Source organism: Stenotrophomonas sp. YJH_SMC_122, assembly GCF_059369535.1.
On record NZ_JCAFST010000006.1, the window covers coordinates 56,953 to 276,651 of the forward strand.

At 67.9% G+C, this 219,699-nt stretch carries 187 protein-coding genes, 2 tRNA genes, 1 rRNA gene, 3 pseudogenes and 1 riboswitch (1 of these 194 only partly in view); of the genes and pseudogenes, 76 read left to right on the forward strand and 117 right to left on the reverse strand.

Annotation, left to right across the window (positions count from 1 at the left end; translation table 11 throughout):
- Together AC5P66_RS09975 and AC5P66_RS09980 are read right to left on the reverse strand one after the other, a co-directional pair.
- Window positions 1-595: the 5' end (the start) of an aminotransferase class V-fold PLP-dependent enzyme gene (locus AC5P66_RS09975; RefSeq protein ID WP_099495340.1), read on the reverse strand. It extends 707 nt beyond the left edge of the window; the window shows 595 of its 1,302 coding nt (coding positions 1-595); it begins with the start codon at window positions 593-595; its stop codon lies off the left edge, out of view.
- Window positions 595-2,997, reverse strand: coding sequence for a TonB-dependent receptor plug domain-containing protein (locus AC5P66_RS09980; RefSeq protein WP_495216277.1), 2,403 nt, complete (start codon window positions 2,995-2,997; stop codon window positions 595-597). Before AC5P66_RS09980 ends, AC5P66_RS09975 begins: the two co-directional genes overlap by 1 nt.
- A gap of 200 nt (window positions 2,998-3,197) precedes the next feature.
- Between AC5P66_RS09980 and AC5P66_RS09985 the strand changes: the two genes are divergently transcribed.
- Genes AC5P66_RS09985 through AC5P66_RS09995 form a run of 3 tightly spaced genes read left to right on the forward strand, consistent with a single transcriptional unit; the run spans window position 3,198 to window position 5,844 of the window.
- Window positions 3,198-4,025 (forward strand): AraC family transcriptional regulator, encoded by an 828-nt coding sequence (locus AC5P66_RS09985; protein ID WP_049439970.1) that lies wholly within the window; start codon window positions 3,198-3,200, stop codon window positions 4,023-4,025.
- A 13-nt stretch (window positions 4,026-4,038) separates the two neighbouring features.
- A complete protein-coding gene (locus tag AC5P66_RS09990) occupies window positions 4,039-5,118 on the forward strand; it encodes an alpha/beta hydrolase family protein (protein WP_099495342.1) in 1,080 nt (359 codons plus the stop codon).
- Between the two features lie 54 nt (window positions 5,119-5,172).
- Window positions 5,173-5,844, forward strand: a complete 672-nt coding sequence (locus AC5P66_RS09995) for a VOC family protein (RefSeq protein WP_099495343.1) — start codon at window positions 5,173-5,175, stop codon at window positions 5,842-5,844.
- Window position 5,845: 1 nt separating this feature from the next.
- Here AC5P66_RS09995 and AC5P66_RS10000 read toward each other — a convergent pair whose 3' ends face one another.
- The 4 genes from AC5P66_RS10000 to AC5P66_RS10015 all read right to left on the reverse strand — a co-directional run bounded on the left by AC5P66_RS10000 (window position 5,846) and on the right by AC5P66_RS10015 (window position 10,396).
- Window positions 5,846-7,258, reverse strand: a complete 1,413-nt coding sequence (locus tag AC5P66_RS10000; RefSeq protein WP_099495344.1) for a TPM domain-containing protein — start codon at window positions 7,256-7,258, stop codon at window positions 5,846-5,848.
- Between the two features lie 141 nt (window positions 7,259-7,399).
- Window positions 7,400-9,124, reverse strand: coding sequence for a peptidoglycan-binding protein (locus AC5P66_RS10005; protein ID WP_049417020.1), 1,725 nt, complete (start codon window positions 9,122-9,124; stop codon window positions 7,400-7,402).
- 122 nt (window positions 9,125-9,246) lie between these two features.
- Window positions 9,247-9,648: a hypothetical protein gene (locus AC5P66_RS10010; protein WP_005420055.1), complete on the reverse strand. Its 402-nt coding sequence runs from the start codon at window positions 9,646-9,648 to the stop codon at window positions 9,247-9,249.
- 223 nt (window positions 9,649-9,871) lie between these two features.
- The gene (locus AC5P66_RS10015) at window positions 9,872-10,396 is read right to left on the reverse strand and encodes a hypothetical protein (RefSeq protein WP_099600865.1); all 525 of its coding nucleotides are present in this window, start codon (window positions 10,394-10,396) and stop codon (window positions 9,872-9,874) included.
- A gap of 205 nt (window positions 10,397-10,601) precedes the next feature.
- Between AC5P66_RS10015 and AC5P66_RS10020 the strand changes: the two genes are divergently transcribed.
- Window positions 10,602-11,228 carry a YiiX/YebB-like N1pC/P60 family cysteine hydrolase gene (locus AC5P66_RS10020; RefSeq protein ID WP_099496143.1) on the forward strand — a complete coding sequence of 209 codons (627 nt, stop codon included), beginning with the start codon at window positions 10,602-10,604 and terminating at the stop codon, window positions 11,226-11,228.
- 54 nt (window positions 11,229-11,282) lie between these two features.
- On the opposite strand, the gene AC5P66_RS10025 is transcribed toward AC5P66_RS10020, so the two are convergent.
- The 3 genes from AC5P66_RS10025 to ubiA all read right to left on the reverse strand — a co-directional run bounded on the left by AC5P66_RS10025 (window position 11,283) and on the right by ubiA (window position 14,309).
- Window positions 11,283-11,447, reverse strand: coding sequence for a hypothetical protein (locus tag AC5P66_RS10025; RefSeq protein ID WP_005414774.1), 165 nt, complete (start codon window positions 11,445-11,447; stop codon window positions 11,283-11,285).
- Window positions 11,448-11,719: 272 nt separating this feature from the next.
- Window positions 11,720-13,144 carry a short-chain fatty acid transporter gene (locus tag AC5P66_RS10030; RefSeq protein ID WP_180879535.1) on the reverse strand — a complete coding sequence of 475 codons (1,425 nt, stop codon included), beginning with the start codon at window positions 13,142-13,144 and terminating at the stop codon, window positions 11,720-11,722.
- A 271-nt stretch (window positions 13,145-13,415) separates the two neighbouring features.
- Window positions 13,416-14,309, reverse strand: coding sequence for a 4-hydroxybenzoate octaprenyltransferase (gene ubiA, locus AC5P66_RS10035; RefSeq protein WP_005411493.1), 894 nt, complete (start codon window positions 14,307-14,309; stop codon window positions 13,416-13,418).
- Between the two features lie 149 nt (window positions 14,310-14,458).
- Here ubiA and AC5P66_RS10040 point away from each other — a divergent pair.
- Window positions 14,459-14,535 (forward strand) — tRNA-Arg (locus AC5P66_RS10040).
- Window positions 14,536-14,586: 51 nt separating this feature from the next.
- On the opposite strand, the gene AC5P66_RS10045 is transcribed toward AC5P66_RS10040, so the two are convergent.
- The 5 genes from AC5P66_RS10045 to AC5P66_RS10065 all read right to left on the reverse strand — a co-directional run bounded on the left by AC5P66_RS10045 (window position 14,587) and on the right by AC5P66_RS10065 (window position 23,510).
- Complete coding sequence (locus tag AC5P66_RS10045) at window positions 14,587-15,048, reverse strand: hypothetical protein (RefSeq protein WP_021203366.1); 462 nt, start codon at window positions 15,046-15,048, stop codon at window positions 14,587-14,589.
- A complete protein-coding gene (locus tag AC5P66_RS10050; protein WP_019661622.1) occupies window positions 15,045-15,464 on the reverse strand; it encodes a hypothetical protein in 420 nt (139 codons plus the stop codon). The genes AC5P66_RS10045 and AC5P66_RS10050 overlap by 4 nt, the downstream gene beginning before the upstream one ends.
- 155 nt (window positions 15,465-15,619) lie before the next feature.
- The gene (locus AC5P66_RS10055; protein ID WP_099496146.1) at window positions 15,620-16,975 is read right to left on the reverse strand and encodes a Gfo/Idh/MocA family protein; all 1,356 of its coding nucleotides are present in this window, start codon (window positions 16,973-16,975) and stop codon (window positions 15,620-15,622) included.
- Window positions 16,976-17,040: 65 nt separating this feature from the next.
- Window positions 17,041-20,016 (reverse strand): TonB-dependent receptor domain-containing protein, encoded by a 2,976-nt coding sequence (locus AC5P66_RS10060; protein WP_262222970.1) that lies wholly within the window; start codon window positions 20,014-20,016, stop codon window positions 17,041-17,043.
- Between the two features lie 134 nt (window positions 20,017-20,150).
- Window positions 20,151-23,510, reverse strand: a complete 3,360-nt coding sequence (locus AC5P66_RS10065; RefSeq protein ID WP_495216278.1) for a TIM-barrel domain-containing protein — start codon at window positions 23,508-23,510, stop codon at window positions 20,151-20,153.
- Window positions 23,511-23,831: 321 nt separating this feature from the next.
- Between AC5P66_RS10065 and AC5P66_RS10070 the strand changes: the two genes are divergently transcribed.
- From AC5P66_RS10070 to AC5P66_RS10095, 6 genes are all read left to right on the forward strand, one after another.
- Entirely contained in the window at window positions 23,832-24,986 is a 1,155-nt protein-coding gene (locus AC5P66_RS10070) for an SIS domain-containing protein (protein ID WP_495216279.1), read from the forward strand.
- The gene (locus AC5P66_RS10075) at window positions 24,979-25,917 is read left to right on the forward strand and encodes an ROK family protein (protein ID WP_049417012.1); all 939 of its coding nucleotides are present in this window, start codon (window positions 24,979-24,981) and stop codon (window positions 25,915-25,917) included. The genes AC5P66_RS10070 and AC5P66_RS10075 overlap by 8 nt, the downstream gene beginning before the upstream one ends.
- 17 nt (window positions 25,918-25,934) lie before the next feature.
- Window positions 25,935-27,269, forward strand: a complete 1,335-nt coding sequence (locus AC5P66_RS10080) for a D-tagatose-bisphosphate aldolase, class II, non-catalytic subunit (RefSeq protein WP_495216281.1) — start codon at window positions 25,935-25,937, stop codon at window positions 27,267-27,269.
- 33 nt (window positions 27,270-27,302) lie between these two features.
- Window positions 27,303-28,079, forward strand: coding sequence for a DeoR family transcriptional regulator (locus tag AC5P66_RS10085; protein WP_049417055.1), 777 nt, complete (start codon window positions 27,303-27,305; stop codon window positions 28,077-28,079).
- Window positions 28,076-29,191: an N-acetylglucosamine-6-phosphate deacetylase gene (gene nagA, locus AC5P66_RS10090; RefSeq protein WP_495216282.1), complete on the forward strand. Its 1,116-nt coding sequence runs from the start codon at window positions 28,076-28,078 to the stop codon at window positions 29,189-29,191. Before AC5P66_RS10085 ends, nagA begins: the two co-directional genes overlap by 4 nt.
- Before the next feature lie 192 nt (window positions 29,192-29,383).
- A complete protein-coding gene (locus tag AC5P66_RS10095) occupies window positions 29,384-31,162 on the forward strand; it encodes an MFS transporter (RefSeq protein ID WP_495216283.1) in 1,779 nt (592 codons plus the stop codon).
- 52 nt (window positions 31,163-31,214) lie between these two features.
- On the opposite strand, the gene AC5P66_RS10100 is transcribed toward AC5P66_RS10095, so the two are convergent.
- From AC5P66_RS10100 to AC5P66_RS10115, 4 genes are all read right to left on the reverse strand, one after another.
- A complete protein-coding gene (locus tag AC5P66_RS10100) occupies window positions 31,215-31,685 on the reverse strand; it encodes a SecDF P1 head subdomain-containing protein (RefSeq protein ID WP_049417008.1) in 471 nt (156 codons plus the stop codon).
- The gene (locus AC5P66_RS10105) at window positions 31,682-32,233 is read right to left on the reverse strand and encodes an HdeD family acid-resistance protein (protein WP_049439442.1); all 552 of its coding nucleotides are present in this window, start codon (window positions 32,231-32,233) and stop codon (window positions 31,682-31,684) included. The genes AC5P66_RS10100 and AC5P66_RS10105 overlap by 4 nt, the downstream gene beginning before the upstream one ends.
- Before the next feature lie 58 nt (window positions 32,234-32,291).
- Window positions 32,292-32,987: a ComF family protein gene (locus AC5P66_RS10110; RefSeq protein ID WP_099486901.1), complete on the reverse strand. Its 696-nt coding sequence runs from the start codon at window positions 32,985-32,987 to the stop codon at window positions 32,292-32,294.
- Between the two features lie 92 nt (window positions 32,988-33,079).
- Window positions 33,080-34,420 (reverse strand): chloride channel protein, encoded by a 1,341-nt coding sequence (locus AC5P66_RS10115; RefSeq protein WP_099486903.1) that lies wholly within the window; start codon window positions 34,418-34,420, stop codon window positions 33,080-33,082.
- Between the two features lie 204 nt (window positions 34,421-34,624).
- Here AC5P66_RS10115 and bioB point away from each other — a divergent pair, with 204 nt between their 5' ends.
- From bioB to bioC, 5 genes are all read left to right on the forward strand, one after another.
- Complete coding sequence (gene bioB, locus AC5P66_RS10120; RefSeq protein ID WP_099494969.1) at window positions 34,625-35,668, forward strand: biotin synthase BioB; 1,044 nt, start codon at window positions 34,625-34,627, stop codon at window positions 35,666-35,668.
- 67 nt (window positions 35,669-35,735) lie between these two features.
- Window positions 35,736-36,959, forward strand: coding sequence for an 8-amino-7-oxononanoate synthase (gene bioF, locus AC5P66_RS10125; RefSeq protein WP_495216284.1), 1,224 nt, complete (start codon window positions 35,736-35,738; stop codon window positions 36,957-36,959).
- A gap of 18 nt (window positions 36,960-36,977) precedes the next feature.
- Complete coding sequence (bioH, locus tag AC5P66_RS10130) at window positions 36,978-37,757, forward strand: pimeloyl-ACP methyl ester esterase BioH (protein ID WP_099486906.1); 780 nt, start codon at window positions 36,978-36,980, stop codon at window positions 37,755-37,757.
- Between the two features lie 29 nt (window positions 37,758-37,786).
- Window positions 37,787-38,566 (forward strand): SDR family oxidoreductase, encoded by a 780-nt coding sequence (locus AC5P66_RS10135; RefSeq protein WP_099494967.1) that lies wholly within the window; start codon window positions 37,787-37,789, stop codon window positions 38,564-38,566.
- A 12-nt stretch (window positions 38,567-38,578) separates the two neighbouring features.
- On the forward strand, window positions 38,579-39,463 hold the full coding sequence (gene bioC / locus AC5P66_RS10140; protein ID WP_049415722.1) for a malonyl-ACP O-methyltransferase BioC: 885 nt from the start codon (window positions 38,579-38,581) through the stop codon (window positions 39,461-39,463).
- Window positions 39,464-39,684: 221 nt separating this feature from the next.
- Here the strand turns inward: bioC and AC5P66_RS10145 are convergent, their stop codons facing one another.
- Together AC5P66_RS10145 and AC5P66_RS10150 are read right to left on the reverse strand one after the other, a co-directional pair.
- Complete coding sequence (locus AC5P66_RS10145) at window positions 39,685-40,329, reverse strand: YdcF family protein (protein WP_219628503.1); 645 nt, start codon at window positions 40,327-40,329, stop codon at window positions 39,685-39,687.
- Complete coding sequence (locus AC5P66_RS10150) at window positions 40,314-41,276, reverse strand: pyridoxal-phosphate dependent enzyme (protein WP_099494966.1); 963 nt, start codon at window positions 41,274-41,276, stop codon at window positions 40,314-40,316. Before AC5P66_RS10150 ends, AC5P66_RS10145 begins: the two co-directional genes overlap by 16 nt.
- Before the next feature lie 160 nt (window positions 41,277-41,436).
- Here AC5P66_RS10150 and AC5P66_RS10155 point away from each other — a divergent pair, with 160 nt between their 5' ends.
- Entirely contained in the window at window positions 41,437-41,928 is a 492-nt protein-coding gene (locus tag AC5P66_RS10155; RefSeq protein ID WP_049415731.1) for a hypothetical protein, read from the forward strand.
- A gap of 545 nt (window positions 41,929-42,473) precedes the next feature.
- Window positions 42,474-44,363: a tRNA uridine-5-carboxymethylaminomethyl(34) synthesis enzyme MnmG gene (mnmG, locus tag AC5P66_RS10160; protein ID WP_100478909.1), complete on the forward strand. Its 1,890-nt coding sequence runs from the start codon at window positions 42,474-42,476 to the stop codon at window positions 44,361-44,363.
- A 171-nt stretch (window positions 44,364-44,534) separates the two neighbouring features.
- Here mnmG and smeC read toward each other — a convergent pair whose 3' ends face one another.
- From smeC to smeA, 3 genes are read right to left on the reverse strand one after another with little or no spacing between them, the layout of a single operon-like run.
- Window positions 44,535-45,950, reverse strand: coding sequence for a multidrug efflux transporter outer membrane subunit SmeC (gene smeC / locus AC5P66_RS10165; protein ID WP_099494964.1), 1,416 nt, complete (start codon window positions 45,948-45,950; stop codon window positions 44,535-44,537).
- Entirely contained in the window at window positions 45,947-49,096 is a 3,150-nt protein-coding gene (gene smeB / locus AC5P66_RS10170; RefSeq protein WP_099494963.1) for a multidrug efflux RND transporter permease subunit SmeB, read from the reverse strand. Before smeB ends, smeC begins: the two co-directional genes overlap by 4 nt.
- A 12-nt stretch (window positions 49,097-49,108) precedes the next feature.
- A complete protein-coding gene (gene smeA / locus AC5P66_RS10175; RefSeq protein WP_099494962.1) occupies window positions 49,109-50,305 on the reverse strand; it encodes a multidrug efflux RND transporter periplasmic adaptor subunit SmeA in 1,197 nt (398 codons plus the stop codon).
- A gap of 129 nt (window positions 50,306-50,434) precedes the next feature.
- Here smeA and baeS point away from each other — a divergent pair, with 129 nt between their 5' ends.
- The 10 genes from baeS (at window position 50,435) to AC5P66_RS10225 (ending at window position 61,008) form a co-directional block, all read left to right on the forward strand.
- Window positions 50,435-51,826, forward strand: a complete 1,392-nt coding sequence (baeS, locus tag AC5P66_RS10180) for a sensor histidine kinase efflux regulator BaeS (RefSeq protein WP_065196828.1) — start codon at window positions 50,435-50,437, stop codon at window positions 51,824-51,826.
- Window positions 51,823-52,512 carry a response regulator gene (locus tag AC5P66_RS10185; protein ID WP_049439469.1) on the forward strand — a complete coding sequence of 230 codons (690 nt, stop codon included), beginning with the start codon at window positions 51,823-51,825 and terminating at the stop codon, window positions 52,510-52,512. Before baeS ends, AC5P66_RS10185 begins: the two co-directional genes overlap by 4 nt.
- A 135-nt stretch (window positions 52,513-52,647) precedes the next feature.
- Window positions 52,648-53,469 (forward strand): nucleotidyltransferase domain-containing protein, encoded by an 822-nt coding sequence (locus AC5P66_RS10190; protein ID WP_099494961.1) that lies wholly within the window; start codon window positions 52,648-52,650, stop codon window positions 53,467-53,469.
- Window positions 53,470-53,610: 141 nt separating this feature from the next.
- Complete coding sequence (locus tag AC5P66_RS10195; protein ID WP_049414384.1) at window positions 53,611-54,141, forward strand: gamma carbonic anhydrase family protein; 531 nt, start codon at window positions 53,611-53,613, stop codon at window positions 54,139-54,141.
- Between the two features lie 123 nt (window positions 54,142-54,264).
- A complete protein-coding gene (locus tag AC5P66_RS10200) occupies window positions 54,265-54,954 on the forward strand; it encodes an RDD family protein (protein ID WP_099494960.1) in 690 nt (229 codons plus the stop codon).
- A complete protein-coding gene (locus AC5P66_RS10205; protein ID WP_049414385.1) occupies window positions 54,951-55,943 on the forward strand; it encodes a stage II sporulation protein M in 993 nt (330 codons plus the stop codon). Before AC5P66_RS10200 ends, AC5P66_RS10205 begins: the two co-directional genes overlap by 4 nt.
- Complete coding sequence (locus AC5P66_RS10210) at window positions 55,933-57,549, forward strand: DUF4129 domain-containing protein (protein ID WP_049439477.1); 1,617 nt, start codon at window positions 55,933-55,935, stop codon at window positions 57,547-57,549. The genes AC5P66_RS10205 and AC5P66_RS10210 overlap by 11 nt, the downstream gene beginning before the upstream one ends.
- On the forward strand, window positions 57,546-58,730 hold the full coding sequence (locus AC5P66_RS10215) for a DUF4350 domain-containing protein (RefSeq protein WP_099494958.1): 1,185 nt from the start codon (window positions 57,546-57,548) through the stop codon (window positions 58,728-58,730). The genes AC5P66_RS10210 and AC5P66_RS10215 overlap by 4 nt, the downstream gene beginning before the upstream one ends.
- The gene (locus tag AC5P66_RS10220) at window positions 58,727-59,713 is read left to right on the forward strand and encodes an AAA family ATPase (RefSeq protein WP_049414388.1); all 987 of its coding nucleotides are present in this window, start codon (window positions 58,727-58,729) and stop codon (window positions 59,711-59,713) included. Before AC5P66_RS10215 ends, AC5P66_RS10220 begins: the two co-directional genes overlap by 4 nt.
- Entirely contained in the window at window positions 59,710-61,008 is a 1,299-nt protein-coding gene (locus AC5P66_RS10225) for a DUF58 domain-containing protein (protein WP_049414389.1), read from the forward strand. The genes AC5P66_RS10220 and AC5P66_RS10225 overlap by 4 nt, the downstream gene beginning before the upstream one ends.
- A gap of 85 nt (window positions 61,009-61,093) precedes the next feature.
- On the opposite strand, the gene AC5P66_RS10230 is transcribed toward AC5P66_RS10225, so the two are convergent.
- Genes AC5P66_RS10230 through AC5P66_RS10240 form a run of 3 tightly spaced genes read right to left on the reverse strand, consistent with a single transcriptional unit; the run spans window position 61,094 to window position 63,499 of the window.
- Window positions 61,094-61,741 carry a hypothetical protein gene (locus AC5P66_RS10230; RefSeq protein ID WP_111096717.1) on the reverse strand — a complete coding sequence of 216 codons (648 nt, stop codon included), beginning with the start codon at window positions 61,739-61,741 and terminating at the stop codon, window positions 61,094-61,096.
- Window positions 61,741-62,919: a glutathionylspermidine synthase family protein gene (locus tag AC5P66_RS10235; RefSeq protein ID WP_049414391.1), complete on the reverse strand. Its 1,179-nt coding sequence runs from the start codon at window positions 62,917-62,919 to the stop codon at window positions 61,741-61,743. The genes AC5P66_RS10230 and AC5P66_RS10235 overlap by 1 nt, the downstream gene beginning before the upstream one ends.
- 7 nt (window positions 62,920-62,926) lie before the next feature.
- The gene (locus AC5P66_RS10240; RefSeq protein WP_049439485.1) at window positions 62,927-63,499 is read right to left on the reverse strand and encodes a DUF1190 domain-containing protein; all 573 of its coding nucleotides are present in this window, start codon (window positions 63,497-63,499) and stop codon (window positions 62,927-62,929) included.
- Window positions 63,500-63,907: 408 nt separating this feature from the next.
- Between AC5P66_RS10240 and ilvD the strand changes: the two genes are divergently transcribed.
- Window positions 63,908-65,746: a dihydroxy-acid dehydratase gene (gene ilvD, locus AC5P66_RS10245; protein ID WP_099494953.1), complete on the forward strand. Its 1,839-nt coding sequence runs from the start codon at window positions 63,908-63,910 to the stop codon at window positions 65,744-65,746.
- Between the two features lie 105 nt (window positions 65,747-65,851).
- Here ilvD and dinG read toward each other — a convergent pair whose 3' ends face one another.
- From dinG to aroE, 3 genes are all read right to left on the reverse strand, one after another.
- On the reverse strand, window positions 65,852-67,954 hold the full coding sequence (gene dinG, locus AC5P66_RS10250) for an ATP-dependent DNA helicase DinG (RefSeq protein WP_099494952.1): 2,103 nt from the start codon (window positions 67,952-67,954) through the stop codon (window positions 65,852-65,854).
- A 155-nt stretch (window positions 67,955-68,109) separates the two neighbouring features.
- Entirely contained in the window at window positions 68,110-68,463 is a 354-nt protein-coding gene (locus tag AC5P66_RS10255) for a hypothetical protein (protein ID WP_049439388.1), read from the reverse strand.
- A gap of 3 nt (window positions 68,464-68,466) precedes the next feature.
- Window positions 68,467-69,312: a shikimate dehydrogenase gene (gene aroE, locus AC5P66_RS10260; protein WP_049414396.1), complete on the reverse strand. Its 846-nt coding sequence runs from the start codon at window positions 69,310-69,312 to the stop codon at window positions 68,467-68,469.
- 48 nt (window positions 69,313-69,360) lie between these two features.
- Between aroE and AC5P66_RS10265 the strand changes: the two genes are divergently transcribed.
- Window positions 69,361-70,224 carry a TolB family protein gene (locus AC5P66_RS10265; protein ID WP_049414397.1) on the forward strand — a complete coding sequence of 288 codons (864 nt, stop codon included), beginning with the start codon at window positions 69,361-69,363 and terminating at the stop codon, window positions 70,222-70,224.
- An 82-nt stretch (window positions 70,225-70,306) separates the two neighbouring features.
- On the opposite strand, the gene AC5P66_RS10270 is transcribed toward AC5P66_RS10265, so the two are convergent.
- From AC5P66_RS10270 to AC5P66_RS10285, 4 genes are all read right to left on the reverse strand, one after another.
- Complete coding sequence (locus tag AC5P66_RS10270) at window positions 70,307-70,576, reverse strand: hypothetical protein (protein ID WP_005411545.1); 270 nt, start codon at window positions 70,574-70,576, stop codon at window positions 70,307-70,309.
- A 32-nt stretch (window positions 70,577-70,608) separates the two neighbouring features.
- Window positions 70,609-71,598, reverse strand: a complete 990-nt coding sequence (gene hemB, locus AC5P66_RS10275; RefSeq protein ID WP_049414398.1) for a porphobilinogen synthase — start codon at window positions 71,596-71,598, stop codon at window positions 70,609-70,611.
- 19 nt (window positions 71,599-71,617) lie between these two features.
- Entirely contained in the window at window positions 71,618-72,535 is a 918-nt protein-coding gene (locus AC5P66_RS10280; RefSeq protein ID WP_049414399.1) for a bestrophin family protein, read from the reverse strand.
- A 123-nt stretch (window positions 72,536-72,658) separates the two neighbouring features.
- A complete protein-coding gene (locus AC5P66_RS10285; RefSeq protein WP_005420185.1) occupies window positions 72,659-72,907 on the reverse strand; it encodes a hypothetical protein in 249 nt (82 codons plus the stop codon).
- Window positions 72,908-73,092: 185 nt separating this feature from the next.
- Here AC5P66_RS10285 and AC5P66_RS10290 point away from each other — a divergent pair, with 185 nt between their 5' ends.
- Window positions 73,093-73,557, forward strand: a complete 465-nt coding sequence (locus AC5P66_RS10290; RefSeq protein WP_049439393.1) for a hypothetical protein — start codon at window positions 73,093-73,095, stop codon at window positions 73,555-73,557.
- 222 nt (window positions 73,558-73,779) lie between these two features.
- Here AC5P66_RS10290 and AC5P66_RS10295 read toward each other — a convergent pair whose 3' ends face one another.
- From AC5P66_RS10295 to AC5P66_RS10310, 4 genes are all read right to left on the reverse strand, one after another.
- Entirely contained in the window at window positions 73,780-75,579 is a 1,800-nt protein-coding gene (locus AC5P66_RS10295; RefSeq protein WP_111096718.1) for a DUF885 domain-containing protein, read from the reverse strand.
- Window positions 75,580-75,646: 67 nt separating this feature from the next.
- The gene (locus AC5P66_RS10300) at window positions 75,647-76,162 is read right to left on the reverse strand and encodes a cytochrome c oxidase assembly factor Coa1 family protein (RefSeq protein WP_099494948.1); all 516 of its coding nucleotides are present in this window, start codon (window positions 76,160-76,162) and stop codon (window positions 75,647-75,649) included.
- 25 nt (window positions 76,163-76,187) lie between these two features.
- Entirely contained in the window at window positions 76,188-78,413 is a 2,226-nt protein-coding gene (locus AC5P66_RS10305; RefSeq protein ID WP_099485751.1) for a S9 family peptidase, read from the reverse strand.
- 160 nt (window positions 78,414-78,573) lie between these two features.
- Window positions 78,574-79,263, reverse strand: coding sequence for a glutathione binding-like protein (locus tag AC5P66_RS10310; protein WP_049414404.1), 690 nt, complete (start codon window positions 79,261-79,263; stop codon window positions 78,574-78,576).
- Between the two features lie 113 nt (window positions 79,264-79,376).
- Between AC5P66_RS10310 and AC5P66_RS10315 the strand changes: the two genes are divergently transcribed.
- Both AC5P66_RS10315 and AC5P66_RS10320 read left to right on the forward strand, forming a co-directional pair.
- The gene (locus AC5P66_RS10315; protein ID WP_049414405.1) at window positions 79,377-79,997 is read left to right on the forward strand and encodes a TIGR00645 family protein; all 621 of its coding nucleotides are present in this window, start codon (window positions 79,377-79,379) and stop codon (window positions 79,995-79,997) included.
- Window positions 79,998-80,199: 202 nt separating this feature from the next.
- Entirely contained in the window at window positions 80,200-81,213 is a 1,014-nt protein-coding gene (locus tag AC5P66_RS10320) for an energy transducer TonB (protein ID WP_049414406.1), read from the forward strand.
- A gap of 82 nt (window positions 81,214-81,295) precedes the next feature.
- Here AC5P66_RS10320 and AC5P66_RS10325 read toward each other — a convergent pair whose 3' ends face one another.
- Entirely contained in the window at window positions 81,296-81,550 is a 255-nt protein-coding gene (locus AC5P66_RS10325; protein WP_099485746.1) for a hypothetical protein, read from the reverse strand.
- A gap of 78 nt (window positions 81,551-81,628) precedes the next feature.
- On the opposite strand from AC5P66_RS10325, the gene AC5P66_RS10330 reads away from it, so the two are divergent.
- Window positions 81,629-82,426, forward strand: coding sequence for an AraC family transcriptional regulator (locus AC5P66_RS10330; RefSeq protein ID WP_049439401.1), 798 nt, complete (start codon window positions 81,629-81,631; stop codon window positions 82,424-82,426).
- 99 nt (window positions 82,427-82,525) lie between these two features.
- Entirely contained in the window at window positions 82,526-83,236 is a 711-nt protein-coding gene (locus tag AC5P66_RS10335; protein WP_495216304.1) for a transposase, read from the forward strand.
- A 22-nt stretch (window positions 83,237-83,258) separates the two neighbouring features.
- Here AC5P66_RS10335 and AC5P66_RS10340 read toward each other — a convergent pair whose 3' ends face one another.
- The 3 genes from AC5P66_RS10340 to AC5P66_RS10350 are packed head-to-tail and all read right to left on the reverse strand — an operon-like array spanning window position 83,259 to window position 86,709.
- Window positions 83,259-84,443, reverse strand: a complete 1,185-nt coding sequence (locus tag AC5P66_RS10340) for an ABC transporter permease (protein WP_197598725.1) — start codon at window positions 84,441-84,443, stop codon at window positions 83,259-83,261.
- Window positions 84,440-85,186, reverse strand: coding sequence for an ABC transporter ATP-binding protein (locus AC5P66_RS10345; RefSeq protein ID WP_495216285.1), 747 nt, complete (start codon window positions 85,184-85,186; stop codon window positions 84,440-84,442). Before AC5P66_RS10345 ends, AC5P66_RS10340 begins: the two co-directional genes overlap by 4 nt.
- Window positions 85,183-86,709: an alpha/beta hydrolase gene (locus AC5P66_RS10350; RefSeq protein ID WP_099494944.1), complete on the reverse strand. Its 1,527-nt coding sequence runs from the start codon at window positions 86,707-86,709 to the stop codon at window positions 85,183-85,185. Before AC5P66_RS10350 ends, AC5P66_RS10345 begins: the two co-directional genes overlap by 4 nt.
- A gap of 297 nt (window positions 86,710-87,006) precedes the next feature.
- On the opposite strand from AC5P66_RS10350, the gene AC5P66_RS10355 reads away from it, so the two are divergent.
- The 3 genes and pseudogenes from AC5P66_RS10355 to AC5P66_RS10365 form a co-directional block, all read left to right on the forward strand.
- On the forward strand, window positions 87,007-87,492 hold the full coding sequence (locus AC5P66_RS10355) for a DUF1203 domain-containing protein (RefSeq protein ID WP_099494943.1): 486 nt from the start codon (window positions 87,007-87,009) through the stop codon (window positions 87,490-87,492).
- A 233-nt stretch (window positions 87,493-87,725) separates the two neighbouring features.
- Window positions 87,726-88,895, forward strand: coding sequence for a lytic polysaccharide monooxygenase (locus tag AC5P66_RS10360; protein WP_099494942.1), 1,170 nt, complete (start codon window positions 87,726-87,728; stop codon window positions 88,893-88,895).
- A gap of 219 nt (window positions 88,896-89,114) precedes the next feature.
- A pseudogene (locus AC5P66_RS10365) lies at window positions 89,115-89,869 on the forward strand (lytic polysaccharide monooxygenase); the annotation flags it as partial.
- A gap of 128 nt (window positions 89,870-89,997) precedes the next feature.
- Here the strand turns inward: AC5P66_RS10365 and AC5P66_RS10370 are convergent.
- Window positions 89,998-90,747: a ferredoxin--NADP reductase gene (locus tag AC5P66_RS10370; RefSeq protein WP_099494941.1), complete on the reverse strand. Its 750-nt coding sequence runs from the start codon at window positions 90,745-90,747 to the stop codon at window positions 89,998-90,000.
- Between the two features lie 84 nt (window positions 90,748-90,831).
- Between AC5P66_RS10370 and AC5P66_RS10375 the strand changes: the two genes are divergently transcribed.
- From AC5P66_RS10375 to AC5P66_RS10390, 4 genes are all read left to right on the forward strand, one after another.
- Window positions 90,832-91,800 (forward strand): ABC transporter ATP-binding protein, encoded by a 969-nt coding sequence (locus tag AC5P66_RS10375; RefSeq protein ID WP_049413227.1) that lies wholly within the window; start codon window positions 90,832-90,834, stop codon window positions 91,798-91,800.
- Entirely contained in the window at window positions 91,797-92,588 is a 792-nt protein-coding gene (locus AC5P66_RS10380) for an ABC transporter permease (RefSeq protein ID WP_005411568.1), read from the forward strand. The genes AC5P66_RS10375 and AC5P66_RS10380 overlap by 4 nt, the downstream gene beginning before the upstream one ends.
- Window positions 92,589-92,747: 159 nt before the next feature.
- A complete protein-coding gene (gene panE / locus AC5P66_RS10385; protein WP_099494940.1) occupies window positions 92,748-93,686 on the forward strand; it encodes a 2-dehydropantoate 2-reductase in 939 nt (312 codons plus the stop codon).
- On the forward strand, window positions 93,683-94,567 hold the full coding sequence (locus AC5P66_RS10390) for an NAD-dependent epimerase/dehydratase family protein (protein ID WP_049413222.1): 885 nt from the start codon (window positions 93,683-93,685) through the stop codon (window positions 94,565-94,567). The genes panE and AC5P66_RS10390 overlap by 4 nt, the downstream gene beginning before the upstream one ends.
- 55 nt (window positions 94,568-94,622) lie before the next feature.
- Here AC5P66_RS10390 and AC5P66_RS10395 read toward each other — a convergent pair whose 3' ends face one another.
- Window positions 94,623-95,420, reverse strand: coding sequence for a TatD family hydrolase (locus AC5P66_RS10395; RefSeq protein ID WP_099485779.1), 798 nt, complete (start codon window positions 95,418-95,420; stop codon window positions 94,623-94,625).
- A gap of 67 nt (window positions 95,421-95,487) precedes the next feature.
- On the opposite strand from AC5P66_RS10395, the gene hrpB reads away from it, so the two are divergent.
- Together hrpB and AC5P66_RS10405 are read left to right on the forward strand one after the other, a co-directional pair.
- Entirely contained in the window at window positions 95,488-97,992 is a 2,505-nt protein-coding gene (hrpB, locus tag AC5P66_RS10400; protein WP_495216286.1) for an ATP-dependent helicase HrpB, read from the forward strand.
- A 200-nt stretch (window positions 97,993-98,192) separates the two neighbouring features.
- Window positions 98,193-98,582: a hypothetical protein gene (locus tag AC5P66_RS10405; protein ID WP_019661686.1), complete on the forward strand. Its 390-nt coding sequence runs from the start codon at window positions 98,193-98,195 to the stop codon at window positions 98,580-98,582.
- Window positions 98,583-98,672: 90 nt separating this feature from the next.
- Here the strand turns inward: AC5P66_RS10405 and AC5P66_RS10410 are convergent, their stop codons facing one another.
- Window positions 98,673-99,212 carry a pseudouridine synthase gene (locus AC5P66_RS10410; protein WP_049413220.1) on the reverse strand — a complete coding sequence of 180 codons (540 nt, stop codon included), beginning with the start codon at window positions 99,210-99,212 and terminating at the stop codon, window positions 98,673-98,675.
- A 122-nt stretch (window positions 99,213-99,334) separates the two neighbouring features.
- Window positions 99,335-100,192 carry a class I SAM-dependent methyltransferase gene (locus AC5P66_RS10415; protein ID WP_099494938.1) on the reverse strand — a complete coding sequence of 286 codons (858 nt, stop codon included), beginning with the start codon at window positions 100,190-100,192 and terminating at the stop codon, window positions 99,335-99,337.
- 169 nt (window positions 100,193-100,361) lie between these two features.
- Between AC5P66_RS10415 and AC5P66_RS10420 the strand changes: the two genes are divergently transcribed.
- The 4 genes from AC5P66_RS10420 (at window position 100,362) to AC5P66_RS10435 (ending at window position 104,830) form a co-directional block, all read left to right on the forward strand.
- The gene (locus AC5P66_RS10420) at window positions 100,362-101,318 is read left to right on the forward strand and encodes an aldo/keto reductase (protein WP_099494937.1); all 957 of its coding nucleotides are present in this window, start codon (window positions 100,362-100,364) and stop codon (window positions 101,316-101,318) included.
- Window positions 101,319-102,001: 683 nt separating this feature from the next.
- A tRNA-Thr gene (locus AC5P66_RS10425) sits at window positions 102,002-102,072 on the forward strand.
- A 356-nt stretch (window positions 102,073-102,428) separates the two neighbouring features.
- On the forward strand, window positions 102,429-103,553 hold the full coding sequence (locus AC5P66_RS10430; protein ID WP_049413215.1) for a slipin family protein: 1,125 nt from the start codon (window positions 102,429-102,431) through the stop codon (window positions 103,551-103,553).
- 56 nt (window positions 103,554-103,609) lie between these two features.
- Window positions 103,610-104,830, forward strand: a complete 1,221-nt coding sequence (locus AC5P66_RS10435; protein WP_049413214.1) for an RtcB family protein — start codon at window positions 103,610-103,612, stop codon at window positions 104,828-104,830.
- A gap of 95 nt (window positions 104,831-104,925) precedes the next feature.
- On the opposite strand, the gene AC5P66_RS10440 is transcribed toward AC5P66_RS10435, so the two are convergent.
- Both AC5P66_RS10440 and AC5P66_RS10445 read right to left on the reverse strand, forming a co-directional pair.
- Entirely contained in the window at window positions 104,926-105,831 is a 906-nt protein-coding gene (locus tag AC5P66_RS10440; RefSeq protein ID WP_099485723.1) for an NAD(P)/FAD-dependent oxidoreductase, read from the reverse strand.
- Entirely contained in the window at window positions 105,821-106,276 is a 456-nt protein-coding gene (locus AC5P66_RS10445) for an Rrf2 family transcriptional regulator (RefSeq protein ID WP_049413211.1), read from the reverse strand. The genes AC5P66_RS10440 and AC5P66_RS10445 overlap by 11 nt, the downstream gene beginning before the upstream one ends.
- Before the next feature lie 183 nt (window positions 106,277-106,459).
- On the opposite strand from AC5P66_RS10445, the gene AC5P66_RS10450 reads away from it, so the two are divergent.
- Window positions 106,460-108,580, forward strand: coding sequence for a methyl-accepting chemotaxis protein (locus AC5P66_RS10450; protein WP_495216287.1), 2,121 nt, complete (start codon window positions 106,460-106,462; stop codon window positions 108,578-108,580).
- A gap of 246 nt (window positions 108,581-108,826) precedes the next feature.
- Window positions 108,827-109,726 (forward strand): 2,5-didehydrogluconate reductase DkgB, encoded by a 900-nt coding sequence (gene dkgB / locus AC5P66_RS10455; RefSeq protein ID WP_495216288.1) that lies wholly within the window; start codon window positions 108,827-108,829, stop codon window positions 109,724-109,726.
- A 62-nt stretch (window positions 109,727-109,788) separates the two neighbouring features.
- On the opposite strand, the gene AC5P66_RS10460 is transcribed toward dkgB, so the two are convergent.
- Together AC5P66_RS10460 and AC5P66_RS10465 are read right to left on the reverse strand one after the other, a co-directional pair.
- Window positions 109,789-111,522 (reverse strand): ATP-binding protein, encoded by a 1,734-nt coding sequence (locus AC5P66_RS10460; protein ID WP_099485717.1) that lies wholly within the window; start codon window positions 111,520-111,522, stop codon window positions 109,789-109,791.
- Window positions 111,515-111,850 carry a hypothetical protein gene (locus AC5P66_RS10465; RefSeq protein WP_239666635.1) on the reverse strand — a complete coding sequence of 112 codons (336 nt, stop codon included), beginning with the start codon at window positions 111,848-111,850 and terminating at the stop codon, window positions 111,515-111,517. The genes AC5P66_RS10460 and AC5P66_RS10465 overlap by 8 nt, the downstream gene beginning before the upstream one ends.
- Before the next feature lie 387 nt (window positions 111,851-112,237).
- Here AC5P66_RS10465 and AC5P66_RS10470 point away from each other — a divergent pair.
- Window positions 112,238-112,900 (forward strand): annotated as a pseudogene (locus AC5P66_RS10470) (YdcF family protein); the annotation flags it as partial.
- 76 nt (window positions 112,901-112,976) lie between these two features.
- Here the strand turns inward: AC5P66_RS10470 and AC5P66_RS10475 are convergent.
- On the reverse strand, window positions 112,977-113,678 hold the full coding sequence (locus AC5P66_RS10475) for an alpha/beta fold hydrolase (RefSeq protein WP_049411508.1): 702 nt from the start codon (window positions 113,676-113,678) through the stop codon (window positions 112,977-112,979).
- Between the two features lie 136 nt (window positions 113,679-113,814).
- On the opposite strand from AC5P66_RS10475, the pseudogene AC5P66_RS10480 reads away from it, so the two are divergent.
- Window positions 113,815-114,012: pseudogene (locus AC5P66_RS10480) on the forward strand (YbjQ family protein); the annotation flags it as partial.
- Window positions 114,013-114,085: 73 nt separating this feature from the next.
- On the opposite strand, the gene AC5P66_RS10485 reads toward AC5P66_RS10480, so the two are convergent.
- Together AC5P66_RS10485 and mgtE are read right to left on the reverse strand one after the other, a co-directional pair.
- Window positions 114,086-116,806: a bifunctional acetate--CoA ligase family protein/GNAT family N-acetyltransferase gene (locus tag AC5P66_RS10485; protein ID WP_495216290.1), complete on the reverse strand. Its 2,721-nt coding sequence runs from the start codon at window positions 116,804-116,806 to the stop codon at window positions 114,086-114,088.
- Window positions 116,807-116,891: 85 nt separating this feature from the next.
- A complete protein-coding gene (gene mgtE, locus AC5P66_RS10490; protein WP_049411514.1) occupies window positions 116,892-118,262 on the reverse strand; it encodes a magnesium transporter in 1,371 nt (456 codons plus the stop codon).
- 343 nt (window positions 118,263-118,605) lie between these two features.
- Between mgtE and AC5P66_RS10495 the strand changes: the two genes are divergently transcribed.
- On the forward strand, window positions 118,606-120,384 hold the full coding sequence (locus tag AC5P66_RS10495) for a monovalent cation:proton antiporter-2 (CPA2) family protein (protein ID WP_049411517.1): 1,779 nt from the start codon (window positions 118,606-118,608) through the stop codon (window positions 120,382-120,384).
- 133 nt (window positions 120,385-120,517) lie between these two features.
- Here the strand turns inward: AC5P66_RS10495 and AC5P66_RS10500 are convergent, their stop codons facing one another.
- The 26 genes from AC5P66_RS10500 to AC5P66_RS10625 all read right to left on the reverse strand — a co-directional run bounded on the left by AC5P66_RS10500 (window position 120,518) and on the right by AC5P66_RS10625 (window position 145,232).
- Window positions 120,518-123,856 carry an ankyrin repeat domain-containing protein gene (locus AC5P66_RS10500; RefSeq protein ID WP_049411521.1) on the reverse strand — a complete coding sequence of 1,113 codons (3,339 nt, stop codon included), beginning with the start codon at window positions 123,854-123,856 and terminating at the stop codon, window positions 120,518-120,520.
- The gene (locus tag AC5P66_RS10505) at window positions 123,849-124,109 is read right to left on the reverse strand and encodes a YcgL domain-containing protein (protein WP_014648833.1); all 261 of its coding nucleotides are present in this window, start codon (window positions 124,107-124,109) and stop codon (window positions 123,849-123,851) included. Before AC5P66_RS10505 ends, AC5P66_RS10500 begins: the two co-directional genes overlap by 8 nt.
- 160 nt (window positions 124,110-124,269) lie before the next feature.
- Entirely contained in the window at window positions 124,270-124,710 is a 441-nt protein-coding gene (locus tag AC5P66_RS10510) for a hypothetical protein (RefSeq protein WP_005420284.1), read from the reverse strand.
- Between the two features lie 60 nt (window positions 124,711-124,770).
- Window positions 124,771-126,009 (reverse strand): beta-ketoacyl-ACP synthase, encoded by a 1,239-nt coding sequence (locus AC5P66_RS10515; RefSeq protein ID WP_049438266.1) that lies wholly within the window; start codon window positions 126,007-126,009, stop codon window positions 124,771-124,773.
- Window positions 126,009-126,740 carry a 3-ketoacyl-ACP reductase FabG2 gene (locus AC5P66_RS10520; protein WP_049416034.1) on the reverse strand — a complete coding sequence of 244 codons (732 nt, stop codon included), beginning with the start codon at window positions 126,738-126,740 and terminating at the stop codon, window positions 126,009-126,011. The genes AC5P66_RS10515 and AC5P66_RS10520 overlap by 1 nt, the downstream gene beginning before the upstream one ends.
- On the reverse strand, window positions 126,737-127,192 hold the full coding sequence (locus AC5P66_RS10525) for a hotdog family protein (protein WP_099485706.1): 456 nt from the start codon (window positions 127,190-127,192) through the stop codon (window positions 126,737-126,739). The genes AC5P66_RS10520 and AC5P66_RS10525 overlap by 4 nt, the downstream gene beginning before the upstream one ends.
- A complete protein-coding gene (locus AC5P66_RS10530; RefSeq protein ID WP_049416029.1) occupies window positions 127,189-128,373 on the reverse strand; it encodes a beta-ketoacyl-ACP synthase in 1,185 nt (394 codons plus the stop codon). Before AC5P66_RS10530 ends, AC5P66_RS10525 begins: the two co-directional genes overlap by 4 nt.
- Window positions 128,370-128,927, reverse strand: coding sequence for a DUF3261 domain-containing protein (locus tag AC5P66_RS10535; protein ID WP_049438268.1), 558 nt, complete (start codon window positions 128,925-128,927; stop codon window positions 128,370-128,372). Before AC5P66_RS10535 ends, AC5P66_RS10530 begins: the two co-directional genes overlap by 4 nt.
- On the reverse strand, window positions 128,915-130,165 hold the full coding sequence (locus AC5P66_RS10540) for an NAD(P)/FAD-dependent oxidoreductase (protein ID WP_495216291.1): 1,251 nt from the start codon (window positions 130,163-130,165) through the stop codon (window positions 128,915-128,917). The genes AC5P66_RS10535 and AC5P66_RS10540 overlap by 13 nt, the downstream gene beginning before the upstream one ends.
- Window positions 130,166-130,218: 53 nt before the next feature.
- Window positions 130,219-132,573, reverse strand: a complete 2,355-nt coding sequence (locus tag AC5P66_RS10545) for an MMPL family transporter (RefSeq protein WP_049416020.1) — start codon at window positions 132,571-132,573, stop codon at window positions 130,219-130,221.
- Window positions 132,566-133,195, reverse strand: coding sequence for a LolA family protein (locus AC5P66_RS10550; RefSeq protein WP_100478946.1), 630 nt, complete (start codon window positions 133,193-133,195; stop codon window positions 132,566-132,568). Before AC5P66_RS10550 ends, AC5P66_RS10545 begins: the two co-directional genes overlap by 8 nt.
- Complete coding sequence (locus AC5P66_RS10555; protein WP_005420298.1) at window positions 133,192-133,623, reverse strand: acyl-CoA thioesterase; 432 nt, start codon at window positions 133,621-133,623, stop codon at window positions 133,192-133,194. The genes AC5P66_RS10550 and AC5P66_RS10555 overlap by 4 nt, the downstream gene beginning before the upstream one ends.
- Window positions 133,610-135,160: an HAL/PAL/TAL family ammonia-lyase gene (locus tag AC5P66_RS10560; protein WP_099494930.1), complete on the reverse strand. Its 1,551-nt coding sequence runs from the start codon at window positions 135,158-135,160 to the stop codon at window positions 133,610-133,612. Before AC5P66_RS10560 ends, AC5P66_RS10555 begins: the two co-directional genes overlap by 14 nt.
- On the reverse strand, window positions 135,150-136,091 hold the full coding sequence (locus tag AC5P66_RS10565) for a lysophospholipid acyltransferase family protein (protein ID WP_049416012.1): 942 nt from the start codon (window positions 136,089-136,091) through the stop codon (window positions 135,150-135,152). Before AC5P66_RS10565 ends, AC5P66_RS10560 begins: the two co-directional genes overlap by 11 nt.
- A 1-nt stretch (window position 136,092) precedes the next feature.
- The gene (locus AC5P66_RS10570) at window positions 136,093-136,863 is read right to left on the reverse strand and encodes a glycosyltransferase family 2 protein (protein ID WP_049416009.1); all 771 of its coding nucleotides are present in this window, start codon (window positions 136,861-136,863) and stop codon (window positions 136,093-136,095) included.
- The gene (locus AC5P66_RS10575) at window positions 136,853-138,538 is read right to left on the reverse strand and encodes an ApeI family dehydratase (protein WP_099494929.1); all 1,686 of its coding nucleotides are present in this window, start codon (window positions 138,536-138,538) and stop codon (window positions 136,853-136,855) included. Before AC5P66_RS10575 ends, AC5P66_RS10570 begins: the two co-directional genes overlap by 11 nt.
- Complete coding sequence (locus tag AC5P66_RS10580) at window positions 138,531-139,082, reverse strand: COG4648 family protein (protein WP_049416044.1); 552 nt, start codon at window positions 139,080-139,082, stop codon at window positions 138,531-138,533. Before AC5P66_RS10580 ends, AC5P66_RS10575 begins: the two co-directional genes overlap by 8 nt.
- A 22-nt stretch (window positions 139,083-139,104) precedes the next feature.
- Window positions 139,105-139,362 carry an acyl carrier protein gene (locus AC5P66_RS10585; RefSeq protein ID WP_005411609.1) on the reverse strand — a complete coding sequence of 86 codons (258 nt, stop codon included), beginning with the start codon at window positions 139,360-139,362 and terminating at the stop codon, window positions 139,105-139,107.
- Window positions 139,363-139,379: 17 nt separating this feature from the next.
- Entirely contained in the window at window positions 139,380-139,637 is a 258-nt protein-coding gene (locus AC5P66_RS10590; RefSeq protein ID WP_005411610.1) for a phosphopantetheine-binding protein, read from the reverse strand.
- On the reverse strand, window positions 139,624-140,421 hold the full coding sequence (locus tag AC5P66_RS10595; protein ID WP_099485775.1) for a lysophospholipid acyltransferase family protein: 798 nt from the start codon (window positions 140,419-140,421) through the stop codon (window positions 139,624-139,626). The genes AC5P66_RS10590 and AC5P66_RS10595 overlap by 14 nt, the downstream gene beginning before the upstream one ends.
- Entirely contained in the window at window positions 140,414-141,157 is a 744-nt protein-coding gene (locus AC5P66_RS10600; protein ID WP_049415997.1) for a beta-ketoacyl synthase chain length factor, read from the reverse strand. The genes AC5P66_RS10595 and AC5P66_RS10600 overlap by 8 nt, the downstream gene beginning before the upstream one ends.
- 216 nt (window positions 141,158-141,373) lie before the next feature.
- The gene (gene cydB, locus AC5P66_RS10605; protein WP_049415994.1) at window positions 141,374-142,387 is read right to left on the reverse strand and encodes a cytochrome d ubiquinol oxidase subunit II; all 1,014 of its coding nucleotides are present in this window, start codon (window positions 142,385-142,387) and stop codon (window positions 141,374-141,376) included.
- Window position 142,388: 1 nt separating this feature from the next.
- Window positions 142,389-143,786, reverse strand: a complete 1,398-nt coding sequence (locus AC5P66_RS10610) for a cytochrome ubiquinol oxidase subunit I (protein ID WP_495216292.1) — start codon at window positions 143,784-143,786, stop codon at window positions 142,389-142,391.
- Between the two features lie 213 nt (window positions 143,787-143,999).
- Window positions 144,000-144,215 (reverse strand): hypothetical protein, encoded by a 216-nt coding sequence (locus tag AC5P66_RS10615; RefSeq protein WP_049415989.1) that lies wholly within the window; start codon window positions 144,213-144,215, stop codon window positions 144,000-144,002.
- Complete coding sequence (locus tag AC5P66_RS10620) at window positions 144,212-144,865, reverse strand: RNA polymerase sigma factor (protein WP_099494928.1); 654 nt, start codon at window positions 144,863-144,865, stop codon at window positions 144,212-144,214. The genes AC5P66_RS10615 and AC5P66_RS10620 overlap by 4 nt, the downstream gene beginning before the upstream one ends.
- 37 nt (window positions 144,866-144,902) lie before the next feature.
- Window positions 144,903-145,232 (reverse strand): hypothetical protein, encoded by a 330-nt coding sequence (locus AC5P66_RS10625; protein ID WP_005414880.1) that lies wholly within the window; start codon window positions 145,230-145,232, stop codon window positions 144,903-144,905.
- A gap of 167 nt (window positions 145,233-145,399) precedes the next feature.
- Here AC5P66_RS10625 and AC5P66_RS10630 point away from each other — a divergent pair, with 167 nt between their 5' ends.
- From AC5P66_RS10630 to hemF, 5 genes are all read left to right on the forward strand, one after another.
- On the forward strand, window positions 145,400-147,769 hold the full coding sequence (locus AC5P66_RS10630; protein WP_099494927.1) for a S9 family peptidase: 2,370 nt from the start codon (window positions 145,400-145,402) through the stop codon (window positions 147,767-147,769).
- The gene (locus tag AC5P66_RS10635) at window positions 147,766-148,185 is read left to right on the forward strand and encodes an NUDIX hydrolase (protein WP_049438277.1); all 420 of its coding nucleotides are present in this window, start codon (window positions 147,766-147,768) and stop codon (window positions 148,183-148,185) included. The genes AC5P66_RS10630 and AC5P66_RS10635 overlap by 4 nt, the downstream gene beginning before the upstream one ends.
- A 30-nt stretch (window positions 148,186-148,215) precedes the next feature.
- A complete protein-coding gene (locus tag AC5P66_RS10640) occupies window positions 148,216-148,776 on the forward strand; it encodes a hypothetical protein (protein ID WP_099494926.1) in 561 nt (186 codons plus the stop codon).
- A 70-nt stretch (window positions 148,777-148,846) separates the two neighbouring features.
- Window positions 148,847-150,460: a hypothetical protein gene (locus AC5P66_RS10645; protein WP_495216293.1), complete on the forward strand. Its 1,614-nt coding sequence runs from the start codon at window positions 148,847-148,849 to the stop codon at window positions 150,458-150,460.
- A gap of 54 nt (window positions 150,461-150,514) precedes the next feature.
- Complete coding sequence (gene hemF / locus AC5P66_RS10650; protein ID WP_099485682.1) at window positions 150,515-151,411, forward strand: oxygen-dependent coproporphyrinogen oxidase; 897 nt, start codon at window positions 150,515-150,517, stop codon at window positions 151,409-151,411.
- Between the two features lie 36 nt (window positions 151,412-151,447).
- Here hemF and AC5P66_RS10655 read toward each other — a convergent pair whose 3' ends face one another.
- Window positions 151,448-151,927: a DUF421 domain-containing protein gene (locus AC5P66_RS10655; RefSeq protein WP_021203514.1), complete on the reverse strand. Its 480-nt coding sequence runs from the start codon at window positions 151,925-151,927 to the stop codon at window positions 151,448-151,450.
- A 354-nt stretch (window positions 151,928-152,281) separates the two neighbouring features.
- On the reverse strand, window positions 152,282-155,056 hold the full coding sequence (polA, locus tag AC5P66_RS10660; protein ID WP_099494923.1) for a DNA polymerase I: 2,775 nt from the start codon (window positions 155,054-155,056) through the stop codon (window positions 152,282-152,284).
- Between the two features lie 98 nt (window positions 155,057-155,154).
- Between polA and AC5P66_RS10665 the strand changes: the two genes are divergently transcribed.
- Complete coding sequence (locus AC5P66_RS10665) at window positions 155,155-155,439, forward strand: DUF2782 domain-containing protein (RefSeq protein WP_005411628.1); 285 nt, start codon at window positions 155,155-155,157, stop codon at window positions 155,437-155,439.
- Window positions 155,440-155,612: 173 nt separating this feature from the next.
- Here the strand turns inward: AC5P66_RS10665 and AC5P66_RS10670 are convergent, their stop codons facing one another.
- Entirely contained in the window at window positions 155,613-156,059 is a 447-nt protein-coding gene (locus AC5P66_RS10670) for a universal stress protein (RefSeq protein WP_005420335.1), read from the reverse strand.
- A 183-nt stretch (window positions 156,060-156,242) separates the two neighbouring features.
- Between AC5P66_RS10670 and AC5P66_RS10675 the strand changes: the two genes are divergently transcribed.
- A complete protein-coding gene (locus tag AC5P66_RS10675; protein ID WP_162838146.1) occupies window positions 156,243-156,389 on the forward strand; it encodes a hypothetical protein in 147 nt (48 codons plus the stop codon).
- Between the two features lie 48 nt (window positions 156,390-156,437).
- On the opposite strand, the gene AC5P66_RS10680 is transcribed toward AC5P66_RS10675, so the two are convergent.
- Both AC5P66_RS10680 and AC5P66_RS10685 read right to left on the reverse strand, forming a co-directional pair.
- The gene (locus AC5P66_RS10680) at window positions 156,438-156,992 is read right to left on the reverse strand and encodes a hypothetical protein (RefSeq protein ID WP_099494922.1); all 555 of its coding nucleotides are present in this window, start codon (window positions 156,990-156,992) and stop codon (window positions 156,438-156,440) included.
- Between the two features lie 179 nt (window positions 156,993-157,171).
- The gene (locus AC5P66_RS10685; RefSeq protein WP_049438280.1) at window positions 157,172-157,498 is read right to left on the reverse strand and encodes a low molecular weight protein tyrosine phosphatase family protein; all 327 of its coding nucleotides are present in this window, start codon (window positions 157,496-157,498) and stop codon (window positions 157,172-157,174) included.
- Window positions 157,499-157,607: 109 nt separating this feature from the next.
- Between AC5P66_RS10685 and AC5P66_RS10690 the strand changes: the two genes are divergently transcribed.
- Window positions 157,608-158,345 carry a hypothetical protein gene (locus AC5P66_RS10690; protein ID WP_181452960.1) on the forward strand — a complete coding sequence of 246 codons (738 nt, stop codon included), beginning with the start codon at window positions 157,608-157,610 and terminating at the stop codon, window positions 158,343-158,345.
- Between the two features lie 107 nt (window positions 158,346-158,452).
- On the opposite strand, the gene uvrD is transcribed toward AC5P66_RS10690, so the two are convergent.
- The 6 genes from uvrD to rpmB all read right to left on the reverse strand — a co-directional run bounded on the left by uvrD (window position 158,453) and on the right by rpmB (window position 164,827).
- Window positions 158,453-160,645, reverse strand: coding sequence for a DNA helicase II (gene uvrD, locus AC5P66_RS10695; RefSeq protein WP_099494921.1), 2,193 nt, complete (start codon window positions 160,643-160,645; stop codon window positions 158,453-158,455).
- A gap of 9 nt (window positions 160,646-160,654) precedes the next feature.
- Window positions 160,655-162,076, reverse strand: coding sequence for an FAD/NAD(P)-binding protein (locus AC5P66_RS10700; RefSeq protein WP_099494920.1), 1,422 nt, complete (start codon window positions 162,074-162,076; stop codon window positions 160,655-160,657).
- A 45-nt stretch (window positions 162,077-162,121) separates the two neighbouring features.
- Window positions 162,122-163,540 carry a cardiolipin synthase gene (gene cls, locus AC5P66_RS10705; protein ID WP_495216305.1) on the reverse strand — a complete coding sequence of 473 codons (1,419 nt, stop codon included), beginning with the start codon at window positions 163,538-163,540 and terminating at the stop codon, window positions 162,122-162,124.
- 125 nt (window positions 163,541-163,665) lie between these two features.
- The gene (locus AC5P66_RS10710; protein ID WP_032960654.1) at window positions 163,666-163,914 is read right to left on the reverse strand and encodes a hypothetical protein; all 249 of its coding nucleotides are present in this window, start codon (window positions 163,912-163,914) and stop codon (window positions 163,666-163,668) included.
- A gap of 498 nt (window positions 163,915-164,412) precedes the next feature.
- Window positions 164,413-164,580 carry a 50S ribosomal protein L33 gene (gene rpmG, locus AC5P66_RS10715; RefSeq protein ID WP_169411268.1) on the reverse strand — a complete coding sequence of 56 codons (168 nt, stop codon included), beginning with the start codon at window positions 164,578-164,580 and terminating at the stop codon, window positions 164,413-164,415.
- Between the two features lie 10 nt (window positions 164,581-164,590).
- Entirely contained in the window at window positions 164,591-164,827 is a 237-nt protein-coding gene (gene rpmB, locus AC5P66_RS10720; RefSeq protein ID WP_005411638.1) for a 50S ribosomal protein L28, read from the reverse strand.
- Between the two features lie 280 nt (window positions 164,828-165,107).
- On the opposite strand from rpmB, the gene AC5P66_RS10725 reads away from it, so the two are divergent.
- Window positions 165,108-166,322, forward strand: a complete 1,215-nt coding sequence (locus tag AC5P66_RS10725) for a nucleotide disphospho-sugar-binding domain-containing protein (RefSeq protein WP_099494919.1) — start codon at window positions 165,108-165,110, stop codon at window positions 166,320-166,322.
- A 13-nt stretch (window positions 166,323-166,335) separates the two neighbouring features.
- Here AC5P66_RS10725 and dnaQ read toward each other — a convergent pair whose 3' ends face one another.
- The gene (gene dnaQ / locus AC5P66_RS10730; RefSeq protein WP_058979216.1) at window positions 166,336-166,845 is read right to left on the reverse strand and encodes a DNA polymerase III subunit epsilon; all 510 of its coding nucleotides are present in this window, start codon (window positions 166,843-166,845) and stop codon (window positions 166,336-166,338) included.
- 170 nt (window positions 166,846-167,015) lie between these two features.
- Window positions 167,016-167,909: a LysR family transcriptional regulator gene (locus tag AC5P66_RS10735; RefSeq protein ID WP_495216294.1), complete on the reverse strand. Its 894-nt coding sequence runs from the start codon at window positions 167,907-167,909 to the stop codon at window positions 167,016-167,018.
- A 108-nt stretch (window positions 167,910-168,017) separates the two neighbouring features.
- On the opposite strand from AC5P66_RS10735, the gene AC5P66_RS10740 reads away from it, so the two are divergent.
- The 5 genes from AC5P66_RS10740 to AC5P66_RS10760 all read left to right on the forward strand — a co-directional run bounded on the left by AC5P66_RS10740 (window position 168,018) and on the right by AC5P66_RS10760 (window position 174,719).
- The gene (locus tag AC5P66_RS10740) at window positions 168,018-168,407 is read left to right on the forward strand and encodes a RidA family protein (protein WP_053443741.1); all 390 of its coding nucleotides are present in this window, start codon (window positions 168,018-168,020) and stop codon (window positions 168,405-168,407) included.
- A gap of 241 nt (window positions 168,408-168,648) precedes the next feature.
- Entirely contained in the window at window positions 168,649-168,987 is a 339-nt protein-coding gene (locus AC5P66_RS10745) for a hypothetical protein (protein ID WP_049415948.1), read from the forward strand.
- Window positions 168,988-169,043: 56 nt separating this feature from the next.
- Complete coding sequence (locus tag AC5P66_RS10750; RefSeq protein ID WP_495216295.1) at window positions 169,044-170,297, forward strand: TolC family protein; 1,254 nt, start codon at window positions 169,044-169,046, stop codon at window positions 170,295-170,297.
- Window positions 170,294-171,499: an efflux RND transporter periplasmic adaptor subunit gene (locus tag AC5P66_RS10755; protein WP_495216296.1), complete on the forward strand. Its 1,206-nt coding sequence runs from the start codon at window positions 170,294-170,296 to the stop codon at window positions 171,497-171,499. The genes AC5P66_RS10750 and AC5P66_RS10755 overlap by 4 nt, the downstream gene beginning before the upstream one ends.
- 10 nt (window positions 171,500-171,509) lie before the next feature.
- Window positions 171,510-174,719: an efflux RND transporter permease subunit gene (locus AC5P66_RS10760; protein ID WP_495216297.1), complete on the forward strand. Its 3,210-nt coding sequence runs from the start codon at window positions 171,510-171,512 to the stop codon at window positions 174,717-174,719.
- 95 nt (window positions 174,720-174,814) lie between these two features.
- Here the strand turns inward: AC5P66_RS10760 and AC5P66_RS10765 are convergent, their stop codons facing one another.
- From AC5P66_RS10765 to AC5P66_RS10805, 9 genes are all read right to left on the reverse strand, one after another.
- Window positions 174,815-176,587 (reverse strand): DUF885 family protein, encoded by a 1,773-nt coding sequence (locus tag AC5P66_RS10765; RefSeq protein ID WP_180880106.1) that lies wholly within the window; start codon window positions 176,585-176,587, stop codon window positions 174,815-174,817.
- Between the two features lie 266 nt (window positions 176,588-176,853).
- The gene (locus tag AC5P66_RS10770) at window positions 176,854-177,201 is read right to left on the reverse strand and encodes a lipid-A-disaccharide synthase N-terminal domain-containing protein (protein ID WP_049415940.1); all 348 of its coding nucleotides are present in this window, start codon (window positions 177,199-177,201) and stop codon (window positions 176,854-176,856) included.
- Window positions 177,201-177,923: a glycosyltransferase family 2 protein gene (locus AC5P66_RS10775; protein WP_049415938.1), complete on the reverse strand. Its 723-nt coding sequence runs from the start codon at window positions 177,921-177,923 to the stop codon at window positions 177,201-177,203. The genes AC5P66_RS10770 and AC5P66_RS10775 overlap by 1 nt, the downstream gene beginning before the upstream one ends.
- Before the next feature lie 90 nt (window positions 177,924-178,013).
- Complete coding sequence (locus AC5P66_RS10780; protein WP_049415935.1) at window positions 178,014-178,979, reverse strand: NAD-dependent epimerase/dehydratase family protein; 966 nt, start codon at window positions 178,977-178,979, stop codon at window positions 178,014-178,016.
- Between the two features lie 45 nt (window positions 178,980-179,024).
- On the reverse strand, window positions 179,025-179,759 hold the full coding sequence (locus AC5P66_RS10785; protein ID WP_049415934.1) for a suppressor of fused domain protein: 735 nt from the start codon (window positions 179,757-179,759) through the stop codon (window positions 179,025-179,027).
- A gap of 126 nt (window positions 179,760-179,885) precedes the next feature.
- Window positions 179,886-180,809, reverse strand: coding sequence for a ParB/RepB/Spo0J family partition protein (locus tag AC5P66_RS10790; RefSeq protein WP_049415931.1), 924 nt, complete (start codon window positions 180,807-180,809; stop codon window positions 179,886-179,888).
- Window positions 180,809-181,606: a ParA family protein gene (locus AC5P66_RS10795; RefSeq protein ID WP_049415928.1), complete on the reverse strand. Its 798-nt coding sequence runs from the start codon at window positions 181,604-181,606 to the stop codon at window positions 180,809-180,811. Before AC5P66_RS10795 ends, AC5P66_RS10790 begins: the two co-directional genes overlap by 1 nt.
- A gap of 112 nt (window positions 181,607-181,718) precedes the next feature.
- Window positions 181,719-182,357, reverse strand: coding sequence for a 16S rRNA (guanine(527)-N(7))-methyltransferase RsmG (rsmG, locus tag AC5P66_RS10800; protein WP_005420388.1), 639 nt, complete (start codon window positions 182,355-182,357; stop codon window positions 181,719-181,721).
- Between the two features lie 39 nt (window positions 182,358-182,396).
- Entirely contained in the window at window positions 182,397-182,996 is a 600-nt protein-coding gene (locus AC5P66_RS10805; RefSeq protein WP_049415926.1) for a 4'-phosphopantetheinyl transferase family protein, read from the reverse strand.
- A gap of 84 nt (window positions 182,997-183,080) precedes the next feature.
- Between AC5P66_RS10805 and AC5P66_RS10810 the strand changes: the two genes are divergently transcribed.
- The gene (locus AC5P66_RS10810) at window positions 183,081-183,332 is read left to right on the forward strand and encodes a GlsB/YeaQ/YmgE family stress response membrane protein (protein WP_025878785.1); all 252 of its coding nucleotides are present in this window, start codon (window positions 183,081-183,083) and stop codon (window positions 183,330-183,332) included.
- 71 nt (window positions 183,333-183,403) lie between these two features.
- On the opposite strand, the gene xth is transcribed toward AC5P66_RS10810, so the two are convergent.
- The 4 genes from xth to AC5P66_RS10830 form a co-directional block, all read right to left on the reverse strand.
- Window positions 183,404-184,171, reverse strand: coding sequence for an exodeoxyribonuclease III (xth, locus tag AC5P66_RS10815; protein WP_099494915.1), 768 nt, complete (start codon window positions 184,169-184,171; stop codon window positions 183,404-183,406).
- Between the two features lie 162 nt (window positions 184,172-184,333).
- Window positions 184,334-185,743, reverse strand: coding sequence for a coniferyl aldehyde dehydrogenase (locus AC5P66_RS10820; RefSeq protein WP_495216299.1), 1,410 nt, complete (start codon window positions 185,741-185,743; stop codon window positions 184,334-184,336).
- Window positions 185,744-185,942: 199 nt separating this feature from the next.
- On the reverse strand, window positions 185,943-187,607 hold the full coding sequence (locus AC5P66_RS10825; protein ID WP_111096680.1) for an MFS transporter: 1,665 nt from the start codon (window positions 187,605-187,607) through the stop codon (window positions 185,943-185,945).
- Between the two features lie 145 nt (window positions 187,608-187,752).
- Window positions 187,753-189,180, reverse strand: a complete 1,428-nt coding sequence (locus tag AC5P66_RS10830; RefSeq protein WP_049412032.1) for a DcaP family trimeric outer membrane transporter — start codon at window positions 189,178-189,180, stop codon at window positions 187,753-187,755.
- 245 nt (window positions 189,181-189,425) lie between these two features.
- On the opposite strand from AC5P66_RS10830, the gene acs reads away from it, so the two are divergent.
- Window positions 189,426-191,369, forward strand: a complete 1,944-nt coding sequence (gene acs, locus AC5P66_RS10835; protein ID WP_049412029.1) for an acetate--CoA ligase — start codon at window positions 189,426-189,428, stop codon at window positions 191,367-191,369.
- A gap of 80 nt (window positions 191,370-191,449) precedes the next feature.
- Entirely contained in the window at window positions 191,450-192,115 is a 666-nt protein-coding gene (locus AC5P66_RS10840; protein WP_006477308.1) for a response regulator transcription factor, read from the forward strand.
- Window positions 192,116-192,217: 102 nt separating this feature from the next.
- Here AC5P66_RS10840 and AC5P66_RS10845 read toward each other — a convergent pair whose 3' ends face one another.
- The 8 genes from AC5P66_RS10845 to glyQ all read right to left on the reverse strand — a co-directional run bounded on the left by AC5P66_RS10845 (window position 192,218) and on the right by glyQ (window position 208,737).
- Entirely contained in the window at window positions 192,218-192,673 is a 456-nt protein-coding gene (locus tag AC5P66_RS10845; RefSeq protein WP_099494912.1) for an REP-associated tyrosine transposase, read from the reverse strand.
- Between the two features lie 147 nt (window positions 192,674-192,820).
- A complete protein-coding gene (locus AC5P66_RS10850) occupies window positions 192,821-193,396 on the reverse strand; it encodes a manganese efflux pump MntP (protein ID WP_049438302.1) in 576 nt (191 codons plus the stop codon).
- An 89-nt stretch (window positions 193,397-193,485) separates the two neighbouring features.
- A riboswitch (yybP-ykoY riboswitch) is annotated at window positions 193,486-193,575 on the reverse strand.
- A 253-nt stretch (window positions 193,576-193,828) separates the two neighbouring features.
- Window positions 193,829-197,287, reverse strand: coding sequence for a hybrid sensor histidine kinase/response regulator (locus AC5P66_RS10855; protein ID WP_049440557.1), 3,459 nt, complete (start codon window positions 197,285-197,287; stop codon window positions 193,829-193,831).
- A 186-nt stretch (window positions 197,288-197,473) separates the two neighbouring features.
- A complete protein-coding gene (locus tag AC5P66_RS10860; RefSeq protein ID WP_495216301.1) occupies window positions 197,474-199,621 on the reverse strand; it encodes a S46 family peptidase in 2,148 nt (715 codons plus the stop codon).
- Between the two features lie 185 nt (window positions 199,622-199,806).
- The gene (locus AC5P66_RS10865) at window positions 199,807-203,664 is read right to left on the reverse strand and encodes a translocation/assembly module TamB domain-containing protein (protein WP_099494910.1); all 3,858 of its coding nucleotides are present in this window, start codon (window positions 203,662-203,664) and stop codon (window positions 199,807-199,809) included.
- Window positions 203,661-205,457 (reverse strand): autotransporter assembly complex protein TamA, encoded by a 1,797-nt coding sequence (locus tag AC5P66_RS10870; RefSeq protein WP_032954656.1) that lies wholly within the window; start codon window positions 205,455-205,457, stop codon window positions 203,661-203,663. The genes AC5P66_RS10865 and AC5P66_RS10870 overlap by 4 nt, the downstream gene beginning before the upstream one ends.
- A 205-nt stretch (window positions 205,458-205,662) precedes the next feature.
- Window positions 205,663-207,738, reverse strand: a complete 2,076-nt coding sequence (glyS, locus tag AC5P66_RS10875) for a glycine--tRNA ligase subunit beta (protein WP_099494909.1) — start codon at window positions 207,736-207,738, stop codon at window positions 205,663-205,665.
- An 87-nt stretch (window positions 207,739-207,825) separates the two neighbouring features.
- Window positions 207,826-208,737 carry a glycine--tRNA ligase subunit alpha gene (glyQ, locus tag AC5P66_RS10880; protein ID WP_049412007.1) on the reverse strand — a complete coding sequence of 304 codons (912 nt, stop codon included), beginning with the start codon at window positions 208,735-208,737 and terminating at the stop codon, window positions 207,826-207,828.
- Between the two features lie 83 nt (window positions 208,738-208,820).
- Between glyQ and AC5P66_RS10885 the strand changes: the two genes are divergently transcribed.
- The 3 genes from AC5P66_RS10885 to AC5P66_RS10895 are packed head-to-tail and all read left to right on the forward strand — an operon-like array spanning window position 208,821 to window position 212,335.
- Complete coding sequence (locus tag AC5P66_RS10885) at window positions 208,821-210,656, forward strand: GspE/PulE family protein (RefSeq protein ID WP_099494908.1); 1,836 nt, start codon at window positions 208,821-208,823, stop codon at window positions 210,654-210,656.
- Window positions 210,628-211,374 (forward strand): glutamine amidotransferase, encoded by a 747-nt coding sequence (locus AC5P66_RS10890; RefSeq protein ID WP_099494907.1) that lies wholly within the window; start codon window positions 210,628-210,630, stop codon window positions 211,372-211,374. The genes AC5P66_RS10885 and AC5P66_RS10890 overlap by 29 nt, the downstream gene beginning before the upstream one ends.
- Window positions 211,375-211,423: 49 nt before the next feature.
- Window positions 211,424-212,335: a BPSS1780 family membrane protein gene (locus AC5P66_RS10895; protein WP_049411999.1), complete on the forward strand. Its 912-nt coding sequence runs from the start codon at window positions 211,424-211,426 to the stop codon at window positions 212,333-212,335.
- 81 nt (window positions 212,336-212,416) lie between these two features.
- On the opposite strand, the gene tatC is transcribed toward AC5P66_RS10895, so the two are convergent.
- From tatC to AC5P66_RS10915, 4 genes are all read right to left on the reverse strand, one after another.
- Complete coding sequence (gene tatC / locus AC5P66_RS10900; RefSeq protein WP_005420449.1) at window positions 212,417-213,166, reverse strand: twin-arginine translocase subunit TatC; 750 nt, start codon at window positions 213,164-213,166, stop codon at window positions 212,417-212,419.
- A complete protein-coding gene (tatB, locus tag AC5P66_RS10905) occupies window positions 213,163-213,621 on the reverse strand; it encodes a Sec-independent protein translocase protein TatB (protein WP_049411996.1) in 459 nt (152 codons plus the stop codon). The genes tatC and tatB overlap by 4 nt, the downstream gene beginning before the upstream one ends.
- A gap of 15 nt (window positions 213,622-213,636) precedes the next feature.
- Entirely contained in the window at window positions 213,637-213,864 is a 228-nt protein-coding gene (tatA, locus tag AC5P66_RS10910) for a Sec-independent protein translocase subunit TatA (protein WP_012512521.1), read from the reverse strand.
- A gap of 75 nt (window positions 213,865-213,939) precedes the next feature.
- Complete coding sequence (locus AC5P66_RS10915; protein ID WP_049411991.1) at window positions 213,940-214,833, reverse strand: lipid-binding SYLF domain-containing protein; 894 nt, start codon at window positions 214,831-214,833, stop codon at window positions 213,940-213,942.
- Window positions 214,834-214,998: 165 nt separating this feature from the next.
- Between AC5P66_RS10915 and hemH the strand changes: the two genes are divergently transcribed.
- From hemH to AC5P66_RS10930, 3 genes are all read left to right on the forward strand, one after another.
- Entirely contained in the window at window positions 214,999-215,961 is a 963-nt protein-coding gene (hemH, locus tag AC5P66_RS10920) for a ferrochelatase (protein ID WP_049411985.1), read from the forward strand.
- A complete protein-coding gene (locus AC5P66_RS10925; protein ID WP_099494906.1) occupies window positions 215,958-216,812 on the forward strand; it encodes an alpha/beta fold hydrolase in 855 nt (284 codons plus the stop codon). Before hemH ends, AC5P66_RS10925 begins: the two co-directional genes overlap by 4 nt.
- Before the next feature lie 290 nt (window positions 216,813-217,102).
- The gene (locus AC5P66_RS10930; protein WP_099494905.1) at window positions 217,103-219,208 is read left to right on the forward strand and encodes a methyl-accepting chemotaxis protein; all 2,106 of its coding nucleotides are present in this window, start codon (window positions 217,103-217,105) and stop codon (window positions 219,206-219,208) included.
- A 389-nt stretch (window positions 219,209-219,597) separates the two neighbouring features.
- Here AC5P66_RS10930 and rrf read toward each other — a convergent pair.
- Window positions 219,598-219,699: ribosomal RNA gene (rrf, locus tag AC5P66_RS10935) — 5S ribosomal RNA — on the reverse strand; the annotation flags it as partial.

Sequence of the window (219,699 nt, forward strand, 5' to 3'; positions counted from 1 at the left end):
CCTCGTAGGCCTGAAGGATCTGGGCATGGTCGGGCACTGCCGGCAGCGCAATGCGCTCGACCTGCACGCCGCGGCGCCGCTGCAGCCAGCGCATGGCGCCGATCATGCTGTCGTAGTCGATGTCGGCGTACAGCACCTGGTCGCCAGGCTGCAGGCGGTTGTAGCCGCCGATCAGCGCCAGCATCGCCTCGGTGGCGCCGCGGGTCAGCGCAATCTCGTCGGCGCCCACGCCCAGCAGTTCGGCCACCTGCCGCTGCACCGCCATGTACTGCGCCGGAAATTCGCGACGCCCATACCACGCGTTGCCACGGTTCACCTCGGCGGTGTGGCGCTGGTAACTGGCCAGCGTCTCGCGGCCCATCGCGCCCCAATAGCCGTTCTCCAGATGGTTCACTTCGTCGGTGACGTCGAAGTGGCTGGCCACTGTGGCCCAGTAGTTTTCATCGCGGGCCAGCACGTCCGGCGCCACGGTCGTTGCGGGAATCTGCATGGACGCAGCGTAACGCGTGGCAGCCATGGCCGGCAGTGAAGAAAGTGCAGCTGCGGCCGGCAGCAAGGAGCCGGCACGCAACAGGAAGCGGCGGGCCGGGTCCATCAGAAGCTCAGCCGGTACTGCGCGTACAGGTTGGCGCCGTCGGTGTCATAGGGCGCGTTGCGCGAGTAGACCAGGCCGCGGCTGGCCTGGAAGGTGGCTTCGTCCGGATAGCGGTCGAATACGTTGTCGGCACCGACGCGCAGGCTGTGATGTTCGTTGATGCGATAGCCGACGGCCAGGTCGAGGAAGCTCATCGCGCCGAAGCGCTGGTAGATGTCACCCACTGCATTGCCGCTGGAATCGGTCCAGGCGCCGTAGTAGCGCATGCGTGCCATCAGCGACCAGGCGCCGATATCCCAGCTGCCGGTCAGGCTGCCCTTGTGCTCGGGCAGGCGATCCTCGAACAGCACGCGCTGGGTCTCGTTGGTGGCCACCGAGGTGCTGCCGTTGTCCACGCGTGTGCGGTTGTAGTTGTAGGCCAGGGTCAGCGTCATGCGGCCGGCGCCGAGGTCGCGCAGGTAGTTGCCGACCACGTCCACGCCGGTGGTGGTGGTATCGAAGTCGTTGGTGAAATAGTTCACCGAGGTATAGCCCAGCGGATTGGGCGTACCGGCCGGAATGGCGAAACTGGCCGACTGGCTGAAGCGGTCGCTGAGCTTGATCTGGTAGACATCCACCGAGCCGGACAGGCCCAGGTCGGTGCGCCAGGTCAGGCCCAGCGACGCGGTACGCGATTCTTCCGGCTTCAGCGGCCTGGCGCCGAGCAGCTGCGCCAGCGGATCGTTCGGTGACAGGCGACCGCTGGTGAAGATCTGCAGCGTGCGCGTGTCCAGGCCCTGGGTGGTGCTGGTGGTATTGAGCTGCGCCGGCGTCGGCGCGCGGAAGCCGCTGGACACGGTGCCGCGCAGGGCTACGTCCGGGGTGATCGCGAAACGCGCCGAGAGCTTGCCGTCCAGCGTGCTGCCGAAGCTGGAGAAATCTTCGTAGCGGCTGGCCGCACCGATACTCCAGCGCTCGCCCAGCGGCACTTCCATGTCCACGTAGGCGGCCTTGCTGCGCTGGCTCCACTGCCCGGCCTGGCTGGCCGAGAAGCCCGGCGCACCGTTGGAATTGGCCTCCAGGCCTGCAGCCGCGCCCGGGCCCACCGCGTACGAGGCCGGGTCACCGGCGCGGACCTGGTAGGTCTCCTGGCGGAACTCGCCCCCGAAGGCGACATTGATCGGCTGGGACAGCGCGCCCACCTCCCACTCGTAGTTGAAGTCGGCGTTGGCGTTCTTCTCGGTCTGGGTCAGGCGGCCGAGGTCGAACGCGGTCGGGCTGGCCGGACCCAGCGAAGCATTGATCGAGTTCTTCAGGCTGTAGTCGATGGCATTGCGGCCATACGAGGCGCTGACGTCCCAGCGCAGCTTGGGCGTGATCTCGCCACGCAGGCCACCGACCAGCTGCAGGTCGTTCTGGACGTTGCCGTACTGCGGGCTGAAGCCGACCGGATACAGCGAACGCAGGTTCCAGCCGGGGAAGATGGCGGTGGTGCGATACGCGCCGGTGGTGGTATCCGGGTTGCGCCAGTTGAAATCGCTGACGCCATCGCTGTGGCTGTACAGGCCGAAGGCATACAGCTCCAGCGTCCCGCTGGCGTTGGCCTTGACGTTGAAGCCGACGCGGCGGCTCTCCAGTTCCGGCTGGCCCCAGCGCTGCACCGGATCGGGCACCTCCAGCTCCGGATGTGCAGCCTGGAAGACGATCGCATCCGGGCGCTGGCGCGTGCGCGAGGTGGCGTCCGAGTTGGACGATTCGGCGAACAGCACCAGGCTGCCATAGTCGCCCAGCGACCAACCGGTGCGCGCACTGAAATCGCGCGAGGCACCGTCGCCCTGCGCATACTGCGAGTAGCCGGCGGTGATCTCGGTGCCGGGACCCTCTTCGAGGATGATGTTGATGACACCGGCGATGGCATCCGAACCGTACTGCGCCGACGCACCATCGCGCAGCACCTCGATGCGCTTGATCGCACTGGTCGGAATCTGCGCCAGGTCGGCCGCCTGTGCACCGCGGTTGCCGAGCAGCGCGCTGCGGTGGAAGCGGCGACCGTTGACCAGCACCAGGGTCTGGTCCGGCGACAGGCCACGCAAGGTGGCCGGACGCACGAACACCTGGCCGTCCGCCATCGGCAGGCGCTGTACCACGAATGATGGCACCAGCTGCGCCAGCACGTCCTTCAGGTCGGTGGATTCGACGGACCTGATGTCTTCCTTGGTGAACACGTCCACCGGCGCCAGCGTTTCGAACTGGGTGCGGTTGGAGGCGCGGGTGCCGGTGACCAGCATCGCATCGAGCTGGGTGGGTGCGGCGCGGCTGCCGCCTGCGGCATCGACCGCATCGGCCTCCGCTGCGATCGCGCCTCCTGCGCTGGCCATGGAAAGGGCAAGGAGGATGGAACGCGAAAGCTTCGAACGATGCACGGCAGGGCTCCGGGAGGACGCGACAGGGCCAGCACCTGCAGGGACATCGCAGGCCTGGACAAGGCGCGCAGTCTCGGCGCGCTCTGTGAAGGAGGCATGACGTCAGTGCGACAGCTTGAGTCCGCACAGGCGCAAGAACTGCTAAACGCCGCGCCTGCCGATCCGCTACTGTGCCCAGCATTGGTTCTAGGAACGGCAGGATGAGCGCGGCAGGCAAGGCGTTGTGGTACATCGAAACCCACGCGGACCAGCCACTGGCGCTGGCCGACATTGCCGCTGCAGCGGGCCTGTCGCCGTTCCATCTGTCGCGCCTGTTCCAGGCCCGCACCGGCACCTCGGTGATGCGCTACCTGCGCGGGCGCCGCCTGACCGCTGCCGCGCAGCAGTTGGCCAACGGCGCCGGCGACATCCTGCAGGTGGCGCTGGGTGCCGGCTATACCACCCATGCCGCCTTCACGCGTGCCTTCAGCGAACAGTTCGGACAGACGCCGGAGCGCGTACGCGAACAGGGCACCGATGGGCTGGCGCTGGTGCAGGCGATCCGCGTGGACGAGGCCCCGTCCGCCTGCATTGAAGCCCCCCGCCTGCTCGAGACACCCGCGTTCCAGGTGGCCGGCATCGGTATGCGGCATACCCGCGACAGTGGCGGCGCGATTCCCGGACAGTGGGCCCAGCTCAACCGCGAATGGCCGACGCCGGCGCCGATCAGTTTCGGCGTGTGCTGCAACAGTGATGACAAGGGTGGCTTCGATTACATCGCGGCACTACCGGCAAGCACGGTGCCGAGCGTGCCTGCGCACTGGCGACGCGTGGACATCCCGGCGCGCCGCTACCTGGTGGCCTGGCACAGCGGGCACATCTCGGCCATCCGCTCGACCTGGTTCTGGTTGCTGGATCATTATCTCCCTGCTTCCAACCTGGGCCTTGCCGATGCGCCGGATCTGGAGCGCTACGACGCCCGGTTCGATGAGCGCACCGGCCAGGGCGGCGTGGAAATCTGGCTGCCCGTCGACGACCGTCCCCACTGACAAGGAGTTGAAGATGCGCATGACCGCTGCTGTGCTGGGAGCGATGCTGATGGTGTTCGCGAGCACCGGCGCCGCCCGCGAACGCGGGGTGGCCGGCGAGCGCCACGGCACAACGACGCTGGCCAGCGCCGCCGTGCGCGACGCAGAGCACCGCGACGCGCTGCGCTACACGGTCTGGTATCCGGCACCTGCAGGCAGCCGGGAAACCGCGCTGACCATCGGTCCACCCGACGCGCCGCTGTTCGACGTCGGCCGGTCGTCCAGGGATGCGCCGGTCGCGGGTGATCGCCTGCCGACCCTGCTGCTCTCCCATGGCAACGGCGGCAGCGCGCGCATGATGGGCTGGCTGGGCACCGCGTTGGCGCGGGCGGGCTATCTGGTGATCGCAGTCGATCATCCGGGCAACAACGGCGTTGACAGCATGACCCTGCCCGGCAGCGTGCTGACCTGGCTGCGCGCCGATGATCTGCGTGCCGCACTGGCGGCTGTGCAGGCCGATCCGGTGCTGGGCCCGCATGTCGATCCCGAGCGCCTGGGGGTCGCCGGCTTCTCGGCCGGCGGCTACACCGCACTGTTGGCGGCCGGTGCGCGACCGGACCTGCAGCGATTGCGGGACTTCTGCACCGCGCATCCGGATGACGGCGTCTGCCGGCCCCAGCAGGAAGCGGCAACGCACACGATGGAGGCGCGTGTTGCCGCTGCGGCGTCGCCCGAGCTGTCGCCGTGGATGTCCCACGCCAACGACGCACGCGCCATTCCCGGCGTGCGCGCGGTGTTCCTGCTGGCACCGGCAATCGTGCAGGCCTTTGCGCCCGAGCAGTTCTCCTCGCTGAAACAGCCGGTGTCGATCGTGCTCGGCCAGGCGGACACGGTTGCGCCACCGCAGAGCAATGGCGAAGCTGCGCAGGCCTTGATTGCGGGCGCTGCACTGCAGGTGCTGCCCGGTGTCGGCCATTACGATTTCCTCGCCGCATGCACCCCGACCGGACAGCAGCGGCTGCAGGACCTGTGCAGGACGTCGGTGCCGAAGGCGCAGACCCACGCGCACGCAGTGGACGCAGCAATACGATTCTTCAACCATTCACTGCGCTAGTGGCCGCCGGGCAGGACCCAGCGCTACAGTGAGCGCGTCCATGGAGAATCGGTCATGCGCCTGCTTCACCTCACCCTGCCGGTGTCCGACGTCGCCACCGTCGCCGCGTATTTCCACGATGTACTGCAGCAGCGCGTGGTCGGCAACCATGTGCACATCGGCTGGAGCACGATCGAACTGCAGCCGGCGGGTGATCACCCCGTCGGTGGCGTGCACCTGGCCTTCAACGTACCGGACAACCGCTTCGGCGAGGCGATGGCCTGGTTGCGCGAACGTACCCCGCTGCAACGTAATCCTGAGGGTCTGGATTACTTTGCGCTGGAGAGCAGCTGGCAGTCGCAGTCGGTGTACTTCACCGGCCCGGACGGCCTGATCCTCGAGTTGATCGGCCGGCGCCGTCTGCCAGTCAGCACGCGCGCAGGCGCCTTCCATGGCAGCGAGCTGACCTGCCTGAGCGAGGTTGGCCTGCCCAGCCATGATGTCGACGCGGTGCGCGAACAGTCCAGCCAGCGCTTCGGCCTGCAGCCGATCAGCCCGCCGTCGCCGCAGTTCGCGCCGGTGGGCGACGACGAGGGCCTGCTGATTATCGTCGCCGCCGACCGTCGTTGGTTCCCCGAGCAGAAGGACCTGCCCAATGCGCAGGGCGTGCAGCTGCAGGTGGGTGATGTGAGCGGCAGCGGCGAACTGCGCGATGCCGCGCTGGGCTGGCGGGTGTGGGCGGCCTGAGCTACCAGCTGCCCGATGCGCCGCCGCCGCCGCTGCGACCACCACCACCGGACCAGCCGCCGGAACTGCCTGAGGACGAACTCGACGACGAGGTGCTGGACGAGGAACGGTAGCCTTGGGACGACCTTCGTCCGCTGCGTGCTTTTTCGCCGGGCAGCAGGGTAAACACCCAGATGAAGTACAGGAACAGCGTGCCTACGCTGGACACGATCGTCGCCAACACGCGTGCGTTCTCGTCGCTGGCCCGGTCGATGGCCAGCAGCGCGCCCAGCGCATAGCCGCCGGTCAACAGCACCAGTACCACCAGCCGCACGGCGAAGCTGTTGCGGTTCTTCCGCCAGCGCGCGCGGCCGGCCTGCACCAGGAAGAACACCAGCATGGCGGCAATGGCGACCGCCAGGTTCAGCAACGTGTGCAGGGCAAGGCTGGGCGGCAACTGACCACGGACCAGCATCATCACAAAGAAACCGATACTGACGGCCAACATGCCGGACAGCACGATGCGCACACCACGACTGCGACGCCAGCACCACCCCAGCAGCGCCGCCACCGGTACAGCGGGTAACAGCACGAAGAACAGCCCAGGCAGCACATGCCGCGGCAGCAGCAGCGTCGCCGAAACCAACCCGGCGGCCATCACTGCCGTTACCAGCAACGGCCTGCCCCAGGCCGGCAATGTCGGCCAGTTCGGCCTGGGCATTGCCGCATTGGCTGCCAGTGCCTTGCGCCGCCGCTCACGGCGTTTACCGCTGAACCCGGCTTCGGTCCTGGTGGCCAGCAGGCGCGGCGGTGATCGCCACAGACCGGCCAGGAACCCCACCAGCAGCGTCAGGGCAACGACCGAATCCCCTGTGCGCCAATCCGCTGGCAACAGGTTGCGTGCGGATGAATCTTCCTCGGGCGGCAGCGGCTCGCCATCGATCAGCGCCACCAGCACCTTGCTGCCGTCCAGCATGCCCTGGTCCAGGTTTCCTTCGCGCAGGCGCGGCACGATGGCTTTGTCGATGATGCGCGCGGCATAGGCATCGGGAATGGTGCCTTCCAGGCCATAGCCGGTCTGGATGCGTACGCGCCTGTCCTGTACCGCCACCAGCAGCAACACCCCGTCATCGACACCGGCGCGGCCCAGCTGCCACTGGTCGAAGACACGCTGTGCATAGGCTTCGATGCCGTCATCGCCAACACTGGGCACCACCAGCACCTGCAGTTGCGCGCCTTTGCGTGCCTGCAGCTGCAATGCCTGCTCGCGCAGCGTGGCGCGGGTGCTGGCGGACAGCGCGTTGGCGGTGTCCACCACCGGGTCGTCCAGTGCCGGAATCGGGACCGCCGCCAGCACTGGCAGCGGCAGCAGGCAGAGCAGCAGTGCCAGCCCTACCCACTGCCATGCGCTGCGCCACCGCAGCACCCGGCTCATGTGGACGCCGTGCCTTGCAATGGCGGCGTGCTGTGCATCATGCGAAACGGCATCCGTGTATGTCCTTGCCCCATGAACGGAAAAGCCGGCCGGATTGCCCCGGCCGGCCTCCTTTACCACACACCTCTTCACACGCAGCGGTCAACGGCCCATGGCCACTCGCTGCTGCTCGTCCTGCACGTGTTGCTGCGAAGGCTCATGCTTGGCCAGCATTGCAGCGCTGGTCTCCTGCAGGCTCGGTGCCGTCTGGGTCATGTCCACCGCAGTACGGAAGCCGGGAACGGTGCCGATGACGAAGGCCTTGCCATCCTGCACGGTGACGCCCTGCAGCTTTTCCGGTGAATCGATGCCGGCGGCCTTGGCCTGGGCGGTCACGTGCGCGCTCATCTCGTTGCAGATCATGCCCGGCATGTGGCCGCGGATCGCATTGTGCAGCGGCGTATCCGGATGCGCCTTGTCGCCCAGTTGCGGCCCCTTCGGCGCCGCCTCGGCATGGCTGCGGCCTTCGGCCAGCTTGCCCAGCGTCGCCGGACCCGCCACGCCATCGGCGGAGAGCCCGTGCTGCTTCTGGTAGGCGATCAGTGCGTCCCTGGTGTTGGCACCGAACTTGCCGTCCTCGCTCAGCGGGTTGCCATGGCCGTCGCGCACGCCCAGGCGGTTGAGTTCCTTCTGCAGCGCAGTCACTTCCTCGCCCTTTGCCCCCTGGCGCAGCACGCCGTTGTGGTCGGCGTCATGCGAATGGCCGCCCTTGCCGGTTTCCTTCAGCTTGCCGTGGTCCCAGAAGTCCTGCGGGCTGAGCAGCTTGCCGTGCGGATCCTTCAACTGGTAATGCACGTGCTGGGCATACTGACCCGCACCGCCCGGGCCACGCCCGCCCATGGTACCGATCGGCTCACCCGCCTTGATCGGCTGGCCTTCCTTCACCTGGGTCGAATGCAGGTGCAGGATCTCGTGCGAGTTGCCCTGCGCATCCCTGATCTTCACCGTACCGTAGTCGCCGCCGACGAACGTCACCGTTCCGGAGATCGGCGCGTTGACGGTCGGGTGCTGCAGATTACGGCCGTGCTGGCCGCCGACATAGTTGAAGTCGGTACCACCGTGCGGCTTGTGCGCGCGGTGTTCGCCGAACTCACCGGTAATGTGCGGCTTGACCCCGTTCTGCGGGGGCAGCATCACCTGCATCGTCTGCTCGAAGTTGCGGGTCTGGCCTTCGGCATGCGCCGCTGCCGGCTTGGCCTGCGCGTGCGTGGCCGCAGCTACGGTGGGGGCGGCGTGGCTGCCATGGGACTGGCCCTGGGTCAGTCCCAGGCGCTGCTCCACGAACCGCTCGTACTTGTCCACGTACGGCATCACCTTCTTTTCAGACAGGGTGAGGCCGCCGTAATCGCGGGTCGGGCCGTCGTGGTGGTACTTGTAGATGTACTCCTCACCCTGGCCGCGCTTGTGCGCCAGCGTGCGGTTATCGATGTAATGGTCAACCAGTGCATCGGACTGTGCGCCGACGTCGAAGCGGTTGCGGTTGTTGAGGTGGTAGTGGTTGCCGGTCTTGTCGATGAACTGGCCCAGGCCCGAGGCCGAGGTGGTGCCAGCGGCGGCATCGGGGTTGAAGCCCGATTCAACGCGGGCGATGGCCAGTACGTGCGCCGTTTCGCGCGGGGTCAGGCCCTTCTCGCGCGCCGACTCGATGATCGTGTCGATCACCCGTGACTGTACTTCCGGGGTCGCATCGCCCCACCGGCGGGAGTTGCCATGCAGGCGGCCGTCGCTCTGGTCGATCGGCTCCCGGTAGTGGCTCCACGGCTTGATGCGGTCACTGCTGTAGGCCGCCCCGCGGGGCTGGACCATGTCCTGGTAGATGTCTGCCATGTGTGTGCTATCCATTCTATGAAAAGGGGGATTTCCTTAAGGGGTACTGCTCCTGGTACTTCTGGTACTGCGGTACTGCAGTGCTGCGTTCACAGCGCGCGTGCGACATCCTGCCGCTGCGCTCAGTCTTCGATGTAGTTCACCTCCGGGTGCTTGATGCCGAGCGAGTCGATCAACTTCTCGTACTCGTCGTTGTTGGGCTCCTGCTCCTCGCCTTCCGCGCCGCGCAGCGGCGGTGTGCTGTGGGTCAACTGGCGGCCACTGGCGTCGTACAGGTAGTACCACTCGCAGAAGCTGCAGCCGAACGGCAGTTCACCGTACTGCACGACGAAGTACGGCGTACCGCTGCGGTCCTGCACGCAGGCCAGGCCAACGGCGGTATAGCCGTCCATCTCCTTGGGCGCAGCAATGGCCTGGCGTGCGCCGTCCTTTTCGATTTCCAGCGTGGTCAGCCGGGAAGCGTCCGTGTCTTGGGTGGGCTGGGCCGCCAGGTGCAGGCGGGTGCCTTGGCAATCGATATGCATGCCGGTCTCGTCGCGCGTAAGAGAGGTGGGATGGTCCGCAACGGCAGCCGCAGGCGCGGCCGGCGTCGCTGCCGGGTCAGTAGAAGCAGGGGCCGCCGGTACAGCCGCCTCAGGGCCGCTGCAGGCAGCAAGCATCAGGGCCAGCACGGGGGCAACGGGAGACAGACGCATGCGGTGCTCCTTGGGTGAATCACACGACCGCCCGCAGGCGGTCGCTCAGGGGTCAGATCGATTCGTCCTCACGCTTGACCAGTTGCCAGCACGGCTTCTGGGCAAAGGTGTAGATCTGCTGGTCGCTGGTATCCGGGGTGCGCATCTGCACCTGTACCTGGCCATCGGGCAGGCGGGTGACCTGCATCTCGCGGCCCTGGCGCTGCAGCGTGGCCGGGTCCGGCATCACCGGCCATTCGACCTTGGCAAGCGGCACCTTCTCCTCCACCTTGCGTGGCTCCGGCTCGGCTTCGCTGTCGATGTGGCTGTCCATCAGCGGATCGGCAGTGGACGTCTCCTGCAGCGCGATCTCGTTGCCGAAATGCTTGAGGAAGTCGTCGAAGACCGGATGGGGGCAACTGGCAGACGCGTCTGCCGGGGGCGCGGCAACCGGCGTGGCCGGCGCCGTGGCGGCGGCCGTGCTGGTCGGAGCCGGGGCGGCGGCGTCAGCGGGGGCCGACTGGGGGGCAGGCTTGCAGCCCGACAGCGCAAGCCCCAAGGCAAGCGCAAGCAGGGCAACGGGGCGGAGCTGGTTCACGGGATCCTCCTGATTCCGGGCGGTCGCGCGCGGTTCCGGCGCGGTAGGGAGGCAAGGATAGCCATGCCTCCGTCAATTCAGTTTCAACATCCGCTGTCAGGAATATCCCGACATGCTGAATTGAGACTAATATCACACTAATACGGAAATCAACCTCATCGCAGCAGCCGTTAGACTACGCCGCACACGCTTCGACCCTGGCCCCATGCGCGGATTCCTGCTTGCCCTCTCCCTGTTGGTGCCAATGCTGTGGCCTGGTGTTGTGGCCGCGCTGGAGGTCCGGGAAGGCGACCTGCTGTTCGTCACCGCCGGCCGCAGCGGCCTCAGCGCGGCCATCGACGATGCCACCGGCAAGCAGGGCGCACCCAGCTTCGATCACGTGGCCCTGCTCGCTGCGGCGCCGGACGGCTGGGAGGTACTGCATGCGGACGAGAAGGGATCGCGCCGGCAATCACTGGTCGAGTTCCGCCAGGACGCACGGGCCAAGCAGCGGCACATCGTGGTCTATCGCCTGCACGCATCCCAGCAGGCTGCCATCAAGGATGCGATCGCGACCGCGCGCACGATGCTGGGCAAACCTTACAACACGTCATACGTGTTGAACGAGGACAGCTACTACTGCTCGGACTTCATCGAGCGCGCGTTCCGTGCGCATCATGTGTTCGCACTGCAGCCGATGAACTTCCGCAACCCGCAGACCGGGCAGATCGCACAGCACTGGGTCGATCTCTACCGCGGCATGGGCATGGAGGTGCCGCAGGGTCAGCCGGGCACCAATCCGAACGACATGTCAGCAGCGCCGGTGCTGCAACGCATCGGCGTGCTGGAATAAGCGAAGCCCCGCACGGGGCGGGGCTTCGCGCATCACAGGAAGCGGGTACCGAAGTCACTCTTCCTCGTCCTGCCCACCCTGTTGCTGGTTGCGCTGGTTGCGCTGCTGCTGTTCCTGCTGCTGTTGCTGCTGCTGGTCGCGGCCACGACCCTGCTGCTGATCCTGCTGGTTCTGCTGGCCCTGCTGCTTCTGGTTCGGGTTCTGGTTCTGCTGTGCCATGTCCGATCTCCAAAGCCACGCGCGGAATGCGGTGGACGGGACCATCGTCTGCAGCGAAGAGTTAATCGCGCGTTGGTGGGCGGCTACACGGATGTGTACGCGCGTGAATGAACGGGCAAAGCCTCTTGCGGCACAAGCCGATGAAGGATTCATGCGGGTTCGGCATGTGCTCATGCCGGCCTTGGCGCCACGCCCATTCATGGCGTGCTCTGCCGGAAACACGCGCTGAACGGAGCTGGCGTCCTGTTCGAGCACGCACGCCAGCCCTGCGTTCAGGGCATCACCGGCGGCACATACGCCAGGGTCATGCCCAGCAGCCACAGCAGGCCCAGCACCAGCGGAATGTGCACCAGCAACTGGATGAAGGTGAAGCCCACGATGTCGCGTGCCTTCAGCCCCAGCACGCCCAGCAATGGCAGCATCCAGAACGGGTTGATCAGGTTCGGCAGCGCTTCGGCCGCGTTGTAGACCTGCACCGCCCAGCCCAGGTGCGCCTTCAGCTCGTTTGCGGCCTGCATCACGTACGGCGCCTCGATGATCCACTTGCCGCCACCGGACGGCACGAAGAAGCCCAGCACCGCCGAGTAGACGCCCATCACCAGCGCGAACGAATCGGTGCTGGCCACGTGCACGAACAGGCTCGACAACCGGTGCGCCAGGGTCTGCCCATCACCGCCGGCGGCGTGGGTGAGGATCATCGCGATACCGCCATACAGCGGGAACTGGATCAGCACGCCGGTGGTGCTCGGCACCGCCTTGGCCACCGCGTTGAGGAAGCTGCGCGGGCGCCAGTGCAGCAGCAGGCCCAGCGAAATGAACAGGAAGTTGTAGGTGTTGAGGTTGGCGATGGCAGTGACCACCGGCTTGCTGGCGAACTCGTTGAACAGCCAGCCGAACGCCAGCAGCGAGAGCAGCACGGTCAGCAGCGGGCTGTATTCCAGCCATTCGCCCGGGCGCGTGCGTCGCTGCAGCGGTTCCGGCTCGGCCTGCGCAGCGCCTGGGAACTCCTCGGCAGTACGCGCACTGCCGGCAGCCGGTGCGGTCAGCCAGGCGATCAGCAGCGAGACCAGGATCAGCACTGCAGTCAGCGCAATCGACTGCCACAGGAAGATGGTTTCGGTGAACGGCAACACGCCGGTGATCTCCACCAGCCCCGGCGGCATGCTGGCCGGGTTGGCCTGCAGCTGTGCGGCCGAGGAACTCAACCCCATGGCCCACACCGCGCCCAGACCGAGATAGGCCGACGCACCGGCGGCGCGGTAGTCCATGCGCAGTTCGCTGCGGCGGGCCAGCGCGCGCACCAGCAGGCCGCCGAACACCAGCGAGAAGCCCCAGCTGAGCAGCGAGGCGAGCATGCTGACCAGGCCCACGTACACCACCGCACCGCGTCCGGTGCGCGGCACCCGGGCCAGGAAGTCGATGAAGCGTGCGACCACCGGTGCGGTCGCCACGGCGTAGCCACCGATGACCACGAAGGCCATCTGCATGGTGAAGGGGATCAGGCTCCAGAAGCCGTCACCGAAGGCGCTGGCCGTGGCCTGCGGGCTCGAGCCGAAGCCCATCGCGGCCAGCGCGACGATGACCACGCCCAGCACCGCGAACACATACGCATCGGGGAACCACTTTTCCGCCCAGGCGGCCGAGCGCAGCGCTGCGCGCGCCATCCAGCCGTCCTGTCCTGCTGCCGTCGAGGCCATCGCCTACCCTCCCAGGTTCGATGGACCGATTCTGGGCGGTGGGGTGTGGGCTGTCAGCCACCTATTGGTCGTAGGTGGTACAGAACGGTAGTGCCGGCCGCTGGCCGGCAATTTCCCAATCGGGATGGTCGTGCAGCCGGCCAGCGGCCGGCTCTACCATGCCCGGGAATCGTCGTAGCTGGCGGAGGACGGTAGTGCCGGCCGCTGGCCGGCAACCTCCGGATCACACACGGGTCCAGCCGGCCAGCGGCCGGCTCTACCAGGCCTGGGATCAGCGCAGCGCCAGGTCCACGGCGATGCCGGCAAACAGCGCGGCACCCACCCAGTTGTTGTGCAGGAACGCCTTGAAGCACGGGCCGCGTTCGCGGTTGCGGCAGATCCAGAACTCGTACACCACCAGCGCGGTGGCCACGGCCACGCCGGCCAGGTAGTACCCGCCCAGCCCGCCGCGCACGCCGACCAGCGCCATCGTGGCCAGGAACAGGGCGTACAGCACGCCCTGGATGACCAGGTCGAGATCACCGAACAGGATCGCGGTGGAGTGCGAGCCCATCTTCAGGTCGTCCTCGCGGTCGACCATGGCGTACCAGGTGTCGTAGGCGGTGGACCACAGGATGTTGCCGGCATACAGCAGCCAGCCCAGCATCGGCACCTCGCCCTGCACGGCGGCGAACGCCATCGGGATGCCCCAGCCGAACGACATGCCCAGGTAGACCTGCGGCAGATGGGTGTAGCGCTTCAGGTACGGATAGCTGGCAGCCAGGAACACGCCGATGAAGCTCAGGCCGATGGTCAGCCCGTTCAGGGTCAGCACCAGGCCGAACGCCACCAGCATCAGTACGGCGAACAGCGCCAGCGCGGCGCGGCCGCTGATCGCACCGGTGGCCAGCGGGCGCGCCTTGGTGCGCTCCACATGCGGGTCGAGCCAGCGGTCGGCGTAGTCGTTGATGACGCAACCGGCCGAGCGGGTCAGCCACACGCCGGCGGTGAACACGAACAGCGTCCACAGCGGCGGCAGGCCGCCCGCGGCCAGCCACAACGCCCACCAGGTGGGCCACAGCAGCAGCAGCGTGCCGATCGGGCGATCAGCGCGCATCAGACTCCAGTAATGCCGCCAACGCGGCGTCGCCGGCGACTGCGGCGAAGTGAGGGGGGTATCAGCCATGGCGATAGGATACTCCTGCCCCTCTGGCAGGGCTTTGCCCGTGGGGGGAGATTTGTTCGGCGAAACTGGATAGAATGCCGGTCCCGCACCGCTTCATGGCGCTGCGATGCCCGCCCCGGCACTGGCCGACGGCGCGGCGGTTCTACAACGCGCCCGTAGCTCAGCCGGATAGAGTAGTGGCTTCCGAAGCCATTGGTCGGGGGTTCGAATCCCTCCGGGCGCGCCATCTTCCCCTGCTCGTTCCCGTCACCCCGGGCCTCTCGCTTGCGCTTCCACGTCAACGTGGCTCAGGAGCGAACGGCATCGAGCGATGTGTGCAACCTTGAAGATCGCGCACGACGATGGAAAGCGCCTGCCCTTTCTGCACGGCACCGGGCAGGAAGGCGCCCTTGCCGTCGTACAGGAAGGTTTCAATCTCACCACGTGCAACCACCAGGTCCGCAGCCGGCGGCTTGAGCTCTTCCAGAACAACACTGAAGGGACGCCAGGCCAGACCGTGTTCGTCGCGGATATCGGTCGATACCGCGTGTGCATGCGCCTGCCGATCCACGCTGGCCAGTGGCAGCCGTAGTGCCTGCGATCCCTCCGTAGCGATCTGGAACCTGCCAAGGACCACGGTATCCACAGTTTCACTGCCGATGTAGGTGATCGTGGCCTCGGGACACTGCACGGCATCGGCCGGGTGCGATGCACACGCGGCCATGCTTGCGGTCAGGAGCAGAATGATCGGCCGGATCATTGGCTGGCACCTGGCACATCGCTACCCTGCCCGGGGTTTGCAGCGGCGCGCGTAGTGGTAGCGCCCGGCCTGCGCGCATAGCTGTAATCGGGATCGCGCCAGGCGCGCACGATCGGACTTCGTGCGTGCCTGATCGCGCCGGGGACCCAGGACAACATCAACACCACGGCCCAGATCGCAGCCAGCCAGAACCATCGGCCCGAGGCATAGGCCCAGATCATGGGTAATGCAGCCAGCATTACGATGATCTGCGTATACAACAGGTAGAGCGTATACAGGCCCAAGCGAGGATCCGAGCGCAGCACCACGCCACATCCCCTGCATGCCGTCTTCGCCTGCCGTCTCGATGCGGAAAGCAGTGGAAACCGCTGCCCCGCGGCGCCGCAAAGTGGACAGGTGAAGGTCAGCAGGCGCATCAGGCAGCTCCTCTCTGTCGTTTGACATCAACTGTCCGGCACGCAGCCGAGCCTAGCATGGGCTTGGTAGGGGGACGCCACAAACAACAACGCCGGGCTATGCCCGGCGTTGTGTTCAAAGCAGTCGAGCATGGCTCGACTCTACACAGAGCAGATCAGTACTTACCATCGAACGCGAAGATCGGCTTGCGCGTCTTCCACGCACCAGCAGTAAAGTCCGGGAACTCCAGCGTCTGGAAACCGTTGGCGATCGACTGCTCGCTCAGCGGCGTGATCGCACTCCAGGTCACCGCATCATAGATGTCGATCGGCATCGGCGCCTTGGCCTTCAGCGCTTCCACAAATGCATGGATGACGAACCAGTCCATGCCACCATGGCCGGCACTGGCGGCAGTGTCGGCATTCTGTTTCCACAGCGGGTGCTCGTACTCGTCCTGGTACTTCTTGAACTCTTCCCACTGGTGCGGCGGGCTGCGGCCTTCGATGTGGATCGAATGGTTCACGTCCATCCACAGGCCCTTGGTGCCTTGCACACGGAAACCCATTGAATACGGGCGCGGCAGCGAGGTGTCGTGCTGCAGCAGGATGGTCTCGCCGTTCTCGCAGGCCAGCGTGGTGGTGACGATATCGCCGAGCTTGAACTTCACCTTGGTGCTGGGGTGGGTGGTGCCGCCACTCTTGGCCACGGTGTATTCGTGCAGGCCGCGTGCCTTGGTCGCGAAGGCGTTGATGTGGGTGAAGCGGTTGCCACGGTTGATGCCGGTGTACATCGCGCACGGGCCGATGCCGTGGCTGGGATACAGCTCGCCGTTGCGCTCCACCGAATGCTCGGTGCGCCAGCGTGCTTCGCTCCAGCCCTTGGGACCGAACTCCACGCCGCTGTCGTAGGGCTGGTTGGGATCGCCGGAATTGAACTTCACGCCGCGCAGGTCGTGCTGGTAGCCGGCCTGCAGATGCACCAGTTCGCCGAACAGGCCCTGGCGCACCATCTGCAACGCCGCCATCACGTCGCGGCGGTAGCAGACGTTCTCCAGCAGCATGTACGGGGTGCCGGTGCTCAGCTGGGTCTTCAGCACGTCCCAGTGGTCCTGCAGGGTGATGCCGGCCACCACTTCACAGCCCACGGCCACGCCGGCCTGCATCGCGGCAATCGCCATCGGTGCGTGGTACTCCCACGGCGTGGCGATGATCACGCCATCGATGCCCTTCTGTTCCAGCAGGCGCTTCCACGCGTTGGTATCACGATCCTGGCCATAGGTCTTCGGCGCGGGCTTGCCGGCCTTCGCCACCATCTCTGTGGCACGGCCCAGCATGATCGGCTCGATGTCGCACAGGGCAACCACTTCGACGTCGTCGCGACGCACCAGCTCCTTCAGCAGCACCAGCCCGCGCATGCCGGTACCGATCATCGCCAGGCGCACCTTGCGCCCGCGTGCCCATGCCGGGGTCTGCGGCAGCAGGCTGCTGGCGGCGACAGCGGCACTGGCCGCGATGAATTCCCTACGCTTCATGGCAAACATCTCTCCTCTTGGCAGCGTGCCGGCCGCAGCCGGTACGCCAGGTCACGCAAACGGAATTACTTGAACCGGTAGCCGATGGTCACACTGTAACCACGGCCGAAGATGGTGGCGTAGTCACTGGAGTCACCCAGGAAGCTGTTCGGATCGTAGAACGGCAGGCGGTTGAACAGGTTCTTGACGGTGAAGCTCAGGTTCCACGCATCATCCGGGCGCCAGGTGACGCTCATGTTGGCGGTCCACCACGACGGTGCACCATCGCACTTGCTCTTCTGCAGGGCCAGGTAGCCGCCGGTGCAGGTTTCCTTGTTGTTGCTCTCTTCGTCGATCTGGTCGGTGGCCCACTTGGTTCCGCCGACGTAGTTGACGAACATGCTGGTGGTCACCTGCTTGTAGGTCCAGTCGGCATTGAGCGTGGCACGCAGGCGCGGGTTGTTGTAATAGCCCACCACGTCGCCGTAGTACCAGCCGTTCTCCGCGTCCATGTAGAAGCGGTTGCGGTTGGCGATGGTGGCGGCCAGGCCGATGTTCAGGTTGCCCCAGTCGCCCAGCGAGAAGCGGCTGCGCGCGTCGATGTCGAAGCCGTCGATCAGCGTCTTGCCGCGGTTCTTGTACTGGCCGACCACACTGGCCACGTTGCCGGCCGAATAGCCCGGCAGCACCGACGGGCAGCTCACGCCACTGGCCGGGTCGGCACACATGGCCGCCAGCTGGGCCAGATTGGCGCGGTCGCTGTCGGTGATCGGCGAGCGCGACATCGAGATGATGTCTTCCATGCGGCGATAATCCGGCGCAACGATTTCATTGTTGCGGTAGATGAACCAGTAGTCGGCCGACACCGACAGCCAGCTCGCTGGCTCGTAGACGAAGCCGAGGGTGGCGATCTTCGCCTTCTCCGGCTTCAGGTCCTTGTTCGGCTGGGTCATGCGCGCCACTGTGCGGCTGCAATCGACGTTCAGCAGGGTCTTGCCGAGATCGACGTCGCCCGGCCGCTGCGACTTCAGCAGCAGGTTGGCGATGGCATTGGTCTCGCCGCAGCGCAATTCGTCACGGAAGCCACCGAGCTGGGCGAACACGCCGCCGTTGCCGGACTCGGCCAGGCTCGGTGCACGGAAGCCGGTGGAATAGGTGCCGCGCAGCATCAGCTGATCGAACGCCTGGTACTTGAAGCCGATCTTCGGCGCGATGTTGGCACTGAAGTTCGGGTATTTGTCCACGCGCACCGCCGCATCCAGTTCCAGCTTGTCGGTGATCGGTGCCACGGTCTCGGCGAACAGCGCGTAGGTGTTGCGCTTGCCGTCGAACCACGAGCCGCCCTGCTGGGTGATCAGGCCGTTGGCCGCATCGGCGTTGCCCGGAGTGTAGAAGGTCTCACGGCTGGCATTGAAGCCGAACGCGGCGCGCATCTCGCCCGCTGGCAGCTGGAACAGCGGTCCTTCGATCTTGCCGTCCAGGGTATGCAGGCGGGTCCACGACTGGATGTCGAAGGTCGGGAATGCTTCACGGATCAGCGCGGCGTTGGCTTCGCTGATCTCGCCGAACTTGTACGCCGGGTGGTCGGAGATGATCACCCGACCAGTGCCCGGATCGATCGTGTATGGGCCGAAGGCCTTCTCGAAGCCCTTGGTGTTGACGTTGATCGTCTGGTAGGTGGTGGAGTGGGTACCCGCGCTGGCGAATGCGGTTTCCCAGTTCCAGTCACCCACATTGCCACGTGCGCCTGCCAGCACGCGGTAGCTCTTGTCCGTGTTGCGCTGGCCGAAGTAGTTCGGGCCGGCATCCTGCAGCAGGTAGTTCAGGCCGACCACCCCGCCCATCATCGCCTTCAACTGCGGGCTGGCGTGGTTGTACTCGTTGTTCGGGCCCAGGAACGGGTACAGGAACTGGTTGACGGTGTTGCCGGTGTTGCGCGAGAACCAGCTGGTCGGGTTGCCGGTGGTGGTGCCGTAGGTGCGCGGCGTGCCGCCGTTGGCGCGCAGGTCGATGTCGGTGTAGGTCGCCTCGGCGAAGATCTCGGTGCTGTCACCCACCAGGAAAGTGCCGTTGAGGTAGGCGGTATTGCGCTCGGACTTGGCGCCGGCATCGATCTCGTTGTTCATCCAGGTTTCCCAGACGCAACGCGGGCCGGCCGCTTCACTGGTCAGCACGTTCCTGCAGCCCGGCGCAGCTTCCTGCACGCGGCGGCCGGTGACCGGATCGAACGCGAAGTAGGTGCCCGGGTTGAACTCGCCCGGCTTGCTGCCCACACCCAGGCGCAGGTTGTTGAGGTAGTTCGGATTGTTGACGTAGTACTGGTCGGGCCGCTTGTCGTAGAAATCGCTCAGCGGAATCGCGTCGCGACGGTACATGTTGACCGCACCGTAGATGTTGAAGCGGTTCTCGGCCAGGTCACCGAAGCCGGCGGTGATGCTGGCCTGGCGCTCGCCGTAGGAATCGATGCGCGAGGAGGTGTCGTTGGTGAAGCTGATCTCGGCCCCCTGGAAGTTGCGCTTGGTGATCACGTTGATCACGCCGGCCACCGCGTCGGTACCGTACACGGCCGACGCGCCGTCGGTCAGCACTTCCATGCGCTCGATGGCCGCGGCCGGGATCGCATCGATGTTGACGAACTGGGTCTGGAAGCCGGCCGGCGCACCGTAGTACGACAGGCGGCGACCGTTCAGCAGCACCAGCGTGCCCTGTGCGCCGAGCCCGCGCAGGTTGGCCTGCGAGGCACCATCGGAACCGGTGAACAGCGAGCGCGCATCCTGCTGCGCCGGGCGAGCGGCCGGCAGGTTGTCGAGCACCTGCAGCAGCGTGCGCGCACCCATGTTCTGGATGTCCTGCTTGCTGATCACCTGCACCGGCGAGGCGGTTTCAACGTCGGTGCGGCGGATGTTGGAACCGGTGACCTCGATACGGGCCAGGTCGGTGGCGTTGTCCTTGCTCTCCTGGGCAAAAGCAGGAGCGACAATCGAGAACAGCGCGCCGGCAATGGCCAGCGTCAGCGGAGCGATCGGGCGGCAGGGGGGGCGGTGGTGGCGGGCGGGCAACATCGGGGTTCTCTCCTGGCAGGGGTGCGGCGCAACTGAGTGAGCGCGTGGGCGTTCGGCGGGCAAAACGCTCCCGGGCCACGGCCATGAGGGCCGTAGTCGGGATGGGGCGGGGGAGGAGCGGTGTTACGTGGGGGTCATGGGGCGACGATGCTGGCGGAGTCGCCCTCCTGGCCGATCAGTACGGCGTTGGCCCAGTTGGCACAGACCTGGGCGGGTTGGCTGCCCTGCGCACCCAGCGTGCGCAGGCTCAGGGTGGAAAGGCCACGGATGTCCAGCTCCGGCTTGACGACGCCGGGCGCCTTCACCAGGCCGCTGTCGTACAGCAGGCGGTTGTCGCCCCATACCTGGAACTGCAGGCCGCCGGCGTTGCGGCAGGCGTCGTCGATGCCGAGGTCGGCACGCAGCAGGTGCCAGCCGCCCTGCAGGCGCAGGTCGATGCGGCTGTTGGCGCCGACCCCCAGGCCACGGCGGAACTGCAGGCCGTTCATGCGCATGCCGGCGTCGCCACGGAAGGACTGGTCGGTACGCAGCTGGCTGGCCAGCGCGGCCGGCACCGGCAGCTCGGAGAGATAGCGCTGCCGGGCCGGTCGCTCCGGTTCCTGGTGTTCGAGGATGTGGAAGGTGGACAGCGCGATCGGGCCGACGTCACGGGGCTGCAGCGCATCGAACGCGCGGGCGCTGCCCTGGGCGGCGGTGACCATCGGGTCGGTGCTGCTGGCGCCGTCGCCTTCGGGGTTCTGCACGCTCAGCACGCGGAAGCGCAGCAGGCGGCCGGCGTGGGCCGGGAAGTCGATGCGCTGCACGCCTTCCTTCAGTTGCAGGCGGCCACGCGCGATCGGCTCGCCCCACTCCCCGTTGCTGTCGCCCAGGTACACCTCGTAATCGCGCACCTGGCCGTGCTTCCAGTTCTTGTCGTTGCGCGGCGCGACGTCGATGCCATCGATCATCCTGCGCTCGCCGAAGCCGATCACCCACTCGTGCGCACCGGTGCGCACGGCCTGGTTGCGCACGCTGCGGAACCAGGTGTTGGGATCGTCATCGAAGGCGTTCTCCAGCGCATGGCCGGGCTCTTCGGCCGGGCGGTTGACCACCAGCAGGCTGTCTGCGGGCAGTTCGCGGCCCAGCACCGGCGCGGCCGGGTAGGCATCATCGGCGGCTGCGGCAGCGACCGCGAAGTCCAGCTGCAGCTGCAGTGGCTGGCGGATGTCCTGGGCAGCCGTGCGCACATGCAGCGTGCCGCGGCGCTCCTGCGCGTCGAAGTACCAGCCTTCAGCCGCACCGTTGAACGCCGCCGCATCGGCCAGCGCCGGCAACGCACGGCCACCGGCCTGCACTGCACGCGGCGCCTGCCGGCTGAGTACGCGCAGGCCGTAGCGGCGCTGCGCCAGCTGGCCGTTGTACTGGCCCTGCACCGCGTCGATCTGCACCTGCACCGGGCCACTGCCGTGCGCCGGCGCCTGCACGCGGATCTGCTGCGTGCTCGACTCGCCCTGCTGGTAGCGGCGCGTGTTGCCATCGTCTTCGTACAACGTGTACTGCGAGTCGCCCTGCGGGTACAGGTCGAAGGTCACTTCATCGAGCGGTTTTTCGCCATCGAACAGCATCGACGGATACATCGGCAGGATCGCACCGGCACGCACGAACACCGGCAGCGTGGCCAGGTTCACCTGGCGGTCGAGCTGGCGGCCATCGGCACCGGCCTGCACGCGGCGGCCATCCCAGTAGTCGATCCACCCCCCGGCCGGCAGGTGGATGTCGCGGCGCCAGCCACGGCTGGCCGCCTGGCTGCGGTACACCGGCGCCACCAGCAGGTCGCGGCCGAGCAGGAACTGGTACTTGTAGGTCTCATCCTGTGCATGCGGGTCGCGCGGGTAGTCCCACATCAGCCCCCGCACCGGCGGTGCACCGGTCTGCGCGGCCTCGTGCACCAGCCCGTACATGTACGGGGTCAGGCGCATCTTCAACTTCAGGTAATCGCGGTTGATGCTGCGGTACGGCTCGTCGTACCACCACGGGTGCTTGCGCGCATTCGACGACCAGCCGCTCATGCCCATCAGCACCGGCGTGAACGCCTTCCACTGCAGGTCGCGGGTGAAGGTCTCGGCGCTGCCGCCGAAGATCGCGTCGACGTCGCCACTGGCGTAGGCCATGCCGGACAGGCCCGAACCGACCAGGGTCGGCACGTGCCAGCGGATGTAGTCCCAGCTGCTGCTCTGGTCGCCGGTCCACGCGACGGCGTAGCGCTGGATACCGGCCCAGCCCATCACCGTCCACAGGAACGGGCGCGAATCGGAATTGTCGAGGATGCCGTTGAACGCCTGCCGGTTGGCATCCATCGCGAACTGGTAGCCCTTGCCGGTCCAGGCCACGTCCAGCTTCTGCACGCGGCTGCCGGCCTTGCCGACTTCCCAGGCGATCTTGTCGACGCCGTTCTCGGTCCACAGCCCGGTGCGGAAGCCGTAGCCCGCGAGCCCCTTCACCGTTTCCGGCAACTGCTTGTAACCGCAGCCGTAGCCATCGTTGGGCAGGATCCAGCCACCGGGCATATCGTGCTCGCGGTACTGCTTGGCCACGCTGTCGACCACATCCGGCGTGGTGCCGGTCGGGCCATCGCTCCAGCCTTCGGGCACTGTGCCGGGCTTCCTGCTGTTGTCGCCGTCGTTGTAGCAATCGGCATCGCCGTAGGACAGCGCCCAGCGCGCCACCATGTTCGGGCGGCCGGTCAGCTGGGTGTAGCGCTCGATCAGCTTGGGCAGGTTGGCGCCGACGAAGTAGTAGGCATCGAAGCGGTCTTCGCGGTGCAGCAGGGTGGCCTGGTCGGGCTGGCGCAGGTCGTAGCTGCCATCGCTCCAGGTATTGCGCAGCATGCCCCAGCCACGGCTGCTCAGCAGCATCGGTGCAGGACTGGGACGGTCGCCCTCTTCCCAGCCGCCGGAATAGGACACTTCCAGCTCGCGGCCCTTGAACTGGTAACGGCCGTTCTGCTGGCCGCCACCGAAGTAGCCCTCATCGGCCTGCGAGGACAGCACCTGCACGCTCTGCGTGGCCTCCAGGTCCAGCGGCTGCAGTTCCTGCCACAGCGCGGTGGGCTGGCCGTTGTCCAGGCGTTCCAGGCGCATGCGCAGCGGCTGCCGCTGCACATGCAGGACCAGTGCGTCGGTGCGCACGCGGATTTCCTGCGCGTCTTCTTCCAGCTGCGCCTGCACGTTCGCCCTGGGCTGCGGCAGCACGATCGGTGCGGCCTTGTCGCCGGCACCGGTCAGCGTGCCGTTGCGGCCGGCCTGCACGCGGATGATGTCGGTCGCCGGCAGTTCGATGCGGATGCGCGCGCCCTTGTCGGTCTGCAGGTCCCAGCCGCGCACGCCATCGCGGCTGTCGCTGGCGCTGACCGAACGCAGGTTGCCGACCGGCTCGGCGCGGGCCGGCATGGACGCCAGCATCAATGCCGGCACCAGGGCCAGCATCAGCGGCGAGCGACGAACGCAGTTTTCCACGCGGACTCCCAACCCGTTTACCGGGCGTTTCGAAAGCGATTGGGCCGACTCTAGGGCAGCGATTCGAAAGATGTCAATAAATTGAAAGGAAAAAGGAAGATATATTCCATTGAAACGAAAGTTGTTGCGTCGCAATACTTTGTGTAAGCGCTTGCAGGCGCCTGTTAAGCATTGTGCGATACGGCATTTGGCCTGTCCTTTCGTTTTCCTGGCCCTCCCCGGCTGGGAAAGTGACCCGGCCGTTTTCTTTCTTTTTACTTTCGATGTTTGACATTTCGAAAGAAAACACAGATGGTGCGCTGGCCCAACTGGAACCTCCGAATGGACGTCACCCTGCTTTCCGATGTGTCCGCCTGGCAGCACCTTGGCGGAGCCGATACCGCAACCGAAATCGCCCAGCAGCCTGCGCTGTGGGAAGCACTCGCACAGGATCTGTCGCGTGCCCGCGACCGCCTGCAGGCCTTCCTTGGCGACAGCCTCGACGATCCCAACCAGCGCGTGCTGTTCACAGGCGCCGGCAGTTCCGGCTTCATCGCCGAGATGGTGGCTGATGCGATCAACGCACAGTGGCCGGCCGAGGTGCGCGTGGTGCACACCACCAGCCTGCTGACCCACCCGGCGCTGTACCTGCAGCGTGACCGCCCGACCCTGCTGGTCTCGTTCGGCCGCAGTGGCTCCAGCCCGGAAAGCGTGGCAGCGGTGGACCGCGTGTGCAGCGACGTGGATGACGCGCGCTTCCTCGACATCACCTGCAACGCCGATGGCGAACTGGCCCGCCGTGGCGCCGGCCGTGCCGATACCTGCACCCTGCTGATGCCGTCGGCCAGCTGCGACCGCGCCTTCGCCATGACCAGCAGCCTGACCTGCATGCTGCTGGCCGCACTGACCGTGTTCGATCGTTCGCCGTGGGATGCGCGCGTGGCGCGCCTGAAGCAGATCGCCGCGCTGGCCCGCGAAGGCCAGGCGCAGTGGGACGCACCGGTGGCGGCGCTGGCGCAGCGCCCGTTCAACCGCGTGATCTACCTCGGCAGCGGGCCGCTGGAAGCGCTGGCCCGCGAGTGTGCACTGAAGGTGCTGGAGCTGACCGCTGGCCGCGTTCTGGCGCTGGCCAACACGCCGCTGGGCTTCCGTCATGGCCCGAAGTCGACGCTGGATGGCAACACCCTGGTGGTAGTGCTGCGCAGCGTGCAGCCGCTCGCGCGCCGCTACGAGCAGGACCTGCTGGAAGAACTGCGCCGCGATGGCGTGGCCGGGCAGGTGCTGGCGATCGGTCCGCATTCGGATATCGGCGCCGATGACGACTACACCCTCACCGTGCCGGCGCTGGACGATCCGTGGCTGGCACCGGTGTGGCTGGGCTTCGCGCAGCTGTTCGCGCTGCAGCGCTCGGCCGCGCTGGGACTGACCCCGGACAACCCGTTCCCGGATGGCACCGTCAACCGCGTCGTCAAGGGCGTCACCATCCACCATGGCTGAGCTGATCGCCCACGCCTGCTATGGCATCGACATCGGCGGCACCAAGATCGAGCTGGTGGCGTGCGATGCGGCGATGCAGGTCACCTGGCGCCGCCGCGTGGCCACGCCGCAGGGCGACTACGATGGCTTCCTGCAGGCCGTGGTGACGCTGGTGGCCGAGGCCGACGCCGCGCTGGGCCGGAATGATGCGGCCATCGGCATTGCCCTGCCCGGCGTGCGTGACCGCCGCAGCGGCCGCCAGCTCAGCGCGAACGTGCCCGCACTGACCGGCCAGTGCGTGGCGCAGGATCTGCAGGCGCGGCTGCAACGCTCGCTGCATTTCGGCAACGACCTGCAGTGCTTTGCCCTGTCGGAAGCGCACGGCGGTGCCGCCGAAGGCTATCCCAGCATGTTCGGCGCCATCCTCGGCACCGGTGCCGGCGGCGGCTTCTGCCTGCAGGGCCGGCTGCTGTCCGGCTTCAACGGCCTGGCCGGCGAATGGGGCCACTGGAGCGTGCCCGGCCATCTGCTGCAGCGCCATGGCCTGCCGCTGCTGGACTGCGGCTGCGGCCTGCAGGGCTGCGTGGAGCGCTATGTGTCCGGCAGCGGATTGGCCATGATCGAACGCCACCTCGGAGGCAGCGCCGTCGATGCCAGTGCGGTGATCACGCTGGCCGAAGCCGGCGATGCCCGCGCGCGCAAGGCGCTGGACATCCATCGTGACCTGCTCGGCCACAGCCTGGCCGCGCTGGTGCTGGCGCTGGACCCGCACGTGATCGTGCTCGGCGGCGGACTCTCGCAGTACGCGCCGCTGTACCAGCAGCTGCCGGCCGCCATCGCCACCCATCTGTTCAATGGCGTGCAGGTCCCCCCGATCGTGCCGCCACGGTTCGGCGATGCCGGTGGCGCACGTGGCGCTGCCCTGCTCGCCTGCCAGCCCTCGTTTTCCTGATTGACCGGAGCGTGACCATGTCCCCGTTGCAGACCCTGCTTGCTTCCCACCGCGCCGGCGCCAACGTCGGCCTGTACAGCGTCTGCTGCAGCAACGAGCAGGTGCTGCGCGCGGCCATGCACGTCGCCCTGGCGCATGGCACCGTGCTGCTGATCGAGGCCACCTCCAACCAGGTCGACCAGTTCGGCGGCTACACCGGCATGACCCCGCCGCAGTACCGCGACTACGTCGGCACGCTGGCCGATGAGGAAGGCTTCCCGCGCGAACGGCTGATGCTGGGCGGCGACCATCTTGGCCCGAATGCCTGGCAGAAGCGCCCGGCGGCCGAAGCGATGACCCACGCGCGCGTACTGATCGAAGCCTACGTCGCCGCCGGTTTCCACAAGATCCATCTCGACTGCAGCATGTCCTGCGCCGATGACCCGGTGCCGCTGCCCGATGCCATCGTTGCTGCGCGCTCGGCCGAGCTGGCCGAGATCGCCGAACGCACCGCCGCCGAACATGGCCTGCCGCCGCCGGTCTACGTGATCGGTACCGAAGTGCCGATTCCCGGAGGCGAAGCCTCGCTGGCCGAGGGCCTGCAGGTGACCACGCCGGCCGCCGCCGCGCAGACCCTGGCCATCCACCGGCAGGCCTTCGATACCCCGCAGCTGCGCGATGCGTGGCAGCGCGTGATCGCGATGGTGGTGCAGCCGGGCGTGGACTTCGACCACAGCAGCGTGCACGAGTACGACGCCGCAGCTGCCAGCACGCTGGCCGATTTCCTGGAAGAGCAGCCACGCATCGTGTTCGAAGCGCACTCCACCGACTACCAGCGCGAGAGCGGCCTGCATGCGCTGGTGCGCGACCACTTCGCCATCCTCAAGGTCGGCCCCGCGGCCACCTTCGCCTACCGCGAAGCGCTGTTCGCGCTGGCCGCGATCGAGGCCGAACTGCTGCCGGCGGCACAGTGCTCGCGCCTGCCGCAGGTGCTGGACGAGGTGATGGTGGCGCAGCCGAAGTACTGGCAGTCCTACTACCAGGGCGATGACGCCGCGCTGCGCCTGCTGCGCAGCTACTCCTTCAGTGACCGCTGCCGCTACTACTGGGGTGAGCCCCCGCTGGTGCAGGCGGTGCAGACCCTGTTCGCCAACCTGGAACAGCACGCGCCGCCACTGGTACTGCTAAGCCAGTACCTGCCGGAGCAGTACCGCGCCGTGCGTGAGGGCACGCTGGCCAACACGCCCACCGCGCTGGTGCAGCACCGCATCGGCCTGTGCCTGGGCGAGTACGCGCGCGCCTGCAGCGCCAACCAGGCCGGAACCCGCACGCAGAACGCACGTTCGGCTGCCGCCGTTGCTGCGAACGGCTAATCTCTACCTTTCCCCGCGAAACCGAGAATGGCCATGCGCAACACCCGCTCCCGCCGGCAACAGATCCTGCAGCTGCTGATCGAGCACGGCTCGGTGCAGGTGGCCGATCTGGTCGAGCGTTTCGGCGTGTCGGCGGTGACCATCCGTGCCGACCTGACCCACTTCGAGTCGCAGGGCCTGGCCAACCGCACCCACGGCGGCGCCACCCTGGTGCGCACGCCGCCGCAGGAACAGGACATCCATGAGAAGGACGCGCTGAACCTGCCGCTGAAGGAATCGATCGGTGCGCGCGCTGCGCGCCTGGTGCAGCCTGGTGACAACATCATCATCGATTCCGGCTCGACCACGATGACGCTGGCCCGCCACCTGCGCGCGCATCGCGACGTGACGGTGATGACCAATGGCCTGAACATCGCCTGGGAACTGGCCAATGCCGCGGGCATCACCGTGCTGCTGACCGGTGGCCTGCTGCGCCAGCAGTCGCTGTCGCTGCAGGGCAGCCAGGCCGAGGCCAGCCTCAACTCGTACAGCTTCGACACTCTGTTCCTGGGCGTGGACGGCCTGGACCTGCAGTTCGGCCTGACCACCCACGACGAGGCCGAAGCCCGCCTCAACCACCGCATGGTCGAGCGTGCGCGCCGCATCGTGGTGCTGACCGACGCCTCCAAGTTCGGGCGCGTCAGCCTGCACCGCATCGCCCGCCTGGACCAGATCCACGCCATCATCACCGATGCCGGTATCGACGACGCAACCCGCGAAGGGCTGCAGCGGCTGGGCATCGAAGTGATCATCGCCGAGCCTCCCGCATGACCGACGCCCGTTCCCTGCATGGCCGCATCCTCACCCCGCTGGGTTGGCGGCGTGGCCACGTCCACTTCGATTCACACGTTCGCCAGCTGCAGGTGGATGACCACAGCGGCGCTGACGACCTGCAGCTGCCGGTGATCCTGCCCGGCTTCATCGACCTGCACGTGCACGGTGCGGCCGGCGTCGACCTGATGCAGGGTGGCGATGTCGCGCGCACCATCGCACGCACCCATCTGCGCTTCGGTACCACCACACTGCTGGCGACCACCATGACCGCCGGCCTGGATGAGATCGAGCACGCGCTGCAGGGCGTGGCTGCGGCGATGGCGGCGCCCGATGCCGACGCCGCCAGCATCGTCGGCGTGCATCTGGAAGGACCATTCATCAGCCCGCAGCGCCTGGGTGCACAGCCCAACCGTACGATCGAGGCGACGCTGGCGCTGGTGCAGCAACTGCACGCACTCGCGCCGATCCGGGTGATGACGCTGGCTCCGGAAATCGGCGAGCACACCGCACTGATACCCGCGCTGGCGGCAATGGGCATCCGCGTGCAGCTCGGCCACAGCGCTGGCACATACGAGGAAGGCGTGGCCGCGCTGCAGGCCGGTGCCTCCGGCTTCACCCATCTGTTCAATGGCATGACCGGTGTCGATCACTATCGCCCGGGCATCGCGGCGGCAGCACTGGCGCATGCACAGTACGCCGAGATCATTCCCGACCTGCAGCACATCCATCCCGGCGTGATCCGCCTGGCCGCGCGCGCGATCCCGCGCCTGTATGCGGTGACCGACGCGACGGCCGCCACCGGCATGCCCGACGGCGAGTACGCGCTGGGCCAGCAGCGCGTGCACAAGTGTGGCGGCTGCGTGCGACTGGCCACGGGTTCGCTGGCCGGCAGCGCCCTGACCATGGACCAGGCGCTGCGCAACCTGGTGCGCGTCGGCCTGGAGCTGGCCGACGCCTCGCAACGTGTTTCCACCTTCCCGGCCGACTACCTGGGCCTGGGCGATCGCGGCCGCATCGCGCCCGACGCCCGCGCCGACCTGGTGGTGCTGGACGCCGAACTGCGCCTGCAGCAGGTGGTGGTGGGTGGGCGCGTGGTCGATCTGAACTGACACGCGCGATGCGGCCCGGATGCCGCGCAGGCTCCCTGTAGAGCCGAGCCATGCTCGGCTCAGCGCGCGAAGCGCGGCATGGGGAACCTCGATATCGGAACGGAAAGCAGCCGAGCAGCGCTCGGCTCTACAGAAAGCACTCTGCGACGAACCGCCGCCGGGCGTGGCCCGGCGCTACCACAGGAACTGCCGATGACTCCAAGCACCGCTCCGCGCTGGCCCGTACGCTACCTGCTCTTCATCGGCGGCCTCGGTGGCCTGCTGTACGGCATCGACATCGGCATCATCGCCGGTGCCCTGCCCTACCTGGAAGCAACGGCCAGCCATGCCTGGCAGCTCAGCAGCCAGCAGCTCGGCTTCGTGGTGGCCGCGGTACTGCTGGGCAGCGTGCTGTCGTCGCTGTTCGCCGGCATGATCGCCGACCTGATCGGCCGCCGCGGCGCGATGCTGCTGGCCGGCCTGCTGTTCACCGCCTCGATTCCGATCATGGCGCTGGCCTCCGGTTACACGCCGCTGCTGCTGGGCCGCCTGCTGCAGGGCATCAGTGGCGGTTTGATCGGTGTAGTGATTCCGCTGTACCTGGCCGAAGTGCTCAGCCCCGAGCGACGCGGGCGCGGCGCCGCGATGTTCCAGCTGCTGCTGACCGTTGGCCTGGTGCTGGCAGCCCTGATCGGCCTGTACCACGCCCACGCCGTGGATGCCGCCGCCGAAACCGTGCGCTCGCTGCCGCTGGCACAGCAGGCGCAGGAGCTGTTCACGGTGAAGGACCACGCCTGGCGCACCATCTTCTGGACCTGCCTGGCGCCGGGCCTGCTGTTCTGCGCGGGCATCTTCTGGCTGTCCGAATCACCACGCTGGCTGGTACGCCGGGGCCGCATTGATGAAGCCCGCCGCAGCCTGCAGCGCGTACTGCCCGCTGCCGATGTGGAGCCCACCCTTGCGCAGATCCAGGCGCCGGAATCGAGCAGCAGCCACAGCAAGCGCGATCCACTGCTCAGCCGCCGCTACGTGGTGCCGTTCCTGCTCGCCTGCGTCGTGCTGGCCTGCACCCAGGCCACCGGCATCAACTCGGTACTGGCCTACGCGGTGAACATCCTCAATCAGGCCGGCCTGTCCGGTTCAGTGGCCAACGGCGCCGATGTGGCGATCAAGCTGCTGAATGCGGTGATGACCGTGGTCGCGTTGCTGCTGGTCGACCGCAAGGGCCGCAAGTTCCTGCTGATGCTCGGCAGCGGTGGTATCTGCGTGGCCCTGCTGGCCGCGGCCACGCTGTTCTTCCAGGCCGAGCGTGGCCGTGACGACGTGCAGCCGCAGCTGCAGGCGGCGGTCAGCGGCGATGGCCTGCAGCTGGTGCTGGACGACGCGCAGTGGCAGCGCCTGAGCAATGGCATCGACAGCCAGGGCCGGCCGATGCAGCTGACCGTGTCGTACGCCTATGGTGACTTCACCAATGTGCGCGCCCTGCGCAGCGACAACCTGACTGATCGCGAGCTGCGCATCGAGCGCGCCGGCACCGTGCAGGCCGACAGCGTGATCGGTGCCTTCTTCCGCAAACTGCATCTGAACCCGTTCGCCGACCCCGCCAGTGCCGCGCAGGCACCGCTGCGCATCGAACAGGCCCGCATCGGCCCGGTGCCGCCGCCTGCACATGGCTGGGCGGTGGCCACCTGCATCCTGGTGTTCGTCGCGTTCTTCGCGGTCGGCCCGGGCGTGTGCGTGTGGCTGGCACTGTCGGAGCTGATGCCGAACCGCATCCGCTCCAACGGCATGAGCATCGCCCTGCTGATCAACCAGTTCGTGTCCACGACCATCGCCGCGATCTTCCTGCCCACGGTGGGCCACTACGGCTACGCCAGCATGTTCGTGTTCTGGGCGGCGTGCACCTTCGTGTTCTTCCTGGTGGCCGCGTTCTGGCTGCCGGAGACCAAGGGCAAGTCACTGGAGGAGATCGAGGCACGGTTCGCCCGGTAGCGGTCGACCTTGGTCGGCCTCCGCGCGCAACGCGGTGGCGTTGGCGCGCCCGTCATTGGCCGGTGATGTGCCTGGCCAACGCCTGCGCCTCGGCGATGCTCGGCAACCCGCTCAGCATCATCGATTCACCGAACGGGCCTTTCACCGTCGCCACCATCAACACGCGGCCATCCACGCTGATCGCCGCTCGCTGGCCCACCAGTGCTTCCGTGCCATCGTGGATGCGCTGATGCGCTTCGTGTCGAAAGCGGATCTGCAGGCCCGGCTGCTTGGCCTCGTCCAGCACGTAGCGCACATCGGCGATGTCGGCGCTGCCAGCGATCGGCGGCTCGCGCAGGGCGAGCGTTTCGCCCTGCCACTGCGCCTGCCTGCCCTTGCCGTCCGCATCGACCGCGCTCAGGCGTACATCCACACCCGCGCGCGGCGCATGATCCTTGCCTGCCAGCGCACCGGGCGTGGCACCCGGCATGCATCCGGCCAGCACCAGCGCTGCGCCCAGCAGGAACGGAAACGCGCCCCTCACTTCAGCTTCCGCAGCTTGAACGCCACCAGCACCTGCAGCAGCCCGTACAGCAGGCTGCCAATGCCGATCCACAGCGTGGTCACCGCCACGCCTGCATACGGATTGGCCGCGAACAGCAGCCCCAGCACCACCGCCAGCACGCCACTGAGGATCAGCAGCCACTCGCCCTGGATCTGCTTGCGCACGCGGATCGCGAACACGATGCGGTAGATGCCGGCTACCAGCAGCCACGCCGCCAGGAACAGCACCAGCACGCTGGCGGTGGCCAGCGGATTGATCACCGCCAGGATGCCGAAGCCCAGCGAGGCGATGGCATACAGCGCCAGCCAGCCGCGCGGAGCACCATTGCCGCCGCTGATCAGTGCGAACAGGCTGATGACACCTTCAACGATGGCCATCACGCCCAGTGTCCACGCCAGCGCCATCGCTGCGGACAACGGCCAGCCGATGGCAACGATGCCGAAACCCAGCGCGACCAGGCCATACAGCAGCAGGATCCACCAGCTGCGGCCAACCGCTGACAACAAGGGAGACAGGGGGGAATTCATGGCCACTCCTTCAGTCCAGTACCGGCCACATCCTAGCCCCCGGCGATGAAGACAGCGATCACGGCACGCGCGCGCAGACCCACACGCGTACTTCTTCTGCGCCTGCGCAGCGCAGTGTTTCGGCGATTTCCACCACCGTGCTGCCGGTGGTCATCACGTCGTCGACCACGGTCAGCCGCGTGGGCACCGGCCCATGGACATCGAACGCATCGAACAGGTTGTCCCTGCGCTGTTCGGCCGTGCGTTCGGACTGCGGCGCGGTGTGCCTCCGCCGATACAGCCCATGCCAGACCGGCATCGGCAGCAGCCGGCACAGTTCAGCAGCCTGGTTGTAGCCGCGTTGGCGCAGGCGGCGGCGGTGCAGCGGCACCGGCACCAGTGGTGGGCATGACCAGGCGGGCGGTGCCCGCTGCATCAACTGCGCCAGCAGGCGGCCAGCCGCCAGGTCCTGATGGAACTTGTAGCGCAGCAGCAGCTGGTCCACCGGCGGCAGGTACAGCAGGCTGGCATGCGTGGCCGCCTGCGGCGGTGCCTCCTCGCGGCAGCTGCCGCAGACGATCAGGGCCGCGTCCGGCAACGGCAGCGCGCAACGCAGGCAGGCGCGGCCGGCCCAGGGGAGTCCGGCGAGGCAGGCGCGGCACAGATCGAGATCATCATGGCCCGGATCGCCGCAGACCAGGCAGCGGAGTGGCAGCAGCACACCCAGCAGTGCGCGGGAGACACGGGTTGCCGAATGCAGGAGATCAATACGCATCCCCCATGCTTCATCGCGCACCCCGGTGCGGCCATCGGCGAAGGACCGATTGCAGTGTCGGGGCTGCCCGCAACAGCGGAGGGTGCTGCCGATCAGGAAGGGCGTTCGTCCTGCCCAGGCCCGGTTGATGCAACCGCGGGCACCACCAGCACCTCTGCCAGCCCACGGTAGATCGGCACCCGGCACACCAGCCCGGACACACCACGCGCGATCAGCACCGTGGCCAGGATCGGCAGCAGCAGATCACCACTGTCGGTCAGCTCCAGCGAGATCACCGCCGAGGTCAGCGGTGCCTGGGTGACGCCGGTCAGGTAGGCACACATGCCCAGCAGCACGAACGCACGCGGATCCACGCCCGGCATCAGCACCGCCAGGTTGTGGCCAAGGCCGGCACCGACCGCCAGCGCCGGCGAGAACAGGCCGCCGGGAATGCCGGCTACGTACGATGCGAGATTCGCCAGCAGCTTCATCAACCCGAACTCATGGCCCACCATCGCCTGCCCCTGCACGAGGCTGCGCGCCTGTTCGTAGCCGGTGCCGAATGCGCCTTCTCCGAACGCCAGGGCCAGCAGCACCACCACCAGCCCGCAACCTGCGGCCAGCAACACGGGATGCCGCTGCCGCAGTTGCCCGAGCCAACGGGGGCGGCCCGCCGCACTGGCCAGCACCGCGCGCGCGAACAATCCGCCCAGCAATCCGGCCACTACGCCGCACAGCAGGATCGCGAGCCAGCCCTGTCCCAGCGGCAACCGCGCGCTCACATGGCCGAAGTAGGTGTAGTTGCCGAGCAGGCCCAGCGACACCACGCCGCCGACAATCACCGCAGTCAGCAGGGTGCCGGAGAACCGATGCTCGAAACGGCCGCTGAGCTCCTCGATGGCGAAGACGATGCCGGCCAGCGGTGTGTTGAACGCCGCCGCGATGCCGGCCGCGCCACCGGCCAGCAGGAAGTGCGAGAGTTCGCGCGGGTCCTTGAAGCCGAACCAGCGGCCGAACAGGTACATCAGGCTGGCACCCACATGCACGGTCGGGCCCTCGCGGCCAACGGACGCGCCACCGAGCAGGGACAGCGAGGTCAGCAGCAGCTTGCCGGCCGAAACCGCTGGGGAAAGGTTGGTTTTCCGGAACGGCTCATCGGGCTTGTCCAACGCAGCGATGACCTGCGGAATGCCGCTGCCCCGCGTGGGCTTCAGCACGCCACTGGTCAGCCAGGCCAGCAACGCGAAGATGCCGGGCGTGAGCAGCAGGGCCCACCACGGCGAGTGCGCGGTGATGCGCTGGAACAGATGGAAGGCCGCGTCGCTGGCCTTGGCAAACAGGATGGCCACCAGCGCTACGGCCACAGCCCCGCCCCAGAGCGCGGCACGGCGGCGCCAGGCCTCACTGAGAACCAGCGCGGTGATGCGGCCGCGGAGGCGATGAAGATCGGTCATGGGAGAGAGTCTGCGCGCCAGCGCTTGCGTCGGGCAGCGGCCACTGTGGCCGGAGGCCTTGCAGGATGCGGTGAAATGCGGCGCCTTCCTCGCTGCTAGGACACGCCAACGAATTGTAAACCATATCATTCAATAAATAGTTGACAGCCCTCTCCACCCCACCCACACTGCCGCCCTCGCTCCATTCGTATCCAAGGTCCCGCCATGGCTGCTGCCATCCGCCACGACTGGCAACACGACGAACTGCAGGCCCTGTTCGACCTGCCGTTGCCCGAGCTGCTGTTCCGCGCCGCGGCGGTCCACCGTGAGCACTTCGACCCGGCGCAGGTGCAGGTGTCCACGCTGCTGTCGGTGAAGACCGGAGGCTGCCCGGAAGACTGCGCCTACTGCCCGCAGGCGCAGCGCTACAGCACCGGCGTGAACGCGCAGAAGCTGATGGACACCGATGCGGTGCTGGCCAAGGCCCGCCAGGCCAAGGCCGCCGGCGCGTCGCGTTTCTGCATGGGTGCAGCGTGGCGATCGCCGAAGGACCGCGACATCCCGAAGGTGGCGGCGATGATCGCCGGGGTGAAGGCGCTGGGCCTGGAGACCTGCGCCACGCTGGGCATGCTCAGTGGCGAACAGGCACGTGCGCTGAAGGACGCCGGCCTGGACTACTACAACCACAACCTTGACACCGCGCCGGACTACTACGATTCGATCATCCACACGCGCCAGTACCAGGACCGCCTGGACACGCTGGAGCACGTGCGCGAGGCCGGCCTGAAAACCTGCTGCGGCGGCATCGTCGGCATGGGCGAGACGCGCGCGCAGCGCGTGGGCCTGCTGCTGGCGCTGGCCACGCTGCCGGCACATCCCGATTCGGTGCCGATCAACAGGCTAGTGCAGGTGGCGGGCACGCCGCTGCATGGCAGCGCCGAGCTGGACCCGTTCGAGTTCGTGCGCATGATCGCAGTGGCGCGCATCGCCATGCCGCGCTCGATGGTGCGGCTGTCGGCCGGTCGCGAGGCGATGAGCGACGAACTGCAGGCGCTGTGCTTCGTGGCCGGTGCCAACTCGATCTTCTACGGCGACAAGCTGCTGACCACCGGCAACCCAGAGAGCGAGCGCGACCTGGCCCTGTTCGCGCGGTTGGGCCTGCAACCGATGGCGATGCAGGTGGACGCCGAGGGTCACGACCACGGTGGCACCGTGCACGCCGATATCAGTGCAGATACGTCCGGCTGTGGCTGCGCCCGCGCGGCCTGAGACGGGCCGCAAGCAGGCGCCGCGGCAACGCGCTACCCTAGCCGCCCCGTCGCTGCATTCCGCCGCCATGGCCCGCCCCGACCTGACCGCCCGCCTCCACGCCCAACGCGCCCTGCGCGATGCCCAAGGCCTTCGCCGCGCGCGGCGCACGGTCAACCGTCGTGATGGCGTCCGCCTGGAAGTGGACGGCCAGTGGCTGACCGGCTTCTGCAGCAATGATTATCTGGGCCTGGCCCAGCAGTTCAGCGTGGTCAACGCGCTGCAGGATGCCGCCGCACGCGAAGGCACCGGCGCGGGTGCATCGCACCTGGTCTGCGGCCACCACGCCCTGCATGACGCGCTGGAGCGCGAAGTGGCGGAGTGGCTGGGCTACCCGCGCGCGCTGCTGTTCGGTAGTGGCTTCGCCGCCAACCTGGCCGTGCAGCAGGCACTGCTGAGCGAAGAGAACGACGTCTGCGTGCAGGACAAGCTCAACCACGCCAGCCTGCTCGATGCGACGCGGCTGGCCGGTGCGCGCCTGCGCCGTTATCCGCACCTTGATGCCGAAGGCGCGATGCGCCAGCTCAAGCACGCGCCCGACGGCGCGGCGATGCTGGCCACCGATGGTGTCTTCAGCATGGATGGCGACATCGCACCGCTGCGTGCATTGTCACTTGTGGCACGCCTGCAGCAGGCGCTGTTCTATGTGGACGATGCGCACGGCGTGGGCGTGGTCGGTGACGGCCGTGGTGCCGTGGCCGCCGCCGGGCTGGGCGTGGACGATGTGCCGCTGCAGCTGGTCACGCTGGGCAAGGCACTGGGCGGTTCCGGCGCGCTGGTGCTGGGCCGCGACGATCTGGTCGAGCACCTGGCCGAAACCGCGCGCCCCTACATCTACACCACGGCGATGCCGCCACCGCTGGCCGCCGCTGCACTTGAAGCGGTGCGCCTGGCACGCCGTGACAACTGGCGCCGCTCGAAACTGACCGACCTGATCGCGCTGTTCCGCAGCGAGGCACGCCGCCATGGTCTGGACCTGATGGCTTCGGAAACGCCGATCCAGCCGCTGCTGTGTGGTGACGATCACCGCGCTGTGGCGATGTCCAAGACACTGGAACAGGCTGGTTGGCTGGTCGGCGCGATCCGTCCACCCACGGTGCCCGAAGGCAGGGCGCGCCTGCGTGTCACCCTGACCGCCCTGCACACGCCGGAACAGGTGCGTGGCCTGGTGGACGCGATCGCCAGCGCGCGCGATCGCGTGGATCTGGCGGTGCGTGACGCCGCGCCACCGCCATTGCCTGTCTTTGCCTGAGCCTGCTGTCGTTTTCCCATGCATATCGACGTCACCGGCCAGGGGCCGGACCTGGTACTGATCCATGGCTGGGCCCTGCAGGGCGGTGTGTTCGCACCGTTGGTGCAGCGCCTGGCGGACCGGTTCACCCTGCATCTGGTTGATCTTCCGGGCCATGGCCACAGCCGCGAAGACACCACGCCGTTGCGCCTGCCATTCGTGGTCAACGCCATTGCCGCGGCCACGCCGCCGGCGGTGTGGTGTGGCTGGTCACTGGGCGGCCTGTTCGCACTGCACGCCGCCGCGACCCTTCCGAAGGTGCGCGGGCTGGCGATGATCGCGGCCACGCCGCGCTTCGTGCGGGGCGACGACTGGCCGCATGCGGTGGAGCCGGCGGTGTTCGAGCAGTTCGGGCGCGAGCTGGAGACCGACTTCGGCGGCACCCTGGAACGCTTCCTGGCGCTGGACGTGATGGGCTCTGCGCACGCCCGCGAGGAGCTGCGGACGCTGCGCCAAAGGCTGATCGAGCGCGGCGCGCCCACCGAACGCGCCCTGCTGGAAGGCCTGCGCCTGCTGGAAAGCACCGACCTGCGCGGGGCACTGCCGACGCTGGGCAAACCCAGCCTGTGGATCGCCGGCCAGCGTGACCGGCTGGTGTCTCCGGCGGCGATGCAGGCCGCTGCGGCACTGGCCCCGGGTGCGCAGGCGCTGACCATCGCCCATGGCGGCCACGCGCCCTTCCTCGGCCATGCCGACGAGGCGGCCAGCGCCCTGCAACACTTCGTTGCCGGCCTGTCACCGGCCGATGGCGGACAATGAGCCCCCTCCGAATTCCGCAGGATTGACGCATGGATCTGGGTATCAACGGCCGCTGGGCACTGGTCTGCGGCGCAAGCAAGGGCTTGGGCCTGGGCTGCGCGCGTGCGCTGGTGCGCGAGGGCGTCAACGTAGTGATCGTGGCCCGGGGCGAAGCGGCCCTGCAGGCCGCCGCTGAAGCACTGCGTGCTCTGCCCGGCGCCGCGGACATCCGCGCGGTCGCCGCCGATGTCACCACCGAGGCCGGCCGTGCCGCGGCGCTGGCCGCATGCCCGCAGGTGGACATCCTGGTCACCAATGCCGGTGGCCCGCCGCCGGGCGACTTCCGCAATTTCGAGCGCGACGACTGGATCGCCGCGCTGGACGCCAACATGCTGGCGCCGATCGCGCTCATCCGCGCCACCGTCGACGCGATGATCGCGCGCGGCTTCGGCCGCATCGTCAACATCACCTCGTCGGCGGTGAAGGCCCCGATCGACATCCTGGCGCTGTCCAACGGCGCGCGCAGTGGCCTGACCGGCTTCGTCGCCGGCCTGTCGCGCCGTACCGTGGCGCACAACGTCACGATCAACAACCTGCTGCCCGGCCAGTTCGACACCGACCGCCTGCGCGCCAACTTCGCCCACAGTGCGGGCAAGGACGGCAATGCTGCGGAAGTGGCCGAACGCCGCCGCCAGCAGATCCCCGCCGGCCGCTTCGGCACGGCGGACGAATTCGGCGCGGCCTGCGCCTTCCTGTGCAGCGCACAGGCCGGTTACCTCACCGGGCAGAACCTGCTGATCGACGGCGGCGCCTACCCCGGTACGTTCTAAGAGACTTTCGCAATGCCGTCCCACTTCGATGCCCGCCATGTCCGCCGCGCGTTCGCCCGCGCCGCCACCAGCTACGACGCCGCCGCCGCCCTGCAGCGCGAGGTGCAGGCGCGGCTGGTGGAATCGCTGGACTACCTGGAAGCACGCAGGCCCGAGGTGGTGCTGGACATTGGCGCCGGTACCGGCCACGCCAGTGCGCTGATGAAGAAGCGCTGGCCGAAGGCGCAGGTGATCGCACTGGACGTGGCCCTGCCGATGCTGGACCAGGCCAAGCGCCAGGCCGGTTGGTGGAAGCCGTTCCAGCGCCTGTGCGGCGACGCCGCCGCGCTGCCGCTGGCCGACAACAGCGTGGACGTGATCTTCAGCAACCTGTGCCTGCAGTGGGTGGACGATCTGCCGGCGGTGTTCGCTGGCTTCCGTCGCGTGCTCAAGCCCGGTGGCCTGCTGCTGTGCTCCACCTTCGGCCCGGACACGCTGGTCGAACTCAACGAAGCGTTCGCGGCCGCCGATGATCGCCCGCACGTGAGCCGCTTCGCCCAGATCGCCCAGTTCGGCGATGCGCTGATGATGGCCGGTTTCCGCGACCCGGTGCTGGATCGCGATCTGTTCACCCTGACCTACGACGACCTGCCGTCGCTGATGCGCGAACTGCGCGCGATGGGTGCCACCAATGCGCGGGTGGATCGCCGCCACACGCTGACCGGGCGTGGCCGTTTCGCTGCGGCGGCAGCGGCGTATGAACCGATGCGGCGCGCCGACGGCAAGCTGCCCAGCAGCTGGGAAGTGATCTATGCCCACGCCTGGGCACCGGACCCGGGCGCACCGATCCGCGAAGGCGGGCATGACGTGGCCTCGGTGCCGGTGTCGGCGATCCCGATCCGGCGCAAGCAGACCTGATCGTCTGTAGTGCCGGCCGCTGGCCGGCAACCTCACGATTCCATGGTTGGCATCTGCCGGCCAGCGGCCGGCACTACCAAATGCGACGCCATACGCGAATCGCTCTGGTGGGTGCCGACCTTGGTCGGCACAGTGCCGGCAACCTCACGATTCCATGGTGGGCGTCTGCCGGCCAGCGGCCGGCACTACCGCATGGCACCCGCCCAAATCAGGTTTCCGCCTCAGGTGTTGGCCGGCGAACTCAGCGGCGGCCGCACCAGGTCGCGGTGGAAGAAGTAGATTTCCTGCACCAGGAAACGCCAGCTGGTGTGGAAGCTGCGGAAGCGCGTGCTGGGCGTGGACGAGGCCAGTGCATCGATGCCCAGCGCCTTGCTCAGGCGCAGCGCGCGCGCCATGTGCAGCGGGTCGCTGACGATGATCACCCGGTGCAGGTTGCGCTGGTCCATCAGCCGCTTGGCTTCCACCAGGTTCTGCACGGTGTTGCGCGAGGCGGTCTCGATCAGGATCGCATCGTCCGGCACGCCGTGCTTGAGCGCATAGCGCCGCGCCACCTGTGACTCGGAAAAGCGCGCGCCGGTTCCACCATAGCCGCCGGTGAAGATCAGCAGTGGCGCGAACTGGGCCTCATAGAGATCCAGCCCATGACGGATGCGTTCTTCGAATACCGGCGACGGCTTGGCGTCATAGGCCGCCGCACCGAGCACGATGATGGCGTCGGCCTTGGCCGCCTGGTCACGCTCGCCGATCCAGACGATCCAGGCAGTCACGCCCAGCAGCCAGATCACCAGCAGGACGAACAACCGCCACAGCCAGCCCAGCAGGCCAGTGCGATGCCGGTGCCGGTCGCGGCTCACGGCGCCCCCCAGCGCAGTGCGGGCAGGTCGACGTTGCCGCCGGACAGCACCAGGCCCACGCGCAGGCCGGCAAAACGCTGCGGCTGCGCGAGCACCGCGGCGAGCACGGTCGCCGATGACGGCTCGACCACCTGCTTGAGGACCTCCCACAGCAAGCGCATCGCCGCCATCGTCGCCGCGTCATCGACCACGATCACCTCGGCGTTGGCCGCGCGCAGCAGCTCGAAGTTGGGCGCGCCGATCAGGGTGCGCAGGCCATCGCAGATCGTGTCCGGGGTGAACGGCCCCTGGCGCTCGCCAGCGGCCAACGAGCGCGCGGTGTCGTCAGCGCCGGCCGGCTCGGCCAGCACCAGCCGGGTCTGCGGGCTGGCGAGCTGCAGGGCCCGGGCGGTACCGCTGGCCAGGCCACCGCCGCCCACCGGCACCACCAGCACGTCGAACGGGCCGTCGCTGTGCAGCAGCTCCAGTGCCGCGGTGCCCTGCCCGGCCATGACGGCCGGGTCGGCATAGGGATGGACCAGGGTCGCGCCGGTATCAGCCTGTACTTTGGCGCAGGTGGCCTCGCGGTCGGCGATCGTTGGCGGGCAGCGCCAGAGCGTGGCGCCATGGCGGGCGATGTTGGCCAGCTTGGCCGCCACGGCACCTTCGGGCACCACCACGTGGCAGGGAATGCCACGGGTGCGCGCGGCCGAGGCCAGGGCGGCGCCGTGGTTGCCGGAGGAATGGGTGACCACGCCGGCACTGGCGCGATCGGCATCCAGCGACCACACCGCATTGCAGGCGCCGCGGAACTTGAATGCGCCACCGCGCTGCAGATGCTCGGCCTTGAACGCCAGCTGCGCGCCGGCCAGCGCATCCAGCGTGCGCGAGCGCAGCACCGGGGTCACGCTGGCGTACGGCGCGATCCGCGCAGCGGCAGCCAGGACATCATCGGCACGGGGCAACAGTGAATCGCTCATGACGCAAGATTAACGTATGGCTCCCTGCTGGCGACCCCGGCACAGGTCATGCCAGCATGGGAGCCTTCACCGCCATTCATCCTGGACAGTGAAGTTAAGGGCCGATTCAACGCCTGCGCACGAAGCTCACTGCACAACCCGTCCTCTGGGGGGACCCACCATGAAAACGCGCCTGATGCTTGCCGGTGGCCTGATGCTGGCCCTGACCGGCTGCACCACCTACGACTATGTCGGCGGTGGCCGCAGCGGCAGCTACTACCACGGTGCGCCGTCGGTGGAGTACCGCTACCCCGCCGGCTATCCCTACAACTACGGCTACCCGTACTACGGCGGCTATGGCGGCTACTACGGCGGCTATGGCAATCCGTACTACTCGCGCCCGATCTACCGCCCGCCGCACAACCACCGCCCGCCACCGCGCCCACCCGGCAACGGCGGCGAGAACCGCCCGCCGCCGCCGTCGCGGCCGTCGTACAACGGCGGTTCGCCGTGGCGGAACATGGACTCGATGCGCCGCCCGCCTCAGTCGAACATCCAGCCATCTGCGCCCCCGCCGCCGGCCCGTCCGGCTCCGGCGCCGAGTGCGCCAAGAATGAACGGTTCCCCCTGGCGCAACATGGATCGTGGGACGCAGCGCACAGTTGAGCGCTGAACCGTATTGCATTTCACACGGTCCAAGCCGCACTCTACGGGACCAGTGACGGCCCGCGTCACAAAGTGACAAAAACGGCATGGGCCGCCGCAAAAAGCTCTACGTCGATATCCGACAGGAACATCTGGATCCCCCCTGTTCCGGCCCTGTCGGATGTCGGCACCTCTGAAGGCAGACGGCCCCGCAGTGCGGGGCCGTTTGTTTTGCCGGATCACCCACCGGCGACAGCCCCAGCGTCAGTAGATCCACGCCCTGCGTGGATCTCGCCTTCCCGGCAGTCAAAAAAACAGGGCCGGGCAGTCCCCCGACTGCCGGCCCCCTGCTCCCCCACCGTGCGCCTGTACCGGCCCCTGTTCCAATTCCGGTCACGGGCGCCTGCGGCGCCAGCCACGGTGGGTGCTATTGGGTTATCTGCAAAAATCCTGCCAACTTTAGGGCTGATTTCGACGGGAGCCGGCCGGCGCCGACGTCCCGGCCCCGAATGGCGCTAAAATCGCCACCCCGGTGCCGCCCCGGCCGCGCCCGCCCCCAGCTGAACAGCCCCAATGAACCCGTCCTTCCATCGTTACGACGTCATCGTCATCGGCGGTGGTCACGCCGGCACCGAAGCCGCGCTGGCCGCGGCCCGTACCGGCGTGCGCACCCTGCTGCTGACCCACAACATCGAAACGGTGGGCGCGATGAGCTGCAACCCGGCCATCGGCGGCATCGGCAAGGGCCATCTGGTCAAGGAAATCGACGCCCTGGGCGGTGCGATGGCGCATGCCGCCGACCGCGCCGGCATCCAGTGGCGCACGCTCAACGCCTCCAAGGGCCCGGCCGTGCGCGCCACCCGCTGCCAGGCCGACCGCAACCTGTACCGCATGGCGATCCGCGCCATCGTCGAAGGCCAAGCCAACCTGACCGTGTTCCAGGCCGCCGTCGATGATCTGGTCATTGAAGGCGACGCCGTGCGCGGGGTCATTACCCAGACCGGCCTGCGCTTCGACGCCGGGGCCGTGGTGCTGACCGCTGGCACCTTCCTGGCCGGCAAGATCCATGTCGGCCCGACCCAGTACGCCGCCGGCCGCATGGGCGACCCGCCGGCCACTACCCTGGCGGCGCGCCTGCGCGAGCGTCCCTTCCAGGTGGACCGCCTGAAGACCGGCACGCCGCCGCGCATCGATGGCCGCTCGCTGGACTACAGCGTGATGGACGAGCAGCCGGGCGATTCGCCGCGGCCGGTGATGTCCTTCCTCGGCTCGGTGGACGAGCATCCGCAGCAGGTCAGCTGCTGGATCACCCACACCACCGAGCAGACCCACCAGATCATCCGCGACGCGCTGCACCGATCGCCGCTGTACAGCGGCCAGATCGAAGGCATCGGCCCGCGCTACTGCCCGTCCATCGAGGACAAGGTGGTGCGCTTCGCCGAAAAGGCCAGCCACCAGATCTTCGTCGAACCCGAAGGCCTGGGCATCGTCGAGATCTACCCCAACGGCATCTCGACCTCGCTGCCGTTCGACGTGCAGCTGGAGATGGTGCGCAGCATCCGCGGCTTCGAGAACGCGCACATCACCCGCCCCGGCTACGCCATCGAGTACGACTTCTTCGATCCGCGCGGGCTGAAGGCTTCGCTGGAGACCAAGCTGGTGAACGGCCTGTTCTTCGCCGGCCAGATCAACGGCACCACCGGCTATGAAGAGGCCGCCGCGCAGGGCCTGCTGGCCGGCCTCAACGCCGCGCGCCAGGTGCGCGGGCTGGACGGCTGGTGCCCGCGCCGCGACGAGGCCTACCTGGGCGTGCTGGTGGATGACCTGATCACCCACGGCACCAACGAGCCGTACCGCATGTTCACCAGCCGCGCCGAGTACCGCCTGCAGCTGCGCGAGGACAATGCGGACCAGCGCCTGACCCCGACCGGCCGCGAGATGGGCCTGGTGGATGACCGTCGCTGGGGTGCGTTCGAGACCAAGCAGGCCGCTGTTGCTGCCGAGCGCGCACGCCTGGGCGCGCTGTGGGCGACCCCGGCCAATGCGCTGGGCCGCGAAGTGCAGGACACGCTGGGCGTGGCGGTCAGCCGCGAGACCAACGTGCTGGACCTGATCAAGCGCCCCGAGCTGGATTACGCGCAGCTGATGCAGGTGCCATCGCTGGGGCCGGCCGTGGCCGACGCCAAGGTGGCCGAGCAGGTGGAGATCGGCGTGAAGTACGCCGGCTACCTGGACCGCCAGCGCGAGGAGATCGAGCGCCAGCAGCGGCATGAAGCCACGCCGATCGCCGAAGCCTTCGATTACGCGGCGGTGCGCGGGCTATCGGCCGAAGCGCTGCAGAAGCTGGAGCGCGTGCGCCCGCAGACCATCGGCCAGGCGCAGCGCATCCCGGGCATGACCCCGGCGGCGATCTCGCTGCTGCTGGTGCATCTGGAGCGCGCGCGCCGCGGCCGCGTGGCGTAACGCGGGACCGTCCGCTTCTGGTGGGTACCGACCTTGGTCGGTACATGACTCTGCCCTGGTGGGTGCCGACCTTGGTCGGCACGAATCATCCGAACGCGATGCTCCGTGCATGTGTGCCGACCAAGGTCGGCACCCACCGGAGCGGAACACGCACCCACATTGGCGATCGCGCTACCGTGCGTCGGCCGCGCCGCCCAGCACCTTGAACAACGTCACCCGGTTGCCCGCCTCCTGCTGCTGCAACGCGATCAGGTCCTGTTGTGCGGCATACAGGCTGCGCTGCGCATCCAGTGCCTGCAGATAGCCGTCCAGCCCGGTGCGGTAGCGCGCATCGGCCAGCGTGTAGCTGCGCTGGCTGGCGGCGACCAGTGCGCGCTGCGCTTCCATCTGCGTGGCCAGGTGATCGCGCGTGGCCAGCGCATCGGCCACTTCACTGAAGGCCTGCTGGATCGCTTTCTCGTACTGCCCGATGCCGATGTCCTTGCCGATCTTCGAGGCATCCAGCGAGGCCTTCAGTGCGCCGGCGTGGAAGATCGGCGCGGTGATGCTGGGCGCGAACGACCAGCCACGGGTGCCGGCCGAGAACAGCGTCGACAACGCGGTGGAGCTGTGGCCGTAGTTGGCGGTCAATGTCAGCGTCGGGAAGAATGCAGCGCGCGCGGCACCGATATCGGCATTGGCCGCCTGTAGTGCGTGTTCGGCGGACAACACGTCCGGGCGCTGCAGCAGCACGCTGGACGGCAGGTTGGCCGGCAGCGGCGCCAGTGCCACGCTGCCATCCAGCGCCTGCGCGGTTGGCAGCAGGGCCGCATCCAGCGGCGCCCCCACCAGCAACTGCAATGCATCACGATCCTGCGCCTGCTGCGTCTGCAGCTTGGCGAGCGCACCGCGTGCGGCTTCGACGCTGGTCTGTACCTGCGAGACATCCAGCCCCGAGGCCAGCCCCTGCGCATGACGGGCCTCGGTGCGCTGCAGGGTCTGCTGCTGGCTGTCCAGGGTCTGCAGTGTGAACGCCAGTGACTGCTCGTCCGCTGCCAGCGCCAGCCACGCCGTGGCCACTTCGGCCACCAGGCTGGTGCGCGCGGCGCGCTGGTTCTCGGCGCTGGCCAGCCAGTTCTGCAGGGCCTCGTTCTTCAGGCTGCGGATGCGTCCGAACAGATCCAGTTCCCAACTGCTGATACCCACCTGCACGGCATCGGATTCAGTTACCCGGGTGGCACCGGTCTCGCTGTTGGCATCGCTCACGCGCGAGCGGGCGACGCTGCCACTGGCATCCACCGGCGGCAGCAGCGCCGCGCGCTGGATGCGGTACTGCGCCCGCTCCTTCTCCACCTGCAGCATGGCCACGCGCAGGTCGCGGTTGTTCTGCAGCGCCAGCGTGATTACCTGCTGCAGGCGTGGCTCGAGGAAGACGTCGCGCCATGCCGGCATCGCCAATGCCGGCTCGGCCTCGCCCGTGGCGGCATTGCCGAATTGTGCCGGCACCGGCGCCTCGGGCCTCTGGTAATGCGGCGCCATGCTCACGCAGCCGCCCAGCACGGTGGTCATCATTGCGGCCGCAATGGCGCGCAGCAGCATCGGCTTCATGGGCGTACCTCCGGGGCGGTGGCTTCGGCCGGCGCGCGGCCCGGGAACAGGCGGCGCACGAGCAGGTAGAACAACGGCACGAAGAACATGCCCAGCACCATCGAGGCGACCGTGCCGCCGGCCACGCCGGTACCCAGCGAGCGGCGCGCGGCCGAGCCGGCGCCGGTGGCGAACACCAGCGGCAGCACGCCCATCAGGAACGCCAGCGAGGTCATCACGATCGGCCGCAAGCGCAGATAGACGGCCTGCAGGATCGCCTCGCGGGTGTTCCTGCCCTGCTGTTCAAGGATGCGCGCGAACTCGACGATCAGGATGCCGTTCTTGGCCGCCAGGCCAATCGTGGTCAGCAGGCCGACCTGGAAGTACACGTCATTGTTGAGGCCACGCAGGTTCATCAACAGCACGGCGCCGAACACGCCCACCGGCACCGCCAGCATCACCGCGAACGGCACCGCCCAGCTTTCATACAGCGCGGCCAGGCACAGGAACACGAACAGCAGCGAGATGGCGTACAGCATCGGCGCCTGGTTGCCCGACAGCTGTTCCTGGTAGGCCATGTCCGACCAGGCATGGCTGAAGCCTTCCGGCAGTTTGTCGGCCAGGCGCGCGATCTCGGCCATCGCCTCGCCGGAACTGACGCCGGGCGCGGGCTGGCCGGTGATCTCCATCGCCGAGATGCCGTTGTAGCGTTGCAGCGCGGCCGGTGCACTGGACCAGTGCGCGCTGACCAGCGACGAAAGCGGCACCATCTGCCCAACCTGGTTGCGCACGCTCCAGCGCTCGATGTCCTGCGGCTGCATGCGCGCTTCGGCGGCGCCCTGGATGAACACCTTCTTGATGCGGCCCTTGTAGATGAAGTTGTTGACGAAGTCGCCACCCAGCGCCGCGTTCAAGGTGTCATTGATGTCCTGCGGATTCACGCCCATGGCCTGCGCCTTGGCGTCGTCCACCTTCACCGCATACACCGGCGCGTCCTCCAGGCTGGCGTAGCGCACGTTGACCAGCTTCGGATCCTTGGCGGCTTCCTTCAACAGCGTGTTGCGCGCGGCCACGGCAGCGGCATGGCCGGCGCCGCCTTCGTCCTGCAGTTCCAGGGTGAAACCGCCCGCATCACCCAGGCCAAGGATGGCCGGTGGCGAGGTGATGAACACCTGCGCATCGGGCACGCTGGCCAGGGCCGCGGTCAACCGCGCGGCAATGGTGTCGGCGTCGTCCTTGCGGTCATCCCAGTCCTTCAGGCGGATGAAGGCCTGGCCGACGTTCTGGCCGCTGCCGGTGACACTGAAACCGGCGGTGGCTTGGATCGACAGCACGCCGTCGTCCTTCACCGCGGCGGCACTCAGGCGATCCATCACCGCGCGGGTCTGCTCCAGGGTGGCACCGGCCGGCAGCTTCACCAGCGCGTTGAGCATGCCCTGGTCCTCGTCGGGCAGGAACGCGCCCGGCAGGTGCCACAGCAGCAGGCCGGTGGCCACGCTCAGCGCCAGGTAGAACACCACGCCCAGCGTGCGCCGGCCAAGGAAGCCATCCACCCGGCTACGGAGGCCGTTGGACGCGCGCTCGAAACGGTGGTTGAACCAGATGAAGCACTTGCCCAGCAGGCTCGGCTCACCGCCGTGGTCGCCATGCGGATGGCCGCCCTTGGGAATCGGGTGCAGGATGCTGCCGCACAGGGCCGGGGTGATGGTCATCGCCACCAGCACCGACAGGATCATCGCGGCAGCGATCGTCACCGAGAACTGGCGATAGATCACGCCGGTGACACCGCTGAAGAACGCCATCGGCAGGAACACCGCGGTCAGCACCAGCACGATGCCGACCAGCGCGCCGGTGATCTGGCCCATCGCCTTCAGCGTGGCCGGCTTCGGCGCCAGCCCTTCGAAGGTCATCACCCGCTCCACGTTCTCCACCACCACGATGGCATCGTCCACCAGCAGGCCGATGGCCAGCACCAGCGCGAACATGGTCAGCGTGTTGATCGAATAGCCAAATGCCGCCAGCACGCCGAAGGTGCCCAGCAGCACCACCGGCACCGCGATGGTCGGGATCAGCGTGGCCCGCCAGTTCTGCAGGAACAGGTACATCACCAGCACTACCAGGATGACCGCCTCGATCAGGGTGATCACCACTTCCTTCAGCGAGATCGTCACGAACGGCGTGGTGGTGAACGCCACGTGGTAGGTGTAGCCGTGCGGCCAGTGCTTCTGCAGCTGCTGCAGTCGTGCCTCGACGGCCTTGGACACGGCGATGGCATTGGCGCCGGCATTGAGCTCGATGCCCAGCGACGCCGACGGCTTGCCGTTGAAGGTGCTGATGCTGTCGTAGCTTTCCGGCCCCAGGCCGATCGTTGCCACGTCGCCCAGGTGCACCACGCTGCCGTTGGCATCGGCCTTGAGCACCACCCGCGCGAACTGTTCGGGCGTGTGCAGGCGGCTGCGCGCGGTGACCGTGGCGTCCAGCTGCTGGCCCTTCAGCGCCGGCTGGCCCCCCAGCTCACCGGCCGAGACGTCGGTGTTCTGCGCCTGCAGTGCGGTCTCGATGTCCGACGGCATCAGCGCGTACTGCCGCATCTTCTCCGGGTCCAGCCAGATGCGCATGGCGTATTCCTGGCCGATCGGCTGGATGTTGCCGACACCACTGACGCGGCTGATCTGGTCGTCGATGCGCGCTTCCATGAAGTTGGCGACATCGAAGTTGTCCATGCTGCCGTCTTCGCTGGTGAACGACAGCACCTCGAAGATCGAACCACTGGACTTGGTGATGGTCAGGCCGTTCTGTTGCACCGCCTGCGGCAGCGTCGCCATGGCCGCCTGCAACTGGTTCTGCACCTGCACCTGCGCGGTGTCCGGATTGGTGCCGGTGGCAAACACCAGGTTGACCTGCGCCGAGCCATCGGAGGCGCTGGTGGAGGTCATGTACATCAGGTGGTCCAGGCTCTGCTGGGACTGCTCGATGACCTGGGTGACCGCGTTCTCCACGGTCTGCGACGAGGCGCCGGTGTAGGTGGCGCGGATGGTGATGGTGGGTGGGGCGATCTGCGGGTAGCGGTCCACCGGCAGGATCAGGATCGCGAGCAGGCCGAGCAGGCCGACCGCAATGGCGATCACCCAGGCGAAGATCGGCCGGTCGATGAAGAAACGAACCATGCGTGGCAGGCCTCAGTGCGACGTTTCGTCGGTGTTGCCGTCCGGGTCGACCGCCGGCATCGCCGCCAGCTGCGCCGTGGTGGCCGCCGCCGCCTTCACCTGCTGGCCGAGCGAAACCGCGCTGCCATTGCTGACGATCACCCGCTCGCCGGGCTTCAGGCCCTGGGTGATCTGCCACTGGTTGCCCACTACCTGGCCGGTGCTGACCCGGCGCTCGACCACGCGATCCTTTGCGTCGAGCAGGCGCAGCAGCGGCTCGCCACGTTCATTGCGCAGCACCGCCTTCTGCGGCACCAGCAGGGCACGCGCATCGGTGGCCATCGGCAGCACCGCCTTCAGGTACATGCCCGGCAGCAGCAGGCCCTCCGAGTTCGGAATGACCGCGCGCAGCACCACGTTGCCGGTGCCCGGATCGACTGCGCTGCCGACGAACTCCAGGGTGCCTTCATGCGCATAGGTGCTGCCGTCCTCCAGCAGCACCTTCACCTGTGCCTTGCCGTCGATGGCTTTCACCAGGCCGGCGTCGAGCTGCGTGCGCAGCGCCAGCATCTGCGTGCTGGACTGGGTGACATCCAGATAGACCGGGTCCAACCGCTGGATGGTCGCCAGCGCCGCGTCCTGGCCGGCGGCGACCAGCGCGCCAGCGGTCACGCTGGAGGTGCCGATGCGGCCGTCGATGGGGGCGGTCACCCGGGTGTAGTCGAGGTTGATGCGGGCCGCCTGCAGCGCAGCGCGCGCGGCGATCACATTGGCCTGGGCCTGCTTCAGCGCCGAGGTGGCGTCGTCGGCGTCCTGCTTGCTCGCCGCATCCATGCCCAGCAGCGTGCGGGTGCGCTCGGCCTTCGGCTGCGCCGACAACACAGTGGCCTCGGCCTGCGCCAGCTGGCCACGCGCGGTATCGAAGGCGGCCTGGTACGGCGCCGGATCGATCTGGTAAAGCAGCTGGCCGGCCTTGACCTGCTGGCCTTCGGTGAACAACCGCTGGCGGATCAGCCCACCGACCTGCGGGCGCACCTCGGACACTTCGAACGGTACGGCGCGACCGGGCAGGGTCTGCTGCAGGGCCAGCGGCTGTGCGCTGGCAGTGATGACGCCCACTTCAGGGGTGGCCGGGGCCTCGGCCCTGCCCGCCGAGCAGGCCGCCAGGGCCAGCAGCAGGGGCAGCAACAGCGGACGGGGAGAACGGGACAGCGGGGGCAGGAGTGACATGAGGGGGCGTGGGGGCCTTGCGTTGACCCGTGCACGCTGCCGTGGAACTGTGCAGAGAATATGGAGATTGTGCGACCGGCTCAGCGGGCGCTTGCTTTCGGCGCCGCATGCGCCGCTAATGGCCCCGCGATGGCGAAGATTCGACTCAAATTCGGCCTGACCGCGAAGACCTTCCTCGCGATCTTCACCGCCTGCCTGCTGGTGCTGGCAGTGAACGGCATTGCCAGCCGAGTGGCGTTCCAGACCGGCTTCCTGGACTACCTCAATGACCAGGGCGATCTGCGCATGCAGCGCGTGATGCCGCACCTGCAGCGCGAGTACAGCGCACACGGCGGCTGGGAGCATCTGCGCGGCGACAGCGACCGCTGGGCGCGGCTGCTGCGCCCGGATCTGGCCCATGGGCACGAGGGGCCCGTGCCACCGCTGTCCGACCAGACCGGCGTTCCCTCCCGCCTGGGCCTGTTCGATGCACAGCATCGGTTCGTGGCCGGCAACCCGGACGCCACCAGCGACGACGAGCCGCACGCCGTGCAGGTGGACGGGCACACGGTCGGCTGGCTGGGCATGGTGCCGTTCCAGACCGTCATCGCCACCAACGACCTGAACTTCTACAACACCCAGATGCGCGCGTGGTGGGTGATCGGCATCGCGCTGCTGCTGGTGACGGTACTGCTGGCCTGGCTGGTATCGCGCGCGCTGCGCCAGCGCCTGGCCAAACTGGCGGCGGCCACCCACCGGCTCGCCGCCGGTGACTACGCCACCCGCATCGAGCGCACCAGCGATGACGAGCTGGACGCCCTGGTCAACGACTTCAACCGGATGGCGCAGGCGCTGGACGACACCGAGCGCAACCGCCGTGCCTTCATCGCCGACATCTCGCACGAACTGCGCACGCCGCTGGCGGTGGTTCGTGCCGAACTGGAAGCCATCGAGGACGGCATCCGCCCGCTGGACCGCGCCAACCTCGGTGCCCTGCAGGGCGAGATCCGCCAACTGGGCAAGTTGATCGACGACCTGCACGACCTGTCGATGACCCAGTCCGGCGGCCTGGCCTACCGCTTCGCGCCGCTGGACCTGGCGGCGCTGCTGCGCAGCGAGCTCAATGGCATGCGCGTGCGCTTCTCCACGGCGGGGCTGGCACTGGAGGAGGACCTGCCCGCCACACCGCTGCAGGTATCCGGTGACGAACGGCGCCTGCAGCAGGTGCTGGCCAACCTGCTGGAGAACGCATTGCGCTACACCCACGCCGGGGGCCGCGTACGCGTGCAGGCAGCGCGCGTGCCTGCCGGTGTGCAGCTGATCGTGGAAGACACCGCGCCAGGCGTGCCGGCCGACAAGTGCGCGCTGCTGTTCGAGCGCTTCTACCGGGTGGAGAGCTCGCGCAACCGGGCCAGCGGCGGCAGCGGGCTGGGCCTGGCCATCAGCCACAACATCATCCTCGCCCACCACGGCCTCATCCACGCCGAGCCATCGCCGCTGGGCGGGCTGCGCGTGGTCATTACCCTGCCGGAGCCTGCATGAGCCTGTCCCCCGCCGCGTCCGCGAAGATCCTGATCGTCGAGGATGAGCCACGCCTGGCCTCGGTGCTGCGCGACTACCTGGCCGCCGCCGGCATGACCAGCGAATGGGTGGACGATGGCGGCCAGGTGATCGACGCATTCGCGCGCTACCAGCCCGACCTGGTGCTGCTGGACCTGATGCTGCCGCAGCGCGATGGCGTGGACCTGTGCCGCGAACTGCGCGCCAGCAGCGATGTACCGGTGATCATGGTCACCGCACGGGTGGAAGAGATCGACCGCCTGCTGGGCCTGGACATCGGTGCCGACGACTACATCTGCAAGCCGTTCAGTCCGCGCGAAGTGGTCGCACGGGTGATGGCGGTGCTGCGCCGCTACCGCCCGGACCCCGCTGCGCGCGCCAACAGCGGGCTGCATATCGACGAACCGGCCGCCCGCGCCACCTGGAACGGCAAGGGCCTGGACCTGACCCCGGTCGAATACCGCCTGCTGCGCACCCTGCTGGCCACACCAGGCCGGATCTGGGCGCGCGATGAACTGCTCGACCGGCTGTACCTGGACCATCGCGTGGTGGTCGACCGCACCGTCGACAGCCATGTGCGCAACCTGCGCCGCAAGCTGGCCGACGCCGGCATGGAAGGCGAACCGATCCGTTCGGTGTACGGCATGGGCTACAGCTACGAACCCTAGCCGGTGGTGCCGGCCGCTGGCCGGCAGCCGCAGAATTCCAGGTGCGCCCATTGAGGTTGCCGGCCAGCGGCCGGCACTACCCGTGCGCAACTGCGCTACAGTCGAGAACGCTCGACATCAACGGATCACGACTGCATGGACGACATCCACCCGGTCGCGCCGGACAAGCGCGCCGCCATCCTTTCCACCCTGGCCGACATCGAACAGCGCTACGACGTACGCGTGCTGCTGGCGTGCGAATCCGGCAGCCGTGGCTGGGGCTTTTCCTCGCCGGACAGCGACTACGACGCGCGCTTCATCTACGTGCATCGCCAGCCGTGGTATCTCAGCGTCAACGAGAGCACCGGTCCCGGCGAAGCGCAGCGCGATGTGATCGAACTGCCGATCGACGATGAGCTCGACGTCAGCGGCTGGGACCTGCGCAAGGCACTGCGGCTGGTCTCAAAATCCAATCCGACACTGATCGAATGGCTGCGTTCGCCGATCGTGTACCGGCAGGACGACGCCGCCGTGGCGCAGCTGTGGGAGGCAGCAAAGTCCTTCTATTCGCCGCTGGGCACGTGGTGGCACTACTTCAACATGGCGCGCTCGAACCATCGCGGTTACCTGCGTGGCGAGATGGTACGCACCAAGAAGTACCTGTACGTGCTGCGCCCACTGCTGGCCTGCCAGTGGATCGAGCACGAACAGACACCTCCGCCGATGGCCTTCGAGGATCTGCTGGATCGACTGCTGCCGCACGGCCCGGTGCGTGAAGCCATCGATGCCCTGCTGGTAGTGAAACGCGCCAGTGCCGAGGTCAATGCCGGACCACGCATCGCGGCGATCAGCGATTTCATCGATCGTGAGCTGGCCACCCGGACTGCGCAGGCGCCACAGCTGCCCGCTGGACACGGTGATGCGGCGTGGCTGGATGGGCTGTTCCGGCAGGTGCTGGCCGAGCACGCACCGGCATGAAGAGCCGCAGCTACTTCCGGTAGTGCCGGCCGCTGGCCGGCAACCGCAGAATTCCAGGTACGCCCATGACGTTGCCGGCCAGCGGCCGGCACTACCACACGGGTATCATCGTCGCGAACGCCCTGATTTCCGGAGACATCGATGAACCCGCTGCGCCCCTTCCGCGACAAGATGCCCGTCCTCGGCGAGCGCGTGTACATCGATCCTGCCTGCACCGTCATCGGTGACGTGGAGCTGGCCGAGGACGTATCGGTGTGGCCGGGCACGGTCATCCGCGGTGATGTCAATCACGTGCGCATCGGCGCGCGCACCAACGTGCAGGATGGCACCATCATCCACGTCAGCCACCACAGCCCCTACAACAAGGCCGGCTACCCGACCCTGATCGGCGAAGGCGTGACCGTCGGCCATGGCTGCATCATCCACGCCTGCACCATCGGTGATTACAGCCTGATCGGCATGGGCGCCTGCATCCTGGATGGCGCCCGTGTGGAACGCCATGGCTTCGTCGGTGCCGGAGCGGTGGTCGGCCCGGGCAAGGTGGTCGGTGAAGGTGAGCTCTGGGTGGGCAACCCGGCCCGCCCGGCGCGCACGCTGAGCGGCAAGGAGATCGAGTCGCTGCACTACTCGGCCGACCACTACGTGCGGCTGAAGGACGAATACCTGGGCTGAACGGCCAACGCCGCCATGCGGCTCTGCTAAAGTCTGGGCCCGACCAGGACCTGTCGAGACCCCCATGCCTGTGGCTGCCTGCCGGAGAGGACTCCGGCGCCCACAACGAAGGCCATCGCACTGATGGCCGCACCGATGCTCGATACCTACCGCGAGGTGGTGACGCCGGAGGGTGTGCCGCTGCAGCTGCCGGCCGCCGGCCCGGTGCCACGGGCGATGGCTTGGCTGATCGATCTGGGCGTGCGCATCGCGGTGCTGGTGCTGATGTCGATTCCGCTGGCACTGCTGGATTCGTTCGGCTCCGGGCTCGGCCTGGTGCTGATGTTCCTGGTCTACTGGGCCTACCCGATCGTCTGCGAAGCGCGGTGGGGCCGTACCCTCGGCAAGCGCGCACTGGGCCTGCGCGTGCTCGCGCGCGATGGCGCGCCGGTGGGCTGGATGGCCGCCATCACCCGCAACCTGCTGCGCACCGTGGACATGCTGCCGTTCGGCTATGCACTGGGCCTGATCAGCAGCCTGTTCGATCCCCATGGCCGTCGCCTCGGCGATCTGGTGGCCGGCACCGTGGTGGTGCATGCGCCCGTGCTGTACCTGCCGCCTCCGCCCACCATCGACAGCGTGCTGGCCCCGCCGCAGCCGCTGCGACCGGAAGAGCAGGCCGCGCTGATGGCCTTCGCCGAGCGCGCGCCACGGCTGTCGGCGGCCCGCCAGCAGGAACTGGCCGGCATCGCCGAACCGCTGACCGGCACCCACGGCCAGGTCGGCGTACTGCGCCTGTATGCCATGGCCAACTGGCTGTTGGGGCGGCGATGAAGCAGGAACAGTTCGTCGCCCGCTACCAGCAGGAATGGCAGGACCTGGAACACTGGCTGCTGCTGCGTGCTGGTGCTGCGCGCCGCACGCGGCGCAAGGCCAGCGCGCTGGCGGTGGACGACACCGCCTTCCCGCAGCGCTACCGGCGCCTGTGCCAGCAGCTGGCACTGGCCCGCGAGCGCGGCTACAGCCCGCAGCTGGTGCAGCGCCTGCAGCAGTTGATGCAGCAGGGCCACAGCGTGCTGTACCGCACGCCGCCGACGCGCTGGCGCGGTGCACTTGAATTCCTGGTGGCCGACTTCCCGCTGCTGGTGCGCAGCCAGGCGCGCAGCATGTGGGTGGCACTGGCGATGTTCGCGCTGCCGGCGGTGGCCTGCTTCGTGCTGGCGCAGCTCTACCCGGACCTGATCCACATGGTGATGGACAACCGCCAGATCGCCGAGATGGAGCGCATGTACGATCCAGCGGCCGAACGCCTCGGGCGTGACAGCGGCACGGACTGGATGATGTTCGGCCACTACATCCTGAACAACATCAGCATCGCCCTGCGTACCTTCGCCAGTGGCCTGCTGGCCGGCCTGGGCACGCTGCTGGTGCTGCTGTTCAACGGCGTGATCATCGGTTCGGTGGCCGGCCACCTGCAGCACATCGGCCATGGCGATCCGTTCTGGCGCTTCGTCGCAGGCCATGGTGCCTTCGAGCTGACCGCGATCGTGATCGCCGGCGGTGCCGGCCTGCAGCTGGGCATGAAACTGCTGGCCCCCGGCCGGCGCAGCCGCCTGGATGCACTGGTCGAGGGCGGCCGCATCGGGGCCCGGCTGTGCCTGGGCGTGGCGTTCATGCTGCTGGTGGCCGCGTTCATCGAAGCGTTCTGGTCGTCGATTGCCGAAGTGCCGGCGTGGGGCAAGTTCAGCGTGGCCGGCGTGCTGTGGGCCGGCGTGCTGCTGTGGCTGTGGCGCGGCGGGCGCGGAGGCGGCAATGCGCATTGACCACCTGGACGTGGCGCTGCGCGCGCGCAGCGGCTGGGAAGCAATGGAGCTGGGCAGCGCCCTGTCCCGCCGCCACGCACGTGCGGTGTGGGGCAGCTGGCTGCTGGCCAGTGCGCCGCTGTTCGCGATCTTCAACGCGTTGGGCTGGTGGCTGGATGCGTTCGGGTGGGCGTGGCTGGCGATGTGGTGGTGCAAGCCGCTGTTCGAGCGCGCACCGCTGTACGTGCTGTCGCGCGGCATCTTCGGTGAGCCGGTGGGCGCGCTGGCAGCGCTGCGCGCGCAGCGCAGCTGGGGCAATGCAGGCTTCTGGGGCTACCTGGGCTGGCGCCGCTTCAGCGTGCTGCGCAGCCTGTGCCTGCCGGTGAACCTGCTGGAAGGCAACGCGCCGGCCCAGCGCGGTGCACGCCGCCGCGCCGTGGCGGCCGGTGCCGCGGGCGCCGCCGTCGTGCTGACCGTGGCCTGCATGGCCTTTGAAGCGGTGCTGGTGTCCGGTGCGATCGGCGCGGTGTTCATGTTCATGCCACTGGAGCTGATGTCCGAATCATGGCGTGCCGCATGGGACATGATCGGCCAGGACACGCCTGCCTGGGCGCAGCTGGGCTTCAACCTGGCGTGCTGGCTGGCATCGGTGCTGATCGGACCGTTCTATGTCGGCGCCGGCTTCGGCCTGTACTTGAACCGGCGTACGCAGATGGAAGCGTGGGACGTGGAGATCGCCCTGCGCCGCCTGCGCGAGCGGCTGCTGCCGGCAGCATCGACGCTGGTGCTGCTGCTGTGCCTTGCCCTGCCACTGGCCTCCGCGCCAGTGCATGCGCAGGACGCGCAGACGGTCGCTGAGCAGGCCGACGATGCCGAAGAGGACGAGGACAGCGCGGAAGAACCCGCCACTGCGGACAACGACCCGGCCAATACGCCGGCGATGATCTTCGGTGCGGCGCCGGTGGACACCGCCGGTTTCCGCCAGGCGGTGAACCGCGCCTATGAAGATCCGCTGCAGCGCCCGACCCGCCAGGTCACGCGCTGGAAGCCGATCGAACAGGCCGAGGAAAAAAAGAAGGAAGACAAGGCGCTGCAGAGCGACGGCAGCGACAAGGGCGAGCGCAGCAACCGCAAGGCCGGCATTGCCTGGCTGGCGCGCCTGGCCGAGTGGGGCCTGTGGGGCCTGCTGGGCGTCCTGCTGCTGGTGCTGTCGTTGACCGCTCGTCTGTGGCTGCCGTGGCTGCGCGGCAGTGGCCGGCGCAAGGCCGACGCTGCACCGCCGGTGGTGGAGGAACAGGTGGAGCTGCCGGTCGTGCTGCCGCCGGACGTGGCCACCCAGGCCGGCCTGCTGTGGGACCAGGGCCGGCCGCGTCAGGCGCTGGCCCTGCTGTACCGCGCCAGCGTGCGCACGGTGGGCGAGCGCAGCGGCATCGCGCTTCCGCCTGGTGCCACCGAAGCGCAATGCCTGCGCGCGTCGCGGCGCATGCCCGATGCCACCGACCGCGAGCTGTTCGCGCGCATCGTGCGCATGTGGCAGTACGCCGCCTACGGTGGCCGCCTGCCCAGCCGCGCCGATTTCGATACATTGGCCGACACCCTGCGCCAGCAGTACCGGTGGCTGGCATGAGCCCGCGCCTGTTCTGGTCGCTGCTGCTGGGCGCGCTGGTGCTGTTCGGCGTGCCGCTGACGATCCTTTACCTGCGCACGCACGAACGCGTGACCGAGACCGTACAGCTGCCGCCGCAGGGCGAGGCCGGTTACAACCCGCTGTACGTGCTTGGCCAGGCCCTGCGTGCCGATGGCATCGACGTGCACTCGCGGCCGCGGCTGGACCTGCAGCAGATGGCGCTGGGTCCGCGCGATACGGTGGTGCTGCTGCAGGACAGCAGCGAACTGCCGGTACCGGCGGCCAGGGCCCTGCTGGCCTGGGTCGATGGGGGTGGCCATCTGCTGGTGCGTACGCCGCCGCCCGCCGAGGACGACGCCAGCAGTACGCAGGGACCGCTGCTGGACCAGCTGGGCGTGGACAGCCTGTACCAGCAGAGCGACTGCCAGCCGTTCCACGTCATCGACGATCCCAGCCATGTGGAGTTCTGCGGTGGTCGCCGCTTCACGCTGGGCTTTGCAGCCCGTACACGAGCCGAACGGCGTTGGGGCAACGAGCGCAACCTGGTGTTCGCGCGACTGCGCCACGGGCAGGGCAAGGTGAGCGTGCTGGCCGACATGGAATTCATGCGCGGCGAGGTGGATTCGCCGGCGGCACGCCTGGCGTCGGCCGCGGGCAAGGCCAGTGATGGCCTGCACGATCTCTCGCACCGCGACCTGACCCGTTATCTGCTCGATCCGAACTACGGCAAGGGCACCTTCTGGCTGGTCTACGCCAGCCGCCCGCCGTCGCTGTGGGCGCGCCTGTTCTACCACGGCTGGCCGCTGTGGGCGCCGCTGCTGCTGGCGCTGCTGGGCTGGCTGTGGGGCCGTTCGCAACGCTTCGGCAGCCGCCTGCCGTCGCCGGTGCTGGAACGCCGCTCGCTGCTGGAACACGTGCGTGCCAGCGGCGAGCTGCTGCTGCGCTTCGGCCACGGCGCGCGCCTGTATGACGCCGTGCTCGCCCTGTTCCTGCATCGCCTGCGCCTGCGCGCGCCGGTGGCTGCCGCACTGGAGGGCGCCCCCCGCGAACAGGCCATCGCCGAACTGCTGAAGTGGCCGCAAGGCCGCGTTGCCAGCGCGCTCACGCCCCCTCCGCCGCACGATTCCTCCGCCCTGCGCGAGCGCATCCGCTTGCTGCTCCAGATGAGATCCCTGCTATGACCGAAGTTCCCGAGCTGCCGGCGGCCGCCAATGCCCGCCTGATCGAACGCGTCGATGCCATCCGCGATGCCGTCGGCCACGCCTTCATTGGCCAGGCCGAGGTGCTGGACCAGATCCTGGTGGCGCTGCTGGCCGGTGGCCACGTGCTGATCGAGGGCGTTCCCGGGCTGGGCAAGACCCTGCTGGTGCGTGCGCTCGCGCAGGCGCTGGAGCTGGATTACGGCCGCGTGCAGTTCACCCCTGACCTGATGCCCAGCGACGTCAGTGGCCACGCGGTGTACGACCCGAAGAGCGAGAGCTTCAGGATCCGCCGTGGCCCGGTGTTCACCAACCTGCTGTTGGCCGACGAGATCAACCGTGCGCCGGCCAAGACCCAGTCGGCACTGCTGGAAGTGATGCAGGAAGGCCAGGTGACCATCGAAGGCAAGGCGTTCACCCTGGCGCCGCCGTTCATGGCGCTGGCCACGCAGAACCCGCTGGAGCAGGAAGGTACCTACCCGCTGCCAGAGGCACAGCTGGACCGCTTCCTGCTGAAGGTGCTGATCGACTACCCGCAGCTGGAGGACGAGAAGCGCATGGTGACCGCGATCACCAGTGGCCGTGCCGCCAGCGATTTCGACCTGAGCCAGGTGCCGCGTGTATTGGGGGCTGGCGAGCTGCTGGAACTGCAGCGTGCGACCGCGGCGATCACCGTCGATGACGAAGTGATCGACTACGCGGTGCGGATTGTGGCGGCCACGAGGCAGTGGCCGGGCATCGCGGTCGGCGCTGGCCCGCGCGGCAGCATCGCGCTGGTGCGTGCCTCGCGCGCGCAGGCGGTGCTGGCCGGCCGTGACTTCGTCACGCCGGACGACGTGCGCGACATTGCCCGCCCGGCACTGCGCCACCGCATCGCGCTGGCCCCGGAACTGCAGATCGAGGGCCAGGACGCCGACGATGTGCTGGGCGCACTGCTGGCCAAGGTGGAAGCACCGCGCCGATGAGGCCGGCCCCGCTGCTGCTGGCGCTGCTGCTGGCCTGGGCCGCCCTGGGCGGCCTGGTGCTGGGCGGGTTGCTGCCGCGCTGGAGCTGGGCGCTGGCCGCCGTGGCCATCGCGCTGCCAGCGCTGTTCGACCTGTGGCGGCAGTCGCGGCGTGCGTCGCCGCAGGTACAGCGCGAACTGCCCGAAGCGCTGGCGCTGGGCGTGCGCCGCGAGGCGGCGCTGCGGCTGCAGGCCGAGCAAGCGATGACGGTGCAGGTGTTCGACCTGGTCCCCGGCGGCTGGCCGCTGGAATCGCTGCCACAGCGCGCGCGCCTGCGGGCCGGTAGCGCCTCCACGCTGCACTATCACCTGCAGCCGCTGCAGCGCGGGCACTTCCGCTTCGAAGGCGTGCACCTGCGCATGCGCTCGCCGTGGCGCCTGTGGTGGCAGCAACGCACGCTGCCGCCCGTACTGGACGTGCGGGTCTATCCGAACTTCGTCCCGCTCACCCGCTTCGCATTGTTCAGTGCCGACCAGGCCTCGCGGCTGGTCGGTGCACACGTGAAGCGCCGCCGTGGTGAAGGCACCGACTTCCACCAGATGCGCGAGTATCGCGTCGGCGACAGCCTGCGCCAGCTGGACTGGAAGGCCACCGCGCGCGCGCGCAAGCTGATCTCGCGCGAGTACCAGGACGAGAAGAACCAGCAGTTGCTGCTGATGCTCGACAGTGGCCGGCGCATGCTGGCCAGCGAAGGCGGGCTCTCGCACTTCGACCATGCCCTGAATGCCTCGCTGGTGGTGGCCTACCTGGCGCTGCGCCAGGGCGATGCCGCCGGCCTGTTCGCTGCCGGTGGCGAACGCCGCTGGGTCGCGCCGCAGCGTGGCATGGGCACGGTCGAGCACCTGCTGCGCGCCAGCTACGACCTGCAGCCGCGCGCGGTGGCCACTGATTACCTGGCCGCTGCCACCGAGGTGTCGCTGCGCCAGCGCCGGCGAGCACTGGTGATGCTGGTCAGCAACGTGCGCGACGAGGACATCGAAGACCTGCTGGCGGCGGTGCGCCTGCTGCAACGGCGCCACCTGGTGTGCGTGGCCAGCCTGCGCGAGCGCGAGCTGGACGGCGTGCTGGAGGGCGAAGTGCAGACACTGGAAGACGCCACCCAGGCCGGTGCCGCCGCGCTGTACCTGCAGCAGCGCGCGAAGGCGCACGAAGCGCTGCGCAGCGAGAAGGTGATGGTGCTGGACGTCACCGCCGACGCCCTGCCCGGCGCGCTGGTGGAGCGCTATCTGGCGGTGAAGCGCGAAGGGCTGCTCTGAGCCGAGCGTGGGCTCGGCTCTACACGAATCGGGTTGTCCGTAACGCCGAGCCCATGCTCGGCTGCCGGCCAGCGGCCGGCACTACCTACCCCTGCAGCAAGCGCCGCTGCAACCGCTCCACCGCACGCTGCAGCAGCACCCGGTTGCGGGCCAGCTTCATCCACTGCGGCAGGCGCGAGAACATGGATCGATGATGGCCGCGGCCCTCGCGTAGCGTCGCGCCCGCGTATTCGTGCAGTGCCTGCAGATGTTCGGCGTTGTAGGCCCACAGCAGGCCCGCGCGGGTCGATTCGACCAGGCGCAGCGGCAGACCGAAATGCGGATCTGCAGCCTCTGCTTCACGCAGCGGGGAAGCCGTGACCGAAACATCACTGGTTCGTCCGCACTGCTCACAGCGAGCAGGAAAAGTGGTCGGTGCGGGTACACCCGATGCAATGTGCCGATTGACGCACAGCCATTGATGCCCGCAGTAGCCGCACGGCCGATGTCCCTGCAGGCGCATCGCACCGACCCAGTCCGTGCCATCCAGGGACGCACTGCAACCGGTGCAGCGGAACCGCGCTGACGTCCTGCAGCAAGTCTTGCTGGTAACCACCCAGCCCGGCGTATCGCAACGATGGCAGCGCACGGCGACCCGGTCGGAGAACGACCGAAGACCACGACCATCATCAAAATGTCGCCCTGCCACCGGCGTCGCTCGTCCTCGTCGTCCTTGGGGGCGCCGCACCGTCATCAGACGTAGATCCGCGTTGGCGCCTCGTCGACGATCGCGTGCGGCACGAAGCGCGCACTGTCGCGGGTGATCGCGCTGTCGTCCTCGCGGATGCCGATGCCGCAGGCGTGGTCACCCACCACCCAGCTGCCGATCAGCGGGTAGCCGCCTTCGAAGCGGGTGAGCGGGTGGGCGCGCTGGATGATCGCCGGGCCGTCGTAGGGACCGTCGCTGCGCTGGGTGCTGCCATCGGCCAGGTGCATCTCGATATTGGCACCTTCGCGCGAGAACAGCGGCTTGCGCACCCAGCCCGACGCCAGCGCGCTGCCGTCGTCGAAATGCGCTTCCAGCAGGTTCGGATGGCCCACGTTGCGTTGCCACAGCAGCGGCAGGATGCCCTTGTTGCTCAGCACCGCCTTCCAGGCCGGCTCCAGCAGCTGCACGCCCGAAGCGGGCAGCGCGCGGCCGAATTCCTCGGCCATCAGGTCTTCCAGCGGATACAGCTTGAACAGCGTGCCGATCACCGAATCATCCAGCGCGGTGAAGCGGCCATCCTCGGACAGGCCGATGTCCTCGATCGCGATGGCCTGGCCATGCAGGCCGGCCTGCGACGCGCAGTCGCGCAGGTACTCGACCGTGCCGCGGTCTTCTTCCGAGCTTCCCACCGCGCTGAAGTACAGCGGCGGCGGCAGCCGCGTGGCCAGTTCGCCGAAGCGCTCGACCAGCGCCTCATGGATCGCATTGAACTGGTCGGCATGCTGCGGCAGGCGGCCGGCGTTGCGCTGGTCTTCCAGCCACTGCCACTGGAAGAAGCTGGCCTCGAACAGCGAGGTCGGCGTATCGTAGTTCAGCTCGTACAGTTTGGCCGGGCCGGTGCCGTCGTAGGCCAGGTCCAGGCGGCCGTAAAGGTGCGGCTGGCGCTGGCGCCAGCTGTCGGCGATCCAGTCGCGGTAATGCGACGGAATCGCCAGCTGGTCCATCAACCGCTCGCTGCCGATGACATCACCGACCAGGTCCAGCGCCATCTGGTGCAGCTCGGCACTGGGGTCTTCGATGTCCTGTTCGATCTGGCGCAGGGTGAACGCGTAGTACGCGCTTTCATCCCAGTAGGGCTGGCCATCGATGGTATGGAAACGGAAACCCGCTTCCTCCGCGCGTGCCCGCCACTGGGCACGCTCGGCAATCCGGATGCGCTGCATGGACCGGTCAGCCGCCGTAGCTGCCGCTGGTGCTGCGGCGTGCGCTGGTGTTGCCGAAGCCACCACGGCTGGCAGTGACCGCACGGTTCGGCTCGCTGGTGACCGGCGTCAGGCCGGCCTTGCCGGCACCGATGCCGCTGGCGGTGTTCAGGCCACCGGTGCCGCCCGGTGCCGGGCGCGCCCAGCCAGCGTTCTTGTCCTGGTAGGCCGGTGCCGACGCCGGCGCCTGCGGGGCCAGGCCGCCGCGGTTGCTCAGCATCTGCGACATGAAGAAGCCCATCATCATCGGGCCGATGAACGAGGTGCCGGCCGAGGTGTGCTGCTGCACGCACTGCTCCGGCTTGTAATCCTTCTCGCAGGCTTCCTTGCTGGCGTACTTCGGCGCCGCATCGGCGGCCTGCTTCTGCGCTTCGGCGAAGGCATTGCGGCACGACGACGGGTCACCGGTGGCCTCGGTGCAGGCCTCGACCGACGTGTACAGGCCTTCCTGCACCTTCACTTCCGGCTCCTTCTGGCAGGCGGTGAACAGCAGCGGCGCGGCGCTCATCAGCAGCAGCGCGGTGGTGCGGGAACGTTTCATGGCCTCATGCCCTGTCGATGGATCAATGCCCCAATGATGCCAAATCCGGGCGAGCAACCGGAATCGGCAAAGTGCGAAAGATGAACGGCCTTTCATTTTCGTCGGCATTGGGGTCAGAGCCCATCGCGCTGCGATGGGATCCGACCCCGGGCGGCACACCGCACTGGTAGGTGCCAACCTTGGTTGGCACACGCCCCGCGGCGCCCCGCTATGCCCGGCGCGCGCAGCCAAGTCTCCGGCGAGAAGCCCCCTTGTTGTTCAAGGGGGCGCGCCGCAGGCGCGGGGATAAGGGGAAATGCGCGGACCACCAAGCCGCTGCAAGCGGTGAAGGTGGTTGCAGCAGCAACCGAAAAAATTGGCCATGATCGGGCGACCCCCACGCCGTACGGCCCGCCCGTTCCGCCCGCCATGCCCGAATACCGTTCCCGCACCTCCACCGCCGGCCGCAACATGGCCGGCGCCCGCGCCCTGTGGCGTGCCACCGGCATGAAGGACGGCGACTTCCACAAGCCGATCATCGCCATCGCCAACTCCTTCACCCAGTTCGTGCCCGGCCACGTGCACCTGAAGGACCTCGGCCAGCTGGTCGCGCGCGAAATCGAACAGGTCGGTGGCGTCGCCAAGGAATTCAACACCATCGCCGTGGACGACGGCATCGCGATGGGCCACGACGGCATGCTGTACTCGCTGCCCAGCCGCGAGATCATCGCCGACGCCGTGGAGTACATGGTCAACGCGCACTGCGCCGACGCACTGGTGTGCATCAGCAACTGCGACAAGATCACCCCCGGCATGCTGATGGCCGCGCTGCGCCTGGACATCCCGGTGGTGTTCGTCTCCGGCGGGCCGATGGAAGCGGGCAAGACCAGGCTGTCCGAGCACAAGCTGGATCTGGTCGACGCGATGGTGGTGGCCGCCGATGACAGCGCCTCCGACGAGAAGGTCGCGGCGTTCGAGCGCAGCGCCTGCCCCACCTGCGGTTCCTGCTCGGGCATGTTCACCGCCAACTCGATGAACTGCCTGACCGAAGCGCTGGGCCTGTCGCTGCCGGGCAACGGCACCACGCTGGCCACCCACGCCGACCGCGAAGCGCTGTTCCGCCGCGCCGGCCGCCTGATCGTCGAACTCTGCCACCGCTGGTATGGCGGCGAAGACCCGAGCGCGCTGCCGCGCGGGATCGCCACCCAGGCCGCGTTCGCCAATGCGATGACCCTGGACATCGCCATGGGCGGCTCCACCAACACCATCCTGCATCTGCTGGCCGCAGCGCAGGAAGCGGAGGTCGACTTCGACCTGACCCACATCGACGCGCTGTCGCGACGCGTCCCGCAGCTGTGCAAGGTGGCGCCGAACACACCGAAGTACCACATCGAGGACGTGCACCGCGCCGGCGGCGTGTTCGGCATCCTCGGTGAGCTGGATCGCGCCGGCCTGCTCGATACCACAGTGCCGACCGTGCACAGCGCCAGCCTGGCCGAAGCGCTGGAACGCTGGGACGTGGTGCGCAGTGACAACGACACCCTGCATACCTTCTTCAAGGCCGGTCCGGCCGGCATCCCCACCCAGGAGGCCTTCAGCCAGGCCACGCGCTGGCCCGCGCTGGACCTGGACCGCGCCGAGGGCTGCATCCGTTCGCTGCAACATGCGTATTCGCTGGAAGGTGGCCTCGCCGTGCTGCGCGGCAACCTGGCCGTCGATGGCTGCGTGGTGAAGACCGCCGGCGTGGACGAATCGATCCACGTGTTCGAAGGCCCCGCGCGCGTCTATGAAAGCCAGGACGCCGCCGTCGCCGGCATCCTCGCCGACGAGGTGCAGCCGGGCGAGGTGGTGGTGATCCGCTACGAAGGGCCGAAGGGCGGCCCGGGCATGCAGGAGATGCTGTACCCGACCAGCTACCTGAAATCGAAGGGACTGGGCAAGCAGTGTGCGCTGCTCACCGACGGCCGCTTCTCCGGCGGCACCTCGGGCCTGTCGATCGGCCACGTCTCGCCGGAAGCGGCCAGTGGCGGTGTCATCGGCCTGGTGGAAGACGGCGACCGCATCCGCATCGACATCCCGGCCCGCCGCATCGACCTGCTGCTGGATGAGGCCACGCTGGCCCAGCGCCGCGCCGACGCCGATGCGAGCGGCTGGAAGCCACGCGCGCCGCGCCCGCGCAAGGTCACCAGCGCGTTGAAGGCCTACGCCCTGCTCGCCACCAGCGCCGACAAGGGCGCCGTACGCAACACCGCCCTGCTCGGCGATTGATCCCTGCGCGGTAGTGCCGGCCGCTGGCCGGCACCTGTGAAAAAGGGGACGGAGGGGATTAAGTCGTCTGTGCCTGAAACGACTTAATCCCCTCCGTCCCTTTTTTCAGCCGATCACGCGCTTGAACGGTGGTAGCGCGTCGATGATGCGCTTGCCGTAGCGGCGGGTCAGCAGCCGCGAATCGAGGATGATCACGCGGCCGGTGTCGGTGGAGGTGCGGATCAGGCGGCCGGCGAACTGGGTCAGCGTGCGCAGCGCGTGCGGGATGGCGATCAGGTTGAAGGCATTCAGCCCACGCCCTTCGAACCACTCGCTGAGGGTGGCGGTCTGCGGGTCGGTCGGCACCGCGAACGGCACCTGGGTGATCACCACCGTGGTGCAGGCTTCGCCGGGCAGGTCGAGGCCTTCACCGAACGAATTCAGCCCGAACAGCACCGAGCCTTCGCCTGCCTCAACGCGCCGCAGGTGTTCCTCGATCAGGCGGGTCTTGGACATCTCGCCCTGCACCAGCACCTGCTTGCGCCGCGCGGCCGGCATCAGACCGGCCACCTTCTCCATCTTCCAGCGCGAAGTGAACAGCACCATCGAGCCCTTGCGCCAGTCCAGCTCGGTGTCGAGATAGCGCGCCACTTCGCGCGGATGGCCTTCGCGGTCGTCCGGGGTAACCGGGAACTTCGGCACGATCAGCTCGGCCTGGTTGGGCAGGTCGAAGGGCGACGACAGCGAGACCATCTCGGCTTCTTCCGGAATGCCGTTGTCGATCGCCAGCGACTGGAAATCACCACCGCCGGTCAGCGTCGCCGAGGTCATCACCACCGAGTCCACTTCATCCCACAGCAGCTTGCGCAGCACGTGCGCGGCCGACACCGGTGAGCCGTGCAGCACCAGGTCGCCGTCGCGGGTGGCGGTGACCCAGCGCGCCATCGGCGGCGCGCCGTCCTTGTCCTCGCGGCGCCAGGCCTGCCACAGGTTGTACTGCTGCTCGATCATTTCCAGCGCCATGCCCAGGTTGCGCTGCAGGCGCTCGCGTGCGGCATCGTCCGGCTTGCCCTTGGCCACCTGCGCGGTGGCGGCATGCGCCCAGTTGTAGAGGCTGCGGGTATCGTCGGCCAGCGCCTCGATCGGCTCGCGCCAGGCCTCGGGCAGGCGCCCGTTGGCCGCGCGCCACATCGGCTCTTCGTCCGCCGGTGCCGGCATCCACACGCGCTCGATGTGATCGCGGAACGCGCGCAGCTGCTTGGCGACGTTGCTGGCGACCTCGATCGCTTCGTTCGGCAGCAGATTGCCAAGGCGGTCCTTGTCGACCGCGCGGTAGGCACCGGCAATCAGGATCTGCAGGCGGCCGGTGCGCTTGGCCATTTCATCCAGCGCCAGGCTGGCCGCACCCTGGTCGATGGCCACGTTGCCGATGTGATGGCCTTCGTCCAGCACCAGCAGCATGTCCGACGGCGGCGCAATCAACGGCTGGCCGTTGTCGCTGTCACCGATCGACAACGCCGACAGCAGCAGCGCGTGGTTGGTGACCACGATCTGCGCATCGCGCACGGTATTGCGCGAACGCAGCACCGCGCACTGCGCCGAATACGCACAACGGCGCCCGGCGCAGCCCGAAGCCGGCGTGGTGATGCGGCTGCGCAGGCCGGGGCTGATGGTCTCCGGCGCATTGTCGATATCGCCGTCCCAGCTGCCGCCGGTGAAGGCGTCGGTCAGGCGCTTGGCGATGTCCATCTCGATCGGCGCCAGCGGCCGGTCGAACAGCGGTGCATCATCCTCGAACATGCCGCCCTGCGAGCCCTCGCCCTGTGCTTCGGCGGCGTTGCGCGTGCACAGGTAGCGGGTACGGCCCTTGGCCAGCGCCACGGTTGCTTCCAGGCCGGTGGCCTTGAGGAAATTCGGGATATCGCGCTCAACCAGCTGCGACTGCAGCGCTACGGTGCCGGTGCTGATCACCAGCTTCTTCCTGGTGGCCAGCGCAATGGGTACGCCGGCGGTGAGGTAGCCCAAGCTCTTGCCGACGCCGGTCGGCGCCTCGACCACGCCAACGCCACCGCTTTTCGACAGCGCGCGCGACACCACGCCGATCATCTGGCTCTGCGAGCGACGGGTGGAGAAGCCGGGGGTATTGGCCTGCAGCGTCGTGTACGCCTTGCGGATCGCGTCCTTCAAGGTGTCATCGAGCGTGCGCGGAGCGGCGACGGTTTCGGTCACGCCGGGAATTACCGTGGCTGGATCGGGCCGGTCATTGTCGCATGGCCGGCCATGTCCGCCGCCGCTGGCTGCCTGAACGGGGCAGCGGCGACGCCCGGCGGCTGGATGAACACACCGTACGCTGCTGGCGACGGCCCTGGGCCGTCACCGGGGTGTCACTGCACCGCGTTGCCGCGCAGCCGCAGCAGGCGCACCAGCGCCCACACCAGCAGCACCACGCCGATGGCCTCGACCATCGCCAGCGCGAAGTGCAGTACGCCGAAGATGGCGCTCATGCCCGAGATGGCGCTGAAGTTGCCACTGCTGACCAGCCACATCGGCAGGAGGCCCGCGGCCAGGCCGCCCAGGCTGGACAACAGCAAAAGCAGCAGGCCGACCAGCGCGCCGGTGCGGGTGGCATCGCGCGGTGCACCGACCACCCAGACCAGGCCGACGCACAGCGCGATCAGCACCGGCAGGCGCACACCGACCATGCTCAGCACGGTCACCATCAGGGTCGTGCCGTCCATCGATCAGTCCTCGCCGGCCAACACAGCCGGGCCCTGGCGCAGCGCCTGGTAGACCTCGTCGGTCTGCGGGCGTACGCCGTGCCACTGCAGGAAGCTCTCGGCAGCCTGCTCGACCAGCATGCCCAGGCCGTCGACGGTGTTACGGCACTGCGCCGCACGGGCCCAGGCCAGGAAGGCGATGGCGGCCTCGCCGTAGTTCAGGTCGACGGCGGTGGTCATCGAATTGACCAGCGACAGCGGCAGCTTGAACTCGACGTCGCGGTCGCGGCCCGCCGAGGTGGCATTGACGATCAGTTCGAAGTCGCCCAGCTCGCGCAGGTCTTCCCAGTAGCGGCTGATCGCGCGGCCCGGCTCGCCCATCGCGTCGATCAGTTCGTCGGCGCGCTCCGGCGTGCGGTTGACCACCACCAGTTCGGTGATGCCGGCATCCAGCAGCGCCGGGGCGACGCTGCGCGCCGAGCCACCGGCGCCGATCATCAGCACGCGGCGGCCGCGCAGATCCAGGCCGTGGCGGTCGGTCAGGTCGCGCACCAGGCCGATGCCATCGGTGGTGTCGCCGTGCCAACGGTCGCCCTTGCGCAGCAGCGTGTTGACCGATCCGGCGCGGCGCGCCCGTGCGGTCAGCGTGGTGCATGCCGAGAACGCGGTTTCCTTGTGCGGCAGGGTGACGTTGGCACCGACACCGCCCTCGGCAGCGAAGGCCTCCAGGCCGGCCAGGAACGCCTCCGGGGCCAGGTCGATCGCGCGATAGTCGATGGCGATGCCTTCCTGGCGACCGAACGTCGCGTGGATCTGCGGCGACTTCGAGTGGGCAACGGGGTGTCCGAAGACGGCGTAACGGTCGGTCATGGAATCCTCAAGCTGGCTAGACTGATGCTCTTTCGTGCACGGAACCGGATGATGCGCATCACCCCGCCCCTGCTGGTGCTCGCCGCCAGTCTACTCTCTGCCCCCGTGGCGATGGCGTTGAACGAGTACGGCATCGAAGGCATGGGCGTGGTCTCGACCCGCGCCGACGAAGGCCGCGCCACGATCAGCGCCGATGGCCAGCGCATCGTCTTCGCCCGCCGCGGCGAGGCCGGCTGGGGCCTGTGGCACGCGCGCGTGGTGGACGGTCGCTGGCAGCAGGCACAGGTACTGCCGGTCGGCGTGGCCGGTGGAGCCCGCGATCCCTACTTCAGCCGTGACGGCCGCTGGCTGCTGTTCGCGGCCGGTCGCGAGGGCGCGCTGGCGCTGTACCGCGCTGCGCTGGCCACCGATGGCCGGCTGGGCCCGGCGCAGCCGCTGGCCGGTGACGGCGGGCGCCGGGAAGAGCGCGGGCCGGCCCTGAGCGCGGATGGCAAGCAGCTGTTGTTTGCCCGCCAGCAAGGCCATGGCGCCGGCTGGGATCTGTTCGTAGCGACGCTGGATGCGCAGGGCGTGCGTGGCCCGGCCACCGCACTGAGCGCGTTGAACAGCGCCGACGACGAGACCGACGGCGACTGGCTGGGCCATGACGGCGCCGTGGTGTTCAGCCGCGGCCACGGCAGTACCGCGCAGGTCTGGAGCAGCGGCTGTGCGTGGAGCGGTGTGGCGCTGCAGCCGCTGGGGCTGTCGTTCAACCAGGCCGGCGGCTGGACCGGCGCGCCGGTGATCGACAACGCCAAGCCCGGCGAGATGATGGTGGCCAGCAGCGCGGCGAAGGCGCCGCGCGCCGGTGGCGTGGACGTGTACCGGTTGGCGGTGCCGAGGGTGGCGGCGGTGGCCGGGTGCGTGCGGTAGATCCACGCCATGCGTGGATGGCGCCCGCGAAGGGGTCAGAGCCCTTTCCTGCGGAAAGGGATCCGACCCCGGGGATTGCCCGTCAGCGCGACAGCACCTTGGCGCGCAACTGCTCGTACTCCATCTCGCTCAACTGGCCGTTGTCCTTGCGCTGGTTCAACGCGGCCAGCTCGGCCTGCACGCTATCCGGCAGGGCCTGCTCACGGGCCACGTGGCGGGCGGCGGAAAGCTGCTCCGGCGGGCGCTTGCCAGCCCGCCAGGCAGCGATGAAGACACCGACGATGATGGCACCGAACACCAGCGTACCGGTGCCCCAGATCAGCCATTGCATCCATCCCAGTTCGGGTCCCATCGCGCAGTCCTCCGTCTATCGTGGCGCTATTGTCAGCGCTCGCGCAGCCATCGCGCCACCTGCGGCGCGAAATAGGTCAGCACGCCATCGGCACCGGCCCGCTTGAAGCCCAGCAGCGACTCCAGCACGCAGGCACGCTCGTCCAGCCAGCCGTTGGCGAAGGCGGCCTTCATCATCGCGTACTCGCCACTGACCTGGTAGGCGAAGGTCGGCACGCCGAACGTCTCCTTCACCCGGCGCACCAGGTCCAGGTACGGCATGCCCGGCTTGACCATCACCATGTCGGCGCCCTCTTCCAGGTCCAGCGCGATCTCGCGCAGGGCCTCGTCGCCGTTGGCCGGGTCCATCTGGTAGGTCTTCTTGTCGGCCTTGCCGAGGCTGGACGCGCTGCCCACCGCATCACGGAACGGGCCGTAGAACGCCGAAGCGTACTTGGCCGAGTAGGCCATGATGCGCACGTTGATGTGGTTGTCGGCATCCAGCGCACGGCGGATCGCGCCGATGCGGCCGTCCATCATGTCCGACGGCGAGACGATGTCCGCACCGGCCTCGGCGTGCGACACCGACTGCTTGACCAGCGCTTCCACGGTGATGTCGTTCAGCACATAGCCCTTGTCGTCGATGATGCCGTCCTGGCCGTGGGTGGTGTACGGGTCCAGCGCCACGTCGGTCATCACGCCCAGTTCCGGGAAGCGCGACTTCAATGCGCGGATCGCACGCTGCGCCAGGCCGTCCTCGGCCCACGCCGCCGACGCGTCCAGCGACTTCAGCGACGGGTCGATCACCGGGAACAGGTCGATTGCCGGAATGCCCAGCTCCAGCGCCTCTTCGGCCACCTTCAGCAGCTCTTCGATCGACAGCCGCTCCACGCCCGGCATCGACGGCACTGCGGTGCGGCCCGCCAGTTCGTGCACGAACACCGGGTAGATCAGGTCGTCGGTGGTCAGCGTGTTCTCGCGCATCAGGCGGCGCGAGAACTCGTCGTGGCGCATGCGGCGCGGGCGGTAAAGCGGATGGGACATGGCAGGCTCCGAGGAGTGGCTATTGCAACAGGTAACCCTGCGGCAGCAGGGGTTCGGGCAAGGGGCGTTCGCCGAGCGCGTCGAGCTGGTCGATCTCGATCGTGCGCACCAGCGCGTCCAGCGGCAGGTCGTTCGGCTCCAGGCCGAACGGGTCTTCCATTTCTTCGCCCAGCTGGTCCAGGCCGAAGAAGGCGTAGGCCAGCACCGCCGACAGCACCGGCGTACCCCAGCCCAGCGAACTGGCCAGGCCGAACGGCAGCAGCACGCAGAACATCCACGCGCAGCGATGCAGCAGCAGGGTGTAGGCGAACGGCAGCGGCGTGGTGAGGATGCGCTCGCAGCCGGCCTGGATCGACGACATCGCGTGCAGGCGCTCCTCCAGCTGGGTGTAGAGGATCGGATCGAGCTCGCCGGCGCGCAGCGCCTGGGCCAGCTCGGCAGCGATCATCGACAGCAATGCATCCGGCACGTTCTCGCGCTGGCCCAGCTGCTCGCGTTGCGGCTTGTCCAGCCATGGCAAGGCGGCCAGGGCCACGATGCGCCCACGCAGGCGCGCGGCCAACGCATGGGCGAACGCGGTGGTGAGGTACGCGATGCGGCGACGGCGGCCGGCGTCATCGGCCAGCAGCAGGTGCACCTGGCGGGCCAGCGAACGCGATTCGTAGACCAGCTGGCCCCACAGCTTGCGGCCTTCCCACCAGCGGTCATAGCAGGCGCTGTTGCGGAAGCTGAGGAAAATCGACAGGACCAGGCCGAGCAGGGTGAACGGCGTGACCGACACGCGTTCGATGCCGGTCGGCGGGGCCAGTTCCACCACGGCCGCCACGGCAATGGACAGGATCAGGATGGCCAGCACCTTCGGCGCGATCGCTTTGACGATCGAGCCGCGCAGGATGTACAGCAGTTGCCAGCCGTGGGGACGGGGTCGGATGATCATCGGGCAGCCGCGCCAGGCGCGGAATCACAGGCACGCGGGAGGCTCGCGCAGCCGCTCATTGTACGCCCCTGCCCGGCCGGCAGCCGCGTACCTGCGACGCCCTGTCGCACCCGGCGCCGGGACTCAGATCACGCCGCCGCCCAGACCCAGGCGCAGGATGCCGACCACCACCACGATGCCGTTCAGCACCAGTCCGGCCCAGGCCCGGCCGCGCTTGGTCGGGTGGGTAAACAGGATGCCCAGCGCGGCGATCACCGCGCCGACGGCGGCGAACGGGATCAGGAACCAGTTGCCCCAGCCGAGCAGCGGAATCAGCGCCAGGATCATCCACAACAGCGCCAGTACGCCCCACAACAGACTGATCACGCCCATTCCGCTCTCCCGCAGTTGGTTCGGTCTGTCCACCATAGTCGTTCCCGCAGTCGCCGCCTACTGCCGTTGGCGGGGCTGTCACCAGGCGCGTGCTAGCGTGCTGCCGTGGGTGCCCTGGCCCGGGTGTTGGCGCCGATTCAGAGTGGCCCGCCGATGATCGCAACCAGTCCTACAGGGGTCGTGCCATGAACATCCGTTGGGCCGCGCTGGCGGCCATCCTGCTGGTCGCCGCCGGTTGTGCCAGCACCTCCAAGGTCATGCTGGGGCGCGCCCGCGCGCCGATCGATCCGGCACTGGTGCAGATCTATTCCACGCCACCGGCCGGCTCGCAGGAAATCGCCCAGCTGGAATCGGCATCTGCCGTGGGCTTCGGCACGCAGGGCCAGACCGATGCCGCGGTGGCACGCCTGAAGCGTGAAGCGGCGGCACTGGGCGCCAATGGCGTGGTGCTGATGGGCGTGGGCAGCAGCGGCTCGCCGGTCGGCATGTCGGTGGGTGCCGGCACCTTCGGCTCGCATGTGGGTGGTGGCGTCGGCATCGGTATTCCGACCACGCAGAAGCGCGCCGCCGGGGTGGCGATCTGGGTGCCGAACCCGGAACCGCCGGCACGGTTGCCGACCCAGGTGATCACGCCGCAACCGCAGCGGTGACCGACGCGGACAACCGCAGGTAGTGCCGGCCGCTGGCCGGCAACCTCAGGAATGCTTCCTGCCCCAAGGGAATGCCGGCCAGCGGCCGGCACTACCCCCTGCACAACCAACGCATAGCTCTGGTGGGCGCCAACCTTGGTTGGCACGGGCCCGCAGCGCCGACCAAGGCCGGCATCTACCGACACCGTTTGCCGGCCAGCGGCCGGCACTACCGGATGGCGTTCAGCGCTTGTACTTCGGCACGAATACCTTGTTCACCGCATCGGCCAGCTGGTCCGGCGGCAGCAGGCCCTGGTCGAGCAGGAAGTTGTTGAACGCCAGGCGGTCGAACTCCGCACCCAGTGCCAGCTCGGTCTGCATGCGCAGTTCGAGGATGCGGGTGTAGCCATAGAAGTAGCTGCCCGCCTGGCCCGGCATGCGCACCATGTAGCGGTCCAGTTCCTGGGTGGCCATCGCCTTGGACAGGCCGACCTGCTCCATCAGCACGCGCTCGCCGTTGGCGCGGTCGGTCAGGCCGAGGTTGAGCATCGGGTCAAGCATTGCGCGTGCGGCCCGCAGCAGGCGGAACTGCAGGGCGATCATCTGCCCGTCCAGCGGCTCGTACGGCACCATCTCGGCCTCGGCATACAGCGCCCAGCCTTCCACGTTCACCGAATTGAACGCGAACATGGTGCGTGCCAGCGAGACACCACGCTCGACCATCGCGGTGAACTGCAGCTCGTGACCGGGGCGGCCTTCATGCGCGCTCAGCGTCCACGCCGCCGCACCGAAGTTGAAATCGTCGTACTGTGCGCCCGGGCCCGCCGCCGGGTTGCCCAGCGGCAGCACGAAGGTGCCCTGCTGCCCGGTGTTGTTGACCAGCGGCGCCGGCAGGAAATGCGGGGCCGGGCTGGCCGCGCTCTCGGCGGCCGAACCCAGGCGCATCTGCATGGCGCGCTTGGGCACGTCGACGATGGCATGCTCGCGGATCAGCGGATCGATCGCATCGATCACCTTGCGGTAGTGGCCTTCCAGATGGTCGTCGGCGATCTTGTCGGCCTTCAGCGCGCGGATCACCGCCACCGGGTCACTCGGGTCGGCCACCTTCAGGCCCTTGTCCTTGACCACCAGCGGCGCCAGCTGCTGCATCGCCGAGCGGGTTTCCATGAACTCCAGCTGCGCGCGCTGCATCAGCAGCTTCGGGTCGATATCAATGCCGACCTGCTTGAGCTGGTAGGCGTACAGCGGCGCCGGCAGGCGCGCATCGGTGCGTGCCTTCGGCAGCACGTCCTTGCGGGTCCAGGCGGCGTAGTCCTTCATCTGCCCGGCCAGGGCCTTCATCGCCTCATCGGCACCGGTGATCTGGTACTTCTTCAGCAGCGACTCGATGCCGGTGATGTAGGTCTCGACGTTGTCCAGCGACTGCTGCACTTCGATCTTCGTCGGCTGCAGCAGGCTGCCGTCCTTCAAGCGCTCTTCGTAACGCTGGCGGGCCAGCGTGGTGAACGCGGTGCCACCTGGCTGCAGCCCGGCGTAGGCCTTGAGGCGGTCGGTCGCCTTGGCCCGGCGCTCGGCCGGCACCTGGTCGGACAGCAGCAGGTTGAGGCCGCTGAAGATGGTCTGCGGCGCGTCACTCCACGGCAGCAGGTACTTCTCGTTGAGCTCACTGCCTTCGATGTTCTGGTTGGCGGCGTGGATCATGATCTCCAGGTCCTGGCGGACGTTGGGATCCTGCTCGGTGGCCAGCTTGGCTTTCAGTTCATCGCGGGCCTTGGCCATCGCGGCACGGTAGCGCTTGCCGTTGTCCGCGCCGAGGTCGGCCACCTTGTCGTCATAGCCGGGCACGCCGAAGAAGCCGGTTTCTTCCGGCTGGAACGGGCCCTGCGCATCGAGCAGGATCTGCGCCAGTGCGTTGCTGCGGGTCACCCAGGCCGGGCTGGCCGGAGTAGCGGCCTTGGCGGCGGGTGCGGCCAGCGCCGGCGGTGCGGACATCAGCGGGGCGGCAGTCAGGGCCAGGGCAATGGCCAACGCGATCGGCTTCATGGTGCACTCCAGGACAGGGTTGCCCGCACCCTACGCGCTCAGCGCGGTGGCGACAATCGGCCGGAGGTCACAACGCCGCGGCCAGCGGGCATTCGCCGCGTTCGCGGCAGGCCTGCAGCTCGCATTCCTGCGCAGCCTCGTCATCATCCAGCGCGGTCAGGTCGAACGTCTGCTTGTTCTCGCCCAGCACATACATCACCGGATAGTCCCAGACGCCGTCGCTGCGGGTGCCCTTCACGAACAGCCGGCCGTGCGCGCGCGGGCCTTCCAGGGCCACGGTCAGGCCGACGTCGCGCTGGCCATTGATCGCGGTCTGCATGCTGCCCAGCGGCATCGACTCGGCACGCAGCGGCTCGCCGAAGGCTTCCACCAGTTCGATGCTGCATCCGGCGCGGCGCATCGCCTCGCGCATCGGCGGGCTCTCGCGTGCCGCCTCACTCCAGCGCAGCACGCTCCAGACCACCACGCCACCGGCACCGGCCAACACCAGCAGCACGGCCAGCGGCATCGCCCAGCGCCAGTGACGGGACCACCAGCCGGCAGGCTTCGGGCCATGGGTGGGAATCGGCGGCGGCAGTGTCATCGGCGGGCTCCTTCCCGTTTGTGCATCAGGGCTTCAGGCAGCGTCCCAGGAAGGCTTCGGCCACACGGTAGCGATGCAGGGCATCGGCGCCGGACAGGCCATGCTTGGCACCCGGATAGGTCATCAGCTCGAACGGCTGGCCGCGCTTCTGCAGCGCGCTCATCAGGCTGGTCGAATTGGTGAACAGCACGTTGTCGTCCGCCATGCCGTGGATCAGCAGCAACGGCGAACGCAGGCCGTCGATATGGGTCAGCACGCGCGCTTCGCGGTACCCCGCTTCGTTGCGCGCCGGCAGGTCCATGTAGCGTTCGGTGTAGTGGCTGTCATACAGGCCCCAATCGGTGACCGGTGCACCTGCCACGCCACAGGCGTACTGGTTCGATGCCTTGGCCAGCAGCATCAGGGTCATGTAACCGCCGTTGGACCAGCCCTGCACGCCGATGCGCGCCGGGTCCACCCACGGCTGCTGCTTCAGCCAGGCCACGCCGCGCAGCTGGTCGGTCACTTCCACCGTGCCCTGCTTGCCGTACAGCGCACCACCGAAGTCGCGGCCGCGGCGCGGGGTGCCGCGGTTGTCCAGCGAGAACACCACGTAGCCCTGCTGGGCCAGGTACTGGTTGAACAGATGGTCGCCGCGGCCGGGCCAGCTGTCGGTGACGGTCTGGCTGGCCGGGCCGCCGTAGACGTACACCGCCACCGGGTAGCGCCTGGACGGATCGAAGCCGGCCGGTTTGATCAGGCTGTAGTTCAACGGGGTCTTGCCGTCGGCAGCCATCAACGTGCCGAACTCCACCGGGCGCTGCGCATCGCGGTAGCGCGCATAGGGGTGCTTGGGATCGGCCAGATCGTTCTCGACCAGCGTGGCGATCTTCTCGCCGTTGGCGCGGAACAGTTCGATCTGCGGCGGCGTGGTGCTGTTGGACCAGCTGTCCACGTAGACGCTGGCATTGCGGGCGAAGCTGGCGCTGTGCATGCCCGGCGCCTTCGACAGGCGCTGCGGCTCACCGCCCTGCAGCGACACCGCATAGATCTGGCTTTCGCGCGAGGTCTCGATGCCAGCACGGAAGTAGGCCTTGCCGGCCGTCTCATCCACCGCCAGCAATTCGTCCACCGGCCAGTTGCCGTGGGTCAGCGCGGTGGTCTTGCCCTTGCTGTCGATGCGGTACAGGTGCTGGAAGCCGGTGCGCTCGGACGACCACAGCACGCTGCCATCTTCAAGGAAGCGCAGGCTGTTGTGCAGCGGCACCCAGGTCGGGCTGGTCTCGTGGGCGAGCACGCGCTGGCGGTTGGAGTCGAGCGCCACTTCGACCAGCTCCAGCTGCTTCTGGTCACGCGACTGGCGCTGGAAACTCAGGTGCTGCGCATCGCGCCAATCGACGCGGGCCAGGTAGATGTCCTGTTCCTTGCCCAGGTCGATCCAGCGCGGCTGCGCATCGGCGGCCGGTGCGATCACGCCCAGCTGCACGCGCACGTTGGCGTCGCCGGCGGCCGGGTAACGCTGTTCGATCACATCGGTGCGGTCGGCGTAGACCTCGTAGCGCTTCTGCACCGGCACCGGTGCCTCGTCGATGCGGGCAAAGGCAATGGCCGAGTCATCCGGCGCCCACCAGTAACCGGTATGGCGATCCATTTCCTCGTCGGCGACGAACTCGGCCACGCCGTTGCCGATGGTGGTGCCGCCGTCGCGGGTCAGCTGCAGCTGCTTGCCACTGGCCAGATCGATCACCCACAGGTTGCGGCCGCGGATGAAGCTGACGAAGCCGCCCTTGGGCGACAGCTTGGCGTCGGTGGCGAAGCCTTCACCATGGGTCAGCTGGCGCACGGCCGCCTCGCCCTGCTGCTTGAGGTCGTACAGGTAGAGTTCGCCGCCCAACGGGAACAGCAGTCGCTGCGCGTCCGGCGACCACTGGTAATCGACGATGCCGGTCATCGCGGCGATGCGCTGGCGCTCGCGTCGGGCCTTCTCCTCATCACTGAGGGTCTCGGTGCCGGGCAGCACCACCTTGGAATCAACCAGCAACCGGGTCTGGCCGCTGCCGATGTCGTAGGTCCACAGGTCCAACTGGTTGCGGTCGCTGTCCTTGCCGCGCAGGAAACTGACCTGCGAACCGTCCGGCGCCACCTTGGGCTTCATCAGGGTCGGGCCGGACAGCGGCAGCGGGCCGGTGATGGCTTCCAGGGTCAGCTTTTCGGCGTGGGCGGCGGTACTGGTGGCGAGCATGAGGGCAAGCGAAGCGAACAGGTGGCGCATGGAGGATCCCGGCAAACGGCAGGTCCGCCCGGCGGCAGGCGCGGGGCGGTCGTTCCCCCATCCTAACCAAGCCCGTGCGGGAAGGCAGCATGACCTTCTGCCCATAAGCAGTGCGGACGAGTGCCGACCAACGGTCGGCACCCACCTTCAGATGCCGGGGTCAACGCTGGCCGAACAGGTGCTTGCGCTCCTCGTCGCTGAGCGGCTTGCCGGCATTCGGGTTCACCTGCTGGCGCAGGGCATAGGCGCGCTGGGTGGCCGGGCGCGCAGCGATGGCCTCGTGCCAGCGCTTGAGGTTGGGGAACGCGGCGAAGTCCACCGGCAGCGTGTCGTAGGCGCCGATCCAGGGGTAACTGGCCATGTCGGCGATGGTGTACTCGTCGCCGGCCAGGAAGGCATGCTCGGCCAGGCGCTTGTCCATCACCCCGTGCAGGCGGCGCACTTCGTTGTCATAGCGCTCGATCGCATACGGGATCTTTTCCGGGGCATACACATTGAAATGCCCCATCTGGCCGCTCATCGGTCCCAGGCCGGCCATCTGCCAGAACAGCCACTCCAGGGTGGTGACGCGGCCGCGCGGGTCGGTGGGCAGGAAGCGGCCGGTCTTCTCGGCCAGGTACAGCAGGATCGCACCGGACTCGAACACGCTCTGCGGGGCACCGCCATCGGCCGGGGCGTGGTCGACGATGGCCGGCATCTTGTTGTTGGGCGAAATGGCGAGGAATTCCGGCTTGAACTGGTCGCCCGAGCCGATGTTGACCGGGTGGATGCGGTACTCCAGGCCGGTTTCCTCCAACAGCAGGGTCACTTTATGGCCGTTCGGGGTGGGCCAGTAATACAGGTCGATCATGGCGTCGGCTCGGGGGTGCGGAAAGGAACCTGAAGTCTAGTGCGTGAGTTGGGTTGGCACCGTCATGGCGGGCCGGTAACCTCGCCTCTCCCCCGCAACGCAGCATCCCCCGCATGAGTGCAAACCGCCCGCCGCTCTCCCCGTTGTCCACGCTGATCTTCGCCTCGCGCTGGCTGCAGCTGCCGCTGTACCTGGGCCTGATCGTGGCCCAGTGCGTCTACGTGTTCCTGTTCGGCAAGGAACTGTGGCACCTGATCTCGCATTCGGTGTCGATGGGGGAGCAGCAGATCATGCTGATCGTGCTGGGCCTGATCGACGTGGTGATGATCTCCAACCTGCTGGTGATGGTGATCGTCGGCGGCTACGAAACCTTCGTCTCGCGCCTGCGCCTGGAAGGCCACCCGGACCAGCCGGAATGGCTGAGCCACGTCAATGCCAGCGTGCTGAAGGTGAAGCTGGCGATGGCGATCATCGGCATCTCCTCGATCCACCTGCTGAAGACCTTCATCGCCAGCGGTGCGCTGGGCGGTATTCCGCTGTGCACGCCGGAGCAGATGAGCGTGGCCGCGGCCAACATCGGTGTCGCCCGCTGCTCGATGCTGACCCAGGACGGCGTGCTGTGGCAGACCATCATCCACTGCGTGTTCATCCTGTCGGCGATCGGCATCGCCTGGACCGACAAGCTGATGTCCAACGGCCACAGCAAGTCGCACGACAAGGCGCACGACCACTGAGGTCGGCGCCACCAGCGGCTTGATCGCCACTGCCCCGTCCCGGCCCCTGCCCCTTGTACGCGGCGGTGGCCGGGATGCTAGATTGCACCCTCGCCGTTGCCGGCGGTGGCGTCGGGAAACGTCACCCTGCCGCGCCCGGACCGCAGGTCCCGGCCATGCATATCAATGATTTACGTCACGTCGTCTTCTAGAGGGGAGCAGGATGTCGCACGTCTCAACGATCACCGCCGCGCGCCGGTGGCTGCCGGTTGCCCTGGCACTGGCGCTGGCCGCCTGCTCGGGCAAGGAAGAAACCGCTGCACCGGCCCCGGCCGCCGCACCCAGCGCTGCTGCACCGGCCGCACCGGTGGTCGCCGCCAAGGTGCAGTCGATGGGCACCGAGCAGCTGCGTGAGTCAGCCAGCCAGGCCCTGCGCGAGAACCGCATGTACGCGCCGGCCGGCGACAACGCCATCGAGTACTACCTCGCCCTGCGCGACAAGACGCCGGACGACGCCTCGGTGAAGAGCGCACTGACCGATCTGCTGCCGTACACCCTGATCGCCGCCGAACAGCACCTGGGCCGCGAGGACTACACCGAAGCGCAGCGCCTGGTGGCGCTGATCGAGAAGGTGGATGCGTCCGCTCCGGCCCTGCCACGCCTGAAGGACGGCCTGGCCAAGGGCGTTCAGAACGCGGCCAAGCGCACCGAGGCCGAAGCCGAGAAGGCGAAAAAGGACGCCGAGGACCGCAGCAAGCAGCAGACCGAACAGCAGCGCCTGGCCGAGCAGCGTGCCAAGGAAGCCGACGCGGCCAAGCAGATCGCGGCTCAGCAGGACGCCGCCCGCCGCGACAACGAGCGCCAGGAAGCTGAGCGCCAGGCTGCGGCCCGCCGCGAAGCCGAGCAGAAGCAGCAGCAGGCTGCCGCCCAGCAGGCCACCGCCGCACGCCAGGCTGCAGCTCCGGCGGCCGCTGCGGCGCCGAACCTGCGCCCGGTCAGCACCCCGGCGCCGCGCTATCCGTCCGAGGCGCTGCGTGCAGGAACCTCCGGCGAAGTGCTGGTGGAAATCACCGTCGGCACCGATGGCTCGGTGACCAACGCCCGTGTGCTGCGCGCAACGCCGTCGCGCGTCTTCGATCGCGAGGCCATGAACGCGGTCAAGCGCTGGCGCTTCGAGCCGGTCAGCGCACCGGTCACCACCCGCCGCACCCTGGTGTTCGCACCGGGCGGCAGCTGACCACGAAAAGGGGACGGAGGGGATTAAGTCGTTTCCGCCCCGCAATGACGACACGGCCCGGCATGTCCGGGCCGTGTTCGTTTCAGGAGAGGCTGTCGATCAGGCGTTGCAGTGCCGGATCACGCGCGGCCAGCACCTGGAACAGGCCCAGCGCATGCAGGCCCGGCAGCAGCGCACGCAGGTCGGCTTCGGCGGTGGCGCGGGTGGCGTCATCGCTGGCGGGGTCCTGCCAGTCACGGACGCTGGCGAGGAAGGCGCCGACGCTGCCCTTGCGCACGGTGAGACCGTTTACCTGCACCTCGTTCTGATGGTCGGGAAGGATGTCCTGGGGCTGCATGGTTGATGCTCCTGTGGGATCGGGAGCCCAGTGTGCCGCCCAGCCAGCGGCACTTCTGCCGTATAACTGCCAGTGAATATGGCAGATCAGACATCACCCGCGTTGATTGACCCCGCTTTGGCGAACGCCGAAGGCGATCCCCTCGTCATGGCCTCCCAGCTGCGGGTGCCGGGACGGCGCCGCACCGCACGCCACCAGCACGTGCGCGGCCAATTGCTGGGTGCCCACCACGGCCTGCTGCGGATCGAGGCCGGCGATCTGCACTGGTTGCTGCCGGCGGGGCATGTTGCCTGGATTCCGCCCTTGCTGCCCCACGCCCTGCTAGGGGCAGAGGCATTCGATGGCTGGAGCCTGTACTTCAACGCCGAAGCCTGTCTGGACCTGCCCGCCGTGCCGCGCATTTTCCAGCCGAACGTGCTGTTGCAGGCCGCGATGATGCGCGCACTGAGTTGGCCACATCAGGCCCTGGACGCCGCGCAGGTACGCCTGGCCGGCGTGATCGCCGATGAGATCGCCGCCAGCACGCCTTTGCCGCTTGCCTTGCCACAACCGCAGGATCGACGGTTGCGGCGGATCGCGGCGGCGCTGGCACGGTCGCCGGACGACCTGCGCAGCGTCGAAGCGTGGGCAGCCGCCAACGGACTGTCCAGCCGCAGCCTCGCCCGCCGGTGGCAGGCCGAAACAGGCATGACCTTGAGCCAGTGGCGGCAGCGCCTGCGCGTGCTGCTGTCGCTGCCACGCCTGCTGGCCGGCGAGCCGGTGATCAACGTCGCCCTGTCGATGGGCTACGACACCCCGAGCGCGTTCATCACCGTGTTCAAGCGCGAGATGGGGGTGACGCCCGCGCGGTATGCAAAAGGGGACGGAGGGAATTAAGTCGCTTTTGACTCTTCCGACACGGCATCGCGGTGTTGCCTGATGTTCGGCTTCGCGGCCGCAATGACAGGCTTAAATCCCGTCCAGTCTCCCGATCCGATGCCCCGACAAGCGCGCCTGATGCTGGCAGGCCAGGCCTATCACGTGATCCAGCGCGGTGTGAACAAGGGCGCGATCTTCGTCGACGACATCGACCGCCAACTGTTCCTGCATCTGTTGCACAGCGCATTCCTCAAGCACCACGTCGCATTGCATGCCTACGTGCTGATGGGAAACCACGTTCACCTGTTGGCCACGCCCTCCACACAGCAGGGTCTGGCTGGTGCAATGCGCATGCAGGGCAACAACTACGTGCAGGCCTTCAACCAGCGGCACGGGCGCAGTGGACCTCTGTGGCAGGGCCGCTTCCATTCCTCAATGATCGACAGCGATGCGTATCTTCTCAGCGTATACCGCTATATCGAACGCAATCCCGTCCGTGCAGGAATTGCTGTCAGCGCTGAAGATCACCCATGGTCCAGCGTGCATGGCAACCTTCAACGACGCGATGATCCGATGTTGACGCAACATCCCGCGTTCAAGGCACTGGCAGCGACCGGTCTGAAAAGGGCGACGTTGTATGCCGAATTCCTGCGCGATGTGAATGCGTCCGCCGACGTACCCGCGATCCGCAACCACAGCGCCAGACAACGCCCGATGGGGAACGATGCACTCCTGCGGATGGTGGAGCAGACGTTGGGGCGCCCGGTGGAGATGCGCGGACGAGGACGCCCGCGCAAGGAGGGGACGGGAGAGGCAAAAACGACTTAATCCCCTCCGTCCCCTTTTTGGGTCAACCAGAGATGGCCAGGCGCTCGTTGTGGTAGCGGCGCACGGCGGCGAACCACAGCACGGCGGCCAGGCCGAGGCTGGCGCCGAGGTAGATCGCCCAGACTGCCGGGGTGATGATCTCGTGGCGGATCACCTTCAGCAGCATCTGGTTCTGCGACAGGAACGGCACGGCGTACTGCCACATCTCGCTCTTCAGCGGATAGGCCACCAGTGCGTAGCCGGGCAGCATCGGCAGCAGCATCAGCCAGGTCATGTGGCTCTGCGCTTCCTTCATGCTCTTGGCCGCGGCCGACAGGAAGGTCAGCAGCGAGGTGCCGATCAGCAGCATCGGCAACATCACCAGCAGCATCTGCAGCATCGAGCCGACGTTCATGTTGAACTGGCGGCCGACGTTGCCGGGTGCGATCTGCGCGCTCACCTTGAACGCGACCAGAGTCAGCAGCAGCGACACGAAACCGACCACGCAGGCGGCGGCGATCTTGCCGCTGACGATCGCGCTGCGCGAACCCGGCGTGGCCAGCAGTGGCTCCAGCGACTGCCGCTCGCGCTCGCCGGCGGTGGCATCCATGACCAGGTAGGCGCCACCGATGAACGAGGTCAGCGTCAGCAGTACCGGCAGCAGCATCGACAGGATCATGCCGCGCTTGGCCTCGGCACTGGCCAGGTCCTGGCGCGCCACGTCCAGCGGGCGTGCCACCTGCGCGTCGATGCCGCGTGCCATCAGGCGCAAGGCACCGACCTGGCCGTTGTAAGTGGCCAGCGCCGCCTCCAGGCGTGCACTGGGTACTTCGGCCGCGCGACGCGTGCTGTCCTTGATCACCTCCACCAGCGCCGGCTTGCCCTCGGCCCAGTCCCTGCCGAAGTCATCGCCGATGCGCAGCGCCACATCGATGTCCTGGGTGCGGATGGCCTCGGCCAGGTCCTTCGGTGCCGGTGCGGCATTGAGGCCCTGCGCGGCGAGGAAGCGCACCAGGTTCGGCGCGTTCTCGGCGCCGATGGTCGGGATCTGCAACGGCTCTTCGATCTGGGTACGCACCCGGCTCTCGGCCAGCTTGCCCATGCCCAGCAGCAGCACCGGGTACAGCAGCGGTCCGAACAGCAGGGTCAGCAGCAGCGTGCGGCGGTCACGCGACAGGTCGCGCAGTTCCTTGCGCATCACCGTCATCAGGGTCGACATCATGCTCATGCGTGCAGGCCCTCTTCGCTGCCGATCAGTTTCACGAACGCATCTTCCAGGTTGGCTTCGCCGGCCTGCGCACGCAGCTCGTCGGCGCTGCCGGCAGCCATCACCGTGCCCTTGGCGATGATCACGATGTGGTCACACAACGCCCCCACCTCCTGCATGATGTGGCTGGACAGGATCACGCAGCGCCCCTCTTCGCGCAGGCCCAGCAGGAAGCGGCGCAGTGCGCGCGTGGTCATCACGTCCAGGCCATTGGTCGGTTCATCCAGGATGACGTTGCGCGGGTCGTGCACCAGCGCGCGGGCAATCGCGGTCTTGGTGCGCTGGCCCTGCGAGAAGCCATCGGTCTGCCGGTCGAGGATGTCACCCATGTCCAGCGCGTGCGACAGCACCTCGATGCGTTCGCGGATGCGCTCGGCCGACAGGCCGTGCAGTTCGCCGAAGTAGGCGATGTTCTCGCGCGCGGTCAGGCGCTTGTAGACGCCACGCGCATCGGGCAGCACGCCGAGGTGGCGACGTACCTCCACCGGATTGCGCGCCGCATCGATGCCATCGACAGTGATGCTGCCCTGGTCGGGCGTCATCAGTGTGTAGAGCATGCGCATGGTGGTGGTCTTGCCGGCACCGTTGGGGCCGAGCAGGCCGGTGATCTGCCCATCCGGGGCGCGGAAGCCGACGTTGGCGACCGCCTGGATGCGGCCCGTGCGGGTATCGAAGGCCTTGTGCAGGTTGTCGGCGACGATCATGGTTCCCATCCGTTGAACGAGGTGAACGCCGGCACGTAGCTCAGCGTGTCCAGGCAGCCGGCATCCAGCGCCTTGGCATCGGTCTTGTCGATGAACTGTCCGAGCAGGCGCGGCATGCAGCCGGCGGTCAACGTGCCATGGCCCTGGCCACGGGCGACCAGCGCACGGCCGTTGGGCAGGCCCTTGAGCACCTGTGCGGCGTAGCGCGGTGGCGTCACCGGGTCCAGCTCACCGGACAGCAGCAGTGCCGGCACGTCGCTGCGCAGCGGCACGGCATCGGTTGCCGGCGCCGGACGGTGCGGCCACACCGGGCAGGCCGCGAAGAACGCACTGGCCACCTCGTTGCCGAACAGCCGCTCGGGATCCTCGGCCGGCGCGTGGTAGCGCGGCGCATCCTCGCTGCAGATCACCGACCACTGCATGCCGCGGTTGATCTGGAAATCCATGCTGCGGTTCGCGCCGCGCGCCAGCGATGCCAACGGGGCATACCGCCCGTGTGCGGCTTCATCCAGCACCAGTGGCAGCAGCGAGGAATACTGCGGCACGTAGGAGAAGGCGAAGGCAAGGCCGACCACGCTGTCCGGCGTCAGGACATCCTGCCGGGGTGCGTTGGTACCCGGGTCGCGATACTCGACCGAGACCGGTGCACGGCGCAGGGTGTCGACCACGCTGCGCAGCTGCGCGCGGGTATCGGTCGGGAAACGCTTGCTGCATGCGGCATCCTTGCGGCACTGCGCCGACTGCAGGGCGATCGCATCCTCGAAGGTGGTTGCGAAGTCGCCACCGACCACCAGCTCGTTCGGTACCACGCCATCGATGACGATGCTGCGGGTGTGCTGCGGGTAGGCCCCGGCATAGCGCTGGGCCACGCGGGTACCGTAGGAGCCGCCAACCAGGTTGAGCTGGTCCACACCGAGCGCCGTACGCACCGCATCCAGATCGGCGATCGCCTCGGTGGTGGTGTAGAAGCGCGCATCGGCACGCCCCTGCAGCGATGCGGCACAGCGCTGGGCGTAGTCGCGCAGCGAAGCCTCGGAAGGCGCGGCATCCTCGTCCAACTGCAGCGGCTTGCCGTCCGCGCCCAGGCAGCTGAGCGGGTTGGAGCCGCCGGTGCCGCGCTGGTCGATCAGGAACACGTCGCGCTGCTTGCGCACCTGGCGCAGTGCAGTATCGACGATGACCGCCACCTCGCTGGCCGCCTGGCCGGGGCCGCCGGCCAGGAAGAACACCGGGTCGGGCTGGCTGGCGCCGCTGCTGCCCGACTCCAGCCAGGCAATGCGCAGGCCGATCCGGCGGCCATCGGGCTGGGCCCGGTCCTCCGGCACCTGCAGGGTGGCGCACTGCGCCTCCACGTTGGCGCTGGCGCCTTCGGTGGACAGCGTGCAGGGCTGGAAGTCGATCGTGCCGAAGCGGCGGCTGGGTGCATCGCTGGCGCTTCCGGCGTCGGCCGGCGCCGGCTGGCTGCACCCGGCAAGCATCAGGCTGGCCAGCATCCCGGCCAGCGCGAGGTGGTGTCTTTGCATCGTGCTCGTTTCCCCCTGGAGGACGTTCCTGTCGACCACGACGGGCTGCCGCGGAAGATGTGACCCAACTTACACGGGCAGCGTGCCGACGGCGATGGGCAATGACGAATCCGCCGCCAACGGCGCGCAGACCAGGCGGTCCCGCCCCTCGGCCTTGGCCGGCACAGGGCGGCATCGGCGGCGGCCCGCAGCGCCCCATGGGCCAGTGCCCCGGCCCGACGGCGATGCGGGGTCTGAAAACGGCGAGCACGGCCGCCGGCGCACGCGCAGAATCCGCCGCAGACCCAGGAGACGCCCATGCTCACGTGGTACCTCAGTGGCATCGACCATCGCCCCTTCCTGCACCTGTTCGAGATGAGCGACAGTGCGCTCGCCGCGCTCGGCATCCAGCGTCGCTGGGCCGGCGCCAACGGCGGACATCCCTGCCGGATCAGCCTGAGCGATCCCGCGCCTGGCAGCGAGCTGCTCCTGCTGTCCCACGTCCACCTGCCGCTGCATTCGCCGTATCGCGCCGCCGGCCCGATCTTCGTGCAGCGCGGCGCGACCCGTTGCGTCCTGCCGCCGGACGAGGTGCCCCCGTATGTGCAGCGCCGGTTGATTTCGATGCGTGCCTATGACCACACCGCGCTGATGTACGGTGCCCAGGTCTGTGCGGGCACCGAGGTGGCCGGCCATCTGGATGCACTGTTTGCCGACCCGTCGGTGGCGTTCGTCCAGCTGCACAACGCGGCGCATGGCTGTTTCTCGTGCCAGGCAGATCGGGTGGGTACCGAGACTGCGTAGCGTGATCTCCATGACGTGATCGATGCCACGCCGATCACGTGACATCCAGCGCATCCGTTCAGCCCTGCGTGAAGCCTGCGGGAAGGGCTTCACATGCGCAGTCACGGATCGGCACTTCGATGGTTCCGTCGCCTGCATCGCGACTCGATACTCGCCGTGGTGCCGCCGGAAGTCCGCCGCGCAGCGCAGCTCCTGCGGTCACCGTTCCCTTTCGACGACCACAAGGATGCGCCATGTCATTCCGATCCACACCGCTGCTGCTGGCCACCTCGTTCGTTGCTGCGGGCCTGTGCCTGGCCGGCAACGCGTTCGCCCACGGCACCATGACCACGCCGGTCAGCCGCGTCTACGCCTGTTTCCAGGGCAACCCCGAGAACCCGACCAACCCGGCCTGTGCCGCGGCCAAGGCCATCGGCGGTTCGCAGGCGTTCTACGACTGGAACGGCATCAACCAGGCCAATGCCAACGGCAACCACCAGGCCGTGGTACCCGACGGCAAGCTGTGCAGCGGCAACAACCCGACCTTCCGCGGTCTGGACGTGAACCGCAGTGACTGGCAGACCACGCCGATCCAGCCCGATGCCAATGGCAGGTTCACCTTCGTGTTCAAGGCGACCGCGCCGCACGCCACCCGTGACTGGCGCTTCTTCGTCACCCGCGAAGGCTGGCAGCCGGGCAGCCCGCTGCGCTGGGCCGACCTGCAGGAGTTCTGCACGCTGGGCAATACACCGTTGTCGGCCGACGGCACCTACAAGCTGCAATGCACGTTGCCGCAGCGCACCGGCCAGCATGTGATCTACAACACCTGGCAGCGCTCGGATTCGACCGAGGCGTTCTATACCTGCATGGACGTGCGCTTCCAGGGCGGCGGAGGGACCGCACCGGCACCGCAATGGCAGGACGCCGGCCCGATCACCGCGCGCGGCGAGCTGCCGGTCGGCACCACGTTGGCGCTGCGCGTGTTCAATGCCAACGGCAATGATGTCGAACGCGTGGAAGCCACGCTGGCCAGCGGCCAGACCGCCCCCGCACAGTGGCCGCTGGCACTCGCCCGCAAGGTCAATGCCAGTGCCCAGCACGCGCGCGTGGGCGTGCTTGCCGATGGCGTGATCACGCCGGCCGCCTCGGCCACCGACAACCGGGTGTACCTGAAGGACGGCAACCGCTTCCAGCTCGATACCCAGGTGCCCGACCCGGGCACGCCGTCGCCGGGCGGTGATTTCGACCACGTGTACCCTGCGGGCATTGGCAGCTACATCCCCGGCCAGACCGTGGTGAAGGGTGCCGACGGCAAGCTGTACGCGTGCCGCCCGTTCCCGGAAGGTGCGTGGTGCAACGTCAATGCCGAGGCATATCGCCCCGGTGTGGGCAGTGCATGGCGCGATGCTTGGGTGCCCTACTGACCCGTTGTAGAAGGCGGTGCGGATCGCGCCGCCTTCTGCCTGGGCCGCAGTGCTTTGAGCAGCGTGCTGCAGATCAGGCACGACAGCCACTGAAATCAAACTTGTCCGGTATTTCCGGCCTGTCTGCATGTGAAGACTCCATGGGGTTTCCCCACACCTCGCAAGGGAATCTCTGCATGCACCTGTCCCATCAGGCAGTCCTCGCACTGTCCGTCGTTGACGGACTGGCCGACCACGCCGATCCGCGCCGACGCGCGCGGCCGATACACCTTCGAGTTCCATGCCCCGGCCCCGCATGCCACCCGCGAGTGGAAGTTCTATGTCACCCGTGAGGGCCGGCAGCCGGGCAGCCCGCTGCACTGGGCCGACCTGCAGGAGTTCTGCACCCTGGGCAACGTGCCGGTGGATGGCAAGACCTACAAGCTGGATTGCCCTCTGCCCAAGCGCCGCCGCCGCAGTGGCAGGATGCCGGTCCAGTCACCGCCCGCGGTGCGCTGGAGACAGGCACCACGCTGACCCTGCGCGTGTTCAATGCCAACGGCAACGATCTGGAGCGCCCGGAAGTGACTCTGGCCGCCGGCCAGACCGCTCCGGCGCAGTGGCCGATGGTGCTGGCCCGCAAGGTCAAGGGCTGCGGCCAGCACGCCCGCATCGGTGTGATGAAGAATGGTGTGATCACGCCGGTGGCGTCCGCCATCGAGAACCGCGTGTACCTGAAACCGGGCAACCGCTTTGAACTGGAAACCCGGATTCCGGGCCCGGTCGATCCGGTCGATCCGCCGGGTGGCGATTTCGACTTCGTGTATCCGGCCGGCCTCGGCAGCTACACGCCGGGCGAGACCGTGGTAAAGGGCACCGACGGCAAGCCGTATGCCTGCCGCCCGTTCCCGGACGGTGCGTGGTGCAACATCAATGCCGACGCCTATCGCGCGGGCACCGGCTCTGCCTGGCGTGATGCCTGGATCGCGTGCTGAGGCCGGGCACCGGGGGCGGCGTGGGGTCGCCTCCGGTTTCCAGGGTTGCCGGCCAGTGCGATTGCCGGCCAGCGGCCGGCACTACCGGGTTCGTGCGGTTGCCGGCCAGCGGCCGGCACCACCCAGGCCTATTTGCTGCTGACGTACTTCTCGCGGCGGATCTGCGGGTTGCCCAGGCCGGCGGCCTTCAGCAGCTCGGCGCAGGCATCGACCATGTCCGGGTTGCCGCACAGGTAGGCGATGTCGGTGGCCGGGTCCGGCGTGAAGCCGGCCAGCGCCTGCTGCACGTAGCCGTGCTGTACGTCCGGGTGCGGTTCGGCCGGCAGTTCGCGCGACAGGCACGGAACATAACGGAAGTTCGGATGCTTTTCGGCGAAGCTGTAGAAGTCCTCGCTGTACAGCAGCTCGCCGGGGCTGCGCGCGCCCTGCAGCAGCACGATCTGCACACCGCGTTCGGCCATGGCCTTTTCCAGCAGCGGCAGCATGGAACGGTACGGGGTAACGCCGGTACCGGTGGCGATCAGCAGGTAACGGGCGTTGTGGTCACCGGGATTCAGGCAGAACCGGCCATAGGGGCCGGACGCACTGATCTGGCTGCCCTGCTCCAGTGCCTCGAACAGGGCCGTGGCAGCGCCACCAGGCACGAAACTGACCGCGATATCCACCGCCTCGCCCGGGCCCAGCGCATGGTCGTGGATGGTCGCCAGCGAGTAGCTGCGCTTGGTTTCGGTGCCGTCGGCGTAGTTGAAATGGACCTGGATGAACTGGCCGGGCTGGAAATCCAGCGGCTGCCCATCGTCACGCACGAACTGGTAGTGGCCGACGGTCGGGGCCAGCATGCGGCAGCCGACCAGCTTGAGGGGGAATTGAACAGGCACGACTTTTCGGGACAGTGTGTAGCCGGGGCAAGCCCTCGGGGTCTTCTATAATAGCCCCTCCCCGCCCCTCTCCAGCGCCAGCCCATGGGCGCGAAGGCTTCGAGCTTGGCATCCCAGAACGATACGGCGCCCGCCCTGCGCGTGCGCGACCTGCGCAAGACCTATGACAACGGCACCCAGGCCCTGAAGGGCGTTTCCCTGGAAGTGGCCCCGGGCGACTTCTTCGCCCTGCTCGGCCCCAACGGGGCCGGCAAGTCGACCCTGATCGGCATCATCAGCTCCCTGGTCAACCTCAGCGAGGGCCAGGTGGAGGTGTTCGGCAGCGACCTGGTGCGCAACCGCAGCGCCACCATGCGCCTGATCGGGCTGGTGCCGCAGGAAATCAACTTCAACCTGTTCGAGAAGCCCTTCGACATCCTGGTGAACTACGCCGGCTTCTACGGCGTGCCACGCGAGGAAGCCGAAAAGCGCGCCGAGGAAGAGCTGAAGCGCGCACACCTGTGGGAAAAGGCGCAGGTGATGAGCCGCACGCTGTCCGGCGGCATGAAGCGCCGGCTGATGATCGCCCGCGCGATGATGACCCGCCCGCGGCTGCTGATCCTGGACGAACCCACCGCCGGCGTGGACATCGAGATCCGCCGCGACATGTGGCGCGTGCTGAAGGAGATCAACGGTGCCGGCACCACGATCATCCTCACCACCCACTACCTGGAAGAGGCCGAGTACCTGTGCCGCCACCTGGCGATCATCAACCATGGCCAGATCGTCGAGCAGGGGCCGATGCGCACCCTGCTGGCCAAGCTGGACGTGGAAGGCTTCCTGCTGGACATCGACGGTGACCTGCCGGCGCAGCTGCCGGTGATCGAGGGCGCGACGCTGACCGCGCCGGACCCGCACACGCTGGACATCGACATGCCACGCGCGATGGACCTCAACCGCGTGTTCGCCACGCTCAATGAGTCCGGTATCCGCGTGCGTTCGATGCGTACCAAGAGCAACCGCCTGGAGGAGCTGTTCGTGCGCCTCACCGGCAACATGGAGAAGCCCGCATGAGCACCACCGAGCTGACCGACGGCCAGCGCAACCGCATCGCGCTGATGACCATCGTGCGCCGCGAAGTCGCCCGCATCATGCGCATCTGGGGCCAGACCCTGGTGCCGCCGGCGATCACCATGACCCTGTACTTCCTGATCTTCGGCAACCTGATCGGGTCGCGCGTGGGTGACATGGGTGGCTACACCTACATGCAGTTCATCGTGCCGGGCCTGGTGATGATGAGCGTGATCCAGAACAGCTACGGCAACATCAGTTCCTCGTTCTTCGGTGCCAAGTTCGGCCGCCACGTCGAAGAACTGCTGGTCAGCCCGATGCCGAACTGGGTGATCCTGTGGGGCTATGTGGCCGGCGCGGTGCTGCGCGGCCTGATGGTGGGCGTGATCGTGCTGATCATCGCGATGTTCTTCACCCCGGTGCGCATCCCGCACCCGCTGGTGATGCTGACCACGGTGATCCTGGGCGCGACGATCTTCTCGCTGGCCGGCTTCATCAACGCGGTGTACGCCAAGAAGTTCGATGACGTGGCGATCGTGCCGACCTTCATCCTGACCCCGCTGACCTACCTGGGTGGCGTGTTCTATTCGGTGAAGCTGCTGCCGGGCTGGGCCGAAGCGGCCACGCACGCGAACCCGATCTTCTACATGGTCAACGCGTTCCGCTATGGCCTGCTGGGCAGCAGCGATGTGCCGCTGCCGGTAGCCTACGGCCTGATGATCGGTTTCGTGGTGGTGCTGACGGCGCTGGCGCTGTGGCTGCTGCGCCGTGGCGTGGGCATGCGCAGCTGAGACCTGCGTGGTAGTGCCGGCCGCTGGCCGGCGACACTGGATCCACGCCATGCGTGAATGCAGCAGCCTGTAGAGCCGAGCCTATGCTCGGCTCTTTTTTTGCCTGCAATCTCCGGCACAATCGCAGTTCTGATTCCCCCAGAAAACGGTGAACGTGCAATGCGCATCCTGATCCTCGGCGCCGGCGGTACCGGCGGTTACTTCGGTGGCCGCCTGGCCCAGGCCGGCGCGGACGTGACCTTCCTCGTGCGCCCCGCGCGCGCCGCGCAGCTGGACCATGATGGCCTGGTCATCCGCAGCCCACTGGGTGATGCGCGCTTCCCGGTTCAGCACGTCACTGCTGATGCACTGCCCGCACTGGCCGCGCAGCAGCCCTTCGACCTGGTCATCCTCAGCTGCAAGGCCTACGACCTGGACAGTTCGATCGATGCCATCGCCCCGGCAGTCGGCGCGAACACCACCGTGCTGCCGATCCTCAATGGCCTGCACCACTACAACGCACTGGATCTGCGCTTTGGCCGCGACGCGGTACTCGGCGGCCTGTGCTTCATCAGCGCCACCAAGGCGCCCGATGGCGCGGTGCTGCATCTGGGCAAGCCGGCCAAGCTCACCTTCGGCGAGCGCGACGGCGGCGCGATCTCCGCGCGCGTGCGCGCCTTCGCTGCGGTCTGCGCGAAGGCCAACCTTGACCACCTGGCCAGCGAACGCATCGGCCAGGAACAGTGGATCAAGTACACCTTCCTGACCGCGCTGGCCGCGGCCACCTGCCTGCTGCGCGCGGATATCGGCACCATCGTCGCCACCGATGATGGCGAGGCGATCGTACGTGGCCTTTACGACGAGTGCCTGGCCGTCGCCGAAGCCGCCGGTGAACCAGTTCCGGAGGCAGCGCAGGACACCGCGCGCGGCACGCTGACCCAGGCCGGCTCGGCGCTGAAGGCCTCGATGCTGCGCGATCTGGAGGCCGGCCAGCAGGTGGAAGCGGAACAGATTGTCGGCGACATGCTGGCGCGTGCGCGAACGGCCGATCAGGAGGCCCTGCTGCTGCAGGTTGCCTACAGCAGCCTGCAGGCCTACCAGGCACTGCGGGTCGCGTGACTCCCGCATTGCAGGCCAGCCCGTTGCCCGCGCGGGTACTGATTCTCGGGCTGGGCTGGAGCGGACGCGTGCTGGCCGCGCAGCTGCAGGCGCGGGGCGTAGCCGTGTCCGGCACGGTGCGCGACCCGTCTGCGGCACCGCACGATGGCCTGCTGCGACACCCGCTTCGAGCTGACACCGCACCGTCACCTGCCCTGCTCGAAGAGATCGCGCAGGCCGATGCCGTGCTGTGCAGCGTGCCGCCGGATGCTGAAGGGGACCCGGCACTGCGCCTGCTGCTGCCCGCGCTGCAGGCCAGCCCGGCATTGCGCTGGGTCGGCTATCTGTCGTCGACCTCGGTGTATGCCGACCGCGCCGGCGGTTGGATCGACGAGCGCAGCGCGGCCGACGCCACTGAAACGGCTGGCGTGCAGCGCCTGCTCGCGGAAGCACAGTGGCGTGCACTGGCCGGACAACGCGGCATCGCCTCAGCGGTGTTCCGCCTGCCCGGCCTGTACGGGCCGGGTCGCAATGCGCTGGTGCAGTTGGCGCAGGGGCGTGCACGCCACGTGGTTCGCCCGGGCCAGGTGTTCAACCGGCTGCACGTGCAGGATCTGGCCGCGGTGATCATCGCGGCGATGCAGCGACCGGTAGCGCAGGGGATGTACCTGCCCAGCGATGACGAGCCGGCACCACCGCAGGATGTGCTGGCCTTCGCCGCGAAGCTGGGCGGGTTTGCGATGCCACCTGCCGTGGCGTGGGACGACCCTGCACTCAGCCCGACGCTACGCCGCTTCTACGAGAGCAACAAGCGCATCGACAGCCGTGGCACGCGTGAAGCGCTGGCGTGGCAGCCGCGCTTCCCCAGCTACCGTGAGGGCCTGCGCGACCTGCTCCGGTAGTGCCGGCCGCTGGCCGGCACCACGGTTGATTGCCGGCCAGCGGCCGGCACTACCATCAACCCGCGTCGGGCAGGCGGAAGAACGCGCGGGCGGCCGCCGTGGCATTGGCCGCGGTCACCGCAACGTCCTCGCCACGGTCACGTGCCAGCTCTTCCACGATGTGCGACAGGAACATCGGCTCGTTGCGCCGGTCCTTCGGCATCGGCTTCAGCGTGCGCGGCAGCAGGTACGGCGCGTCGGTCTCGATCATCAGGCGGTTGGCCGGGATGTTCTTCACCAGTTCGCGCAGGTGCGCGCCACGGCGTTCGTCGCAAAGCCAACCGGTGATACCGATGTACCAGTCCTGATCCAGGTAATCGAACAGCTCATCGCGTTCGCCGGTGAAGCAATGCACCACCGCCGGGCCGATGCGACCTTCGAAATTCTTCATCTGTGCCATGAAGTCGGCATGCGCATCACGCTGGTGCAGGAACAGCGGCTTGCCATTGTCCGCAGCCAGCTGCAGCTGGCGCTCGAACGCACGGTGCTGGGCCGGGCGCGGTGAGAAGTCACGGAAGTAGTCCAGCCCGCACTCCCCCACCGCCACCACTTCCGGATGGGCGTGCAGCGCGCGCATCTCGGCATCGCATTCCTCGGTGTATTCCACCGCGTGGTGCGGGTGCACGCCGGCGGTGGCGTACAGGAAACCGGGGTGCTGCTGGGCCAGCTGCACCGCCAACGGCGAATGCTCGCGGCTGGCGCCGGTGATGACCATCTGCACCACGCCGGCCTGCCGCGCGCGGTCCAGCACGGCATCGCGGTCGCGGTCGAAGGAGTCGTGGGTCAGGTTGGCGCCGATATCGATCAGGTGCATGGTCATCGCGGGGGAAAAGTGCCCGCGCATTGTACCTGCGCCCGCCGTGCCCCCTTATCCTTTGCACATGACCGCCCCGCTCTTCCCGATTTCCCCGCTGCTGCCGCAGATCCAGCAACACCTGGCCACACAGTCGCGACTGGTGCTGGAGGCCCCGCCCGGTGCCGGCAAGACCACCCAGGTGCCACTGGCACTGCTCGACGCACCGTGGCTGCAGCGCCGCAAGATCATCCTGCTGGAACCACGCCGGGTCGCCGCCCGCAGCGCCGCGCTGTTCATGGCGCGGCAGCTGGGCGAGGAGGTCGGTGGCACGGTCGGCTACCGCATCCGCTTCGAAAACAAGGTTTCGGCGCGCACGCGCATCGAGGTCGTCACCGAAGGCATCCTGACCCGCATGCTGCAGGACGACCCGATGCTGGAAGAGGTCGGGGCAATCCTGTTCGACGAGTTCCACGAACGCCATCTCAGTGGCGACCTCGGGTTGGCGCTGGCACTGGACGTGCAGGCACAGCTGCGCGATGACCTGCGCCTGGTGGTGATGTCGGCCACGCTGGACGGGGAGCGGCTGGCGCGCTTCCTCGATGCACCGCGGCTGAGCAGCGAGGGCCGCAGTTACCCGGTGGCGATCAGCCACTTCCCGGCGCGCCGCGATGAAGCACTCGAGCTGCAGGTGCGCCGCGCGGTGCAGCAGGCCCTGGTCGAGCACCCCGGTGACCTGCTGGTGTTCCTGCCCGGCCAGCGCGAGATCGCGCGGGTGCAGGCTGGCCTGCAGGAATCGCTCAATGGCGATGTCGAGGTCCTGGCCCTGCACGGTGAGCTGCCGGTGGAACAACAGGCGCGTGTACTTCAGGTGGCCAGCGATGGACGCCGTCGCGTGGTGCTGGCCACCAACGTCGCCGAGTCGTCGGTGACGTTGCCCGGCGTGCGCGTGGTGATCGACAGCGGCCAGGCACGCGAACCGCGCTACGACCCCAACAGTGGTTTCACCCGGCTGGATGTGGTGGCCATCGCGCAGGCATCGGCCGACCAGCGCGCCGGCCGCGCCGGCCGCGTCGCCGAGGGCATGGCCTGGCGGCTGTGGCCACAGTCGCAGAGGCTGGAACCGCAGCGCCGCGCCGAGATCGACCAGGTGGAACTGGCCGGACTGGCACTGGAACTGGCAGCCTGGGGCAGCAGCGACCTGCGCTTCCTCGATCCGCCACCTGCCGGCCCGATGGGCGCCGCGCGCGAACTGCTGCAGCGGCTGGGCGCGCTGTCCAGCAGTGGCGCGATCACCGCACTCGGCCGCCGCGTACTGGCGCTGGGCACGCATCCACGGATGGCGGCGATGCTGCTGGCAGCGCCCGATGCACGCGCGCAGGCGCTTGCCGCCGATCTGGCCGCGCTGTTGGAAGCGCGCGATCCGCTGCGCCAGGGCGGCGACGCGCTGGCGGCCCGCTGGCGCGCACTGGCCGCGTTCCGTAACGGCCGCGCGCCGGTGGACGCCAATCGCAGCGGGCTGGCCGCCATCGATACTGCCGCCAAGCAGTGGCGACGACGCCTGCGCTGCGAGACCGCGCCGCCGTCCAGCATCGAGGCGCACGAACTCGGTGACCTGCTCGCACACGCTTTCCCCGACCGGATCGGTTTCCAGCATCCCAGCGATCCCCTGCGCTACCTGCTGGCCAATGGCCGCAGCGCGCGCCTGCACGAACTGAGCGACCTGCGCGGCGAGCCCTGGCTGGTGGCCAGCGAACTGCGCTTCGAAGCGCGCGATGCGTTGTTGCTACGTGCCGCACCGGTGGATGAAAGTGCTCTGCGCAAGGCGTGGCCGGAGCGCTTCGTCACCGAAGACGTAGTGCGTTGGGACAGCGAACGCCGCGCCCTGGTGGCGCTGCGCGAGACCCGTTTCGACCGCATCGTGCTCGACAGCCGCTCGGCCGGGCGGGTCGATCCGCAGCATGCCGCGCAGGCGCTGACCGATGCGGTAGCCGAACTCGGCCTGCAGGCCTTGCCGTGGACCGAAGGCCTGCGCCAGTGGCAGGCCCGTGTCGAATCGCTTCGACGCTGGATGCCGGAACTGGATCTACCCGACTGCAGCGATGCGGCCCTGCTGGCCAACCGTGCACAGTGGCTGCAGCCCGCGTTCGCCGGCAGGACGCGACTGGATGCGCTGGATGAATCCAGCTTCGGCGAAGCGTTGAAGTCGCCCTTGGAGTGGTCACAACGGCAGCTGGTCGAGCGTCATGCACCGACCCGCATCACTGTGCCGTCCGGGCTGGAGCGGCCGATCACCTATGCGCTGGACAGCGAGACTGGCGACCCGCTGCCGCCAGTGCTGGCGGTGAAGCTGCAGGAACTGTTCGGCCTGGCCGACACGCCGCGCATCGCCGATGGCCGCGTGCCGCTGACCCTGCACCTGCTCTCCCCCGGCGGCCGTCCGCTGCAGGTCACCCAGGACCTGCGCAACTTCTGGGAAAACACCTACGCCGAAGTGAAGAAGGAAATGAAGGGCCGTTACCCGCGCCATCCGTGGCCGGACGATCCGTGGACCGCCACAGCCACGCACCGTGCCAAGCCGCGTGGAACCTGACGGGTAGTGCCCGCCGTTGGCCGGCAGCCCCCTGGCACCAGGCAGAGAGCATTGCCGGCCAGCGGCCGGCACTACCGGTTTGCGACCCTGCCTGATCCTGAATGGCTGCGATAGAGTCACACCACGTGCGTCCCTGACTGACATACCGTTTACGGGCAACGCGCGACACTGGACTTCGACCCGAGGCAAAGGACCCCCGCATGAGCAAGCTGACCGTAATCACCGACCGCGCTCTGGAGCGCGCCCTGGACCTGGCCCACAGCGCCGGCGACGGCCTGAAGAGTGCCGGTGGCAGCCTGCGCCACCTCGGGCCGCAGGCCAGTGACTGGATCAAGACCGGCGCGGCGCTGGGCGCCGTCAAGACCGGTGGCAAGGTGGCCACCAAGTTCGCCCGGCGCAACCCGGCGGTGACCATTGCCGCCGCTGCCGTCGGTGTCGGCCTGCTCGGCTACGCGCTGTACCGCAAGCAGCAGAAGAAAAAGGCCGCCAACGGCCACGTGGTGAATGGCCAGGCACAGCGCATCAATGCGCGTGACCGCCGCAACGACACCGTGGTGGACGAGCACAGCGATATCGGCAGCGACGCCTGAGTCTGCCGGGGTCGGCTCCCTTCCGCAGGATCTGAGCCCATCAGCCCGCTATGAGGGCCGGATACCGTAGGGTATCCGGCCTTTTCTGTTTCAGCCGATCTGCCGCCACTGCCCCGGCTGCAGGTCGTCCAGCCGGTAGGGGCCCATCGACACGCGGACCAGCCGCAGCGTCGGCAGGTTCACCGCCGCGGTCATCCGCCGCACCTGGCGGTTGCGGCCCTCGCGGATCGTGATCGCCAGCCAACTGTCGGGCACGGTCTTGCGGAATCGTACCGGAGGATCGCGCAACCACAACGCCGGCGCCGGATCGAGGCGTTCGATCTTCGCCGGCAGGGTCGGACCGTCGTTCAGCTCGACGCCGTCGCGCAGCCGCTGCAACTGCTCGTCACCGGGCGTGCCTTCCACCTGCACCCAGTAGGTCTTGTCGGCCTTGTGCCTGGGGTCGGTCAGCTTGTGCGCCAGCGTGCCATTGTCGGTCAGCAGCAGCAGGCCCTCACTGTCATGGTCGAGCCGACCGGCGGCATACACCCGCGGCGGCAGACCGAATCCCGCCAGGGTCGGCCGCGGCGGCACGCTGCGGTCGGTGAACTGGCAGAGCACGTTGAAGGGCTTGTTGAAGGCGATCAGCATTGCGGGCACGGCAGGCGGCGGGTACGCCATTGTCCCACGCCGCGCCACGCACCACGTCCCTGTGCAGCCGAGCAAGGGCCCGGCTCCACAACGTCAACGCGCGCACGGCATGCGACGTGCCCTTACGGCTTGATGAAACGCAGGGTCATGCGGTCGCTTTCGCCGATCGCCTGGTACTTCGCATCATCGGCCTTGTCGTGCTGGTTGGTCGGCGGCAGCGTCCACACGCCGTTGGGGTGGTCCTTGGTGTCGCGCGGGTTGGCGTTGACCTCGCTGCGCGCGTCCAGCTTGAAGCCGGCGGCCTCGGCCATCGCGATCACCTGCTGCTGGCCGACATAGCCGGTGTCATCGTCATCGGCCACATCGGCCTTGGCGCGATGTTCGACCACGCCCAGCACGCCGCCCGGCTTGAGCACGTTGAAGAAGCCCTGGAACATGCCCTGCGCCTGGCCGGCCTTGCGCCAGTTGTGCACGTTGCGGAAGGTCAGCACCACATCGGCTGAATTGGCCGGGCCGAACACCGGCTTGGCCGGATCGTAGGCGACCACGGCAGTCTTGCCGAACTGCGCGGGTGCACCGGCGTACTTCTTTTCCAGGCTGTCGCGGCTGCGCTGCTGGTAGTCACGGCCGCGACCCTCAGGCACCGCCATCGGATCGACCACGGCAGCCACATAGTGGCCCTTGTCATGCAGCAGCGGCGCCAGGATCTCCGAATACCAGCCGTTGCCGGGCGTGATCTCGATGACGGTCTTTTCCGGCGTCACCTTGAAGAACGACAGCGTCTGCGCCGGGTGGCGGAAGCCATCGCGCTTGACGTTGTTGGCATCGCGGGTGGTCGCCTTTACCGCCGCATCGATGGCCGGCAAGACCTGGATCTTCGCCGGTGCCACCGTGGCCGGTGCGGCGAACGCAGGAACAGCAGCAAGCAGGGCCGAAGCAAGCAGCAGGCGGCAACCACGCAGGGACGAAGCAGGCATCATCGGGACGACTCCAGCGGAAGATGCGGCGAGACTAGCAGTCGCAGTGTCCCAGGTGTTCACAAAACGTTAGCGGCGTGCGCGTCGCGGAACACTGTTTTGTGGTCGTCGCCGCAGCACGGTCACACATCGCGTTCTATTCTGGAACACTTCCCCCAAGGAGTCCGTGCCCATGACGGCAACCCGCGAACTGGGCCGTTCCGGCCTGCATGTACGTCCGCTCGCCTTCGGTGGCAACGTGTTCGGCTGGAGCGCCGATGAGAAGGCCAGCTTCGCCCTGCTCGATGCCTTCGTTGACGCCGGTTTCAATCTGGTCGACACCGCCGATGTGTACTCGGCCTGGGTGCCGGGCAATGCCGGCGGCGAATCGGAAACACTGATCGGCAAGTGGTTTGCCCGCAGCGGCAAGCGCGACAAGGTGGTGCTGGCGACCAAGGTGGCCAAGTGGGCCGAGCGCCCTGGCCTGACCCCGGACAACATCAATGCAGCGGTCGAGGATTCGCTGCGCCGGCTGCAGACCGACGTGATCGATCTGTACCAGGCCCACGAGGATGACGAGGCGACGCCGCTGGAAGCGACCCTGGCCGCATTCGGCCGCCTGATCGAGGCCGGCAAGGTACGAGCGATCGGTGCCTCCAACTACAGCGCCACGCGCCTGGCCGATGCGCTGAAGGTGTCCACCGACTACAAGTTGCCGCGTTACGAAACCCTGCAGCCGGAGTACAACCTGTATGACCGCGCCGGCTACGAAAAGGAACTGGAACCGCTGGTGCAGCGCGAGCAGATCGGCGTGATCGGCTACTACGCGCTGGCCAGCGGCTTCCTCAGCGGCAAGTACCGCACGCCGGCCGATGCAGCCAAGAGCCCGGCGCGTGGCGAGACCGTGGTGAAGCGCTACCTGAACCCGCGCGGCCTGCGCATCCTGCAGGCGCTGGACGACGTGGCCAGCAAGCACAGCGCAAGCGCTGCACAGATCGCACTGGCATGGCAGATCGCGCGGCCGTCGGTCACCGCGCCGATCGTCAGCGCCACCAGCATCGAACAGCTGCACGACCTGCTGGCCGCAGCGAGCGTATCGCTGAGCGTGCAGGATGTCGCGCAGCTGGATGCCGCCAGCGCCGAAGCCTGAGACCCGGTAGTGCCGGCCGCTGGCCGGCATGACACAGTCAGGTAGTGCCGGTCGCTGGCCGGCATCGCGCGGTAAAGAAGAAAATAATTGAACAAAATGGTTGCGCGCGACTAAATCGTGGTTTATCGTGCGCACCTCGTTTCAACAACCACTGGAAACTTCCCTTGAACGCGCATTCCGTCGCCATCGCCAAACTGCTGCCATGCCTGCGCATGGGCGGGCTGGCGCGCGCGTTCGGCAAGGAAGTCCAGCTGACAACGGCCTGATACCCGCCCTGCGGAGATCGGCCACCCCGATCTCCGAGGCCTGACGACGCCCTCGGAACGCAAGTCCCGGGGGCGTTTTCGTTTGCGTCGGCACAAGGACCCGCGATGCCAGAACTGCACCCCGCGCGGCGACCCGCCGCTCACTGACACAGGTTTTTCTGCTGCGCCGGAGGATTTTCTCCGCGTGCATGGCAACGCCTGGACATTATCTGCATCGCACTCAAACATTATCGCTCGCCGATAATGTCGGTGGCCTGCACCCTCGATTCTCCAACGGTCCCGTTTCAACCACGGGCTGGTGCGCGCGGCGTTGCCGTGGCGTATGCCGGAGGTCGCGGACATGCCATCGCCTGGATCGCCTGCTGGAGGCAGGCGCCGGTTCGCCGGCACGCGGTTCGATTCCGCGCGGTTCACCACTGGATAGCTCAGTAGGGTAGAGCAACGGATCCGTAATCCGTCTGTCGTGGGTTCGACTCCCACTCCAACCACATGACCTTTCACGTCATGACTTGAAGCAACACCCGGGGCGCAAGCCCCAGCGGCCATCGTCGCCGTCCACGGTCACTGCCTTCTGGCGGGGGCGTGGAAGGCAACGGACCGCACGCCGGGCCTCGGCCTGTCACCACTACCTGCCCCACGCTGCTCCGGTGCTGTCTGCCGGCAGCATGGCCGCAAGGGTGATGACGCACCGCAGGCTCCGCGCGCGGACCGTCCGCCGATGGCCGCCCTCTTCCGCCGGCTGCGCGTGATGTGCAGGCGACCTCGCCACGACCTGATCGACCCGGGTCATGGCGGTTCATCCGCAACGGGTCGAACCACCAGAGCCATACAAGGAGAGACTCCCATGTTCTGGACCATCAAGGTCGTGATCGGCGACGGCGAGCGCGGCCTGGTGTATCGCAACCGTCGTTTCCAGCAGATCCTGCTGCCGGGCGTGCACCGCCTATCGCCGTTCGGCGGCCGTCCGCAGGTTGACATCCACACTGCATCGAAGGGCGCGGCCTATACCGGCAGCGACCAGGACAGCCTGATCGAAGCGCTGGGCGCACAGCTGGACACGCACTTCGTGCTGGCCAACGTCGGTGCCGGCGAGGTCGGCCTGTTGCTGCGCAATGGCCGCATCGATGAAGTGCTGCCGCCGGGCAGCCGTCGCCTGTACTGGCGCGGTTCGGTCGACACCCAGGTGCGCGTGATGGCGCTGGGTGACGAGCCGCGCATTCCGGCGGACGTGCAGCAGCGCCTGGGCCAGCTGGGCGTGCTGCCGCGTGTGGCGGTGATCAGCAGCGTGCCGAGCGAGTCGGTGGGCCTGCTGTTCATCGATGGCACGCTACGGCAGACGCTGGACGCCGGCCTGCACGCGTTCTGGAACTTCAACGGCAACGTGTCGGTGGAGCGTGTGGAGCTGCGCGCGCGGTCGCTGGACGTATCCGGCCAGGAGCTGCTCAGCCGCGACAAGGTGACCCTGCGGGTGAACCTGGCCGCGACCGTGCAGGTGGTCGACCCGGTGCGTGCACACCGCACGCTCAGCAATGCCGATGAGTTCGTCTACCGGCAGCTGCAGTTCGGCCTGCGCCAGGCGATTGCCGCGCGCAGCCTGGACGAGCTGCTGGGTGACAAGGCAGCACTGGACGGTGAGATCGCCGCCCATGTGCAGGCCGCGATCGAGGGCCACGGTGTACGTCTGCTTGGCGTGGGCATCAAGGACGTGATCCTGCCGGGCGAGATGAAGGAGATCCTCAACGGCGTGGTGCTGGCCGAGAAGCAGGCCCAGGCCAGCGTGATCCGTCGCCGCGAGGAGGCCAACGCCACGCGATCGCAGCTCAACACCGCAAAGCTGATCGAGGACAACCCGGTGCTGATGCGCTTGAAGGAGCTGGAGGCACTGGAGAAGGTCACCGAGAAGATCGACAAGCTCACCGTGTTCGGCGGCCTGGATGGCGTGCTGAAGCAGCTGGTGACGATCAGGTAGGGGGTAGCGGCGGTGCAGGGACGCGCCGCCGGCCCATCAAGGACAAACACGAAGACATGGACACTCAACACAACTATCAATGGCTGCATGCCGAGGGCACCACGCCGATCAAGGGCTGGGTCAACGGTGTGCCGCTGGAAGCGCAGGCGCATGAGCAGCTGCGCAACATCGCGGCGATCCCGTTCGTCGGGCCGTGGGTGGCCGTGATGCCGGACGTGCACCTGGGCAAGGGCGCGACCGTGGGCTCGGTGATCCCGACCCGCGGTGCGATCATCCCGGCCGCGGTCGGCGTCGACATCGGCTGCGGCATGGCGGCGGTGCGCACCACGCTGCGCGCCAATGACCTGCCCGACGACCTCCGGCAGCTGCGCAACAGCATCGAGCGCAGCATCCCGGTCGGCAATGGGCGCGGCGGCGAACATCAGCGCATGCCCGACAGCATCCATACCCGGCTGGTGCAGTCCGGGCTGGCCGCCGGCCTGGAGAAGATCAAGGACAGGCACCGCCGGATCCGCACCGACAAGCTCGACCGCCAGCTGGGGACGCTGGGTGGCGGCAACCACTTCATCGAACTGTGCCTGGACGAGACCGACACGGTGTGGGTGATGCTGCACAGCGGGTCGCGCGGCACCGGCAACCTGATCGGTACCTACTTCATCGAGAAGGCGCGCGAGGAACTGGCCCGGCGTGTGCTGGGCTTCCACTTGCCGGACAAGGACCTGGCGTTCTTCATGGAAGGCGAGCCGCTGTTCGATGACTACGTCGAAGCCGTGTCGTGGGCGCAGGACTACGCCCGGCAGAACCGCGAGGCGATGATGTCGCGCGTGCTGGCCGAGATGCGCCACCGGCTGCCGAAGTTCCAGCTGGCGGCAATGGCGGTGAACTGCCACCACAACTACGTACAGAAGGAAACGCACCACGGGCAGGAGCTGCTGGTGACCCGGAAGGGGGCCGTCAGCGCCCGCGAGGGTGAGCTGGGCATCATTCCCGGCAGCATGGGCACGCGCAGCTACATCGTGCGTGGCAAGGGCAACGCGGACAGCTTCCACAGCTGCAGCCACGGTGCCGGCCGGGTGATGAGCCGTGGCGCCGCGCGCCAGCAGATCACGCTGGCCCAGCATCGCGAGGCCACCGCGCACGTGGAATGCCGCAAGGACAGCGGCGTGCTGGACGAGTCACCGGCCGCGTACAAGTCGATCGACGATGTGATGGCCGCGCAGCTGGACCTGGTCGACGTGGTGCACACCCTGCGCCAGGTGTTGTGCGTGAAGGGGTAACGGAGCGGTGCCGGCCAAGGCCGGCCTCTACCAGAGCAGCACGTCGCGTCGGGGGTCAGATCCCTTTCTGCGAAAGGGATCTGACCCCGGCACATTCAGCGCGGCACGCTGTCTTCGGCCACCAGCGCGTGGTGCACGCCGATGCCCGCGCGCACGCCTTCGGCCATGGCCAGGGTGATGTTGCCGACCGTCGTCGCATCGCCTGCGGCATACACGTTCGGCACCGAGGTCTGCTTCATCATGTCGACCTCGATCAACTCGCCCAGCGGGCTCTCGGCCAATGTGCAGCCCAGCTGCTGCACCAGCGGCGTGGCCATCACCTGGGTGGCCGGCACGAACAGCGCCCGCTGGGCGATGCGGCGGCCATCGGCCAGCTCCACTTCCAGCCAGGTCGGCTGGTCGCCCTGCACGCCCAGCACCGGCGACGTCTCGATCTGCACGCCGCGCTGCTGCATGGCAGCCCGTTCCTCATCGGTGATCGGCAGGCCCTGGCTGAAGAAGGTGACATTGCCCCAGTCGGCAAACAGCGGCGCCTTGCCGGCGGACATCGGATGGCCGCCAAGCAGGCCGATGGCGCCGCCACCCACTTCGTAACCATGGCAGTAGGGGCAGTGCAGCACGGTGCTGCCCCAACGCTCGGCCAGCCCGGGCAGTTCCGGCAGCTGGTCGGCGATACCGCTGGCCAGCAGCAGCTTGCGCGCGGCCAGCACCTGGCCATCGGCGGTACGTACTTCCACGCCCTCTGCGCTGGCGTTGGCCTGCACGGCCTCGGCATGCACCCAGCGCACGCTGGGGTAATCCAGCAGCTGCTGGCGCGCGGTCTTCAGCAGCTCGGCGCCGCTGATGCCATCCAGCCCCGGCACCCCGTGCGAATGGCTGGCGAAGCGGTTGCGTGGTGAACCGGCGTCGATGACGGTGACCGGGCGGCGGGCACGGGCCAGGATCAGGCCGGCGGCAATGCCGGCATAGCTGCCGCCGACGATGAGCACATCAGGATTCATGGTGACCTTCCAGGGAACGGTGATGGGCGAGATGGCGGGCGAAGTCGGCGCCGAGCTTGTCCAGCGTGGCCGCCCGCAGGCGCTGTTCGAGCAGGCGCTGTGCTTCGCGTGCACCCTCCAGCAGGGCGCTGTTGACCAGCTGCTGGATCGGGCAGCCACCGCCGGAATCGCGGGTGCCTACCTGTACCAGCGACGGTGCGCCCACCGCCAGGTAGACGTCATGCAGGGTGATGGCTGCGGCAGCACGGGCCAGCTGGCTGCCCCCCCCATGGCCGCGGGTGCTGCGTACCAGGCCGGCCTTGTGCAGCTGCGCCAGCAGACGGCGGATCACCACCGGATGGGTCGGCAGGCAGGACGCCAGCTGCTCGGAGGTGCGCGGGCCATCCTGGCCGACCAGGTGCGCCATCACGTGCAGGGCGTCAGACAGCGGGTTCGCGGATTTCATGTAACTATATTAGTTACATTTATATCCCCTGTCCAGGGTCCGTATTCGTTCCATATGGACACATTTGTCCTATGAAACACTTCCTTCACATCACTAAACGAAACGCCAATGTGATGTTCGTCGCACTTCAGCGGGAGCTTGGCAGGTCGATACCGCATTGCCCCTTCCCGAGAGTGCTTCCCGATGAATGCGTCTGTCCGTGCTCCGCGCCTGCAGTCCAAGCTGCTCGGCGCGGTCTCTGTTGGCTTGGCCGTGGTCCTGCTGTGCGCGCTGGCTGGCCTGGCCTCCGCCTGGTTCAAGTTGTCCACCGAGGTTCCACCCGAAGTCGCGCACAGCCGCGACGCCGAACGCCTGCAGCGTGAGTTCCGCGGCCAGGTGCAGGAATGGAAGAACGTGCTGCTGCGTGGCCACGACGACGCGTTGCGTCAGCGCCACCTGGACGCTTTCGACAACGAAGGCCGCCTGGTCGAACGGCTGGCCAAGGGCCTGGTGACCAGCCCGGACGCGCGCACGCGTGAACTGGCGCAGGCGTTCGTTGGCCTGCACGCGCAGCTGCAGCAGGACTATCACGCGGCGCTGCAGGCATTTGCCGCGGCCGGCTACGATCCGGCCGCCGGCGACAACCTGGTGCGCGGCAAGGATCGCGCGGTGGCGACCGCTCTGGATGCATTGAGCGCGCATGCCACGCAGGTGGCCGAAGCGGCGCTGGCGGCACGTTCGCAGCAGGCGCGGCAGACCCTGCTGCTGTGCGCGTCACTGACGGTGCTGGCCGCCGTGCTGTTGCTGATCGGCCTGGCCTGGTGGCTGCGGCGCGCCGTGGTGCAGCCGGTACTGGCGGTGGAAGCCGCTGCACGCGCAGTGGCTGCCGGCGACCTGCAGCACGTGGTGCAGGTGCGCAGCCGCGACGAGATCGGACGCCTCGCACAGGCGATGCAAGCGTTGCAGTCCACGCTGCGCGGCGTGCTGGATGCGCAGGCCGCGATGGCCCAGGCGCACGAGGCCGGCACCATCAGCCATCGCATGGACGCCGCTGCCTTCCCCGGCGCGTTCGGCACCATGGTGGCCGACTGCAACACGCTGGTCGACGCACACATCCGGGTGAAGATGCGCGCGATCTCGATCATGGGCCGCTACGCCGTCGGCGACCTCAGCCAGGACATGGAACGCCTGCCCGGCGAGAAGGCAGTGATCACCGAAGCGCTGGATGCGGTCAAGCACAACCTCGGTGCGATCAACGGCGAAATCCGCCGCCTGGCCGAAGCGGCGGCCGCCGGTGACTTCAGCCAGCGCGGCGACAGTGCGCGCTTCGAGCATGATTTCCATGCGATGGTCGAGGGCCTCAACCGCCTGATGCAGACTACCGAGCTGAACCTGGGCGAGGTCTCCAGCATGCTGCGTGCCATCGCCGGCGGCCGCCTCGGCGCGCGCATGCACGGTGATTTCCAGGGCGTGTTCGCGCGCATCGCCGGCGATGCCAACACCACTGCCGCGCAGCTGGCAACCATCGTCACCGACATCAAGCATGCCTCCGGCAACATCCATACCGCTTCCGCAGAGATTGCCGCCGGCAACAATGACCTGTCGCGCCGCACCGAACAGCAGGCCGCCAATCTGGAAGAGACCGCGGCATCCATGGAAGAGTTGACCTCCACCGTGCGCCAGAATGCCGAGCACGCGCGCCAGGCCAATCAGCTGGCGATCGGTGCACAGGGTGTCGCCTCACACGGTGGCAGCGTGGTCGGGCAGGTGGTGGCGACCATGGGTGCGATCGAAGCGTCGTCGCGGCAGATCGCCGAGATCATCAGCGTGATCGATGGCATCGCGTTCCAGACCAACATCCTGGCGTTGAACGCCGCGGTGGAAGCGGCACGCGCCGGTGAGCAGGGCCGCGGATTCGCGGTGGTCGCCAGCGAAGTGCGCACGCTGGCGCAGCGCTCTGCCGCGGCGGCAAAGGAGATCAAGTCGCTGATCGAGGCGTCGGTGGAACAGGTCGGTGAGGGTGCGCAGCGCGTGCGCGAGGCCGGTGACACCATGGCCGAGATCGTCGCCTCGGTGCAGCGCGTGACCGACATCATGGCCGAGATCTCTGCGGCGTCGCAGGAGCAGAGCGCAGCCATCGAACAGGTCAGCCAGACGGTGATCCAGATGGACGGCACCACCCAGCAGAACGCCGCGCTGGTGGAAGAAGCCAGCGCCGCGGCGCGCAGCCTGGAACAGCAGGCGAACCGGTTGATCGATGCGGTGGATGTGTTCGACCTGTCGGCCACGGCGGCGGCGAAGGGCGGGCTGGCACGCGCGGCTTGATTGATCCGGTTGCCGGCCAGCGGCCGGCACTACCGTGGAGCGCAGACAGGAGGAGTGCCGGCCACTGGCCGGCAGCGTCCAACGCTGCATGGGTGGTGGCATGAACAGTGCGGACCAACGGTCCGCACCCACCACCACCTGCCGTCGTACACGTCGATGCAATGCACCGTTGCCGGCATGCACACGGCCGCTGGCCTACCCTTTCGTGGACATTCCCGCGTCCCTCCCCCTCTGCTGGAGCTCCCCATGACTGTCCCCGCCTTCGGTCTCGGCACCTTCCGCCTGAAAGACCAGACCGTGATCGACTCCGTGCGCAACGCGCTGGAGGTCGGCTACCGCGCCATCGATACCGCGCAGATCTACGGCAACGAAGCCGAAGTCGGCACCGTGATCGACTCCGTGCGCAACGCGCTGGAGGTCGGCTACCGCGCCATCGATACCGCGCAGATCTACGGCAACGAAGCCGAAGTCGGCCAGGCCATCACCGATTCTGGCGTGCCGCGCGATCACATCTACCTGACCACCAAGGTCTGGATCACCGCGTTCAAGCGAGAAGCGCTGCTGGCCAGCCTGCGTACCAGCCTGGAAAAGCTGCGCACCGACCATGTCGACCTGGCACTGATCCACTGGCCATCGCCGAACGACAAGGTCGACGTGCCGATGGAGGAGTACCTGACCGCACTGGCCGAGGCCAAGGCACAGGGCCTGACGACGGAAATCGGCATCTCCAACTTCACCATCGCGCAGACCCGCAAGGCGATCGAGATCCTTGGCGCTGATGCGATCGCCACCAACCAGATCGAGATCCACCCGTACCTGCAGAACCGCCTGCTGGTGAAGTTCCTGCAGGACAACGGCATCCACATCACCGCCTACATGAGCCTGGCCTATGGCGAGGTGATCAAGGACCCGGTGATCCAGGCCATCGCCGGCCGCCACCAGGCCACGCCGGCGCAGGTCGCGCTGGCCTGGGCACTGCAGCAGGGTTTCTCGGTGATTCCGTCCTCGACCAAGCGCGAGAACCTGGCGAGCAACCTGGAAGCGGCCGCGGTCCGCCTGACCGACGAAGACATGGCACAGATCGCCAAGCTCGACCGCGGCCATCGCCTGGCCAACCCGGAAGGGATTGCACCCGCCTGGGATTGATTCCACCGCGGCTACGGATCGGAATCGGCAGGTGCCGACCTTGGTCGGCACCTGCCGAACGGTCAGCGCTCGGCAACACCGCGCAACATGTCCAGGACGCTCTCGATGTCCAGTGGCTTGCACAGAAAACCAGCCGCGCCCAGCGCCTGCGCCCTGTCAATTACCTCTAACCGGGTGTCTGCGCTCATTACCAGAACGGGAGGCGCCGCAGGGTCCCTGACCAGCGCCTCCAGTACGTCCCATCCACTGCAACCTGGCATGTGCAGATCCAGCAGAACTACGTCGGGCGCCAGCGTCTTGATGACGGCCTGAGCATCGTGGCCATCTTGCCGGAAGCTGAGGCGATGGCCTGCACACTGCAGCAGGTGCTGCACCACCTCGCGGTTGGTCTCCACGTCTTCGAACAGCAGGCAGTGGAGCGGACGAACCACCGCCGCGTGCGACTGGAAAAGCTCATCCAGGGAAGGAAGCGGCTCAGCCGCATCGCTCACGGCAGCAGCGAAGCACCAAACGAATGAAGCGCCGCCGGCGTCGCTGCGGCCGACGCTGATCGTTCCGCCCATGGCATCGGAAATCAACCGAACGATGTACAGCCCGAGGCCGACGCCCTGTTCGCAACGTGCTTCGCCCTGACTGACCTGCACGAAAGGCGAGAAAATCATGCCTCTCTGCGCTTCGTCGATGCCCGTCCCGGAGTCGCAGACCGAGATCCGCACCTGCCAGTCATCCACCGATCGAACGGCGCCAACCGAGACCCTCGCCTCGCCCGCCATGGGACTGAACTTGATGGCATTGCAGAGAAGATTGGTCACCACCTGTTCGATGCGACCGCCATCTGCCAACAGCCATACGTCTGCTCTGCCAACATCCACCTGCACTACCACGCCTTTGTCTGCAGCCGCAGGCATGCAGTTCGCCCGCGCCGCCTCAATGATGGAACGCAGCGAACAAGGGTGTGGCCGCAGTTTCAGCTTGCCACCATCGATGCTGGCAACATCAAGTACATCATCGATGCGATGTCGGAGCGCCTGGGCCTGCCCTGCAACGGTGGCCAGTGCGTGTCGCTGGCCAGCACTCGCCGTACTGACCTCCAGAAGCTGGATGCCGCTGATGATCGCATTGAGCGGCGTGCGAAGCTCATGACTCATGGTGCCGACGAATCGCCCTTGCGCTTCACGCGACGCGATGGCACGCAACGCGATTTCGCGCATCGCTGCCACCAGTGACGCCACGACCAGCGGCAACAGGATGGTCAGCGCCAGCGCATAGGCCAGATAGGCGGGCCGCGAGAACCAGTAGCCTTCGGGGGCTGCCCACAGCAGCGCCACGGCCGTTACCGCGATTGCCGGCGCCATGGCCTTGCGTCCGTAAGCCACCGTCGCGGCGATGACGAGGAACGGCAGGATTGCATTGAGCGCCATCAACAGGATGAAGGCCGCGTGCACCTGGATGGTCACCATCGCCAGACTGAGCAGGAGACCCGCCACGTCGTACCACCTGTCGTGACGCGCCCTGCGAAGGTTTACAAAGAGTGCCCACGCTACAGAGACCGCCAGAAGCGCAACGGCTGCAGGCAGCACCCGCGCTGCCTCATCGGCCAGAACAGGCTGAGGGCCCTCGATCCAGAGCCAGCACCACAGCACCGCGAGCGCCTGCAACAGCACCCGGAACCCACTGGCGCGCGGCTCCTGGAAGCATGACAGCAGTAGAGCCAGACGATGCATTTCCAGCACGCGCGCAGCATGCAGCAGCGCTGCCGGGGACGACATTGGAGAGGGCGTGTACGGATCATGCATGTGAGCGTCCCCCGGTCAGTGATTGACCCGTCGTGCGTCCCAGAAGGCGCTTTGCCGAGATTGCCAGCGCACAGCCGCGCAGCCGCACGCTGCCGATTGCTTCGCCGGAGCGGAGAGCATCAGCCAGATCTTCGCAGGCATCGGCAATCCTGCAGCTGCCCAACGCCGAGGTCACACTTTTCAGGGCATGCATGCGCGAAAGCTCCTGTTCCAGGCAACCCGGGGATTCACTCTCCGCAGCGCTCATCCAGCGCGATATCGCCTCGTCCAGGGCAACGGCAAACGATGGAAACTGGTCTGGCGCGGTCGCTGCAATCAGGCTGAGCATCGATCGCTGCCCGAGCTCAGGTCCGTCTGCGGGACGTTGCCGCGGCTCTACGCCTTGCGTTGAGTTCAAGCGCCGCAATGCTCTCCTCTGCTTGTCGCATTCAACACCTGAAGAGATGCGTTTGCGCGTTCCGCGACGCCCAAACAGAGGCCTGAAGCGACAGCGTGCGGAGCGTATGGCCTACTGCATCCGTTGATGGATCTGCAGGAACAGCTGCGGAAACGTGCTACCCAGAAGATGCCCGGCAGCGGCCGCGAGCAGGATGGCGCCCACGATGGCAACACATCTGACCGGGAGTGACATTCGCTTCAGATCCATGGCATCCAGCATGGAAGCAACGATCGCGTAACGCCATCGGATTCCTTTCAAATCTTCCTGAGGTTCGTCATGCTCGCCCTGGCACTCTTTCTGCTGCTGTCGTGTGCGGTTTTGGTTCGAAAGCGACACGTGCGTAGCGGCGCCCTGCTCGCCGTAGCGCCACTGGCCATCTTGGCCAGCGCGAGCGCGCCCATCACGCAACGGCTGCTGGACCTGGCACAGGATGCGCCGCCAAGCACTGCAACAGCGCACCATCCACGCACGGCGATTGTCGTTCTAGGCGCTGGCATCGATCAGGACGCTCACGGCTCCAGGCCCGGCCTGGCTGGCTATAGCCGGTTGATGGCCGCAACGCAGCGCTACCTCGCCTGCGAACGCATCGGTGAAGCCTGCGTGGTGCTGGTCAGCGGAGGCGCTGCTGCGCCGGATAATGCCCCAGAAGCCAACGTCTACGCGCGTGAACTGATTGCGCTGGGCGTACCTGCGGAACACATTGTGCGCGAGCACGCCAGCGTGAACACCTGGCAGAACGCTAGGAACAGCAGCCGAATGATCCAGCGCGACAGTGTCCGGGTAGTGCTGGTGACCTCTGGCCTGCACCTAAGGCGCAGTCTGATCTACTTCCGGCACTTCGGTGTCGTGGCCGAGGGCTTGCCCAGTGATCGCCTCCGCGCCTCGCCGGGGTGGCTTCCCTCTGCATACAACCTGCTGCTGATCGAAGTGATGCTGCACGAGTACATCGGCGTCCTGCGCTACCACGTTTACAACGTCATGGGTTGGAACGAAGAATCCATCAAGCTGGACCGTGTCACGCCTGCAGCAACCACCCACGCATTGCCGCACTCACTTCGTCCGGTTTCTCCATCGGTGCCAGGTGCCCGCAATCAGGCACCACCACCAGCTGCGAGTGCGGCACCATCGCGTGCATTTCCTCGCTCACCGCCAGTGGCGTAATGCGGTCGTTCGCACCGCAGACGATCAGCAGCGGATCGCGGTAACCAGCCAGGACATCATGGCCATCGCGGCGTTCCAGTGCGCTCTGGCGCAGGAACACTTCCGCGCCCAGGCGGGCGGTCATGTCACGCACACGTTGCACCAGCACGTAATCATCCAGCCGCGACGCATCGATGTAGCTGCGCATCAGCACATCACCGAAACCATGGAACTTGCCGGGCAGGCGCACGCTGGCACGTTGGCTGCGGCGCTGCTCGGCCCGCTCGGGTGAGTCGGCGTGGATCGAGGTGTCAATCAGCGCCAGCTGCAGGACCCGCTCCGGCGCGATGCGCAGGATCTGCTGGGCGACGAAACCGCCCAGCGAGAATCCAGCCAACGCAAAGCGTTCCGGCGCCTGCGCCAGCACGTCCTCGGCCACCGCCTGCAGGGTCTCGCCACGGGTCTGGTCGCCTACGGTGCAATCGGCAATGTCGGCAAGATCAGCCAACTGTGCGCGCCACAGCTCGGCGTCGTTGAGCAGGCCGGGCAGCAGCAGCAGGGGAGTACGGTCGGTCATGGGGGTATTGTCGCGCCATCACGGTGACGGAGCCATGCCGCAACGGGGGTTGGATTGTAGCGTCGAGCCACGTTCGACGGCTGCACAGCCAGTGGGGCATGGCTCGACGCTACAGAACGCAGCGGCGGAGGCGCTCTTCGGCGACACCATCACCATCTACACCGCGCTGTGCGAACAGGCCCGCGAGAAAACCTGGCGCAGCAGGGTCAAGCACGCACGGCGGCTGGGTGCCAACGCGACCATCGGCATGCGCTACGACGCCACCGACGTGATGACCGGGCTGACCGAAGTGCTGTGCTACGGCACGGCAGTGGTGGTGGAACCACTGCGTTGAAGCTGTAGAGCCGAGCCCATGCTCGGCTCAGGCGTGCCCGTGAGATGCAAGGCAGCCGAGCGTGGGCTCGGCTCTACAATGGGGTTTCGGGCATCTCGACCTGCTGCACCGGCAGGGTCACCATCATTACCGTCGGGTCATCCGGGTCCAGCCTGGTCTTGAAGCCCAGGCTCTGGCACATCGCCAGCATGGTGCTGTTTTCGCGCAGCACCTGGCCTTCGACCACGTCCAGGCCCAGCCACTTGGCGTACTCGATCATGATCGCCATCAGCCGCCAGCCGATGCCGTGGCCCTTCAGGTCCGAGCGGATCAGGATGCCGTACTCGCCGCGATGGTAATCGGCATCGGCGTGCAGGCGCACCGCGCCAAGCATTTCGCCGCTGCGCGGTTCGATCGCCACCAGCGCGATCGAGCGTGCGTAGTCGAGCTGGGTCAGGCGCGCGATGAACTCGTGGCTGAAGTGCTTCACCGACTGGAAGAAGCGCAGGCGCAGGTCCTCGTCGCTGACACGGGCGAAGAACGCACGGAACAGCGCATCGTCTTCCGGCCGCACCGGACGCACGAACGCGCGGCCACCATCGGACAGTTCGATGGTGCGCTCCCACTCCTTCGGATACGGGAACACCGAAAAGCGCGGATGGCCACGGCCCTTGTGCAGGATGCGCGACGGTGCCACTGCCACGCGCGCGTCGAGGGCGAGGATGCCCTTGCCGTCGACCAGCAGCGGGTTGATGTCCAGCGTGCGCACTTCGGGAATGTCGGCGGCCAGCTGTGCCAGCTTGACCAGCGCCAGCGCGAGTGCGCGCTCGTCGGCGGCGGGCACATCGCCGTAGGCCTTGAGGATGCGCGAAGCACGGGTCTGGCCGATCAGCTCGTGGGCCAGGCGCAGGTCCAGCGGCGGCAGGGCCAGCGCCTTGTCGTTGATCACTTCGACCGCGGTGCCGCCACGACCCACCACGATCACCGGGCCGAACGTCGCGTCATCGGCGATGCCGACAATCAGTTCGCGCGCCTTCGGGCGGACGATGGTCGGCTGCACCAGCAGGCCATCGATGCGCGCATCCGGCCGCAGCTGGCGCGCACGCGACAGGATCGCGTTGGCCGCGCTCTGCACCGCCGGCAGCGTGGACAGGTTCAGGCGCACGCCGTCCACTTCCGATTTGTGCGGGATGTCCGGTGACAGGATCTTCAGCGCCACGCTGGCGCCACGCTCCAGCAGCGGCTGCGCAAGGTCCATTGCCTCGTGCGCATCGCGCGCGTGCATCACCGGCGCGGAGGGGATGCCGTAGGCCTTGAGCAGCTCATGCGTGGCCAGCGGGTCCAGCCACTGCTGGCCGTTGGCCAGCGCGGCATCGACCAGTGCGCGCGCGGTAGCCGTGTCGACGCTGAAGTCCTGCGGCAGGCTGGGCGGCGTTTCCATCAACGCGTTCTGCGCTTCGCGGTAGCGCACCAGGTGCTGGAAGCCACGTACGGCTTCGGCCTCGGTCGGATAGGTCGGCACCCGTGCCGCGTTGAGCGTGGCGGTGGCCTGGTCGTCGTTGCCCAGCCATACGGCGAACACCGGCTTGTCGCGATGATGGCGCGGGCGCAGGCCGAGCGTGCGGGTGAGGGCCTGCGCCGCATCGGCGGACGAGGTGAACGCGGTTGGCACGTTGACCACCAACACCGCGTCGTTCTCGTTGTCGGCCAGCAGTGCTTCGATGGCCGACGCATAGCGGTCGCCATCGGCGTCGACCACGATGTCCACCGGATTGCTGCGCGACCAGCCCTGCGGCAGCACCGCATCGAGCTTCTCCACCGTGCTGTCGGAAAGGGTGGCCAGCGTGCCACGCAGCGCGATCAGTTGGTCCACGGCCAGGCGGCCGACACCGCCGCCATTGCTGAGAATGGCCAGGCGGCGACCGGGGAAGGTGCCCAGCCGCCCCAGCGATTCGGCAGCAGTGAACAGTTCGTCCAGCGCACCCACGCGCAGCAGGCCGGCGCGATTGAAGGCCGCGCCGTACACATCATCGGCACGCGCCAGGGCCTGCACATGGGTATCACGGCTGCCCGGCTGCACGCGCTCGGCGCGACCGGACTTCACCACCACCACCGGCTTGGCGCGGGCGGCGGCACGCGCGGCCGACATGAACTTGCGCGCGTCCTTGATCTGCTCGACATACAGCAGGATGGCGCGGGTGCGGTAGTCCGTGGCGAAGTAGTCGAGCAGGTCGCCGAAGTCGACGTCCATCGTGTCGCCCAGCGAAACCACGGCGGAGAAGCCCACCGAGCGCGCCACGCCCCACTCCACCAGCGCGGCGGCAATGGCCGAGGATTCGGAGATCAGGGCGAGGTCGCCGGCCTGCGGGAAGTGCGCGGCGATGCTGGCATTGAGTCGCGCGTGCGGCGCGATGACGCCCAGGCAATGCGGCCCGAGGATGCGCAGGCCATGCTTGCGCGCCACCGCCTCTACCTGTGCGGACAACGAACCCGGGCCTTCGCCCAGGTGCGCGGTGAGGATGATCGCCGCCTGCACGCCACGCTCTGCAGCTGTACGCACCACTTGCGGCACGATCGCCGCCGGCGCGGTGATCACCACCAGGTCGGGCACCCAGTCCAGGTCCTTCAAGCGCTTGACCGTGCGGATGCCATCGATCTCGGCGTGCCGCGGGTTGATCCACGCCACCTTGCCGGGGAAGCCGGTTCCGCGCAGGTTGCGCATCACTGCGCGGCCGGCCGAACGCTCACGCGGACTGCCGCCGATCACCACGACCGACTGCGGACGGAATACGGACTGCAGGTGGTAGGTACTCATGCGCCTACGGTACCCAAAAAAGGGGACGGAGGGGATTACGTCGTCTGTGCCACAAACGACTTAATCCCCTCCGTCCCCTTTTTTGTTACAGCAGCGTGCCGTGCAGGATCAGCGCGGCGATGCTGAAGTAGATCACCAGGCCGGTTACATCCACCAGGGTGGCCACGAACGGGGCCGAGGCGCTGGCCGGGTCGAAGCCGAGCCGCTTCAGGACGAAGGGCAGCATCGAGCCGGACAGCGAACCGAAGGTGACGATGCCGACCAGCGCGGCACCGATGGTGATCGCCAGCAGGATCCAGTGCTCGCCGTAGTCATGCAGGCCACCCAGCTGCCAGATCACGATGCGCACGATCGCCAGGCAGCCGAGGATGGCACCCAGCACCATGCCGGTCGGGATCTCGCGGATCGCCACCCTCCACCAGTCGCGCAGGCGCAGTTCGCGCAGCGCCAGGCTGCGGATCAGCAGCGAGGTGGCCTGCGAGCCCGAATTGCCGCCCGAGCTCATGATCAACGGGATGAACAGGGTCAGCACCACCGCGCGCGCCAGTTCGTCCTCGTAGTGCTGCATCGCACTGGCCGTCAGCATCTCGCCCAGGAACAGCACGCTCAGCCAGCCGGCACGCTTGCGCAGCATCTCGAAGAAGCCGATCTGCATGTAGGGCTTGTCCAGCGCTTCCATGCCACCGAACTTGTGCGCGTCCTCGGTCGATTCCTCGATCAGCGCATCGAGCACGTCGTCCACGGTGACGATGCCGAGCATCTGCTGCTGCGCGTCGACCACCGGAATCGCCAACAGGTCGTGGCGGCGGATCAGACGCGCGACTTCTTCCTGGTCCATCAGCGCGTCCACCGTCACCGGCGGATTGACCTGGGCCACGTCCAGGATCGATTCCTCGGGCAGGCCGGTGATCAGCCGGCGCATGGTCACCACCTGCTGCAGCTGCTGGCTGGCCGGCTCCAGCACGTAGATCGCGTAGACCGTCTCGCGGGTGCGCTCGACCTGGCGGATGTGCTGCAGGGTCTGCGCCACGGTCCAGCTGGCGGGCACCGCCACGTACTCGGTGGTCATCAGCGCGCCGGCGGTGTTCGGCGGATAGCTCAGCAGCTTCTGGATGGCCTGGCGGGCGTCGGTGCCCAGCAGCGGGATCAGCCGCGCGCGTTCTTCCTCATCCAGCTCGTGGACGATGTCGGTGGCGCGGTCGTCAGCCATCAGTCCGAGCAGGGCGGCGGCGCGTGCCGGGGGCAGCGCGGCCACCAGCTCACCGCTGCGGTGCAGCTCCGGCGCTTCCAGCATCTTCACTGCACGCGGCAACGGCAGCGCGGCCAGCGTTTCCGCGGCGCGGGCCAGTTCCAGTGTGTTGAGGAATTCCACCGCATCGGCGGTGTTGTAGTTCGCCAGCGGTGCGGCCAATGCGGCGGCATCGGCCACCGGGCGCAGCAATTGCTTCTGGTTCATCGGTTTTGCCTTGTGGGGGTGCGACCTCGCGCAACGCCAACGCAGGCAAACCGTCCCGATGTCAGGCGGTGGCCATCGCTGGCGTCGAACGAGGTCGACTTCTACTGTCGCTGGACATGGGTTGGGGACTCCGGAATGCGCGTGCCGGCGGTGCGCCGCCAGCGGCGGGCAGTCTGGACCCGTGGGCCATGCAGGTCAACCCGGCATCCCTGCGCCGGGCGCGGGCCGGCCGGTTGTTCTCGTGCATACACAGACCGGCGCGCATAATGGCCGGGTGGCGCTCGCCACGCTTTCCCCACCCGAACGGACGCACTGCGGGCTTCCCCGATGACCAGGTATTCCCATGCATAGCGGCGGTCTGGAACTGGCCCTGGTGCTGCTGCTGGCGGCGGTCATTGCCGTGCCGGTGTTCAAGAAGTTCGGCTTCGGCGCGGTGCTGGGCTACCTGGCGGCCGGCGTGGTGCTGGGCCCGGACGGGCTGGGCTTCGTGCAGGACGCCGACCGCATCCTCGGCGCCGCCGAGATCGGCGTGGTGATGCTGCTGTTCGTGATCGGCCTGGAGCTGTCGCCGGCACGCCTGAAGGTGATGCGGCGCTCGGTGTTCGGCGCGGGCGCGGCGCAGGTGGCGATGTCCGGGCTGGTGCTGGGCGGCCTGCTGCTGCTCGACCACTTCCAGTGGAAGAGCGCGCTGGTGGTCGGAGTTGCGCTGGCGCTGTCATCCACCGCGGTAGGCCTGCAGCTGCTGTCCGAGCACAAGGCGATCAACAGCGACCATGGCCGGCTGGGTTTTGCCATCCTTCTGTTCCAGGACCTGATCGCGATCCCGCTGCTGGCGGCCATCCCGCTGCTGGGCGGGGCGAAGAACGAGACCCTGCGCTGGGAAGACGCCGCCGTGGCGCTCGGCGCGCTGGCCGTGGTGATCCTGTGCGGGCGACCGGTGCTGCGCAAGGTGTTCAGCATCATCGCCCGCACCCGCAGCCCGGAAGTGTTCACCGCCACCGCCCTGCTGGTGGTGCTGGGCACTGCCTGGTTCATGCAGGAAGCGGGCCTCAGCCCCAGCCTGGGCGCGTTCCTGGCCGGCGTGCTGCTGTCCGATTCGGAGTTCCGGCACGAACTGGAAGCGCAGATCGAGCCGTTCAAGGGCCTGCTGCTGGGGCTGTTCTTCATCGCGGTGGGCATGGGCATCGATCTCGACCGCATCGGCGCCGAGCCGTGGCTGATCGCCGCCGGCGTGGCGATCCTGCTGGTGGTCAAGTTCAGCCTGCTGTACGTGATCGGCCGCATCGCCAGGCTCAGTCCGCGGCAGTCGCTGCTGCTGGGCAGCGTGCTGTGGCTGGGGGGCGAGTTCGCCTTCGTGGTGTTCAACGAAGCGCAGCGCGCGCACCTGCTCGGCAACGCCAATCACGATCGGCTGGTGGCGATCGTCGGCCTGTCGATGGCGATCACGCCCCTGCTGATGATCGCGCTGCTCAAGCTGCTCGGCCAGGAGAAGGCCCCACCGCGCGAGGCAGCCGAGGCCGACAAGGTGGCACCGGACAACCGCCCGAAGGTGCTGATCGCCGGCATGGGCCGCTTCGGCCAGGTGATCGCACGCCTGCTGACCGCACAGAAGGTGCCGTTCGTGGCGCTGGAGGCGAACCCGGACACCGTGGCCGACCTGCGCCGCTTCGGCAACCAGCTGTACTACGGTGACCCGACCCGGCCGGAGATGCTGCGTGCGGCGGGCGGCGAGCACATCGATGTGTTTGTGATCACCGTGGACGACCCGGAGACCAACCTGCGCGCGGTGCGCATGGTGCGCCGGCTGTACCCGGACGCGAAGGTGCTGGCGCGAGCGCGCAACCGCCAGCATGCATGGCGCCTGATGGACATGTCAGCCGAGCCGTTCCGCGAAGTGTTCGGCACCAGCCTGGAGATGAGCGGGCGCGTGCTGACCGCATTGGGCGTGGCACCGGACGTGGCCGAGCGCCATGTGCAGCGCTTCCGTGAGCATGATGAGCAGCTGCTGCGTGACCAGTACCTGGTGTACGACGACGAGGCCGCGGTGATCCAGACCTCGCGTGATGCGCGCAACGACCTGATGCACCTGTTCGAGGCCGACGCGGAAAGGGACGGCGAGTAGGTGTGCCGACCAACGGTCGGCACCCACCCGATCAATGGCGGACCCGGTAGTCCGGCCGCTGGCCGGCAATCCCGTGATCCCGGAGATGTCATGAGGTAGCCGGCCAGCGGCCGGCACTACCCTTTTCCAGCGATCAGCCGTTGTCGCGCAGGAACCGCGCCATCGAGGAAACGCCCGGCACGCGCGGCTCGAACTCGCCGGCCACGTCGATGAAGCCACGCATCACCGCGATCTCGCGCGGGCTGCGGTTGAGGCTGTCGCGCGCTTCCGGATCGGCGCCGGCGCGCAGCAGGCGCTGCACCAGCAGCGGCAGGCCATGCAGCGCGGCCAGATGCAACGGGCCGAAGCCACGCGGGTCGCGTACGTCCAGGCTTACGTCCTCGTCCAGCAGGCGCTCCACTGCGGCCATCACCACCTGCTCGTCGCAGGCGGTACCCGGCTCTGCGCGCGCGCCCAGCAGCAGCAGCAGCGGCGTGACCGAACCAGCGGCGGCCTGGTCCGGTTCGGCACCGGCCAGCAGCAGGGTGTCGAGCAGCGCCAGCAGGCGCGAGCGGTCGCGGGCACTGAAACCGTACAGCGCGGCACAGTGCAGCGGACCCAACTGCTGCGCGTCACCGGCATGCACGTCGGCACCCGCCGTGAGCAGGCGCGCGACGATGTCCGGAAGGCCCAGCGCGGAGGCCAGCATCAGCACCGTCACGCCACCCGGCAGGCGGTGTTCCAGCTTGGCGCCAGCGTCGAGCAGGGCCGAAACGATGTCCACCTGGCGCATGCTGACTGCCGCCGACAGCGGCGTCGCGCCACTGGCCGCCGCGTGCTGCGGATCGGCGCCGCGCGCCAGCAGCAGGTCGGTTACCGCCAGGTGGCCGCCACCGGCAGCACGCAGCAGCGCGGTGCAGCCCTGTGCGTCGACCGCGTCGACGGCGAAGCCCAGATCGATCAGGCGGCGCACTGCATCGACGTCACCGGCCATTGCGGCGGCCGGCAGATCGGCCTCGCGCAGGGTGCGGCGCGGCAACGGCCACACCCGCCAATCGAGCCAGTCGGCCAGATCGCGGCGACCGATCGACAGCGCCACGCCCAGCGGTGTCTGGCCGTCGGCGGCACGTGCTTCCGGCGAGGCACCATGCTGCACCAGCAGCTTAAGCGCGCCTTCGCGGGCCAATGCGGTGGCCAGGTGCAGTGCGGTCATGCCGTGGCTGTCGCGTGCTTCGCGATCAACGCCGGCCTTGAGCAGGGCCTGCTGCAGCCGCAGCCAGCCCAGGCGCACCGCCAGCGACAGCGGCGGATCACCCGCCGGCGAGGCGGCGAACGGATCGGCGCCACGCTCAAGCAGTTCCAGTGCCAGCTGTTCCAGACCACGCGCGGCCTGGTCGTGCTGTGCGCAGGCAGCAAGGAAGCGCGCCAGGCCGCCGCGGCCGGCCGGCGACAGGCCACGCTGCAGCATCACCTGCAACGCCGGCACCGCATCGATGCCGCGCGACAACAGCGCGAACATCGGCGTATCGGAGCAGGCATCACGCACATAGGGATCGGCGCCGTGGCCCAGCAGCCAGTCCACCGCACGCGGTTCCAGCGCCAACTCCGGATCGAGCAGCAGCCCGCCCAGTTCCTCCGGCTGGCACAGCCTGGCCAGTGCCGCCATGCCGTCGGTGTTGCCGAAGCCCAGCGCCTCGCGCAGCAGGGTCAGTGGCGGACGGTCCGGCAGCAGGCCGCTGGCACTGGCTGCTTCGCCACGATCGGCCAGGCCATCACTGACCGCGGCCGGCAACGGATAGGACGGGTCCAGCAGGGCTACGATCGCCCAGCGGCCGGCTTCGGCGGCGTAGTCCACCGCACGGCGGCCGACCGGATCGGTGGCATCGGCCGCGATGCCCAGTTCGACCAGGCGCTTGATCAGCAGCGGCGAGACATCCTCGGCCATCGCCGCCAGCTGCACCGCATTGCGGCCTTCGCCGTCCACCGCAACCAGGTCCGGCTTGTGCGGCAGCAGGTGCTCGATCACGGCTGCGCGACCGGCACGGGCCGCTTCCAGCCACGGCGTACGCCCCAGTGCATCGCGCGCTTCCAGATTGGCGCCCGCGCCGAGCAGCACGCCGATGATCTCGACATGGCCGGCCAGGGCCGCTTCATGCAACGCACTGCGGCGCTGGCGATCGCGGGCGTCGGCCCGTGCCTTGTGCTTGAGCAGCAGCTGCACACCCGCCGGATCGTCATCCTCGGTGGCGGCGGCGGCCAGCAGCACCGGGGTGCCATCGGCCGGTTCGCAGCGTGCACCGCGTTCGAGCAGGAAGCGGGCCAGACGCCAGTTGCCCACCTGGCAGGCCACCGCCAGCGGCGACCAGCCATCACGGTTCAGCGCATCGACTTCGGCAGCGGCATCGCGCAGCAGCGCGGCCACCCCCGGGTCGGAACTGCGTGCGGCATGGTGCAGCGGGGTGTTGCCATCACTGTCGGTGGCACGCGAGTCGGCGCCATTGGCGAGCAGGGTCATCACCGCTTCGGGGCGGCCATGCCAGCTGTCGCGGGTCGCCGCCAGCAGCGGGGTCATGCCCCGGTGCGGCGCATTCACATCGACGCCGCGGGCAATCAGTTCACGCAGCAGGCGCAGGTCCGGCAGCACCGCGGCCAGCACCGCCAGGCTGCGCTGGTCACGCCAGTTCGGGTCCGGCAGCGCATACGGATCGGCACCGGCCTGCAGCAGCTGCAGGCCCCGGTCGATGCGGCCCTGGCGGGCGGCCTCATACAGCGCCGGTGTCAGTTCCTGCGGCGCCATCGCCTCCAGCGGCACGGTTTCGGCCGCCGCTGCGAACATCGGTTCGGGTTCAGCGCTGGACGCCGCCAACGGGCTGGAGCGCAGCGACACCAGCGGCGCGGGCGCGACCCGCTGCAGCAGCAGGTGCAGCACCGGCGACAGCAGCACGACCGCCAGCGCGGCGGGCCAGCGCGCGCTTTCCGGCAACAGGCCCGGCCAGGCCGGCAGCACCACCAGCGCGGCCAGCGCAATGACCAGCGCGGCCACGCCGAGGCCACGCCAAGCAGTCAGGTCGCGCCCCGCCAGCGCCTGCCAGTGCTGGGCCAGGCTGCCGTCGAGGCGTTCGACATCGTTCCACAATGGCCAGGTGCGCCAGGCGGCCAGCAGGCCGGCACTGACCAGTACGCTCAGGCCAAGCACTGCCGCCAGGCTGCCGCTGTCACGCAGCGCAGCGAGCGGCCAGGCCAGCAGCAGCGCCAGCAACAGCGGGGCGGCTGCCCACAATGCCAGCAGCGCCGGCAGGTCCTGGCGTGCGACCACCTTCAGCGGCCGCAGCGCGCGGCTGCGGCGCCACCACGATATCGCCAGCGCGAACGCGGGCTGCGCCAGTGCGGCAAGGACGGCACCCGGGACGCCGCCCACGGCGGCGCCCAGCGCCAGCACCGCGCCCGCGGCGAAGGCAATTGACAGGATGCGCGGACGGGAGGCGTCAGTCATAGTGGCGCGGCATCAGGCTGGCCACCGACGGCGGCACCTGCAGGTAGAACCCGCGCTCGCTCATTTCGCTGCGGACCTTTTCCGGGTCAGCCTGCGCCAGGCGGCGCTGGGCATCCAGGGCCACCTCCAGGACGAAGGCGAGCGTCCCCAGCGAGGTGAGCAGCGGCGCGGGCAGCGCGCTGAAATCATCGCGTCGGGGAACGTAGACGTAGGTGTCCGGCTTGAGTTGGCTTTTATAGACGTAGGCGTGCATGTCCGCGGGACGATAACCCGGGAAGAGCCATGATTGTGTCGGAAAGCCGACACTGGGGAAAGCCGTCAGCCGACGATGGCGGCGCGATCAGCGGCGTTTCGCCTGCGGGGTTCAGCAATGTGGCGGCGACGTTCAGGCTGCGCCGCCGCCACACGGGCGCTTACTTGACCTTGGCGTAGGTGCCCTTCAGCGCGACACCCGCGAGGATGGCACCGGCGTAGCACTCGTAGTTGGTGCTGCTCTTGAACTCGTTCTTCTTGTAATAGCTGACAATGTCGACCACGGCGTTGGCGCCGCGCGACTTGGCACCGTCCTGCAGCGCGCGCAGTGCCGACAGCGCAACCCAGCGGCAGGCCTCGGCATCGCTCTTGTTGGCGGCGTTGGTCTTCTTGTTGGTCACGTCTTCGCCCAGGCGCTGCTGCACGCTGACCGGCTGGCCGGCCAGGTAGAAGCGCACGCTGCCGTCGATGCCGGCGTCCTTGGCGGCCTGCGAATTGACCAGTTCCTGCAGGGACTGTTCGACACGCGTGTCGCGGGCGGAAGCGGTGGAAGTCAGGGCCAGCAGCGCGGTAGCCGTGGCGATCATGAGAGTGCGGCGCATCGGAACATCTCCTTGTCGAGGGTGCGGGGGGTAACGGGAACGGTGTGTTGGCGCAGTGGATCACTCGCTCCAGCGGCGGAACACCAGCGAGGTGTTGATGCCGCCGAAGGCGAAGTTGTTGCTCATCACGTACTCGGCCTGCAGTTCGCGGCCCTGCCCGGTGATGAAGTCGAGCTGGCCACAGCGCGGGTCGACTTCGGCCAGGTTCAGGGTGGGCGCGAACCAGCCGGCACGCATCATCTGGATGCTCACCCAGGCCTCGAACGCGCCACAGGCACCCAGCATGTGGCCGACGTAACTCTTCAGCGAGCTGATCGGCACGCGGCTGCCGAACACCTGTGCGGTGGCCTGGGTCTCGGCGATGTCGCCGTGGTCGGTGGCGGTGCCATGGGCGTTGACGTAGTCGATCTGCGCCGCGTCCAGGCCGGCGTCCTCCAATGCCAGGCGCATGGCCTGGGCCATGGTGTCGGCACTGGGCTGGGTGACGTGCTGGCCATCGCTGTTGGTGCCGTAGCCGACCACCTCGGCAAGGATGGTGGCGCCGCGCGCCTGCGCGTGTTCCAGGTCTTCCAGGATCAGCGTGCAGGCGCCCTCGCCCAGCACCAGGCCATCGCGGCCGGCATCGAACGGGCGCGGCGTGGTCTGCGGCGCGTCGTTGCGCACGCTGGTGGCGAACAGCGTGTCGAACACCGCCGCAGCAGTGGCATCGAGCTGCTCGGCACCGCCGGCCACCATCACCGTCTGCTTGCCGCTGCGGATGGCTTCATAGGCCGCGCCCACACCCTGGCTGCCCGACGTGCAGGCGCTGGAGGTGGTGTACACGCGCCCGGACAGGCCGAAGAACACGCCGATGTTGACCGGCGCGGTGTGGCTCATCATCTTCAGGTAGGTGGTGGCGCTGATGCCGTCGGTGGTGAACTCGTTGAGCATGCGCCCGAATTCGCCGGTGGCCTCGTGGCTGCCGGACGAGGAGCCATAGGCCACGCCGGTACGGCCACTGCGCAGCACCGGATGCTCATGCAGGCCGGCCTCGCGCAGCGCCACCTCGGTGGCGCGCACCGACATGATCGCGACCTTGCCCATCGAGCGGGTGGTCTTGCGGTTGTAGTTCGGCGGCAGCTCGAAGTCCTGCGCCGGCGCGGCCAGCTTGGTGTTCAGCCCGGCATAGACATCCCACTCGGGCATCGCACGCACCGCGTTGCGGCAGCTGCGCAGGTGGGCCTCGATGGTCGGCCAGTCGTGGCCGAGTGGACTGATGGCGGCGGCGCCGGTGACCACCACACGACGATCGGCGGCCATCAGAGCATGCCTCCGTTCACCGAGATCACCTGGCGGGTGATGTAGCCGGCCGGTTCGGACAGCAGGAATGCCACGGTAGCCGCCACTTCGTCCGGCCGGCCAACGCGGCCGGCGGGAATCAGCTTGAGCGCGTGTTCAACCACTTCGTCGTTGAGCATTTCGGTCTCGATCAGGCCCGGGGCCACGCAGTTGACGGTGATCTGGCGGCTGGCCAGTTCCAGCGCCAGGGCCTTGGTGGCGCCGATGATGCCGGCCTTGGCGGCACTGTAGTTGACCTGCCCGCGGTTGCCGGCCAGTCCGGAGACCGACGACAGGGTGACGATGCGGCCCGGCTTGCGCCGCCGCACCATCGGCATGATCAGCGGATGCAGCACGTTGTAGAAGCCATCCAGGTTGGTGTGGATGACCTGGTCCCAATCGTCCGCTGACAGCGCCGGGAAGGCGCCATCGCGGGCGATGCCGGCATTGCAGACCACGCCGTAGTACGCGCCGTGTGCTTCGACATCGGCCTCCAGCGCGGCCCGCGCAGACGCGCGGTCGGCCACGTCGAACACCAGCACGCGGGCCTGCTGGCCCAGTGCCTGGATCTCGGCGACCACCGCCTGTGCTTCATCCACGCGGCTGCGGCAATGCACCACCACGTCGAAACCATCGCGCGCGATGCGCAGCGCGATGGCCCGGCCGATGCCCCGGCTGGCGCCGGTCACCAGCACGCTTCGATTCCCTGTCATGCCTGTCCACTCTCCAGATAGGCCATCGCGTCGGCCGGTTCGAACACCGACACGTTGGCTGTCGCCCATTCTTCCTCGCCTGCCAGGATGCGGCAGGCGAACATCCCCAATCCATTGTCACCCAACAGCTCGCAGCGCGCCTGTACGCGCAGCCGCGTACCGCTGGGGAAGCTGCTGCGCGCGCTGCTGTAGCGGCGGCTGCCGAGCAGGAAGCCCAACTGCGGTGGCCTGTCGGCCGCACGCGCGCGGCAACCGGCCCAGGCCGCGATGGCCTGTGCCATGTACTCGATGCCGACCCATGCCGGCACCTGGTCATCCTCGACGAACAGGCCGGCCTCGGGCACCACCAGTTCGGCCTCGATGGCGTCCTGGTCCCACTGCGTGATGCGCTCCAGCAGGCACATGTCCTGGCGGTGCGGCACCACGTCTTCGATCGCGTACAGCGTGTTCATCGACGCTCCAGTGCCAGCACGGCATTGCTGCCGCCGAAGGCGAACGAATTGCTCAGCACCCGCCGCGGCGGCTGCGCAAGGCGCGTGCCCGGCGCCACCAGCGGCAGCACCGGCAGTGCCGGGTCGGCCACGCCGTCCCACCAGTGCGGCGGCAGCAGCTGCTGCGGGTTCTCGGCCAGCAGGATCCAGCACAGCGCCGCCTCGATGGCACCCGAGGCACCCAGCGTGTGGCCGGTCAACGGCTTGGTCGAACTGGCCGGCACGTGGCTGCCCAGCACCTGCGACACGGCCAGGCTTTCCATCGCATCGTTGTGGCCGGTCGCGGTCCCATGCAGGTTCACATAGTCCACTTCGCCGGCGGCCCAGCCAGCACGCTGCAGCGCCTGCTGCAGGGCGTCGATGGCGCCCAGGCCCTGCGGGTCCGGGGCGGACATGTGGTGGGCGTCGGCCGACTCGCCCCACCCCGCCAGGCATACCGGGCCGGGTTCGCGGGTGAGCAGGAACAGCGCGGCGCCTTCGCCGATGTTGATACCGGTACGATGCTGCGAGAACGGATTGCAGCGTTGGGCCGAGACCGATTCCAGCGCGCTGAAGCCGGCCACGGTGAAGCGGCACAGCGAATCGGCGCCACCGGCGATCACCGCATCGACGATGCCGGCGCGCAGCATGCGTGCGGCCGACATCAGCGCCTTGGCACTGGACGAGCAGGCAGTGGACAGGGTCCATGCCGGCCCCTGTGCGCCACTGCGCTGGCGCACGAACTGCGCGGCGGTGCCCATTTCCTGCTGGGCGTAATCAAAGCCCTGCGGCCACTGGCCCTGTTCGGCATGGCTGCGCAATGCCTGCTCGGATTCACCAATGCCCGAAGTGCTGGTGCCCAGCACCACCGCTACGCGCTCGGCGCCATGGCGGGCGATCGCCGCGGCCACTGCCGGCGCGATCTGAGCCAATGCCACGTCCAGCAGGGCATTGTTGCGCCCGCGCAGGGCCACCGGCAGATCATCCAGCGCCGGCAGCGGCGTGCGTACTTCTCCCAGCGCCAGGGTGCGCCCCGGCAACAGGCTGTCGTTGTCGCTGAGCCCGCCCGGCGCGTCGGCGAACAGTGCCGACGTCACTTCGGCGCGGCCAGCGCCGAGTGCACAGACCACGCCCAGGTCGTTCAGGTAGATCGGTGCGCTCATCGGTCCGGCCCGGCCATGTCGATCGATTCGATGCGCAGCGCATAGCCTTCGGCGCGGTTGTCCAGCTGCACGCTGCCATCGTCCAGCCGCTGCAGCTGCAGCCACACGGTGCCCTCACGCGACAGGCTGCGCTGATGGCCATCATCACTGACCTGCCAGCCCGCCGGCAGAACGGCGGCAATGGCCGCAGTCGGCCACAGCGCGAACTGCAGGTCATCCAGCACGCGCTCGGCGCGCACCTGCGGTGGCAGCCATGGCGCGCGCTGCTGGGTCAGCTGCTGGCCGTCCCATTGCAGGCGCACACCGGTCTGGCCCATCGCCTGCACGGCCAGCTGCACCTGCTGGGCGTCGGCTTCCAGCAGCGCGTCGAGATCGCGCTCATGCGTGCCGAAGCGGAAATGCAGCTGCTGCTGCAACGCCAGCGGCGCCGGCAGGCTGGCCGGCGCCAGGCGCAGCGACGGCAGTTCCACCTGCGGTTTCGGCATGCGGCCGGCACAGGCGGCCAGCAGCAGGCACAGCAGCAGCACCGCAGTACGGGCAATCACGCGCCGCACAGCTGCTCCAGCACGCGCATGCGGCGGCCGCTGTCGTCGGCCACGTACGGGTTGTTGGTGTCCCAGGCGTAGCCGGCCAGGATGGAGCTGATCATGTCGCGCACTTCGGGCTGCTGTTGCGGGTGGTAGATGATCTTCTGGAAACCGCCCTCGTACCAGCTTTCGACGAAGCGCCGGAAGGTCTTCACGCCGGCACGCAGCGGGATCGAGAACTCGGCCTCCCAGTCCACGGCCTGGCCGGCATAGCGGCGCTTGAGGCATTCGCTGGCCAGCTGCGCGGACTTGAAGGCAATGGTCACGCCGGAGGAGAACACCGGATCGAGGAACTCGCCGGCGTTGCCCAGCAACGCGTAGCCGGGCCCCCACAGCGAACTGACGTTGGCCGAATAGCCGGTGATGCGGCGCACCGGCAGCACCGCCCATTCGGCGTTGGCCAGCAGCCCGGTCAGGTTGGGGTCCTCGCCGACGATGGCCTGCAGCTTCTGCAGGTCGTCACCCTCGTAGCGCTCGAAGAACGACGGCTCGGCGACCACGCCCAGCGAACAGCAGCCATTGGAGAACGGGATCGTCCAATACCAGACGTCGATGTGCTCGGGGTGGGTGGTGATCAGGATCTTGTTGCGATCGAAGTCCGCTTCGGCCGGAATGTTGTCGCGAACGTGGCAGAAGATCGCGCCGCGCACCGGGAAGTTGGACGGTGACTCCAGCTGCAGCAGCCGCGGCAGCAGCCGCGCGAAGCCGGAGGCATCGAGGATGAAATCGGCCTCGATGCGGTATTCACTGCCGTCCGGGCGGCGCACCATCACCGCCGGTTGCTCGCCCGGCTCGACCGCAAGCACTTCGTCGCCGAAGCGCAGCGTGGTGCCCATGCGCTCGGCACCGCGTGCCAGCACGTTGTCGAAGTCGGCGCGCTGTACCTGGTAGGTGGTGCCCCAACCCGGCGAGAACTTCTTCCTGAAGTCGAACGCAGTGCGTGCCTGGCCATGCACGAAGGCGGCGCCGTTCTTGTGCTGGAAGCCCGCTTCGACCACGGCCTGCAGCAGGCCCGCCGCCTCGATGTACTCCATGCTCTGCGGCAGCAGGCTTTCGCCGATGGAGAAGCGCGGGAACTGCTGGCGCTCCAGCATCAGCACCTGGCGGCCCTGCTGGCGCAGCATCGCTGCGGCCACGGAACCGGCCGGGCCGGCGCCGATGATCAGGATTTCAGTACGTTCGACAGCATCCACAGCAGTGTTCATCGGTGCGTCCTTGTTGCTCGATCAAGTGGAAAGAAGGAAGTCGGAAAACAGGCTCAGGCCGGCGGCAGATCGTGCGGCGGCGGACGGAACAGCGGCGAGATCAGCCAGACCAGGCCGATGCCGAACAGCAGGGTCAGGCCGAACGCGCGCAACGCCGGGGTCTGCGACAGGCCCAGCAGGCCGAACGACAGCCAGGTGCTGGCCGCGCCCACGCACACGGCCAGCCAGGCACTGGCGTCGCCGCGATGCTCGATCAGGAAAATGCCGTAGTCGATGCCCATGCCCAGCAACAGCATCAGTGCCAGCACGTTGAACAGCTGCAGCGGCTGGCCGAACAGGCCCAGCAGGCCCAAGGTCAATGCGCCGGCAATCAGGGTCGGCGCGAACACGCGCCAGGCCTGGCGGCGGTAGCGCAGCCACAGCGCGCCGAACACCAGCACGATGCCGACCAGCAGCAGCCCGCCCATCAGCTTGCGGTAGTGGCCCAGCAGCTGCGAGAAGTCGGCGGTGCGATCCACCCAGCGCACACCGGGCAGGCCCTCGGCCGCCCCGCGCAGGGTGGCCAGCGCATCGGCGCGCGACAGGTCATCGACCATCACCACGCTGATCATCTGCCCGCCGACCTGGCCCACCCACAGGTGCCGGAACGGCTGCGAGGCCGGCGAGGCCAGGAACGCTTCGGCCGTCAGCGGCGTGGTGGCGAAGTCCGGGCGCGGCAAGGGTTCTCCGACCGCATCGGACACGGCCCGCAGCACGCCCGGTTCCACCTTGGCGGTCAGCGCGGCGTCGGCCTGCTGGCGTGCCGGCGACGGCAGCCAGTCACTGATCGCGCGGTAACCGCCGATGCGCTTGTCGGCGGCCAGCGCACGCAGGCGTCCGGTCAGCGCCTCTTCGCGCTGCAGCAGCTGCGCCGCGTCGGTGCCCTGCACGAGGTAGAACTGTGCCGGGCTGGGCATGCCCAGCAGCTGGCTCAAGCGGATCTGCTGCGCCATCAGCGCGGGCGGCGAGGACTGCAGGCTGCGCAGGTCGTCGTCGCTGTGCAGGCGGGCGATGCCGATGGCCGAAAGCACCACGGTGGCACCGAGGAACACCATCACCGGCCGGCGCCCCTGCAGGCGCGGGAAGCGCTCCAGCGTGTTGCCCAGCCACTGCGAGAAACGGGTCTGGCGGATCTCGCCGCCATCCAGCCACGGGAACCAGAAAATCACCGTAAGGAAGGCGGCGGCCAGGCCGACCACCGAGAACAGTGCCATCTGGCGCAGGCCCGGGAACGGGGCCAGGCCCAGTGCCAGGTAGGCCAGCGCGCTGGTCAGCAGGGCCAGCCACAGGCCGGGCAGCAGGTGCCGCAGCAGTTTCCAGCGACGATCAGCCGGTTCGGCCTGGCGCGAAGCGAACCAATGGATGCCGTAGTCCTCGGCCACGCCCACCAGCGACGCACCAAACACCAGGGTCAGCACATGCACCTTGCCAAATACCAGCACGGTCACCGCCAGCGCCACGCCACAGCCGATCAGCAGTGAGGCGGCAACCAGCAGGATCGGGCGCAGCGAACGGAACGCCAGCCACACCAGCAGCAGCACCGCGGCCAGCGAGCCCCAGCCGATCGTGTTGATCTCCTGGTTGGCCTGCACCGCCGCCGCTTCGGCGTGCAGCGGCACACCCGCATGCAGGATTTCCAGTTCCGGCGCCGCCGCCCTGGCGGCCTGCCCGGCCCGTTCCAGCAGGCCATCGAGATGGCGCTCGCCATCCAGCTGGAACGCCGACCCCGGCGTATCGAACTGCAGTACGGCCCAATGTCTGCCCTCGGCTTCGAGCAGGCCGTCATCGCCCAGCCGCAGCCCCGACCCCTGCGCCTGCTGCTGCCACCATTGCGGCCACAGCGACAGCGGGTCCTGGCGCCAATCGGTCAGGCGCGGGGCGCCCATCGGACCGTACAGCGCAGCCAACGCCTGCTCGGCCAGCGCGCCCGGCTCGCTGCCCTGCAGCTGCTCGCGCTGGGCCGGGGTCAGCAGGCGATCGCGATACGGCGCGTAGAACGCGCGCGCCTCGTCGAACCAGCCTTCGATCGAACCGCTGGGCACCAGCAACGCGCTGTCGGCATCCGCCGCCATCGCCGCAGCGAATGCCGCCTGTGCGCGCTTGGCGGCGGCGCCATCCTTGCTGCCCAGCAGCACCACCACCTGCCGCGAGCTGCCATCAGCGATGCGCCGGGTGACGTCACTCAACAGGCGGTCATGCGCGTCCTGCGGCAGCAGGGCGAGGATGTCGGTGTCGATCCGCGACTGCTGGCTCCACAGGCGCCATTGCTGCGCGCCCAACACCAGCAGGAGCACCAGCCAGGCGATGCCCAGCCAGTGCCACCAGCGCCGCAACCGGTCCGGCCCGTTCGATGCTGCACCCTCACTCAAAGCGGCGCGCCTCGTCGGCGGTGAGCGTGGCCGGCGCTTCGCTCAGTGCACTGAACTGGATCTGCGTGCGGTCCTTGTTGGCCTCGACGATCTCGACCTGGCGCACGTAGCGGTCACCCTGCAGGGTCAGCGACTGGAAGGCCTTGGCCAGCATCGCCGACTTCGGCGTCAGGCGCAGCCGCCAGCCCTGCCCTTCACGGCTGGCCGCCACGTTGAACTGGCCGGACAGCGCCTGCACGTCGCCACTCATCAGCGCGAACATGATCGCGTTCACCGAACGCATCGCCGGCTGCTGCCGCGCATCGAGCTCGACACGGGTGCTGCCATCGCGCTGGCGGCTGAGGATGCGGTCGGCGGTGACCACCACTTCGGAGGGGAACGGCTTGAGCGTGGTCCAGATCACGCCATGCTGGCGCGCGACCACGAACTGGCCCTGCGAGCGCAGCGGGTTCCTGAAGCCGCTGACCTGCTTTTCCTGGCTGAACTGGCCACGCAGCACGTCCGGCTGCGCCACCGCCTGGGTGATCGCATCCATGGCGGGGTCGGCCGCCTGCACCTGCGGTGCGGCAGCGAAGATCAGTGCGCACAGCAGCACGCTCGAAAGACGGGCAAGGGTGTTCACGGTGCAGGCACTCCCAGGCGTTCCCACAGTACTGGAGGGCACTGGTACAGCATTTCCCTGCTGGCCGCGTCCACCGCGACCTGGATGGTCATCGCACGGGTCAGCACCTGGCCGCTTTCCGCATCAAGGATCTCGTACTCGATCTTCAGCCGGTTCTCCCATTCCACGATGCGCGCAATCACGCGCAGCGCCTGGTTGAACAGCAGCGGGCGCACGTACTTCACCCGCGCATCGACCACCGGCCACAGGTAACCCGATTCGAGCATCTGCGGGTAGTCGTAGTCGTAGCGCCCGAGCAGCGCGCAGCGCGCGATCTCGAAGTACTTGAAGTAGTTGCCATGCCAGACCACGTTCATCGGATCGCAGTCATGGAAGGCGGGGGTCAACGCAATTTCGCCAACCCGTTCAATAGCCTCATTCACCGGCATACAGCTCCCAACGTTGCGCGCGGATCTCCACCAGCAGTTCCCGCAGTTCGCGATCCAGCGCGCGGTCTTCTTCAACCAGGGCGATGCGCTGCCCCAGGTCGGCGTACATGCCGGCCAGACTGCCATGCAGCTGCGCGTTCAGGCCAACCCGTTCGCGCAGCGCCAGGCCCTGGCGGGCGGCGATCAGCATCGCGGCCACCACCTGTTCAGTCAGTTCGATCACGCGCAGGCAGTCGCGCGCGGCGATGGTGCCCATGCTGACCTTGTCCTGGTTGTGGCACTCGGTGGAACGCGAGAACACGCTGGCCGGCAGGGTCTGCTTCAGCGCTTCGGCAGTCCAGGCCGACACGCTGATCTGCAGCGCCTTCAGGCCATGGTTGATGGCCGCGCGCGGGCCGGTGGCCGCCGACAGGTTGGCCGGCAGGCCATGGCTGTAACGGGCATCCACCACCAGCGCCAGCTGCCGGTCGAGCAGGTCGGCAACGTTGGCCACGGTGTTCTTCAGGGTGTCCATCGCCAGCGCGATGTGGCCGCCGTAGAAGTGGCCGCCATGCAGGATGCGCTCGCCGTCGGCATCGATCAGCGGATTGTCGTTGGCGCTGTTCAGTTCGGTTTCGATCAGCTGGCGCAGGAACGGCAGGCTGTCCTCCAGCACGCCGATCACGTGCGGCGCGCAGCGCAGCGAATAGCGGTCCTGCAGGCGCTGTTCATTGCGTGGCGGACGCTCGCTGTGCAGGTCGCTGCGCAGGCGCGCGGCGATGCGGCCCTGGCCCGGGTGCGGCTTGGCCGCGAACAGGGTTTCGTCGAAGTGGTGCGCGTTGCCGTCGCTGGCCAGCACGTTGAACGCGGTCAACCGCGTGGCCATGCGGGCCAGGTAGTCGGCGCGCTGCCAGGCCAGGCAGGCCAGGCCGGTCATCACCGCTGTGCCGTTCATGATCGCCAGGCCTTCCTTCGGCCGCAGCTTCAGCGGGGTCATGCCGATCTTCGCCAGCACTTCGGCCGCCGGCTGCACGCGGCCGTCGTGCAGCACCTCGCGCTCGCCGCACAGCACCGCCGCGACGTAGGACAGCGGCGTCAGGTCACCACTGGCCCCCACCGAGCCTTCGGCCGGGATCATCGGCAGCACATCGTGCTGCAGCAGCGTGGCCAGGCCTTCCAGCAGCGGCACGCTGACGCCGGACATGCCGCGCACCAGCGACGCTAGGCGCGCGGCCAGCACCGCACGGGTCTCGACCGGGTCCAGGTAACGGCCCAGGCCGCAGCCATGGTAGGTGTACAGGTGGTGCGGCAGTTCCGCCACCAGCGCCGGCGGGATGTTCACCGTGCACGAGTCGCCGTAGCCGGTGGTCACACCGTAGATCACGCCATCCTCGCGCAGCAGGCGGTCGAGGAAGTCGGCACCGCGCTGGATGTGCGCGCGGAACGCCGGCGCGTCGCTCAGTGCGGCCTCGCACTGGCGCTGGGCCAGGGCAACCACGTCTTCGATGGTCAACGGTGCGTCGCCAAAGCGGCACAGGGGTACGGCGTCAGTCGTCATGCGGAGCCTGATCCCAGAAGGGGAAGAAATTGAACCAGTCCAACGGGGACTGGATGACCTGGAGTTCCAGCCAGCGCGCGAAGCGCTGTGCCTGTTCGGCCAGCGCGGCGTCGCGCGAGCCACGCGGCAGCACGATGCGTTCGGCGAATTGTTCGAATGCCACCCGATAGCCATCGCCCTCGTGCAGGCAGGCCATGGTGTAGACCGGGCAGCCCAGCGCCGCGGCGAGCACATAGGCGCCGATCGGGAACGGCGCGCGATGGCCGAGGAAATCGGCGGTGACGCTGCGACCGCCCTGCACCGGCGTGCGGTCGCCGACGATGGCAACGAAGCCCCCCGCCGCCACGCGCTCGGCCAGCATCACCGCCGTGGCCGGCCCCATTTCGGTCACCTGCACCAGTTCCACCGCCGCCAGCGGGTCCAGCCGCTGCAGCAGACGGTTGAAGCGCTGCGCATGCGCGGTGTGCACCAGCACGGTGATGCGGAACCCCGGCACCTGTTCGGCCAGCACCTGGCACAGTTCCAGGCAGCCGATGTGCGCGGTGAGGATCAGACCGCCTTCGCGGCGCGCGATCTTCTGCAGCACCAGGTCGCGGTGCAGGTGGATACGGTCGGCCGGGTAGCGCCCGCCCAGGCCGAGGATCTTGTCCAGCATCGTGTCGGCGAAGGCGAAGAAGTGGCGCAGGCTGTCGCGCCGGGTCGGCGCGCGTCCGAGCACACCGCTGTATGCCTGCAGCCGCTGCAGGTACTGCATCGAGGCCTGTCGCCCCACACGGTTGCCCAGCCAATGGCAGGCCACCACCGGCCACGCGCACAGGCGGAATGGCCAGCGCCCGAACCAGCGGTGCACCCAGCACAGGAACAGCACGCCGGCCACCGACGTCGATTCGCCGATGTCGGCCCAGTGCGGGGCGTCCTGCGCGGTCGCCATCTCAGCGCTGCCCCTGCAGGCGGCGCCACAGCAGCCGCGGTGCGCGCCAGAGCATGCCGAAGAACAGGCGGGTGTGCATGCGGCTGATGCGCACGTTGTCGCGCCACACATCGAAGTGCGACACGCCATCGGCGGGATAGGTCACGCGCGTGGCCAGGTGCTCGACCGGCAGCCGGCGCCAATACAGGCGCACCATCACTTCAGTATCGAAATCCATGCGCCGGCCGATGGTCTCTTCACCGATCAGACGCAGCACCGGCGGCAGCGGATACACGCGGAAGCCGCACATGGTGTCGCGCAGGTGCAGCGACAGCGTGTTGATCCAGACCCAGACGTGGGTGGCGTAGCGGCCATACAGGCGTGCCTTGGGAACACTGGCGTCGTAGGCCGGAATGCCGCAGATCACCGCGTCGGGATGCACACGCGCGGCCTCGATGAAGCGTGGCAGATCAGCGGTATCGTGCTGGCCGTCTGCGTCGATCTGCAGCACGTGGCTGTAGCCACGCGCGCCGGCTTCAGCAAAACCGGCCAGCATCGCCCCACCCTTGCCCTGGTTGGCGTCCAGGCGCAGCAGGTCGACGCCCTGGCGCTGTGCCAGCGTACGCAGCACCGCCGCGCACGCGTCATGCGAGCCATCGTCGACCAGCAGGCAAGGCAGGCCAGCGGCCTGCACACCGTCGACCACCGCCACGATGGCGTGCTCGTGGTCGTAGACGGGAATCACTACCAGTGGCGCGAACGCGGCACCGGCAACGGCCGGGTCAGTCCGCATCGGCGAAAACCACCTTGCCGCTGGCATGCACACCGTGGCTGGAGGTATAGCGGAAGGCCAGCACGTTGCGTGCGGCATCCCAGTCCAGCTGCAGGGTCAACTCATCGCCGGGGCGGGCCACATGCTGGAACTTCACCGCGTCCATGCGCAGGAACGCCCGCGGCATCGCAAATGCCTGGCGGCCGAAACGCATCGCCCAGTCCAACTGCGCCACACCGGGCAGGATCGCCGCCTGCGGGAAGTGGCCCTGGAACGGCCGCAGCGCCGGGTCGAGGGTCATGCGCAGCGTGGCGCTGGCGGCGTCGCGGCGGTCCCAGACCGGCACCGGCATCAGTGGCTGGAACAGCGCCGCCAAGGCCGCCTGGGTCACCTTGCCCTGCGCGTTGATCGGCAACGCCTGCACCAGGCGCCAACGGCGCGGCCGGGTCACCGCGTCATGCGCATGCGCCAGGCGCGCGCCCAGGCGTTGGCCCAGCGCACGGCGCGCGGCGTCGCCGCCCTCCAGCAGCGCCGGATCGGCCGGAACCACCACGGCGGCCAGCTGCTCGCGCTGCCCGGGCAGCACCAGCACGCGCACGTCATCCACTTCGGTGTCTTCGCGCAGCGCGCGTTCCAGCGCATCCAGCGAGACGCGGCGCTCTTCGATCTTGACGATGCGGTCGGCGCGGCCCAGCAGCCGGAAACGGCCATCGGCCAAGGCTTCCACGCGGTCCTGGGTGCGCCACCAGCCGGGGGTTTCCAGATGCGCCGAGGCCACCGCCAGGCAGCCGTCGTCGATCCGCCACTGCACACCCGGCAGCGGCTGCCACGGCGGCAGGTCGGTGTCCCAGCGGCGCCAGGCGATGCCGCCGGTTTCGCTGCTGCCATAGACCTCGGTCGGAGCCACGCCCAACCACTGCCGCACCTGTCGCGCCGCGTCCTCCGGCAGCGGGCCACCGGAGGAGAACACCGCGCGCAGGCGGCCATGCAGGCTGGCCCAGTCGAGCTGCTCGGGCAGGCGCTTGAGATGGGCCGGCGTCGCCACCAGCACCGTGTCGGTACCGGCCAGCGCGCCCACCAGGTCTTCGTGGAAGAACCGGCGCGGGTGGATCAGGCGGCCGGCAGCCAGCGGCCACAGCACCCGGAACAGCAGCCCGTAGATGTGCTGGTGGGACACCGTGCCGTGCACCTGCGCGCCATCCAGCTGCGCACCGAACGCGGCCTGCAGCGCTTCCACCTCGCGCGCCAGCTGGTCCAGGCGCTTACCGATCGCACTGGGCTGGCCGGTGCTGCCGGAGGTGAACACGCACAGCTCGCAGGCGCGCTCGTCCAGCGCCTGCAGTTCGTCGTCCAGTGCGGCGTCCAGCGCCGCCAGCGGGCGGTAGTCGGCCGACACGTCGCCCGCGAAACCGCTCACCTGCGGCTGCAGCGCCTGCAGCGTGGCCGGCAGGTTGTCAGCGGCCAGGAACACCCGCTTGCCGGCATGCCAGGCGCCGAACAGCGCCGCAGCGAAGGCCACGGCGTCATCGAAATACAGGGCCCAGTCGCGGCCTTCGGCCGCCGCAAAGGCGGCGCGCCAGCCCAGCACGCGCTGGCGGAAGCAGGCGTGGTCAACCATGTCTCCGTCGCACAGGCCGACGCTGCGCTGCGGCCGCGCCTCCAGCAGCAGCCGGTCCAGGGCAATCCACTCAACCATGCGCGTGCGCCGCCTTCACCCGCCGCCGCACCAGCCACTCACCTGCGAACAACACGCCCATCATCACGTACGCCAACAATCCGTTGTAGAGCATCCAGGCCCGGTCCGACGCGTACAGCGCGGTCAGCAGGGCCAGGCTGCCGTTGAGAACGAAGAAGCCGCACCACACCTGGGTGACGCGGCGGGTATAGGCCACCGCGAACGGGGGCAGGTCCGGCTCCTGCAGCCGCGCCAGGCGCTCCACCAACGGCGGCCCGAAGCGCAGGCTGGTGCCGAACACCGCCAGCATCACCGCATTGACCAGCGCCGGGTACAGCTTCAGCGGCAGGGCCTGGTTGAGCACGGTGGCCAGCACCGCCAGCAGGCCGGTGCCGGCGGCGGCGGCCCACCACAACGGCTGGCGCGTGCTCAGCGCACGCAGCAGGGCCAGGGTGAACAGCAGCAGCGACAGCCAGCGCGGCTCGAAGCGGCCCATCGCCAGGTACACCAGCAGCGGGTAGGCAAGCGAAATCGCTGCCACCACGACGGTACGTGCGCGAGCCATGGCGAAGCCGCCGGCGCTGCGGTCAGGCGGCTGCCTGGTCCGGCAGCAGTCCATGCACGACATCAACGATGTCCTGCACGGTGCGCACGGCCTTGAACGCTTCCGGCTGCAGGTTGCGGCCGAGCAGTGGCTTGAGCTGCACGATCAGGTCGACCGCATCGATGCTGTCGATGTCCAGGTCGTCGTAGAGCCGGGCCTCGGGGGTGATCCGGGCGGTTTCAATCTCGAAGCTGTCGGTCAGGATGCTGACGATGCGTTCGAACAGTTCATTCTTGGTCATGGCAATTCCTGGCGCCGTTACGACTGGCGGGCGGCGACGAACTCGCCGAGCGCGCGCACGCTGGAGAAATGGCGACGGGTTTCTTCCGAATCGGCCGACAGGCTGACACCGTACTTCTTCTGCAGTGCCAGGCCCAGCTCCAGCGCGTCGATCGAATCCAGGCCGAGGCCCTCGACGAACAGCGGCGCGGTCGGATCGATGTCCTCCGGCGTGATGTCCTCCAGCGAAAGGGAGGAAATGATCAATTCCTTGATCTCGTGCTCAAGTGCTTGCACGGGGCGGATCTCCAGACAGGTCGAAATAACGAGAAAGGTGCTCGGTGACGCGGCGTGCTGCCAAGGCATCCCCCCTTGGCGAGTCGTCATCGGCCAGGAAGGGCGCGATCGGGATATCTTCGCCGATCTGCAGCCGAACGTGAAAGCGACGTGAGGGGACACGATACCACTTCTGCCCCTTGGTCAACGTGGGCGGGGTGCAGGTGATCCGCACCGGGGTGATGTCCAGCCGGCCACGGACGGCGATGTTGGCGGCCCCGCGCTGCAGCCGCGGCGGCTGGCCCGGCACGCTGCGGGTGCCTTCGGGGAAGATCACCAGGGTGCCGCCGGCGTGCACCGCGGCCACGCAGTCATCGACCAGGCCCGCCCCGTCGTCGTTGGCGATGTAGCCGGCCGCCCGCACCGGCCCGCGCATGAACGGGTTGCAGGCCACGGCCCGCTTCACCACGCAGTCGGCGTTGGGCAGCAGCGAGATCAGGCAGACCACATCGATCAGGGTCGGATGATTGGCCAGCACCAGCAGGCCGTCGCGCTGCAGGCGCTCACCGCCCTCGATCTGGTAGGTCATCACCCCCAGCGCACGCATCAGGCGCAGGTGGCTGGCAAAGGCGACCTGGACCACGCGGCGGGCGCGGCGGCGGCGGACCACCGGGTCGCGCATCAGCAGCAGCATCGGCATCACCAGCACGCCCAGCAGCAGGCCGCCCACGCCGAACGCGGCAAAGCTCAGGCCGGTGCCGAGCACCCGCCAGGCGTGATCGAGGCGGCGCAGCGCCTCAGCCACGGCGTCCCCAGCGCCAGCGCTGGCCCTGGGCCACATGTTCCAGCGCCGGCGCGCCGGACAGCAGGAAGCGGTGCAGGTCCAGCGCGTGCGGCAGTGCGCCCGGGGCGGTGGCAGTGGCCTCCGGCGCCGCCTCCCACTGCAGGGATAGGGTCGGCTGGCCCGGCACCGGCGCCGTCAAACGCCAACACCAGGCAAAGAACGGGTCGGGTTCGTCGGCGAACGTCGAGTAAATCTCGGGAAGGCGCGACTCATACACCACCACCCGCACTTCGCGGGCGCCATCGGCGAGCAGACCGGCCGCTTCCAGGCAGGCGGTCTCGACCGTGGCCTGGCCGGCGGCCAGCGCCAGGTAGTTGCCACGGTGGCCGCGCGCGATCGAGTACAACGCAGCGATCGCGTTGTGCACCGACAGGCCGAACCCCGTCGGTGACAAGGGCTGATCGCTGGCCAGCGCCCCCAGCAGCTCCATCGAACGGGCCACGTCGCCGTGGCGGCTGGCGAACACCAGCGGGACCTGGCTGTCCGCCCCCTGCCCATCCTCGCACCAGCAGGCAGCCTGGATCGCCATCCGGCCCAGCCGCTCGATGCGGCGGCGCTGCATTGCCGGGATCTCGGCCAGCGCCGGCGTGTCTTCGCCAACCGGCGGATACGGCGCATCGGCCCAGCCCAGCCACTGGCTACGCTCGCTCAGGCCGGGCGCCCAGGCAGCCCAGTCGACGATGGAGAATTCGATCATTTAGCGAAGGTGCTTCAACGGGAGAACGATAGGCACGAGCCATTACGGCGACGCGCGGCGGCCCCCCAGTCCTGCAGCCGTGCGTCCGTCCAGGACGTCGCCGGCTGCCCCCCTGGCTGCCGGAAAGGAGCGCACGCTAGCACGTCCTGCACGGGGTGTGCAGGTTTCACATTCCCCAACACGGGAGCCGGCACCGGCGGCCCCCGCTTCAATCAATCAGTGGTAACCGGTATCGGCGTGCACCTTGCCGCGGAATACCCGGTACGACCACGCGGTATAGCCGAGGATGACCGGCAGCAGAACGACCAGCCCGACCAGGGTAAAGCCCAGCGAGGAGGCCGGCGCGGCGGCCTGCCACAGGGTCATCGACGGTGGCAGCAGGTAGGGCCACATGCCCAGCACCAGGCCGAGGAAACCGAGCACGAACAGGGCCAGGCTGAGCAGGAACGGCGGCAGATCGCGGCGCGGATGGGTCGCGCTGCGCCACAGCGCGGCGGCTACCGCCAGGGTCAGCAGCGGCACCGGCGACAGCCACCAGAAGTTGCCGTCGCTGAACCAGCGCGCCATCAGCCGCGAATCGAGGAACGGCAGCCAGCTGCTGACCAGGCCCATCGCCGCGATCACCGCCACCACCAGCGGCCGGGTCATCTGCCGCGCCAGCGCCTGCACGCGCCCTTCGGTCTTCAGGATCAGCCAGGTGCTGCCCAGCAGCGCATAGCCGGCCACCAGCGCGGCACCGGTCAGCATCGCGAACGGGCTGAACCAGGCGAACGGCCCGCCCTGGTAGGCGCCGTCCACCAGCGGGATGCCCTGCACCAGCGTGCCCAGGATCACGCCCTGGGCGAACGTCGCCAGCAGCGAACCGAGGCCGAACGCCACGCTCCACAGCCGGCGTGACCGATGTGCCTTGAAGCGGAATTCAAAGGCCACGCCACGGAACACCAACGCCACCACCAGCACCAGCACCGGCAGGTACAGCGCCGACAACAGCACCGCATAGGCCTTGGGGAAGGCCGCCAGCAGGCCGGCACCACCCAGCACCAGCCAGGTCTCGTTGCCGTCCCAGATCGGCGCGGCGGTGTTCATCATCAGGTCCAGCTGCTCCTCGTCCTCGGCGAAGGGGGCCAGGATGCCGATGCCAAGCACGAAGCCGTCCAGCACCACGTACATCAGCACGCCGAAGCCGATCACCGCGAACCACGCCACCGGCAGCCAGGTCATCAGGTCCATGTCAGCGCTCCTCCAGCGGTTCGTCGGCTGCCGACAGCGGGCGCGCCGGGGTGTGGCTGCCGTGGTCCAGCGACGGCCCTTCGGCGTAGGGCTGCGGTCCGTGGCGCAGGATCTTCACCAGGTACCAGATGCCCCAGCCGAACACGAAGGCGTAGCCGACCACGTAGACGCCCAGCGACAGCGCCGTCATCCACGCGCTCTGCGGGCCAACCGCATCGGCGGTGCGCAGCACGCCGTACACCACCCACGGCTGGCGCCCCATCTCGGTGACGAACCAACCGGACAGCAGCGCGACGAAGCCACTCGGCAGCATCCAGTTCCATCCACGCAGCAGCCACGGTGAATCCAGCAGCTTCCTGCGCCACAGCTGGAACGCTGACACCCAGGCCAACAGCAGCATCAGCGTGCCCAGCCCGACCATGATGCGGAAGGCAAGGAACACCGGCGTCACCGGCGGCCGCTCGCTGGCCGGTACCGAGGTCAGCGGGTCGAAGGTGCCATCCAGCGAGTGGGTGAGGATCACGCTGCCCAGCTTCGGGATGGCCACTTCGAAATCGTTGCGCTCTTCCTTCTCGTTGGGCAGCGCGAACACCACCAGCGGTACGCCCTCGCCTTCCTCGGTTTCATGCCAGTGCGCTTCCATCGCCGCGATCTTCATCGGCTGGTGCTTGAGCGTGTTCAGGCCATGCATGTCGCCGACGAAGATCTGCACCGGCACGGTCAATGCCGCGAACGCCACCGCTGCGATCAGCATGCGACGTCCCGCTTCCACGTGCGTGCCCTTGCGCAGGTACCACGCACCGACGCCACCAATCACGAAACAGGTGGTGATGAACGAGCCCAGTGCCATGTGCGCCAGGCGATAGGGGAACGAGGGGTTGAACACCACCTGCCACCAGTCCACCGGATGCACGATGCCGTTGACCATCTCGTAGCCGGCCGGTGTATGCAGCCAGCTGTTGGACGACAGGATCCAGAACGTGGAGAACAGCGTGCCCAGCGCCACCATGCAGGTGGACAGGAAATGCAGGCGCGGCGAGACCCGGCCCCAGCCGAACATCATCACGCCGAGGAAGCTGGCTTCCAGGAAGAACGCGGTCAGCACCTCGTAGGTCAGCAGCGGGCCGATGACCGTACCGGCCACCTCGCTCAGCCGCGGCCAGTTGGTGCCGAACTGGAAGGCCATGACGATGCCACTGACCACGCCCATGCCGAACGACACCGCGAAGATCTTCTGCCAGAAGAAGTACAGCTCGCGCCACACGGGCAACTTGGTGCGCAGCCAGCGCCATTCGATGAAGGCCAGCCAGCTGGCCGTGCCAATGGTGAAGGCAGGGAACAGCACGTGGAAACTGATGACGAATCCGAACTGGATCCGGGACAACAACAACGCGTCCAAGGGACGCCTCCTGCCTGCGACCGGTGGGATACCAGACCACTTTAGGAGGATTTCGTTAAGACGGGATGCGACCGGGTGACGCGCTGCTTCACTTTGTCGCAGGGGTCAACCGTTCTGGTAGCTGCCAACCCTGGTTGGCACACACGCCCAAACGCCGACCCAGGTCGGCATCTACCCACCGCGATTGGAGCGGCCCACCGCCCGGCGGGTGCCTCAGTGCCAGAAATACCAGGCCGCTGCAGCCAGCAGTGCGCCAAACAACAGCACCTGCACCACCACATAGCCCACGCCACTGTCGCGCGACTCAGCGGCAATGCGCTTCTGCAGCGCCTCGCTCACATCCGGCGTTGCTTCCTGCTGCACCTGCTCACGCAACGCCTGCGCCAGCGCGCGCTTTTCCGCATCGCGAGGGTCGGTCGATTGAGTCACAGCAGCTCTCCGGCGGTGGCATGCCGCGTCAGTTCCTGCTTCAGGACCTGGCGCGCGCGGTGCAGGTGGCTCTTGATGGTACCGCGCGCCAGCCCGGTCACCTGCTCGATCTCGGCCAGATCGAAATCCTCCAGGTAATGCAGGCCGACGATCAGGCGCTGCGGCGCGCTCAGCCGTTCCAGTGCCGCGCCGAGCTGGCGCCCGGCCTGCAGCGCCTCGCTCAACTCGGCGGGCCCGGGGCCTTCATCGCCGATCCCCAGTTCCTCCGGCACCTCCACCGCCACCATCCATTGCGCCTCCAGCCGCCGCCGGCGCAGGTGCTGCAGCGCCGTGGTGTAAGCGACCCGGGAAACCCAGGTGCGCAGCGAGGATTCAAAACGGAACCGGTGCAGCTGGCGGAACACGGCAAGGAAGGTTTCCTGCAGCAGGTCGGCGACCTGGTCGCGGTCGCCGACCATGCGTCCGATCACATGCGCGCAGGTGCGCTGGTGGGTCTCCACCAGCTGCGCGAAGGCCGGTTGCGAGCCATCGATGATGGCTCGCACCAGGGCCTGGTCCGCGTCCAGCGCTTTGGCGGGGGCCGCCGTCGCCGCCCTATCCTCGCGGCGACGGCCCCGCAGTGCCGACAGTGCTTCGCCGAGCAGGCTCATCTATGGGGCGCCCCCTGTGCCCATGGCATGGGCCGGCTCAGCCCTTGCGTGCCGCAGGGCGGGTGAAGTGCCAGGCCAGCAGCTGGCCGAGGCCGGCACTACCGACCAGCGCGGCAGCGGCACCAAAGGTCAGGTCACGGGCACCGATGGCTTCCAGCAGGGCCATGGCCAGGGCCAGGCAGACCAGGCTGATGCCCCAGCGCAGCGCCCCCTGGCGGCGGCGCTCTTCTTCCAGCACGGCCAGCGAGCGGATCACTTCCTCCGGCACGTGCGGGGCCACCAGCTTGCTGCGCGCGCGCGCATCGGCAATGGCATGGATCGCGTAGGCGATGCAGATGAAGAGGGTGATCGGAATGAGTTCCTGCATGGTCGGGCTCCTGTTCGATGGATGATGCGGGTTCAGGAGAATGGATGCGCGACCACGGCAACCGGTTGCACCACTTTGCCAATCCCGCTGCCATGACCTGTGGCCCCTGCCCCGGGCCGGGGCGGCTGGTACCCTTGGCCGGTTTCCTCTTCTGGTGCCGTCCGCCCATGTCCCGAGTGCTGCCCCTGTCCCTCCTGCTGTCGGCCGTGCTGGCCGCACCGGCTGCGCATGCTGCGCCGACGCCGATCACCATCGAACAGGCGATGGCCGACCCGGACTGGATCGGTCCGCCGGTCGAGAAGGCCTGGTGGTCGTGGAACAGCCAGCAGGTGGAATACCAGCTCAAGCGCAACGGCAGCCCGGTGCGCGACACCTTCCGCCAGCCGGTGGCCGGCGGCGTGGCCGCGCAGGTGGCTGATGACCAGCGCGGCACCCTGGACGTGGCCGATCCGGTCTACGACCGCAGCCGCAGCCGCAGCGCCTTCGTGCGCAATGGCGATGTGTTCGTGCGCGACCTGCGCAGCGGCGCGCTGACCCAGCTCACCCGCAGCAACGAGCGCGCGGGCAACGTGAACTTTGCCGCCGACAACGGCGTGATCTGGCGCGTCGGCCAGAACTGGTTCCACTGGACCGCCGCCAGCGGCGTGCAGCAGGTGGCCAGCCTGAAGGCCGAGAAGGACCCGCGCACGCCGCCGAAGGCCGACGTGCTGCGCGACCAGCAGCTGCGCACGCTGGAAACCCTGCGCCGCGACCGCGAGCAGCGCGAGGCATTGAAGGACCAGGACCAGCGCTGGCGCCAGGCTGACCCGACCCGCGCACCGGGCCCGGTGTACCTGGGCGCCGACGTCGAGATCGCCGACAGCGTGCTGTCGCCGGACCTCACCCACCTGATCGTGGTGACCAAGCCGAAGGACTTCGACGACGGCCGCACCAGCAAGATGCCGCTGTACGTGACCGAATCGGGATACGAGGAAACCGAGGACACCCGCACCCGCGTCGGCCGCAACGGCTTCGAACCGCACACCCTGTGGTACGTGGACGTGCGCACCGGCAAGGCCGAGAAGCTCTCGCTGGCCAGCCTGCCGGGCATCAGCACCGACCCGCTGGCCGAACTGCGCCGCAAGGCCGGCAAGGACGCGCTGAAGGGCGAGCGCAGCGTGCAGGTGATGAGCGACTTCATGGGCGGCGGCATCCGCTGGAGCGCCGACGGCCAGCAGGCCGCGGTGATGCTGCGTGCCAACGACAACAAGGACCGCTGGATCATCAGCGTCAACGCTGCAGACGGCCGCGTGCAGAACCGCCACCGCCTGACCGACAACGCCTGGATCAACTGGGGCTTCAACGATTTCGGCTGGATGGCCGATGGCCGCACGCTGTGGCTGCTGTCCGAGGAATCGGGCTTCTCGCACCTGTACACCCAGGCCGGCACCGCCAAGCCGCAGGCGCTGACCAGCGGCAAGTGGGAAACCTCGGCGCCGGTGCCGTCGGCCGATGGCAAGGGCTTCTACTTCCTGTGCAACCAGCAGGCCCCGCATGACTACGAAGTCTGCGCGGTCGACACCGGCAGCCGCCAGGTGCGCGAGCTGACCAGCCTCAACGGCGTGGAGGATTTCTCGCTGTCGCCGGATGGCCAGCAGCTGCTGGTGCGTTACTCCGGTGCCTACCTGCCGCCGCAGCTGGCGGTGCTGCCCAGTGCCGGTGGCCAAGCGCGCGTGCTGACCGACACCCGCACCGCCGACTACAAGGCACGCCAGTGGATCCAGCCGAAGCTGGTGGCAGTGCCGTCCAAGCACGGTGCCGGCGTGGTCTGGGCCAAGTACTACGAGCCGGAAAACAAGGAGCCGGGGAAGAAGTACCCGATCGTGATGTTCGTGCATGGCGCCGGCTACCTGCAGAACGTGCACCAGCGCTACCCGGCCTACTTCCGCGAGCAGATGTTCCACAACCTGCTGGTGCAGAAGGGCTACATCGTGCTGGACATGGACTACCGCGGCAGCGAGGGCTACGGCCGCGACTGGCGCACGGCCATCTACCGCAACATGGGCCACCCGGAACTGGAAGACTACAAGGACGGCCTGGACTGGCTGGTCGACACCCAGCAGGGTGACCGCGACCACGCCGGCATCTACGGTGGTTCCTATGGCGGCTTCATGACCTTCATGGCGCTGTTCCGTGCGCCGGGCACCTTCAAGGCCGGCGCCGCGCTGCGCCCGGTGGTCGACTGGCACAACTACAACCACGGCTACACCAGCAACATCCTCAACACCCCGGACATCGACCCGGAGGCGTACCGCGTGTCCTCGCCGATCGAGTACGCGCAGAACCTGCAGGACAACCTGCTGATCGCCCACGGCATGATGGATGACAACGTGTTCTTCCAGGATTCGGTGAACCTGACCCAGCGCCTGATCGAGCTGCACAAGGACAACTGGTCGATCGCCCCGTACCCGCTGGAACGCCACGGCTACGTGCGCGCCGATTCCTGGCTGGACCAGTACAAGCGCATCCTCAAGCTGTTCGAGCAGAACCTGAAGTGAGCAACGCCGCGGCCACGATCCGGATCGTGGCCGCGGTCATCCTGGATGACCGCGGCCGGGCGCTGCTGGTGCGCAAGCACGGTGCCCGCCGCTTCATCCAGCCCGGTGGCAAGCCCGAACCCGGCGAAGCACCGCTGCAGGCGCTGGCCCGCGAGCTGGACGAAGAACTGGGCGTGCAGCTGCGCGCCGATGCCGCCATCGCGCTGGGCACGTTCGAGGACTGGGCGGTGAACGAGCCCGGCCACCGCGTGCAGGCACAGGCGTGGTGGGTGCAGGTGGACGGTACGCCGCAGGCGCGCGCCGAAATTGCCGAACTGGCCTGGGTATCGCTGCAACCACCGCATGGCCTGCCCTTGGCACCCTTGAGCGAACACCATATCCTGCCGGCGGTCGCCACCCGGGTGACGGCCCGCTGAGCAGGCGGGCGCCGACTGCAAGGACATCGGATGTCAATGTCGATCCCGTCGATCCCCTCGCCGCCGTCCCCGGCCTATCACGCCTGGGTGCGCCCGGTGGCACAGGCCTCGTTCTGGCTGTCACTGCTGCTGACGGTCTACTTCGTGCTGCAGGGACTGGTGCTGTGGCCGCTGCACCAGCTAGCGCTGTGGCGCCTGGTGGAAAGCGAAGTGCAGCACCAGCAGCTGCACAGCCTGGTCTGGCTGCTGGCGCATCCGGTCGCCGCGTCAATGGTCGTCGCGTTGTTGTGCCTGGCCTCGACCGTATCCAGCTGGGGCCTGCTGCGTGAACGTCGCTGGGGCCTGTGGAGCTTCGTGGTACTGCTGCTGCTGAGTGCCCTGACCAACTTCGCAGCCGCCTGGTGGCTGGACCTGTTCATGGGCGACTTCATTCCGCTGCTGGCCGATGACCCGGCCCTGCTGCAGGAGCTGCAGCTGAAACGCTGGCTGATCACGCTGACCGTGGTCGGCATGTCGTTCGTGCTTCTCGGCCTGCAGGGCTGGCTGGCCTGGCGCCTGCTGCGCCCCGACCTGCGCGCGCGCTTCCGCTGAGTTCTGCCGGGTGTGGGCCAGGGCCTCCGGCAGCACCCGGCGTTTTGCCTTTGATCGTCAAGGAGTCGACATGCTCTCACTCGCACCGTACCGCCACTGGCTGGCCTGGGCGTTGCTGCTGGCCACGCCGGTGGCCGCGGCACAGGCACCGCAATGCGGCCTGTTCAAGGCCGACGAAGGCAGCAGCACGCTGCGCGTCAGCTCATCCAACCGTGGCGAGCAGAAGCACTTCGGCAGCGCTCCGACCCCGGTCGCGTTCCAGCAGATCGAAGGCAAGCTGCAGCTGGTGAATCTGGAATATGGCCTGCCCAGCGCGCTGCAGGTGCGCGACCGTGGCCGCACCCTCGAGCTGGACGGCACGGTCTACACCCTGCAGGCCCCTGCACAGTGCGCCGCAGCCGCTGCGCCGGCTGCGGGCAGCTGCCTGGCCGATGCGGCGGCCTGCCTGGACAACCGCCACGAGGCGACCCCGACCGTGCTGGCAGCGGCGTGCCGGGAAGGCGTGCCCGGCATGTGCCTGCAGCTGGCCGATCGCTGGCATGACGAGGCCAGGGCGCCGGCCACGCCGGATGAGGCGCAGCAACAGGCCCTCCTCGATACCGCACTGGCCGGCATCGAACTGCCTGTGCCGTGCCGGAATGGCGGCTTCAGCAACGAGACACCGGCCTGTGCAGCGGCGCTGGAAGCGGATCCGGCGCTGCAGGAGCAGATCGTCAAGGCCGCGATGGGTGCGGCGATGGTCGAAGCCGTGAGCTCCGTGCTGTCACCCTCCACGCCGGTAGTGGTGCCGGCCGTGCAGCGCCAGCAGCTGTTGCAGTTGTGCCAGCAGGTCGGCCATGGCGGCTTCTGCAGCCGCGTGGCCGAGCTCTCGTGGGAATCCGGCGACCCCTTGCAGGCGGTGCAGGCACTGACCACAGCGTGCGCGCCCGGCAAGGACAGCGCCGCCTGCGAGCGCCTGCCTGCATTGCAGGCGCTGGGCGCCTCGTTGCGACCGCAGCCGGCTACGGCGCTGCCCTGCGGCACCTTCCGCGCCGCAGGTGGCCTGATGGATACGCTGGACTTCGGCGATGCAGGACGGGTCGGCATCGGCTGGGACAGCCAGCTGCGTGCTCGTGTCGAAGACGGCGACATCCGCATCCGCCACGACAAGGGCGGCGACTTCGTGCTGCGGCCGTTGCCCGGGGGCCAGCTGCTGGGCCTGGACACGTGGACACGCTTCCAGGTGTTCGTGCCGACCGGCGAGGGCGCGAGCACCTGCAGCCCGCCGAAACACTACACGGTGCTGCCGCTGCCGCAGGACTGCCCGCAGGCGCTGGCCAGCGGCGGTGCCGAAGCCTGCTGCGCGCAGGGCAAGCTGCAGGGCTGCAACATTCTTGGCAACCGTCTTGCGCTGTCCGGCCAATGGCGACAGGCGGCAGAGCACTACACCACCGTGTGCCGTGCCGGCGTGCGCGAGGGCTGCGAAAACCTGGTCGCAGCGCAGGGCCGCAGCAGCGACGTCGACGCCCATGCGATGCTGGAGCGGCTGTGTGCCGCCGACCGCAGCGGGCGCCACGTCGCCTGCGACGTGCTGGACACCGGAAACTGGAGCGCCCTGGAGCTGGGCCGCGTCCTGCAGGAGGCGGTGGACGAAGCGACGGCCGAGGACACTCCGGCGCCGCGCGCTTCCAACCGCAAGCGCTGAGCCTGCCAGGGCCTGTCCGCAGCGTTGGGCGGGCCCTGCGGTAAAGTACGCGCCATGAACGAATTCGAGCGCGTTCGCGCCTACCTCACCGAGCTGCAGGACCGCATCTGTGCGGCGATCGAGGCCGTCGATGGCCGGGCCCGCTTCCAGGAAGACCTGTGGCAGCGTGCAGAGGGCGGTGGCGGGCGTACCCGCGTGCTGCGCGACGGTGCGGTGTTCGAGCAGGCCGGCATCGGCTTCTCCGACGTTGCTGGCAGCCGCCTGCCGCCGTCGGCCTCGGCCAACCGCCCGGAACTGGCGGGCGCCTCCTGGCGCGCCACCGGCGTGTCGCTGGTGTTCCACCCGCTCAACCCGTACGTGCCGACCACCCATGCCAACGTGCGCTTCTTCCAGGCGCAGCGCGACGGTGAAGTGGTGGCCAGCTGGTTCGGCGGCGGCTTCGACCTGACCCCGTTCTACCCGTTCGACGAGGACGTGCAGCACTGGCACCGGGTCGCACTCGATCTGTGTGCGCCGTTCGGCGACGAACGCTACGCCGCGCACAAGCGCTGGTGTGACGAGTACTTCTTCCTGCGCCACCGCAACGAAACGCGCGGCGTCGGCGGCCTGTTCTTCGACGACCTGCACGGCGACTTCGAGCGCGATTTCGATTATCTGCGCGCGGTCGGCAATGGCTTCCTCGACGCCTACCTGCCGATCGTGCAGCAGCGCAAGGACACACCCCACGGCGAACGCGAACGCGAGTTCCAGCTGTACCGCCGCGGCCGCTACGTGGAATTCAACCTGGTCTACGACCGCGGCACCCTGTTCGGGCTGCAGAGCGGTGGCCGCAGCGAAAGCATCCTGATGAGCCTGCCGCCGCGGGTGCGCTGGGAATACGGCTTCTCGCCCGAACCCGGCAGCCCCGAATCGCGCCTGGCCGACTACCTGGTGCCGCGCGACTGGCTCTGAGGGGTGTCGTCGCGCGGGGCGTGGGCTCGGCGCTGGTCAGCTGCCCTTCCGCGCGATGATGGTGATGTGCCCTGTCGTCTCCAGCAGGGCAATCTGCACATCTTCAATCTGCAGCCCGCCCTGCTGGCGCAGCGCGGCATCGAAGTCGGCGCGGCTGATCAGCTCGCGGCGAAGTACCGCCTCGAACAGGCGACCATCGCGCGCGATTACGGTGGGTTCTCCTTCGATCAACCGCTCCATGCGCCGATTCCGGGTGGTGAGCCAGCCCACCCCGTAGTTCAGCAGGATCAGGGTCGCCGCCAGCAGCAGGCCGCCGCCCAGCGAGGTATCCGTGCCCAGCAGCGCGTTCTGCACCGCGTTGCCCAGCAGCACGATCAGCAGCACGTCGAACGGCGTGATCTGCCCCAGAGCCCGCTTGCCGCCCAGCCGGACCATGCCCAGCACCACGACGTAGACCACCACCGCGCGCAGGATGAATTCCCACCACGGCATGGCCAGGGCGAACAGGTCGGGCATGGTCTTCCCCTGCGGAACGGTGGCCCAGCCTAGCACCTGGGGTCAGATCCCTTTGCCCCATCAGCGCCTGGGGTATTCCATCGGCACAAATAAAAAGCCCCGCTGACCAGGGGGAGGTCAACGGGGCCGGGGAACGGGCACTTGGGGAGGAGTCCCCGTTCCGAGATCTGCTCCAGGGGATGGGAGAGATCCACGACAGGCATTGCGCCTGTCGGGAGTTATAGAAGCACTCCGAACACTAACGGTTCGTGAAGGGGCCCCATTTAATGAAATTCAATCGGGGCAACATTCATGGTCGAGTCAGAAACCCCCGACTCATGAACAAATTCACGTCGTTTTCGGCCCGGAATGCGGTCAGTGCGCTTCATCCCAGTTGCTGCCGACGCCCGTGTCGACCACCAGCGGCACCCGCAGTTTGGCCGCTTGCGACATGCGTTCCACCACCTGCAAGCGCAAGTCTTCGACGAAACTGCTTTCGGTTTCGAACACCAGTTCATCGTGCACCTGCAGGATCATCCGTGCCGGTGCCCCGCTGTCGCGCAGCCACTGGTCCACATCCACCATCGCGCGCTTGATGATGTCGGCGGCTGTGCCCTGCATCGGCGCGTTGATCGCGGCGCGCTCGGCCCCGGCACGCAGGCCCTGGTTGCGGGCGTGGATGTCGTTCAGGTACAGGCGGCGGCCGAACAGGGTTTCCACATAGCCCTGGTCGCGGGCCTGCTGGCGCATCCGTTCCATGAAGTCGCGCACGCCCGGGTAGCGGCTGAAGTACAGCGCCACGTAATCCTGCGCCTGGCCGCGGTCAATGCCCAGGTTGCGGGCCAGGCCGAAGGCGCTCATGCCGTACATCAGGCCGAAGTTGATCGCCTTGGCGGCGCGGCGCTCGTTCGGGGTCACCTCCTCCAGCGTGCGCCCGAACACCTCGGCGGCGGTGGCACGGTGCACGTCGGCGCCCTGCTCGAAGGCGCGCACCAGGCCCGGGTCCTCGGACAGGTGCGCCATGATCCTCAGCTCGATCTGCGAATAGTCGGCGGCCAGCAGCTGGCAGCCTTCCGGGGCGATGAACGCGCGGCGGATGCGACGACCGTCCTCGGTGCGGATCGGGATGTTCTGCAGGTTCGGGTCCGACGAGGACAGGCGGCCGGTAGCGGCGCCGGACTGGTGGTAGCTGGTGTGCACCCGGCCCGTGTCCGGATTGACCATCTCCGGCAGCTTGTCGGTGTAGGTGCTGCGCAGCTTGGCCAATCCGCGGTAGTCGAGGATCACCCGCGGCAGTTCATGCTGGTCGGCAATCGCCTCCAGCGCCTCTTCGTTGGTGCTGGGCTGGCCCTTCGGGGTCTTCACCACCGCCGGCAGCTTCAGCTCGTCGAACAGCACCGCCTGCAGCTGCTTGGGCGAATCGAGGTTGAAGCTGCGGCCGGCCAGCTCGGTGGCCTTCTGCTGCGCGGCCAGCATGCGCGAGGACAGGTCCTGGCTCTGCCGGCGCAGTTCGTCGGTGTCGATCCGCACGCCATTGGCTTCGATGCTGGCCAGCACCGGCACCAGCGGCATCTCGATGTCGCGGTACACGCTGTCCAGCGCCGACTCGGCCAGCAGCTGCGGCTGCAGCGCGCGATGCAGGCGCAGGGTGATGTCGGCGTCTTCGGCCGCATAGCGGCTGGCTTCGTCGATGCCCACCTGCGAGAACGGGATCTGCTTGGCGCCCTTGCCGGCCACGTCCTCGAACTTGATGGTGCTGTAGCCCAGGTAACGCAGGGCCAGCGAATCCATGTCGTGGCGGGTGGCGGTGGAGTTGAGCACGAAGCTCTCGAGCATGGTGTCGTCGTGGTAGCCCCGCACGTCCACGCCGTGGCGGCGCAGCACATGCAGGTCGTACTTGCCATGCTGGCCCAGCTTCTTCTTCGCCGGGTCCTGCAGCGCCGGGCGCAGTGCGTCCAGCACCTGCTGCATCGGCAGCTGGGCCGGCGCACCCGGGTAATCGTGGCCGACCGGAATGTAGGCCGCCCTGCCCGGCTCGACCGCCAGGCTGATGCCGACCAGGCGCGCGCGCATCGCATCCAGTGCGTCGGTCTCGGTGTCGAAGCTGATCAGGTCGGCCTGCTGCAGGCGTTCGACCCAGGCCTGCAGCTGCTCGGCGGTCAGAACGGTCTCGTATTCACCCGGCGCGGACAGTGCCGGATCCAGCGTGCCGGCGGCGGGCGCCTCGACGCTGCCACGTGCGAAGCCGGCCGCGGTACCGCGCAGGTTCGGGGTGGCCTCGCTGGCCGCTGCCGGCGCCGGCACAGGCGCACCCAGTTCCTTCAGGGCCTGGGTGAAGCCGTAGCGCGTATACAGTTCGGTCAGCTCCGGCACGTCCTGCTCGCGCAGCGCCAGGCTGGTCGGGCTGGCCTCGAGCGACAAGTCGGTGCGGATGGTCACCAGCTCGCGGTTCAGCGGCAGGCGTTCCAGTGCAGCGCGCAGGTTCTCGCCGATCTTGCCCTTCATGGTCGGCGCGGCCGCCATCACCCCGTCCAGGTGCTGGTACTCGGCCAGCCACTTGGCAGCGGTCTTCGGCCCGCACTTCTCCACGCCCGGCACGTTGTCGACCGCGTCGCCCATCAGCGCCAGCAGGTCGACGATCTGATCGGCGCGCACGCCGAACTTGTCCATCACCGCCGCGTCGGAATCCATGCGGCTGCCGGTCATGGTGTTGACCAGCTCGATGCCCGGGCGCACCAACTGGGCGAAGTCCTTGTCGCCGGTGGAGATGGTCACCTTCAGGTCCTGCGCCAGGCCCTGCAGCGCCAGCGTGCCGATCACATCGTCGGCTTCCACGCCGGGGATGCGCAGGATGCTGATGCCCAGCGCTTCGACGATGCGGCACATCGGCTCGACCTGGCTGCGCAGCTCATCGGGCATCGGCGGGCGGTTGGCCTTGTACTGGTCGTACAGGTCATCACGGAAGGTCTTGCCGGGCGCATCGACCACGAACGCGACGTAGGCCGGGCGCTCCTTCAGCGTCGAACGCAGCATGTTGACCACGCCGAACAGCGCGCCGGTGGGCTCACCCTGTGCATTGGACAGGGGCGGCAGCGCGTGGAACGCGCGGTACAGGTAACTGGACCCGTCGATCAGGACTAATCTGCTCATGCGCCGATTCTACGCGCCCGTGCCTGCACCGCGACGACACGGCACGCACCTGGCGATGGGGCATAATCAGGGCTCTCTCCAGGCAAAGGCCCCCGCCGATGAAGACCCTGATGCTGGCTTCCCTGCTCCTGCTCGCTGGCTGCGCCAGCATGGGTGGCGCAGGTGCTCCCCCGGTGGACGTCAAGGGCGCCGATGTCTCCAAGCGCACCATGGACAACGGCGATGTCATCGAGGAATACCGTGTGTCCGGCCAGCTGCGCATGGTCAAGGTGACGCCGTCGCGCGGTGCCCCGTTCTACATGTACGACAAGAACGGCGATGGCCGATTCGACAACGACAAGGACGGCGTGTCGCCGGTGTACTGGAAGCTGTACAGCTGGTGAGGTGACCGGGGTTGTGACCGGGGTCGGATCCCTTTCCACAGGAAAGGGCTCTGACCCCCTCGAAGCCATCGGCACGGCCGCCGATCCCCCCACAAAAAAAGCAACGCCGGCGCGCATCCTGCGGCCGGCGTCGGGTCCCCTCCCCGGGGAACGCTTGAATCAGCGGGTATGGATCAGCGGATGACCAGCACCGGCAGCGTGCTGCGCGCCAGCACCTCGGCGGTCTGGCTGCCCAGCAGTACACGGGTCACGCCCCGGCGGCCATGCGAGGTCATCACGATCAGGTCGCTGTTGCGCTCGGCCGCCGTCTCGATGATGCCGTCGGCCGCGTAGCGGTCCAGCACGTGCACCGGGTTGGCGGTGATGCCCTGCTCGGCGGCCTTGGCCAGCGCCGGCTGCAGCACCTTCTGCGCGCCTTCCTCGCGGTCAGCCTTGTATTCCGGGCTGTTCATGTAGCCCACGCTCCAGCCCATGGCGTCGTACATGCCGACGGCCCACGGCTCGGAAACAGTGACGATATCGACCTCGGCGTTGAGGTCCTTGGCCAGTTCCAGGCCCTTGGCCAGGCCCTTGTCGGCCAGTTCGGACCCGTCGGTGGCAATCAGGATGCGCTTGTACATGGTGGGGCTCCGTGGCGGTCTGCCAGATGGGAACGCCACCATTGCACACCGGATGTGGAGGCGGCGCCTTGAGCAGGATCAATCCGGCGCCGTGCAGCGGCCTGTGCGCACTACCGGCTTGCGTACTCACTGACCGCGGCGCATGCTGACCCAGCGGTATCGGGCCGCCCCGGGAGAACGTTGATGCAGGACAGCAAGCCGACATCACAAAGCACCCTCAGGATCATCCTGTGGAGCCTCGCCGCCATCTTCGCCCTGTTCTGCGGCGGCTATTACCTGGGCAAGGATCTTGCCCAGCGCGACAACGCCCGGCAGTCAGCCGGCCGATAACCTGGTTCTGTAGAGCCGAGCCCATGCTCGGCTCCACAATTAAACGTCTCAGGCGATCTGCACCACGCGTGCGTTCTGGCACAGCGGATAGCCGCCCACGAATTCGGCAATCGCATCGCGCATCGCCTCGAACGATTGGCCGTACATGTACAGCGCGGTCTCGCTCGGGCCCTGCCACCAGCTGCAGATCTCACCCAGGCCATCAATGCGCTCGGACAGCTGCTCGAACACGTGGTTGGAGTCGCACTGTTCGTAGACGTCGTCCGGCAGGTTCAGGCCATCCAGGTAGATGCCCAGGCCCTCGGTCACGCCGAAACTACGGTCGGCATCGCCCGCGCCCTGGACCTTCGAGCCCTTCGGTGCACCCAGCTGTTCCAGCAGATCGATCAGCTTCGGCACGCCGGCCGCATCGACCAGGGCAACTTCGATATCGCCGTATTCGACCTCACCGAGGTCGGACATCGCAGTGCCGCCGCCGGTCAGCTCGCCCACCTGGGCCGCCTGCAGCAGCGCGTCAAGCGGATCCTCGAACAGTTCGTGGCGATGCTCGGGCTGCAGCCGGGCGTTCAACTTCACGGTGACGTGCAGCGTGGGTTCGGTCATGGTGCATTCCTGGAAGACGTGCCGCCTATTGTAGAGCCGAAGGTAGCGGCAGGAGCCGCTGCCAACGTCGCTTGCGACGGCCCGAAGGTTGCCGGTCAGGACGACCGGCATAGCCCATGCTCGGCTGACTCTGGTCGGAAAGAGCAGCCGAGCATGGGCTCGGCTCTACAACAGTGCGGTCAACGCAGGAACGGGGTCACTTTGCGCGTGAGCAGTTCCACCAGCACCGGGTCCATGTACTCGTAGTCGTCCGGAATATCCAGGCAGATCACCCGCTTGCCGTTCAGCCATGCCTTGTAGCGGCTGGACAGCCGGTTGCGGTGGGCGCGCTCCATCACGAACACGATATCCGCCCACTGCAGCAGCTCGGGGCTGAGCACTTCCTCGGCATCGGCCAGCAGCCCGGCCGAGGCGGTCTCGATGCCCGGCCAACCGGCGAATACCTGCTCGGCCGTCGGGCTGCGCAGGCGGTTCTGACTGCAGAGGAAGAGCACGTTGCGGGTCATGCCCGCAGCGTATCGGGGTCGGACTCCTTTTTCCAACGGAAAGGGGCTCTGACCCCACTCAGGTACATTCGGTCAAGTTGCATGGCCGGAAAACACTCGAAAGGCCATCATGGGTTTTTCCACCGCCCGGATTCCCATGATTACCAAGGATGACCTGTTAACGACGTTCGGAGAGGTGGCCGAAATCCACGGCTGCTACTTCTGCAAGTACGTAGTCGCGACGTACGTACTCTATTGCTGCGTGAGGAATGCCAAGGGACATGACCTCGCGATCGCGTCCAAGAATGTCGATGATCCGGAATTCGCCGCCAGCGTTGTACTGAACGCACCGCACCATCTTTCACATGATGGGCCAACGATCTTCGAGATTCCTTCCAACGCCTATGGGTTCACTCATGCGATGGCGGTTCCCAGCACCTATCACGGACTTCTGAATCGGATCGAGAAGCGCACGGGGCTGTTCCTGTGCCTGCCGATCTTCCGGTGTGAGTTCAACGGCAACGAATCAGCAGAGGACTTCAAGTGGTCCACACATCACATCGTTGACGTCAACAACTGGCATAGGACCAAGCAGCCGAAGATCAGCGTGTACTTCGACAATCCCCGCACTGGTGGCGGCACGGACAAGGACGGTGCCATTGTGAGTCTGGAGACATTGATAGCGGAGATCGACAACGTTAGCGGAGTGAGCAACGGCTTCATCGAGATCACCAACTACCGTGGCGAGGTGATCGAGGCACTGTCGCCGGCGGAAGACCACTACGTGCTGATCCGCAACCGCCAGGATGAAGAAGCGATGGACCGCGCCGGGTTGGTGGCAGCCGTGGAGACATTCACCATCGGCTGACAGCCGACCGCTGTTGTAGAGCCGAGCCCATGCTCGGCTGCTCTTTCCCGCCAGAAGCAGCCGAGCATGGGCTCGGCTCTACAGGAATTCCCGCCCCCCGACGGTGATCAGATCACCGTCAGGTTGGCGTAGGCCATCACCAGCCACTTGCTGCCGGCGTCGGCGAATTCGACCTGCACGCGGGCGTGGGCGCCGCTGCCTTCGTAGTCGGTCACCATGCCTTCGCCGAACTTGGGATGGGTGACCAGTGCGCCGAGCTTGAGCGGCGGCGCCTCGATCGAGGCATGGCCCATCACCCGGCTGGCGCCCATCGAGGCCGGCCGCGAGACCTGCACCTTCGGACGCACTTCGTGCAGCAGCTCGCGCGGAATCTCGCGCAGGAAGCGCGACGGCAGGCTGTAGTTGTCCTGGCCGTGGATGCGGCGCGATTCGGCGTAGCTCAGCACCAGCTTCTGGCGCGCGCGGGTGATGCCGACGTAGGCCAGGCGGCGCTCTTCTTCCAATCGCCCGCTTTCCTCCAGCGAACGTGCGCTGGGGAACAGGCCTTCTTCCAGGCCTGCCAGGAACACCAGCGGGAATTCCAGGCCCTTGGCCGAGTGCAGGGTCATCAGCTGCACGCCGTCCTCGCCCGCCTGCGCCTGGCCCTCGCCTGCCTCCAGTGCGGCATAGGCCAGGAACGCGACAAGCTCGTCCATGTCCTCACCCACTTCCTCGATGTCGTCGGCGCGGCGCACGAAGCGCGAGGCGACCGAGACCAGTTCGTCGAGGTTGTCAGTGCGCGATTCCGAATCCAGCGAATTGCGGCTTTCCTTGCTCCAGTGCTCGCGCAGCTGCGAGCGGGCCAGCACGTGGTCCACGCGCTCGGCCAGGGTCATGTGCACGGTCTGCGCCTGCAGCTCGTTGACCAGTCCCAGGAAGCCGGCCAGTGCATTGCGCGCGCGCGCGGCCAGCGCGTTGCCCTGGGTGACCAGCATCGTTGCTTCCCACAGCGAGATGCCCTGCGCGCGCGCCTCGCGGCGCACTTCGTCCAGCGTGCGGTCGCCGATGCCACGCGTCGGCGTGTTGACCGCGCGCTCGAAGGCGGCGTCATCGTTGCGGTTGGACAGCAGGCGCAGGTAGGCCAGCGCGTCCTTGATTTCGGCACGCTCGAAGAAGCGCATGCCGCCATACACGCGGTACGGCACCTGTTCGCTCAGCAGCGCTTCTTCCAGCGCGCGCGACTGCGCGTTGCTGCGATAGAGCACGGCCACTTCGGTGTAACTGCCACCGTCGCGCACCCACTGGCGGGCGCGCTCGACGATGTAGCGCGCCTCGTCCATCTCGTTGTACGCGGCGTACAGGTCGATCGGCTCGCCGTCACCGCTGTCGGTCCACAGCTGCTTGCCGATGCGATCCGGATTGTGCGCGATCACCGCATTGGCGGCGCCGAGGATGTTGGCGGTGGAGCGGTAGTTCTGCTCCAGGCGGATGGTCTGCGCGCCCGGGAAATCGCGCAGGAAGCCCTGCACGTTCTCGACCTTGGCGCCGCGCCAGCCGTAGATGGCCTGGTCATCGTCGCCGACCACGAACACGTGGCCGGAATCGCCGGCCAGCACGCGCACGAAGGCGTACTGGATGGCATTGGTGTCCTGGAACTCGTCCACCAGGATCTCGCGGAAGCGGGCGCGGTAATGCGACAGCAGCGCCGGGTTGTCGCGCAGCAGTTCATGCGCGCGCAGCAGCAGCTCGGCGAAGTCGACCAGGCCGGCGCGGTCGCAGCGCGCCTGGTACTCGATGTAGGCCTGGCGCATGGTTTCCAGCCACGCGTCGTGCGGTTCGGGCTGGATGTGCTGCGGGCGGCGGCCTTCGTCCTTCTGCGCGTTGATCCACCACGCGATCTGCTTGGGCGGGTACTTGCCGTCGTCCAGCTCCAGCGCCTGCACCACGCGCTTGACCAGCCGCAGCTGGTCGTCCGAATCCATCACCTGGAAGCCTTCGGGCAGCTTGGCGTCCTGCCAGTGCAGGCGCAGCAGGCGGTTGGCCAGGCCGTGGAAGGTGCCGATCCACATGCCACGGCTGCCGTTGGGCAGCTGTGCGTCGATGCGGTGGCGCATTTCGCCGGCCGCCTTGTTGGTGAAAGTCACCGCGAAAATGCCGTGGGTCGGCACGCCGTCGACTTCATGCAGCCAGGCGATGCGGTGGGTAAGTACGCGGGTCTTGCCGGAACCGGCACCGGCCAGCACCAGGTGGTGGCCGGGGGGAGCGGAGACGGCTTCGCGCTGGGCCGGGTTCAGGCCATCAAGCAGGTGGGAGACATCCATACCCCCATTTTACGGCATCGCCGTCGCGGCTCCTGCGACCACCTGGGTGGCCAGTGCCTGCGCCTGCTGACGCAGTTCAGGCACCGCCAGGCTTTCCCACAGGCTGCCGATGCGCAGGCTGCCGAGCACGCCCAGCCGTGCCTGCGGCTGGCCCCCAGCGGCACACAGGCGGTCGCCCGGCACCGTGCTGTCCAGGCCCAGCCCATGCGGGCCGGGGCGGGCCAGGCCATCGGCCTGCAGCTGCTGCAGCAGCGGATTGCGCAGCGCGCTGGCGCGGGTTTCCACACCGGTGGCGTTGATCACGCCGCTGATCGTCCATTGCTGTTCATTGCCGGTGGCATCGCGACCCGACAGCCGCAGGGCATCGCCTTCGCGGCCGACGCGTTGCAGGCGGGACCGGTGAATACGCAGTTGGCCGCTTTCGATCAGCGCCTGCAGCTGTGCGTCGACCTCTTCGGCGATGCGGTGGCGATGCACGTCCCAATAGCGCACCACATGGCGCAGGAAACGGCGCTGGTCGGCCGCGTCGAGGCTGCACCACAGCGCCTGCCCGTGTGGACGGATGCGGTCCATCACACCCTGCCACGGCAGGCCGTCGGCCTGCGCCTGCCGCGCGAACCCGCGCAATGCGTGCAGGCGCTGGCGCAGGTTCATCGGCAGCAGCGTCGCCGGATCGAACGTGGGCAGGCCACCATGCGCGTGCGGCAACGGCAGCAGGCCATGGCGCGAGATCACGTGCAGCGGGCCGGTGTGGCCGGCCGCAACCAATGCCAGCACGGTGTCGGCCATGCTCAGGCCGGAACCGACGATGGCCACGGCGTGCTCACCGGCCAGGGTACGCACGCCGTCGTAGTCCCAGGCCTCGATCACGTCATCGGCGGGCAGCGCCTCGGCACCGGCCACCGGCAGCGGACGCATGCTGTTGCCAGTGGCCAGCACCGCCTGTGCGGCGTGCAGCGTCTGGCCATCGCCCAGCAGCAGCCGGTAACCATGGTCATCCGGCTGCAGGCCCAGCACCGGCTGCGCGATCACCTGCAGCTGCGCCGGGCTGGCTGCGGCAGCCTCCTGCAGGCGCTGCTGCAGGTAGGCCGCAAAGTAGTGGCGGCATACGTAACGCTCGCCCAGCACCTCGCGCGCCTCGCCCGGGTAGGCGTTGGCGGCCATCAGGTAGTCGAGGAAATCGCCGGGCTGGTCGGCAAACGCACTCATCTTCGCCGCCGGCACGTTCAGCAGGTGCTCCGGCCACGGCGTGGCATAGGCGATGCCCTGGGCCAGCTGCGAAGCCGGTTCGAGAATGGCCAACGCCAGTGGCGCCTTGGCTTGGCGCAGTACCTGGATCGCCACCAGCACCCCGGCCGCACCACCACCGATGATTGCCAGGTCCAGTTCGCCCTTACGCGGTGAATCAGTCATGCGCCGATTGTAGGCCATCGGCGATGACGGGCCGGATTGCTGAAGCGGGCGGTTGCCGCCGTTTCACATCAACGCATCGGCCAGCCGTGCGATGCCTTCGCGGCTGCGCCGCCACGTGGGACGGCTGCGCCACTGCTGCAGGTCCAGCTGCCGCGACTCGCGCAGGTAGCCATCCTCGATCGCGCACAGCTGCTGCACCAGCGCGCGGTCGTAGCAGACCAGGCCGATTTCGGCATTCAGCGCGAATGAGCGGATGTCCATGTTGATCGAGCCGAGCACGGCGATGTCCTCGTCCACACTCATGTGCTTGGCATGCAGGAACTGCGGCTCGTACAGCGCGATGCGCACGCCGCAGCGCAGCAGCTCGTCGTAGTAGGCCTCCTGCGCCCACGAGGTCAGCCGCTGGTTGTTGCTGGCCGACAGGATCAGCTGCACCTGCACGCCGGACAAGGCCGCAATGCGCAAGGCGCTCAGCGTGGCTTCGTCGGGCACGAAATACGGGGTGACCATCACCAGCCGGCGCCGCGCCAGGTGGATCAGCGCCGCCACCGCATCGCGTGCGTTGCTGTAGGGATAGGCGGGGCCGCTGGGCAGCAGCTGGGTGGCGATGTCGTCGCTGCACTCGGGCACATCGGCGATCACGTCCAGGCGCTGGCCGGTTTCCATGTACCAGTCGCTGGCGAACACCGCTTCCAGATGCGCCACGGCCGGGCCACGCACGCGCGCCACCAGTTCGCGGTTCGGGTGGCCGGGCACGAACTGCGGGCCCGCCAGGTTCTGCGAACCGACATAGGCCACTTCGTTGTCGATCACCGCGATCTTGCGGTGGTTGCGCAGGTCCATGCGCCCGCTGCGGCGCCAGCGCAGGCCACCGGGCAGCATCGCGCGCACTTCGATGTCGCGCGCCTGCAGGCGCTTGCGATAGGCGCGCAGGCCGCGCTTGGCGCCCACCGCGTCGAGCAGCACGCGGCACTGCACGCCACGTGCAGCCGCACGCTGCAGGGCCTCGACGATCGCCTCGCCCACCGCGTCGTCGAACATCAGGTAGTACAGCAGGTGCACGCGGTCTTCGGCCTGGTCGATGTCGGCGATCAGCGTGTGCAGCGATTCGTCGTAGTCGGTCAGCAGATCGACGGCGTTGCTGTGCACCGGCATGAAGTCGCCCTGGCGCTGCACCAGCGGCACGATCTCGGCGCTGGCGGTGTCCGGCTGCGGTGTCCAGCGCAGGCGATGCTGCAGCGCCTGTTCCTCGCGGATGACCTGCGAGGCCTCGGCCTGGCGGCGGATGCGCTCGCGCGACAGCCATGGGTGGCCGAACAGCAGGTACAGCGGCAGGCCCAGCAGCGGCACGAAGCCGACCAGCAGCAGCCAGCTGCGCGCCGCCCCCGGCGTGGTGCGGGTGGGAATCCAGCACAGCGCAACCAGCCGGATCAGCCAGTCGATCAGCAGCAGGTAGGAACCCAGCAACCACTCGAACAGCATCGTGTCGCCCGTCGGGAGGTGATGGGCCATTCTGCCCACCGGCCTTTGTGGAGTCGAGCCGCGCTCGACGGCCTTCCGGTCCGACCGCACAGCAGCCGAGCGTGGGCTCGGCTCTACAGGATGGATCAATGCCGCACCGGCACCTCGCACAGCTGCCGCACCGCGTCGGCATGGCGGCGGCCGTTGAGCGCCATGCAGGCGATCGCCTGTGCGGCCCGCTCCAGCTGCGCCTCCGGCAGCGGCGACGGCGCGCCGTTGGCCAGTGCCAGATGGTGGTCGCACAGCAGCAGCGCCATGCCCTCGATGCCTTGCAGCATGCGCTGCAGGCGCAGCCAGCCCAGTTCCAGGTCCTGCCGGTGTGATGGGGTGTTCATGCAACCTCCTTCAACGGATCTGGCCACCGTGAAGGTGGCGGACGATGCGTGGTTGCAATACCGGGAACGGTAGCCACCAAACCGGCGGGCGCGAAGCCCCCACGCACCGTCCGCCAAAGAGGCAGATGGGTCGCCCGCCGTCGGCGGAGTTTTTCCGGCAACGGCGGGCGAGTTTACTGGCTACCGATTCGACGGGATTGCAAGCCCGACCGCTGCAACCGCAGCGGCTCGCCATCATGGGCACGGCAGGGCCTGTCGTTCCAATCGATTTGGAGCGCGCGAAGTGCCGGAACCGGTAGGCACAATCACTTATCGCATTCGGCCCATCGTTCCGCGCACGGCGCCATTGGCGACAGCCTGCGCGGGAAGTGTTGCAGTGCCGACCAACGGTCGGCACCCACCACGGCAATGCAGGAAGTACCCACCACCCGAATGCCAGACATGAAAAAACCCGCCACAAGGGCGGGTTTCTTCGCGGGGACCAGCAATCCTTGCGGATTACTTGATCTTGCCTTCCTTGTACAGGACGTGCTTGCGCACGACCGGATCGTACTTCAGGAATTCCATCTTCCCCGGGGTGTTCTTCTTGTTCTTGTCGGTCGTGTAGAAGTGGCCGGTACCGGCCGAGGAAATCATACGGACCTTATCGCGCTTGCCTGCCATGATGCTTTACTCCTCAGACCTTTTCGCCGCGCGCACGCAGCTCAGCCAGAACGGAATCGATGCCGTTCTTGTCGATGGTGCGCAGTGCATGCGCGGAAACACGAAGCTTGACCCAGCGGTTCTCGCTGGCCACCCAGAAACGGCGCTCGTGCAGATTCGGCAGGAAACGACGACGGGTCTTGTTGTTGGCGTGCGAGACGTTGTTACCCGTCTGCACTCGCTTGCCGGAAACCTGGCATACGCGGGACATTGCGCACCTCGATAGTAGTAGTTGTCAGCCCGTAGCCCGGGCGACGGCGGCCTCGATGGTTGCCCACCACACGTCAAGAGAATCAAAGGGTTACGCTGGCGTTGGGCGGCCGGGGACGTGCTCCCGGGGGCGCCGCCCGGTAGAAAACCGGACACAGCGAGCCGCGCATTATGCACGGGTTCAAGCACTTGCGCAAGTTACCCACAGGCGGGGCAGAACCGGCGGGGCCGGGGGGACTTCGCCAACCGGCATACTGGCCCGGATCACTGCGGAGCTTTCCATGCGGCTGCTGGCCCTGACCTACGGAACCGAAGGCGATACGCGCCCGCTGGCCATGCTCTGCCATGGGCTGATCGGCGCAGGCCACGCGGTGACACTGCTGGCCGATGGCGGCACCCTGGGCAGCGCGCAGGCCCTGGATGTGCCCCACGCGGCCCTTGAGGGCGACATCCATGACGAAGTGGTCGCTCTGGTGTCGCGTGGCAACGGTGTTGCCGCCGCCAGTTCCGGTCTGGCACGGATGGCGCTGCAGCATGTCAGCGGCTGGATGCGCCAGGCCGATGCGGCCGCAGAAGGCTGCGATGCGATTCTGACCGGCGGACTGGCGGCCTTCGTCGGCATGAGCGTGGGCGAACGCCGCGGAATGCCGGTCATGGGCACCGGCATGATCCCGCTGACCCCGACGCGGGCCTTCCGCTCTCCGTTCCTGCCGCCGGGACGCTCGCCGGGCTGGTTGAACCGCGCCAGCTATGGGCTGGTCAACGGCCTGATCTGGCGCCAGTTCCGCCAGCCGATCAACGCGGCACGCGAGCAGTCGGGGCAATCGCCGCGCCGCGCGTTGTGGTCCGGCCTGCCGATGCTCTATGGCATCTCGCCGCAGCTGATGCCGCCACCGGCGGACTGGCCGGCCGACCACATCGTCTGTGGCCAATGGCGGCTTCCTGATGCGCCGTGGACGCCCCCGGTCGATCTGCAGGCCTTCCTCGATGCCGGGCCGCCGCCGGTGTACCTGGGCTTTGGCAGCATGACCGGGTTTGATCGTGAGCGCGTGCTGCCGGCCCTGCTGCAGGCGCTCGCGCCACGCCGGGTGCTGCTGTTTCCTGGCTGGGTGGGACTGCCTGCGATGCGCTTGCCCGATTCGGTCTTCGTACTGGGGCCGACCCCACACGAAGCGCTGTTCCCGCGTTGCGCACTCGCCATCCACCATGGTGGCAGCGGCACCACGCATTCGGCCTGCCGCGCCGGCATTCCCTCGCTGGTGATGCCGTTCGCCGCGGATCAGTTCTTCTGGGCCGATCGCCTGTATCGGTTGGGCGTGGCACCGGCACCGTTGTCACCGAAGCGACTGGATGCAGCAACGCTGGCGGCAGCCATCACCTTCGTTGAAACCGACGCAACACGCGCACGCGCGGCGGCCCTGGGCGTGGCGATGAGCCATGAGGACGGGGTGGCCTGTGGCGTGGCGATGATCGAGCGCTGGTTACGGCCGGTGTAACAGCGGCCAGGCCTCAGCGCAGGTGCGGAATCACCTGCGCCAGCAGATGGGCATCCTTGAGCGCGCCGTGCAGGCCGCGCTGGCTGGGAATGCGCAGGCGCTGCAGCACATCATCCAGCTTGTTGCCCTGGCCGGGCCAGCGCCCGCGCGCCAGCTTCAGGCTGCAGGTGATGCGGCAGTGCTGGGCCAGCGTGCCGGGGATACCAGACAGACGCAGCTCGTTGTCCAGGAAGCCCACATCGAAGGTGGCGTTGTGCGCGACCATCTCGCTGCCGCGCAGGAAGTCCAGCAGTTCGGCGGCCTTGCTGGAAAACAGTGGCTTGCCCACCAGCATCGCATCACTGATGCCATGCACGCGCTGTGCGCCCCAATCGACCCTGCGCTGCGGCTGCAGGTAGGTGTGGAACTGGCGGCCGCTGAGCTGGCCATCGATCAGTTCGACGGCACCGATTTCGATCACCCGGTGCCCCAGGCGGTGGGAGATGCCGGTGGTTTCGGTATCCAGTGCGACGATGCGACTCATGCGTGGCGATGGTTCCTGTTGCGTGCCGCGATGATTTTCGCATGCCTGCCGCAGGAAGCTCCCTCTGTAGAGCCGAGCCCGCGCTCGGCTCACGCGCGAAGCGCGGGCCTTGAGCGCTGGTGCCAGAAGCAGCCGAGCGTGGGCTCGGCTCTACAGATGCGCGCGCGCGATCAGCCCAGCGCTTCCACCACCCAATCGATGAACACCCGCAACCGCTGGCTCATATGCCGGTTCGGCGGGAACATCACGTGCATCGGCATCGGCGGCAGCTGCCACTCCTGCAGCACCGGAAGCAGCTCACCACGCGCCACGTGCGGTTCGGCCATGTAGCTGGGCAGCGCCACCACGCCCAGGCCCGCCAGCGCTGCAGCCAGATAGGCATTGCCGTCGTCGAAACCGACCGTGTAGCGGCCCTGCACCTCGATGCGCTCATCGCCGCGGCGTGCAACGAACACGCGTGCGCGGCCACTGCGCGGACTGAGGAAGCTGACCATGTGGTGGTCGGGTCCTTCGAGCGCGCGCGGGTCGGTCGGCAGGCCGAAGCGCTGCACATAGCCCGGACTGGCGTGGAAACCGATCAGCAGCGCGCCGAGCGGTCGCGCCACCAGTGCCGGGTCGGCCGGGGTGCCACCCCGGATCACACAGTCGACGTTGTCGGCGATGACATCGACCTCGCGGTCACTCACGCCGATGTCCAGCTGGATCTCCGGGTAGCGCGCCTGGAACTCCGGCAGCGCCGGCACCAGCCGCAGCCGTGCGTACGGTCCGGGCACATCCACGCGCAGGCGCCCGCGCGGTTGGGCAGCCGCATCGCCCAGCCCGCCTTCCACCTCGTCCAGCTCGGCCAGCAGCCGGGCGATGCGCGGGTAATAGGCCGCGCCGTCGGCGGTGACGCTGACCCGGCGCGTGGTGCGGTTGAGCAGGCGCAGCCGCAGGTGCGCCTCCAGCTGCTGCACCAGCTGAGTGGCTGTGGTGCGGCTGATCTGCAGGGTCTGCGCCGCGCGGGTGAAGCTGCCGGTCTCCACCACTCGGGCAAACGCCCGCATCGCCTCGAAACGGTCCATGGCGCGCCATGATTGTTTGGAATTGGCGATCAATCTAGGCCGATCATCGCGGTTTATCCAGACAGCGCTGGCGCGGAGGATGGCGTTCTCTCCCACGGGATCTTTCCCATGTCACAGCGCGATGTCGTTTTCCCCGCCGGCCGCCAGGCCCTGTACGAGCGCAACCGCTACTCGCCGGCGATCCGGTCCGATGGCTTCCTGTTCGTTTCCGGCCAGGTCGGCAGCCGCGAGGACGGTTCGCCCGAGCCGGACTTCGAAACCCAGGTGCGCCGCGCCTTCGAGAATCTCAATGCGGTGTTGGCTGCCGCCGGCTGCACCTTCGATGACGTGATCGACGTGACCGTGTTCCTGGTCGATCCGGAGAAGAACTTCGAGAAGGCCTGGGCGATCGTGCCCGAGTACTGGGGCGAGGCGCCGCACCCGACCCTGACCGGTATCGGCGTGACCTGGCTGTACGGGTTCCAGTTCGAGATCAAGGTGATCGCGAAGCTGCCGTGATACGGGTAGTGCCGGCCGCTGGCCGGCAACGCGGTGGGGTCGAAAAGCGTGTCGACCAAGGTCGACACCTACCAGAGCACATGTGCGCGGCGCACCCGAACGATGTGGTGGGGTCAGAGCCCTTTCCGGAGGAAAGGGATCCGACCCCGCGCCCGGCCCAGCTGAACGGGAGATTCCGACGTATTCCCGAGGCGGCCATTGATATTGTATCCGGCGAAAACCGCTTGCTAGCCTCCCGTCCATGCGCCGGATCACCCGCCAACTGCGTACGTACCTGATGATGCTGCTGATGGCGGCATTCGTGGTCGTGCCGGTGGCCGACGTGCTGGCCTGCGCGGTCGAGCCGCACGACACCACTGCGGTGCACGTGGAAAGCAACGCCAACGATGCCGAGGGTGACAGTGACGGCAAGCACGCCGGTGCCTGCAGCCACAACCACTGCCACCACTCCAACCTGAGCCTGCCGGCCAGCACCCTCGCCGCCTTCGGTGCGCCGCTGCCGGCGCGCTGGATGAATGCCGGCGACGCGGCGACCTATGCGGTCGCCCAGGATGAATTGACGCGTCCCCCCCGGGCGTGAGTTGAGCGCGTCCCGCGATTGCGGGCTCCCGTTTCACTCACAACCGGAATCCCCCTATGTCGATCCTGACACCTCGGTCGCTGCGTGCGGCCGGGCGGGTCGTCGCCGTGTTGCTGGGCCTGGCCCCAGCGGCATCGGTGATGGCGCAAGCCGCCCCTTCCTATGACACCCTGCTTGAACGCCTGGACCAGCTGCCCGGCACCCGCGTCGGTGCGGCGCTGGCCGAGGCCGCCGATGCGCGCGCCGACCAGGCCCGCGCGTTGCCCAACCCTTCCCTCTCTTACTCCGCCGAAAACGCCTGGGGCACCGGCTCCTATGGCGGCATGGGCAGGGCCGATACCGTGCTCACCCTGTCCCAGCCGCTGGAGGTCTGGGGCCAGCGTGGCGCGCGTGTCCGTGCCGCCCGTGCCGAGGCACAGGCCGCCAACCTGCGTGGTGCCCAAAGCCGCAGCGACGTGGCCAGCCAGCTGGCGGTGGTCTATGCACAGGCGGAAAGTGCACTGCGCCGCTACACCCTGGCCGAAGAAGCCCTGTCACTGACCCGCGCCGACGCCAACGCCGTCAACGCGATGGTCAAGCAGGGCCGCGAGCCGCAGCTTCGCGCCGTGCAGGCGCAGAGCGAAGTCGCCAACGCCAGCGCCGCGCTGGATGAGGCGCAGGCCTTCCGCGATGCCGCGCTGGCCCGCCTGGCCGGTGCCGCGCTGCTGGATGCGCCGGTGCAGTCGATCGGCGACAGCCTGCTCGACCGCGCGCCGCCGTTGCCACGCGGTGCCACCGATACCGCACTGGCGGTGCGCATCGCCGAAGCCGAAGCGGATGCGGCGGGCAAGCTGGTCGACGTGGAGCGCAAGCGCGCCCTGCCCGACCTGAGCGTCACTGCCGCGCAGACCCGCTTCCGCGAGGGGGGCGAGCGTGCCTACAACCTCGGGGTCAGCCTCAGCATCCCGCTGTTCGACCGCAACCGCGGGGGCATCCGCGCCGCCAATGCCGACCGGCGCGCCGCCGAAGCGCGCCTGGACCAGCAGCGCCGCGACAGCGAGGCGGCACGCCTCTCCGCCGTAGCAGGACTGAAAGCCGCCGGCAGCCGTACCCGCGCCGCCGATGAAAGCGTGGTCGCCGCCGAAGAGGCGTATCGCCTGGCCCGCATCGGCTTCGACGCCGGGCGCATCTCGCAGCTGGAACTGCGCAGCACGCGCAGCGCCCTCATCACCGCCCGCGGCACCGCCGTGGATGCGCGCCTGTCGCGCGTCGCTGCGGAAATCGATCTTGCCCGCCTGGAAGGGCGCGTACCCTTTGTGGAGGCCCGATGACTCTCTCCCGTACTTTCCCGCTGATCGGCGGCGTGCTGCTGGCCGTGCTGCTGGCCGGCTGCGCTGGCAATGCGCAGACGCCTGCAAATGAAGACCCGGCTGCAGCCAAGGCCGGCACCGACGACGGCCATGGCCACGCGTCCGACAGCAAGGAAGCCAAGGCCGAATCCGCAAAGGCGCCCGCCGATGCGGATGAGGGTGTCGTGCAGTTGACCCCTGAGCAGATCAAGGCGTCCGGTATCGAAGTGGTCGCGATCGGTCGCGGTGGCGGCGGCTCCACGCGCCTGTCCGGCCGGGTCGAACCGTCGGTCGGTGCCCGCGCCTCGGTAGCTTCGACCGTCACCGGCCGCGTCGAACGCGTGCTGGTCGCGCCGGGCACGGCGGTGAAACAGAACCAGGCGCTGGCCATCGTGGTCAGTGGCGAGGCAGCGGTGTTCCGCGCCAATGCGCTGGCCGCATCCGCCGAGGCCGAGGCCGCACGCCTGGCCTATGGCCGCGACAAGGCGCTGGTCGACCAGGGCGTGGTCGCCCGCCAGGAGATGGAAGCCTCGCGCGCACGGTCGCTGGCGGCACAGGCCCAGGCCGCTGCCGCGCAGGCCCAGGCCGCTGCCAACGGTGCGCCCGATGCCAGTGGCCGCGTGCGCATCACCAGCCCGGTGGCCGGCATCGTCGGCAACGTGCAGGTCACTCCGGGCGGTGTGGTCGCCGCCGGCAGTGCGGTGGCCGACGTCGCCGACCCGTCGATGAACGAGCTGGTGTTCACCGCACCGCCAGCGCTGGCGGCACAGGTCATGCCCGGCATGAAGCTGGAAGTCAGCGTGCCGGGGGGCAGCTTCACCGCGACCGTCACCGGTGCGGCCGCCGATGTGCGGCAGCAGGGCGGCGTCGCGGTGATTCGCGCCACGCCGGTGGATGCGTCGCTGCCGCCGGCCGGTTCGCCGGTCTCGGCTGTGGTGGTCACCGAAGGCCAGGACGGTTCGCTCAGCGTGCCCGCCGATGCCGTGCAGAACGTTGATGGCAGCAGCGCGGTGTTCGTCGCCGTCGAAGGTGGCTTCAAGGCGCAGCCGGTGCTGGCCGGGCGCCGTGCCGGTGATCGTATCGAGATCCTCGGTGGCCTGAGCGGCAACGAGCGCATCGTCGGTGCCAACGCCTTCCTGCTCAAGGCCGAGCTGGCCAAGGGCGAAGCCGAGCACGGCCACTGAGGAGGCGACCATGTTCAAGCTGATCATTGAAACAGCGGTGCGCCACCGCTGGCTGGTGGTGTTCATGGCGGCGCTGATCGCCGCCGTGGGCCTGTTCCAGCTGGGCAAGCTGCCGATCGACGCCGTGCCGGACATCACCAACCGCCAGGTGCAGATCAACACGGTGGCCCCTGCACTGACCCCGGAGCAGATCGAACGGCAGGTGACCTATCCGCTGGAAACCGCGCTGGCCGGCATTCCCGGCCTGACCACCACGCGTTCGCTGTCGCGCAATGGCTTCTCGCAGGTCACCGCGATCTTCACCGATGCCACCGACATCTACTTCGCCCGCCAGCAGGTGGCCGAACGCATGCGCGAGGCATCGGAAGACCTGCCCGATGGTGCCTCGCCGATGCTGTCGCCGGTCACCACCGGCCTCGGCGAGGTGCTGATGTGGACAGTGGACTTCACCGCGTTCGATCCGGCCAAACTGGCCAAACCCGATGAAGCGGGCTGGCAGGCCGGCGAGGTCTACCGCACGCCGGAAGGCAACCTGCTGCGCACGCCGGAAGAGCGCGCGACCTACCTGCGCACCGTGCAGGACTGGATCATCGCGCCGCAGATGCGTTCCAGCCCGGGGCTGGCCGGCGTCGATACGGTCGGCGGCTACGTGAAGGAATACGGCGTGCATCCGGACAGCGCCAAACTGGCCGCGCATGGCCTCGGCCTGGCCGACCTGGTCACTGCCCTGCAGCGTTCCAACGTGCAGGCCGGTGCCGGCTTCGTACAGCGTGCCGGCGAGGGCCTGGTGGTACGTGCCGACGGCCTGGCGCTGACCACCGACGACCTGGCGCAGGCACCGGTGGCCACCCGCAATGGCGTGGTGGTGCGCGTGGCCGATGTGGCCACGGTGGAACTGAGCCGCGCGCCGCGGCTGGGCGCGGCCAGCCGCAACGGCCATGAAGCCGTGCTGGGTACCGCGCTGATGATCGCCGGTGGCAACAGCCGCACCGTGGCCCAGGCCGCGGCGGCGCGCCTGGAACAGGTGAACAAATCGCTGCCGGCCGACATCGTGGCCGCGCCGGTGCTGGACCGCAGCGTGCTGGTCAATTCCACCATCAAGACCGTGGCCAGGAACCTCACCGAGGGCGCGCTGCTGGTGGTGGTGGTGCTGTTCCTGCTGCTGGGCAACCTGCGTGCGGCGACGATCACCGCGCTGGTGATTCCGCTGTCGTTCCTGTTCGCAGTGATCGGCATGAACCGCTTCGGCATCAGTGGCAACCTGATGAGCCTGGGTGCACTGGACTTCGGCATCCTGGTGGACGGTGCGGTGATCGTGGTCGAGTCGACGCTGCTGATGCTGGGCCAGCGCCGCGCCGAACTGGGTCGTGCGCTGACCGCGATGGAACGGCTACGCGTGGCCGCCGATGCAGCGCTGAAAATGGCGCGACCGGCGGCGTTCGGCCAGCTGATCATCCTGCTGGTGTTCGCGCCGATCCTCACGCTGGAGGGCGTGGAGGGCAAGACGTTCCACCCGATGGCGGCCACGTTCATGCTGGCCCTCGTCGGTGCCTTCCTGTTCTCCTTCACCTTCGTGCCGGCGATGACGGCGCTGCTGGTGCGCGAGCCGAAGCTGAAGGACGGCGATGCACATGCGGACGATGGCGAGCACGAAACCAGGCTGATCCGCGTGCTGCGTGCGCGCATCGAGCCGGTGATCCGCAAGGCTGTGGCGCATCCGCGCACGGTAGTGGCCAGTGCGGTGATGATGGTGGTGGTGGGCATCGGTTCGTTCTCGCTGCTGGGCCGCGAGTTCATGCCGACGCTGGACGAAGGCAACGTGGCGATGCAGGCGTTGCGCGTGCCGTCGACGTCGCTGGAGCAGTCACTGGCCATGCAACTGGCGTTGGAAAAGGTGATTGCCAAGCAGCCGGAAGTGGAAACCGTGTTCTCGCGCACCGGTACCGCCGAGGCGGCCATCGACCCGATGCCGACCAACATTTCCGACAGCGTGATCGTGCTGAAGCCGCGCAAGGACTGGCCCGATCCGACGCTGGCCAAGGACGCGCTGGTGGCCCGCTTCGAAACGCTGGCTGGGCAGCAACTGGGCAACAGCTTCGAGTTCAGCCAGCCGATCGAGCTGCGCTTCAACGAGCTGATTTCCGGCGTGCGTACCGACCTGGCCGTAATGATCTTCGGCGATGACTTCAGCCAGCTGCAGAAGGTGGCCGACCAGGTGGCGCTGAAGCTGCGTGCGGTGAACGGCGCGGCCGACGTGCGGGTGGAGCAGATCTCCGGCCTGCCCACGCTCAACGTGGCCATCGACCACGTGGCGGCGGCGCAGTACGGGCTGACTGCGGCGGATGTGAGTGATGCGCTGTCCACCGGCATCGGCGGTACCGCGGCGGGCAAGATCTTCGAAGGCGACCGCCGCTTCAACGTGGTGGTGCGCCTGGATGATGCCGCGCGCAACGATCCGGATCAGTTGGCGTCGCTGCCGATCGCCACGCCATCAGGGCTGGTGATTCCGCTGTCGTCGGTGGCGCGCATCACGGTCAGCGAAGGGCCGAACCAGATCAGCCGCAACAACGGCAGCCGCCGCGTGGTGGTGCAGGCCAACGTGCGCGGCCGCGATCTGGGCGGCTTCGTCGGCGAGGCGCAGGCCGCGGTGGCCGACGTGGCGCTGCCGCCGGGTGCCTACCTGACCTGGGGCGGTCAGTTCGAGAACCTGCAGCGCGCCGAGAAGCGGCTGGCGACGGTGGTACCCGTTGTGTTCCTCCTGATCGGCAGCCTGCTGTTCATGGCCCTGCGCAGCGGCAAGGAAGCCATTCTGGTGTTCAGCTGCGTGCCGTTGGCGCTGGTCGGCGGCATCCTCGCGCTGCTGCTGCGGGGCATGCCGTTCTCGGTGTCGGCGGCGGTCGGCTTCATCGCCGTTTCCGGCGTGGCCACGTTGAACGGCCTGGTGCTGATGCAGGCGATCCGCGAGCGCCTGGACGCCGGTGACCTGCCGCTGCAGGCAGCGATCAACGGTGCCTCCAGCCGCATCCGCGCGGTGCTGACCACGGCACTGGTGGCAATCGTCGGCTTCATCCCGATGGCGATTGCCAGCGGTTCCGGTGCGGAGGTGCAGAAGCCGCTGGCGACGGTGGTGATCGGTGGCCTGATCACCGCCACCGTGCTGACCCTGCTGGTGCTGCCGACCTTCGCTGCACGGGTGGCCAAGCCGCGGGCGGTGGGCTGAGCTGAGAGGGGGTCGGAGCCCTTTCCGCGGGAAAGGGATCCGACCCCGTGACCGGGTCGGATTGCCGGCCAGCGGCCGGCACTACCCGGTAACGGTCAGGCCTTCTTGCGCTCGGCGATGTAGGCCTGGATCTGCTGTTCCAGCACCGGCAGCGGCACCGAGCCCTGCTTGAGCAGGGTGTCGTGGAAGCCCTTGATGTCGAACTTGTCGCCCAGCTCCTTCTCCGCCTGCGCACGCAGGCGCACGATGGCGATCTCGCCCAGCTTGTAGCTCAGCGCCTGGCCCGGCCAGGAAATGTAGCGGTCCACTTCAGTGGTCACTTCATGCTCGCTCAGCGCGGTGTGGTCACGCAGGTAGGCCAGCGCCTGCTCGCGGCTCCAGCCCTTGCTGTGCACGCCGGTGTCGATCACCAGGCGCGCGGCGCGCCACATCTCGTAGGTCAGGCGGCCGAAATCCTCGTACGGGGTTTCGTAGATGCCCATCTCCACGCCCAGCTTCTCGCAGTACAGCGCCCAGCCTTCGCCGTAGGCGGAGATGTAGGCGTTGCGGCGGAACTCGGGCAGGTTCTTCTGTTCGGCGGCGATCGCGCCTTGCAGCGAATGGCCCGGATCGGACTCATGCAGGGTCAGCGCCGGCAGGTTGTACAGCGGGCGCGACGGCAGGTTGTAGGTGTTGAGCCAGTAGGTGCCCATGCCACCGCGGCCGGCGGTCCAGAACGGGGCGATGTCCGGCGGCACCGGCACGATGGTGAAGCGTGCGCGCGGCAGCGTCATGTACTTGCCCAGCTGGCCATCGGCCCGCTTGGAGATCCACGCGGCGCGCGACAGCAGCTCTTGCGGTGTCTTGGCGTAGAACTGCGGATCGGTACGCAGGAAGGTCAGGAACTCGGCGAAGCTGCCCTTGAACTTCACCTGCCTGATGATGTCGTTCATCTCCTTCTGGATGCGTGCGACTTCCTCCAGGCCGATGCGATGGATCTCGTCCGGCGACAGGTCCAGCGTGGTGTACTCGTGGATCTGCTGCCGGTAGTACGCCTTGCCATCGGGCATCGCTTCGGCGGCCAGGGTGGTGCGCGCCTGCGGCACGTACTCGTTGACGAAGAAGGTGCGCAGCTGCTGGAACGCCGGCACCACCTTGCCGCTGATCGCCGCGCGCGCCTGCGCCTGCAGCCTGGCCTGCTCGGCGGCCGGGATGGTGCTGGGCAGTTTCTTGAACGGCGCGTACAGCGGCGATTCGGTCGGGTCCTTCAGCTCGGCGACGGTGGCGATGGACACTTCGCGGCCATCCAGCACCGCGCGCGGCACGCTGAAGCCGCGCTTCAGGCCAGCGCGCATGTTCTCGGTCTGCTGGCCGAAGTAACGCGGCACGTCGTTCAGCCGTGCGATGTAGTTCTGGTAGTCCTGCACGGTCTTCATCTCGCGCCGGGCCATGAAGGACAGGTTGGACCAGAACGAGGAATCGGCGTTGAACGGCATTTCGTAGCCGCGCAGGCGCGTCTCTTCGGCCAGGTTGAACACCTGGTCGTGGTAGATCGCGTAGTTGACCTGGTTGTCCGGCGACAGGGTCTTCGGGTCGATCTTCTTCAGTGCGGCCAGGGTCTCGTCCCACACCTTCAGGCGTGCCTGCTGCGCGGCCGGGCCGACGTCAGGCATGCGGGTGGCGTTGGCCGGAGCGTCCTCGTCCTCGCTGGCCTCGCCACCTCCCTGCTGGCGCCACTTCCACTCCTTCTCGTACAGCGCGCGGAAGGCGGCGTCGGCAGGCGATTCGGCGGCCACGCTGGCCGGTGCGGCGGTGGCGGCGGGTGTGGCCACGGCCACGGCGGGGGCGGACAGGGCGAGCAGCAGGGCGACGGCAAGACGGGTTTTCACGAGCACAGGTTCCCGGGAAGGCAGGCCCCGATCATGGCACCGCCCACGGTCCAAGGCATGGGACGAAGGTCCTGCTTGCAGCGCAGGCAGGACCGGGAACCGGCCGCAAGTAGGGGCCCCAGCGCCGGAGGCGCGTGGTAGAGCCGACTGGGTAGAGCCGACCGTTAGTCGGCTGCTCTTCCGCCAGACGCGGCAAAGCCCGCGCTCAGCGCGAAAGTCGACTGACAGTCGACTCTACCCACGGCAGACCGCATCCCGGCGCAGCCTCAGTGGCTGGCCCTGTCGCGCTTCCAGCCGCGGTGCTTGATGTCCAGGTGCAGGCTGTACAGGGCGGTAAACGCCGGGAACAGGTTCTGCAGCACGCCCACCGAGTCCTGCTTGGCCGAGAACAGGAAGTAGCTCAGCGTCATCAGGCTGCCGATCACGCTCATGTACCAGAACAGGCGCGGGATGACGGGCTTGCCGGCGCGCTTGGAGGCGATGAACTGGACCAGCCAGCGGCCGCCGAACATCAGTGCGCCGGTGTAGCCGATCAGCTTCCAGCCGGTCACATGCAGGCCGGTCCAGTACAGCCAGGTCAGGGGCTGATCCAGCCAGTGCAGCTCCAGATCCATCAGCGCTCCTCCACCGCGGTGCGCTTGCTTCGGGTGATCAGCCAGGCCACGCCACGCAGGTCGCGGATGCCGACCAGCGCGCGGCCGAGGTTGTTGTACTTGGACACCCCGGCGGTACGGTGGCGGTGGTTGACCGGCACGCTGGTGGTCTTCCAGCCGGCACGCTGCATCAGCGCCGGCAGGTAGCGGTGCATGTGGTCGAAGTACGGCAGGTCGAGGAACGCGCTGCGTTCGAACAGCTTGATGCCGCAACCGGTATCGGGCGTGTCGTCGCGCAGCATGCGCGCACGGATGGCGTTGGCCCACTTGCTGGCCCAGCGCTTGCTGCCGCTGTCCTGGCGGTTGACGCGCCAGCCGGCGAACAGCTTCACCTGCGCGTCGGCGGCGTCGCGTGCAGCGAGCAGCTTGGGAATATCGGCCGGATCATTCTGGCCATCGCCATCCAGGGTGGCGATCCACGGCGCCCGCGCATGCTTGACACCGGTCCGCACGGCGGTGCTCTGCCCGCTCTGGTTCACATGGTGCAGCACGCGCAGTTCCGGGGTGGTCGCCTTCAGTCCCTGCAGCACCGCCAAGGTGTCATCGCGCGAGTGATCGTCGATGTAGACGATCTCGAACGGCAGCCGGCCACGCAGCGCGGCGGTGATTTCGGCGACCAGCGGGGCGACATTGTCGCGCTCGTTGAATACCGGGACGACGACGGAAAGCTCGGGTTGGCTCATAAGGCACTCGGCCAAAGGGGGGACAAAGACCGCGCATTCTCCGAAACCGAGGTTATCCGAAGATGAACCCGGCGGCGTGAGGATCCGTCCTCAGGCGCGATCGCCAAAATACTCGCGGCACCACTGCACCACAGGCGGCAGACCTTGTTCGATCGGGGTCACCGCATCGAAGCCGAAAGCGTCATGTGCGCGCCGGGTATCGGCCATCGTGCGCACCATGTCGCCGGGCTGCATGGGCTTGTAGACCTTCTGCGCAGGGCGGCCGGCGGCCTGCTCGATCACGCTGATGAAGCGCTCCAGCTCGACCGGCGTATGGTTGCCGAGGTTGAACACCCGGTGCGGCACCGGACCGTCGGCCGGATGCGCGAGGGCGCCGAGGATACCGGAGACGATGTCGGAGACATGTGTGAAATCGCGCTGCATGCGGCCTTCGTTGAACACGTCGATCGGCCGACCGGCCAGCACTGCGCGCGAGAACAGCAGCGGTGCCATGTCCGGCCGGCCCCACGGGCCATACACGGTGAAGAAGCGCAGCCCGGTGGCATGCAGGCCGTACAGCTGCGCGTAGGTGTAGGCCATCAGCTCGTTGGCCGCCTTGGTCGCCGCGTACAGCGAGCGCGGCTGGTCCACGCGCTGGTCTTCGGAAAACGGCGGCGTGGCCGAATCGCCGTAGACCGAACTGCTGGAGGCATACACCAGGTGCTGCACGCCACGGTGGCGGCACAGCTCGAGCATGTTGACGAAGCCGACCAGATTGCTGTCGACGTAGGCATGCGGGTTTTCCAGCGAATAGCGCACGCCGGCCTGCGCGGCCAGGTGGATCACCGCGGTCGGCTTCACCTCGTCGAACAGTGCGGCCAGGCCCTGCTGGTCGGTCAGGTCCAGGGTGCGCAGGTCAAGCGCCGGACACAGCGCGGCCACGCGGTCACGCTTGATCTGCGGGTCGTAGTAATCGTTGAAGTTGTCCAGGCCGACCACGGCCTGGCCGGCCTCCAGCAGCGCGCGGGCGGTGTAGGCACCGATGAAGCCGGCAGCGCCGGTGAGCAGGATGGTCATGGCAGGGGCCTGGGAACGAAGTTCAGGCCCCTGATGTTACCGGTCTCAGAACAAACCGAAACGCTTCTTCGCCACGTTGGTGCGGCCGGGCTCGATCAGATCGTTGATCTGTTTCGCATCGAAGCGGTCGAGCAGGGCGTCGGCGCCCTTCTTCAGCTTCAGATCCATCTCTTCGGGGTACAGCGGAACCAGGCTCATGAAGCTGATGGTCCTGCCATCCTCCAGCTCCAGCGTGGCGAAGTCCTCCGGGGCGGTCACCGGCGGCAGCACGATGGCACCGTCGAAACCCACGCCCGGCGCATAGGGCTCGCTGGGATGGCCGTTGGGAATGGTGTGGCCGAAGCCCAGCCAGGTGTCGTACTCGTGCGGCAGCCGCGCCATGCCCTTCAGCAGGCGCACCGGCCAGTAGTTGCGCTCATCCTCGAAGGCGTCCTGGGACATCGGCCAGTCGGCCGGCAGGGTCACCATCAGTTCCATGTAGCGCGGCACGTCCGCATCCACCTCGGCGGGCACGGTCATCGGCAGGTCACTCATGCCGGAAGTGACCAGGCGCAGGTACGGGCAGTGGTCATTGGCCGGCACCACGTGCACGTCGATGTGCACCAGGTCGGAGATGATTTCATGGAAGACACCGGACACCGGGCCCAGATGGCGTTCGATGTGGGCACTGATCGCCTCGATGTGCCGTTCTTCGCCGATGGCGAGCACGAAGTCCTTCTCACGGCGGTGTACCAGTATCTGGGTGCCGTCCGGGCTGACGTCCTCGTAGTCGTTGCTCATGTCCTGCTCCCTGGATGAGGCCACGGGCCGGAAGGCAGTGCATTCCCCCGGCGCGCGTGGCAGTGCGTTCCCTGTCATTCGCCGGGCGCGGCAGGAACAGGCCGCCCCCCCGACGCGGCGCCGGGCTCAGCCCTGGCGCGTGCGCAGTTTTTCCAGCACGCCGTCCAGGGTGTCCAGGTCGGTGTAGTGGATGATCAGCTTGCCCTTGCCGCCACGGCCGTGGCTGATCGCCACCTTGGCGCCGAGCGCTTCGGACAGCTCGGTTTCCAGCGAGGCAATGTCGGCCTGCTGCACCTTCGGCGTGGCCACCGGACGGCTGCTCGGCACCTTGCCGGCGGCGAAGGCCTGCGCGCGCCGCTCGACCTCACGCACCGACCAGCCTTCGTCGGCCGCTTCCTGGGCCAGCTTGCCGGCCAGTTCGGGGGCCAGGGTCAGCAGCGCGCGGGCGTGGCCCATTTCCAGGCGGCGGGTTTCCAGCAGCAGGCGGATCGCCACCGGCAGTTCCAGCAGGCGCAGCAGGTTGGACACCGCCGCGCGCGAGCGGCCGACGGCCTCGGCGGCCTCGGCATGGGTCAGGGTGAACTCGCTGATCAGGCGCTGCAGCGCTTCGGCTTCTTCCAGCGGGTTGAGGTCTTCGCGCTGGATGTTCTCGATCAGCGCCATCGCGATGACGGTGCGGTCTTCCAGCTCGCGCACCACCACCGGCACTTCGTCCAGCCCGGCCAGCTGCGATGCGCGCCAACGGCGTTCACCGGCGACGATTTCGTAGTTGCCCGCCGGCAGCTGGCGCACCAGGATCGGCTGGATCACGCCCTGCGACTTGATCGAGTCGGCCAGCTCGGACAGCTTGCCCTCGTCCATCTCGCGGCGCGGCTGGTACTTGCCCGGCTGCAGCTGGCCGACCGGCAACTTGCGCAGCACTTCACCCGGCAGCGGCTCGATCACCGCGGTGGTGGCCTGCACCTGGCTGACCGCGCCTTTCGGGCCCAACAGCGCATCCAGACCACGGCCGAGGCCTCGCTTCTTGGCTGCCGGCTTGCTGCTGGTCATCAGACGATCTCCACGGCCTTGCCGGCCTTGTTGCGTTCGTTGTTGCGGCGGATGATCTCGCCGGCCAGGCCCAGGTAGGCCACGCCACCGCGCGAGGCACGGTCGTAGCCGACGATGCTCTGGCCATGGCTGGGTGCCTCGGCCAGGCGCACGTTGCGCGGCACGATGGTGCGGAACACGCGATCGCCGAAGTGCTCGGTGAGCTCGGCCGACACCGCGTTGGCCAGGTTGTTGCGCACGTCGAACATGGTGCGCAGCACGCCTTCGATCTCCAGCGCCGGATTGAGGTTGGCACGCAGCGCTTCGATGGTTTCCACCAGCGCGCTGAGGCCTTCCAGGGCGTAGTACTCGCACTGCATCGGCACGATCACCGAATCGGCGGCGGCCAGCGCGTTGAGCGTCAGCAGCGACAGCGCCGGCGGGCAGTCGATCAGGATGTAGTCGTACTCGTCGCGGATCGGTGCCAGCGCGCGCTTCAGCCGCTGCTCGCGCTCGCTCTGCGCCATCAGCTGGATCTCGGCGGCGGTCAGGTCGATGTTGCCGGGCAGCAGGTCGTAGCCTTCGGCGGTCTGCACGCGTACATCGGCGGCGCTGGACTCGCCCAGCAGCAGATCGTAGGTGGAGGCGGCCAGCTCACGCTTGTCCACGCCACTGCCCATGGTCGCGTTGCCCTGCGAATCCAGGTCGACCAGCAGCACGCGCTTGGGTGCGTTGGCCAGGGAAGCGGCCAGGTTGACGGCGGTCGTGGTCTTGCCGACGCCACCCTTCTGGTTGGCGATGGCGATGATGCGGGCCATGCGGGTGTGCCTCGTCGACGTGTGCTGGGACCGGTCATTATGCGTACAACCGGCCCCTTGCGGAAATCGTGGATCGCCAACCCGTTGTTGCACAAGGGGCTGGCGGCGGGAATCAGGGGCCTGTAACAGTGACAAGGTGGCGTTCGCCGGCCAGGCCGGGCACGCTCAGCGGGGTCACCTCACGCACCTGCCAGCCGGCCGGCAGGTCCGCGATCTCCTCATGCGGGTAGACGCCCTTCATGGCCAGCAGCACGCCGCCGGGCCGCAGCAGGTGGCCACCGACGCGGACGATGCCGGCCAGGGTGTCCATCGCGCGGGCGGTCAGCTGGTCATAACGGCCGGCCTCGTCCAGCGCCTCGGCGCGCGATTCGGCCACGCGGGCATTGCCCAGGCCGAGCTGGCGCACGGCCTCGCGCATGAAGCGCGCCTTCTTGCCATTGCTCTCGACCAGGGTCACCTGCAGGCCCGGGCAGGCGATCGCCAGCGGGATGCCGGGCAGCCCGGGCCCGGTGCCGAGGTCGGCCAGGCTGCCATCGGCCACGAACGGCTGCATCGCCAGCGAGTCGAGCAGGTGGCGGGTGACCATCTCCTGCGGGTCGCGGATGGCGGTGAGGTTGTAGGTGCCGTTCCAGCGGTGCAGCAGGGCCAGGTAGCGCAGCAGCGGCGGCGCCAGCGCGGCATCCAGGCCCATGCTGGCCAGGCCCTGTTCCAGCGTGGCAGCCACGCTGGCGGGAAGTGGGTGTTCGCTCATGCCGGCATTATCGCCGGTTTTGCGCGCTGATTCCCCGCCTCAGTGCGGATACCAGGCCAACGCCGCCCGGAACTCACCGGTGGCCTGCCATTCGTGCAGGTGCCAGCGCGCGGCCTCGCCCAGTTCCGGGTCGCACCAGCGCAGGTGCAGGGCGCCATCGGCCCCCGGCGCCAGCTGCAGGCGGTGCAGGCCGAACGAAATGCCCTGGCCGTGCGCCTTCAGCACCGCTTCCTTGGCGCACCACACGCGGAAGAACCAGTGTTCGCGGTCGGCCTGGTCCAGACTTTCCAGCCAGGCCACCTCCTCGGGGTGGAAGAAGCGCTGCACGATCTCCAGCAGGCGGGCCCGCGGCCGCAGCAGCTCCAGGTCCACCCCCAACCGCACGCCTTCGCCCAGCGCCACCAGCAGCACCTCGCCGCTGTGGCTCCAGCCGGTGCCGTAGTGGGCCAATGCGCCGCTCAGTTCCGGCCGGCCCTTGTCATCGCGGACCAGCGGCAGCGTCTCCGGGTCGGCCCCGAGGGCCTGCGCCAGCACCTGGCGTGCCTGCGGTTCGCCGCGATGGCCGGGCACATGCGGGCGCCGCCAGACCGTCACCGGACCAAAGCGCCACGGGCCGTCGAGGGTGGCTGGCAGGCTCATGCGCACGCGCCCGTCACACGATTGCACGACGGGTTCACGGCCCTGCGCGTCAACTGGTCACCGTTCCCCACCGGAGGTTCGATCATGGGCATCATCATCTGGCTGATCGTCGGCGGCATCGTAGGCTGGCTGGCCAGCATCATCATGAAGCGCGATGGCCAGCAGGGCATCATCCTCAACATCGTGGTCGGCATCGTCGGCGCGCTGATTTCCGGCTGGCTGTTCGGCGGCGGCATCAACGAGGCGATCACCCTCCGCACGTTCCTGTTCTCGCTGATCGGTGCAGTGATCCTGCTGGCGATCGTCAACCTGTTCACCCGCAAGAGCATACGCTGACGCGGCGGTAGCGCCGGCCGCTGGCCAGCGGGCCTTTCAGAACGGGCCCGGCGATGCCGGGCCCCGTTCGTTCAACCGATCTGCACCCACGCCGGCGCATGGTCGCTCGGGCGTTCCCAGGTGCGCGGCTCGCGGTCGATGCCCGAAGCCACCGCACCGCTCTTCAGCGCATCGGAGACCAGGGTCAGGTCGATGCGCAGGCCCAGGTTGCGGCGGAAGCCCGCCGCACGGTAATCCCACCAGCTGAAGGTGCCCGCCTCGTCGTTGTGCAGGCGGAAGCCATCGTGCAGGCCCAACTGCAGCAGCTTGTTGAGTGCGCCGCGCTCGGCGGTGGAGGTCAGGATGTGGTTGTCGTTCCACACCTCCGGATCGTGCACGTCGCGTGCGTCCGGGGCGATGTTGAAATCGCCCATCACGATCAGCTTCGGGTGCCGCTGCAGTTCTCCGGCGATCCAGGCATGCACCGCTTCCAGCCAGCGCAGCTTGTAGTCGTACTTGTCGGTGCCGATGTCCTGGCCGTTGACCACATACAGGTTGATCACCCGCAGGTCGCCGAAGGTACCGGCGATGACACGCTTCTGTTCGTCCTCGAAACCGGGAATGCCGATCTGCACGTCCTGCGCCGGCTCACGCGACAGCAGCGCCACGCCGTTGTAGGTCTTCTGGCCGGCGAACACGCTGCGGTAGCCCGCGCCGATCAGTGCCGAATCGGGGAACTTGTGGTCCTCCAGCTTGGTTTCCTGGATACCGACGATGTCCGGGCCGAAATCCTTGAGCCACTGCTCCAGGTGCGGCAGGCGGACATTGAGCGAATTGACGTTCCACGAGGCGATTTTCATGGGGCCATTCTACCCGGGCCAGCTTTGGTAGACGCCAACCTGGGTTGGCGCATGGCCGCCCCCGTGCCAACCAAGGTTTGCACCCACCGGTAGCGCCGGCTGCTGGCCGGCAACCCCATGAACCGTCGGCAGGACCCCGCAGTTGCCGGCCAGCGGCCGGCACTACCGAAGCAGCAGCTTCAACAACCCCGCAATCTTCGAATACGGCGGCCGCAGCCGGTCGCTGGCCGCCCAGCGCGACTGCCACAGCACCGGCAGCCGCTTGCTCATCGCGTCGAACCCGGCCCGCCCGTGGTACGCGCCCATGCCGCTGGCCCCCACCCCGCCAAACGGCAGGCCATCGGCGGCGAAGTGCAGCAGCGTGTCGTTCACCGTCACCCCGCCGGCCACCACCTGGCCGAGGATACGCTCCACCGTCGCCGTGTCGTGGCTGAAGGGATACAGCGCCAGCGGCCGGTCGCGGGACAGCACGTCAGCCAGCGCCGCCTCCAGGTCCGGGTAGGCCCGCACCGGCAGAATCGGCCCGAAGATCTCCTCGCGCATCAGGTCCAGGTCGTCCGGCGGGTCCAGCACCACGGTGGGCACCAGCAGGCGCTCGCGGTCGGCGCGCGCGTCATCCACCTGCGCCAGCGGAATCACCGGCACCCCGCACTCGCGCGCCTGTGCCAGGTAGCCCTGCAGGCGCTGGTACTGGCCCTCGTTGATGATGCGTGTGTAGTCGTCGGCATTGCTGAAGTCGCCATAGCGCTCGCGCACCTGCTGCTGCAGCGCCTGCACGAACTCCCGCTGGCGCGCGGTATCGATCAGCACGTAATCCGGCGCGATGCAGGTCTGGCCAGCGTTGAACCATTTGCCGGTGGCCAGCCGCGCAGCGGCTTTATCCAGCGGGAAATCGCGACAGACAATCGCCGGCGACTTGCCGCCCAGCTCCAGGGTCAGCGGTACCAGATGCTCGGCCGCGGCGGCCATCACCTTGCGGCCAACGGCCGTCGAGCCGGTGAACAGCAGATGGTCCAGCGGCAGCGACGACACCGCCGCGGCCACATCCGCCCCGCCCTGCACCACCGCCACCCGATCGGGCGGGAACACACTGGCCAGCAGATCGGCCAGGAACGCACTGGTGCGCGGCGTGTGTTCCGAAGGCTTCAGCAGTACGTGGTTGCCCGCAGCGATGGCGGTGGCCAAAGGCACCAATGCCAGCGTGACCGGGTAGTTCCAGGGCGAGATCACCCCGACCACGCCCAGCGGCGTCGGCCGCAGCTGCGCGCGCGCCGGCCACAGCCGCCAGCCGGCACCCACGCGTTGCGGCTTCGACCAGCGCCGCAGGTGGCGGCGCAGGTGGTCAATGGCCGACAGCACGCTCATGCCGTCGGCCAGCTTCGATTCGGTGTGGGCGCGGTGGCCGAAGTCTTCGGCGATGGCCGTGGCCATCTCGTCCAAACGTGGCTTCAGCGCTTCGCGGAGGCGATGCAGGTCTTTCTCGCGCTGGTCCAGCGACGGGCGCTGCGACTGCCAGGCGCTGCGCAGGGTGTGCAGGATGGCGGGGAGGTCGGCTGGGGCGGTGGTGGTCATGGGCCGACTATACGGGGTGCTGCGCAACGCCATGGTAGTGCCGGCCGCTGGCCGGCAATGGGTTCATGTCTGCGGAGATTCATGGGGTTGCCGGCCAGCGGCCGGCACTACCGGAATGCGAGCCGAGTGGGCACGGTCCACAAACAGAAAGGCCGCGGTCTGCACCGCGGCCTTCCCTTCACTGCACGCAACCCACCGGTTATTGGGTGATATCCACGTTCTTGGTCTCGCGCAGGAACAGGCCGCCGATCACCACCGACATCAGTGCGATCGCAATCGGGTACCACAGGCCGTAGTACAGGTTGCCGGTACCGGCCACCAGCGCGAACGAGATCGCCGGCAGGAAGCCACCGAACCAGCCGTTGCCGATGTGGTACGGCAGCGACATCGAGGTGTAGCGGATGCGGGTCGGGAACAGTTCCACCAGGTAGGCGGCGATCGGGCCGTAGACCATGGTCACGTACAGCACCAGCAGCCACAGCATGAAGATGGTGCCGGCGATGTTGATGCGCGCACCATCAGCCTTGGCCGGGTAGCCGGCGGTGGTCAGCGCGGTCTTCAGTTCCGCACCGAACGCATCGGCCTTGGCCTTGCCTTCTTCCTTGGTCAGGCCGGCGGCCTCATACGAGGTGACGCTGGCGCTGCCCACATTCACCATCGCCAGCGAGCCGGCGGCGGCGGGCTGCACGTCGTACGGCACACCGGCCTTGGTCAGCGCAGCGGTGGCCACGTCGCAGGAGCTGGTGAACTTGCGCAGGCCCACCGGATCGAACTGGAACGAGCAGGTGGCCGGATCGGCGACGACCAGCGCCGGCGAGCTGCTGCGGGCTTCTTCGATGGCCGGGTTGGCGAAGTGGGTCAGGCCCTTGAAGATCGGGATGTAGGTGATGGCCGCCAGCAGGCAGCCGGCCAGGATGATCTTCTTGCGGCCGATGCGGTCGGACAGCCAGCCGAAGAAGATGAAGAACGGCGTGCCCAGTGCCAGCGCTGCGGCGATCAGCAGGTAGGAGGTGGTGGCATCGACCTTCAGCATGCTGCTGAGGAAGAACAGCGCGTAGAACTGTCCGCCGTACCAGACCACGGCCTGGCCAGCCGCTGCACCGAGCAGGACCAGCAACATCAGCTTCAGGTTGCCGCCCTTCAGGCTGTCGCGGAACGGGGTCTTGGAGCCCTTGCCTTCAGCCTTCATCTGCTGGAACAGCGGCGATTCGCTCAGCTGCAGCCGGATCCATACCGAAATGCCCAGCAGCAGGATCGACACCAGGAACGGAATGCGCCAGCCCCAGGCCTCGAACGCCTCGTTGCCCAGGGTCATGCGGCAGGCCAGGATGATCAGCAGCGACAGGAACAGGCCCAGCGTGGCGGTGCACTGGATGAAGCTGGTGTACAGGCCGCGCTTGTCGTCCGGTGCGTGCTCGGCCACATAGGTGGCGGCACCGCCGTACTCGCCGCCCATCGCCAGGCCCTGGGCCAGGCGCAAGATGATCAGGATCACCGGTGCGGCAAACCCGATCGAGGCGTAGTTGGGCAGCACGCCGACCAGGAAGGTCGAGATGCCCATGATCAGGATGGTGACCAGGAAGGTGTACTTGCGGCCGATGCGGTCGCCGAGGCTGCCGAAGAAGGCCGCGCCGAACGGACGCACGAAGAAGCCGGCGGCGAACGCCAGCAGGGCGAAGATCATGCCCGTGGTTTCATTGACGCCACTGAAGAACTGCTTGGCGATGATGGCTGCGAGCGAGCCGTACAGGAAGAAGTCATACCACTCGAACACCGTGCCGAGGCTCGATGCGAAGATGACCTTCTTGTGGCCCTTGGTCAGGGTGCCCGCCGCATGGTGCGGGCTTGATGCAGTGCTGGACATGGGACGCTTTCCCTCTGTAGGTGCCGACCGCCGGTCGGCACTCAATCTCGGTAGGTGCCGGTCACTGGACCGGCTCCGCTTTGGGGGTGCCGGTCACTGGACCGGCTCCGCTTTGGGTAGGTGCCGGCCGCTGGCCGGCACGCTCTTAGAAGCTGTACTTCGTAGTGAACTGCAATCGGGTGATGTCACCCTTGTTGCCGTTCTCCACTTCGCGACGGCCATACATCAGCTCGGCGCCGATATCGACCTTGGGCAGCGGCGAATAGAAGATGTTGCCGCGGATGCTCTGCACGCTCTTGGTCACCAGCGGGCCGAGGATGCTGTCGTTGTCGTAGTCGCTGCGCGCGTAGATCAGGTTGGTGCGCAGCTTCGGCGAGAACGCATGCCGCCAGCCGACATAGCCGGCCAGCACGCCGGTCGGGTTGAGCTCGTCGCGGGCCACGTCGTAGGCACTGTCGGCAGTGATGCCCAGGCCAATGTAGCGGGCGATGCCTTCGCCACCGGTCAGCTGGTAATGCAGCGAATCGCTGTCACCCATCACCCACTTGCCGCCCAGCGTCAGGCCGCCGGCCACCTTGTCGGCCTTCGCGCCGGTCGCCTGGTTGTCGACCTTCAACTGGCGGACGATGCCGCCGACACCGAAGGTTCCCCAGTCGCCCTTCCAGCCATAGCGCATGGTCAGATCGGGCAGGCTGCCACGATCGGAGTTGGCGCTGGCGTTGGTCCAGGCGCCGGTGACCGGATTGCGGGTACCGGTGAGGGTGGTGGTTTCCGGGTTTTCCAGCGCGACGCTGAAGCCGCCCTGGGTGTAGCGCACCTGGGCCTGGCGCACGAAGATCACGCCGTCGGTGGGGCCGACGAAGTCGACCGCTTCCGGCAGTGCGGCCGCGTCCATGAAGTTGGACCAGGTCTGGCCGGCCAGCCAGTTGTTCCAGTACATGTAGGCGTGGCGCAGGGTCACGCCATAGGTGTTGGTGGCGGTCTGGTTGCCCAGCGAGTTGCCGAAGAAGTCCATCTCGAAGAACGCACCGGCCTTGTTGCCCGATTCGCTGACGTTGTCGATGCCCAGGTTGAAGCGCGAGAACTTGGCATGGGCGTTGAAATCGGTGCCCGAGCGCTTGCCGCTGCCGCCGGCGCCTTCCACCGGGGTCTGGCCCGGCAGGTACAGCGAACGGCCGGTGGCGTCGTCGGCCAGCTGGCCATCGCTGGTCTGGGTGGCCAGGAAGTCGGCCTTGATGAAGCCGCCGATCTTGACCGTGGTGCCCGGTGCCGCGCCCGGGGTGAGGGTGGTGACCTGGATCGGCTGCTTCCCGGCCGGCACCTGTGCGACCGGTTTCTGCCCGGCCTGCACCGTGCGCACTTCGGTTACCGCCTGCTGGGTCTGGCTGATCTGGGTCTGTTGTTGTTGCTGCGAAGACAGCAGCAGCTGGACCTGGCGTTCCAGTTCGGCAACGCGTGCTTCCAGTGCCTTCTCTTTGGCGGTCTCTGCGAACGCCATGCCCGGTGCGACCAGGGCGACCAGCAGGCAGGCCGCCAAAGGTGTGCGCACGGCTTTCAACGTACGGTGGCTCATGTTGCCCTCTCTCCCAAGTGGCAAGGTGATGCCGCGCGTGGGGCACGGTCGAGCCGAGACTGCGGGGCGATTATGTATAGCGGCTATTCGCCATTGGTCGAACCCGGCCCTGCAAGGCGCTCACTTTCGACCATGGTCTAACCAGGGTGGTGACGCGGCCGGGGGTGGATGGGGCAAACTGAAGGGGATCGGTCGTTGCGATGCTGCGACCGCACATACAAAGTCAACGTGCAAGTGAGGGTGCCATGGCTGATATCTACCCCGTCGATCCGCAGTTCGCCGCCAAGGCACGCATCGACAAGAAGACCTATGAACAGCAGTACCAGGCGTCGGTGGCCGATCCGGATGGATTCTGGGGCAAGGCGGCCGAGCGCCTGCAATGGATGCGCAAGCCGACGAAGATCAAGAACGTCAGCTATGACCTGTCCGACTTCCGCATCAAGTGGTTCGAGGATGGCGAGCTCAATGCCAGCGTGAACTGCCTGGATCGCCAGCTCGAGACGCGCGGCGACAAGACCGCCCTGTTGTTCGAGCCGGATGGCCCGGATGCACCGGCCCAGCACGTGACCTATCGCGAGCTGTACGAGCGCACCTGCCGCCTCGGCAATGCGCTACGCAACCTTGGGGTCAGGAAGGGCGACCGGGTCACCATCTACCTGCCGATGATCGTCGATGCCGCGGTGGCCATGCTGGCCTGCGCGCGCATCGGTGCGATCCACTCGGTGGTGTTCGGTGGCTTCGCGCCGAACTCGATCGCCGACCGCGTCAGCGACTGCCAGAGCAAGCTGATCATCACCGCCGACGAAGGCTTGCGCGGTGGCCGCAGGATTCCGCTGAAGGCCAACGTCGATGCCGCGCTGAAGCTGCCGGGCACGAACACGGTTGAAACCGTGCTGGTGGTGCGCCACACCGGTGGCGCGGTGGACATGCAGGCCCCGCGCGACCGCTGGTTCCACGATGTCGTGGACAGCCAGCCGTCGACCTGCGAACCGGAACGCATGAACGCGGAAGACCCGTTGTTCATCCTCTACACCTCCGGTTCCACCGGCAAGCCGAAGGGTGTGCTGCACACCACCGGCGGCTACCTGCTGTATGCGGCCTACACCCATGAAGCGGTGTTCGACCTGCGCGAGGACGACATCTACTGGTGCACCGCCGACGTCGGCTGGGTCACCGGCCACAGCTACATCGTGTACGGGCCACTGGCCAACGGTGCGACCTCGCTGATGTTCGAAGGCGTGCCGAACTATCCGGACACCTCGCGCTTCTGGAACGTGATCGACAAGCACAAGGTGAGCATCTTCTACACCGCCCCGACCGCGATCCGTGCGCTGATGCGCGAAGGCGAGGAGCCGGTGAAGAAGACCTCGCGCGCGTCGCTGCGCCTGCTCGGCAGCGTCGGCGAGCCGATCAATCCGGAAGCCTGGCGCTGGTACTACGAAGTGGTCGGCGACAGCCGCTGCCCGATCGTCGATACCTGGTGGCAGACCGAAACCGGCGGCATCCTGATCTCGCCGCTGGCCGGCGCGATGGACCTCAAGCCGGGTTCAGCCACCCTGCCCTTCTTCGGCGTGCAGCCGGCGCTGGTCAATGCCGATGGCGAGATCCAGGACGGACCGACCGAAGGCAACCTGATCATCCGTGATTCCTGGCCGGGCCAGATGCGCACGGTCTACGGCGACCACCAGCGCTTCATCGATACGTATTTCCGCACCTACCCGGGCAGCTATTTCACCGGTGACGGTTGCCGCCGTGACGAAGACGGCTATTACTGGATCACCGGCCGCGTCGACGACGTGATCAATGTGTCCGGCCATCGCATCGGCACCGCCGAAGTGGAAAGCGCGCTGGTCTCGCATCCGAAGGTGGCCGAAGCGGCGGTCGTGGGCTTCCCGCACGACGTCAAGGGCCAGGGCATCTATGCCTATGTGACCCTGGTGGCCGAAGAGACCCCCAGCGATGAACTGCACAAGGAGCTGATCGCCTGGGTGCGCAAGGAGATCGGCCCGATCGCCACGCCGGACCACCTGCAGTGGGCGCCGGGCCTGCCGAAGACCCGCTCGGGCAAGATCATGCGCCGCATCCTGCGCAAGATTGCCGAGAACGCGCCGGACCAGCTTGGCGACACCTCGACCCTGGCCGATCCGTCGGTGGTGGCGTCGCTGGTGGACGAGCGCAAGGTGCGCTGACGTACGACCCGGGGTCGGATCCCTTTCCGCAAGGAAAGGGCTCTGACCCCATCTGCTTTCCCCCACGGTTCCCCCCGACCATGACCACCCTCCTGATTGCCGATGACCACCCGCTGTTCCGCGAAGCCCTGCGTGGGGCCGTGCAGCGGGTCATCCCCGGCGTGCAGCTGTTCGAGGCCGACAGCGTGGAAGCGTTGTATGCACTGGCCGACCAGCACAACGACGCCGACCTGGTCCTGATGGACCTCAACATGCCTGGCGCACAGGGTTTCAACGCGCTGGTGCACATGCGATCGCTGCACCCGCACCTGCCGGTGGTGGTGGTGTCCGCGCGCGAAGAGGCCACGGTGATGCGCCGCGCGCTCGACCACGGCGCGCTCGGCTTCATCCCGAAGTCTGCGGATTCGGACACCATCGGGCATGCGCTGGGCACCATCCTCGATGGCGAGACCTGGGCACCGCCGGAAGCGCACAACGTGCCGCCCACCGGCAGCGAAGAACGCGAAGTGGGCCAGCGCCTGCGCGAACTGACCCCACAGCAGTTCCGCGTGCTGCAGATGCTGGGCGCCGGCCGCTTGAACAAGCAGATCGCCTACGACCTCAACGTCTCCGAAGCGACGATCAAGGCCCACGTCACCGCCATCCTGCGCAAGCTGGGCGTGACCAACCGCACCCAGGCCGTGCTGATGGCCGGCAAGCTGGCGATCGACGACGACGCCATTGTGCTGCCGCCGGAAGAAGATTGATCGTGCGGGGCGATGGAGCCGAGCATGGGCTCGGCTCTACAGACTTCATGATGCCCGTGTAGAGCCGAGCCCGCGCTCGGCTGCTCCTGGCCTCAATACCCATCACCCCCAAAGCGGCCATCGACTCCACACATAGGGGTATTCCCCGATGCGCGTGGCCAATCCTGCACGCACGGGATTGGCCGCGATGTACATCGCCTGCGTGCACAGGCACTCATCGCCGCGCAGCGCATGATCGTAGTATCCCGGCTGCCAGATCGGCGCGCTCGCATCAATGCGCCTGGCGATGGATCTTCCACTCCGGGACTTCAGGATCTGCATGCAGCCGGCCAGCGTGCCCGTACGCAACTCGATCAACCAATGCAGGTGGTCCGGCATGATCACCCAGGCCAGGGAGAAGGTACGACCGGTTCGCTCGACTGTGCGCAGCGCTTCGATCAGAAGATCGACGTTGCCCTTGTCACTGAACCAGGGACGACGTGCATGCGTCACCGTGGTAAGCGCATAGACATTTCCAGCATGCGACCAACGACCATAACGGAGTGCGGGACTGGCCATGCGAAGACGCTATGGCACGCGTGACAGCCTCTCCATCAGTGCAACACCGCAATGCTTGTCAGCCAACACCCTGATGTGGAGCCGAGCCCATGCTCGGCTGCCATGCAAAGCAGCCGAGCGTGGGCTCGGCTCTACAGGTTTCCCTGCTTACCCCACGCCGTGCAGGTGCTCGTACAGGATCGTCGCGCCGATGATCACCAGGATCACGCCGCCGATGATCTCGGCACGCTTGCCAACCATGCTGCCCAGCACGCGGCCGAGCATGATGCCGGCGGTGACCATGGTCAGCGTGCACAGGCCGATGACCGCCGCCATCACGCCGATATGCACATCCATGAAAGCCAGGCCGATGCCCACCGCCATCGCGTCGATGCTGGTGGCGAAACCGGTTAGCGCCAGCTTCCAGAAGCTGTGGTGCTGCGAAGGGTCTTCATCATCTTCGCCACTGTCCGGGCGCAGGCCGTTGTAGATCATGTGGATGCCCAGCGCGCCGAGCAGGCCGAACGCGATCCAGTGGTCGAAAGCTTCCACGTACTGCAGGGCGGCACGGCCGAGCAGCCAGCCGATGATGGGCGTGATCGCCTCGATGACACCGAAGATGATGCCGGCGCGCAGCGCGTCACGGAACACCGGCTTGCGCATGGCGGCACCCTTGCCGATCGCCGCAGCGAAGGCATCGGTGGACATGGCAAAGCCGATCAGGAGGATCGAAATGGGGGACATTGGCGACTGCTGAAGGTCGGGCTAGGACGGACGCACGGCCGGCGCTCGCGCCCAACCTGACGTTGCGCGCGCGGGCCGTTGGTCTCGCCAACCATCATGGTTGTCCACGCCACGGCGCACTGGCCGAGTATGTTGACGTGGACGATTCCTGCGAAGGAATCCGGCTACTCCCCAAGGGGACGCGAAGCTTAGCATCGCGATCCACGCGTGGCGCATTTCCATCGAAACGCGCAGGCAGGGCTGGTTTGTATAGCGATGGCTATATCGGCGCCGTGCAGCGCGCGGAAGCCGAGCATGGGCTCGGCTCTACAGAGGGGCCGCGCAAGTGGATTCTTGTAGAGCCGAGCCAATGCTCGGCTGCTGTTCGTCCGGGCCACGGAACACCATGCCGCGCGCAGGAGCCGAGCATGGGCTCGGCTCTACAGTTGCCAATCAGGCATCGCTGTTGCCGGCGTCGCGCAGCGCGCCGAGGAAGGCACGCAGCGAGGCCGGCTTGATCGGCTTGGTCAGCACGCGGTAGCCACGCTCGCGTGCCATCCGCTTCAGTTCGTCACGCCCATCGGCGGTCAGCAGCGCACCCGGCAGCGGGTAGCCGGCCGCCTCGCGCAGCGCCACCAGCGCATCCAGGCCATCCATGCGATCGTGCAGGTGGTAGTCCACCAGCATCACCTGCGGCCGCTCGGCGATCTTCTCCAGTGCCTGGTCGACGGTGGCGGCAGTGATCACCTGCACCTGCCAGCGGCCGAGCAGCGCGCGCATGCCGTCGAGGATTTCCTCGTCGTTGTCCACGCACAGCACCCGCAGGCCCGCCAGCGAATCGCTGCGCACCGGGGTGGCCACGGCCTGGGTCGCCTTGGCAGGCTCGGTGTAGCCGGGCAAGGGCGCAACCCGCGGCAGGATGATCGAGAACATCGAGCCGCTGCCAACCCGGCTGCGTGCATTGAGGCGATGGTCGAGCAGGCGCGAGATGCGCTGGCAGATCGACAGGCCCAGGCCCAACCCCTGCTCGCCCCAGTCGAACGGCTGCTGGTAGCGGTGGAACTCGTCGAAGATCTGCCGCATGTGGTGTTCGGGAATGCCGGGGCCGGTATCCCACACCTGCAGTTCCACCTCGTCGCCGCGCTGGCGCACGGCCAGCACGATGCGGCCCTGGCGGGTATAGCGCAGTGCATTGGCCAGGAAGTTCTGCAGTACGCGGCGCAGCAGGCGGCGATCGCTGCGTACCCAGGCCGCGCGCGCGAACAGGTCCAGTCGCAGGCCACGACCGGCGGCGACCGGCGTGTACTGCGCGGCCAGCTCGCGCATCAACGCACTCACATCGAATTCGCCGATCACCGGGTGCAGGCCACCGGCATCCAGCCGCGACACGTCCAGCAGGCCATCAAGCAGTTCTTCGGCAGCGCGCAGCGACGCGTCCACGCGTTCGGCCAGGTGCTTCTGTTCGTCGCTCACGTGATCGCTGTCGCGCAGCGCGGACGCAAACAGGCGCGCCGCATTCAACGGCTGCAGCACGTCATGGCTGATCGCCGCCAGGAAACGGGTCTTCGACTGCTGCGCGACCTCGGCCTCATGCGAGCGTTCGGCCACGCGCTGTTCCAGCGTCTCGTTGGCTTCAAGCAGCGCCTTTTCGGCATGCTTGTAGTCGGTGATGTCGTTGTAGCTGGTCACGTAACCGCCGCCGGGCAGCGCCTGGCCACGCATCTCGATCACCTTGCCGTCGCTGCGGGTGCGCTCGAACACGTGCGGCGAACCGGCGCGCATGTAACCGATGCGGCGGTTGATCTGCACTTCGATGTCGCCCTCGCCCAGCTCGCCGCGCTCGGCGTTGTAGCGGATCAGGTCGGCCACCGGGCGGCCCACGTAGAGCATGCCGTCGGGGTAGCCGAACATGTCCTGGTAGCGGCGGTTCCACGCGGTCAGGCGCATGTCCGGGTCGACCACGCTGACCCCGGCGCTGATGTTCTCCAGCGTGGTCGACAGGATCTCGCGGTTGAAGCGCAGTTCCTGCCCGGCTTCGTCCAGCACCGCCACCACTTCACCCAGGTCCATGCCCGAACCCCGCAGCAGGCTGGTCAGCAGCAGGCGCGCCGAGGCCGCACCAATCGAGGCGGCCAGCAGGCGCTCGGTGAACTGCACCCACGGCCGGTCAGCCGGTGCCGAAGACTGCAGCTCGCGGCCCAGCGACTGTGCCTGCTCGAAGAACGAACGCCGCGCATGGCGTTCGCCGACCACGCGCGAAGCCAGCGCCAGCAGGTCGCCCACATGCACATGCCCAGGCCAGCCGCCGGCCACCGACGGGCGCTCGGCATACGGGTCGAGGAACGGTGCCGCACGCAGGCGCTCGTCGACGCCGGGCCGCCAGCGTGCGGACACCAGCATCATCGTGGCTGCATTGACCAGCAGCGACCAGAACGTGCCGTGGGTCAGCGGATCCCAGCCGGACATGCCGAACAGCTGCTGCGGACGCAGCCACTCGATGCCGAACGGGCCGTGCTGCACCCAGGCGGCGTCGACCCAGCCGGCCATGGTCATCGCCGGCAGCAGCAGGGTGTACAGCCAGGTGGCGAAGCCCAGCAGCATGCCCACTTCGACGCCGCGCCGGCTGGCACCGCGCCAGTACAGGCCGCCGATCAGGCCGGGCGCGAACTGCGCCACCGCTGCGAACGCCATCAGGCCGTACGAAGCCAGCGTGCTGTCGTTGCTGCTGGTGCGGTAGTAGCTGTAGGCCATCAGCGCCAGCAGCAGGATCGCCAGGCGGCGGATCCACAGCACGCGCGAGGCGACGTCGGCGGCTTCCTGGTGGTCACCGCTCCGGCGCAGCAGCACCGGCATCACCAGATCATTGCTGACCATGGTCGCCAGCGCGATGGACGAGACGATGACCATGCCGGTGGCCGCCGAGAAGCCGCCCACGTAGGCGATCAGCGCCAGCGCATTGCGGCCTTCGGCCAGCGGCAGCGCCAGCACCATCGAATCGTCGGCGACGCTGCCGCCGGTGCCGAACAGGGTCACGCCGGCGGTGGCGATCGGCAGCACCATGCCCGAGATCAGCACCAGGTAACCGCCGAACATCCAGCGCGCGCGGCGCACGTCGCGCACCTCACCGCACTCGACCACTGCGACGTGGAACTGGCGCGGCAGGCAGATGATGGCGAGGAAACTGAGCAGGGTCTGCGAGATGAAGCCGACCGGCGGCAGGCCGGTGAACAGCGTATGCACCGATTCGACCACCGCATCGGTGCGGTCGCTCAGCCACAGGTAGGCGAACACGCCCACCGCCAGCATCGCCAGCAGCTTGATCACCGATTCGAAGGCGATCGCCAGCATCATGCCGTGGTGGTGCTCGGTGGCATCGACCTGGCGGGTGCCGAACAGGGTGGCGAACAGCGCCATCAGCAGCGCCACGTACAGCGCCGGGTCGGTGAAGAAGCCAGTGGGGCCGGTGTTGCCGGTCAGCACCTGCAGGCTCATCGCCACCGCTTTGTACTGCAACGCCAGGTACGGAATGATCCCGATCAGCGCGATGATCGCCACCAGCGCCGCCAGCCGCCGCGAGCGACCGAAGCGCGAGGAGATGAAATCGGCGATGGAGACCACGTTCTGGCTGCGTGCAATCAGCGCCAGGCGCTCGATGATGCGCCAGCCGAACAACAGCAGCAGCAGCGGGCCGATGTAGATCGGCAGGTAGCCCACGCCATTGCGCACGGCGGTGCCGACCGCGCCGTAGAAGGTCCATGACGAGCAGTACACCGCCAGCGCCAGGCTGTAGACCACCGGCCGCAGCCACGGCCGGTCGGGGTACATCGGCCGACGGTCGCCCCACCACGCCACGCCGAACAGCAGCGCGGCATAGGCAACCGAGACCAGCAGCAGGATCCAGCTGGAGACCACGCGTGCGTTTCCGTCAGGACAGGGGTCAGTAGATCACGACCGCTGGTCGTGCGGGTAGGTCATGGCGGTGGGTCACGACCATTGGTCCGTCTGGTGGGTCACGACCGTTGGTCGTGACGGGGACATCCGTGCCCACCAACGGTGGGCACCCACCAGGAAGCGGTGGGCGCCTGCCAGGTACCGGCGTTACTGGGCCGGCACGCCCATTTCCCTCAGCAGTTCCGGCGCCGGGTAGACCTTGGCCAGCAGCCAGCGCAGGTAGCGCATGTCCACGTGCACGGCGCGCTTGTAGCGCGGGTCGAACCACCAGCTGGCACTGACCGACTCCCAGTTGCTGTCGAAGTTCAGGCCGATCAGTTCGCCCTTGGCATTGAGCACCGGCGAGCCGGAGTTGCCGCCGGTGGTGTCCAGGTTGGTCAGGAAGTTGACCGTCTGGGTGTTCAGTGCCGGATCGGCGGTGCTGCCGAAGTCACCCTTGGCGATCGCTGCCAGCAGCGGCCTGGGTGCGTCGAACGGATAGGCGTTGGTGTTCTTCTCGACGATGCCGGCCACGGTGGTCACCGGCGAGTAGGTCACGCCATCGCGCGGGTGCAGTGCCTCGACCCTGCCGTAGCTGATGCGCAGGGTGCGGTTGGCATCCGGGTAGACGGCGCGGCCCTGCTTGGCACGCCAGGCGAACAGCGCCTGCATGTAGGCCGGGCGCAGGCGCAGCTGCTCGCCCTCGCGGGTCTTGCTCTCGTTCTCGATGCGCAGCTGCGCGGCCACCAGCGGGCCGGCCACGGCGATCAACGGATCGGCGGCCAGGGCCTTGCCTTCGCGCGCAGCGGCGAAGCGCGACAGGCGCTGCGCCTCGTCACCCAGCTGGGTGCCGGCGTACAGGGTGTCCAGTGCCGTGGCCAGCTGCTGCGGGGTACGGCCGAAGGCTGCGTCGAACTCGGCCACGCGCTGCGCGTCCGGCAGCTGCTGGTAACGGGTCAGCAGGGTGGTCAGCAGGGCCTTCTCGACCTCCGGTGCGTAGCGGCGCTGGACCTGCTTGAGCACGCCTTCGATCATCGCCTGGTCGCGCTGCTGGTAGCCGCTCTCGCGCTGTGCGTCCGGCTTGGCCGATTCGATGCGCAGGCGTTCCAGCAGCAGCGCCGAGCGCAGCAACTGGCTCTGTGCGGCCATCTGGTCCAGCAGCAGGTCACGCTCGCCCACCGCCGCGCCCTGTGACAGGTTGGCCAGCAGCGCCTTGATGTCGCCCTGGTACTTGCGGTCGGTGGCGGCCAGCATCGCCGTCTCGTCGGCGGCACGCTGGGCCTTGGCATCGCTGCGCAGCAGGCCTTCCAGCTCACCGGCGGCGCGCTTGCGGTTGTTCTTCAGCGACTGCAGCTGCGAAGCGTAACGGGTACGTGCCTGCGCGTCCTTGGCGGTTGCCGCCTCGATGGTGTCGATCATCTGCTGGAACACCGAAACGCGGCGCGGCAGCACGGTGTCGATCTGGCCGGCGAATTCTGCCGCGGTACGGTGGCGGTAGGTGATGCCCGGATAACCGGCCAGCATCGCGTAGTCGCCCTCCTTCGGGCCCTCCACCGACATCTGCAGGTGTGCCGGCGCCTGGTAGGGCACGTTGTCCTTGCTGTAGGCGGCCGGCTTGCCGTCCTTGCCCACATAGGCGCGCAGCAGGGTGAAGTCGCCGGTGTGGCGCGGCCACATGAAATTGTCGATCTCATCGCCATAGTTGCCGATCGCACGCGGCGGCGCGTACACCAGGCGCACGTCGCTCAGTTCCAGCTGGGCGATGCGGTAGAAGTCGGTGCCGTAGTACATGTTGGCCACCGAGCAGCGCACGCTGCCGTCCTTCTCGCACTCGGCCACGATCTGCTTGCTGGCCGCATCGACGGCATCGAAGTAGGCACGGCCGGTCTTGCCGCGGACCTGCGCCAGCACCTGATCGGTCACCTTGTCGAAGCCGACGGTGACCAGCACGCGGAAGTCCGGGTTGGCCGGGCGCTCGTCGGCACGGTCCCTGGCGATGAAGCCACCGTTGATCAGGTCGTGCTCGGGCGAGCTGTTGTACTGGATCACGCCCATCGCCACGTGGTGGTTGGTCAGCAGCAGGCCGTCGCTGGACACGAACGAGCCGGTGCCGCCGCCCGCGCGCACCACCGCGCTCAGCGGCGGCGTGGTGACATTGGCCAGGTCGGCCGGATTGCCCTTGAAGCCAGCGGCCTGCAGCGGCTTGGCCAGTTCCGGCAGCTGGGTCGGCATCCACATGCCTTCATCGGCGTGGGCACCGGCGGCGAGGGTCAGGCCCAATGCCAGGGCGGTGGGAAGGGCTTTGCGTGGTGACATGAGGCAATCCGGTACGACAGAACAGCCCGGGACCATAGCCGCTGGGGCCGGAAGGGGCAACGGCCGATCGTTGGGGCGACGCGCGCGGTAGTGCCGGCCGCTGGCCGGCAACCCACGCAACTCGGGAGATACGGTGCGGCTGCCGGCCAGCGGCCGGCACTACCACAGCCACGCATGGCGTGGCTCTACTTCTCCCGCCGCCAGTTGATCGAACCACGGTTTTCCACCGTGCTCGACTCCACTTCCACATCAAACCCGCGGCGCAGCAGGTACTTCAGCGTGATCACCGAACCGGCGCCCACCAGCGACACGCCGTAACCCACGTAAAGCTTGGGCGAGATGTACTTGCCGACGCCGATCACCGAGCCACCCAGCGCGCGCGACTGGCTCACGCCTGCATCGTCCAGGCCCAGCTTGGCACCCAGCTGCGAGGCGAGCAGGCCACTGCCAGCCGAGAGCGCCGCCGAGGCCGCGTTGACCTGCTGCGCCTGGTCGCTGCTGGCGCCGGTCAGGCTGCGTCCCAGCACCAGATAGGCCAGTGCCTCGGACTGCGACATCGCCGGATCGGACCACACGTCGGCACGCGGCTGCTGCGCACGCCCGGTCACGTCGATGCCGGCGGTGACATCACCGATGCGGCGCTCGGCACGGATGTTGATGCGCGGGTCGGACACCGCGTTGTAGTTCCAGTTGAGGTTGCCGCGGGTGATGGTCAGGTCCTGCCCATACGCCTTGTAGCGGCCGCTCACTTCGAGGCCGCCATTGGCAGTCATTTCGCGGCCGGGCTTGGCCCAGACCTGCATCTTGCCGGTCAGCGCGCCCTTCAGGCCGAACCCGGTCATCTTCACCTTGTCGCCCAGGCTGACCGTCAGGTCCATGTCCAGCGGCGAGGTGCGCGACTCTTCCGGATCGGCCGGGTCGAGCACCACCACGTCTTCGGACACCGAGGTGCCGCGGTCCAGGCGTTCCAGGTCGATGTCGGCCTCGGGCACGTGCACGGTACCGCGCAGCTCCATCGCCGCCTTGGCCAGGGTGAAGTCGAGGTTGGGGTTGGCGACGATGCGCAGTTCGCTGGTGTTGGACAGCAGCACGTTCTCGCCATGGATCTTCAGCTGCAGCGGCTGCGCATCGCCGAACCACGACAGGCCACCGTCCACGTACAGCGTGCCCTGGCCGGAGTTGGCCTGCGCGGTGATCTTGGCCGAACCATCGGGCTGGGCCACGAAGCTGCCCTTGCCCTGGTCGAAGGTCAGGCCAAGCGCCGGGAATTCACCCTTGAAGTTGCTCAGCTGTGCGTCGCCACCCAGCGACGGCTGGCCTCGCGTACCGCGCAGGCTGACGTGGCCTTCGATCAGGCCGGTCGGTCGCACGATGTCCGGCGAGAACAGCTCCAGCCAGTACAGCCGCGACATGTTGAGGTAGAGCTCACCGTTCAGCGGTGCACTGGCTTCCCAGCCGGTCTGCATCTTCGCGTCGACGAAGCCATTGCCCTGGAAGCCCATGCCCAGGTAACCCTTGATGCTGGCCGGGGTCATGTCGAGCTTCAGCGAGAACTGGTCATAGCGCACCAGCTCGCCGCGGGTGGTATCGCCCACGGTGTTGCGGTTCTCGCCCAGGCGCACGCCGCCTTCCTTCGAGCGCACTTCCACATGGCCTTCCCAGGCGTTGCCGCGCGGGCGGATGTGCGCGTCCAGGCTGACGTCGCCGCGCAGGTAGATGCGGCGGCCGGACTGTGGCGGCAGCCACGGCTGCACCAGCGCCAGCGGCAGCGCGTCACTGCGCACCACCAGGCCTTCGCGCGGCCAGTTGGCCTGTGCGCACAGCGCGCCGCTGCTGGCGGCGGCCAGGCAGGCTTCGGACAGGGTGTAGGTGCTGCCGTTGATCGCGAATGCCGCCGGTGCACGCAGCGTCCAGGCATCGCCCTTCACCGGTGCGATGCGCAGCGACGCCAGCTCGCCACGCCACTGCGCACCTTGCTGGCGCACGCTGCCCTGCAGCTCGACCGCACCCATCTCGTTGCGGGTCTGCGCAGCCAGGCGCAGGTTGGACACACTGCCCTGCGCGTCGATGTTCAGCCGCTCCAGCAGCATGCCCGCGTTGACCTGCTGGCCCTGCACCGCCAGCGCGCCGCTGTCGCCGCGCCACGGCAGGCGGCCCTTGATGCTCACACTCTCGGCGCCGTAGCCATCCCAGTTGAGGTTGTTGCCGACCAGGTCGGCGGTGATGTCCGGCGCATCGCGCGGGCCCTTCACCTGCACCTGGCCGCGCAGGCCACCGTCGGCGCCCGGCAGCAGGTCGCTCAACTGCAGCGGCTCGAAACGCGCATCGATGTCGAGGCGGTCGCCGACCTTGCCCGACGCGATCACCCGGCTGCTGCCCAACGCCAGTTTCAGGTCACCCTGGCCCTGCGCGCCCTGCAGCGCGAACCTGCCCTGCGCGTCGAGATTGCGCTGGCGCAGCATGCCCTTCAGCGAGGGCAGGTCCACCGTGGCTTCCAGCGTACCCGCGGTGCCCGGTGCGGCATTGGCCGGCGGCGGCAGCTGGCGGCCCTTGGAGGCCAGGTTGCCGGACAGGCGGCCATTCCAGCCCGGCACGAAATAGCCGGGGTCGAAGTCCTTCAGCGTGGCCTTGGCGTCCCAGTCCAGCCGCGGCGCCCACGCCACCTGGCCTTCCACCTGCAGCTGGCCACCGGGCGTCTGCGCCTGCAGCTGGTGGATCGACGCCGCCTGGTCGTTGCCACGCACATCGAAGTGCAGCTGCGCCTTCTGCTTTTCGCGTTCGACCTCGGCACGGCCGATCGCCGCCCAGGCCTTCAGGGTGCCGGCCAGGCCGAAGCGTGCTTCCTTCAGGGTGACCGGCACCGGTGCGCTGCCGGCGGTGTTCGGATCGGGCGCCGGTACATAGGTCAGGTCACGCGCGACCACCGAGAAGTTGAGTTTCTGCTGGTCTTCCTGGCTGAAATCGGCGGTGCCCTCCAGGCGGGCTTCGCCACCGAGGCCCTTCAGCAGCAGCGGTGAGACCTTCAGCACCTGGTCCTGCAGCGACACCACCGACGGTGCCAGTTCCAGTTCCTGATCGCCCTGCTTCACCCTGCCGCGCAGGTTGGCATTGCCGCCCTTGCCGGCGGCGGTGAAGTCCAGCGACAACGGCGCAATCGCCGAGCTCGCCAATGCCGGCGACAGCAGCGCCAGATCCAGCTCGTCGCTGCGCACGCTGGCGTTCCAGGTCGGGTCGGTGCGGCCATCGAACACCAGCATCGCGTGCAGCGGCTTCGGTGCGCGCCCGGCTACCGCCACTTCCATGTGCGACAGGTCACCGCGGGCGACCAGGCCGACGGTAGCGGCGGTGCGCCCACGCGGTGCCGGCAACACCGCCGTCACCGTCACGTCGGTGTCGTAGTCCTTGGCCGGGATGTAACGGCCCTGGGCAGTGAAGTTGCCCATGTCACTGTCCACCACCAGCTTGTGCGCCTGGAACTCGCCGTTGGCGATCTCGATGCCGCCGCGCACGCGGCTGATGTCGATCACCGGTTCGTTGGCCTGGCTGATGCGGAAGCCATCGATGGCGATGGCATCGGCCTGGATCGCCAGCGGCATCTCGATCTGCGGCAGGGAATCGGGCCAGGACGGCAGCTTGAACGGCTCATCGCTCTTGGCCAGGTTCAACGTCGCGTTGGTCAGCTCCAGCTTGTCCAGCAGCAGCTTGCGGCCCAGCAGCGGGCGCAGGTCCGGCTCCAGGTGCGCACGCTCGGCGTGGAAATGGATGTCGTCATAGCGGAAGTCGACGTTGTACAGGGTCAGCGGCCCGGCCACCGGGCCCTCCACCTTGTCCCAGGTGAAGCTGGCACCCACCGGCAGCCGCGCCACCACCTGGGCCAGCAGTACGTCACGGCCGGCCACGGTCTGCAGCAGCCAGTACACCGCCAGCAGGGCCAGCAGCACCAGGCCAAGCACGCCCACACCGGACCAGGCCCAGAAGCGGCGGCGGCGGTAGAAACGCACGCGTGGCGGCGGGGTGTTCGGGGTCGGTGCGGACGCGCTCACAGGTCCGCTCCGATGTTCAGGTACAGCTGGAACTGCGAATCCGGGTTGTTCAGGCCGTGCGCCACGTCGATGCGCACCGGGCCCACCGGCGATTTCCAGCGTACGCCGAAGCCGACGCCGGTATGCAGGTCGATGGTGTTGTCGAAGGCACTGCCGGTATCGACGAACACCGCCGCACCCCAGGGGCCACCGTTGAAGTAGTGCTCGTACTCGGCCGAGCCGATCACCAGGTTCTTGGCACCCAGCGCATACTTGTCCGGCTTCGGCGTACGCGGGCCGACCTCACGGTAGGCGTAGCCGCGGATGCTGCGGTCACCACCGGCGAAGTAGCGCAGGCTCGGCGGCATCGCCACCAGATCGCTGGTCCACGTGGTGCCGCCCTCGCCGCGCAGGATAAGGCGGTTGCTTTCACCCACCGGGATGTACCAGCGCAACACGGCGTTGGCCTGCACGAAGCTGGTATCCGAGCCGGCGCCTTCCACGCCGGCACGCACCGTTGCGGCGCCGCTGATGCCCTTGCGCGGGAACATCTCGTCGTCGACGTTGACGTAGTCGGCAACCATCTGCGGGTACACCAGCGTCGAGGTGTTGTAGACGGCGTCGGTGAATTCGGTGCCGGAGGCATAGCGCCAGCGCTCGCGCAGCGCGTTGATCGAGGCGATCGCGGTCCAGTGTTCGTTGATCTCGCCGCTGCGGCTGGCGATCAGCTTGAAGTTGCGCAGGTCGATGTAGTCGGTCTGCTCGTCGTACGCGCTGGCAGCGAAGGTGTACCAGCCATCAAGCCAGTTGAAGGCCGGAATGCGGTAACTGGTGACCAGGCTCTTGCGCTTCTGCGCATAGTCCAGCTGCGTGTTCATCTTGTGGCCGCGGTTGTTCAGGAACCGCCGCTCGATGCCACCGCGCACACCCGGGCCGCTCTCGCTGCCGTAGCTCAGGCCTGCGGTGTAGATGGTGCGCTTGGCCCGGGTCAGCTTCACATCCACCGGCACTTCGCCGTTCTCGTCGGCCTGGTCCGGGCGCGGCTGGATGTCGATCACGCTGAAGTAGTCCAGCTTGGTCAGCGACTCGCGCAGCCGGTCCAGCTTGCCCTCGTGGTAGTAGCTGCCCTGGTCCCAGTACACCAGTGGATCGAACAGCTTGTCGACGAAGTAATCCTGCTCGAAGCGCACCGGGCCCATGTTGTAGCGGCGGCCGCTGTCCCAGGTCAGGTCGATGTCGGCGGCGTTGTCGGCGCGGGTGATCTGCACCTGGCGCTGGGTGTAGTCGGCATCGAAGTAGCCACGCTCGGCCAGGCGCCGGGTGATGGTGATCTTGCTGGCTTCGTACTGGGTGTGCTCGAAGCGCTGGCCCTTGCGGGGCTTGAAGGCGGCCAGGTCGTCCTGCAGGTACTGGTCGTACATCGCCGGGCCGGTGATGTCGATGTGCTCGCGGCGCACGGTCACCGGGGCGCCCTTGTCGACATGGATCAGCACGCGCACGTGCTCGTCCTCACGCGGCGCCTCGACCTTGATCACCGGGTTGTAGTAGCCGAACGGCTCCAGCGCCTGGCGGGTCTGCCGCTCGGCCTGCGACAGCAGGTACTCCAGGCGCGATTCGCCCTGCTCCTTGCCGATCGTGTCGTACAGCGACAGCGATTCCTGGATGTTCTCGATGATTGCGGCGTCGTCGCCCTTGTCCAATCCCTTGATGTCCACCTTGTCGATGGTGCCGCGTGCATGGACCACGGAAGTGGCGGCCAGCGACAGGACCATCAGCGGCAGGGCGTATTTCTTTGGCTGCATGCGGCACAGCATACCGACCGGAGGTGACGATGCGAAATGCACCACGTCATTGGGGATCGGTTGTTAAGTGGCGGTCAAAATGCGCGCCTTTGTGGCGATCATCGTGATCGCAGGCGAGGATGCCGGCATCGTCCACGATGTCGGCAATGACCCCGATAGACATCGCCGGCGACGTTCCGGCAATGCCGGCCAGCGGCCGGCACTACCGATACGGGCATCAGCTCGACAGATGCTCGATCGCCGCCACCTTGCCCAGGCGCTCGCCCAGCATCGTCAGCAGCGCCAGACGGTTGCCACGCAGCGCCGGCTCCTCGGCATTGACCATCACGCCATCGAAGAAGGCGTCCACCTGCGGGCGCAGGCGGGCCAGGCGCGCCAGCACCGCCACGTAATCCTTCTGGTGCAGGCTGGCGCCGGTGTCGTCGATGGCCGCGGTGACCGCTTCGGCCAGCGCGCGCTCGGCATCTTCCTGCAGCAGTGCCGCGTCGATCTGCGCCGGAATCTCGCCCTCGGCCTTGCGCAGGATGTTGCGGATGCGCTTGTTGGCCGCGGCCAGCGCCTCTGCCTCCGGCAGCGCGGCGAAGGTGCCGATCGCATCCAGGCGGCGGTCAAAGTCATACAGCGAGGCCGGCTTCAACTCGGCCACCGCGTTGAAGTGCGTGGCCGGCACGCCCTTGTCGCCGTAGTAGCCCTTCAGGCGGTCGAGGATGAAGTCGTAAAGCTCGCCGACATCGGCCTGCACGTTGCGCGCGGCCAGGCCGGCATTGGCGCTGGCCATCAGCGCGCGCAGGTCCAGTTCGAAGCCGCTTTCGATGATCGTGCGGGCCAGGCCCAGCGCGTTGCGGCGCAGGGCGAACGGATCCTTGTTGCCGGTCGGCTTCAGGCCTGCAGCGAAACCACCGGCCAGCGTATCCACGCGTTCGGCGATGGCCAGCACCTTGCCCAGTGGCGACAGCGCGATGTCGTCACCACCGAAGCGCGGCTGGTAGGCCTCGTCGATGGCCAGCGCCACGTCGGCCGATTCACCACCGGCCACGGCGTAGTGGCGACCGGCGATGCCCTGCAATTCCGGGAATTCGTTGACCATGCGCGACTGCAGGTCGTTCTTGGCCAGCTCGGCAGCCCGCCTGGCCTGCGCCGGATCGGCACCGACCTGGGCTGCGATCACTTCGGCCAGTGCGGCCACGCGCGCCACCTTGTCGGCCACGCTGCCCAGCTTGGCCTGGTAGGTCACCGTCTTCAGGCCGTCGCCCATCGACACCAGGCCCTGCTTCAGGTCCTCGTCGAAGAAGAACTTGGCATCGGCGAAGCGCGGGCGGATCACCCGCTCGTAGCCCTTGGCCACTTCGGCCACGTCCTTCGACTCGATGTTGGCAATGCCGATGAACTTCTCGGTCAGCGTGCCGGCGGCATCCAGCACCGGGAAGAACTTCTGGTTGATTTCCATCGTCTCGATCAGCGCTTCCTGCGGCACCGCCAGGAACGCGCGTTCGAAGCTGCACAGCACCGCCGACGGCCATTCGACCAGGTTCACCACCTGCTCCAGGTTGTCTTCGGTGATGCGGGCGCTGCCACCGGCCCCGGCTGCGGCGGCCTCGACCTCGGCGACGATGCGCGCACGTCGCTCGCCGGGGTCGACCAGCACGAACGCGGCGCGCAGGGCTTCAACGTAGTCCTGCGGCTGCGCCAGCGACACGGCCTGGTCGTGGTGGAAGCGATGGCCACGGCTGGCACGGCCGGCCTGCAGGCCGAACAGTTCGGCCTCGACCACGTTGGCGCCATGCAGCAGCACCAGCCAGTGTGCCGGGCGGGCGAAGCCCCAGGCGTGATCGCCCCAGCGCATCGGCTTGGGAATCGGCATCGCCGCGATCGCCTCGCGCAGGATGTCCGGCAACAGACTGGCGGTGCTCGCGCCCGGGGTTACCGCGCGGTGCACGAAGCGCTCACCCTTGTTGTCGATGGTCTTCTCCAGCGCGGTCCAGTCGATCCCGGCCTTGGCGGCGAAGCCCTGCAGGGCCTTGGTCGGCTGGCCTTCGGCGTCCAGCGCGATGTTCAGGTACGGGCCCAGCACTTCGCTGTGCTGTTCCGGCTGTTCCAGGCCGACGCCCGGCAGCAGCACGGCCAGCCGGCGCGGGGTCGACAGCGGGCGGGCATCGCCCAGCTCCAGCGCGATGCCACGCTTGCGCAGGCCTTCGACAACACCGTCGAAGAACGCCTGGGCCAGGCCCGGCAGCGCCTTGACCGGCAGCTCCTCGGTGCCCAGTTCGATCAGCAGGGGGGACAGTTGGCTCATCGGTTCGATCCTGTGGTGGGGGCGCAGCGCGCAACGCGTCCGGCGCCCCGGGTAGTTGATGAAAAGCGGGACGGTGCAGGAAGGCGGTCAGGCCTTCTTCGCACCCGGGAAGCCCAGCTTCTCGCGCTGCTCGTAATACGCTTTGGCCACCGCCTGGGCCAGCGCGCGCACGCGCAGGATGTAGCGCTGGCGCTCGGTCACGCTGATTGCGCGGCGCGCATCGAGCAGGTTGAAGGTGTGGCTGGCCTTCATCACCTGCTCGTAGGCCGGCAGCGGCAGGCCCACTTCCACCAGCTTCTGCGCTTCACGCTCGCAGGCATCGAAGCGGTGGAACATTTCGTCCACGTCGGCGTATTCGAAGTTGTAGGTGCTCTGCTCCACCTCGTTCTGGTGGTAGACGTCGCCGTAGGTCACCGGCTGGCCGTCCGGGCCGTAGGTCCAGACCAGGTCATAGACGTTGTCGCAGTTCTGCAGGTACATGCACAGGCGCTCGAGACCGTAGGTGATCTCGCCCAGCACCGGGCGGCACTCCAGGCCACCGGCCTGCTGGAAGTAGGTGAACTGGGTCACTTCCATGCCGTTGAGCCAGACCTCCCAGCCCAGGCCCCAGGCGCCCAGCGTCGGCGATTCCCAGTTGTCCTCGACGAAGCGCAGGTCGTGCACCAGCGGATCGATGCCCAGTGCCTTCAGCGAATCCAGGTACAGTTGCTGGATGTTGTCCGGCGCCGGCTTCATCGCCACCTGGTACTGGTAGTAGCGCTGCAGGCGGTTCGGGTTCTCGCCGTAGCGGCCATCGGTCGGGCGGCGCGACGGCTGCACGTAGGCCGCGTTCCAGCTTTCCGGCCCGATCGCCCGCAGGAAGGTGGCCGGGTGGAAGGTACCGGCGCCCACCTCCAGGTCGAGCGGCTGGATGAGCACGCAGCCCTGCTGGGCCCAGAACTGGTTCAGGGTCTGGATCAGGCCCTGGAAGGTGATCGGAACGGTCGGGGTCGCGGACATGCGTACGAGTCTTGGCCGGCAAGGGGGTGCGCTAGTATAGCGGCCGACCTGCGGGGCATTCCGTACCCGGGAGGAGCAGGCAGATGGAACATCGGCTGCCGGTGGGCACGCCCGGCGAGCCAGGCGGCGTCCCGCTGCCGTGGGGCCGCCTGCATTTCGAGCAGGTCGGTGCGGCGCTGCTGGCCGACGGCCTGGTCGCCGAGCACGAGGGCGAGCGCATGCGGTTTTCCGCACAGGGCGCGCGCAATGCCAGCGAAGTGCACCCATTGGTGCTGCTGTCCAACCTCAAGCTGGCCACCCGCGACGGCGGCGAACTGACCCTGGAACGCCTGACCGAATGGCTGGCCCAACGCACCGGCAGCCGCTACCTGCGCATCGATCCGACCCGGGTCGACGTCGCTGCGGTCACCGCGCTGGTCTCCCACGCCTATGCCCGTCGCCACCGCTTCCTGCCGCTGGCAGTGGATGCCGAACGGGTGCTGGTGGCCACCAGCGAGCCGCTGGTGCAGGAATGGCGCCGCGACCTGCAGCACCTGACCCGCCGCCGCATCGAGCTGGCGGTGGTCAATCCGCTCGACCTGCACCGCTACACCATGGAGTTCTACGGGGTGACCCGTTCGGTGCGTGGCGCGCGCGGCGACGTCCGCGGCGAGACCAACACCACCCTGCCCAGCTTCGAGCAGCTGGTCGAGCTGGGCCGCACCGGCGACGTCAATGCCGACGACCAGCACATCGTGCACATCGTCGACTGGCTGCTGCAATACGCCTATGAGCAGCGCGCCTCGGACATCCACCTGGAACCGCGCCGCGAGATGGGACGCATGCGCTTCCGCATCGACGGCGTGCTGCACAAGGTGTTCGAGGTGCCGCCGGCGGTGATGACCGCGGTGGTCAGCCGCATCAAGGTACTCGGCCGCATGGACCTGGCCGAACGCCGGCGCCCGCAGGACGGCCGCATCAAGACCCGCTCGCCGGGTGGCCGCGAGGTCGAGATGCGCCTGTCGACCATGCCCACCGCCTTCGGCGAGAAGTGCGTGATGCGCATCTTCGACCCGGACGCCGCCTTCAAGAGCATCGACCAGCTCGGCTTCAGCCCGCAGGAGGCCGCTGGCTGGAATGCGCTGGTCGAGCGCCCGCACGGCATCGTGCTGGTCACCGGCCCGACCGGCTCGGGCAAGACCACCACCCTGTATTCCACGCTGAAGCGGCTGGCCACGCCGGACGTCAACGTGTGCACGGTGGAGGACCCGATCGAGATGATCGCGCCCGAGTTCAACCAGATGCAGGTGCAGGCCAACATCGACCTGGACTTCGCCAGCGGCGTGCGCACCCTGCTGCGGCAGGATCCGGACATCATCATGATCGGCGAGATCCGCGACCTGGAAACCGCTCAGATGGCGGTGCAGGCCTCGCTGACCGGTCATCTGGTGCTGTCCACCCTGCACACCAACGACGCGCCGTCGGCGGTCACCCGCCTGCTCGACCTGGGCGTGCCGCACTACCTGCTGGCCAGTACCCTCAACGGCATCCTTGCCCAGCGCCTGGTGCGCACGCTGTGCCCGCACTGCAAGCAGCCGCACAGCCTCGGCGCGGCTGATTGGGCGGTACTGGCTGATAGCCAGGATGCATATCCAGATGCCGCCACGCCCTGTCGTCCGGTCGGTTGCCTGGAGTGCCGGCGCACCGGATTCCTCGGCCGCATCGGGCTGTATGAGTTGCTGCCATTGGGCTCGCGGCTGCGCGGGCAGATCCGCGCCGACATGGATCTGGCCGGTTTCACCCGTGCCGCACGCGCTGAAGGGCTGCGAACCCTGCGCCAGGCCGGGCTTGAAAAGGTGGCGCAGGGGCTGACTACAATCGAGGAAGTCCTGTCAGTGCTGCCGCCCCCGGATGAACCCAGCCCCCTTCCTGATCCTTGAAACCGGCCGCCCGGTACCGTCACTGCGCCGCTACGGGCGCTTTCCGCACTGGATCCGCGTCGCCGCCGGGCTGGAAGAGCACGAGACGATGGTGGTCGATGTCGAACACGGTGGCGCCCTGCCCGATCCGCACGGTTTTGCCGGCGTACTGGTGACCGGCTCGGCCGCCTTCGTTACTGACCACGCCGAATGGAGCGAGCGCAGCGCGGCGTGGCTGCGCCAGACCGCCCACGCCGGCCTGCCGGTGTTCGGCATCTGCTACGGTCACCAGCTGCTGGCGCACGCGCTGGGCGGTGAGGTGGCCTACAACCCGGCCGGGCGCGAGTCCGGCACGATCGAACTGGAGCTGCAGCCACAGGCGGCACAGGATCCGCTGTTCCAGGGCCTGCCGCAGCACTTTGCCGCCCACGCCACCCACCTGCAGACCGTGCTGCGCGCGCCCGACGGTGCCGCGGTGCTGGCACGCTCGCCGCTGGATGGCTGCCACGCGTTCCGCTGGGGGCGCCAGGCCTGGGGCGTGCAGTTCCACCCCGAATTCGCCACCCACCACATGCGCGGCTACGTGCGCGCCCGCGCCGACTGCATCGGCCGCCACGGCGGCTGCGCGCGCAGCATCGAGCGCGCAGTCAGCGCCGCACCGCTGGCCCGCCAGCTGCTGCGCCGCTTCGTCCGACAGGCGCGGCTGTCTTCAGCCCAGCCGGCGGCAAAACAGGGATAATCAGCGGCACGGGCAACCGCCCGTCCCCTCCTGTCCTTCCCGGATGTCCATGAAAGAGATTCGCAAGCTGCCGGCCTCGGCGGGCGCCCAGTGGTTGCTGGATACGTTCTCGCTGTATCGGCGTGCGCCGCTGCAGCTGGCCCGGATCGGCCTGGCCTGGCTGCTGGTGAGCTGGGTGGTCACCCTGTTGTCGACGCTGATTCCCGGCGCCGCCGGCATGGCCGTGCAGCTGATGACCCTGGCCATCTCGCCGATCATGTTCGGCGGCATGCTCTACGCCGTGGGCGAGATCGACGAAGGCCGCCCGGGCCTGGCCTCGCACCTGCTGCAGCCGATCCGCGACCACCGCGTCAGCCACCTGCTGGTGCCGCTGGCGATCCAGGTGCTGGCGGTGCTGCTGCTGGGCGCGTTGCTGTTCCTGATGATCGGCCGCGAAGGCTTCACCGCCTTCAGCGAGGTCATGACCAAGATGGAAGAGATCAGCCGCACTGGCCAGCAGATCAAGCCGGACGATGCTGCGGCGCTGGTCGCCAACCTGCCGGCCAAGCGCATCGCGCTGTGGATGCTGCTGGTGTTCCTGAGCGCGGTCGCACTGTCGCTGGCGATGTTCACCCAGCCGGCGCTGGTGGTGTTCGACAAGCAGAGCGGCATGCACGCACTGCGCCTGAGCCTGCAGGGCTGCATCGAGAACATCGGCGCGATGATCGTGTTCGCCGTGCTCGGCCTGATCGCCGCGTTCTGCATCTACATCCTGTTCGTGATCGTGATCCAGATCGCGATGCTGATCGGTGGCCCGCTGGCCGCCGCCTTCATCGCGCAGCTGGTGCTGACCACGGTGCTGATGCCGCTGTATGTCGGCGCGGTCTATGCCGCATGGAAGCAGATGTTCGTGCACCGTGGCAGCCGCGCCGCACCGCCGGTCCCGACCACCCCGACCTCGAGCGACATCTTCCACGCCTGACGAAAAAGGGGACGGAGGGGATTAAGTCGTTTGTGCCACTGTGCCGATAACGACTTAATCCCCTCCGTCCCCTTTTGTTTTTCAGGCGGCCGGTTTCTTCACGGCCGACGACGGCACCAGCCAGCGTGCGGCGTGGATGCCCAGCTCGTAGAGCAGGCACATCGGGATCGCCAGCATCAGCTGCGAGACCACGTCCGGCGGGGTCAGCACCGCCGCCAGCACGAAGATGCCGACGATCGCGTAGCCACGGCCTTCCTTGAACTGCTGCGGCGTCACCCAGCCCAGCAGCACCAGGATCACCATCGCCACCGGCAGTTCGAAACTGCCACCGAAGGCGAAGAAGATCGCCAGCACGAAATCCAGGTAGGCATTCGCATCCGGGGTGATCGCGATCACGTCCGGGCTGAAGGTGGTCAGGAAATGGAACACCGCCGGCAGCACCAGGAAGTAGGCGAAGGCACAGCCGGTGTAGAACAGCAGTACCGAAGACACCAGCAGCGGCACCGCCAGGCGCTTCTCACGCGCGTACAGCCCCGGGGCGACGAAGGCCCACAGCTGGTACAGCAGCCACGGCACCGCCACGAACAGGGCCACGAAGAAGGTCAGCTTCAATGGCGCGAAGAAGGCGCCGGCCGGATTGGTCGCGATCATCGTCTGCCCGTTGGGCAGCTGCGAGACCAGCGGTTCGGCCAGCGCGTTGTACAGCTTCTGGGTAAACGGCAGCAGCGCCAGCAGCACCACGCCCAGGCCCAGCAATGCGCGCACCAGGCGGCCGCGCAGTTCCACCAGATGTTCGACCAGCGAGCTTTCGCCGAAATCCTGTTCACTCATGGCTGGCGCTCCGTGCGCTGCGGCGTCGGAGCACCGGCTTCAGGGGGTGTCGCCGGCATCGGCTCTGGAGCAATGCGCTCCTGCACCGGCGCATCGGCAGGCGACAGGCTGCCCATATGCGGCGGCGGATCCGCAGGCGCAGGCGCGCGTACCTCCTGCACCAGCGTATCGCCCTGCTGCTGCGCCTCCTGCGCTTCGCGACGGATCGCCTCGCCGCTGGCGCGCAGCTGGTTCTCGGTGTCCTGCATGCCCTGGCGCACCTCCTGCATCTGCCGCTTGATGTCCTCGGCCTGCAGTTCGCGTTCCAGTTCCTGTTTCACCGAATCCCACTGATTGCGGGCACGGCGCACCCACAGGCCAGCGAAACGGGCCGCCTTGGGCAGGCGCTCGGGACCGAGCACCACCAGGGCGACCACCGCGATCACCAGCAGTTCGCTGAAGCCGATATCAAACACCGCAACCGCTCCGGATCAGCGAGGGGTGCGGTCGTGCTCGTCCTGCGCGGTGCGCGAGGCGTCCTGGCTGCGCGACTCGTCGCCCAGCTGCGCGTTCGGCTTGTCCTCGTCGCGCATGCCCTTCTTGAATTCCTTGACCGCCGAGCCGAGGTCCTTGGCGCCACTGGTCAGGCGCTTGGTGCCGAACACCAGCAGGACGATGGCCAGCACGACCAACCAATGCCAGATGCTGAAACTGCCCATAAAGACGCTCGTTACGTTAGTGATCAGGCTGTCGAGCATAGCGCACCGGCTGTCAGCCGGCGCGCGTGACGAAAGTCAGTTCCCGCCCAGCGTTTCCGTGCGGATTTCGCCGTCGTTGACCGGCTGGAAACCCTGCTGCTGCGGCGGCGGGTTCTGCGGCACGTTCTGCAACGGCGCGGTGGTGGCTTCGGCCGGGGCCGCCGGCGCTGCCTGAACAGGCGCCGGCGCAACCGCCGGGGTCGCCGCCGGACGCGGTGCACTGCCACCGTTGCCGTTGCGGTTGTTGCGGGCGGCGTAGGTGGCCTCTTCCAGACGATCACGGAAGGCGACCACGTCCATCGAGGGCGAACCGGCGGCGCGCCCCTCGAAGATCATGCGCGGTGTGGTGTTGCTGCCGTACGCGTCAAGGTTGGCGGCATCGTCGATCTGCAGCACCGCCCCATCCAGCGCGACGCCCGCGAACAGCCCACGGGCACGCGACCAGGACCAGATCTCGGCCTTCAGCTGGCCGTCGGTGGCGGCGGCGGCATTGCGGCCGACCGGACCGGCGGCAACGCCGGCATCGGCGCCGAGCGTGAACTTGCCGTTGACCAGGTTGTCCAGGCTGCGGTCGTTGCGGAACACCAGCACCACATCCGAAGATTGCACGCCGGCCTGGAAGCCGATGCTGCCACCGGTGAGCTTCACGAACACCGGGTTGGACCATGCGCCATTGGGCATGCGCACCGACATCAGGCCGTGGCCACGGCGACCGCCAATGACAAGACCGGCCTTGATCGTGTCGGGAATGACGATGACCGCGCGGCCTTCGTCGAGCAATTTATCCGGAATGCCCTGTTCAGGAATTTCCTGGATTTCAGCCAGCACGCGCACGGCGTTGCGGGCGCGCTGGTCTTCCTGCGGTCCGGCCATGGCCTGGCTGGACAGCAGGCTGGCGGCGATCAGCAGGGCTTGGATCGGGCGACGCATGGCAGGCTCCAGAAGTCAGTCCATAGGAAGATATAGCAAGTGACTGAAATTAGTGGTGTTGTCATGAATCCCCAATGAGCGTTCCCTGCCCGCATTGATGCGCGCTATGCCTGCAATCCGAACCCTGCATCCCGGTGCGGCGCCGGATAGGCGACAATACCGCCCATGCTCGACGCACCCGATACCGCCGTGCTGGCGGTCAACCTAGGCACGCCCGAGACGCCGACGGCCCCCGCCGTACGCCGTTACCTGGCCGAATTCCTGTCCGACCCGCGCGTGGTCGCGATTCCGGCACTGCTCTGGCAGCCGCTGCTGCGCGGGCTGATCCTGCCGCTGCGAAGCGGCCGGTCGGCGGCCAAGTACGCCCAGGTCTGGCTGCCCGACGGCTCACCGCTGATGGTGCATACGCGCCAGCTGGCGCAGGCCATGCAGGCCCTGCTGCCGACCCTGACGGTGCGCCATGCGATGCGTTACGGCGAACCGGCGCTGGCCGGCGAGCTCGACCGTCTGGCCGCCGACGGCGCGCGCCGGATCGTGGTGCTGCCGCTGTACCCGCAGTACTCCACCACCACCACCGCCTCGGTCGAAGACCGGGTCGATGCGTGGCAGCGCCGCAACCCGGGCGTGACCGTGAGCCTGGTGCGCGATTACTCGGTCGATCCCGGCTGGGTCGAGGCCGTAGCCGGATCGATCCGCCGCTACTGGGAACAGCACGGTCGCGGTCAGAAACTGATGTTCTCCTTCCATGGTATCCCGCAGCGCCTGGCCGACGCGGGCGACCCGTATCCGCAGCGCTGCGAGGCCAGTGCGCAGGCCATCGCCAATGCACTGGGCCTGGACAAGGACGACTGGCAGATGGGTTACCAGTCGCGCTTCGGCCGCGAGCGCTGGTTGCAGCCGTATGCCGAGCCCAGCCTGTGGGCGCTGGCCGAGTCCGGCGTGAAGCAGATCGACGTGGTCTGCCCCGGATTCGCCACCGACTGCCTGGAGACGCTGGAAGAGGTCGCGCTGGGCTTCACCGAAACACTGGCCGAGCGCGGTGCGACGATGCGCTATATCCCCTGCCTCAACGCCGAGCCGGAGCATGCACGCGCCCTGGCACGGCTGGCCGTGTCCTCGCTGGCATGAGCCTGCAACCGTTTGAACTCCAGGTCGGTGGCGCACGCGTCGCCGGCCTGCACAACCACGGCGGCGGCCCACGCGTGCTGGCCCTGCATGGCTGGCTCGACAACGCCGCCAGCTTCGTGCCGCTGGCGCCGCACCTGTCGGCGTTGCAGCTGGTTGCCATTGATCTGCCCGGCCACGGTCACAGCGCGCACCTGCCGGCGGGTGCCAGCTACACCACGGCCGCCGCGATCTGCCACGTACTCGATGTCGCCGACGCGCTGGGCTGGGACCGATTCAGCCTGCTCGGCCATTCGATGGGTGCCGGCATTGCCAGCCTTACCGCCTCGGTCAGCGACCGTGTCGATCGGCTGGTGGCGATCGAAGCACTCGGCGGCCTGCGCGGTCCCGAGGAAGAAACGGCGCATCGCCTGCGCGAGCATGTGAACGCCACGCGCGCGTTGGCACGCAAGCAGCTGCGCGTGTTCCCCGATCTGGCAGCGCCGATCCGCGCGCGGATGATGACCAACCAGCTCAGCGAACCCTGCGCACGGCTGCTGGTCGAGCGCGGCGTGGAACCGGTCGAAGGTGGCTATCGCTGGTGCAGCGATCCGCGCCTGATGCTGCCCACCGCGATCCGCCTCAGCGAAGGCCAGATCGACAACCTGCTGCAGGCCATCGGCTGCCCGACGCAGGTGATCTATGCCACGCCGGCACAGTCGTACTACCCCGAGCCGATGCGCAGCGATCGCCTGCAGCACCTGCGTGATGGACGGCTGGCCGTGTTTCCCGGCAACCACCACCTTCATATGGAAGACCCGGAACGCATCGCCGAGGTGATCCTGCGCTTCTTCAGCAACGACAACGCCGACTGAGTCGCAGCGTCCGCGCACTTCATTCTGCGCAGTTGCGGCCGATACATCAGTTGCGGGCCACTGTGTCCGCAGCACGTGGGCCCGGTCGGGCCTGCGGCGTGTGTCTGGTCCTGCAAGGAAGTCCGCATGCCCGCTCCATTGCTCCGTCACCCACAGGATGTGGTCACGGCGCCCCGTCTGCGCGACGTTGATTGCGTCGCATTCCCCGAATTCCCGGTTCATGCCCTGGCCACGCACTCGTGCGTGCGCCACCGTGTGGCCGTTGCCGTCTGCTGATCCAGGAGTCGCCGATGTCCGCTGCATCCACTCGTCCCCCCGATACCGCCCGCCTGCCGCATCTGCAGCAGCTCGCGCACCGCGCTGACCGCCGATTGCTGATCGGCAGTGCGGCACTGGCGGTGGCCAGCCTGGTGCTGGCCCTGCGCGGGCCTCATGCCCTGACCGCCTCGCTGGTTGCGGCCGCTGTGCTGCCTGCCATGTGGCTGGCCGGTCCCAAAGCGGGCCACAGCGTCACCCGCAATGGCCTGGCGCTGTTGTTGTCGCTGCAGCTGGCAGGGCTGTGCGCGATCGCCGGCCTGTCACCGGCGTTGCCGATTGCGTTGCTGCTGGGCGTGCTGTTGGGCCATCGTGATCGCCTGCCGGTATGGCTGGCCGGTGGCATCGGTACGCTCGCCCTGCTGGCACCGTTGCAGGACGGTGCCGCGCTGTGGCCAATGCTGCTGCAGGCCGGTATGTTCGCAGGCCTGACCTTGTTCCTCGGCCAGGTCGCACTGCGCCTTCGGCAGCAGACCGAGGCCCTTGGCCACGGCCCGCGTCGGCTTGCCGCGCTGGCACGCGACATCGCCACCGGTGCCGATCTTGGTGCACATGCCGACACCAGCGCCTATGCACCGGGCTCACTCGCCCACGCCCTGGCCGACACTGCACGCCACGTGCAGGCCCAGCGTGGACGCGAGGCGGCGGCGCATGCCGAGAATGCGCAGATCCGCCAGGCGCTGGATGCCTCGCGCACCGCGATGATGATCGCCGACAACGATCACGTGATCCGCTATGTGAACCGCTCGGTGGTGGCTCTGCTGCGCAACCAGCAGGCGACACTGCGCCAGGCCTTCCCTGACTTCGATGCCGAACGCCTGGTCGGCAGCAGCATCCATCGCTTCCATGCCAACCCGGACCGCATCCGCGCCATCCTCAATGGACTGCAGGCCAGCCACAACGGCAAGGTACAGATCGGCCCGGTGCACTTCGCCCAGGTGGTCACCCCGGTGTTCGATGCACAGGGCATGCGCCTCGGTTTCGCCGTGGAATGGCATGACCGTACCCAGGAGCTGGCGCTTGAGAACGCCGTGGCCGGCATCGTCGCTGCTGCGGCTGCCGGTGATCTGGGCCAGCGCCTGCAGGCGACCGAAGGCGCCAGCTTCCTTGATGGCCTGACCGGTGGCATCAACCAGCTGCTCGATACGCTGGGCAGCACCGTCGATGAAGTTCGGCAGATGCTCTCGGCGCTGGCCAACGGCGATCTCGATCGGCGCATGCGCGGTGAGTACCACGGTGCCTTCGCCGCGATCCAGCGCGATGCCAACGCCACCGCCGGCCAGCTGGCGCGCATGGTGGGCCGCATCCAGCAGTGCGCGGCCTCGATCAGTACCGCCGCCAGCGAGATCGCTGCAGGCAATGGTGCGCTGTCCGAGCGCAGCGAGCGCCAGGCGGCGCACCTGCAGGAAACCGCAGCCTCGATGGAGGAGCTGACCGCCACCGTGCGCCAGAACGCTGCGCATGCCCGCGAGGCCAGTGAGCTGGCTGCGTCCACGCAGCGCGCCGCCAGTGGTGGCAACACCGCGATGCAGCGGGTTGTCGACACCATGCAGGCGATTGAAGGCGCCTCGAAGCGGATCGGCGACATCACCGGCGTGATCGATGGCATCGCCTTCCAGACCAATATCCTCGCGCTCAATGCGGCGGTGGAAGCCGCACGTGCCGGTGAGCAGGGTCGTGGTTTCGCCGTGGTGGCCAGCGAGGTGCGCGTGCTGGCGCAGCGCTCCGCCGCCGCCGCACAGGAAATCAAGAAGCTGATCGATGAGGCAGGCCGCCAGGTGGGCGAAGGTGCCCAGCTGGTCGCCGACGCCGGCCAGCGGATGCAGGGCATTGTCGGCGGCGTTGAGAATGTCAGCCACCTGATGCAGGAGATCTCGGCGGCCTCGCAGGAGCAGTCGGTCGGCATCGAGCAGATCAACCAGACCGTGGTGCAGATGGACCAGGCCACGCAGCAGAATGCAGCGCTTGTGGAGGAAGCCACCGCGGCCGCACGCGAGCTGCAATCGCAGGCGGGTACGCTGACCGAGGCGGTATCGGTGTTCCGCCAGCAGGAACCGTATAAGGTCCCGCGGGCCGCCTGATCCGGCCTGCAATGCGATCCTGGTCAGGACGGCGCCCGCAGGGCGCCGTCTTTTTGCCTGGTTTTGCGTGATGGGTCAGGAAAGGTCCGCTTCCGGACCTGCCGTGAGGAGCGGCCAACCCTGATTGGCGCCGCATCCACACACGGCGTGGATCTACCGGTCGTGCCGGCCGCTGGCCGGCAATCACAGCCGCGCGCACTGTCTGACCTGCCGCCGGCAGCGGCCAACCCTGGTTGGCGCTGTGGCTGCCCGCGGAGAATATCCACGCATCGCGTGGATCTACCGGGCGATGTAACGCCATCGGGTTGCCGGCCAGCGGCCGGCACTACCTGTATTACTACGCCCAAAGAAAAACCCCGCTGCGCGAGCAGCGGGGTTTTGGGTGTAAACCCTGGCGATGACCTACTCTCGCATGGCTTGAGCCACACTACCATCGGCGCAGCTGCGTTTCACTTCCGAGTTCGGGATGGGATCGGGTGGTTCCACAGCGC

Bases quoted from the DNA above. Each gene is read 5' to 3' on its own strand.
- AC5P66_RS09985 (WP_049439970.1), top strand. From the start codon at position 3,198: ATGAGCGCGGCAGGCAAGGCGTTGTGGTACATCGAAACCCACGCGGAC.
- AC5P66_RS09990 (WP_099495342.1), top strand. From the start codon at position 4,039: ATGCGCATGACCGCTGCTGTGCTGGGAGCGATGCTGATGGTGTTCGCG.
- AC5P66_RS09995 (WP_099495343.1), top strand. From the start codon at position 5,173: ATGCGCCTGCTTCACCTCACCCTGCCGGTGTCCGACGTCGCCACCGTC.
- AC5P66_RS10000 (WP_099495344.1), bottom strand. From the start codon at position 7,258: ATGAGCCGGGTGCTGCGGTGGCGCAGCGCATGGCAGTGGGTAGGGCTG.
- AC5P66_RS10005 (WP_049417020.1), bottom strand. From the start codon at position 9,124: ATGGCAGACATCTACCAGGACATGGTCCAGCCCCGCGGGGCGGCCTAC.
- AC5P66_RS10010 (WP_005420055.1), bottom strand. From the start codon at position 9,648: ATGCATATCGATTGCCAAGGCACCCGCCTGCACCTGGCGGCCCAGCCC.
- AC5P66_RS10020 (WP_099496143.1), top strand. From the start codon at position 10,602: ATGCGCGGATTCCTGCTTGCCCTCTCCCTGTTGGTGCCAATGCTGTGG.
- AC5P66_RS10025 (WP_005414774.1), bottom strand. From the start codon at position 11,447: ATGGCACAGCAGAACCAGAACCCGAACCAGAAGCAGCAGGGCCAGCAG.
- AC5P66_RS10030 (WP_180879535.1), bottom strand. From the start codon at position 13,144: ATGGCCTCGACGGCAGCAGGACAGGACGGCTGGATGGCGCGCGCAGCG.
- ubiA (WP_005411493.1), bottom strand. From the start codon at position 14,309: ATGGCTGATACCCCCCTCACTTCGCCGCAGTCGCCGGCGACGCCGCGT.
- AC5P66_RS10045 (WP_021203366.1), bottom strand. From the start codon at position 15,048: ATGATCCGGCCGATCATTCTGCTCCTGACCGCAAGCATGGCCGCGTGT.
- AC5P66_RS10050 (WP_019661622.1), bottom strand. From the start codon at position 15,464: ATGCGCCTGCTGACCTTCACCTGTCCACTTTGCGGCGCCGCGGGGCAG.
- AC5P66_RS10055 (WP_099496146.1), bottom strand. From the start codon at position 16,975: ATGAAGCGTAGGGAATTCATCGCGGCCAGTGCCGCTGTCGCCGCCAGC.
- AC5P66_RS10060 (WP_262222970.1), bottom strand. From the start codon at position 20,016: ATGTTGCCCGCCCGCCACCACCGCCCCCCCTGCCGCCCGATCGCTCCG.
- AC5P66_RS10070 (WP_495216279.1), top strand. From the start codon at position 23,832: ATGGACGTCACCCTGCTTTCCGATGTGTCCGCCTGGCAGCACCTTGGC.
- AC5P66_RS10075 (WP_049417012.1), top strand. From the start codon at position 24,979: ATGGCTGAGCTGATCGCCCACGCCTGCTATGGCATCGACATCGGCGGC.
- AC5P66_RS10080 (WP_495216281.1), top strand. From the start codon at position 25,935: ATGTCCCCGTTGCAGACCCTGCTTGCTTCCCACCGCGCCGGCGCCAAC.
- AC5P66_RS10085 (WP_049417055.1), top strand. From the start codon at position 27,303: ATGCGCAACACCCGCTCCCGCCGGCAACAGATCCTGCAGCTGCTGATC.
- nagA (WP_495216282.1), top strand. From the start codon at position 28,076: ATGACCGACGCCCGTTCCCTGCATGGCCGCATCCTCACCCCGCTGGGT.
- AC5P66_RS10095 (WP_495216283.1), top strand. From the start codon at position 29,384: ATGACTCCAAGCACCGCTCCGCGCTGGCCCGTACGCTACCTGCTCTTC.
- AC5P66_RS10105 (WP_049439442.1), bottom strand. From the start codon at position 32,233: ATGAATTCCCCCCTGTCTCCCTTGTTGTCAGCGGTTGGCCGCAGCTGG.
- AC5P66_RS10110 (WP_099486901.1), bottom strand. From the start codon at position 32,987: ATGCGTATTGATCTCCTGCATTCGGCAACCCGTGTCTCCCGCGCACTG.
- AC5P66_RS10115 (WP_099486903.1), bottom strand. From the start codon at position 34,420: ATGACCGATCTTCATCGCCTCCGCGGCCGCATCACCGCGCTGGTTCTC.
- bioB (WP_099494969.1), top strand. From the start codon at position 34,625: ATGGCTGCTGCCATCCGCCACGACTGGCAACACGACGAACTGCAGGCC.
- bioF (WP_495216284.1), top strand. From the start codon at position 35,736: ATGGCCCGCCCCGACCTGACCGCCCGCCTCCACGCCCAACGCGCCCTG.
- bioH (WP_099486906.1), top strand. From the start codon at position 36,978: ATGCATATCGACGTCACCGGCCAGGGGCCGGACCTGGTACTGATCCAT.
- AC5P66_RS10135 (WP_099494967.1), top strand. From the start codon at position 37,787: ATGGATCTGGGTATCAACGGCCGCTGGGCACTGGTCTGCGGCGCAAGC.
- bioC (WP_049415722.1), top strand. From the start codon at position 38,579: ATGCCGTCCCACTTCGATGCCCGCCATGTCCGCCGCGCGTTCGCCCGC.
- AC5P66_RS10150 (WP_099494966.1), bottom strand. From the start codon at position 41,276: ATGAGCGATTCACTGTTGCCCCGTGCCGATGATGTCCTGGCTGCCGCT.
- AC5P66_RS10155 (WP_049415731.1), top strand. From the start codon at position 41,437: ATGAAAACGCGCCTGATGCTTGCCGGTGGCCTGATGCTGGCCCTGACC.
- mnmG (WP_100478909.1), top strand. From the start codon at position 42,474: ATGAACCCGTCCTTCCATCGTTACGACGTCATCGTCATCGGCGGTGGT.
- smeC (WP_099494964.1), bottom strand. From the start codon at position 45,950: ATGAAGCCGATGCTGCTGCGCGCCATTGCGGCCGCAATGATGACCACC.
- smeB (WP_099494963.1), bottom strand. From the start codon at position 49,096: ATGGTTCGTTTCTTCATCGACCGGCCGATCTTCGCCTGGGTGATCGCC.
- smeA (WP_099494962.1), bottom strand. From the start codon at position 50,305: ATGTCACTCCTGCCCCCGCTGTCCCGTTCTCCCCGTCCGCTGTTGCTG.
- baeS (WP_065196828.1), top strand. From the start codon at position 50,435: ATGGCGAAGATTCGACTCAAATTCGGCCTGACCGCGAAGACCTTCCTC.
- AC5P66_RS10185 (WP_049439469.1), top strand. From the start codon at position 51,823: ATGAGCCTGTCCCCCGCCGCGTCCGCGAAGATCCTGATCGTCGAGGAT.
- AC5P66_RS10190 (WP_099494961.1), top strand. From the start codon at position 52,648: ATGGACGACATCCACCCGGTCGCGCCGGACAAGCGCGCCGCCATCCTT.
- AC5P66_RS10195 (WP_049414384.1), top strand. From the start codon at position 53,611: ATGAACCCGCTGCGCCCCTTCCGCGACAAGATGCCCGTCCTCGGCGAG.
- AC5P66_RS10200 (WP_099494960.1), top strand. From the start codon at position 54,265: ATGGCCGCACCGATGCTCGATACCTACCGCGAGGTGGTGACGCCGGAG.
- AC5P66_RS10205 (WP_049414385.1), top strand. From the start codon at position 54,951: ATGAAGCAGGAACAGTTCGTCGCCCGCTACCAGCAGGAATGGCAGGAC.
- AC5P66_RS10210 (WP_049439477.1), top strand. From the start codon at position 55,933: ATGCGCATTGACCACCTGGACGTGGCGCTGCGCGCGCGCAGCGGCTGG.
- AC5P66_RS10215 (WP_099494958.1), top strand. From the start codon at position 57,546: ATGAGCCCGCGCCTGTTCTGGTCGCTGCTGCTGGGCGCGCTGGTGCTG.
- AC5P66_RS10220 (WP_049414388.1), top strand. From the start codon at position 58,727: ATGACCGAAGTTCCCGAGCTGCCGGCGGCCGCCAATGCCCGCCTGATC.
- AC5P66_RS10225 (WP_049414389.1), top strand. From the start codon at position 59,710: ATGAGGCCGGCCCCGCTGCTGCTGGCGCTGCTGCTGGCCTGGGCCGCC.
- AC5P66_RS10230 (WP_111096717.1), bottom strand. From the start codon at position 61,741: ATGACGGTGCGGCGCCCCCAAGGACGACGAGGACGAGCGACGCCGGTG.
- AC5P66_RS10235 (WP_049414391.1), bottom strand. From the start codon at position 62,919: ATGCAGCGCATCCGGATTGCCGAGCGTGCCCAGTGGCGGGCACGCGCG.
- AC5P66_RS10240 (WP_049439485.1), bottom strand. From the start codon at position 63,499: ATGAAACGTTCCCGCACCACCGCGCTGCTGCTGATGAGCGCCGCGCCG.
- ilvD (WP_099494953.1), top strand. From the start codon at position 63,908: ATGCCCGAATACCGTTCCCGCACCTCCACCGCCGGCCGCAACATGGCC.
- AC5P66_RS10255 (WP_049439388.1), bottom strand. From the start codon at position 68,463: ATGGACGGCACGACCCTGATGGTGACCGTGCTGAGCATGGTCGGTGTG.
- aroE (WP_049414396.1), bottom strand. From the start codon at position 69,312: ATGACCGACCGTTACGCCGTCTTCGGACACCCCGTTGCCCACTCGAAG.
- AC5P66_RS10265 (WP_049414397.1), top strand. From the start codon at position 69,361: ATGATGCGCATCACCCCGCCCCTGCTGGTGCTCGCCGCCAGTCTACTC.
- AC5P66_RS10270 (WP_005411545.1), bottom strand. From the start codon at position 70,576: ATGGGACCCGAACTGGGATGGATGCAATGGCTGATCTGGGGCACCGGT.
- hemB (WP_049414398.1), bottom strand. From the start codon at position 71,598: ATGTCCCATCCGCTTTACCGCCCGCGCCGCATGCGCCACGACGAGTTC.
- AC5P66_RS10280 (WP_049414399.1), bottom strand. From the start codon at position 72,535: ATGATCATCCGACCCCGTCCCCACGGCTGGCAACTGCTGTACATCCTG.
- AC5P66_RS10285 (WP_005420185.1), bottom strand. From the start codon at position 72,907: ATGGGCGTGATCAGTCTGTTGTGGGGCGTACTGGCGCTGTTGTGGATG.
- AC5P66_RS10290 (WP_049439393.1), top strand. From the start codon at position 73,093: ATGAACATCCGTTGGGCCGCGCTGGCGGCCATCCTGCTGGTCGCCGCC.
- AC5P66_RS10295 (WP_111096718.1), bottom strand. From the start codon at position 75,579: ATGAAGCCGATCGCGTTGGCCATTGCCCTGGCCCTGACTGCCGCCCCG.
- AC5P66_RS10300 (WP_099494948.1), bottom strand. From the start codon at position 76,162: ATGACACTGCCGCCGCCGATTCCCACCCATGGCCCGAAGCCTGCCGGC.
- AC5P66_RS10305 (WP_099485751.1), bottom strand. From the start codon at position 78,413: ATGCGCCACCTGTTCGCTTCGCTTGCCCTCATGCTCGCCACCAGTACC.
- AC5P66_RS10310 (WP_049414404.1), bottom strand. From the start codon at position 79,263: ATGATCGACCTGTATTACTGGCCCACCCCGAACGGCCATAAAGTGACC.
- AC5P66_RS10315 (WP_049414405.1), top strand. From the start codon at position 79,377: ATGAGTGCAAACCGCCCGCCGCTCTCCCCGTTGTCCACGCTGATCTTC.
- AC5P66_RS10320 (WP_049414406.1), top strand. From the start codon at position 80,200: ATGTCGCACGTCTCAACGATCACCGCCGCGCGCCGGTGGCTGCCGGTT.
- AC5P66_RS10325 (WP_099485746.1), bottom strand. From the start codon at position 81,550: ATGCAGCCCCAGGACATCCTTCCCGACCATCAGAACGAGGTGCAGGTA.
- AC5P66_RS10330 (WP_049439401.1), top strand. From the start codon at position 81,629: ATGGCAGATCAGACATCACCCGCGTTGATTGACCCCGCTTTGGCGAAC.
- AC5P66_RS10335 (WP_495216304.1), top strand. From the start codon at position 82,526: ATGCCCCGACAAGCGCGCCTGATGCTGGCAGGCCAGGCCTATCACGTG.
- AC5P66_RS10340 (WP_197598725.1), bottom strand. From the start codon at position 84,443: ATGAGCATGATGTCGACCCTGATGACGGTGATGCGCAAGGAACTGCGC.
- AC5P66_RS10345 (WP_495216285.1), bottom strand. From the start codon at position 85,186: ATGATCGTCGCCGACAACCTGCACAAGGCCTTCGATACCCGCACGGGC.
- AC5P66_RS10350 (WP_099494944.1), bottom strand. From the start codon at position 86,709: ATGCAAAGACACCACCTCGCGCTGGCCGGGATGCTGGCCAGCCTGATG.
- AC5P66_RS10355 (WP_099494943.1), top strand. From the start codon at position 87,007: ATGCTCACGTGGTACCTCAGTGGCATCGACCATCGCCCCTTCCTGCAC.
- AC5P66_RS10360 (WP_099494942.1), top strand. From the start codon at position 87,726: ATGTCATTCCGATCCACACCGCTGCTGCTGGCCACCTCGTTCGTTGCT.
- AC5P66_RS10375 (WP_049413227.1), top strand. From the start codon at position 90,832: ATGGGCGCGAAGGCTTCGAGCTTGGCATCCCAGAACGATACGGCGCCC.
- AC5P66_RS10380 (WP_005411568.1), top strand. From the start codon at position 91,797: ATGAGCACCACCGAGCTGACCGACGGCCAGCGCAACCGCATCGCGCTG.
- panE (WP_099494940.1), top strand. From the start codon at position 92,748: ATGCGCATCCTGATCCTCGGCGCCGGCGGTACCGGCGGTTACTTCGGT.
- AC5P66_RS10395 (WP_099485779.1), bottom strand. From the start codon at position 95,420: ATGCACCTGATCGATATCGGCGCCAACCTGACCCACGACTCCTTCGAC.
- hrpB (WP_495216286.1), top strand. From the start codon at position 95,488: ATGACCGCCCCGCTCTTCCCGATTTCCCCGCTGCTGCCGCAGATCCAG.
- AC5P66_RS10405 (WP_019661686.1), top strand. From the start codon at position 98,193: ATGAGCAAGCTGACCGTAATCACCGACCGCGCTCTGGAGCGCGCCCTG.
- AC5P66_RS10410 (WP_049413220.1), bottom strand. From the start codon at position 99,212: ATGCTGATCGCCTTCAACAAGCCCTTCAACGTGCTCTGCCAGTTCACC.
- AC5P66_RS10415 (WP_099494938.1), bottom strand. From the start codon at position 100,192: ATGATGCCTGCTTCGTCCCTGCGTGGTTGCCGCCTGCTGCTTGCTTCG.
- AC5P66_RS10420 (WP_099494937.1), top strand. From the start codon at position 100,362: ATGACGGCAACCCGCGAACTGGGCCGTTCCGGCCTGCATGTACGTCCG.
- AC5P66_RS10430 (WP_049413215.1), top strand. From the start codon at position 102,429: ATGTTCTGGACCATCAAGGTCGTGATCGGCGACGGCGAGCGCGGCCTG.
- AC5P66_RS10435 (WP_049413214.1), top strand. From the start codon at position 103,610: ATGGACACTCAACACAACTATCAATGGCTGCATGCCGAGGGCACCACG.
- AC5P66_RS10440 (WP_099485723.1), bottom strand. From the start codon at position 105,831: ATGAATCCTGATGTGCTCATCGTCGGCGGCAGCTATGCCGGCATTGCC.
- AC5P66_RS10445 (WP_049413211.1), bottom strand. From the start codon at position 106,276: ATGAAATCCGCGAACCCGCTGTCTGACGCCCTGCACGTGATGGCGCAC.
- AC5P66_RS10450 (WP_495216287.1), top strand. From the start codon at position 106,460: ATGAATGCGTCTGTCCGTGCTCCGCGCCTGCAGTCCAAGCTGCTCGGC.
- dkgB (WP_495216288.1), top strand. From the start codon at position 108,827: ATGACTGTCCCCGCCTTCGGTCTCGGCACCTTCCGCCTGAAAGACCAG.
- AC5P66_RS10460 (WP_099485717.1), bottom strand. From the start codon at position 111,522: ATGCATGATCCGTACACGCCCTCTCCAATGTCGTCCCCGGCAGCGCTG.
- AC5P66_RS10465 (WP_239666635.1), bottom strand. From the start codon at position 111,850: ATGCTCAGCCTGATTGCAGCGACCGCGCCAGACCAGTTTCCATCGTTT.
- AC5P66_RS10475 (WP_049411508.1), bottom strand. From the start codon at position 113,678: ATGACCGACCGTACTCCCCTGCTGCTGCTGCCCGGCCTGCTCAACGAC.
- AC5P66_RS10485 (WP_495216290.1), bottom strand. From the start codon at position 116,806: ATGAGTACCTACCACCTGCAGTCCGTATTCCGTCCGCAGTCGGTCGTG.
- mgtE (WP_049411514.1), bottom strand. From the start codon at position 118,262: ATGAACCAGAAGCAATTGCTGCGCCCGGTGGCCGATGCCGCCGCATTG.
- AC5P66_RS10495 (WP_049411517.1), top strand. From the start codon at position 118,606: ATGCATAGCGGCGGTCTGGAACTGGCCCTGGTGCTGCTGCTGGCGGCG.
- AC5P66_RS10500 (WP_049411521.1), bottom strand. From the start codon at position 123,856: ATGACTGACGCCTCCCGTCCGCGCATCCTGTCAATTGCCTTCGCCGCG.
- AC5P66_RS10505 (WP_014648833.1), bottom strand. From the start codon at position 124,109: ATGCACGCCTACGTCTATAAAAGCCAACTCAAGCCGGACACCTACGTC.
- AC5P66_RS10510 (WP_005420284.1), bottom strand. From the start codon at position 124,710: ATGCGCCGCACTCTCATGATCGCCACGGCTACCGCGCTGCTGGCCCTG.
- AC5P66_RS10515 (WP_049438266.1), bottom strand. From the start codon at position 126,009: ATGGCCGCCGATCGTCGTGTGGTGGTCACCGGCGCCGCCGCCATCAGT.
- AC5P66_RS10520 (WP_049416034.1), bottom strand. From the start codon at position 126,740: ATGACAGGGAATCGAAGCGTGCTGGTGACCGGCGCCAGCCGGGGCATC.
- AC5P66_RS10525 (WP_099485706.1), bottom strand. From the start codon at position 127,192: ATGAACACGCTGTACGCGATCGAAGACGTGGTGCCGCACCGCCAGGAC.
- AC5P66_RS10530 (WP_049416029.1), bottom strand. From the start codon at position 128,373: ATGAGCGCACCGATCTACCTGAACGACCTGGGCGTGGTCTGTGCACTC.
- AC5P66_RS10540 (WP_495216291.1), bottom strand. From the start codon at position 130,165: ATGAACACTGCTGTGGATGCTGTCGAACGTACTGAAATCCTGATCATC.
- AC5P66_RS10555 (WP_005420298.1), bottom strand. From the start codon at position 133,623: ATGCCGGTGAATGAGGCTATTGAACGGGTTGGCGAAATTGCGTTGACC.
- AC5P66_RS10560 (WP_099494930.1), bottom strand. From the start codon at position 135,160: ATGACGACTGACGCCGTACCCCTGTGCCGCTTTGGCGACGCACCGTTG.
- AC5P66_RS10565 (WP_049416012.1), bottom strand. From the start codon at position 136,091: ATGGCGACCGCGCAGGACGCCCCGCACTGGGCCGACATCGGCGAATCG.
- AC5P66_RS10570 (WP_049416009.1), bottom strand. From the start codon at position 136,863: ATGCGGACTGACCCGGCCGTTGCCGGTGCCGCGTTCGCGCCACTGGTA.
- AC5P66_RS10575 (WP_099494929.1), bottom strand. From the start codon at position 138,538: ATGGTTGAGTGGATTGCCCTGGACCGGCTGCTGCTGGAGGCGCGGCCG.
- AC5P66_RS10580 (WP_049416044.1), bottom strand. From the start codon at position 139,082: ATGGCTCGCGCACGTACCGTCGTGGTGGCAGCGATTTCGCTTGCCTAC.
- AC5P66_RS10585 (WP_005411609.1), bottom strand. From the start codon at position 139,362: ATGACCAAGAATGAACTGTTCGAACGCATCGTCAGCATCCTGACCGAC.
- AC5P66_RS10600 (WP_049415997.1), bottom strand. From the start codon at position 141,157: ATGATCGAATTCTCCATCGTCGACTGGGCTGCCTGGGCGCCCGGCCTG.
- cydB (WP_049415994.1), bottom strand. From the start codon at position 142,387: ATGGACCTGATGACCTGGCTGCCGGTGGCGTGGTTCGCGGTGATCGGC.
- AC5P66_RS10620 (WP_099494928.1), bottom strand. From the start codon at position 144,865: ATGAGCCTGCTCGGCGAAGCACTGTCGGCACTGCGGGGCCGTCGCCGC.
- AC5P66_RS10625 (WP_005414880.1), bottom strand. From the start codon at position 145,232: ATGCAGGAACTCATTCCGATCACCCTCTTCATCTGCATCGCCTACGCG.
- AC5P66_RS10630 (WP_099494927.1), top strand. From the start codon at position 145,400: ATGTCCCGAGTGCTGCCCCTGTCCCTCCTGCTGTCGGCCGTGCTGGCC.
- AC5P66_RS10640 (WP_099494926.1), top strand. From the start codon at position 148,216: ATGTCAATGTCGATCCCGTCGATCCCCTCGCCGCCGTCCCCGGCCTAT.
- AC5P66_RS10645 (WP_495216293.1), top strand. From the start codon at position 148,847: ATGCTCTCACTCGCACCGTACCGCCACTGGCTGGCCTGGGCGTTGCTG.
- hemF (WP_099485682.1), top strand. From the start codon at position 150,515: ATGAACGAATTCGAGCGCGTTCGCGCCTACCTCACCGAGCTGCAGGAC.
- AC5P66_RS10655 (WP_021203514.1), bottom strand. From the start codon at position 151,927: ATGCCCGACCTGTTCGCCCTGGCCATGCCGTGGTGGGAATTCATCCTG.
- polA (WP_099494923.1), bottom strand. From the start codon at position 155,056: ATGAGCAGATTAGTCCTGATCGACGGGTCCAGTTACCTGTACCGCGCG.
- AC5P66_RS10665 (WP_005411628.1), top strand. From the start codon at position 155,155: ATGAAGACCCTGATGCTGGCTTCCCTGCTCCTGCTCGCTGGCTGCGCC.
- AC5P66_RS10670 (WP_005420335.1), bottom strand. From the start codon at position 156,059: ATGTACAAGCGCATCCTGATTGCCACCGACGGGTCCGAACTGGCCGAC.
- AC5P66_RS10675 (WP_162838146.1), top strand. From the start codon at position 156,243: ATGCAGGACAGCAAGCCGACATCACAAAGCACCCTCAGGATCATCCTG.
- AC5P66_RS10680 (WP_099494922.1), bottom strand. From the start codon at position 156,992: ATGACCGAACCCACGCTGCACGTCACCGTGAAGTTGAACGCCCGGCTG.
- AC5P66_RS10685 (WP_049438280.1), bottom strand. From the start codon at position 157,498: ATGACCCGCAACGTGCTCTTCCTCTGCAGTCAGAACCGCCTGCGCAGC.
- AC5P66_RS10690 (WP_181452960.1), top strand. From the start codon at position 157,608: ATGGGTTTTTCCACCGCCCGGATTCCCATGATTACCAAGGATGACCTG.
- uvrD (WP_099494921.1), bottom strand. From the start codon at position 160,645: ATGGATGTCTCCCACCTGCTTGATGGCCTGAACCCGGCCCAGCGCGAA.
- AC5P66_RS10700 (WP_099494920.1), bottom strand. From the start codon at position 162,076: ATGGCCTACAATCGGCGCATGACTGATTCACCGCGTAAGGGCGAACTG.
- cls (WP_495216305.1), bottom strand. From the start codon at position 163,540: ATGCTGTTCGAGTGGTTGCTGGGTTCCTACCTGCTGCTGATCGACTGG.
- AC5P66_RS10710 (WP_032960654.1), bottom strand. From the start codon at position 163,914: ATGAACACCCCATCACACCGGCAGGACCTGGAACTGGGCTGGCTGCGC.
- rpmB (WP_005411638.1), bottom strand. From the start codon at position 164,827: ATGTCCCGCGTATGCCAGGTTTCCGGCAAGCGAGTGCAGACGGGTAAC.
- AC5P66_RS10725 (WP_099494919.1), top strand. From the start codon at position 165,108: ATGCGGCTGCTGGCCCTGACCTACGGAACCGAAGGCGATACGCGCCCG.
- dnaQ (WP_058979216.1), bottom strand. From the start codon at position 166,845: ATGAGTCGCATCGTCGCACTGGATACCGAAACCACCGGCATCTCCCAC.
- AC5P66_RS10735 (WP_495216294.1), bottom strand. From the start codon at position 167,909: ATGGACCGTTTCGAGGCGATGCGGGCGTTTGCCCGAGTGGTGGAGACC.
- AC5P66_RS10740 (WP_053443741.1), top strand. From the start codon at position 168,018: ATGTCACAGCGCGATGTCGTTTTCCCCGCCGGCCGCCAGGCCCTGTAC.
- AC5P66_RS10745 (WP_049415948.1), top strand. From the start codon at position 168,649: ATGCGCCGGATCACCCGCCAACTGCGTACGTACCTGATGATGCTGCTG.
- AC5P66_RS10750 (WP_495216295.1), top strand. From the start codon at position 169,044: ATGTCGATCCTGACACCTCGGTCGCTGCGTGCGGCCGGGCGGGTCGTC.
- AC5P66_RS10755 (WP_495216296.1), top strand. From the start codon at position 170,294: ATGACTCTCTCCCGTACTTTCCCGCTGATCGGCGGCGTGCTGCTGGCC.
- AC5P66_RS10760 (WP_495216297.1), top strand. From the start codon at position 171,510: ATGTTCAAGCTGATCATTGAAACAGCGGTGCGCCACCGCTGGCTGGTG.
- AC5P66_RS10770 (WP_049415940.1), bottom strand. From the start codon at position 177,201: ATGGATCTGGAGCTGCACTGGCTGGATCAGCCCCTGACCTGGCTGTAC.
- AC5P66_RS10775 (WP_049415938.1), bottom strand. From the start codon at position 177,923: ATGAGCCAACCCGAGCTTTCCGTCGTCGTCCCGGTATTCAACGAGCGC.
- AC5P66_RS10780 (WP_049415935.1), bottom strand. From the start codon at position 178,979: ATGACCATCCTGCTCACCGGCGCTGCCGGCTTCATCGGTGCCTACACC.
- AC5P66_RS10785 (WP_049415934.1), bottom strand. From the start codon at position 179,759: ATGAGCAACGACTACGAGGACGTCAGCCCGGACGGCACCCAGATACTG.
- AC5P66_RS10790 (WP_049415931.1), bottom strand. From the start codon at position 180,809: ATGACCAGCAGCAAGCCGGCAGCCAAGAAGCGAGGCCTCGGCCGTGGT.
- AC5P66_RS10795 (WP_049415928.1), bottom strand. From the start codon at position 181,606: ATGGCCCGCATCATCGCCATCGCCAACCAGAAGGGTGGCGTCGGCAAG.
- rsmG (WP_005420388.1), bottom strand. From the start codon at position 182,357: ATGAGCGAACACCCACTTCCCGCCAGCGTGGCTGCCACGCTGGAACAG.
- AC5P66_RS10805 (WP_049415926.1), bottom strand. From the start codon at position 182,996: ATGAGCCTGCCAGCCACCCTCGACGGCCCGTGGCGCTTTGGTCCGGTG.
- AC5P66_RS10810 (WP_025878785.1), top strand. From the start codon at position 183,081: ATGGGCATCATCATCTGGCTGATCGTCGGCGGCATCGTAGGCTGGCTG.
- xth (WP_099494915.1), bottom strand. From the start codon at position 184,171: ATGAAAATCGCCTCGTGGAACGTCAATTCGCTCAATGTCCGCCTGCCG.
- AC5P66_RS10820 (WP_495216299.1), bottom strand. From the start codon at position 185,743: ATGACCACCACCGCCCCAGCCGACCTCCCCGCCATCCTGCACACCCTG.
- AC5P66_RS10825 (WP_111096680.1), bottom strand. From the start codon at position 187,607: ATGTCCAGCACTGCATCAAGCCCGCACCATGCGGCGGGCACCCTGACC.
- AC5P66_RS10830 (WP_049412032.1), bottom strand. From the start codon at position 189,180: ATGAGCCACCGTACGTTGAAAGCCGTGCGCACACCTTTGGCGGCCTGC.
- acs (WP_049412029.1), top strand. From the start codon at position 189,426: ATGGCTGATATCTACCCCGTCGATCCGCAGTTCGCCGCCAAGGCACGC.
- AC5P66_RS10840 (WP_006477308.1), top strand. From the start codon at position 191,450: ATGACCACCCTCCTGATTGCCGATGACCACCCGCTGTTCCGCGAAGCC.
- AC5P66_RS10845 (WP_099494912.1), bottom strand. From the start codon at position 192,673: ATGGCCAGTCCCGCACTCCGTTATGGTCGTTGGTCGCATGCTGGAAAT.
- AC5P66_RS10850 (WP_049438302.1), bottom strand. From the start codon at position 193,396: ATGTCCCCCATTTCGATCCTCCTGATCGGCTTTGCCATGTCCACCGAT.
- AC5P66_RS10860 (WP_495216301.1), bottom strand. From the start codon at position 199,621: ATGTCACCACGCAAAGCCCTTCCCACCGCCCTGGCATTGGGCCTGACC.
- AC5P66_RS10870 (WP_032954656.1), bottom strand. From the start codon at position 205,457: ATGCTGTGCCGCATGCAGCCAAAGAAATACGCCCTGCCGCTGATGGTC.
- glyS (WP_099494909.1), bottom strand. From the start codon at position 207,738: ATGAGCCAACTGTCCCCCCTGCTGATCGAACTGGGCACCGAGGAGCTG.
- glyQ (WP_049412007.1), bottom strand. From the start codon at position 208,737: ATGTCCGCGACCCCGACCGTTCCGATCACCTTCCAGGGCCTGATCCAG.
- AC5P66_RS10885 (WP_099494908.1), top strand. From the start codon at position 208,821: ATGGAACATCGGCTGCCGGTGGGCACGCCCGGCGAGCCAGGCGGCGTC.
- AC5P66_RS10890 (WP_099494907.1), top strand. From the start codon at position 210,628: ATGAACCCAGCCCCCTTCCTGATCCTTGAAACCGGCCGCCCGGTACCG.
- AC5P66_RS10895 (WP_049411999.1), top strand. From the start codon at position 211,424: ATGAAAGAGATTCGCAAGCTGCCGGCCTCGGCGGGCGCCCAGTGGTTG.
- tatC (WP_005420449.1), bottom strand. From the start codon at position 213,166: ATGAGTGAACAGGATTTCGGCGAAAGCTCGCTGGTCGAACATCTGGTG.
- tatA (WP_012512521.1), bottom strand. From the start codon at position 213,864: ATGGGCAGTTTCAGCATCTGGCATTGGTTGGTCGTGCTGGCCATCGTC.
- AC5P66_RS10915 (WP_049411991.1), bottom strand. From the start codon at position 214,833: ATGCGTCGCCCGATCCAAGCCCTGCTGATCGCCGCCAGCCTGCTGTCC.
- hemH (WP_049411985.1), top strand. From the start codon at position 214,999: ATGCTCGACGCACCCGATACCGCCGTGCTGGCGGTCAACCTAGGCACG.
- AC5P66_RS10925 (WP_099494906.1), top strand. From the start codon at position 215,958: ATGAGCCTGCAACCGTTTGAACTCCAGGTCGGTGGCGCACGCGTCGCC.
- AC5P66_RS10930 (WP_099494905.1), top strand. From the start codon at position 217,103: ATGTCCGCTGCATCCACTCGTCCCCCCGATACCGCCCGCCTGCCGCAT.